Origin of the sequence: Cerasibacillus terrae (assembly GCF_008039555.1) — a bacterium.
Taxonomy (GTDB): domain Bacteria; phylum Bacillota; class Bacilli; order Bacillales; family Amphibacillaceae; genus Cerasibacillus; species Cerasibacillus terrae.
The window spans coordinates 1-230,686 of the sequence record NZ_VDUW01000004.1 but is presented as its reverse complement, the minus strand read 5'-3'; the positions used below and the strand labels follow the sequence as shown (position 1 = coordinate 230,686).

The following is a 230,686-nucleotide window of genomic DNA, read 5'->3' as shown; positions in this document are numbered from 1 at the left end:
CAGCCTCTAAGCCTGCTGTCAGCCAATTGGTAAGTGGACCACCAATAAATGCATCTAATCCATCAGAAAGTGGAGTTCCTAGCCAATTAAAGGTAAGCATAAACATCAGATACATGAGTCCTAAAAAGATAGGAATCCCTAAAAATCGATTCGTTACGATACGATCTACAATATCTGTTAGTGTTTCCTTCGCATGGATTTTTACTTCACAAGAAGCATCTATGATATTTTGAATAAACTTATCCCGTACATCTGCAATGTGATGTTGTGTAGATTTAGCTACTTTTTCTTCTTTTAATGTTCTATCTGCTTCTTTTGCAATTATCTTTAATTCACTGTCACTAGATTCCAGTTGTTTCATCATTTCAGAATTGCCTTCTAAATACTGGATGGCCATCCATCGCTTTGGGATACCATTACATTCTGGAATCAAGTCTTTCATTTTTTTAATTGTCTCTTCCAGTATTGGCCCGTAATCCAATCTTAATGGATCAATCATTTCTTTCTCTTCACTAGCAATGCAATTATTTAATCTTTCACACCCTTGTCCTGTTCTTGCTATGATAGGAATGACTGGTACTTTTAACTCTTTTGATAATTGATTTGAATCAATATGAATTCCGCGTTGCCGGGCAACATCCATCATATTCAGTCCAATAGTAATTGGTCTTCCGAGTTCTAAAAGCTGTACCGTTAGATTTAGATTTCGTTTCAGTTGGGAAGCATCTACAATATTTAATATCTCTGTAAATGATTCATTTACTAAAAAATTGGTCACAACACTTTCATCTTGTGAAAGGGGACTTAGTGTATAAATTCCGGGTAAATCAATAAGCTTCCCTTGTTTATTACGCATTTCTCCTATCTTTTTTTCAACGGTTACACCACTCCAATTTCCAACATATGCATAGGATCCTGTTAGGGCATTGAATAATGATGTTTTTCCTGTATTCGGGTTACCTAATAATGCGATTTGTGAAGTATTCATTTTGCTTTCACCTTAATCTTTTCAGCTTCTTCTTTTCGGATACTAATACATTGTCCACATGATTCAATGACATATGGACCACCAAAAGGTAATTTTCGTTTCACATAAATTTCTTTATTTTCCTTCATCCCGAGCTGAAAAAACCTTAAACGAATTAATTCATCTACATTGGAATAATCAATTACTTTAGCTTTTTCACCTTGTTTTAAATCTGATAAAATCATGCTGCTACCTCCAAAATTTCACGATATTGAAAATCATTCTCAATAGCTATATATTCATTATATTCCTATCCATCGAATTTTCATTATAAAATTGTGTCGAAATTATGATAACTGTATTATAAAACAGTTATCTATAGTGCAAAAGTAGTATTCATAATCAAATAAAAAGGGTCTGGGACAAAACCCCAGTAAATGTAAAAAAAGAAGTTCGGTAGTCCATCTTAAGATGGAATCACTGAACTTCTTTTTATTTTAATTTACTGAGTCAATTTCACAATGAAAAACATTCTTCCGTCCATACATTAGGTCTTGCTAACAACTTCGCTGACTTGCACTATAGGCGGCTGGTTTCCGTGGGCACGGCTTCAGTCTCCTCGGAAGAAAACCCCTTCTTGCGGGGTCTTCAGACTCGTGCTATTCCCGCAGGAGTCAGCCGCCTTTCATTCCAGTCAACTATATGGAAAATTAACCCAAATATTTAAATTTATAGTAAAGTTTGATAAAATTTTACGAGATAATAACTATTGGAAGTGTCCTTATGTTTAAATATTATCCCATGGGATCAAATTGTTTTACCGGTAGATTTAGAAATAAAATTACAAAGAAATGATACTGCTATGCCGTGAATGATGTAGTGGAAAATATCCCAGAAAAAGCATCCGCTAATTTTATGCGTGACACAGGTTGTCTTACTTATCATCCTTAGATGATGATGATGAAAATTATTCTTCGTGCCTATACACAAATTTTTTCTATTTTTCTTCTTCTTGTTCTGGAGATTCCTTCATTTCTTTTGGTACGGCACGATAAACAAAGAACGCCAGAATTACTGCTACAATGGACATTGCAAAAGCAATGAAATAAACAAGTTCAACACCTGCAACCATCGCCAAATCCATTGTCACAGGGTCTGTTGGATTATCCGCATTTTGCAAAAAACGTAATTGACGTGCATTCATAATACTAATGAAAACAGAAACACCGATCGCACCAGCGACAGGCTGTAGTGTTGACATAACAGCTGTTCCATGTGGGTATAGCTGTTTCGGTAACTGATTTAAACCGTTTGTCTGTGCAGGCATCATGATTGCCGACACAGATAACATGAGTAAAATATATCCAATAATAACAACCCATAATGGTGTATCCATATTCAAGCGGCTCATCATAAACATCGTTCCACTTAACACAATTGTTGCAGGAATCATTAACACGCGTGGGCCGAATTTATCAAAAAGATGTCCCATAAATGGTGACATGGCTCCATTTAGAATACTCCCAGGTAAAAGGACAAGCCCTGCAGTAGCAGCTGTTAGAGCTAATGGTCCTTGCATATAAATTGGTAAAATAATCTCAGAAGCAAACATAGCCATAATGATAATTAAAAACATAGATACCGCATGTACATACATCGGATATTTAAAAACTCTTAAGTTCATGATCGGTTCTTCTAATTTTAATTGTCTCATGGCAAATAAAATAATCCCGATTACCCCAGCAGTAATAGCAATATACACATTTGGACTAAGAAATCCTGCTTCACTTTCTCCTGCAGCACTGAATCCGTAAATCGTTGCCCCAAATCCAATCGTTGAAAAGATAATTGACAATATATCAATTTTGGGCTTTGTTACCTCAGAAACATTTACTAAAAATTTATAGGCAAATGCAATGGAGAACAATGCGAATGGAATGACCGTTATAAATAAAAATCGCCAGCCTAAATATTCAACAATGATCCCTGATAATGTCGGTCCAATAGCAGGAGCAAACATGATGACAAGACCGACTAATCCCATTACTTTACCTCGTCGATCTGGTGGGAAAATTAATAAAAACACATTAAAAATAATTGGCATAAGTAAACCTGTTCCAATTGCCTGTGTAAGTCTCCCAACTAATAAGATTGGGAAAGTCGGCGCAAGTGCACTAATCGTTGTTCCAATGGTGAAGACCGTCATTGTTCCAATAAATAACTGTCTCGTTGTAAACCATTGTAGTAGCAATGCGGAAACTGGTATGACAATTCCCATCACTAACATGAAACCTGTTGCCATCCATTGTACAGTTGGTAACGTAATGTGAAACTCTTCCATTAATGTTGTCAAGGCAATATTTAGTAATGTCTCATTTAAGATCGCAAAAAAGGCTCCAATAATTAGGGAAAGCATGATTGGCAGTACTTTTACATTGGGGTCATCAACTAAAAATTCATATTTCTTTGGTTTGTTATTGTTATTCATTTATACAATTTCTCCTTTTCAATGGACTCTTCTAAAGATATAACTGTAAAGTAAGCGGAAAGTAGGAATGTTGGTGAAAGAAAGAGAAGTGTCACGGCAGAATTTTAAAATACAAAAAGAAGGAGATACGCCTCCTTCTCTCTATCCGTTCCTATAGAGTTTTTAAAATAGACAGACCCATTCCGAATACCCTACCCATAAGTAGAGTCCTTTGTTATTTAATTGGCAAAAAAGTTAATCGGAATTTGCTGTATACCATTTTAAAAACCTCCATGATTTTAGTAGAAAGTAATCATATCACTCCTATTATGTATTTACAATCATTTTCCACAAAATAAGTAAAAATTTTATCGCAGTTTAACTGGCTGTAAGACCTCCACATCAAGAAATTGAGATACCCAAGAGTTATAAGTGGAGGATCAACAGCCAGTAAAGGCCCGATTTGTTCAACTAACAATCAGCGGGAGATAAAGAAACCTCCCCCTGATTGAAGTTTCACTTTATTGTCCTTAAAATTGGAAAATGTTATAATATTGATTGGTTAATCAATAAATTAATTACATAATCAAAATACATCCATTGTAATTTGACTTTGAAGGAGTGAACATGAAATGAATAGTGAAACAGTTCTTGGTGGATTCTCCAAAGGGGATAAAGGGGTAACTATATTTCTTTTCGCAGCTATTGGTGGTGTCATCGGGTGGTTTTTACCGACGATTGCGGGTTGGTTGTTAAAATTACCATTTATACCTATGGAAGGTCTGTTTGAATGGATAGCAACAACAGATAATCAACTCATCACCATCATTACACCAATTGTAGGTGCTCTTGCTGGAATCGCCTTAGCATTATATGCGTTTTACGAAGCACTTACAATCACTGTTACTGATGAAGAGATTAAACTGAATAGCAAACAAAAGGAAAAGGTGATCCAGAAGCAGGATATATCGACTATATTTTTAGATGGAAAACACCTTGTCATTCTTGGGAAAGATGATCGTGAGTTATTTCGGGGAGAGCATGAGGAGAAGAAAAAAGTAATCTCAGAAACTTTTCAGGATTATGGATATGCTTGGTCGAATTCGGATCCGCTTGAAGAAAAATACAAAAGATGGGTTCCTGATCATCCCGATTTTCCGAATCATGTCAATGCACTACTTGCAGCAAGAGAAAGGGCCTTAGAAGAAGATGATGAAGAAGAGGTGAAAATCCTTCGTAAAGACTTGGCTGATATTGGAGTTTATATTCGCGATAAAAACGAACGTCAATATGTAAGAATAAGTCAGGGTGGTCATACGTGAAAAAGGAAAAACAAACCTTTATTGCGGAAGCAAGAAGAAAGCAAATTATGGAAGCAGCCATACAAACATTAGATGAAATCGGGTTTGTGAAGGCGAGTCTGACACAAATTGCTAAAAGAGCAGGAATTAGTACAGCACTTATATCCTATCACTTTAAAGACAAATTTGATTTAATGAATCATTTACTTGTGAAATTGATGGAAGACTCCATATCTTTTATTTTGAAAAAAACTCGTCAGGAAAATACGATTGAAAAGCAGCTTAGCGCATTCATTATGGCGAGTCTAGAATATCAATATACACATTCAGAAAGAAATACAGCGTTAATTGAAATAGTTTTTAATGCAAGAACAGCTGAGAATGTTCCATACTATAAAATAAATGAAGAAGATGATGTAAACCCTCTTTTGGAAGAACTGAAGCGTATTTTAAGAGAGGGTCAGGATAATGGTGTTTTTGGTGATTTTCAAGTGGAAATCATGGCTACTATTATTCAAGGATCCATTGGAGAATATATGTTTAACCCACAGCTTACTAAAAATGTTAATTGGAAAACATATGGTCATGAACTTGTAAATATGTTTGAAAGGATTGTTAAGAAAAGTTAAGAAAAGCAAGGAAAATATAATGAAAAATTAAGATCCTTTTCTACAAAAGAGTGGTCCCATTTGTGAAGTGATGTATTTTACTTTACAGAAACCCCATTCTTCATGGAATAATATATATACCTTCTTTACTTTGTGTAACGGTTTGCATAACTGGAAGCAACAAGGGCGTTTGGTTTAATCTTTGGCTCCACACCAATGCTCTCCATTCTTGTCATCATTTCTTTAACAAATTTACGTGTTTTATTCTTTTTTTCGGCCCCAATGTCAATATGGCCTTCCATTGTAAATGTGGCCCCATGATAAAGGTAAGGGAGGACGATATTGGTTAGTTGCTTTTTCCTTTCCTCAGTAAATAGGGAAACTATCTCTTCAGATAAAGACATTTCATAGGAAATCTTTTCTTTTAGATGTATCATTTTTCTGGGGATGACTACTTTTCTTATACAAGCCCAAACACCATTTCCTTTATTCTGGATGACAATTCCTGTTATAAAAACGGTATTTTTCTGATGAACTTGAGAATCTGTTCCAACCATTAGCCGGTAGTTACCGTTAGGGTGTGATTGCATAAATTGTACAATATGTTTAAAAACTTGATCAAATGACATCTGATCTTCTTGAAGATTTTGAAATTGATAATAGTCGTCTGGATAGTTTTTCATATTTGAATGTCCACTTCCTTTACCAATTAATATTTGTCCCTACTCATAGATTATGTAGTAAAAAAATAAATAGTGCAAAAATTTAAATGTTACACTCATGATTTCAATACATTCAAATGAGGCTTTAAGTTACTTGTTTCACTAATTAAATTCTTAGACCAACTGCTATTTACTTTTGACTTTTTATCAGGGGAAACTTATAATTATCATTGTGATATACTTTTAGATTTTAAGGAGGATTATAAAAAATGACACATGGAATGAGACTTCGTTTCCCTACTTTGAACTAGTAATTGAATAGGTTCAAAGACTCTGTTTGTGTATGCAGAGTAACGGGATTAGTCTGTCCTTTTTTATTATCTTCATTTTAAATATGATTATGTAAAGGAAGGTGGATTGACTTGCCTTTCTTTTTTTATTAATTGCGTATTAACTAGCTATAGACCTCCACTTCAAGAGATCGAGATACTTTAAGAATTAGAAGTGGAGGATTAATAGCCAGTAAAGGTCCGATTCATTCAACTAATAATCAGTGAGAGATGAAGAAAACTCCCACAGATTGAAATTTCACTTTATTGATCGGTCCGTTTTCTAAGGATGTGCTTATTCCTTTTACTCTAAATCACAGGCAGATGTCTGTGATTTTGTTATTTTAAAAGGGAGGAAAAATCATGCAGTTTTTACTATTTTTTTGATACGAGCTTGTATGTAAAACAGAGCTCGTATCGATCCTAGCTATCGATACGAAATAAACAACTATTTCGGGAGGTAGCGAATATGGAAAAAATATGTTTTGAATTAGAAAATATTCATGTTACTTTTTTAGATAAAGAAATCTTGAAAATTGATCGGTTAGCTATTCACCAGTTTGACAGAATTGGGATTGTAGGTAAAAATGGAGCAGGAAAAAGTACGTTATTAAAATTGTTGGCAGGCACGATTCAACCAATAAAAGGAAAAGTGGAACGTCATGTAGATTATGGATATTTTGAGCAAATGGAAGCTCCTACAGGAAAAGAGGCTGATGCAGCATTACTTGGTAAATTAACTGTTCCACAAGAATCTGATAACTTAAGTGGTGGCGAACAAACGAAGCTGAAACTGGCACAATTGTTCACCAATTACTATGAAGCATTATTGATAGATGAGCCTACAACACATTTGGACCAAGATGGTATTTCATTCTTACTTGATGAATTACGCTATTACTACGGAGCACTTGTGTTAATTAGTCATGATCGTGCCGTCTTGGATGAACTTGTGACAACGATTTGGGAAGTTCAGGGCGGGGAAATTCATGTCTATTCTGGAAATTATAGTGATTATGTAACACAAAAGCAATGCGAACGTGAAAAACAAGAGAAGGAGCATGAGCAATTTTTAAAAGAAAAGAAACGTCTAGAAAAAGCTGCTGCTGAAAAAATGAAGAAAGCGAAAAAAATTGCCCAGGCTGGTAAAATGTCTAAAAATGATAGGAAGGCAAAGGCGAATCGGATGTTTGAAACGAAGTCAAAAGGTACTAGTCAAAAGTCGGTTCACCGTGCAGCAAAAGCAATTGAACAGAGAATGAGTCAATTAGAAGAAGTGGATGCTGTTCCAAGTGAAAGAAAAATTGTGTTCCGTCAATCGAAGGCATTAGAACTTCATAATAAGTTTCCTATTATGGCAGATCAATTAACACTTCAAATAAAAGATAATAAATTGTTGGATGAGGTCAATTTCCAATTCCCACTTGGTAAGAAAATAGCCATAACTGGTAACAATGGTAGTGGTAAAAGTACCTTACTTCATCATATTGCAAATCATGGGGAAGGCTTAACCATTTCGCCAAAAGCAGTAATGGGATATTTTCAGCAAATGAGTTATCAATTTTTAACGGATGAAACGGTATTACAATTTGTGAAAAACCGTTCCGAATATGATGAAGGATTTTTGCGAAGTGTTTTGCATATGATGCAATTTGTAGGAACTGATATTCAGAAAAATGTCCAGTCGATAAGTGGAGGAGAAGCAATTCGTCTCCAATTATGTCAACTCTTTTTAGGGGAGTATAATATTTTATTATTAGATGAGCCAACTAATTTCTTGGATATTCAAGCAATTGAAGCACTAGAAAAATTTATCACTGGATATGAGGGCACCGTTATTTTCATCACGCATGATAAAAAAATTATTGATCATGTAGCAGATGTAGAGTATAAAATTGATGGGAAAAAGCTGATTGAAATGTGATTTATTAAGAGGAAGCCGTCGAGCAAATCTTGACGGCTTTTTTAAAATAAGAAAAGACAAATTTATTGGCTCTCTAGTAATTTTTCTGTTTCGGAGTATAGCCTTCCCAGTATTTCAATACCATTTCTTGTGTTTTCTATATTAGAAGAAATCAATGTAATAACTTTATCTATGTTCTCTTTATATTCTTTAGGTTTTATCTGAAAGCTTTCTATCATATGAACTGCCTTTTTTTCATTAATGCAGTATTCTTCATTCAAAGCAAATAAGACTTGATTTAAACAAGAAATCGTTCTAAAACAATGTCCTGCAACATATGAAATATCATCTTTATCTATAGTATCTTTGGCGAACATAAGAGAAAAAGAAGCTTCAAACATAAAGTATTTGATGATTGTATCTTTTAATGGCTTCGGAAATGGACTTGTTTTCGCTTGTAAATGAGCAATTTTTTTTGTAGGGTCAACTAATATTTTACAGACAGAAATTTCTCCCATATACATGGCATTTAAATAAGCATGAGGGTGTCCAGCATGGTAATGTGTAGTGACGTTACCTAAGAGGCATTCATCAATAACACTTGAGACCCTGTTTATATCACGAAAAATAAGATCCACATGATATCCTGAAACAATAATCCACGCTCCACCATTAATCCACTCACCCCATTCGCCAAGTGACGAGACTAATTGTTCGCGATGTTCATCATCTAGCTTAGTAGCCACTTTACTGACTTCAGCCACATTAAATCCTTTAGCTTCATCATAATAAATACCGATATCAATGTCAGAAGTTTTAGAGTGAGTTCCCCTTGCTCTTGAACCACCTAAAACAACACCAACAACACCAGGTATTTCTTTTAGTTCATTGCTTACTTTATCGATTATATTTTGCACGGCCATGTATATCACTCCTTGAAAATTCAATCTTTCTCTTTTCCTGCGATTCCATAAAAAAATAATTTTGTAAGTTCTTCTGTAAAAGGTAGTATTTCCTTTGTTACATCCCCTTTCTGCATGTATTCCTTAAATATTTGAATGTAGAGTAAGATAGCTTCGTTGGATATATTGGGATTAATGTAGCCCTGTTCTCTTCCTTCCTTAAATAGGTCCATAAAACGGGGTAATGCTTTTTTGGTGTACATTTCTTCAATATAGTTGTTTCCACCTTCGTCTGTGTATTCCTTCATAAAATACTCAAAGAATTCCTGATTAATGTGATTTGCCTCCATTGTTTTATCAAAAATAACTTGTTTGATTTTATCTAGGAAGGGGGCATTGCTATCGAATAATTGCTCATATCCCTCCCAAACTTGATCAACATAAAAAATAATTACTTCATGTGCTAAATTATTTTTACTACCAAAATAATTATAAATCGTCACTTGGGACACGTTTGCTTTTTTCGCTATTTCTGTTACAGATACTCTTTGAACACCATATTTTTTAAATAAGGTAAGTGAAGCGTTTAATATATCTTCTTTCTTTTGTTGTTTACGTTTTTCAAAACCGTCCATTCCTTTCACCTCCACCTTAGTTTAATAAAACTTTTGTAATAAAACAATGTAAATAGTTCATAAACTATTGCTAAATACATTTGTTTTGTATATTATGAACTATATAAGTATAAATAGTTCATAATTATTAAGTGAGAGAGACCCGATTCATTAAAAAGAGAAGGGGAGGATGACATATGTCTATTTTAAAGACAACGAATTTAACGAAACGTTTTGGGAAATTTACCGCATTGGATGGTGTTAATATCGAAGTAAATGAAGGGGAAGTCTATGGATTTATTGGTCCAAATGGTGCTGGTAAGTCCACGACGATTCGAGTATTGCTTGGGATTTTAAAAGCAACAGAAGGGACTGCAGAAATTTTCGGGAAAGATGCTTGGTCAGATGCGGTGGAAATTCACAAACGTCTTGCCTATGTCCCTGGCGATGTCAATCTTTGGCCAAATTTAACCGGGGGAGAAGTCATTGATTTATTTGTAAAACTTAGGGGAGGAAACAATAAAAATAGACGGGAAGAACTGATTAAGAAATTTGATTTGGATCCAACAAAGAAATGCAGAACCTATTCAAAAGGAAATCGACAAAAAGTGGCCCTGGTTGCAGCCTTTTCATCTGATGCAGATTTATATATTTTAGATGAGCCAACTTCTGGTTTAGATCCATTAATGGAACAAGTTTTCCAAGAATGTGTAATAGAAGCGAAACAAGCAGGAAAAAGTGTTTTACTTTCCAGTCATATTTTATCTGAAGTGGAAAGATTATGTGACCAGGTAGGAATTATTCGTCAAGGGAAAATCATTGAAACTGGGTCTTTAGCTGAAATGCGTCATTTAACACGTACAAACCTACTTGTAGAAACGAAACAACCAATTATTTCTATACATGAATTAAAAGGTGTCCACGATGTCGTTCAAAAAGACAAGGCCATTTCATTTCAAGTGGATACAGAAGAATTGGATACAGTGATGAAACATGTAACTCAATTCGGTGTTGTGAAATTGGAAAGTGCACCCCCAACGTTGGAAGATTTATTTATGCGCCATTATGAAGATAACGATAGTGATGTAAGGAGAGGGTCTTGATGTGGGCTGCCATTTCAAAAAATACACTCGCTTTATCTAAATTAATCATAAGACTAGATCGTATACGTATTCCGTTATGGTTAATAGGTATCGTATTTTTCACAATCATGGTCCCAATTGCGTTTGATGACATGTATTCTTCGCAAAAAGAAAGAGATGTGATGGCAGAAACGATGGAGAACCCTGCCATGACAGCGATGGTAGGCCCTGGAAATTTGGAGAATTATACGATAGGTGCAATGACATCGCATCAGATGCTTCTATTAACAGCGGTTATCGTTGGACTCATGAGCATCTTACTCGTTACAAGGCATACACGGGCAACTGAAGAAGATGGCCGAATTGAAATGATTCGTTCATTGCCAGTAGGACGTCTAGCTAACGTTAATGCAACATTACTAGTTTTGGTAGTAATAAATATACTATTGGCGTTAATTTCTGGTCTCGGGTTATATGCGTTAGGAATAGAAAGTATGGATTTAGAAGGTTCTTTACTATATGGTGCTACTTTAGGTGCAACTGGAATAGTCTTTACTGGTATTACGGCTATTTTTGCACAGCTTTCTGAAAGTTCCAGGGGAGCAACAGGTTTCTCCATTGCCATACTTTTGATTGCTTATCTTGTTCGTGCAATAGGGGATGTGAGCAATGAAACATTATCATGGTTTTCTCCATTGGGCTGGGTAAGCCAAACAGAAGCCTATTCTACTAATAACTGGTGGCCTGTCGGTTTAATGATTGGTGTATCTATCATTCTATTTATACTAGCAAACTACTTGAATGCGATTCGTGATTTAGGTGCAGGATTTTTCCCATCCAAACCAGGAAAAAAACATGCTTCCATCTTTTTAAAAAGCCCGATTGGGTTAGCTCTTAGACTCCAGCGGACTGGAATGATTGCTTGGGCTATTGGATTATTTATATTAGGAATCTCTTATGGATCTGTTTTTGGTGATTTGGAATCCTTTTTTGAAGGGAATGACGTGTTGGAGCAGTTACTTGCAGAAAAAGAAGGCTATTCTCTGACAGAACAGTTTATTCCAATGTTAATGATTGTACTTAGTTTACTTGCTACCGTGCCACCATTAATGGCTATGTTGAAATTGAAAGGAGAAGAGGGGAAAAATCGTCTGGAGCACTTGTTTGCCAGAGCCGTTTCACGTAATAAAATGATGGGGAGTTATTTGATTATCGCCATCATCAATGGATTTATGATGCTTTCTTTAACAGCAATTGGTCTTTTCGCAGCAGCAAATGCAGTGATGGATGAGAGTTTCAATTTTGGAATGATTTATGGTGCTGCAATGGTATACTATCCAGCAATGCTTGTCATGATTGGCTTAGCAGTATTTTTGATAGGGGTATTACCAAAAGTAACAAGTTTCATATGGGCATATCTCACTTACTCCTTTCTCGTGTTATATCTTGGTGGCTTATTCGACTTTCCAGAATGGGTTGGTAAACTATCACCATTTGGATATATTCCACAGCTCCCTGTTGAAGAGATGCAGTGGTTACCGCTAGTTATTTTAACAGTAATTGCTTTTGTTCTTATGATAGTGGGTATGGTTGGATATAACAAACGCGATATCGACGGTTAATCTAGCAACGAGAAATAAGGATTTTGGTCGCCCATATTAGATGATACAGCAGAAAACCGGTCAACCAAAATGAGATGGATGCCCGTAAACGAAGAAAACATGTAAAACCGGTCACCCAACATGAATTGGATGCCCGCAAAAGAAGAAAACATGTAAAACCGGTCAACCAAAATGAGATGGATGCCCGCAAAAGTGGAAAACATGTAAAACGGGTCAACCAAATGAAATGGATGCCCGCAAAAGCGGAAAATCATGAAAATCGGTCACCCAACATGAATTGGATGCCCGCAAAAGAAGAAAACATGTAAAATCGGTCACCCAACATGAAATGGATGCCCGCAAAAGAGGAAAATCATGAAAATCGGTCAACCAAAATGAAATGGATGCCCGCAAAAGAAGAAAACATGTAAAATCGGTCACCCAACATGAAATGGATGCCCGCAAAAGAGGAAAACATGTAAGATCGGTCATCCAAAATGAGATGGATGCCCGCAAAAGAGGAAAACATATAAAATCGGTCATCCAAAATGAAATGGATGCCCGCAAAAGTGGAAAATCATGAAAATCGGTCATCCAAAATGAAATGGATGCCCGCAAAAGAAGAAAACATGTAAAATCGGGCATCCAACTTTTTGATTGGAATGTATTAAATAATATGGGCCGTGTCAGGGGATACTAAAATTCAAAGTCGTGATTAAAGGAGATTTTTATTATGCATAAGGCATTTTTAGAAACGAAGCGGCGTCCTTTTCCTTTACCAGAACGACCTTGGGTGATGACACAAACTTGGCATCATTTACTTTTTTGCCATTGACCGATAGAAAAAGAAGTTATTCAAGAGCTCCTTCCACCCGAACTCGAACTGGATACATATCGAGGAAAGGCGTGGCTAGGAGTAGTACCTTTTAAAGTGAAAAATATGCGAATGAGAGGACTGCCTAGAGTCCCTTATCTTCATACAGTTCTTCAAGTAAATATCCGAACCTATGTTACTTATAAGGGAATATCAGGTATTTATTTTCTGACAATAGATGCGAATAAGCGTTTGGCTGTATGGGGGGCACGAATAGGGGCTCTCTTGCCATATCGAAAAGCGAGCATGAGAATGACAACGAGAAAAGATGGAATCCACTTTCAGAGTGTTTCAAGGGAACTCAATCAAGATAAGGAAAAACTTGATATTCTATATCATCCAGTTTCAAATGCATACACTCCTTCATTAAATAGTTTGGAAAACTGGCTATTTGAGCGTTATTGCTTTTTTGTCGTTCATCATAAAAAGGTTTATCGCGGAGATATCCATCATGATCGCTGGCAAGTCAAGCGTGCAGATGTGAAAATAAACCATCTTCCAACCAACTTTAGATTTTCAAGTATTCAAAATGAACCATTATGCCATTATACTCGAAAAAAACAAGCATTTGCTTGGATACTTAAGCGAATCCATTGATTACTGTACCGTCTGCTTCATACTTACAAATTGGTTAATACAGAACTGAAATCTAAAATCTTTTTTCTTCTATTATAGTATGTTATTGGAAGGAGAATTTAGAGGACAGTTTAAATGATAGAATAAGTCTATGTTACTTTCCCCTTATAAAAAAATATGTGGAGGTGCTTCTAAAATAGAAGCACCATTTTTAGTGTTTAAATAATTTTCACAAAATTATGTCGTAATATATTGCATTTTGCGAAAAATGATAGTATGATAGGTTTTACTAATATATTGCATATCAGATAAAATACGAATATATATTCCAAAGGAGCATTCTATGAAGAACAAACTATCATTTTCATCGTACATCATTATAGGGCTGATGTTATTTGCGTTATTTTTTGGAGCAGGGAATCTGATTTTTCCTGCACAACTTGGTCAAAATGCTGGGTCGAATCTTTGGCCAGCTATCTTTGGATTCTTGATTACAGGAGTTGGATTGCCATTACTTGGAATCTTGGCGATGAGTTTTTCTAAAAGTAATGATTTACAGGAACTGGCAAGTAGGATTCATCCAATTTATGCAGTCTTTTTCACTTCATTACTTTACTTAACAATTGGTCCTTTTTTTGCATCACCAAGGACAGGGACTGTTGCATATGAGGTAGGTATTGCACCATTTGTAGGTGAGGGTTTTCAGCAAGGTGGTTTATTCATTTTTACATTGTTTTTCTTTGGTATTACACTTTTGTTTTCATTGAAACCTAATAAATTAGTAAATAATATAGGAAGGATTTTAGCACCAGGTATCGTTATTCTTCTTGGAATTCTCTTAATTTTGGCTATTTTGAAACCGATGGGGGCAATTCAACCACCACAAGAAGCCTTTTTGAATGGTCCATTTATACAAGGATTCCTAGAAGGATATAATACAATGGATGCACTTGCCTCGCTTGTTTTTGGAATAATAGTCATTAAGGCAATTCGTTCATTTGGTGTAACTTCAAGAAATGGGATTCTCTTAGCAACTGCAAAATCAGGAGTTGTCGCGATTGTATTGCTTGGAATTATTTATATAGGAATTGCCTATTTAGGTGCAACGAGTACGGAAATGTTTGGTATATTTTCAAACGGTGGCCCAGTACTTAGTAGTGCTGCATCCCATTATTTAGGAACATTTGGTTCAGTTATCTTAGCGATTATTATGACACTCGCTTGTTTAACTACTAGTATTGGATTAACCGTTGCTTGTGCAGAATACTTTCAGACATTATTTCCAAAAATCAGCTATAAAAAATTTGCCATATTTTTTTCTGTACTAACATTTGTAATTGCTAACTTTGGATTGACGAACATTATTACGTATTCTGTACCTGTTTTAATGTTTCTTTATCCACTTGCTATTGTTCTAATGCTTTTGACATTTCTTTCACCATTGTTTAATCATTCACGAATCGTGTACATTTTAGCAACCTTTAGTACGTTTATGATTAGTATTTTTGATGGTTTAAAGGCATTATGTGATTCCATTGGTATTGATTACTTTGCTTGGATGACTCCATTTGTGTCGTTTTATGAACAAGCATTGCCATTATATACCAAAGGGCTTGGCTGGTTTATCCCAGCACTAGTCATTATTGCAGTTTCTAGTTTAATCGTACTTATCCAAAAAGTATTTGTTACGAATACAAAGGAAAATATGGAAGTACATTAAAAAATGCTATAATTTCATACAAATCATGAAAGTAAAATCGCATGAAATCAATTTTATTAACTTTGATTTCATGCGATTTATTCGTTTTGTCAGTCAGCTGGGAATATTCATCGCTTCAGTCATGAGAGGTTCAAGCGCTTAAGATGGTGAGGAAATTCGGGTGAATTCTTCAATGGCACGAAGCCAATTTTCCTTCATTACCTCAGAAGCCTTCGCTCTTGCTCCTATTTTCATTAATTCAATGATAGCTGTATGTTCATCAATTGATTTTTTAGTTAATATGATGGAGTTATGGAAAAATAATCTCCTTACATGTGCTTGAAGTGAAGTTACAATCGAGTGAATATATGGATTTTTTGCTGTATCAACAATGATTTCATGAAACTCTTCGTCAATTTTCAATGCAGAGAAGTAATCTTCTAGTTGAATTGCTTCAGCAAATCTTTTATTTGTTTGTTCAAGCAGGTTGATCACTTTATTATTTAAGTGATTAATAGCTAATTCGGTAGATAGCGCTTGCAAAACTGCTAAAGGTGGTAGCAAGTCGTGGATTGATTCTCTATCTATTTCGGTAACCTGAGTTGCTTTACCCGGATACATTTTTACAAAGCCCTGTACTTCTAGTAACTGCAATGATTCTCGCACTGGAGTTCTACTAATTCCTAATGCACGGGCGATTTCAGAGTCATTTAATTTTTCACCAGGTTGCATGGTACCATCAATAATCCATTGCTGGAGTTGGTTAAATGCACTCTCTTTCGCTGATTGACGAATTGGTTTTTGATGGTCACTTGGAATTGGCATGACAACTCACCCTTTCTAAAATAGTATATAAATTCAATTATACTATAAAAAGGTAAGCATTGGTATATGCAATATATTGTATTATTGTTAAGATACTATTAATTCTTCTACCAAAAAATCAATCATTTAGCTAAAAATGGATGCCCGGAAAAGTGAGAAAGTCGGAAACCCGGTCATCCAACCGGAAATGGATGCCCGGAAAAGTGAGAAAGTCAGAAAATCAGTCACCCAACCGGAAATGGATGCCCGGAAAAGTGAGAAAACCAGAAAATCGATCATCCAACCGGAAATGGATGCCCGAAAAAGTGAAGAAAGCAGCAAATCGGTCATCCAACCGGAAATGGATGCCCGAAAAAGTGAGAAAAGCAGCAAATCGGTCATCCAACCGGAAATGGATGCCCAAAAAAGTGAAGAAAGCAGCAAATCGGTCACCCAACCGGAAATGGATGCCCGAAAAAGCGAGAAAACCAGCAAATCGGTCATCCAATCGAAAATGGATGCCCGAAAAAGCGAGAAAGTCAGAAAATCGGTCACCCAACTGGAGATGTAAAAGCTCATTTTGGCACATAATGAGCTGCTTTGCCATGCCCTACAATCATATAATTTTTTGATAGTATTCTTCTAATCGTCTTTTTTGAGTAGATAATTTTGCACCAATTGTAAATGATATTGGTAGTTATTTTTTTATTTGGAAAAAGAATTTCAAATTCACGAATCGATCTTAAAATAGATGTATCTATTTTTTCTTTATGGCCACAATGTTCACATACAAATTGCACATTTTTAGTTGGTGATAAAAAAGCTCCACATGTCGCACAGATGATACCTTTTTTTAGGGAATTATAGTCAAATTTTGGTGCAAGATTGTATGGTGATTGTTGTAGGTGAGCAGACATGAATTGTTTAGCAAGTGTATAATTTTTGGAATGAGGGGCATTCATATTTAAATCCTTGATAAAACGATTTCGTTGTGCTGGAAGAATAATGGGCTGGTTTCGAGGAGCTTGGAATAAAGCAAATTCAGAATTAGTAAAGACTACGTGACTATTGATTGGTAGGGTGTAACCGCAGGATTGGAGGAAACTTCGAAGAGCGGATTCGCATCGCCTAAGTTGGAGGATAGGATTTTTGATTTCGTTTCCTGTCGAGGTGTACCATATGTCTGATTCGATGTAAAAATCTCCCTCGTAATTTTTTATTTCAAACAGGTAAACAATGGTTGGGGTAAGTACTAATGCGTCTATTTGAAACAGGCTGTTATTGTGTTCGAGTAGTACGTCATATAAAATAATATAATTATCTGATAAATCCTTTAACCAGGATGCAAATTCCCGCTCACCTTCATAGCCCTTTTTCAAATTTAAATAATATTGCTTTTCATTAGAGGATAATTTTATCCGAATGCTTAAATAATATAATATTTCTAGTTTTAATGGTCGATAGAGTGGTTTTGCAATTACCATCTTCAACATCCTTTCAATTTATTAAATATAATAAAAAAATTCCAAGAATAAAATAAAAATACTTACTTGCTCAAATACCATTGAAGCGCATTTTTATAGAAAACCTTTTTAGCTGCTTCTTCATCAAGTGCATCTTTAATTAGCTTAATATCTGAAAAACGAAAAGGCCATTTTGCTCTTGTAGAAGGTAAGTCTGTTCCAAACATTAAAGCATCTGGGTTTATGGAATGGATTTTCTTTATCGCTTTTGCAACATCAAAATCAACTCTTCCAAAACCGGTTGCTTTCACCATTACTCCTTTATCTACTAAATATAGAAGATTAGGCAATCCATGTCTAGATAGACCTAAATGGTCGATGGAAACTGCGGGGAGCTTTTCTATTATTGTAGTTATTTCTGGTAAAGTGTTCGAATTAATATATAATTCGGTATGCCAATTTACCAATTCATATACTCTTCTTGCAAAATAGTCTAACCGTGAAATATCTTCAGAACCTCCACGGTTTACGTTGAAACGGATTGCTTTTACGCCATATTTATCAAGTTCTATAATATACTCATCCGGGACGTTGTGGGGTAATTGAGTCACACCAACAAATTGATCACCAAGTATTTTTAGTGTATCGATTAAATAGGATTGATCAAATCCCTGAAAAGAACCTGATACAACTGCTCCTCCACGTACATTTATATCCTTTACTATTTGTAAGTAATCTTTAGAAGTAAAAGGATTGGGCATAAATCCTTGGTTCTCAATAAGTGGGTATCTTTTGTCAATAATATGTAAATGTGAATCGAAAATTTCCATTTTCCTCACCTACCTCTATAAATTGGATAACTCCTTTTGAAATAGAAAACTTTCGTCTCAAAGATTACATGTTTTTGGTTCAGTTGAATTTAAAATTTCTGCCCAGCCAAATATTCTTTACATATTATATATTTCACCATCTGTTAAAGGAGCTTCTTCATGAATCAATTGTTTCACTTCATTTTTCTCATTCATTAGGGCAATAATTGGCTGATGGGAGGCAATCTCTTTATTTGAAACAAGTGCATAAGAAACAATAATCACAACATCTCCTTTTTGCACAAGTCTTGCTGCGGCACCATTTAAACAAATCATACCTGAACCTCTTTCACCAGCAATTACATATGTTTCAAGGCGAGCACCATTGTTGTTATTGACAATCTGTACTTTTTCATGTGGTAATATATTTACTTTGTCTAAAATATCTTGATCAATGGTAATACTTCCTACATAATTTAAATTAGCTTCTGTAACACGAGCACGGTGAATTTTACTTTTCATCATCGTACGAAACATGCAAATTCCTCCTAGTTATAATGGCTAATTAGTTTTAAAAGATTCACTAAATTAATATTTTCATAATTCATAATATCATGACATATAAATGCTTGTCCATTACATGTTACCCCTTATGAGATTCATTTCTTTTTTCTTCTAATTCCAACACAGTCCATTAAATCTATGAATAATGCCCTTTTTACACAAAAATAGGTACCTTGTAATGAACAGTACCATATGCTATATTAATATTGAGTATTGTTCATTGCAAGGTAGCTGATAATAGGATGGAGTGAAAATATGAATGTTCAATTTAAAAAGGGTATTTTAGAGCTCTGTGTTCTCGTTTTATTAGATAAAAAAGACTGTTATGGTTATGAACTAGTGCAACGAATTTCAAGTAAAATTGAAATCTCTGATGGTTCAATATATCCCTTATTAAGGAGACTGACGAAAGCAGATTATTTTACAACATATTTTCAAGAATCAAAAGAAGGACCTGCACGTAAGTATTATGCTTTAACTGAAAAGGGGAAAAAGCACCTTCATCAACAGATGCAGGAATGGAAGGAATTTTCAAAAGCAGTGAATGAATTAATTGAGGAGGGGATTGATGATGAATGAAGATCAGTTTTTGGGTACGTTGGATAAATATTTAAAAAAGCTTCCTAAAGAAGAGCGTCAAGACATACTACATGACTTCAAGGAACATTTTGAAATTGGAAAAATGGAAGGTAAGTCTGAGAAGGAAATCTCCGAATCACTCGGTTCACCGAATAAAATAGCGAAGGAAATGATTGCTTCCTATCATCTTGAAAAGGTAGAAACGAATGCATCGGCTGGTGATGTTTTACGAGCTGTTTGGGCAGTGATTGGATTAAGTTTCTTCAACCTCGTTATTGTACTTGGACCTTTTATTGCGATTGCAGGTTTGGTACTTGGAGGATGGGCTGTTGGTATTTCATTTACTATTTCTCCTCTTTTAGTGTTAATCAATTTATTCATCTATCCCGATACATTTCTGTGGTTTGATTTCTTTATCTCCTTTGTGCTTTCGGGTGTAGGTTTATTTATAACCATTGGAATGTACTTCGCTACCCGTCTATTGATTCGTGGATTTACAAAATATTTACAAGTGAATGTTAAGTTTGTTAAAGGAGGGCTGAAAAATGCTTAAAAAATTAGTAATGGTAGCTTCTGTCCTCTTAATTATTGGTATTGTTGGGAGCCTATTTAATTTTAAAACATTATATTCAGACAAAGAAATGAAAGAAGAAAAAATTATCGATACAGTATTTGATACGATAAACATATCAGTAGATAGTGCAAAAATAGAACTGATTCCTACGAATGAGAAGAATGCGATATTGGAATATAGAACCAATTATTCGGATTATAATTTTTCGAGTGAAGTAAAGAATTCAACTCTTGAAGTTCATGTTGATATGAATCAAAAGAAATTGTTTCGCTTTGACTTCTTTTCTAAAGGTTCAGCATTAAAATTATATATACCAAAAAAACAATATGAATCATTACAAATAGAAAGTGATAATGGAAGAATTATGATAGAAGAAATTGATGTAAAAACAGCAGATATACGTACGGATAATGGGCGGATCGAAATAAATAATATGGCTAGTGATAACCTTACTGCAAATTCAAATAATGGCAGAATCAATCTTGCAAATGTAGATGCTTCTACTGTCACCACAAAATCCAGTAACGGTAAGATTGTTTTAAATCATGTTACAGGTACATTATCCAGTAAAACAAATAATGGAAGTATTTCTTTAATAACCGAAGATTTAGAGCGTTCTATAGATTTTAAAACGGATAATGGAAAAATTGAAATTCAAACAGAAAAAGAACCAACAAATGTTATATTTGATTTAAAGACTGATAATGGAAGTATCGATGTTTTTAATCAATCGGACTGGGATACAGTAATCGGAAATGGAGACAATACGATTAAATTAGAAACAGATAATGGTAAAATTATAATAACAAAATAATCCATAAATAAGGGATAGCTGTACAACAGTTATCCCTTATTTTTATGTGATTTTCAATTCCGCGATAATGCACACATTTATGGAATGGAAAACATAATCAGATACTTTTTTCTAGACTGTTTCACATCATGTATGGGTCTATATAACGCTTTATTTTTACAAAAAAACTTCTCATATTTGTCATATTTCCATGAAAATATGTGATGGACATCACATGCTTCTCAGTCGCTTTTATTTAATATAAAAAAGAAATCAGCATTCTACTTATTTTTTAAAAGGGCATAGAAAGAAGGGAAATAAGCATCTGTTACATAAGATGGCCAAAAAATAAATGGAGTGGATAGAAAAATAGATTCAAAGAGAAATATATAGTATTACACAAATTTAACTTACATCAAGGCGGTGGAGTGCATTGAGTTATAAAAAATTATGGATAACGTTAGGAATCGTATTTTTTGCTTCCTTTGCGGTATTACTTTATTATGGTGGCGAAATTTATCAAGAAAAACCTCCTATTCCAGAAGAAGTTGTAACAGATTCTGGAGAGGTTATTTTTACGAAAGAAGATATACAAGATGGACAAAATGCTTGGCGACAAATTGGAGGACAAGAGCTTGGTAGTGTTTGGGGACATGGTGCCTATGTTGCACCAGACTGGACAGCAGATTGGTTGCATAGAGAATCTGTATGGCTTCTCGACCAGTGGGCACATGCTGAACATAAAACAGATTATGAATCCCTTTCAGAAGAGGATCAAAGTGCTTTAAAAGCAAGACTGAAAAAAGAACTACGGACGAATACGTATGATGAAAAGTCCGATCAAATAGTTGTATCAGATATACGTAAGCAAGCGATTGAGCATATGAGTGATTACTATGCAAGTGTCTTTATGGATGATCCAGAAATGGATGAATATAGAGAGCAAATTGCAATGCCTAAAAATACTGTTTCTGATCAAGAAAAAATGGATCAATTGAATGCCTTTTTATGGTGGGCAACATGGTCAGTAGAAACGAATCGTCCTGGACAGGAGATTACATACTCCAATAACTGGCCAGGTGAACCACTGATTGACAATGAACCGACAACAGGTAATATTATGTGGTCTATTATCAGTGTTATTCTATTACTTGCAGGTGTTGGAGCGCTTGCATGGTATTATGCAGCACAACGTGAAAAAGAAGATATTATCGAATTACCAGATACGGATCCACTGTTAAAATTTAAGAAAACACCATCCATGTATGCAGTTGAAAAATACTTTTGGATTGTTTCTGCTCTACTTGTTTTACAGGTTATTTTAGGTATCATTACAGCGCATTATGCTGTGGAAGGACAATCCTTTTATGGTATTCCATTAGCAGACATCTTCCCATATTCGGTTTCAAGAACATGGCACCAGCAATTAGGTATATTCTGGATTGCTACAGCTTGGTTAGCTGCCGGATTATATATGGGGCCAGCTGTTACTGGACGTGAACCGAAATACCAAAAACTTGGTGTCAACATATTATTTGGTGCATTAATTTTAGTTGTACTAGGTTCAATGGTCGGTCAATGGGCAGCTGTTCAAGGTTATATTACTGATTTAACTAGAAACTTCTATTTCGGTCACCAAGGATACGAATATGTTGACCTAGGTAGATTCTGGCAAATATTATTAGCATTTGGTCTATTTTTCTGGTTCTTCTTAATGGCGAGAGCTATCTGGCCTGCCATTAAGAAAAAAGATGAAAACAGAAGTTTACTCATATTGTTTTTACTAGCATCTGTTGCCATCCCAGCATTTTATTTACCAGGATTAATGTGGGGCGAATCCACACATATGTCGATGGTTACTTATTGGCAATGGTGGGTTGTCCACTTATGGGTAGAAGGATTCTTTGAAGTATTTGCTGTTGTAGTTATGGCATTTATTTTCTCACGCATGGGATTAATTAAGGTAAGAACAGCAACGGTAGCTACATTGTTCTCTACTTCTATTTTCCTAGCTGGTGGTATTATTGGTACATTCCACCACTTATATTTCTCTGGAACACCAATTGGGGTATTAGCATTTGGAGCAAGCTTTAGTGCATTGGAAGTTGTTCCACTAGTATTAATTGGTTATGAAGCAATAGAAAACTATCGTCATAGTAAGGTAAAACCTTGGGTGAGTCATTATAAATGGCCAATTTACTTCTTTGTTTCTGTTTCATTCTGGAACCTATTTGGTGCTGGTTTATTTGGATTCTTAATTAACCCACCAATTGCTTTGTACTATATTCAAGGACTAAACACAACACCATTACATGCCCATACTGCATTATTTGGTGTGTACGGAATGTTAGGTATTGGATTAATGCTATACACATTAAGAGGTCTATATGGAAAACGCCCATGGAAAACAAAACTTCTGAAGTTCTCTTTCTGGGCATTAAATATTGGTTTATTTTTGATGGCTGTAACAAGTCTGTTACCAGTTGGAATCTTACAAGCAATTGCCAGCATGGAGCATGGTATGTGGTATGCACGTTCCGCTGAATTTTTAAACCAAACAATCATTCAAAACTTAGTTTGGTTTAGATCATTCGGAGATACCATCTTTGCTTTAGGTGTTGTCGGTATTGCCTGGTTTGTTATCAGCCTAAAAACTGGTAGAGCATTTAAAGATGAAGCTGAAGATGAGGATAAAAAAGCATCATAATATTTTAGAAGAAAAACTCTCCCAGCATTTCCCTATCATTTAGATGGGGATTGCTTGGGAGTTTTTCGTTGATGCAAATTGGATTGAAGTATTCAATATAAGGAATATTTTAACCGCATTGAGTTTTTTAGTAATCTAAGCTTCTCCAATAGTACTAATTGGGCTAAATAGTTCATAGGTACGATTTTCCTCTGGGACTCCCCATTCTTTTAAAGCACTATCCATTGCTTGTAAAAATGGAAGTGGTCCACAAAAGTAGAAGTCTTTTTGATTATCGGATAACACAGACTTTAGCCAATCCAATTCTACAAAGCCCTCCTTATCAAATCGTTTTTCAGCTTTATCCTCATCTGTAGGATGTGAGTAACATATATAAGAAGTTACATTTGGATGTTTATTTTCCATGTTTTCCACATGTTCTCTCATCGCATGTACTTTACTATTTGCATTCGCATGGATAAACGTAATTTCACGATTGGGCTCTGTTTCAATTAAGGTGTTAAACATACTCATCATCGGTGTAATACCTACACCACCGCTAAGCAACACAATTGGTTTATCTTTTGTCCGAATCGTAAAATCACCAGCAGGTGCTCTTAACTGTAATTTATCTCCCTCTTGAACATCGTGATGAAGATAAGTGGATACAATACCTGCTGGTGCATCTCTACGGGCATCTTCACGCTTTACACTAATTCGGTAATAATTTTTATTAGGGGCATCTGATAAACTATAATGTCGCATATGGGAATATTTTTCTCCATCAATATCTGCTTGCAATGTCAAATATTGCCCAGCTCTATAGGTAGGAATAGCATGGCCATCTTCAGGTTTTAAATAAAAGGACGTAACAAGATCACTTTCCTTTACTTTCCGTTCAACAATGAAGGTACGATTTCCAACCCATCCACCTGGTTGCTCTTCAACCTCTTGAAAAAGTTTCTTTTCCATATCAATAAAATAATTGGCTAATACTTGATAAGCTTTTCTCCAAGCATCTATAATTTCATCTGTTGCACTGTCATCAAGCACATCTTGTACAGCATCAAGTAATGCTTCTCCTACAACTTCGTATTGTTCTGGTTGTACATGTAATGCACGATGTTTTTCGGTGACTCTCTCTACCATCGATTCAACAGCTTGTAAATTATCAATATTTGCTCCAGCCAAATAAACACCGTATGCTAATGCTCCTTGTTGAAGACCACGCTTTTGATTTGTTTGGTTAAACATATTATATAATTCAGGAGCTCTTGAGAACAGCAAGGTGTAAAAACGCTCCCCAATTTCTTGATTATGCTCCTTTAATATCGGTGCAGTAGATTTCACAATGTCAATTACTTTTTTATCAAGCATATTATTTTTCTCCTTTTTAAAACTCCATAATTGCGATACTTATTTTTCCTTATCATATATTTTTTATTCTTATCGTTTTGTATCAGTCTTGTTTTACAAGGATTATAAGTCAATAGCCTATGCCTGGTACAAAATATAAAATTTCAACATATAGTGACTAAAATCACTTATCTATACTATATATTGTGTTATAGTGTGTATTGTCTGAAGAGGGGGGATATGATTGAGATTATTAAAGTTTGAAACAGCGACATGTCCGAAATGTCCCGTAGTCTCGAATTTTTTAATGCAACAAGATGTTCCATTTGAGACTGTTGATGCAAAAGAGGATTCGAAAACGGCACAATCATTTCAAATTATGTCTGTACCAACAACCATATTATTAGATGATGAAAATAAGGAAATCGCACGAAGTACTGGAGTTAATCCGAAAGAGCTTATGCAAATAATCCATACATATCAAAAAGGAGAGTCAAGTCATGTTTAAAAATACCGAACAAATTATTCAAAAATTCACGTCAGATACTGAAGATAAAAAAGCAGATTACTTAAAACACGAAAACAGTAACTTTGTTTATTCCGTTTCACTTTTGCGCCACAACATAAATAATCATGCAGAAGAAGAATATTTATTTAAACATGTTTTACCACCAAGAGTAAAAGAATTGTATGATGAAGGAATTGTTTATGTACATGATAGGCAACTAGCACCTTATTGTGTTTCTATTAGCTGTATGGATATTGCATCAAAAGGTATCCCGTCTTTAGCCAAAAATATGATTTCATCAAAACCAACGAAACGCTTGTCCATTTTGCTTCGCCATTTTAGCAATGTGGTTACACTCGTTTCACAACAAGTATCTGGTGCTGTAATGCTTGCTCAATTAACAACAGTTGCAGCTTCTTACCTACAAGATGAAGAAGAACGTGGCAATACATATACGGATGATGAGTTAGAACAATTATTCCAAAGTTTGATTTGGGAATTAAATATGCCTTTACGTTCTGGTGCCCAAAGTAGTTTCTCTAACGCTACATTAGAATTCGGAAAACCTTCTGAAGAGATAAAAGATGAGTATGTAATCATTGGTGGCGAATTACGCCTTATTCAATATAAGGATATTCCTAGCACTTACTTTGATCGAATTAATCAAGCGATTATCAATGTGATGAGTAAAGGAACAGGTAGTGACGGGATTCCATTTACTTTCCCATTATTAACAGTTCAAATTGATGATAATTTTAACTATGAAAACCCACTCTTCTTAGAACTTTTAGATAAAATGTACAATTGGGGTGGCGTATATTTTGAAAACTTTAAAATAAAACCATTTGAAGATCCATACTATAAACAGTTAAATCCATTAATTCAAGCTAGAGATCCAGAAGTAAGCCGTAGCTTATGCTGTCGTTTACAGATTAACTTAGAGACACTTTCTAAAGCAGGTGGAGGTATCTTTGGTTCCTCTACAGGTTCTACTGGTGCTGTTCAAGTACTGAATTTAAACATGAACCGCATGTTATTAGAATTTGGCCATGATAAAGAACAATTAAAATCCAAAATGCGTGAATACATGGAAGTAATGCAAGAAGCACATATGGCAAAACGTCAATGGATTGAAAATAATAAAGAATTATATCCAACTTTCTTCTCTTATAATGACGATTTAAAAAATTATTTCAACGTATTCGCTGTAACAGGAATGCATGAAGGTCTAATTAATTTAGGTTATAAAGACGGAATAAAAGATGCAGAAGGAAAATTATTTGCTCATGAAATCATGCAATATATGACAGAAATTGTAAATGAATTTATTGTGAGAGATAAAGTTGCATGTGGAATTGAATATGCACCAGCTGAAAATGCGGCCATCAAACTTGCTCGCCATGATGTGAAATGGGCGAAAAAACATGGTAGAGAAATCTTCGTACAAGGAGAAGGAGAAGATCCATATCTAACAAGTGGTTGTATGACACCATTCTCTGATGAAGATTTCTTAGATCAACTTGAAAACAGTGCAGAATTCCAAGGATATGCAACATCTGGAAGTGTATTACACCACTTTTTAGAATCAAAAGTTGCTCCAGAAAAGCTAGTGAAATATTTGGATAAAATCTTTGAAAAACCAATTAATTATATTACATTGACACCAACCATTACGTCTTGTATGTCTTGTGGACAAAAAATAGTTGCAGAAGATGCGAAAAATATTCAACATTGTCCAACATGTGATTCCACAGATATCGCAACATTTAGTCGGGTAATTGGTTACTTAAAAATGATTGCAAGAAATAATATCCAAGTCGATGAAAAAGGGTATTATAAAGGGAAATATAATTTCTGGTCCAAAGCAAGACGACATGATTGGAATGTACGGAATCGCTTGAAAGAAGAGACAATGGAGGAGGTTGTGCATGGATAGGGGATTTTAAAACAAAATTCTCCTATCATGTATATATCATGAAATTTTATAAAAATTTTATTCGGACATTTAATGATTTACCAGATCACACAACACTATTAATTCATACTTTATCAGGTTGCCCACTACATTGTTTCGGCTGTCATAATTATGATGAAATTATTGCCAATACACCAAAAGAACATAAAACAAGAGAGGACTTGTATCAATACTTGGAAAAAGGTGGATTTTTATTTGATGCTGTCATGTTCAGTGGTGGTGAATTTTTAATCGATAATATAAACGAAATATGTGATGTTTTGCGGAATGTTCGTCAGATTTTTGACGGAAAAATAATTGTGACAACGAGTGGAATCTATCATAAAAAAGTACAACGACTATATGAGGAAAACCTTGTTGACGGGATTCACATTGATATGAAATTGCCATATCATGCATTAGATGTAGAAGAGGATAAACAAATTTTCGAGGATGTTATAGGGATTACACCTTCACAAAAAGTCGTGGACAATTTTCTTCAAAGTATTGATATGGTAATCTCCCATGGTTCTATCTTAGATCAAGTACGAACAGTAAAATATCCGCTATTAGATGATGCATTTTTTGAAGAAACTAGAAATTATGTAGAAGAACGAAAAGCATATTACCAAAGTGATGTACCTTACTTTTTGAATGATTTTATGCATCCGCAATAGTTTGCGAAGTTGTGATGATTTTAAACTTTATTGAGCTGAATCCGCTACGGGTTCAGCTTTTCCTAATTTAATGAAGGATGTTTTAGTTAGAACGTTTCAAATCATGTTAAGCTAGATAGGAATCTTTTGTTGAAAGAGAAGGGAATGTTAATCAAGGATGCCAAAACTTAAAAAGATGATAGAAAGAAAAATACGCTATGATCAAACAATTGTTGAACATGATTGTATTTTGTTGGAAACGAAAAAAGAAAGACATGTACTTTTTCATAAAATTGAAACACCATTTACAATGACAGCAAGTGAAAGAGAATTAACCATTCGGAAAGGGAGTTATACACTAGCATTTTATTGGGAAAAGTGTCCTTATAATGTATACATTTGGCGTGATGAACATGGGAAATACTTAGGGGCTTATTTTAATATAGTTAAAAACACTTACATAACAGAACAAGTATTATCTTTTGAAGATTTGATTATCGATGTGCTTGTTTTTCCAGATGGAAGATATTTTGTTTTAGATGAAGATGAATTACCAAAACCTTTAGCAGAATTTGAGAAAGGGGATGTACAAGCATCTTTAAATTCACTACTTGAAATGTTGGATACATTTCTTCCAACTATATTATCAGAAGCGGAACACCTATTTAAACATGAAAAACTCCTTCCATTATTGGGTAATAACTAATTATTTTTGCACAGCACATATTACTAACTAGAATAAGATTCGAGTAATGTTATTTTGTTTAAAAATTGAAATCTATAAATCCGTTGACATTTTTCCAGAAAAAACATAATATAATATATATATCAAAATAATTTGATGGGAGAAAATACATTGTGAAAACACAAGTTTATATTTGTGATAACGACTTGCTTAACTATCAAAAAAAATTCAAATCCTTATCTGATAGCAACAGACTGTATATCCTACATATTTTAGCTACAAATGGAAAAACATGTGTTTGTGATCTGAGTGAGTTATTAAAGTTAAGTCAATCAAAATTGTCTTACCATCTAAAAATTTTATTAGATGCGAACTTCATTACAGTTGAAAAAGAAGGAAAATGGAATTATTATTCAGCCAATTCAAATGAACTAAAAAAGGTTTTATCTAATGAACTTTGTTGCCTTTTTTATTCTGGAGAATAGTTAATTATTTTTTTTAATTAACACATCAAAAAAAGTTGATGTGTCTTTGTGGAAAGGGTGTTTATGTTGGATTGGATGGGATTTATACGAAATTTTTCAGTGATGTTTTTAGAATTAACTGCATTATTTATAGTTATAAGTTTTCTTGTTAGTTTGTTACAGCAAGTTGTTACAGAAGAAAAAATAAAAGGCATTTTACAAAAAGGTAATAAAGCAACAGGCTATATTTCAGGAACAATTTTGGGTGCACTTACTCCATTTTGTTCATGTTCGACAATACCTATATTGGCAGGGTTATTAAGTTCTGGTGCACCTTTTGGGCCATCTATATCGTTTTTAATATCTTCTCCTTTATTAAATCCTGTTATTGTAATTTTATTGTGGAAACTGTTGGGCTTTAAAATAACAGCCTTTTATGTCATTGCCATGTTTATTTTTGCCGTTCTAGCTGGTGTAACTTTTAATGCTCTAGATTTAGAAAAGCATTTAAGAAATGTCAGAATACGAAGGTCACAAAGTGGGAAAGAACAGAAAGAATCGAAGTGGATTATTGCTTTAAAAGATGCTTGGAACTTCTTTTATCCTGTGTTACCTTATTTGCTTATTGGGGTACTCATTGGGGCTGCGATTCATGATTTCATTCCTAAAGAATTTATAACTTCTGTCGCTGGAGATAATCATCCATTTGCTATTCCAGTAGCAGCGATTATTGGAATACCTATGTATATTCGAGTTGAAACAATGATTCCGATATCAGAAGCATTGGTAAGTAAGGGAATGAGCATGGGGGCTGTCATTGCATTAATTATTGGTGGTGCAGGAGCCAGTCTTCCAGAGGTTTTATTGTTAAACAAATTATTTAAACCCCGTTTGTTAACTGCATTTATTGTAGCAATTTTATTAGGTGCTATTGTCACCGGCTATATCCTTTATTTTATTTTTTAGGAGGTGAGATAAGATGAGTAAAGAAAAAAAAGAATCGATATTTAAAAGAATCTTTTCTTCCAATCAAGATTGCTGCTCTGTAGATATTGAGGAAATTGAAGAAAACAATGATGAGAAAGCAAACGCAAAGACGAAAGGTGAATCTTCATGTTGCTCTAATAAAACAGAATAAACATAAAATGTTATACATCGTCTAAGATTTTAGGCGATGTAGATATTTTAATTTAGTTTAGGAATAGACAAAATTCCAAAACAATAAACATTTGGATTTTGTTAATTTATAAGATGTTTTCTAGACATTTAATATGTCAAATTAAAGAAATAAATAATAATGTATATAAAAAGCGCACCGAAGGATTTAGATTTACCTTCAGTGCGTTTTTTATTTTCCCTTTTTAGCAAATTCTTTTATACGCTTCTCCATTTCATCTCTTACCCGCTCAAAAATAGCCCACTTCTCTTCCTCTGTTCCTTCTGCTTTCGCTGGGTCGTCAAAACCCCAATGCCACCTTGTAACATGCGGGGGTGTCATTGGGCACTTGTCATTCGCATCCCCACATAATGTGATAATAATATCTGCTTTATTTAAAATCTTTTGATCAATGATGTTAGAGGTTTGCTTTGAAATGTCAATCCCTACTGCTTTCATTGCTTTTACAGCAATCGGATTGACACCATGTGCCTCAATCCCTGCTGAATAGACATCATATTCATTAGCTAGATATTTCTTCCCGAAACCTTCTGCCATTTGGCTTCTGCAGGAATTTCCTGTACATAAAAAGTAAATTGTCTTTTTCGTCATTTTAGATCTCCTTTCTTATAAGGATTTTTGATTCCAGTCCAGTGATATACACTTCACATGCACGTAATTGTGCCTGTAAACAAAGAAATCGCGTTGGCAAATCACGAATAAGAGTCAATCGTTCCCGGAATTTATGAAATCGCGGAAATTGGTAACGAATAACCGCTAATCGTACCTGAGAAACGAGAAATCGCAGAACCAGGTAACGAATAAGCGTTAATCGTGCCTGGGAATCGTGAAATCACAGAACCAGGTAACGAATAACCGTTAATCGTGCCTGGGAATCGTGAAATCACAGAACCAGGTAACGAATAAGCGTTAATCGTTCCCGAGAATCATGAAATCGCAGAACCAGGTAACGAATAACCGTTAATCGTGCCTGGGAATCGTGAAATCGCAGAACCAGGTAACGAATAACCGTTAATCGTGCCTGAGAATCGTGAAATCGCAGAACCAGGTAACGAATAAGCATTAATCGTTCCCGAAAATCGTGGAAATCGCAGAACCAAGTAACGAATAACCGTTAATCGTGCCTGAGAAACGTGAAATCACAGAACCAGGTAACGAATAAGCGTTAATCGTTCCCGAAAATCGTGGAAATCGCAGAACCAGGTAACGAATAAGCGTTAATCGTGCCTGAGAAACGAGAAATCGCAGAACCAGGTAACGAATAAGCGTTAATCGTGCCTGAGAATCGTGAAATCGCAGAACCAAGTAACGAATAAATGTTAATCGTGCCTGAGAATCGTGAAATCGCAGAGTATGGACACGAATATAAAGTAAACTATCCAATACTCCTTGAACCCCGAACTTGAGCCCCACACAGAAAAGCGTTGCATTCTCAATGAATCTTCGTGTATGTCTCCTCTCATGGGGCATCTCTTAAGTGTTCTTCGTTAAAAACACAAACTTCATGAAAATAATCTTTCTTAAATTCCTATAAAAAAACTAATGTCAAAAACAGTCCACACAAGGTGATAAATAGAATAGGGATGGTTAACATAATTCCTGTTTTAAAATAGGTTCCCCATGAAATTTTCACGCCTTTTTGTGATAAAACATGAAGCCATACTAAGGTTGCAAGGGAACCGATTGGTGTAATTTTTGGCCCTAAATCAGAGCCAACCACATTAGCGTAAATCAGTGCTTCTTTCAAAACACCAGATGTACTTGTTTCAGCAATCGCTAACGCATCAATCATAACGGTTGGCATATTGTTCATAATCGATGATAAGAAAGCTGCAATAAAACCCATCGCAATTGTTGCAACGAACAAGCCACGTTCGGCAGCTGCTTCAATCACTGTAGCTAATGCATCTGTAAGCCCTGCATTACCTAATCCATAGACAACGACATACATTCCGATAGAGAAAAATACGATATTCCAAGGCGCCCCTTTAATAACTGCTTTTGTATCTACAACCTCACTATTCCTAGCCATAAGAATGAAGAAAATTGCAATAGTACCCGCAATAATGGAGACAGGAAGATGGATGAATTCACTAACGAAATAACCAATCAATAATAAACTAAGAACAAACCATGACATGCGGAACATTTTATGATCTTTAATCGCATCTTTTGGATCACTTAATTTAGAAACTTCATATGTCCTCGGAATGCTTTTTCGAAAATAAAATAATAAAACGGAAATGGTTGCAACGAGCGAAAAGATATTCGGAATAATCATTCTTGAAGCATACTCTACAAACCCAATGCCGAAGAAATCTGCCGATACAATATTTACTAAGTTACTTACGACAAATGGTAAAGATGTTGTATCCGCGATAAATCCACTTGCCATAATAAATGGGAAAATCATTTTTTCCTTAAAATTTAGATTCCGAACCATTGCAAGTACAATAGGTGTGAGGATTAATGCTGCACCATCATTGGCAAAAAAGGCAGCAACAATGGCACCTAATATACTTATGTAGATAAACATTTTAATTCCGTTACCTTTTGCAATCCTTGCCATATGAAGTGCGGCCCATTCAAACAAGCCGATTTCATCCAATATTAATGAGATTAAAATAATCGCAATAAAAGCTAGTGTTGCATTCCAGACAATTCCCGTTACATCAATCACATCTTGGAAATCGACGACACCAACAAGAAGTGCAATAAATGCACCAATGCATGCCGACCATCCGATAGACAAGCCTTTAGGTTGCCAAATAACGAAAATTAAAGTTACTAAAAATATAAGAATAGCTAAATAAACCAATATAAATCACCTTTCTATTTTCGTGAGAGAATTACTCACAGAGGATTCTTTTTCCATCAACAACCAATGATTGAATTTTATCTGTTTTAGGTGGTAGCATACTAGTCAAATGTAGAACGAATGTATATAATTCATGCTCTTTATTAAGCGAATAGAAAACCCACTTACCTCTTCTTTCTTCTAAAATGATTTCAACCTGTCTTAATCTCTTTAAATGCTGACTAATCGATGGCTGACTCATTTGAAGCAGCTCAACCAACTCACAAACACAGAAGGAATCACGCGTCAAATAAGAAATAATTTTCAACCTAGTTTCTTCACCAATGGCTTTTAAAAATTCTTCGGCAACAGAATAAGTTAACATAGAATTCACCTACTTTCACATAAACAAATAACTATATTCTAGAAAAGAAGGAAATGGAAATACTTCACTAAAATTAGTTAAAAGAGATTATTTACAGGATTATTATATAATCAAGTGCTTATATAATCAATAGCTTATATGAAGGTTTTGTAAAAAAAGGAGTGCTTATGGATCAAAAAAATAGATATTTGTAATCCTGCAATGTGTTGCTCTACTGGTGTCTGTGAACCAAGTGTGGTTCCAGAGTTAATCCCTCAAAATATATATTGAATTTTAGAGGTACAGAAGAAGATGGGGGACTAATCTTACAAAAAAACGATAGTTGTTGTTAATAACGTGGTAAATAATGGGTTCACCTAGTTTTGGTTCGCCTATTATTTATTACATGATTATGCAAAACAGCGGAACTTACAGTATGCCCTCCACCAATAAATTATGTTAAACTTACATTAGTAATCAAAGAGAGGATTTTTTCATGAGTAAAACTGTTGTTTTAGCTGAAAAGCCATCCGTTGGCCGTGATATTGGTCGCGTACTACACTGCAACCAAAAGAAAAACGGTTATATGGAAGGAGAAGATTATATAGTGACATGGGCCCTTGGGCATCTTGTGACATTAGCACAACCAGAAATATATGATAGTAAATATAAAACATGGAAATTGGAAGATTTACCCATGTTACCGAACCATTTAAAAACGACTGTCATTAAAAAGACAGGGAAACAATTTAGTACGGTAAAAACACAACTCAATCGTAAAGATGTGAATCAAATTGTCATTGCAACAGATGCTGGGCGTGAAGGGGAGCTTGTAGCCAGATGGATTATTGAAAAAGCACGTGTTCATAAACCGATTAAACGACTTTGGATTTCCTCTGTTACAGATAAAGCGATTCGAGACGGATTCAAGAATTTAAAGCCTGGAAAGAAATATGAAAATTTATATGCTTCAGCTGTCGCTCGCTCGGAAGCGGATTGGTATGTTGGTTTAAATGCAACGCGTGCACTGACAACTAAATTTAATGCTCAATTATCCAGTGGACGGGTACAAACTCCGACATTGGCAATGGTTGCTTTACGTGAAGAAGCGATTCGAAATTTTAAGTCGAAGAAATTTTATGAAATAAAAGCAAATACAAATAAGAAAGTTACGTGGACATGGCAAAATAAGGATAAGCAAACACGGATATTTTCTAAAGAAAAAGCAGAATCACTTGTGAAACGTTTAAAAAATCAACCGCTACATGTTACTCAAGTAGATAAAAAGTGGAAGAAAAAACATGCTCCACAACTATATGATCTAACAGAACTTCAACGGGACGCAAACCGCATATTTGGATATTCTGGAAAACAAACTTTATCTATTATGCAGAAATTATACGAACGCCATAAAGTATTAACTTATCCAAGGACAGATTCTAGAGTTCTTTCTAGTGATATTATTCCAACCTTAAATGAAAGATTGGATGCATGTGGAGTGGATCACTATGCAAAAATTGCCACTCGCTTACAACGAAAAAATTGGAAACTACCAAAATCGGTTGTTGATAATGCGAAAGTGACTGATCATCATGCGATTATCCCAACTGAAGAGTCTGTTATATTAGAGGATCTAGATAATCAAGAGAGAAAAATTTATGACCTAGTTGTCAAACGCTTTTTAGCCGTACTTTCTGAACCATATGAATATGAACAAATGACAATGACTGGAAAAATAGGTAATGAAACCTTTATCGCACGTGGAAATGCAGTGAAAAAACTTGGTTGGAAAGAACTGTATGACCGTTCATTTGATGAAGACGATATGGATGAACAACATGTACCGATGTTGAAGAAAGGTGACAAGGTAGAAAATATTATTGTTCAGTATGTAACTGGAGAAACAAAACCACCAGAAAGGTTTACAGAGGGTACATTACTGAAAGCAATGGAAAATCCAGCCCGTTTTATGACTCATGATGAAAAACATTTAGCAAAAACATTACATGACACAGGTGGACTTGGAACGGTTGCAACAAGAGCAGATATTATCGAAAAACTTTTTTCAAGTTCTTTGATGGAGTTAAAAGGGAAATATATCCATATCACATCAAAAGGGAAACAATTGCTTGAGCTTGTTCCAGAAGATTTACGTTCCCCAGCATTAACAGCTGAGTGGGAAGTGAAATTAAATAAAATTGCGAAAGGTGCTTTACCAAAGCAAAAATTCATTTCTGAAATTAAAGCATATACAAAAGAAGTCGTACATGAAATTAAAGATAGTGAAGAAACGTTTAAGCATGATAATATGACTGGAACGCAATGTCCAGATTGTGGCAAGCTCATGCTAGAAATAAAAAATAAAAATGGACGCATGCTCGTCTGTCAAGATCGTTCCTGTGGTCATCGAAAAAATATCGCCAAAAAGACAAATGCTCGCTGTCCAAATTGTCATAAGCGAATGGAACTTCGTGGTGAGGGAGAGGGGAAAACCTTTTATTGTCGATGCGGCCATCGTGAAAAATTGTCCACATTTAATAAACGGAAACAACATCAGAAAAAACATCATGTCTCCCGCAAAGAAGTGAATAAATATTTAAAGAAACAAGATGATAGCTTTAAAAACAATCCATTTGCAGATGCACTAGCGAAATTAAAACAGAAAGATTAAGTAGTGGTTTTTGTTAAGAGAATTTCGCGGTTCGTCACCTATTTGGGAGCCCGAGAATTTGCTTTTACCGAAAAAACGGTCATCCAATTTGATTTGGAAGCCCGAGATTATGCATTTACCGAAATATCGGTCACCCATCCGGATATGGAAGCCCGAGATTATGCATTTACCGAAATATCGGTCACCCATCCGGATATGGAAGCCCGAAATTCTGCATTTATCGAAATATCGGTCATCCATCCGGATTTGGGAGCCCGAAATTTTGTTTTTATCGAAAAAACGGTCACCCAATTTGATTTGGAAGCCCGAAATTCTGCATTTATCGAAATATCGGTCACCCATCCGGATATGGAAGCCCGAAATTCTGCATTTATCGAAATATCGGTCATCCATCTGGGTTTGGAAGCCCGAAATTTTGCTTTTACGGAAATATCGGTCACCCATCTGGATTTGGAAGCCCGAGATTATGCATTTATCGAAATATCGGTCATCCATCTGGATTTGGAAGCCCGAAATTATGCATTTATCGAAATATCGGTCACCCATCCGGATATGGAAGCCCGAAATTCTGCTTTTACGGAAATATCGGTCACCCATCCGGATATGGAAGCCCGAAATTCTGCTTTTACCGAAAAATCGGTCACCCATCTGGATTTGGAAGCCCGAGATTATGCATTTACCGAAATATCGGTCACCCATCCGGATATGGAAACCCGAAATTCTGCATTTATCGAAATATCGGTCACCCATCCGAATTTGGAAGCCCGAAATTCTGCATTTATCGAAATATCGGTCATCCATCTGGATATGGAAGCCCGAAATTCTGCATTTATCGAAATATCGGTCATCCATCTGGATATGGAAGCCCGAAATTCTGCATTTACCGAAATATCGGTCACCCATCCGGATATGGAAGCCCGAAATTCTGCATTTATCGAAATATCGGTCATCCATCCGGATTTGGAAGCCCGAAATTATGCATTTATCGAAATATCGGTCATCATAGCTAGCCCGTTTATAGACCATTCAAAAAAGGTCTAAATTGGAGATTTAAAATATTGTAATGAAATCTAACAAAGATAAATACAACATCTACTAGCTAGCAAGCTAATTGCTTGTAATAGAAATGTGATGTATTATTAAATAGATGGAGAAAATCATTAACTTCGAACTAGGGAGGTATTACATAGATGGCTTTTGTAATTTTGGATCCTTGTCGTAATGAAAAGGCAGGAGAATGTGTTAGTGTCTGCCCGGTAGACTGTATCGAGGAAGGGCCAGAGCAATTTTATATAGATCCAGATATTTGTATTGATTGCGGTGCATGTCTTGCAGTTTGCCCGGTAGATGCAATTGTCGAAGAATACGATTTAACACCTGATCAAGAAGTTTATCTTGAAAAGGCCGAAGAATTCTTTGCAAATAAAGAATAATTCAATCAAAAAAATCGCTAACAGTGGTGACCCCACAAGGTTAGCGGTTTTTTATGTACTTTTGTAGTGACTTTCTAGTCCTCTTTAACCTCTTCAGCTAGTTTAGCAGCAATCCAACGTTTTGCAGTATCTTTCTCCACCTCATAGATTTTCCCGGAACGAAGTAATTGTCCTTTGTATGCAGTTTGTACATTCATTTTTACCTTCACCATGCTAATCCGCTCCTTGTTACGTGATATATTATATATTATAGCGATTTTTGTAAAGGTTTGCCTTAAAAAGGACTTTATTGACATTTTTAAATTGTTTCTTGTCAAATATTCTGGTATTCTATGAATAGACTAAATGGAAATAGGGTGATTTAGAATGAGTGAAATTACCAATGATGCGATTTTCCAAGCGATTAAAGAACTAAGTGTTCAAGTAAGAGAAACACGCCAGGACATACAAAAAATGAACACGCGATTAACCGGAGTGGAAGAAAGATTAACAAGCGTTGAAAAAGATGTACATGAAATAAAAACGGATATGCGTAAAGTGAAATATCATATGCAAACACACAATAAAGAGATACTTGATGTAAAAACCGATATTCATATGATGAAGCAAGATTTGAATTTACAGTATTAACTTGAACAAAATATATTTCAACATCCAAGCAATATTTTTATAATGCAGGAAGATTTATAATCCACTATTATCCTTCTAATCATTACTACTAATTTTCCCTATAATATACATTCCTGCCTTTACAATACTTCCCTTATATAAATAAAGAGATTCTTTCAATAGTTTACAAAATACGAAGAAACTATCCTGATGATGTGGATAGTCTTTTTTTATGGATAAATATAAATTGATTTTCTAGTCATTTTTATCATAAATGCATAGAAGAAGAAATAGATATAGAGATAAGAAAATGCTTTCTATAAATAGGGGGGGAGTAAAATGAGAAAATCTATTTTTATATTAGGCTTTATACTTCTTTTGTTGTTAGCAGCTTGTGGAGATGACAAGGCAAATAAAAAGGATGGACAAGATCTAAGTGGAGAATTTATTACAATTTTAACAGGAGGTTCCTCTGGAGTTTATTATCCTTTAGGGGGAGCACTTGCTAAAATCTATCAAGAACTAGGGGCAAATGCAAATAGTCAATCCACTTCAGCATCTGCTGCAAATGCAATGACATTAAATGATGAAAAGGCAGAGTTAGGGTTTCTGATGGGGGACACTGCTGCTGATGCCTACGAAGGGATTGATAGTTTTCAGGAAAAAGGAGCACAGGAAAATCTACGTGCAATTGCATCATTATATGTAAATTATTTACAAATCGTTGCTACAAAGGATTCAGGGATAAAAACGGTTGGAGATTTAAAAGGGAAGCGAGTTGCCGTTGGTGCACCAGATTCAGGAACAGAAATTAGTGCAAGACGAGTATTAGATGCTTATGGCATGACATATGAAGATATTAAGGCAGATTACTTGTCGTTTGCTGAAGGTGTTGAGGGAATGCAAAACGGAACAGTTGATGCAGTTGTTATGTCATCTGGTTTACCTAATGCTGGAGTTATGGAACTAGGTACGACAAAAGAAATAGCAATTGTTGAAATTGAAGAAGAGAAAGCCTTACAGCTTCAAGAAGAATATACGGCATTTTTCCCGACGATTGTGCCGAAAGATACGTATGATGATATGGATAAGGACATACCGACAATCGGTGTTTATAACGTTCTTTTAACCCATAAAGATGTTTCCGATGAAACTGCCTATGCATTAACAAAAGCCTTTTTCGAAAACATCCAACAATTACGTGATACGCACCATGCGGCAAAAGATATTGAAATAGAGAATGCTCTTCGAAATCTTCCAGTCCCATTACATCCTGGTGCCCAAAAATACTATGATGAAGAAGGTATTTCAGAATCAAAATAATAACTTCTTCTATTCCTGAAAAGTTGAATAAGAGATTGAAAAAACGAGTTATTTGGATAGGAATCATGATGGGGATTGGAATATTTTTCACACCTCTTCAATCCGGCATTTTAGTGAGCAACCAAGAAGGAGAAAATCTCCATTTTATACCATGGAATAGCACTGAATTTTCGATTGGTTGGAAACATTCTGTAGAGCAAACCCCGTGGGAGGAAACATTTCAAATAGATGAAAATGGACAGTTTCGATTTGTTTCCTCCACTTATAAATCTTATGGCGCAGGAACACCAGATGTAGAAGGAAAAGTAGAATTTTTACCAAATGGTTTTATTCAAGTTACAGAAATGGAACGTACATTACCGTGTTTTTCACTTTTTTACGTACCTACTTCCAATTATTATTTGAAAAACACATCAAAAAGTATCCCGTTGTCTACCTTTGTTGAGCCATATACCAATGTTCAGCTGCAATATAAAAAACTAAAACTATACGAATGGATCATTTTTAAAATTAAATCCTTTATAAAGGGGGGAGCAGTGGAATGAGTTTTGAAAGGATAATAGAAGATACGAGTATAAGTGATGAAGAACAACGAGAGATAATCAAAAAATATGATTCGGAATCCCGGTTTCGAAATTTAAATATACCTTGGATGATTCGAATGGTCACATTTTTAGCAGTTGGACTTGCTCTTTTTCATCTTATTACATCTTTTACAGGGCCATTGATTACATTAAAACATCGAGCGCTTCATACAGGAGTTATTTTAGCACTAGTGTTTATTCTTTATCCATCACGAAAAAAAGCCCCTCAACAAAAAGCAACCATCATTGATTTATTCATGTCTCTACTATCTTTATTAACGATAATATATATATTTGTTGATTATGCAGGAATTGTAACAAGAGGTAGTCAACCGAATCAACCAGATTTACTATTTAGTCTGCTTATGGTGATGCTCGTTTTAGAAGGTGGCCGTCGAGTTGTTGGAACTGGATTAACGATTCTATGTTCCTTATTTCTAATGTACGCTTATTTTGGTCCGTATTTACCTCGAATTATTGCTCATCGTGGGTATTCGATTGAGGATATTTTTTCATATATGTACTTAACGACAGAGGGAATCTATGGAACTGCGATTGGTGTATCAGCAACGTATATCTTTTTATTTGTATTATTTGGGTCATTTCTCAATCGAACAGGAATGGGACAGTTATTTAATGATGCTGCTATCTCAATTTCTGGTCATACTGCAGGAGGGCCAGCGAAAGTTGCCGTGATTTCTAGTGGATTTTTAGGATCTATTAACGGTTCAGCCATTGCAAACGTCGTTACAACAGGATCTTTTACGATTCCGCTCATGAAAAGGACGGGATACTCGAAAAATTTCTCTGGTGCAGTTGAAGCAGCGGCATCTGTTGGTGGACAAGTATTACCACCAGTCATGGGAGCAACGGCTTTTATAATGGCAGAGACCTTGGGGATGCCATATGCGCATATAGCTTTAGCTGCCATCATTCCAGGATTATTATATTACATTGGGGTAATTACCGTTGTTCATTTACGCGCTAAAAAACAAGGGTTAAAAGGATTATCTCGAGATGAACTTCCGAATATGTTACAGGTTATAAAAGAACGTGGACATTTGCTCATTCCATTAATTTTGTTAATCTATATGTTATTTGGAGGGTTTACACCGATTTATGCAGCAGCCTGGGCGATTATTTCGACGATTATTATCTCGTTTGTAAGAAAAACAACTAGACTAAGCATAAAAGAGATTTTTAAAGGTTTAGAGGATGGTACGCGTAGTTCTTTAGGTGTAGCAATGGCTTGTGCAATGGTCGGTATTATTGTTGGTGTCGCTTCGTTAACTGGTTTCGGTTTGAAAATGACATCTGCTATTCTTTTTTTAGGAGCAAATACATTAATATTAACACTTTTTTTTACGATGATTGCTTCCATCATTCTTGGTATGGGACTACCATCGATTCCGACATATATCATCACATCATCTATGGCAGCACCAGCTTTAATTCAATTTGGTGTGGAACCATTTGTATCCCATATGTTTGTTTTTTACTTTGGTATTTTGGCTAATTTAACACCTCCTGTTGCCTTAGCAGCATTTGCAGGAGCAGGAATATCTGGAGGAGATCCAAATAGAACTGGATTTATATCCTTAAAATTAGCTGCAGCAGGGATATTAGTTCCATATATATTTGTCTATTCACCAGAATTATTATTACAGGGAACAAGCGCAGGAAGTGTTATTTGGCTTTCAGTGACGGCAATTACAGGGGTCATTATGCTTGGAGCAAGCTTAGAAGGGTATCTATTAACTAAGATGAATCCTTTTCTTCGAATATTGGCCTTGAGTGGAGCGATTACTTTAGTCATTCCAGGTGGATTAACGGACATCATCGGTATCAGTATGCTGATCGTTGTTTTAATCAGTCAACTATTACAACGAAAGAGAACAGTAAAAACTGCTTGAAATGAAAAAGCGCTCTAGCTGTTAAGAGCGCTTCTTCTTATTTTTTAACAATTTTCTTCATAGCTTCTTCTAAATCATTGATAGGTGCCTCACATGTGAATTCTTTACAAATATAAGCAGTTGGTTTGCCTTCCAATACTTGATAGTCCTTAGCAAAAGGAGATACCGAAGCAAGTTTCTCACCAGTTTCAGAAACAAGTAGGCTGACATCTGGGAGAAAGGCTTGTTGTAATTTTTGAACAAATGCTTGAAAATCTTGATTCTCTTGTTCACCGAGTACAATAACTTCTTTCGTCGGATATTCTGTCAACAGTAAACTTTGCACGAAAAAAGTAGCGGCAGAAGCTTGGCGTGAAATATCGTTGAAAAAGGTTGCATACATATCATCAAGTAAGTCCACATACTTCGTTTCTCCAGTAAGAGCACTCATCCTAAGAAGTGTGACAGCTGCGACACTATTTCCAGATGGAAGTGCACCATCATATACTTCCTTATCATCGGTAATCATTTGTTCAGCATCTTTTCCACTGAAGAAAAAGCCAGCCTGTTCATCATCCCAAAATAATTCAATCATTTGGTTAAGAAGTTCTTTCCCTTTTTCTAAATACTTTGTGGAAAATGTTGCTCCATATAATTCCACATATGCCCAAAGTAAATAAGCATGGTCATCAAGATATGCTTTATGTTTTGTTTCGCCATCACGATAACGGGCCATCAGTCTTCCATCAACAATTAATTTCTTTTCTATAAATGCTATTGCTTTTTCAGCAGCTTCTGTAAAAGTTTTTTCTTGAAAAATTCTTCCAGCCATCGCAAGTGCTGTGATCATTAATCCATTCCAAGAAGTTAAAATTTTATCATCCACATGTGGATAAATGCGTTTTTCGCGAGCTTCCAAGAGCAATTGACGGGCATTTTGCATTTCACGACCAAATTCTTTCATGCTAAGGTCATATTTATCTGCTATTTCGTGTAGATCAACAGAAATACGGTTCGGTATATTTTTCCCTTCAAAATTTCCTTGATCTGTTAATTGGTAAACATCTGCATAAAATTCACCTAATTCTTTCCCGAGAATATCGATGATTTCCTTTTTGTCCCAAACATAATATTTCCCTTCTACACCTTCTGAATCAGCATCAATTGCTGAATAAAACACATTTTCATTACTTTGCATTTCTTTCATGACAAAGGAAATAATTTGTTTTCCCATTCGTCTGAAGAAGTTTTTTCCGGTGATTTGGAAGGCTTCTGCATAAACCATTACCATCAGTGCTTGGTCATATAGCATCTTCTCGAAATGAGGGACAAGCCATTTTTCATCAACTGAATATCTGGAAAATCCGAACCCAATTTGATCATAAATCCCACCAGCAGCCATTTTAAGAAGGGTATGTTCTACCATTTCTAAAGCTCTCTCTTTTCCGGTGGCATGGTAATATCGAAGTAAAAATAATAGATTTTGCGGTTGTGGAAACTTTGGTGCCTCACCAAATCCACCATTCTCCCAGTCAAATCGTTGTTCTAATTGCTCATATGCTTCATCCACAGCTTTTTTCGTTAATTGTCGATTACTCTTTTGCTGTGTTGTTTGCTTTAATGCATCTTTTATTTGAATGGTCACATGTTTGATTTTGTCTGGGTCTGATGTATATGTATGGTGTAAATGTTTAAGCACTTCCATAAAACCAGGCATCCCGTATCTCTCTTTTTTAGGAAAATATGTACCTGCAAAGAAAGGTACTTTATCAGGTGTCATGAAAATGGTCAGTGGCCATCCACCATGACCTGTCATCATTTGACATACTTTCATATAAACTGAATCAATATCTGGTCGTTCTTCCCGGTCCACTTTAATTGAAACAAAATGCTCATTTAAATATTTAGCAACTTCTTCATCTGAAAATGATTCCCTTGCCATCACATGACACCAATGACAAGTCGAGTAGCCGATAGAGAGGAAGATCGGTTTCTTTTCCTGTTTGGCTTTTTGAAATGCTTCCTCACCCCACGCATACCAATCTACGGGATTATGAGCGTGTTGTAAAAGGTATGGCGATTTCTCTTTTATTAATCTATTTGCATTTTTATTATTATCAAACATTTATTAACACATCCTTTTTAAACTCCATTGTAAATGTTTGTCAGAATGAATAAAAGTGTAACCCATTATTAAAGGGGGTTAATTCCTGAAAATAAAAACTTTAAGGAAGGTACTAAAAATATAGAAGCGCTGTTATCATCTTTGAAATAATTAAGAGATTCTACAAAAAAAGAGTAATACAGTTAAACAGTATCTATCAATAGCCCTTTTCTATTCAAATAGGATTAAAGATAAATTTCAGCCACTATAAAAAGAAAGGAGTGACCATAATTTAGTCACTCCTTTCCAATGATTACCTTTTATCCTTATGATAATTTTTTAATGCTAATTTGGTGGCATAATACACAACGATACCGATAGAAGCAAGGTTAAGTATCCATCCAAGTAACCCATAACCCATCATATTCATCATCCCCATCATACGGGATCACCTCTTTAAACTATAAATTATTCATCATATCACGGAAACCGGTATTGTTTTGCATCATACCATTTTCACCGTGACAGTTGTTAAACATTTCTTCTTGCTGTTCTTGTGATAAACTAGGATGCATTTCTTCAATAAACGGTTGCATTTCCTCAAAGTTAAAGATACCATTTGCATTTGATTCAGCTGCAACAAAAGTTGCACTTCCTAATAGAACGGCTCCAGTTAATATACCTATTACTAATTTTTTCATTTATAACATCTCCTTTTCTTAACTAAATCATACCTCTTATAAATGTAGAATTTGTGGTGAACTTATGTGGAAGTTGTGAAGATTATCATTTTCATTTTAATTGATGATACTATATGAAAGAGGTGGTTTAACATGACTAAAATTCTTATTGTTGACGATGAAGATATGATTCTTGAAGTGTTAGAAGCATACTTTGAAAAAGAGGGATGGGAAACCATTCCTGCCTCTAATGGAATAGAAGCATTAAAAAAAATAAAAGAAAATAATCCAGATATTATTATTTTAGATCTTATGTTGCCAGATATTTCAGGTGAAGAGGTATGTAGATTAACGAGAAAAGAAAGTGATGTTCCTATCATTATGTTAACAGCAAAATCGACAGAAGACGATTTAATTAATGGAATCGTTATTGGGGCAGATGACTATGTTACAAAACCTTTTAGTCCAAGAGAAGTCGTAATAAGGGCAAAGGCCATCTTACGTAGGTTAAAAAGAGTGATTAGTGGAAACCAGTTATCGTTCAATAAAGGAAAGCTAACAGTAGATCTTTTAAAAAAGGAGATAGCATTGAATAACGAAATCATACCACTAACTCCTACCGAATATAAGCTATTAATAGCTATGGCAAGCTATCCCGGACGAGTTTACAGTCGTTTTGATTTACTGGGAAAAATTCAGGATGATGGAACCTATTTTGAAGGATATAAACGAAGTGTTGACACACATATAAAAAACCTTCGGAAAAAGATTGAAACAGATTCTCGCCACCCAGAATTTATTTTAACTGTTTTTGGGATGGGATATAAGTTTGGGGGAGCGTCTGATGCGTCGATTGACACTCCGTTCTAAAATCCTGTTTTACCTATTGGTTGTGTCACTTTGTGGTATTTTTCTTACTAGTTTTTCTATACTTTGGGGATTTGAAGATCAATTTAATGAATATTTAAAAATTAATAGAGAAGAAAGAAGTAAGCTAATAGAAGATGAAGCAATTAATTCTCATAAAGAAACAGGGAAACTAATTGATAACCAATTAATAAATTTAATGCATCAACAAGCTATGACAGACAATTTATTTTATAGAATTACTGATGAAGAAGGACAGGTAATAGCAGATACAACGATGATGCTCGGAATGATGAATAGGATGGGAATGCATTCTGATTCGGACATCGATATGAAAACGGAATACCGAAAAAATACTTATGATTTAACATTTGATGAAAGATATGTAGGCAATATGGAAGTTTATTATCCAGAGGAAATGATAGGGGAAGACATTGCTTTTTTAAATACAATTAAATCGAATATTTATCTTGCTATTATTGTTACAGTTGTTTTAGCGTTCGTGTTTAGCCTATTGTTTTCGAAACGCCTAACAACTGGATATCGAAAGTTATCAAAAGCTATTCAAGAATTACAAGAACATAAATGGCGAACTCGTGTACCAGTTAAGGAATTGTCAGATGAAATGAAGCCACTTGGTGAATCGTTTAATCGACTTGCTGAATCGTTATCAAAGGAAGAGATGCTTCGTAAACAGTTTACTGCTGATTTTGCTCATGAAATACGAACCCCACTTGCGACACTAAGAAGTCAAATGGAAGCTTTTCAAGATGGGGTTTTTGAACCAACGCCAAAAAGGTTGCAGCAAGGTCATGATGAATTGATGCGTTTAGTACGTCTAGTGGGTGAATTGGAAGAGTTACTTGCCGCTGAAAATCCACAAATAAAACTAAACAAAAGTAATATAGATGTAGGATATTTATTACGTTTAGTAGGGGGGCAATTTACCCCAGCCTTTCAGAAAAAAGGCGTTTCGTTAAACATTCAAATGCCAACTAAAGAATGTTGGTTACATGCGGATCAGGATCGTGTTTTACAAGTGTTAACGAATATAATAAATAATGCCCTTCAGTATACCCCAGCAGGGAATAGCGTATATGTTAAGATAGTGGATTCTAATGCTTATGTTGGGTTTTGTGTTCAAGATGAAGGGATTGGGATTAAAGAGGATGATCTCCCCTATCTATTTGAACGATTTTACCGAGGGGATAAATCAAGAGACAGAAAAACAGGTGGAATAGGTATTGGATTGTCTATTGTCAAGGCATTAATGGATGCACACCGTGGAAAAATTCAAATCGATAGTAAATGGAAGGAAGGAACGGAAATTACAGTTTTCTTCCCAAAGCATGAAACTTTATGAATAGATAAGAATCTGAATGGCTGGGTAACATCTTCACTCACGAGGAGGAAAAAGTATGAAAAAATATTTAGGTATTAGTTTGGCTGGATTAGTAATTATTTTTGGAGGGTATTACCTCTTTTTTATACAAGGTTCAGGTATATCGGGATACCCAATCAATGAATCAGATAATGGGAATTCCTTTAATAAAACGGATATAGCTGGAAATTCATCTCTACCCATCCCACCATTGTTAGAGGATAAAAATCCAGATCCAGATAAAGCTGAATTCCATATAACTGCCCAAAATGCAACAAAGGAATTTATTTCAGGAGTGGAAACAGAAACGATGGGGTATAACGGAAATTATTTAGGCCCTGTCATTAGGGTCCGAAATGGGGAAGACGTGTCCGTACAGGTAGAAAATAATTTAGAAGATGAAATTACGACAATTCATTGGCACGGCCTAGAAGTGGATGGAGACGCAGATGGAGGACCACATTCAGGAATTCAACCGGGCGAGTCTTGGACACCGGAATTTACGATAGATCAGCCTGCAGCTACGCTGTGGTATCACCCTCACCCAGAAAAAAATACCGGGAGGCAAGTATATAAGGGATTAGCGGGATTATTTTTCATTGAAGATGAAGTTTCTGACTCTCTGGATATTCCAAAAGACTATGGGGTGAATGATGTTCCACTTATCATTCAGGACAAACAATTTAATGAAAATGGAAGTTTTCAATATGAACTAGGAATGCATGATGTGATGAACGGATTACAAGGAGGTACAATGCTAGTCAACGGGGCTGTAGATCCTTATTTGGAAGTTCCAAAAGGCATGATGAGGCTACGGTTATTAAATGGATCGAATGCAAGTGTGTATGAACTCCATTTTAGTAATAACCAAACCTTTTATCAAATTGCAAGTGACGGTGGTTTTCTTGAAAATCCAGTAGAGATGGACGAGCTTATTCTGGGTCCAGCCGAGAGGGCAGAAATCCTAGTTGATTTTTCAAATTTTAAGGATGGAGATACAATTCAATTATCGAATAAAGGGTCAGAGTTTATGAAGTTTGTTGTAAACGGTGAAAGTGAATCCAACTATGCCATTCCAGAACAATTAACTACCATTGAGAAGATTGATCCTGATGAAGCAGTAAGAACTAGAGAATTTGTTTTTCAAGGAATGGGGCCTATGGTCAACATTAATGGAAAACAAATGGATATGAATCGAATCGACGAATTTGTGGATGTACATGAAACAGAAATATGGGAAGTTTCCAATGAGAGTGGAATGGGAATGATGGGAGGGACTGTTCATCCCTTCCATGCGCATGGTGTCCAATTTCAAATAATTGATCGTGATGGAAATCCACCGCCACTTAATGAAACTGGATGGAAGGATACGTTTATTGTGTATCCGGGAGAAAAAGTTAGGGCTATTGCTACATTTAATCATTCTGGTGTATTTATGTATCATTGTCATATACTTGAACATGAAGATGCAGGAATGATGGGACAATTTAAAGTGGAATAAAAAGTGGAAGCTTAAATATTATATTAATTATCTATATGAGCATTTCGGAAATATATTCATTATAATCAAAAAATACGGTGACATAATTCACCGTATTTTTTGGTTAAGCGGAAATTCAAATAGATAGTAGCTTAGATGAAGGAACGGAGGTTTCGAATATTTTTACGATAACTCTCTTGTACTGTTATCTGTAAATATAAAAATAAACCCTATATGGGTATATCATAATGCGGGTTAACAGTGAATACAATAAAAGTGGACAAACTAAGATTGGAGTTGAAATAATGTCAATTTCATTATTTTTTATACTTTTGTTGTGTGCCACCCAAGTTATAACAACCATTATTTATGTAGCGCATTACCGAAATTGGGTAACAAAAATGAATGGAATGATGATATCCATGTCATTAGCGATGTCGGCAGGAATTCTAATGGGAACTATTTTAGGGGTCATCTATCATGGTGATTTATTTAAATCAACCATTTACGCTATAATGATTGGATTGGTTGTTGGGTTTTTAGCAGGATTACCTATAGGTCTTCCTGCTGTCATTGATGGCATACTCTCCGGACTAATGGGGGGGATGATGGGAGCCATGCTAGGAGATATGGTAGCAATGACTAGGCCGAATGCGATCATTAATATTATAGCTGTGTTGATAACAATGGTTTTGTTACTTGTTTTATATGCAGCTGAAGAATCGATTAGTAAACAAGCTAACCACCAAATTCTTTCCTTTTTTAAATATCCATTCTTAATGATTTTTACCATTGTAATATTATTTTTGGTATTGAATTACATTGATCCACTTGATTTTCACTTTCTAGATAAGAGTGGGCATTAATAACAGATTTTCATTAAACAGCATATATTAAAGGGAATTTATTTAATGAAAGGTGAGTTATATGTCAACTTTACCATCTGTAGATCTTGGCTTAATGGCCGAACATTTGTCTACACACGAAGGAATGATAAATAAGTTAAAAGTCTATCATATTAATACTACAAATCCAGATTTGAAAGGTATTATTGCTCTCCAGATAAATGTCATGATGTCGCATGTTAGGGTAATGTTATTTTTAATTAATCCTAATAATAATGAGTATGTTGAAGTTCCGGATTTAAATATGTATGATGTAAGCAACCAAAGAGCAGATGGTACGGGGGTTAATAAATACAACGATAAATGGATTGCATTAGAAGCACATGCTGGTGCTAAATTGATGTCAAATGAAAATTATACTTCTGCTTTATTAATGAAAAATAGAAATGTTAGAAATGCTCATGTGGAAATGGCTTTGCAACAGTTAGAAATTCAAAAAAGATACTCTGATTTTATCAATCGTATGGGTTGGTCATTTGTTCCCCATGCAGATACTCAGGAACAGGTAAAAACCTATCAACATTTTCAACACTTGTTAAATAATTAAATACAGAAAAAGTATTAATCATAACTACAAATTAATAAAAACGGTGACACAAGTTCACCGTTTTTATATTTAAGATGCCATTGTTCGGCAAATCTCTGCACATTTAAAACAAGATTCAGCACATTCCTTGCAATGATTAGCATGGTTATGTTGTTCACACATTTTTCCACATGCTTCACAAATGTCAGCACAAAGCTTACAAATCTGCTTAGCAAAAGGGCTATCCGATTGCATTGCTTTTGCTGCTAATGCGCAAATGTCTGCACATTCCCTATTATAGCGGATACAATCCGCCATCATTTTTACATTCTCTTCTTTTAAACAAGCATCATAACACCCATTACAAGCTTCCATACATTCTAAACAAGCTTTAATACATTCTTCATAAGACACTGCCATCTGAAAATCCTCCTTCGATTCAAGATTAAGTACAAATTTTACTATCCCCTTGATACAATTTTTTATCCAACAAGGGTGCTTCAATCATAGTGTGAATTTTTATTTTCCGTATTATTTTTTGATTATCAGGTATAAATCTAATTTCGTTTACAGTCAGTAGTAATAAGGATAAAAGGGAGCCAAAGAAAGAATCCTAAATATAGTAAAATTTAGCAAAAAAGAATCGAGTGCTTTATCTAAAAACACTCGATTCTAATGAAAATATTATAAAATCATATAATTTTTTCCCAATAATCTTTATTCTATTTTTTAAAAAGTATCACGAGGTAAAAATACTAGATTAATTGCATTGTTGTTATACAAGTATTGTCACCTTCAAAAGTGGAAATCTCAGATTCAGCTGTTTTTCCATCATATTGAATCTTCACGTTATATGTTTTGTCACGTGGCAACCAAAAGTCAATGAATCCATTTTCGAATGATGTCATAGTTTCATCAACAACCACATTACCATCTTCATCTTCAATATAAACATCAAATTCTTTTTCTACTAATTCTCCTTGGCAACCAGTTAAGCTATGATTGGTACAAGGGTGGGTTGTCTCAACAAATGGTGCGATGGAAACAAAAAATTCATCTTCGGGAAGATCGTAGGTAGTCTCTTTATCATTACTATCAGTTACAATAAGCTCTTCTGAAGTAATAGAAGCAGACACAGCATCGGAATCCCCGACACTGTAGTCTTGGACCATTTTCTTGATATCTTGTGGTTCTTTTTCATTTGATGTACTTTCGCTTTCACTACAAGCAGCAACTATTAAAATAAGTAATAATCCAATTACTGCCAATAATCCTTTTTTCATATATTGTTCGACTCCTTTTTCATCCAATTTGTTAAATCTTAATATATATTACCATGTAAAACGAACGATATTCTACATTGTAACAATTTCTACAAGACATATTATAATGCTCAAATATGCATTATTCGTGCAGATATAATAGATAAATTATGTAAAATATTTTTTAAAATCCATAAAAACCAAACCATCCAGCTAAGAAGGAAGTTAATTTTGTCAACCAATCAAAGAATAGTGCTACTCCCATGAAAATCATAATATATCCACCAATTTTAATTAATTTTAGGCTATGTTTTTTAATCCATTTAATTTTACCAATAAACAATGCTAATAATAGAAATGGAATCGAAAAACCTAAAACATAACTAACCATCATAATCATACCAACATCAGGATTTGTTGCAGCTAATGATAACACAATAGCTAGTATTGGACCGGTACAAGGAGTCCATCCCAAAGAGAATGCCATTCCTATGATGAAAGAACCAACATAACCGCCGGGACGATTTTTGAATGTGATTTTTTTATTCTTCATTAGAAATTTAAAATTAAAAATTCCAACAATCACTAGTCCAAAGAAAATAATTAAAATAGCACCAATTTGTCTAATGGCATCTTGGTAGGTTAATAGGAATTCCGATATATAAGAGGTGGTAAAACCAATCATAATAAAAATGCTTGAGAACCCTAGTAAAAATAGAACGGTATGTAAAAGAGCTTTTTTATTCATTTTTTTATTTTCTTCATTTATCTCACTTACACTCATTCCGGTAATATAAGATAAAAATGCCGGATATAGTGGTAATACACACGGTGAAATAAAAGAAAGGAAACCAGCACCAAAAGCTAGAAATATATTTATTTCATTCAAAAATTTTATCCCCCTTTATTAGAAAATCATAGTCTATTGTTTTGGTAATATTTCTTTAAAGTAACTCTCCAAACTTTCTAATGATAAGGCCCCATTTACAATCCTTTGAATTTCCCCATCCGGATTAATGAATATGGAACTTGGAATTGGTCCTATTTTGTATAAATCCCTGACTTCTCCTGTTTTATCATGGGGAATTGGAAAGGTTAGATCATATTTATCAATAAATCGATCTACAACCAATTCTGTATTATCCAAACTAACTGCAATGATTTCAATTCCTTTTTCTTTATATACGGGATAAAGCTCTTGCATGTAGGGCATTTCTTCTTCACACGGTTTACACCAAGTACCCCAAAAGTTCAGCATAATACCTTGCCCTTTAAAATCACTTAGTCGTATAGTTTCTAATTCATTATTTTTATTAATTTGCTTCAATTCAAAGTCAGGTGCTTCATCTCCGACTTGATAAATGGTTTTATCCGCTTGTATATTAGACACTAATGCAAATATAATAGCTCCAACCATTACAATTAATATAGAAGTTCTAAAAATTAATCTGTTTTTCCTTTTATTTTTCTTCTTCTTTTTCGTTTCCTCCAAACTCATAAGTATGTATCACTCCTTATAGGAAATATAGTATAACGGTGGTATTATCTAAAGACACTCTCTGTTAGATTACGTTACAAGTTTGCAGAAATTAAGCAGATTCTTTGTACTATTTATGAACAGAATTTACCTACAGAAAAATAAAAGGCTAAGCAATACCATACATGCTTAGCCAAACATAAACTATTTGTTTCTATTAATCGATTTTTAATAATTGAGCGTTTATTGCACAAATAATGGTACTGAGTGACATAACTGCGGCTCCGACGGCAGGGGTTATGACAAACCCAACATTGTACAATACACCTGCAGCTAAAGGAATAGCAACAATGTTATACCCAGCAGCCCATCCTAAATTTTGAACCATTTTCCTGCGACTTGCCTTAGACAATTTAATGATATTTAAAATGTCTACTGGATTACTGTTAACTAATATGACATCAGCTGTTTCAATCGCAACGTCTGTACCTGCACCAATAGCAATTCCCAAATCAGCTTCCGCTAAGGCGGGCGCATCATTAATTCCATCTCCAATCATCGCCACTTTTTTTCCATTTTGTTTTAAATACTTCACATTATTTGATTTCTCATGGGGAAGTACTTCAGCGATGACTTTGGAAATACCTAATTTTTCTCCTACATAATTTGCTACACGTGTGTTGTCACCAGTCATCATAACCGTCTCAATGCCACGGTCATTTAATTCTTTAATAACTTTATAAGAAGATTTACGGATGATATCAGCTAGGGCTATCATTCCTTGTAAGACATTATCTTTAAGAACAAATACGACAGTTTTCCCTTGTAAAGCCAGTTGGTCATAAATTTTTTCATCAAAAGAAATTTTATTTGCTTTCATAGCACCGGGACTAATAACAGCAATTTCTGCATCACCGATTTTAGCTACTAACCCTTTCCCAGTTAAATTCTGATAATCCTTAACATCAAGGGGGGTTAAATTACGATCATTTCCTTCTTTCACAATTCCTTTAGCAATTGGATGGTCTGATTGTGTTTCAACAGAATAAGCTAATTTCAATAATTCTTCTTCACTAATTCCCTCACTTGGATGGATATCCGTAACACCAAAATTACCTTCCGTAAGTGTTCCTGTTTTGTCAAACACCACGCGATCCAATTTAAATGCACTTTCAAATGCTACTCTATTTCGAATTAACAAGCCGTTTTTAGCTGCAATGGAAGTAGATCTAGATGTTACTAGTGGTGTTGCCAAACCAAGTGCATGTGGACAAGCAATAATTAAAACGGTAACCATTCGTTCCAAAGCAAAATCTAAATCCCCGTTAGTCCACCAAACTGCAAAGGTTATAATTCCTACTACAAGAGCAACATAGAATAACCATTTAGCAGCAATATCCGCAAAGCCTTGGGCCTTTGATTTCGATTTTTCTGCATCGCTTACCAATTTAATAACTTGGGATAGGTAGGTGTCATTTCCTGTTTTACTTACCTTAACTTTTAATACACCATCACCATTGACGGAACCACCTATCGCTTCCATTCCGGGTCCTTTTTCAACAGGGACAGATTCTCCTGTAAGCATAGACTCATCGACGGTAGATTCTCCTTCATAAATTTCACCATCAATTGGAATCTTTTCACCCGATTTAACTAAAATCAGGTCACCCGGTTGTAAATCTTCGACTGTTACCTCAACAATATTTCCGGATTTGTCCAGTTTATGGGCTTCTTTTGGCATTAACTTGATTAGCTCTTCCAGTGCCTTTGAAGCACCCATCAGGGATTTCATTTCTATCCAATGTCCTAACAGCATAATTACAATAAGAGTAGCTAGTTCAAAGAAGAAGTCGCTGCCTTCGATAAAGAATGCTGTCAGTGTGCTATATACATAAGCGGCGATGATAGCTAAAGAAATTAACATCATCATTGCAGGCGATTTCTCTTTTAACTCATCCCATGCACCAAGTAAAAATGGTTTTCCACCATAGAAAAAGACAATCGTGGAAAGCAAGAAAAGTAAGAGGGTATCACCTGTGAAATTTACTTCATATCCAATCAGCATTTGAATCATTGGAGATAAGTATAAAATAGGAATTGATAAAACTAGGGATATCCAAAAACGTTTCTTAAAATCTTCTACCATATGTTCGTGATGTCCGCCGTGTCCACCATGTCCACCATGATGCCCACTATGTCCATGACTGTGGTTGTGATTTTTGTGTTCTTCATGTCCATGTTTGTGATGATCATGCATATCTTCATGTTCATTATTATGATGTTGATGACTGTGATGTTTTTGTTCCTCATGTTGTTTATGATGGTCATGTTCTCTATGCTTATTGTGGTTGTGTTGATTCTCTTCATTTCCTTTGTTATTCATTATTACTCCTCCTTTGGTATGGATATTTATTATTTTCTGTATTATTCATCCTTCTATCCATATTATATCATACTATACCCCTGTATCGTATAATAAGGCTATGATTTTATGTAAAAGATTTGTGTCAAAACAAAAGGTCTTCTTTTATAAATGTATTAAAGACCTTTTTATACCTATAATGAAGGCTTGTTTACCCATTTATATCCAATACCCCAAACAGTTATTAAATAATCATCTATGGGAAATCCAGATTGACGAATTTTATCTCGCATGTTCCGTACATGGGAATCAACTGTTCTTCCTTCTGTGTGTGAATCGTATCCCCAAATTAATTCAATTAATTGTTCTCTAGTAAACACTTGGTTTGGTTTTCTCATAAAATAACCTAGCATGGTAAATTCCTTTGGCGTTAACTTTAATGTATTATTTTTATATGATAACTCAAACTCATCTTCATTCCATAAGAGACCATGTACTTCAATCTTCCTCGCAGGTTTCATTCTACGTAATACCGCTTCTATTCTTGCTAATAGCTCATCTTCGTCAAAGGGTTTCGTCACATAATCATCTGCACCTAATTTTAACCCTTTTATAATATCCTCTTTCTGTTCACGAGCCGATACCATAATGATAGGGATGTCCGAATCTTTTCTAATCTCTTGGCATAATTCCCAGCCGTTCATTTCAGGCATCATAATATCTATAAGTACTATGTCAAAAGTTTCTTCTTTTAAAAAAGATAATGCTTCTTTAGCACTAATAGCTTTTTTACATATAAAACTATGTGGTCTCAAATATAATGCTAATAAATCTAACATTCGTTTTTCATCATCTACTAATAAAGCTTTAACCATTATATTCACCTCTTGTTAAATGAACAATAACCCTTGTACCCTTGCCAAGTTCACTTTCGATTTCAATCGTACCTCCGTGAGATTCTATAATTTCTTTTGCAATAGCTAACCCTAATCCCGTTCCACCACTTTCTCTGGAACGCGATTTTTCTACACGGTATAACCGTTCAAATAGATATGGTAATTCCTCTTTTGGAATTCCTTCCCCTTCATCTGAAATAGCTATAGTAATTTCCCTATCATTCTGGGTTACCTCTAATGATATAGACTTTCCATCGGGTGTATGTTTTCTGGCATTATCCAGTATATTTAATAAAACCTGTTGGATTCTATCGGGATCAATATTACCTATGATATTTACTTGGCATGAAGTAGAAAGTGTAATATTTTTTTCTTCCATTACTGGAGCAATTCGTTCTTCAATCGTTTGGATTAGTTGTCTTAAACTAACACTTTTTCGATTAATTACAAACTTATTCTCATCCATTTTAGCTAGGTCAAATAAATTCTTAACTAGAACTGTCAAATGCTCCGTTTCTTCCCGTATGATATCCAGATATTCTTTTCTATCTTCGTCCGTTATGTCTTGCTTACTGATGATATCCGCATACCCTTTTATGTAGGTTAATGGCGTTCTAAGTTCGTGAGAGATACTTGCCAAAAATTCATTTCTGTCATTTTTTAATTGTTCTAGATCACTAGATAACCTCATGATAGAACCAGCTAATTCACCTAGTTCATCTTTTCGTTCCATATGTAATTGCACCTTATTTTTCCCCTTGCTTAGTTGTTCTGTGGCTTCTTTCATTTTCATTAATGGTAACGTAATAAAACGAGAAAGAATAAAAACGGTAAAGATGGTTAGAACAATGGTGATTAGTCCAACTATGACAAATTGATCACTCAAATGATTAACCATATTTTTTACAATATTGGTATTAGCAAACATAAAGACATGCCCTTGATGTTCTTCATCAATAGTAATGGGACTGTCAACCGCTATATATTGTTTTTCCGTCCAACGATGTTCTACTACTTTTCCGACACTGGGTATATCCTTATAATCCGTATGATCAATTACTTCAAACATTTCTTTATCAACAGGATCAGAATTAATGATGATGTTACCATTGGCATCGGTAATAATAACAGCAAATTCTGATTCTGACTCCATGATAGCAACATGCTCTAACGTTGATGAATCAAAATTATTTTCCAAGACAGCACTATGTGTATTGGCACGAGCTAATAAACTATCCATCACTTCATCAATACGTTCATTTGCTATATTTGTATATAGAATAAAATAAACAAAAACCTCGATAATTAACATGAACACAAAGAATAATAGTCCAATTTTTAAGGATAATTTATTAAACATAATTGACCTCTTTTACCAGTAAGTTAAAGTATCCAGAATACCTATAACAAGAATGATAACTCCTGCAAGTTTTTGTACTAGTGACCCTATTTTTCTGCTTCTCTTTAATATAATGCCACTTGCCCCAAAATACCAAATAAGAAAAATAATTAATAAAAGTGGAAGAGAGGTTCCGATTCCAAAAACAGAAGGTAATACAAATCCATATGATGTTTCTAATACAACTGGCATTAAGGTTAGTATAAATAATACAAACATAGTAGGGCAAAATGCTAACGTAAAACTCGCACCCATTAAAAAGCTTCCAAGATAACTATCTTTAAATTTAGTGGGTATTTTAAACATTTTTCCTGTTTTTCTCCAGCTAAATAACCCTATCATAAATAAACCAACTAGTATAAGTAATGGCCCAATTGCTTTTCTTAGAATCGGGAACATTTGTGTTAAATTACTATGTATTTCCTTCCCAAGTAACCAAATTACTAAACCGATTATTGAAAAAACAACTATTTTACCTAAAACAAATAGAAATACGTGTAACCAAGGGACTTTTTCGATTAATGATCTGTTACCATAAATAGTCATTGCACTGATATTGCCAGTTAGCTGACAAGGAGCAACAGCGCCAATTAACCCAAGAAAAAATGCAAATAACAGCGGTATGTGTTCATATCCATATGCAATTTGTTGAAGTGGTCCATTTAGCATAATGCCTATTTCATTAAAAAGTTCGAACATATCAATTCACTCGCTTTGATTGTAATAGTTTTATCCACTAAATAACATATAAAAAATATGTCCATTTTTTGTGCAGATTTCAGCAAAAATTAATCTAAGGTAATAACAATAATTTGGATAAAGAATCTCATAATATTGTTTAGGATAAAATTTTGTCCACTTTTTATTACTTTACATACAATGGGGGGGTATAGTATTATTTTGTAAGAGGATGTTTTCATCAAAATCTGTTTAATTTGTATATAGGTATATTTTATCCATTGTTACAAATATTGAAAATAGGGGAGATAAGAATATGGAGAATAAAATAAAAATCGCTGTGAATGGAGGAATAGGGTTTGGTGCTAAACTCAATTCTAAACAACTTATGACAATCTCAAAATACATGAATGAGGAAGATGAACTGGAGTTAACCACCTTTCAACAACTCTATATAGAGATTCTAGAAGATGATAAAGATGAAGTAATTAAAGAATTTGAAAGTGTTGGTTTAAAATGTTATCCAGTTGGAAATTACGTAAAGAGCTTGAGAACCTGTAATTTTTGTAAAGGGGAAGAAAGGGAAGGGATGCCAGTGGCAAAAGAAATAAATCGCCGTATAGCAGGAAAACCCGTACCATTTACCCTAAAGGTTGCTTATACAGGTTGTATCATTGGTTGTGGTGAACCAATGTTAAGTGACATAGGTGTAATGAAGTATAAAGATCATTATAATTTATATGTTGGTGGTAAAGCGAAAGGAAAAGATGCTGAGGTAGGTTCTTTACTGAAAGAAAATTTAACACCAGAAGAATTATACGATACTGTTGAAAAAATAATTGATGTATATGCTGAAAAGGGAAAAAAACGGGAGAAATTCCATAAATTTTTAAAACGGATAGGTAAAGAACAATTAGTAAGCTAATAATAGACCTTGGACAACAATTTACCATTTGTGAGTATGTAAGAAAACATCTAATATCCAAAAGTGTAAAAAATTAAAAGATGTTGTCAAAAATGAAGTTTCCCTATTGACAAATATACTATACGGGGGTATAGTAATTGTATAAAAGAAAAGGAAGTGATTCATTTGGAAGAGAGATTCTTACATGATCACCCAAGTAAACCAAGAACGAAAGATGAAATACAGAAAACGATTAATCGATTGAAACGAATTGAGGGTCAAGTTCGTGGGATACAGAAAATGGTTGAAGATGATCGATATTGTGTAGATATTTTAGTACAAATTAGTGCCATTCAATCAGCACTAAAAAATGTAGGATTTTCTATCACAGAAAGACATATTAACCATTGTGTTAGTGATGCTATTAAACAGGGTGAAGGAAAGGAAACTATTGAGGAATTAATGACTGTCATGAAGCAATTTTCTAAGTAAGGAGGGAATTATTATGAGTGAAACAAATCATACAACACTTGGTGTAACAGGGATGACCTGTGCAGCTTGTTCTAATCGTGTTGAAAAGGTTTTGAATAAAATGGACGGGGTCAAGGCCCAAGTTAATTTAACAACAGAAAAGGCAACGATAGATTATGATCCAGAGAAAACCTCTATTGAAGATATATCGAAAAAAATAGAGAATGTTGGTTATGGTGTTCTAACGGAGAAAACAGACCTAGATGTCTTTGGGATGACTTGTGCAGCTTGCTCTACCCGTATTGAAAAAGTATTGAACAAACAAGATGGAGTAAAACATGCAACTGTTAACCTAACAACAGAAAGTGCATCGATTGAATATAATCCGGGGTTAGTTGATGTAAAATCATTGATTGATAAAATCAAAAATGTCGGCTATGATGCTAAACCAAAGGCAGAAGCGAAAGAAAAACAAACTTATAAAGAAAAACAACTAAAAAATATGAAGACGAAATTAATCATTTCAGTCTTACTATCTGCACCATTATTATTAACAATGCTTGTACATTTATTTGGGATGGGTATACCAGATATCTTCATGAACCCGTGGTTCCAATTTACTTTGGCGACACCAGTTCAATTTATCATTGGATGGCAATTTTATGAAGGTGCATATAAGAACCTACGTAATGGTGGGGCAAACATGGATGTACTTGTTGCTTTAGGTACAAGTGCGGCTTATTTTTATAGTTTATACGAAGCATTTAAGACTATTGGCAATCCAGAATATATGCCACATTTATACTTTGAAACCAGTGCTGTTTTGATTACGTTAATTTTGTTTGGTAAATATTTAGAAACGAGAGCGAAAAGTCAAACTACAAATGCTTTATCCAAATTGCTTAATTTACAAGCAAAAGAAGCTCGTGTAATTAGAGATGGTAAAGAATTAATGATTCCTGTAGAAGAAGTTGTCGTTGGAGATCGCTTAATTGTCAAACCGGGAGAAAAGATACCGGTAGATGGTATGGTTGTAAAAGGTAGAACTTCGGTAGATGAATCCATGCTGACAGGAGAATCAATTCCAATTGAAAAGGATTCAGGAGCAAAATTAATTGGATCTACTATTAATAAAAATGGCTCCATTGAAATGGAAGCAACAAAAGTAGGAAAAGATACGGCCCTTGCATCTATTGTCAAGGTCGTGGAGGAAGCTCAAGGATCAAAGGCGCCAATTCAACGATTAGCGGATGTTATTTCAGGTTACTTCGTTCCAATAGTGGTCGGTATTGCTATCCTTACTTTTATTATATGGATTACTTTAGTTCAACCGGGTCAGTTAGAACCTGCTTTAGTTGCAGCAATTGCTGTACTTGTTATTGCCTGTCCATGTGCTTTAGGACTTGCAACACCAACATCTATTATGGTCGGAACAGGAAAAGCTGCAGAAAGTGGAATCTTATTTAAAGGTGGGGAACACCTAGAGGGAACACATGAGTTAGAAGCAGTCGTACTTGATAAGACGGGTACAATCACAAAAGGAAAACCAGAAGTAACTGATTTTTCAGGTGATGAAGAGACATTACAATTATTGGCTAGTGCAGAAAAAGGGTCTGAACATCCACTTGCAGAAGCAATTGTGGCATACGCTACAGAGAATAATATCGACTTTTTGGAAGTAGAACATTTCGAGGCAGTACCGGGTCACGGCATTGAAGCAAAAATTTCTGGAAAAAACATTCTTGTTGGTAATAGAAAGTTAATGAATGATCATCAAATTAATACAGCAGGTAATGAAGAAAAATTAGTAAATTATGAAACTGATGGTAAAACAGCGATGTTGATTGCCATTGATGGTGATTACCGGGGAACAGTTGCTGTTGCAGATACTATAAAAGAGACGGCTCCAGAGGCTATTAAGCAATTGAAAGATTTAGGAATAGAAGTGTTTATGTTAACAGGTGATAATGAAAGAACAGCCAAAGCAATAGCAAAAGAAGTTGGAATTGATCGGGTAATCGCTGAAGTATTACCTGAAGAAAAAGCAGCTAAAGTAAAAGCGATCCAAGAACAAGGTAAGAAAGTTGCAATGGTTGGAGATGGTGTTAATGATGCACCTGCACTTGTTACAGCGGATATTGGAATTGCCATTGGAACTGGTACAGAAGTAGCTATTGAGGCTGCTGACGTTACGATTCTTGGTGGTGAGCTATTGCTTATACCGAAGGCAATTAAAATCAGTCATGCAACGATTCGAAATATCCGACAAAATCTTTTCTGGGCATTCGGATATAATACAGCCGGAATACCAGTTGCAGCAATTGGATTACTTGCACCGTGGATTGCTGGCGCAGCAATGGCGTTAAGTTCTGTAAGTGTTGTTACTAACTCACTTCGTCTAAAAAGAGTGAAGTTATAAATTATATTAAATTTATTTAAAGGAGGTGAAAATATAATGGAAAAGAAAACATTAGACGTACAAGGCATGTCTTGTGGTCATTGCAAAATGTCAGTTGAAGGTGCATTGAAAAAATTAGATGGCGTGTCAGCAGCTGAGGTTAATTTGGAAGCTGGAAAAGTAGATGTTACTTTTGATGAATCAAAAGTAAATGTTGATGCCATGAAAGAAGCAATTGAAGAACAAGGCTATGATGTTGCCTAAATATACGAAAAAGGCTGGTTTTCGCAGAGAAGACCAGCCTTTTAATATACATTTCATAAGGTATGAGGGTGGTTTCATATTTGGATAAATAATGTTACTTTCACTAAGGGAACCAATATGTTAACCATTAGAAATTAGATAGTATTAAAGAACAAACTTTAACAACACTGACATCAACGTAAAAAATACTAAAATCCCAACAATAAAAATTGTAATCCAAAGAGCATTCCCTTTCTCTTGAAGAATTTTATACTCTTTATAAGTGATTTCTCCTTTTGCAAATCTTAACCCATTGTCATTCGGTTCAATAGAATAAAGCTTTCCTTCTAAGTCTTCCAAAATGACTTTTGTAATTAAAGCGGACTTATTCCCCATTTCCGATTCAAGACTTACCCAATCATTTAATCTACTTTGGACTTCAAAACAGTTGCCACCTGCAAAGTCAACCCTAATTAATTTGTATAGGGAGCTTTCCTAAATCTTTTTGGACATTTCATGAGTTTGTTGTTCAATAAAACTATAGGAAAAACACAAAATATCTCACCTCAACTCCACTTTTTCCCTAAACCAAAAAAGTGATTTAAGTACCAATTTACTTTTACTATATCATATGAAAATATTATAAACTGTTAATTAAAATTGTTATATAAATATTTTTAGTGGAACTTTTCGAAGGCAACAGTAGATTATTTCAAGGATACCTAAGATCTCTTGGCATTAACCAACGTTTTAGTCTGAATTGTCAGCAAAATAAAAAGGGGCTGTACTAATCCAAAACAATTGGTACAGCCCTTCTTAATGTTTATTCCGTAAAATTAGTATACTTCTACTTGCCCCATCATACCGTTATCTTCATGCTCTAGAATATGGCAATGGTACATATAGATTCCCTCTTCCGGAAAGGTGACGAGCAATCTGACTCGTTCGCCCGGTTCAATAAGAACGCTATCTTTCAGACCTTGTTCATTCGGAGCTGGTTCCCTTCCATCACGCGATATGATTTTGAACTGAGTACCATGAATATGGAATGGATGGATCATTCCCCCCATTTCGTCTGGCTTGTTATAAACTTCCCAAACTTCTGGGACTCCTTTCTTTTGCCGCAAGTCAATCCGTTCAGGATCGAATTTCTTGCCGTTGATGGTGACCTTATCCATCATTCCAAACAATTCAATCTCCTTGGTAACCGGCAAGGATTTCTCTTTTTCTGTAAGGAAAGTAGTGTCATCGGTCCAAGATATGGATTCCATTTCTCCCGTTCCGCCGTCGATATCCAAATCAAAAGGCAACAGAGCATTACCTTCTTCATCAGTAATGGCAATTGGCTCATCGGAATCCATCGCTGAAAAATCAATTAGGATTTCAGCGCGCTCCGATGGGGACAGCGTAATCTCATCCATTTCAACCGGCTCATGCAATAACCCGCCATCTGAAGCAATCTGAGTAAATGTGGCTCCATTGCTTAAACGGAACGTGTAATTTCGGGCGTTCGCACCGTTTAGGATTCGAAAACGCATCAGCGGTTTTGTCACAGTCAGTTTCGGATTAAGCGTACCATTAACGAGCGATACATCTCCGATTGTTCCGTCGCTGTTCATCAGATTCTCATAATCCAGTTGATGGTTTTCGTCAAAGAGACGATCCTGAAAAATGAGAGGGATATCATCTTCACCATAAGTATGTGGTAAAGCAGGGGCTTCTTCATCCGTCTCCTCCACATAGAGCATTCCTGCAAGCCCTTTGAAAACTTGTTCAGCAGTCGATTTATGTGGATGTGGATGATACCACAATGTCGCTGCCGGCTGATCGGCTTTTAAGGTGACGATTTTACTTTCGCCCGGCTGAATTACATCACTCGGACCACCATCCTCAGTTCCCGGTACTTCAAGACCGTGCCAGTGAAAGGTTGTTGGTTCGTTTAATTCATTGCGGACCTTCACTTTAACGGTTTCCCCCTCTTTCAACTGTAAAGTCGGACCCAACAAATTCCCATTATATCCGTAAGTTTTGGTTAGAGAGCCATCAAAGAATTGCGTCGTGCCTTCTTGTGCGACTACCTCATAATCGAAGTCTGAGTCATTCTGTTTTTCTAGCAGGGGTGGTATTACTAACTCCTGAGTTCCTTTGGAGGCTTGAAGAGGGGGGATATTATCATGGTCCATGTGTTCTTCCATACCTTCCATGTCCCCGTGGTTCATATCCATATTTTCTTCATGTTGCATTTCTTCAGATTCCATAGTTTGTTCTCCAGATTGTTGTTCTGTTGTGACGTTTGTGCAACCCGTCAATATTAGCAACAAGCCTGCACCTGTCAATATACTTTTTTTCATTTGTTCGCTCCTTTATTCGTCAAGTATAAGTTGTTGAAAATATCATTTCGGTTTTTGAATTTTAGATTTCTGATGTGTTATTTAGTTGTAATCACCACGGGTTAGAAAACTACCTTTAATACATTTTCCTCCTTCCCTTGCCATTTAATCTATCGCGATTATCATACCGAACAAATATCGAGAAATAATGCATAATTGAGTAAAAACTAATCACTATTTAATTTAGATGTTGAGTATTAATGGATTATTCTACTGAAATGTCATTGATATTAAATGACATTGTATTTTTCATAACCTTTTGTAATCCACTTGGAAAGGGAAGATTTATTTTAGAAATATCGTAATTCATATTTAGCAAAGTCTGCATATAATCTGCAAATTTAATGGTTAGAATATAGGCAAGCTTTATTTTATTAGGAGGGATTATTTAAATGCAAAGTAAAAAAATCGTAATAGGGATAATTACTATATTTACAGTACTTATCTTATCTGCATGTGTGGGTGCAAATGAAGAGGAGAATACAGAAACCGAATCTAATACGGAAGAAAATGTGGCTAATAATAATGAAATGGATATGGAAGAATCTGATACCAATGAAGATATGGAAGGCATGGATCATTCTGGTATGAACCATTCTAGCACTGGCGAAATTCCCGAAGGCTTACAAGAAGCGGATAACCCTTCTTATGAGGTTGGCAGCCAAGCAATTATTGAATCCGATCATATGCCGGGTATGAATGGTGCTGAGGCGACGATTGTTGGTGCATACGATACGACGGTATATACTGTTTCCTACACACCAACGACTGGTGGAGAACCAGTGGAAAATCATAAATGGGTTATTCATGAAGAGATTGAAGAAGCAGGAGATGAACCTTTTGAACCGGGAACTGAAGTAACTCTTAATGCAGATCACATGGAGGGTATGAACGGTGTAACTGCAGTAATCGATTCAGCGGAAAAAACAACCGTATATATGGTTGATTTTGTAGCTACTGATTCTGAAGAAGAGGTAAAAAACCACAAATGGGTAACGGAAAGTGAATTGTCACCGGTAGAATAAGTTTTAAATTAGGGATCTATCCGCAAATCGGGTAGGTTCTTTTAAGTAGTTGAACGGGAAACGAACTTGCAAATATTGTTTATATAACAGATGATTCGGTTCTATAACCCCATCTAACACAATAATCATTTGTTACTATAACTAGTGTGGAACAATTACAGAGATAAATGCACTTCTTCAATTTCACTGAAAAGGGAAGGAGAACTACAAAGTTTAGAAGCAAAGAGTAGAAAATAAAAGAAAGAATGCAAAACCGCTATGGACAATTATTCTGTTGTTCATAGCGGTTTTAATTCTTATGCTTTTCGAATACCAATCAGTTTTGCACCAGTTTTTCTCGTTGATTTTTTACGGCCTTTACAAATAGTCTTGCAATTTCTACATCAGTATTTTTCTTTTTTCTAAAAAATCCTCTTAGCAATTAATTCACCCCTATAAATATTATTTTCTTTAAATATATGAATAGAAAAGTAGAATATGATAGGCATATTTAAAATGGAAAAAATCAATATTGTGGATTCCTCCATTATTTTGCAACACATAAATATCTGAAAATAAAAACTTTAATTTAGCTCTTAAAATTATATATTTATGAGGGTATCATGTTTCAAATTGTAAGAAGAGGAGGCGAGATTATGAATGAGGGTTATGTAAAACTATACCGAAAACTAATGCATAATGTAGTTTGGCAGGATCCTTTAAAACTGAAATTGTGGCTATTTTGTTTGATGAAAGCCTCATATAAGAAACGTGAAGTTTTAATTGACAACCAAATTGTCCAACTTGATTCGGGGCAGTTTGTTACAGGTAGAGATTCTATAGAGCGCGAATTTAATCGTGACATGCAGAAAAAGTATCAAGTAAGTGGTAGAACTCTATGGAGATGGATGAAACTATTGGAATCTGAACAATATATATCGATTAATTCAACTAATAAATTCAGCATTATTACGATCAATAACTGGGATGTCTACAATAAAAATGACCAACAGATGTCCGAGAAACATCCTGCTACTGGCCATCAGATGTCCACTAACAAAAAGGAAAAGAACTAAAAAAAAGTTAATAAAAAAATTGGTAGAAAACAATCAAATCTATCTTTGTTAGATGATATTCTCGAACAAAGAAAGTTGAGAAAGGATGAGGAAAGTTGACAGAGGAAGAGGCTAATTCCATTTTAAAAGAGATTATTTTTGCATATCCATATTTCGAAGTTACGGACGAAAAGATTAATTACTGGATTAACCATTTAAAGGCAATGCCTTATAAACCTGTATTGTATAGGCTAGAAAAACATATTTTCACGAGTAATTATCCACCATCAATAAGTCAAATCTCAGCAATTGAAAAAGAGGAAAATACTTTTTTAGTGAAACTTGAGGAAAGGAGAAACAAGCTGAAAAATTATGAATCAAAATGAGATATTTAATAGAGAAGCAGAGCAAGCCGTACTCGGAAGTATATTGTTTGAAGGGAGTTTAATAAAGGATATTAATCTTAAACCTTATGAGTTTTATTGGGAAGAACATCAGATTATTTATAAGACAATGAAGGAATTAGATGCTGAGGAAATTCCAGTTGACGTGGTTACAATAACTTCAAAACTAGATGATGTTACCAGAGAGAAAATAGGTAATGTTTCTTATCTAACTGAACTCGCCGAATCTGTTCCTACTTTAGAGACATTTTGTTATTATCAAAAACTTGTAAGAAAAGCTTTTAAAGTCAGGAAGGCTTTACAATTATGTAATTCATATAAAAATTCACCAAGTACAGATTTACTAAATAAATTGATCTTGGATTTAAATGAATTAGTTGAGGAGGAGAATGTTAATCACCAATCTAATAAAGAAATTTTATATGAAATCTATGAGGAACTCTATAATCCGAGGACGGGTCTAAGTGGCATAGACTCTGGTTATACGGATATTAATAACATGACAGATGGATTTCAAAAAGGTAATTTAATCGTGTTGGCTGCTCGGCCATCGGTTGGGAAAACTGCATTAGCGCTTAATTTTGCAATGAATGCTTGCAAAACTGATACTAAAGTTATTTTCTTTGCCTATGAAATGTCTGCAAATGAATTACACTATAGGCTGATAAGTTCATTAGCAAATATTGATTTAATGTTTTTACGGAAAGGTAAGAAATTCTTAACAAATGAGGAATTAGAGGATGCAGTTAAATCGATGGGCATTATAGATGATTGGGATTTGAGTATAAATGATAATACTAGTAGACAAACTGTTTACGATATTTGTCATAGCGTAAGAAGTCAAGTTAGACAGGACCCAGATAAGGATTTTTTAGTAATTATAGATTATTTACAGCTAATTAAAACCGATAAAAACATAAGCCGACATGATCTTCAAATTGGAGAAATAACACGTGAATTAAAATTGTTAGCTAAAGAGCTTAATATCCCTATCATCCTTATTAGTCAGTTAAATCGTAGTGTCGAAAATCGTACTGATAAAAGACCGTTAATGAGCGATTTAAGGGATAGTGGAAATATTGAGCAGGATGCAGATGTAATATTATTACTTCACCGAGATGATTATTATGAAAGAGACAGTGAGAATAAAAACATTATAGAAGTAAATATTGCAAAACAGCGTAATGGTCCTGTAGGTGCTGTGGAATTATTGTTTAAAAAGGAAGCAGGGAAATTTTTGGACTTAGCTAAATGTAGCTAAGCTAGATTCAAAGATATCTATTAATATAGATGGCACTAATAAGCTAAGGTAGATTGGAAGGGAAGACAGAAATTAGCTACATCCCTTCTATAGCCCTTCAACTTATAATAGTTTTTTATAAATGGATTCAACGTTTTTCAAAAATCTTTTTATAATCTATTCGAATATAAAAAAACGAAGATACAATGTTTTACACAGGTAAGAGAAACGATTCTTCTTTTACAGCTATTAACAAAAATTATTCAAAGGAGAGAAACAAAATATGAATTGTGTTGCTTACGTTCGAACTGCGAATAAAAAGAATAAGGAAGCTAATTTACTAAAACAAACAGAAATGATTAAGGCGTTTATTGAAGAAAAAAATTGGCAATTAGATTCTGTATATACTGATACGGGTTCTGGAATTAATATGAATAAGAATCTTCATAGAATGATTGAAGATGCTCAGCAAGAAAAATTTGATGTTATTGTTGCGATAGACCCATCCCGGATTTTAAGAAATAGCGATCTATCAAGCGTAATTGGAAAACTACATGAAGAAAATAAAGTCCATATCATTACAGTTGATAAAAGAGTTGATACGCTTCTTAAAGATGACATTACTTTATAAATATCTATGCTTTTATGTATAAAAAAATTTAGTGGATTAATTATTAAATTAAGGTTATAATTTATATTAAATCGTTAATAAATTGTCTTATGAATTGCAACAAGCCGGCACTATAAATGCTGGCTTGTTGTCTTTTTTTATAAAAGCTTAACTTCCGGTCTAAGCCGCTAACAGGATGTATTAAAAATAATGTAGTATATAGAACCTATAAATCTAAGGATAATACAGCTCTGTCTTTTTCATCTTGAGTAATTCCGATATACCGTAATGTAATCGCTGGCGAACTATGGTTTAGCATATCTTGAATGATAACAATATCTGTCCCGGCTTTATAGCTATGATATGCCCATGTTTTTCTTAGTGAATGAGTACCAATATCTTTTACCTCTACAGCATCCGCAGCTCCTTTAATTACTTTCCAAGCCATAGCTCGCTGAATTGGCTTATTTATTCCCTTTCTACTATAAAAGACATAGTAGGATAGATTTCCTTTATAATATTCTTTAACATAGTTGATAATTGCTTTTTTAACACCTTTAGAAATGGCAATTTTATTATGCTTACCTGTTTTTGTTTCTTTTAATTTTATATGATCTAGTGGTTTTAATTTTTCATCTATTATGTCTTCAAATTTCAATTCTAAAAGGTCACTTACTCGTAAGGCTGAATTAATTCCAAGTGTAAATAAAAGGAAGTCTCTTTTATTACCTTGAAGGTATTTTTTCATATCATTTATTTTTTTCCTATCCCGAATTGGTTCAACAAATTCCATTTTTTATCCCTCCTACATAAATGATACATATTATAATTATATCGTATATTTTGTATCATTCAATTAAGAGTTTGGCTTTTAAAAATATTAAAAGAATAGATAAACGCTGTCATATCAAGGTTTAGGGGTGAATACCGAATGATACATAATGTAATTATGTATCATTCGGTATCGACCCTTTAAATACAATTGGTGATATATATTAAAGTGTTTTATTGAATGCGTATTCTTAGACGTTAAATATTTGTTAAAATGTTTATGAGGATAATAAAATGTACCATTCTTGACATAGTTTTACTTTACAATTCACTTTAATTAAAAGAAGGGAAAGATAATATTCTATGAGGGGATACGGTGAACCATTATTTTCAAAGGGAGATCTTTCAAGGTATCTCAGAAATTGTACAGAAGATGTAACAAGGAAGATAACAGAGCTTGACGAAGACTACCTAATAAATGTGGGGGAATCACAGTTTGTCGAATATATGGTTGACTCAAGCAAGTTAGATGAAGTAATCCTATTTTTAGATAGTGCGGATGCAGAGGAAAGAGAAGAGATGATTCCAGCTGAGTATTTTCCAAAAACTTTTTTTGTAATGGAAGGTAAAAGCTATCCTAAGCCGGTATATTATTATAATATTCCATATGAAGGAAACCCAGATCTATTAAGACTGCAACCATCAGCATACCGAATGAGTCATCCTTATGTAAAAATAGGTAGTAACAAGCTAACTACAAAGTTTTTTTCCTTTGATAATGACATGAATAAATTAAACAACGAAATCTTATCTTTAAATGATGATTTGAAATACAATATAGATAATATAAATAATGATATACGAAATTATAATAACAGTCTTAGAAGTCATGTGGAAAATGTATTTAAAGCTAGGAAGGAACAAATTCTCGACAAGAGAAATCAGCAGCTAAAACTAATAGTACCATTAAAAAGAAATCAAGAAAGTAATAATTCATACTCAGCTCCATCACCAAAAATAAAAAAGACTATTACGCCTAAGCCAACGGTCTCTTCGGGAAAAAATATTGAGCCGTACCCAACACTAGGTGATGATGATTATAAAGCAATTTTAAAAAACATAAACGGAACTGGTAAAGCATTGGAGAGGAAGCCTTCAGTATATGCGGATAAAGATGAAGAAACTTTAAGAGATCATTTCTTAATGAATTTAGAGCCTGTATTTGATGGTAGCGCAACAGGAGAAACATTCAACCAAAAAGGTAAAACTGATATCCTATTAAGATATAAGGGCGATAATATATTTATAGGTGAATGTAAGTTTTGGAAAGGTGCTGTTTCCTTAGTAAGAACAATAAACCAGTTGCTAGGTTATTTAACTTGGAGGGATTCAAAGACGGCCATTATTATGTTTGTAAGAAACAATGACTTCAGCTCAGTAGTTGATAAAGCCCAAGGTGCAATGAGTAACCATCTTAACTACATTAAGTTTGAAGGTAAAAGTGATGAGTCGTGGTTTGATTACATTTTTCATTTAGAGGGAGATAAAAATAAAGAAATTAAAGTAGCTTTAATGTTATACCATATGAAACCATAATAAATATTATAATATCATCTTGTCACTTATATAAAGGAGAAAGTTTATATGTATGATTTTATGGACGGCTATGCTAGATATAGTTACGAACAATTGCAATTACAACAACCACATTTAAAAACGGATGGTATCTATAAAAAAGGATTAGAGTACTTCATAAAATGTGAAAGTGTCGATATTCAGCCATTAAATCAACCTGATAGTTCTATAGTTGAGGTATTTAATAAGGAAATTAAGATTCTTGGCTGCAAAATAACACTAGTAACGAAGCTTCCAGATGGTGTAAATAAAATGGAAAATAGAACATTGGAAGAGGTATTTCAATTATCTGGAAATCCCTTTAATATTATAGATTTTAATAAACATCTTTCTTTATTATTGCCAAAGGCTTTTCCTAAATTGTGGTTGAACTTCAACCACAAATCACAAGGATGGGATGTTGAGGTAGAAAAAAATTTGACTCAAAGCGAAATAGTTATGTTAGAAAATAAAGTATCGTTACTTTGCGGGTATGAAGCTAAAATCGATTGTATATTAACTCCAGATATAAAAAAAAACTTTGAACGCAAAAATCAGGATCCATTATCTTTAACTGTCAGTAAACACTCTTCTTTTAACTACTCAAAGGCATTGATGGATAAATGGGAGGAAGATGAACAACTTTGGTTAGATAATAGAAAAGGTTTATTTTTAGGGAATCAGTCACTAGATTCCAAAAATGACCAACCACAAGATTCTACTTGCTTAATAAACGGTCAGTTTGGTGAAGCACACAATGTTCGAAATTATCTTACCTTATTTAATGAAATTTTGATTGTTGTTCCGATTGAATCTTCATATGAAAAACTTTTACGTTCACTTGATATTACAGAGGATGAATTGGTTAAACTTACAGAATTGAATAAAGTCAAATTATTGTTTCCCCATTCTATAGAGAGATATAGTAGAAAGTTACTTGAAAAGGTTTCGGATATTAATCCACAAAGTATTATACTTTCAAGAGAATTAGCTTACAGAACAGTGCTAGACTTAAAACAAAGAAATCCACTTGCATTTTTACCTCTTAACACCGATGAGAAACAGGAAGTACTATCAAATTTAATAGGCATATCCTCAAAACTAAAAGGAACAAACGAACAGAAATGGTTTGAAGGGCTAGCTGGAGAATTATCTAATACTTGGGGCCATATGTATGAATTTCTTTCAAACAGAGGTGCAATGGGTACGTTTAATGTAGGATTAGGACCAATTATTAACACCACCATAAAAAACTATACAGGGAAAGATTATTTTTTAGAGATAATGGGTGCTTCTCAGTCTATTGAATGGGCAGCTGCTAATCACGCCGTGTTGTGTCCAGTAGGGCCATTGGCAAGAAATGAAGAAAATATTGCTTATCTTTATTCAGGTGTTCGAAAAGATTGGGAACTTGATTTAGTAACTTCTCCAAATGTAGCAACAGAGGGAATATTAACAATTGCGAACTATGTACCTATATTGGAACTTGCTGAAACCTTCACGGGTAAAGAAATAGACCAATTCCGTAAGGTATTAGTTGATTTAACTCATAACAAATCATCGAAAGAGATTAGTTCTATAGTTGAGCAATTTAACAAAAGTGTTAAAGCTTTTGAAAAAAAGCGTAATAGAATAGACACTTGGGATGTGAAGGGTATAACATTAGATACGGCGCTTGAAATAACAAATGCGGCTATACCATTTTCAGGTTTCATCGCAAAACAGGTTGGAAGGTTAATAGAATATGCTGGAGATAAAAATGAAAGTGTAAGTAAAGTTATTAAACAAGTCCAATCTAAAATACATCGTACAGCTCCCAATGTAGTATTAGTTAGTCGAATGAGGGATAAGGTAAAGGATTTATTGTAAGATGTAGCAAATAGCAACGACTGAGATGCACTATGTTTAACATGATAGTTTTATAATATTAAATTCCATTTATTTAACCTATAACTTCAGAGAAGATCCCAACGAATAACTTTATCGCTATATTCGTTGGGTGTTTTACTTAAATATTAATTCAATAGGTTTCTGAATTTGGATACCTAATCGATACACTTCTCAAGTGAATAAATTAGGGCAACCCACAAAACCGATTAAAACTCTAACCTTCTATTAATTGAGGACTTTTTCTTTCCACCAATCAAAGAAAAATTTATTTATAGTACAAGGTTCATATCTACCTTATAACCTGAGTTTCTAAGCTCTTTAGCTATAGCCAAATGCCAAGCTCCGTGTAAGTCGAAAGGAATGTATACAACGCCAGAAATATCATTAGGAGTTTCAACGTCTTCCTTGACTAAGGCACAAACGTTGTTTCTTCCGACTTTTCCCATAAGGAAACCGTGTTCAAACACAACATTTTGTCTTGCTCTTGGTAACAATTTATCACCGTCTTTATTTGAACCTACATCACATGGAGTATATAACACGATTCCAAAACCAACATTTGAATAGGATTCAATCTTTTCAATAATTGTCATCCCAGAACTTGCTTGTTCGTGAAGAATAATTGGTTGAAAGCCAAGCCTTTCTATAAATCTTGCAACCTCAGTTTTTGCTAAGTTATCATGACCATGAACTATAAACACTTTGGTCTTGTCCACTTTTGACACATCCTTTGGAAGAGAGATGTCTATTTCTCCCTCGTCTATTTTTTCTTTACCTTCAGAAAAAAATTCTTTAGTTACGTCATTTGTATAATTATCATACCCTATAATATCTTCTGGTGAGACATACATTATTAAGCCGGGTTCCATATGGTCATTTTCGTATTGTGAAAGTTCACGTGCAGATTTGTCTGTTGTTTTTATAATAATTCTTTGGATATTCTTTGGGTCAAGAAAATATCCGTTAAATTGAAATTCCTTATTCAATAAATAGGGCAATACTGTTTCATTTAAGACACTATTTTTACTGGGAATATCCAGTTCATAAATTTCTTTTGGTTCTTTTGTTTTATCATTAATTGTTTCAATTAAAACTTGATAATACATTTGAGATCTCCTTTTCACTAATTATTATAAATAGTTATGTTTTCCATTATTTCAATTATAACAAATATGGATTCGGAAAAATTTTAAAAGGAGATAAATTACCTATTTCATATAAAGCTATCTCAAAATAACGCAGTACCAACATCTGTATCTAGGTTTTCATTAAGTTTAGTAATCGCTGTTATCATAATAGTACAAATTTAATTGTATTATGCGAAGTAACTTATAATCTCCTCTACCTAATTCAATCTTCATCATTCTGCGTAACTTGTCTATAAGTTATTAAGCAATCTCAATGGTCTACTTCAACCATCAATAACATAATAATTTAAGACAAGCACTTATTACTTACGAGGTGAAGCGACCTATGAATAAACAACTGACTAATATGCTTTCCGTGGTAATATTACTTTATTTTATTTACCAAATACTTATAACTGGGCTTAATTCTTTATGGAATTGGTTTCTTGCACTCCTGACTAGTATAGGAATTTGGGTGGAAGAAAACGTTCAAATAGTAATTATAAGTCTCATAGTAGTTACTTTAGTACCTTTCATCTTCAGGACTTTATATATGAAAGAACTGAATCAGAGTCACTCTGATGAAGAATATGAAAATAATGGTCATTCAGTGTTCACCGAAGAGGAAAAACAAAATGCATCTTTTGAACGATGGTATAAAATTCAACAGGATCCAATTTTAGATAGAACAGAAAAAATAATTGATATCATGAATGAAATGCTTAAATCCAACCGACATAAAAAAGAATATGAAGATACCTATAGAAAATTGTTGCATATGAATGGGTTTGGGTATGTTTATTTTGTTAAAGCCCCTGATGGAACGACTAAAATTGGTCTAACTCATCAGGACCCTTTTAAGCGTATTATACAAATTTTTGGGGGAGTTAATACCTCTTATAATATAAAGGTAATTCATCTAGTTCGTACCGATCAACCAGAAAAGGTAGAAAAGGAGTTTCATGAATATTTCTCGGAAAAAAGACATATTAATCCATACAATCCAGCGGAAAAAAGTGAATTCTTTCATCTAGATGAGGATGATTGGAAATGGATTAAACGACAGTTAAATGTCAAAAACATTTATGAAGCATAAAAGAGGCTACATAAATGTTTATTTTTTTTGCTCTGTTATCGTTTGGTGTTGGTTTTTTAAGCGGGAAACTAGAACTCGTTAATAACAAAATCAATTAACTCTATGTCATCATCCGATAAGTTAAATTTACTTTGAACATCTTCATAGGTACTTCCCTTTTGAACACTTTCAATGGCCATATCTAATATATTATCTTCGCTAAATTTACATTTCCTAATTTTTCCATTCATGTCTATACCATCTCCAATTCACCTTATATAAAATCAACAATGAAGGTTTAACAGTGCCATTTTTTTCACGCGCATACAAGTTCGATTTTGCAGAAATTATATTTATATTATAATAGAGGTAAGTGTTTTGGGGATAAAAAATCGGGATGATTATACAAACATGCCATCAATGACAAGTCGAGTAGCCGATAGAGAGGAAGATCGGTTTCTTTTCCTGTTTGGCTTTTTGAAATGCTTCCTCACCCCACGCATACCAATCTACGGGATTATGAGCGTGTTGGAGTAAATATGGGGATTTTTCGTTGATTAATTTATTTTGATTTGTAATCATTTATTAGAACTCCTTTCCACAGTAATCACTTATTACATATATTACCCAAAAATAATAAATAGACACTAGTATGATTATAAAGCCTAACATATGTTAGCGGTCAATAACAAAGAGTAGCTTCCGTGTTTATAGCTTTGGTTTTTGTTTATTATTAGAGACACCCGGGAGAAAGTGTCAATAAAAAGGGAAGTATTTATGATTCCAAGTCTGGCTTTTTAAACGTAAAAGAGTACCGTCATTTGTGATTCGAAGAAAATATCCTGCTGATTAAACGGAATCAATTATAACTAATTTGTGAATCATTCTATAATAGTTTTATACTTTTTGAAAAATCTATTATACTTGATAGTAGGAAATGTTAAAAAAAACCTTTACACCATAAAATTCGTTTGACCTAAGTAAGAACAGTTAATGTCTATATTGTTACTTTGGCATTAAATATCGATATGAGGTGGAAAAATGGCTAATGCACAATTTAATACTAAACTAATTAATATTTTGAAAAATATATTACTTCGTTTACATCATGGTGAATCACCAGAAACAGTTAAAGAGGACTTTAATCAGCATTTTGAAAATGTGAGTGCTGTTGAAATATTGTTGATCGTGCAAGAGTTGATGAGTGGTGACTATGGAATTACGTCTGAGGATGTTACACAGTTATTTAGTGTATATGCTCAATTATATGGTCATTCGATTAATGATTGGGATATTCCTGAAACCCATCATCCAGGTCACCCTGTCCGTATTTTTATCAATGAAAATAGGGAATTTGAATCTGTCCTGAATCGAGTGAATAACCTTTTAGAATCAATTGAAAAGAATCGCCAATACTTACAAGATGAAGGCATGATAGAAAATTTGAAGGAAGAAATGACACTTTTAGGACAATTATATAACCATTATAATCGAAAAGAAAAGCTCTTTTTCCCAATCTTGGAACGTTATGGTCATTATACGTTTGCAAGAATAATGTGGGGAGAAGACGACCGTATCCGTAATTTATATAAGGGTACAAAAAGTATGATGGAGAAAATGTCTGATTTAGAGTTTAAATACATTAAGAAATCTTATGATTTATTTGAACGCAAATTTAAAGATATGATCTTTCAGGAGGAATCATTTCTTTTGCCAATCGCACTGTCCATTTTTAGTGAAGATGATTGGCTAGCTATTGCAAATGAGAGTGATGCATTTGGCTATTGTTTCGTCGAACCGAAAGAAGAATGGATGCCTAAACGGGAGTCATTTGGTGAAGGTAAATCAGCAAATAAGGAAATAGATCAAGCTGCAGAACTTGAAAACAAACATCTACCATTTGGAGGTGGGTACTTAACGATACAAGAAGCCAACCAAATTCTGAACAACTTGCCACTGGAAATAACCTTTGTTGATAAAAACGGTATTTTTAAATACTTCAATGATAAAGTAAAATCTTCTGAGATGATGTTTGTGCGGACACCAATTTCGGTTGGCCGTATTGTAGCAAATTGTCACCCACCTAAAAGTTTGAAGAAGGTAATGCATTTAATCCATAACCTTAAATCAAAGAGGCGTTCCTCTGAAAGTATGTGGTTTAAGAAAAAAGACCAATATGTCCATGTTACTTATAAAGGTGTATTTGATGAGGATGGAGAGTATTTAGGGATTTTGGAATACGTTCAAGATATTCAGCCTTTTTTAGATTTGCCACGTGAAGTAAAAAAAGAACTTAGTGAGCTAGATGAATCGATTTAAACTTAATCAACCGATTCGTTCAACTAACAATCAGTGGGAAGTGAAGAAACCCCACTGATTGAAGTTTCACTTTATATAACGAAAAAACCGAGTTAATAATCAAAAGCATTGATTATTAACTCAGTTTTTAAAAAATGTAATGGTGTAACATATTGACACATCACAGGAAATTGACTTCCTAATTTGATTAAGGTAGAACGTAAAGATAGATACATGAAAATTTTGCTAATCTAATCAATCAGCTGTTCTCTTTCCAAGTAATTCTTCGCTACTTCAAAGGGACTCAATCCTTCCACATTGACCTGGTAATTCATCTCCCGCATTTCATCATCGGTAATTTTCCCTGCTAGTTTATTTAAGGCGGTCTTGATTTCAGGATATTGCTCCACTGTTTCAGCTCGTAGTAAAGGTGCACCTTGATATGGTGGGAATAAGGTTTTATCGTCTTCTAATACAGTAAGATCATACTCTCTTAATTCACTATCTGTAGAATACGCATCAATTAATTCAATATCCCCACTTTCAATGGCACTGTAGCGCAGCTTTGGTTCCATGGTTACAATATGATCAAATTGAATATCATAAAGCTCTTGAATTCCGAGATAACCATCTTCCCGATCAGAAAATTCTAATGTGAAGCCCACTTTAATATCATTTTCTAGTCTTTTTAAATCTGAAATGGTTTCGAGTTGTTGTGTTTCTGCAAATTGACTTGGGACTGCTAGAGTATAGGTGTTATTGTATTCCATTGGTTTTAATAGTTCCATATCAAATTTATCTTTTAGACCTTCTTTTGCTTGTTGGTATACTTCTTCACGGTCTGTACTTTCGGCTGTTTCTTTTAAAAATTCAGCTATAGCTGTTCCAGTAAATTCTGGATAGATGTCAATACTACTTGATTTCAAGGCATTAAACACAAAAGAAGTTTTTCCTAGACCTGGTTTTAATGTGACATCTAAATCTGTCTCATCTTCAATTAGTAATTTATACATATTAATAAGAATTTCCGGTTCAGAACCAAGCTTACCGGCGATAACAATTTCTTTATCTTGATTCATTATCATTGGTGTAATCAGTAAGAAAAAAGCCGAAATAACGATAATACTTAATGTGATAAGCGATTTTTTATAAGACATCTTTTCAAAGCGTTTTAATAAAAAGTCAAAGATAAGTGCTAGGATTGCTGCTGGTATTGCTCCGAGAATGATAAGAGAAGTATTGTTCCGATCAATTCCTAGAAGGATAATATCCCCTAGTCCACCTGCACCAATTAATGCTGCAAGGGTAGCTGTACCGATAATTAAAACCATTGCCGTTCGAATCCCAGCCATAATAACAGGTAAGGCAAGTGGCAATTCTACCTTCATTAATCTTTTTCGTTGATTCATCCCCATTGCTCGGGCCGCTTCAATAAGCGATGGATCCACTTCTTTTATTCCAGTATATGTATTTCTTAGGATTGGTAATAACGCATAAATAACCAATGCAATAATTGCAGGTAATTTTCCTATCCCAAATAAAGGAATGAAAAGGCCTAATAATGCTAAAGAAGGAATTGTTTGTAACACGGCAGTAATCCCGATAATACTGTCTGCAATTTTTTCTTTCTTCGTTAAATAAATACCTAATGGAATCGAGATAATTACAGCAAATAAAAGGGAAATGAAAGAGATTTGAATATGTTCCAGTAGTGCTTGGATAAGCTGGTCTTGTCTGTCTTTGAAAATATCGATAAAATTATTCATCTTTATTTCCCCCCGGTAATCTGATTTCCATCTAATTTATTGGCAAAATATTGGATGATCATCTGACGATTGATTGTCCCCACATATGTTCCATCCTTTTCAATGATTAGTTTTTCCTTCTTCGTTAAATGTTCTAACATATCTTCAAAGGATGTCGAAATAGATATCACATGGGAAGGGGATGGTGGAAGAATCTCTTCTTGTATGGAATCCATCACGTCTTCTAACTTGATTCCTTTCTGTAATCCTGTTTGGTGTGTACCGACAAAACTTTCAACGAATTTATTTGCAGGATTGTCAATTAATTCTTGTGGTGTTCCAATTTGGACAATCTCTCCGTTTTTCATGATACAGATTCGATCAGCCAATTTAAGTGCCTCTTCCATATCGTGTGTCACAAAAACAGTTGTCTTCTTGATGCTATTTTGAATCTCTTTAATATCATCTTGCAATTTCTCACGGCTAATTGGGTCAAGTGCACTAAAAGGCTCGTCCATTAAAACAATTTTCGGATCAGCTGCCAATGCTCGAATCACACCAATCCTCTGTTGTTGTCCACCAGATAATTCCATTGGTTTTCGCTGTAAATATGTATCTGGATCAAGTCCAACCATTTGTAGTAGTTCCATCACATTCTCTTTTGTTTTTTTACGAGCCCATTTTTTTAGCTCAGGGACAATCGAAATATTTTCCTCGATTGTCATATGAGGAAACAAGGCAATCTGCTGCAAGACATACCCAATGTTCCATCGAAGTTCATGAATATTATATTCACTTATCTTTTTATCATTTATAAAAATAGTTCCTTCTGTTAATGGTATCAATCGATTAATCATTTTTAGTAGGGTTGTTTTTCCACTTCCACTTGGTCCTATAATGACAAAGAATTCTCCTTGCTTAATGTCCATATTGACAGAATGAACAGCCTTTGTTCCATCTGGATATTTTTTTGAAACATTTTCAAAACGAATCATTCTATTCCCCCTGATTGTTTATTTATTCTTTATCTTCCATAAAGCCATAGTTTTAGCAATGTATCAAGTGATATGGTTTTAAGTTTTTCATAACTAAAATGGAATGATCACTAATTTTTTACGCAGATTAACTGGCTGTAAGACCTCCACATCAGGAATTCGAGCTCCTTTTAGAATTATAAAAGGAGGATCAGCCGCCAGTAAAAGCCCGATTCGTTCAACTAACAACCATTGGGAAAAAAATCTCCCTGATTGAAGTTTTATATTATAATGTTTGGTTTTCTTGTCACTATTTCTTCACAACTTTTGATAAACCCACTTTAATTAGTTGTTATTGAGAATGGTTATCAGTTAAGATGAATATGAGTGAGATTCGCAAAATAACGGAGGGATTCGTATGAGTCGATTTCTATTGCTCTATGCAAGTTCGACAGGTAATACGGAATTAATGGCCGAGGCGATGGAAGATTATTTGCAAAACCATGGTCATGATGTTGTTGTAAAAACATTTGATTTTGACCAGATAGAAACAGAGGAATTACTAGATTATGATGCTGTGTTCATTGGCACCTATACATGGGATGATGGTGATTTACCTTTCGAAGTAGAAGATTTTTATGATGAATTGGATGATGTGGATTTATCGGGGAAATTGTTCGGTGTCTTTGGATCAGCAGATTCGTTTTATGATACTTATGGTGGAGCAATTGATTTGATGTACGAGCAATTGGAGAGAAGAGGTGCGACACTTCTTTCGGAAAAGCTAAAAGTTGATTTAACACCGAATAAAAAAGACATATTACAATGTGAGGAATTTGCACAACAAATAGTTAATAAAGCTTCTGGAAGAATAGAAGTATGATTTTCGAATATCCATGTAAAGGTAGATAATTAAATGTATATATAAATAGGGAAAGCATGGACCGATTTCTTTAAAAATCGTACATGCTTTTTTGCCATATAATAATGGAGTTAAAAGAATTTCTTTAAAAAACACTTGTATTAATATGCATGATTATGTATAATAATTTACGTAAACTAGATTACTAGGAGTGATTGCAATGGAAAAGAAAAAAATCATTATTATTGGAGCTGCCGGAAGGGATTTCCATAATTTTAATACATATTATCGTAATAAAAAAGAATTTGAGGTTGTTGCTTTTACAGCTGCACAAATTCCAGATATTGATGGACGGAAATATCCAAATGAATTGGCTGGAGAATTATATCCAGAAGGAATTCCAATTTATGCACAGGAACAATTACCAGCATTAATTAAAAAACTCGATGTAGATGAATGTGTATTTGCTTATAGTGATGTTCATTATGAGGAAGTTATGTCTGTGAGTGCCATTGTTAATGCAGCAGGTGCTGACTTTACTTTACTTGGACCGAAAAATACCATGTTAAAAAGTAACAAGCCAGTTATATCAGTTTGTGCTGTAAGAACAGGAACAGGTAAAAGTCAAACCTCACGGAAAATCATTGAAACATTGCTAGAAAAAGGACTAAAGGTAGTGGCAATACGTCACCCAATGCCATATGGTGACCTAGTAGCTCAACGTGTACAACGTTTTGCGACAGTAGATGATTTAAAGAAACATAAGTGTACGATAGAAGAAATGGAAGAATATGAACCACACGTAGAACGTGGAAATATTGTCTATGCAGGTGTAGATTATGAGGATATATTAAAAGAAGCTGAGAATGACCCAGATGGTTGTGATGTGATTCTTTGGGATGGAGGAAACAATGATTTCTCTTTCTATGAACCAGATTTGGCAATTACGGTTTTAGATCCACATCGTCCTGGTCATGAGCTAAAGTATTATCCAGGAGAAGTAAGCTTGCGGACAACAGACGTATCGATTATTAATAAAATCGACAGTGCAGATAAAGAATCCATTCAAATTGTGGAAAATAATATTAAACAAGCTAACCCAGAAAGTACAATTATTAAAGCAGAATCGAAAATTACTGTCGATAATCCAGAAATTGTTAAAAACAAACGTGTATTAGTTGTAGAAGATGGCCCAACATTAACTCATGGAGAAATGAAACTTGGAGCAGGAACGGTTGCAGCAGAACGTTTAGGTGCTAAAGAATTGGTGGATCCACGACCATTTACGGTTGGAACACTAACAGATACCTTTAAAAAATATACACATATTGAAAATGTCCTCCCAGCAATGGGTTACGGGGAACAACAATTAAAGGATCTAGAAGAAACCATTAATAAAATTGATTGTGATGCCGTTATTATCGGAACACCGATTGACTTATCAAGAGTAATTAATATTAACAAACCATGTACACGTGTTCATTATGATTTAGAAGAAGTAGGAAGCCCAGATTTAAAAGGAATTTTGAATGACTTTATGGTGGAGCATAAGCTTGGAAAATAACCGAATTTGAATTTGTTAAAAAACTCCGGAACGTGATTTTTTTGTTTCGGTTTTTTTGATTTTTGCAAACTCTTATATACTAATTCTTGAAAATATCAATTATAATAAAATTACAGATTATAAGGTATTTTTAATGAAGATGAGGGATGAATAATTAAAAAAATTTCTTTAAGAACCAAGATACTTGTATTAATTATAGGATTAATTTTATTTGTTACGATATTATTAACTGTGTTTTATTCGTTAATTGAATCATCAAATACAGAGGATGAAATAGGTGATAAGGCTTTACAATTTGCAACTATGATTTCCTTTATGCCGACAATTAAGGAAGCCTTTGCTACGGAATCTCCTGAAGAAATCATACAACCTATTGCAGAAGAAATTAGAATGATGACAGGTGCTGAATTCGTTGTGATTGGTAATACGAAGAGTATTCGTTACTCTCATCCTACCCCTACAAAAGTTGGTAAAAAAATGATTGGTGGTGATAATGACAAGGCTTTATTAAAAGGCCAATACTATATTTCAAAAGCAACGGGAAGCCTAGGCCCATCATTACGGGGAAAAGCACCAATATTTAATGAAAAAGGAGAAATTATTGGAATTGTTTCCGTTGGTTTTATGATAGATGATGTTAAAACAATTATTTTTAGTCGATTATTAACAATTGGTAAGGTTTCGTTTTTTGTGTTATTAATTGGGGTGATGGGTGGTATTTTACTGGCTAGAGATATAAGAAAAGATATCTTAGGATTGGAACCATATGAAATTGTTTCTTTGTATAGAGATAGAGATGCTATTCTAGCATCCGTTCATGAAGGGATAATTGCAATAGATGAAAAAGGTATGATAACGATGATGAATCAATCAGCTAAATCAATATTAGGAATTACTGAAGATTTTTATTCAAAAGGATTTGACGAGGTATTTCCAGAGTTAGAAGTAACATTAAAACATGATAATTATGGCAGGGTGAATAATCAAGAATTTATTGTTAATCAACGACATGTGATTATTAATGTAACTCCAATTATCGAGAATGACAGTATAGAAGGAGCTGTTATAAGTTTCCGAGATAAAACAGAAATAAAAGAGATGATTCATACATTAGCAGAGGTTAGAAAATATTCGGAGGATCTTAGAGCACAAACTCATGAATATACAAATAAGTTATATGTGTTATCTGGATTATTACAATTAGAAAAATATGATGAAGCAATAGATTTATTACAAATAGAAGCATCATATACAAGTAGTCAAAATAAAATTTTATTTGAACAAATAAAAGACCCCACAGTCCAGGCACTACTATTAGGAAAACTCGCAAAGTCCTCTGAGCTTAAAATAGAATTAATTATTAATCCAAACAGTTACTTAAATAGAATACCAAACACTATAAAGAGAACGAAAGTAATAACAATTATAGGTAACTTACTTGATAATGCTCTAGAAGCAGTGATTCATTTTTCTAAGAAGGAAGTTACATTTTTTGCGATTGATATTGGTGATGATATTATTTTTGAAATTGCAGATAGTGGTCCAGGAATTACAAATTCTGAGATAAGTCAAATATTTAATAGAGGCTATTCTACAAAAAGAGATAAAAATCGAGGTCATGGCTTAGCTTTAGTAAAGGAAACATTAAGTGAATTAAATGGTCAGATTGAGATAAATCATGGTAGTGAGGGTGGAATGATATTCTCCGTATTTATACCAAAATAGATGAAAGCTGGGGGAGTTTAATGGTTCAAATTTTGATTGTTGAAGATGATTATCGAATAGCAAATATACATGAGAAATTTTTAGAAGAAGTGCAAGATATCCATGTAATAGGTAAGGCTTTAAATGGAAAAGAAGCATTAGATATTTTTTCTAAAAAAACAGTTGATTTAATTTTACTAGATTTATATTTACCAGATATGCAGGGAATTGAGCTCATTACAGCATTTAAGAAGGTAAATTCAGATATTGATATTATTGTTATCTCTGCTGCAGTTGAGAAAGACATGATTAAAGATGCTCTAAGAAGTGGTGTTTATTATTTTATGATAAAACCTGCAAAAAAAGATAAGTTTATTCAAGTGATACATCAGTATATTGAGATGAAAAAGCAATTCGATTTAATACCGGTTATCGAACAATCTTTTCTAGATATGTATTTTGGTTTAAGTAATGTTAAAACCGAATGGAATGTGGAGAATACTCCAAAGGGAATTGATCCATTAACTTTAAAAAAAGTTAAAGAAATGATTCAGCAGATGAAAAGAGGAATAACAGCAGAAGAAATGGGAGATAAAGTTGGGGTCTCAAGAACAACGGCAAGACGTTATTTAGAATATTTGATTTCAAAAAAGGAAATTTTTGCGGATTTGGAATATGGCGAAGTAGGGCGTCCAGAGCGTAAATATTTTGTAATCCATTAGATATAATTTAGAAATGATTGATTATAATAAACGCTGCTATGAACATCTTTATAATAGATATTCTATAGATTAAGTTAACTGAATACTCTTTGTTTAAAAAAGATATCATATTAGATGTCTTTTTTTGTGAACAAAATGAACAAAAAGCCCAAAAAACACTTTTTATATTTTATTTTGAAAACGATTACATAAAACAATAATTAGACTATATTGAATAATAACAATAAAAAAAGGGGGAAGTAAATTGAGAAGACATTTATTTTTAACAGTATTAGCTATTTTTCTTTTATTTTTGGGTGCATGTTCCTCAGGAAGTGATAAAGAAACTGCAGGGAAGAAAGAATCAACAGGAGATTGGAAACCGGAAGGACCAATTGAAATCGTAGCACCTGCTGGCGCAGGAGGAGGATGGGATACTACAGCAAGAATGACTGCACAGGTTTTGAATGAAGAAGGAATGATTAAAGAAAACATAGGTGTTGTAAATAAATCAGGAGGTGGCGGAGCAGTGGGCTGGGCTTATGTCGCAGGATTTGAAGGGAATCCACATAAATTATTTGTATCATCACCACCCATTGTTTTAATTCCACTGAATGGTCAATCCGAGTATGGGCATGAGGATTTTACTCCGCTATCTAATTTAATTGCAGATTATGCTGCTTTCGCAGTTCGTGAAGACGCAAAATGGGATAATTTAAATGAATTATTTGAGGATATGAAAAAGGATCCTGAAAGTATCACAGTAGTTGGAGCATCTGCACCGGGTAGTATGGATCATATTCAGTTTGTTCAGATTGCAAAAGCTGCAGGTGTAGATATTAAAAAAATTAAATATGTATCTGACCAAGAAGGTGGGGCACTGACACAATTATTAAATGGAAGTGTGGATGTTTATTCAACCGGTGTTGCAGAGACCGTTGAACAAGTTAAAGCTGGAAAAATTAAGGTACTGGGTGTGACGTCAGAAGAACGATTAGAGGGAGAAGTGTTAGAAGACTTTCCAACTGCTATTGAACAAGGTATTGATGAAACTTTTATCAATTGGAGAGGTTTCTTTGGACCAGCTGATATGGATCCAGCAGCAGTAGATTTTTATGAAAAGAAATTTAAAGAATTAAGTGATTCAGATGCATTTGCGGAAATCCGTGATCAGTTTGGTTGGGATGAGATGTATTTAAATAATGAAGAATACAAACAATTTTTGAATGAACAGAAGAAAGATATTAAATCTTTATTAGATGAGTTAGGTATTTCAGCTAATTAAGTTATATTAGGAAGTCAATGAATATATTCATTGACTTCCCTTTATAAGTGTTAAAGGGGAGTGAGAAGGTGTTTAAAAACATAAATCAGCGTGTAAGTGTTGTCCTGTTAATTATTGCATGCGTATACCTATTTTTATCTTATCAAATTCCACCCTATGCATATACGGAGGTAGAGGCAGATGTTGTACCAAAAACATTAGGATGGCTATTAGTGCTACTTTCGGTTTTCCTGTTTTTTTCAAAGGATACAGAAACAAATGAGCAAAAGGCAAGAAGATCTATTTCAGGAAGTGAAATAGGAGTATTAATTGCTGTTTTTGGTTTTATTCTTGTTTATATTTTATTTTTGGAAAAAGTTGGATTTATGATTATGACAGCATTATTTATCTTTTTTTGTTCTTGGTTTTTAGGTTATAAAAAATATTTTACTAATATGACAGTCTCCATTGTTTTTTCTATATCTATGTATTTTATGTTCGTCAAATTATTAAGAATTAGTTTACCACAAGGCATACTGCCATTCTAGAGGAGGGATATAATGGGATCTATAGATGGAATCGTAACTGGTTTTCAAACCGCATTTAGTATGGAAGGTATTTTATTTGTCATGATAGGGGTTTTGGTTGGGACCTTTATTGGTATGCTCCCTGGATTAGGACCAATTAGTGCAATTGCTGTCATGATACCTGTCACATTTGGAATGGATCCTACAAGTGCTTTAATTATGATGGCAGGTGTATATTATGGTGCAGTATTTGGTGGTTCTACCTCTTCAATCCTTCTAAATGCACCAGGAATATCAGGGACAGTTGCTACAGCATTTGATGGTTATCCAATGGCACAACAAGGTAAGGCTGGTAAAGCTCTGGCTATTGCAGCCATTGCTTCTTTTACAGGAGGAACAGTTAGTGTTATTATGTTAATGCTTTTGGCTCCTGCCTTATCAAGTATAGCTGTTTCTTTTGGCCCTCCTGCATATTTTGCTTTAATGGTTTTAGGATTAACAGCAATATCAAGTTTGTCAGAAGGATCTACCATAAAGGCACTTATTTCTGCTGTTGTTGGATTTATGGTTGTCACTATTGGGATTGATGCACAAACAGGGACACAAAGATTTACTTTTGGTAATCCAAATCTTTTAGAAGGTTTAGATTTCCTAGTTATTGCTTTAGGACTATTTGCATTGGCTGAAGTATGTACATTAGTTTTAAATCGAAAAGATACATCTGTAAAAAATGCTCATAAAATTGGAAGCATAAAATTATCAAAAAAGGATTTACATGAAATGAAAGGACCAATCACAAGACAATCTCTTTTAGGATTTATTCTTGGGGTTTTACCAGGAGCAGGTGCAACGATAGCTTCTTTTATTGCTTATATATCTGAAAAGAGGCTTTCGAAGAATCCTGAGGAATTTGGAAAAGGCTCTATTAAAGGTCTGGCAGCTCCTGAAACAGCAAATAATGCAGCAACAAGTGGAGCATTTGTACCTTTACTTAGTCTAGGTATTCCAGGATCAGGAACAACGGCGGTTCTTCTTGGTGCATTTTTAGTACTGGGTGTACAACCTGGACCATTGTTAATGACAGATAGACCAGAAATATTCTGGGGCATTATCGCTAGTATGTACATTGGAAACATATTTTTACTCATTTTAAATTTACCATTGATTCCTTATATAGCTAAGATATTAAAAATACCGAGACCATTACTTATTTCACTCGTTATCATGTTTAGTATGATAGGTGTTTATGCGATCAGCTTTAATACATTTGATTTGTATATGCTTTTGCTATTTGGTGTTATTGGTTTTTTAATGCGTTTATTTTCTTTTCCAGCACCACCATTTATCCTAGCTTTTATCCTAGGTGGAATGTTAGAACAATCATTTAGACAATCGTTAACAATATCTAATGGAAGTCTAAGTATTTTCATAACAAACCCAATTTCTTTAATGTTATTATTACTTGCTTTACTATCATTTATAATCCCACTTTTACGCCAACTATGGTTGAGAAAAGCAAGAAAAACTAATTAATGGAAAGTCATGGGGAAATTAACAGTAATAATGTTCATTTATTTTCTCCTCAAAACTTAATAGATGTGTCTATCTTAGTGTTTATAGTTACTGTTTGAGGAGAAAATGGAAGAACAACATCATTATATTCCTAGAAATTTATTACTATTAAGTGTACATTTTTTATCCTAATCTGATAAAATAATCATTGAAGGATAAGGGAGGTGAAAAGATGGAAAAGAAAATCGATGCTCTGTTTGAAATGAGTAAAGGTATAGTCACTGAAATAAAAAATGTAAAAACAGAAATGAATACTAGATTTGATGAAATGGGACACCGTTTTGAGGCAATAGACGACCGTTTGGATAAGATGGACGTACGCTTTGACAAGATGGACGACCGTTTGGATAAGATGGATGTACGCTTTGACAAGATGGACGACCGTTTGGATAAGGTGGATGTACGCTTTGACAAGATGGACGACCGTTTGGATAAGGTGGACGTACGCTTTGACAAGATGGACGACCGTTTGGATAAGATGGACAAACGCTTTGACAAGATGGACGTACGCTTTGATAAGATGGACAAACGCTTTGACACACTTGAGTTGAAAGTAGATAATCTTACATCAGAAGCGAGAAGTTACTTTAAACGGTTGGAAGAAAGAACTAATACACATGAATCAGTAATTCAGATTTTATCCTATCAAACAAATGTAAATAGGAGTGAAATTACAAAATTACAAGAAAAGGTAAAATGAACGCTGAATGAAATATTTAAATCTAGAAAACTACCAATCTTAGCTAATAAGTGTTCACTTTTACTTATCGGAAACTGTATACTTCGTTTATCAGTTACAACTCCTATTATATATCTTCTTTTATACCACAAATTAACTAATAAACTTCTTATTACTCATTCTTAATACAAAAGAATGAGTTTTCTTCTTGGATGATGAGCGAAAAAAGCGTACAACCATTACAACATGCAGCATAACCCCATTTAGGTAGGAATATTGATATAAAAGAATAAAAATGTATGCTATGGATTAGTTAATTAACAGCCAATCCATAGCATTTCACATTAAAAATATTATTCTACTCGCCATTTTCTAAATAAAACCCATAAAATAACGAACATCACAAAAGCAACAGCTTCTAAAGAAAAAATATACCATGGGTAAGGGCCTAATACATCTAATAGACTATTAGTAGCTGGTTTGTATGATAGGAACATATAATTTCCTTCAACCATATGATTGATAAAAATTACGAATGGTAATAGGATATTTAGAATTATCATTGTTTTAATTACGCCTTTAAAAGTCGGGACATATCCCTTGATCCACATAAAATAAAAAGCAGTAAGCATGATGCCAATATGTGTAAAGAAAAAATGAAAAAAACGATAATGTGGAAATCCATAATCAAGAACAGGTGTTAATATTGCTTGTAATGCCCCAGCGATTCCGGCAAAAAAGACAAAGTCAAATACATGTTTATTACCTGTCCATAGTAGAATAATGGAAGCTAGTAAAGCAAAACTACATAATTCGATTGGAAGAGAATAAACCAAATCCCATTTTCCATTTAAATAATATAGAATATGATAACCTAATTCTGTTCCAAACAATAAAACGGCAAACATTCGTTCAACATATACTATTTTTTTGGCATGTGACCATCTGCTTTTTGTGAAGTATAATAATATTATTACAAAAATGAATAAGCAAATGGCGACAATATGAGAAGTAGAGTACGTTACAAATGGCGGATTGTTTATATTGGAAACCTCCTATACATCTAATAGCATCTAATAGCTAGAAATTATAAGCAATAGTTTCTAAGTAATGCTTATGAGATAAACTTCACGTGAATACTAATTTTGCGTGATTATTATACCATGATAATATGGGCTGAGGGTAGCTATTTTTTTTCGCAGATTAACTGGCTGTAAGACCTCCACATCAAGAAATCGATATACTCAAGAATTATAAGTGGAGGATCAACAGCCAGTAAAAGCCCGATTTGTTCAACTAACAATCAGTGGGAGATGAAGAGAACTCCCACTGATTGAAGTTTCACTTTATCGCTGATTAACTGGCTGTAAGACCTCCACATCAAGAAATCGATATACTCAAGAATTATAAGTGGAGGATCAACAGCCAGTAAAGGCCCGATTCGTTCAACTAACAATCAGTGGGAGATAAAGAGAACTCCCACTGATTGAAGTTTCACTTTATCCAATGAGGTCGTTTCTTTATGCTGTGATTCTAATATTGATTGTTTTGTAAGTTATTACTTATTTGGAATCTATTACTGACATAAGAGTACATCCTAATATAAGAAAAAAAGAATGGAGAATGAATTCCCATTCTTTTTTTGAAATAAAACCTACTCCTTTGATGCTTCTGTAAAACCTCTGATGATGTGAATATGCCCATCATTTTCTGTCGTTTTAATTTCAACATAATGGGTATGGTATCCGTTTGGTAATGGGATTTTTGGACCTGTGAATGCTTCATATGAATGGATATGTTCATCCATATAGGATGTATTCCCCTCCATTCGATGTACATGCCCATCTGGAGTAGGAATTGGATTGCTCGTTACTCCTGGATGGATATGGGTATGCCCATCTTGACATGTTGTCGCCCCAAAATGGGCATGTGTATGTCCACCGTTATACGGATTCATTGTGTAACGGGATGGATTAGATATTGGAACTCTCCTAAAATCGTGTGCTTGCTCATAGTTGGATGGATGAGCAGAGATATATGGTATTCGAGGGTCTACACCCTGGTAAAGATGATACATCATCATACCTCCTGAAATTTCATTATATATGTCTGGATGATAGTAGCATATGCGAATGATGCATGTTTAGGTGCTAAGAAAATATATAACCATTTTTTAAAAATGAAATTTCCATCGCTGATGATATTTCCTTCCATTTACTTATAAAATTTGATTTTCTTTAGTCAAATCCTACAGCAGGTTAACCTACTACAAATATTTTAGAAAAGAAGGCAATCATCCCTTTACAATTTTAAAAAAATACCGATATTAATAGAGTGTAGAGGCTAGGTTTTAAATCATATGTGATAAATATCACATATTTTGTTGAATGATAAAATCCTATAAGCAGGGAAAGGATGTATCTTATGAAGAAAATATTTGCGTTTAAAAGTATTAAAAGGAAAATATTATTTGGATTTTCCATTGTTATTGCAATGGTTTTAGCGCTTGGAGTATTTAGTTTTGTAGCAATCAATCAACTGAATAAAAATATGGGAGATATTGTTGATCATCATTTGCCATTAATGATTGCGGATGATGAATTGGCTTACGGTATGGTAAATCAAACAGCCTTAGTACGCGGGTATATCTTATTTGATGATGAATTTTTTCGTGAGGAATTTGAGAAGGCAGAGGCTGAAAATACCGACGTAGAAGAAATGGTATTTAAAATGAGTAATTCACCAGAGTTGGAACAGTTAGTTGCTAAAAAGGCGGAATGGAGTAAATTAATCAATGAAGTTTTTCGTGAATATGACCACGGTAATAAAGACCTCGCGTTGAATATTTTACAAGACAAGGCTGCCCCCTTAGCGCGCGAATTAGTTTCTGGATTTAGTGAAATCGCTGATAGTCGAGAAGGAAAAATTAATCATGCGGGACAAAATGTCTTATCTACTGGAAAGTCTCTGATTATAACGACTACGGTTGTTGTTATTTTAGTTCTCGTGATTGGTCAAATTGCAGCATCCATTACATCGCGAATCATTACAAATCCGATTACTACTGTGATGAATCGCTTGAAAGCTATTGCAAATGGTGATTTAAGTCAGCCAGCTTTAGATGTAAAATCGAAAGATGAAGTTGGACAGCTTGTAGAAGCAACAAATGAAATGAATAAGGGAATGAACGATTTATTATTAAAAGTAAGTACAGTTTCAGAAACAGTATCAAGTCATAGTGAAGAATTGACACAAACAGCAAATGAGGTAAAAGCTGGAACAGAACAAGTTGCCATGACGATGGAAGAATTAGCAACAGGTGCAGAAACACAAGCAAATGGTGCAAGTGATTTGGCATCGATTATGGGTGAATTTACGACAAAAGTAAACGAAGCAAACACAAGTGGTGAACAAATAGAAGAACACTCGGAAAAGGTATTACAATTAACAGATCAAGGTTCAGAGTTAATGGAATCCTCCACAGCCCAAATGTCAAAAATTAATCAAATTGTAAAAAATGCAGTTTATAAAATGGAAAATCTTGATAAACAATCTCAGGAAATTACTAAGTTAGTCGCTGTGATTCAAAATGTTGCTGAGCAAACAAATTTATTAGCATTAAATGCGGCGATTGAAGCGGCAAGAGCAGGTGAACATGGAAAAGGTTTTGCAGTTGTTGCAGATGAAGTCCGTAAATTAGCTGAGCAAGTAGCTGCATCAGTTACAGAAATTACAGGATTTGTTACAAATATTCAACATGAGTCCCATAATGTGACACAATCACTAGAGAACGGTTATAAAGAAGTAGAACAAGGTACGATGGAGATCAATACAACAAATAAAACCTTCCAGACCATTCAATCTTCTGTTACGGAAATGGTTGATGCTATTCAGGTAGTATCTAGTAACTTAGGAGATATTGCAGATAATAGTAGAAATATGAATAATTCCATTGAGGAAATTGCCTCCGTTTCTGAAGAAGCCGCAGCGGGTGTGGAACAAACATCTGCCTCCGCTCAGCAGTCAAGTAGTTCGATGGAAGAAGTTGCTTCAAGTTCTGAACATCTTGCTAAATTGGCAGAAGAACTACATTTGTTGGTGGAACAATTTAAATTAGGAAAGTAAAACATGAAAGAATATCTATTGCATGGTTACAATAGATATTCTTTTTTATTGCAGGTTAACTGGCTGTAAGATTCCCATTGATGGAAGTTTCACTTTATCCTTTAAATGAATCTTCTCGAGTAATTTTGACAGCTTTCTAACAATGATAGTTCTGGACATGATATTGTTAAAACCATCGTAAAACGTATATATATCAAGAAATAAATTATAAAAAAGTAAAAATGAGGGTTTCACCGTATATGAAACCGGTTAAATAAAAGATAGGATAAAGAAGTAGTGATAATTAGACAACTCACAAGAGGGGAGAAATAGATATGGCTCAAGAGATTCAAACAAAAATTGTTGTTGTTGGTGCAGGAACTGCTGGTTTAACTGTTGCAGCACAATTATTAAGAAAAGCTCCTTATTTACATGGGGATGTAACAATTATTGATCCATCAGAAAATCATTATTACCAACCATTTTTTACATTAGTAGGTGGAGGAGACGCAACATTAGAAGAAAGTGTTCGTAAGCAAGAGACATTAATTCCAGACGGGGCAGAATGGTTGCAAGAGGCAGTAACAACGTTTTCACCAGATGAAAATAAAGTAACAACAAATAAAGGTACCGTTTTAACATATGAATATCTTGTTGTTGCAGCAGGTATTCAATTAAATTGGCATTTAGTAAAAGGATTAAAAGAAACACTGGGTAAAAACGGTGTTTGTAGTAACTACTCCGAAGACTATGTAGAAAGTACATGGGAAGCTATTCGCACACTTAAAGGTGGAAAAGCAATTTTTACTCAACCAAGTTCACCAGTAAAATGTGCTGGAGCTCCGCAAAAAATCATGTATTTAGCAGATGAATACTTCAGAAAATCAGGTGTTCGTCATAAAACAAATATCGAATTTATTTCCGGAATGGATGATTTATTCCCGGTTAAACGGTATTATCCGGCTTTAAAACAGTTGGTTAAAGATAAAGGTATTGATGAAACATATTTCATGGACTTAGTTGAAATCGATGGACCGAATAAGAAAGCAACATTTAAACATGTGAATAAAGATGAAACAATTACCCGCGATTTTGACATGATTCACGTAACACCTCCAATGGGACCACCACAATTTATTGCGGACAGTCCAATTGCAGATGAAGCAGGCTGGGTTGATTTAGACATGTATACACTCCGCCATAATAAATATGATAATATCTTTGGAGCTGGTGACTGCACAAGCTTACCAACTTCGCGAACAGGTGCAGCGGTTCGTAAACAAGCACCAGTTATGGTAGATAACTTAATTGCCATCATGAACGGAAAAGAATTGAAAGCAAAATATGATGGTTATTCCTCATGTCCAGTTGTTACAGGGTATGATACCGTTATGTTAGCAGAATTTGTATACGGATATGAAGCAGAAGAGTCTTTCCCATTTGACCAACGTAAAAGAAGAAAAAGTATGTTCCTTATGAAAAAACATATGCTACCAATGATGTATTGGAACGGTATGATTAAAGGTACAATGTAAGTTTGAAAACTGGAGAAAGAGAGGCGAATGAAATGAGCACAATTGGCCCAGAAGTGTCCAATGTACTAAAAGAACTTGAAAATGAAGAAAAAGCGCAGTCACTTCACTATCTTGTTGATAAACTTCCTGAGTTTGTATCATCTGTAAAAGTAGTGGAAGATAAATTAAATTTTATAGTAGATGCACTAAGTGATCAAAAGTCTTTACAAATGATTGCTGAAGATACAGAGCGTAAAATTGAACAATTGCATATCCATCAAGAACATGTTGATGCGATGCTAGAATTAGTGCATACCTTACCAAGCCTTGTTCCGGTGGTTAAGAAAATGGAGAATTTAATGTTGTTTGCTGAAGATGTTTGGGGCGACGAGAAAACATTTGATGCCATTGTAAAAGGTGTAAATGATGTCATTCCAATTAAAAAAGGTGCAGAAATTATTGAAGAAACAAATGAACATTTTAAGGCAAATGAAGATATGGCACCAGTGTCAGTATTTGGTTTACTTCGTTTATTAAAAGATCCAGCCATTCAACATGGATTAAAGTATTTGCAATCTTTTCTTTATGTTATGAATAAGCATGCGAAATAATTTTTACAACTTAGCGGGGAAGCAGTGTACGTAACACTTGCTATCCTCGCTTTTTTCTTAGATAGTAAGTGTAGGATGTTGTAAAAGTGAGGGATTATAATGAACGAGGAATTAGACCAAATTTTTTCAGATAAACTTTTTCATTACATTAAAGATGGTATTATCGTGATGAATGCTTCCAGGAAAATTGTCAAAGCAAACCGGGCTGCAAATCGTTTAATTGGCTGGGGGATTGGAGAACATGTCCCATATTGTTCCTATTGTGAACAAAGGGAAGTGAAACCAGGAGAGGAACGTTGTTACTTAATGGCAAACAAAGGAGAAATTCCTTATTTTTCTTCAGAGATGCCAACTTTTGGTGAGTATCTTTTAGATGTCGAGATGAGTAATGTCATGATTTACCACGACGAAAAAGCAAATGAAAAGTACTATTTACTTGTTTTGCGTGACCAAACATTGAAGAAGAAAGAAGAAGAAGCACGGATTTCGAAAAAAATGATCCATAAGTTAACAGAGGCAAAAGAGGCAGAGCATAAGCGATTGTCCCAAGAGTTACATGATGGAGTAGGTCAATCACTGTTCAGTATTTCTATTGCAATGGATAATATAATGGCACATATAAATGATGTAACCCTTCATGATTATATTGATGATGTACGCCAAGAATTAGGACAGGTAATGGGAGATGTGAAATATTACTCACAAGCGCTTCGACCAAAAAGTTTGGACCAACTAGGTTTAATTGCAACAGTGGACTCTTTGATAAAGTCGATGAAGACACAACTTCCTAATACGACTTGTCATTTCCATCATAATTTTGATGAGCGCCTACATCCAATGATTGAGATAAATGTTTATCGTGTGATACAAGAAGCATTACATAATATGATGAAATATGCCCAAGCTAAACAAGTTTCAATTATTTTGGAAAAAAATAATGACACACTTTATGTACAGATTATGGATGATGGAGTTGGCTTTAATATAAAAGAAAAGAAATCTGGATTAGGGTTAATGCATATGAAAGAGCGTATTTCACAATTAAAAGGGACAACAAAAATTGAATCCTCCCCTGGAAAAGGTGCTAAAATAAAACTCGAAATCCCATTAGAGGAGAATGAATCAGATGAATATATTAATCGTTGATGATCATGTTTTAATCCGCCGTGGTATCCGTTTTCTATTAGAGGAGCTTGATTATGTAGACAATATCCTGGAAACAGACAATGGCTCAGATGCAATCCGTATAGCAGTTAAACATCAACCTGATATCGTATTAATGGATTTATCTATGCCAGATGGTTTAGACGGTTTTACTGCTTCTAAAAATATTCTAGCTTCTACAGACAATTCGAAGGTAATCGTCCTTACCATGCATGATGAAGAAGTATATGTAAAAAAAGCAATAGAATGTAATATATCAGGTTACTTATTGAAAAATAGTGAATCAAATGAAATAAAAAAGGCAATTGAGGCTGTCTCACAAGGAAAGTATTTCTATCGTACAACCATTCCAAAAGAACAACTACAGCAAATGATGGATAAGAAAGCAGCTAAATCAATATTAACGCAACGAGAACAAGAAGTGGTTCGCCTCGTTTCACTTGGCTATACGAACATACAAATTGGAGAACACTTAAATATAAGTCCACGAACTGTTGAACGCCACAAAGCGAATATGATGCAAAAACTTCACCTGAAAGAGCAACATGAACTTGTCCAATTTGCGTTAAAAAATAAATATGTTGATTTAATATGAAATTGTTAATCAAGGTCAGGGAGATGTAAGTAAGATATTCATATGCACTCTATTATGATATATTATATAAAAGGTATTTTATTAAAATGGATGTGATATGTTGGAATCGGATTCTCCTTATACGATACATGACATTGATTTTTGGAAAATTTCTTTAAGTTTAGCGTTAGCATCATTTTTTGTGTTTGCTTCTATATATGCTATTCAACCATTGTTACCGGTATTTGTTGCCGATTATGGAATTTCAGTTTCAGCTTCAAGTTTATTACTTTCTTTAACAATTATTGGCTTAATCATTGGCTTAATTATCCTTGGTTTTTTATCAGATCGGTTAGGGCGTACTATCTTTATCAAACTTTCCCTGATTGGAACAGTCATTCCATTTTTAATGATTCCACTTTTCGAGTCATATTATTTATTTATTATTCTACGCTTTTTACAAGGTTTCGCTTCAGCAGGATTACTAGCTTCTGCTTTAGCATATCTTAATGAAGAAATGGACCGAAGAAGTGTTGGTGTTGCGACAGGATTATATATATCAAGTAATGCATTAGGAGGAATGGCAGGGCGTGTGGTGACTGGCTATTTGACTGATCACTACTCGTGGCCTACAGCTTTTTATGTGCTAGGATTGGCTGGAGTATTCATTTTCTTTATTGTTCTTTTTCTATTACCCAAATCACGATATTTTAAACCAAGTGAATTACCATTTCGAAAGGACTTAATTGGATTTGGCCATCATTTAAAAACACCAAGTTTATTAGTTGTTTTTGGATTAGGTATCATTTTACAATTTTCTTTTACAGGTGTATGGACGTATTTACCTTTTTATTTAGAAGGACCTCCGTTTGAATTATCGTTAAAAACGATTTCTTATATGTTTTTTGCATACGGAATTGGAATTATTGCCTCACCAATTGCGGGTTGGATGGTCGGTCATTTGAAGTTGACACCGATGCGCGTTGCTGGAGTACTCGTTTTATCAAGTGGTGTATTTATTACACTCAGTTCCTCCATTATAATGATTGTTATCGGCTTGTGTGTTCTTTGTCTAGGCTTTTTCATTGCTCATTCATTGACAGCAACAACGGTTAGTGAACAAGCAACACATCATAAAGGAAGTGCTGCAAGCCTATACCTTGTTTCGTATTATATTGGAGTTGCGTTTGGTAGTACATTACTTAGTCCAATTTGGAGTTCGTTTGGTTGGAGTGGTCTTGTTCTTGTAGCAGGTTTTGTACCACTCATTTATATTATATTTGCTCAGTTGATGTCACGAAAAATGAGGACAATTCGCGCAAGATAATTATGAAGTGATGTAAAGATAGTTTTTATAAGAATATGAAAAAGCTTGGAGGTATTTTCTCCAAGCTTTTTTGGATGTTTATTTCCATCCATCTGGAATAGTTGTAAAATCAATACCCCAGATGAGAGGTAATAGAAAATAGACGGCAATTGTAACGAGTATAATGCCAACAATATTTAATAGAAATCCAGTTTTAACCATATCAGGAATACGTAAATAACCTGAACCAAAGACAACCGCATTTGGTGGTGTTGCAACTGGAAGCATAAAGGCGCATGATGCTGCAACAGAAGCTGCCACCATAAATGCAAATGGATGTGCACCTAAAGCAATACCTAGGGCTGCCATAATTGGAAACATCATGTTGGCAGTTGCTGTGTTTGATGTGATCTCTGTTAAGAAAATGACCAGTGTAGAAACAAGAAGAATCACAATGAGAATATTAACTCCTTCAAGTGCTTGTAATTGCATACCAATCCATGTAGAAAGACCTGATTCAGAGAAACCAGCGGCAATTGCAAGTCCACCACCGAACAACAGTAAGATTCCCCAAGGTAATTTCACTGCACTATTCCAGTCTAGTAAGAAATCTCCTTTTTTATTTTTTGATGGTATGATAAATAGAATAATAGCTGCCATCATTGCAATAATTTCATCACTAATATTTGGTATAAATTTAACTAGTATAAATGAACGTGTAATCCATGCTAGGGCAGTTAATAAAAATACAATAAAAACTGCTTTTTCTTCATAGGAAGGTTTCCCTAGTTTTTCTTTTTCCTTTGTAATAATCTCTTGTCCACCTGGAAGTTGTTTCACTTTAAGTGGATAAGCAATCTTCACGAGGTAAATCCAAGTTAAAAATATGAAAATAACAGCAATTGGAACTCCGAACAACATCCATGTTGCAAATGATAATTCAAATCCATACATTTCTTTTACGACACCAGCTAATGCCGCATTTGGTGGTGTTCCGATTAATGTTGCAATTCCACCAATGGAAGCAGAGTAGGCAATACTTAACATTAAAGCTTTCCCAAAACCAAAGTTTTCTTTTGATGTATCGATGGTTGGGTCATCCTTTAATGCATCTGACACTTGATAGATGATAGCAAGACCAATAGGAACCATCATCATCGCTGTAGCAGTATTCGAAATCCACATGGATAAAAATCCAGTTGCTACCATAAATCCAAGTACAATACGGTCTGTATTCGTTCCAATTACGGAAATAATACTTAGGGCAATTCGACGATGTAAATTCCATTTTTCCATTGCTAATGCTACCATAAATCCACCCATAAATAGGAAAATAGTTCCACTTCCGTAAGAAGAAGTAGTTGCCCCAATTTCTAAACCACCTGTAAGCGGAAACAAAATTATGGGTAAAAGAGATGTAGCAGGGATTGGAATAGCTTCTGTCATCCACCATACAGCAATCCATAATGTACTTGCTAAAACAGCAAGTCCTTCCTTCGACAAGTCTTCTGGTGAGAAAAATAATAAAGTTAGAATAAATAATAAAGGTCCGAGAATTAAGCCAATTAATTGTATTGGTTTATATGAGCGATTGTTATTACCATTATTGTCTTTACGGATTGGATCAATGGATTTACCTGTTGCCATTGATGTTGCTGTTGCTTTTTTTGGTTTTACAAAAAAATGAAACATATCTTTCGTTTGATCATGTTTTTCCCATAACCAATTCCAAGTAGCTGTTAGCATATTGTATCCTCCTTATAAAGTTGTACTATAACAGTATATCATAAAAAATAAATAGTATGTCATATTATACGATATAATGTCGAAAAAATAAATATATTTTATTCAAATAATTTGAAAAAAATTCATAAATTAATGTTTTTATTACAAAATTGATTTATATTATATTTGAGAAATCTAACAAAATATGATAATAGGAAATGAGAGTACAAACATGTCGGAATAATATATATGATTATTGGCAGCATCTCTTACAGTCAATGTAATAGGTGCTTCTTTTTTATGGCCATTAAGTACAATTTACCCGTAAATTAACAGGCTGTAATATCGTAACTGATGAAATAAAGTTTACACTACATTTATATTATTTAAATAGACAATGAAATATGACTATGTTAATATACCAATATGCCAATCATCCTACAAGTTGGAGTGATAATATGATAAAAAAGCCAAATCGATTAACTTTAGTGGAACAAGTTGCATTACAAATGGAAGAATTAATTGAAAGAGGTCACTGGAAAATAGGAGTAAAGATTCCATCAGAAAAAGAGTTAATGCAAACCTTTGATGTGAGTCGGAATACATTACGAGAAGCAATTCGTGCATTAGTACATGCAGGATTATTGAAATCAAAACAAGGAAAAGGAACCATTGTACAGTCAACAAGTGTGTTAAGTGTTGCCTTAAATAAACATATGGAAAAATCTGGTTTATTGGATACGTTAGAAGTACGTTTAGCATTAGAACAAAAAGCAGCAGCACTTGCGGCAAAACGTAGAACAGAAGATGAATTAGATGAACTAGAGAAATGTATAGATTTAGGGGTAGAAGCTTTGAATAAAGATAATATGGATCAATTTATTCAAGCAGATATTTCATTTCATAAAACGATATTAATAATGGCGGATAATCGGCTATTGTATGATCTTTATGATTATATGACAGATAGTATATATGAATCGATTAGTAATATTTTAAGTGTAGACTCATTAGCATCGAATGAAACACGCATTCATAAGGAATTATTGGAAGCCATTCGTAATCAAGATTCTAGAAAGGCAGAAGCTTATGTCAATGAATATATAACAACTTTAAAACATCGAGTTAAACAATTAGAGGAGGAAAAGGATGTCTAGTAACATAGATAGTAAAAAGAAAAATAATATAAAAACATGGTTGCTCATAGTAGGAGTTTTATTAATTTCTGCAAACTTAAGGGCACCGTTAACATCTGTAGGTTCTGTTATATCTTTTATTCGAGAGGATTTAGGCATAAGTAATGCTTTAGCTGGATCAATAACAACCCTTCCATTATTAGCATTTGCATTATTTTCTCCAGTTGTACCGAAAATAGCTGCAAAAATTGGTATGGAAAAGACGATATTTACTTCTCTATTAATTTTAATCACTGGAATTGCCGTCCGTTCCTTATTTGATGTGAAGGCTTTATTTATTGGTACTTTATTTATTGGAATTGGAATTGCCATTGGGAATGTATTGTTGCCTGCATTTATAAAAATACGTTTTCCACTAAAAGTAGGAATTATGACAGGAATTTATGGAGTCATCATGAATGTTTTTGCTGCAATTGCATCTGGATTAAGTGTTCCAATTGCATCTATAAATGGATTGAGTTGGAAAGAATCCCTAATGTTTTGGGGTGTTTTAGTAATCATTGCAATAGTGGTTTGGCTTCCACAATTAAAAGAAAATGAAAAAGCAGAGGAAGTAAAACCAAAAGCAAAAAAGGAGAAAAATCGTAGTGGATTATTACGTTCTTCATTAGCATGGAATATAACACTATTTATGGGAATTCAATCATTGATATTCTATACACTACTGACGTGGTTACCAGATATTTTATTTATTCATGGTTATAGTGCAGATGCAGCAGGTTGGATGTTGTTCTTATACCAGTTTGCTATTATACCTGCAACATTTGTTGTACCAATTATGGCTGAAAGAATGAAAAACCAAAAATTATTAGCAGGTTCAATCGCTACATTATTTTTTGTCGGTATTGTTGGTTTATTAACAGGAGCTACATCGCTCATTGTTATTTCTATTATTGTAATAGGAGTTGCATGCGGAAGTGCATTTAGCTTATCCATGATGTTTTTTGCTTTGCGTACAACAAATGGAAAACAAGCAGCAGCTATTTCTGGAATGGCACAATCATTTGGATATTTATTAGCAGCTTTTGGCCCGTTCTTATTTGGTTGGCTAAAAGATTTAACAAACAGCTGGACATATTCCATTGGGATGTTACTATTTTGTGCAGCAGTACTCTTTATTGTCGGAATCAGGGCAGGTGCTGATGAAGTTATATCAGATGGGCCAAAGAAAAAATATACTGTTTCCACAAATCAAGGTTTATAAAAAAAGTATCTGTAAAATGTGCATTTTTTAATGCATGTTTACAGATACTTTTTATTTGTTTTATCCCCGAAATAAATGGGGGTTATTATTAATTTTTGTAGGCCTCTTTTAAATTTTCAGTAAAAGGGTTATAATAGAGATAGAACAAGAAAGGGGACATGAAAATCATGGCTTTTTCTCGTAGACGTAAAGAGCCACTTCCTAAAGTGGAAACAAAAGTATGGGCCTGTACCAGTGATGACTGTAATGGCTGGATGCGTGAGTCACTAAGTTTTAAAGAAGAACCTAAGTGCCCACTTTGTAAATCTTCTATGAAACAAGAAATTCGCACAATCACAGAATTAGAATAGAGGAATCATTTTTAGAACGTTGGAAAACCAGCGTTTTTTTATGTTTAATACTAGGGCAATTTTTTTCTGCTAATATCAAAAAGACATCCTTTCATTTTGGAAGGGGTGTCTTTTTTCATGGTTCATTCCTTGAGTTTAGTTGAAATTCCTTCTTTTGTTCTAGAGATTTAGTGCTTTTAGCCTATATATTTTTAGATGTTTTTTTAAAAATAGTATTTTTTAATTATTTACAAAATTTATTATTTTACATATAATCAAAAATAGATTATCAAATATTTCTGACATCATAACATATGTGGTCCAATCTGCATCATGTTTATACATATAGATAGAATTATGATAGGACAGCACAGACGCAAGGGATCGTGAAAAAATAGAAAGGATAGGTGATTTTGAGAAGGAAAATTGTTTTAACAATTGTCGTTATTTTTATATTAATAGGAACGACTACTATTTATGTATTTGCAATTGAATCTGGAAATCATTCTAGTCAGTCACAGGTAAAGGATACGACTACCATTCACATGATTGAATATGATCATTTAATGGAGTATTGGACATTATTATTTAAGGATTTGGAATTAGAAAAAGAACAAGCATTACAAACTGTTCCAGAAATGTCACTATCGTCAATCATCAATCAGGCAGGTATAAATGTTTCTGAACATCAAACAATGCAATTAGAAAAAATAGAACAAGCAAAAGAAGAATTATTAGAAAGAGCATTATTTCACGACACCTATTCTGAAAAGAAAAAGGAAATAATAACAGAAATCGATGAAGATATTGCACAGTTTTTAACAGAATTAATCAATGAAGAAAATTAAATTAAAAAGGGGAGAGGAATGAGTGAACTTTCTAAAGGAGACCAAAGGAAAAGTAATCGCAGGTGTAGTTGCAGTAGGGATTATTTCAGGGGCTAGTTTTGCATTTGCTAATACGGATGCTGGACAAGCCTTAAAAGGGTGGTATGATAACTTATTTGAACAAAAAACAGAAGCTGCCGCAAACGAGGTAGATCAATATAGAGAAGGACTTAAGCCAGAATTGATGGAAGAATATGCAGGTGAAAAAGCCCATGCAGATGGAATAATTGATCGCAAAAGAAAATATGAAGTAGAAAAAAGCACAGATATGATTGAAAATGCAAAAGCATCCCATTTAGAGTCCCTTGGGAGTAAAAAAAATGAAATATTGCTAGGGATGGAACGAGATTTTTATGATGCTTTTGTAGTAGGGGTACAAGAAATTAATCGTTTAGGTGAAGAAGCAAGAGAATATGTTCGTTCTGACTTGAATTCCCATTTTGCAAATAAAGGAGAAGAAACACTATCACAGATGGAAGAAGAGCTAGGAGCTGTAAAGGAACGTGCTGTAACTGAACTAGAAGATGCTGTTGAAAATGCACAAGCTGAAATTGAGGCTGAAGTGAATAAAGGCTCAGACATGCTCGTTCATAATTTAACTAATTTAGTAGACCATAAAGTAGAAGAATTACGCCGTAATGTAAGAGAAATTGTAGACAGGTTTGTAAAAGAGCAAGAAAAAGCAATTGTTACAAAAGCTACTGAATTAGAAAATGACGCAAAACAAGCGCTAGATGATGTAGTTTCTGGAATATAATTCATAGAAAGAAAGGGTCTCTAAAGAGGGACCCTTATCTTTTATATGGAGGGATACAATGAAACGAAAAGATGATCGATTAAAGATGTGGATTGGTGCATTAATAATTGCAATTTTCTTTGGAAGTAGTATTCATGTCGCTTTTGCCAATGAGGATATCAGCACGTTACTTAAAAGTTGGTTTGATAAAAAAGAAGAAACAGCAATTTCAAATGTAGAAACGACCATAAAAAAGGAGCAACAAGCACAGACAGAGCGTTTAAAGAAGGAAATAAAAGAAGCACTGGATGATGCTGAACAACGATTACAAACATTTACAGAAGATGAAAAAAAGCAGCGAAAAGATGAGTTGAAGCAATATGCAGATTCTCTTTTAGAAAATATGGAATTGGATGACTCAGAAAAAATGATAGAAGTAAAGGAAGAATTAGAGATTATTATGAAAGAAGCCATAAGGGAAATGGAAATAGTACGGGAAAGAATAGAACAAACGAATGAATAAATGCTGGTGAAAAAATGGAAATAATTGAGATGAAAATAAACATGGTACATACCTCTTAAACTAAGTATCTTTGTGTTTTCCTAATACGTGTCAAATAATAGTGTGAGGCAATGTCTATTGTCACATAAAGGTCTTCCCTAACATAAAATAGGGTAAGGGATACAGTTATAAAGGATGTGTTGTATTGGAAAAACAAATGTACTATGTAACTGGTAATACTGGTGCAGGGTTTGTGAATTTTATATTGTCTAATGTAGAGGATTTAAAAAAGGTTTACATGTTAAAACATGCATCCCAACGATTTAAATCCACTATATTAAAACAATTGATAACTGAATTAGAAGGGAAGTATTCTGTAGAAGTTTTATGTAGTTCTTTGGGAGAAGAGTATTTAGATGGGATGATTGTTCGTGAAAAATCAATCGCTATTATAACAGATGATGTGGCACCAGAATTAAAGCATATCCAAACAATTGATGTCTCTCAAGCAATAAATATAGATGGCCCTACCGAAAAAGAATTGACAACGAATAAAAAAAATTATGCGAATCAGATGGAACAAGCATACGAACAATTTAAAACTGGTTTACGGATTCATGATGCCTTAGAGGAAATTTTTATCGGAGAGATGGATTTCGAACAGGCGGATCTTGTAGCAGAAGAAATAATAAATAATTTATTGAAAAATTCTACGAGGAAAAATAAAACTGCACATATTTATCGGAGGCTTTTTGGAACAAATACACCAGATGGTTCTGTAAATATCGTCCCACACTTATTAGATCGTGTAAATAACAGTTACTTTATTAAAGGGCGGGCAGGAACAGGAAAATCCACCTTAATGAAAAAAGTACTAGCAGCATGTAAGGAATATGGATTGGATATGGAATTATATCATTGTAGTTTTGACCCAGAGAGTATTGATATGGTTTTAGTTCCGGAACTTAATTTTTGTATATTTGACAGTACAGATCCACATGCATTTTATCCAGAAAGAGAAGGACAAAAGATTGTTGACATGTATGAAAAAACCGTAAAATCCGGAACAGATGAGAAATATGCATCACAAATAGAAAAGGTAAAGAAAAACTACAAAGGTTATATGAAAAAGGGGATGCAACTATTAAAAGAAGCTGACACATATTTGGAAAAAATAGAGAACCAATATTTATACACAACAGGAGATATTGAAAGGGTCACTGATAAGATCTTACATGACTATATATACAAATAAAAAGCAACATGGCTACCTATCTATCCCATGGAAAAGACGCAAAAAACAAACACCCTATAAATTGGATAGGGGGAAAAATATGATTACTGTCAAATTGCTTAAACCGTATTATATGAAAGTAGATAAAAAGATTGTTCGAGTTGTATTAGCTTACCAGTACTTTGCATTATTGATTAATGATCAAATATATCAATTTATTCCTACAGAAGAAAGAGAAATACAAGTCAATCGAAAAACAAAAGCAATTGAAAATATACATGCCACATTTGCTTTTCAAAAAGGAAAAGACATCATTTATAAATCGATGTATGAATTAATTATGTATCCAAACTTTCTATTTCAATTACATTCCATTGTGGAGCCTTATTTTACTAATATAAATATAAAACAAATGACAAATCATGAACGAGTCATTCATGAGCTAGAACAATTAAATATAAAGAGGCGGATTGACCAAGCATTAGATACAAATAATAAGAAACTATTTTATGAATTAGTACAATATTTATCGCAAGTTAACTAGTTGTAAAACCCTCACTGATTGAAGCTTCACTTTATCATATAGTCAGGATTTGTTTTAATAAAGGGCTGGAACATAAATTCATAACTAATTGGCTATAGTATAAAACGTGAAAATAAAATCGCATGAAATCAAGATTGTTAAACTTGATTTCATGCGATTTATTCATTTTAAAAGTGAACAGTCTCAGCCACTCTTTTCTTAATAGTTATTTTTTAACATATTGAATGATTTCAGTTGCTGTTTTTGTTGCGATGCCGCCTTCTAGTCTTTGAGTTTTCTCCATCATTAGCGCAATGATGAAGTCTTTAGTTTCTGTTGGATAGGCAACAAACCAACTATTTTCATCCCCGCGTTGGTCAGCAGATAATTTAAGTTCAGCTGTTCCTGTCTTACCTGAAATAGCTACTTGATCATTCTTTGCTGCTTTTGCTGTACCTTTAGTGACAACTTTTCTTAGTCCTTCCTGTATTACTTCTGCATCCTCTTTTGATAGGAGATTTTTTTTCCAAATCTGCCCTGTTTTCTCAGAAAGGAGTAGTGTAGGTTTAATCATGTCTCCATCATTTAGGATTGGACTATATGCAGTAGCTAAATGTAAGGAGCTTAATTCTATTTCTCCCTGACCATAACTTGTATTTGCAAGAAGCACTTCATCTTCAATTTTCCCAGTGGAAGAAATGGATGAATGTGTAATTGGGTATTTATATGGAAATTCCTCACCAATTCCAAATTGTTTTAATCCCTTCGTGTATGCATCTTTACCCATCCTTACTGCTTGCATTGCAAAGTAAATATTATCTGATCTAACAAGTGCGTCTGTTAAATCAACGGGAGCACCGGTTACAGAAACACGGCGGACTTTATAATCACCCCAACCTTTTCCATTACTCCATGTTGCTCCATTAATTTCTAATCCTTCTTCTGCTTTTAGGCTTCCATTCTTTAAGCCAATGGCAGCTGTAATCGGTTTTAACACAGACCCAGGTGCATATGTAGCAGAAAAGCGATTTAAAAATGGTTTGTTTGGATCATCTTGTAATACATCCCATCTTTCTTGACTAATTCCCAAGACCATATTATTTGGATCGTATGCAGGGCTACTAATGAGTGCTAGTGTTTCTCCAGTTTTTGGGTTAATTGCCGCTGCTGTACCTGCTACCCCTTGATACGATTCAAAAATTTTCTCTTGGATATTTATATCAATTGTTGTCGTAATATTTTCTCCATGTTTAACGGGTTTTTCAGCTAGTATTATTTCTTCATTTTCTTTTTGAATATAAATTTTTGCTCCCCGTTCGCCTTTTAGTTTGTCTTCAAATAGTTTTTCAAGTCCACTTTTCCCAACCATATCTTCTGGAAGATAGCGATCCTTGTCTAATTTCTTTAAATCCTCTGCTGTAACTTGGCTAATATAACCAGTTAAATGTGCGGCAGATTTACCAGCGGGATAAATTCTTCCTGCTGCATCACGTTTTGTTACGCCTTCAATTGTCATTGCCTCATTGACTATTGCTTCATTTTCAGAATCTATCTTTTGGATAGGTACGAAATAATCAGACTGTACCCAATCTTGCTGAAGTTGCTCATCGATAAATTCTACTGAAATATTTAATAAATCAGCGAGACGTTCTTTACTTTGGGTTTCGTTCTCATCAAATCTTTCTGGAATAATCCCAATTTCGTAGACTAGTCCATTCATTGCTAAAGGCATTTTGTTGCGGTCTAGTATTTCCCCGCGGGTTGGTTCAATAATTTCCATTTTAATTTTTGAACCATCCTTCATGTCAGGAAAAATAAATCCAGGGTCCCACTGAACAAACCAGTCTTTTTTTGTTTTTTTATCCTTTTCAAATTCTTCCTGAACTAATGTTGCTTCATATTTGAATGAAATAGGTCCTGCTATACTTTTTAATTTTACTTCAAAAGGAATTGTTATTTCTCCATTTTTTTTTGCCTTTTTTAGCGTTGATTTTTCCAATTCTTCAAATGTAATCTTAGGGTCACTAATTTGTAAATCTTTATATATCTTTTGATAACGATCAATAAATTCCTCTGCCTTATATTGTTTTTCTGCTTTAGAAGAAATCATTGTATACATTTTTTTAAAATCTTGCTTTTCCCATGCTTTTATATAATCATTAAATTTTTCCTCTGGCGCTTTCGTGCTGTTTGCAGAACATGCGCTAGTGAATAAAATAATGACAAGGGTCAAAAACAATACGAAACGTTTCATCATGTTCCCCCTCTTTGGTTTCAAAAGAAAAGATAAATCGGAGTGGACTAATTCTTTTTCATATGATTTTTAATGCTTGTAGATAAATGATTAAATTCTGTATCACTTATAACATAATACCAAACACCATTCATCATACTTCCACTACCTTTTACTTCTAGCATTTCGATATTATTTTGCGTGCTTCGATAGCTAGTAAGTAATTTCTGCATTTGATCTTTCTTTAAATTCGTTTCCACATTGTTTCCTAAAATATGGAAGATATCATTGATTTTCGTTATACTAGAAAAACTTGCTCCCTTTTTCATAGCAGCGGCAATTACTTTACGTTGTCGGTCATTACGACCCATATCCCCACGCGGATCACCTTTACGCATTCGAATATATTTTAATGCTTCATCACCATTCAGCTGTATCTCACCGACTGGAAAGTGTTTTCCATCTTGTGAAAAATCCAAGTCATTTACAACTTGTACACCACCGATGGCGTCAATACCTTGTTTAAAACCTTCCATGTTTACTTTTGCATAAAAATGGATTGGTACATCAAAGGCAGCTTCCACAGTTTGTAAAGTAAGCTCTGTCCCACCAAAAGCATAGGCATGATTAATTTTATCCATCCCTCTATCTGGAATATTTACATATGTATCTCTCGGGATACTCATCATGATCATTTTATCTATTTTCGGATTCAGCGACATAAGGATAATGGTGTCCGAACGCCCTTTATCCCCAGGCCTTTCATCTACACCGAGTAATAATATATTGAGGGATTTTGTATCTTTCAATAGATTTTTTAGTTCCTTTTGCCGTTCAGGGTCCTTATCCCTAGATAACGGATTGTGCATTGTCTCGACGGTGTCGCCGATTTTATCCCATATGTAGTATGCGGCACCCCCACCGATAAATAAGAAGATGAGAATAACTCCAAACACCCATCTTTTCCATTTTTTCTTCTTTCTTTTTGACTTCACTCTAGACTCCATTACGTACTCTCCTCTTATTAGAACAAATTCTGTTTATTTGTAAAAGAGACTATCCTAGTTGGTTTTCGTGGTGTTACTTCTTATTCTCCTCGTTATCAATTGGATGGGCATTAATGATATATCTATCAGGTGCATTTCCAATATAGGAAAATGGGTAGCATGTTGTTACGGTTAATACTTCGTCTGGTGAAGTTGGTACGATTATGGAACGATCATTGGCATCAACTATTTTTGTTTCAACAATTTCATAGGAAAATTCACCATATGGTAATTGAACAGTTAAAATATCTCCTAACTTCAGTTCTCCCATTCTCCGAAAGACGGTATCGCGATGCCCCGATAGAACGATTTGGTCATTTTGTAATGGGTAACTTGTTCCAGCATAGTGACCAACCCCATGAGAAAGTTCATCTTCGTCTGTCCCTTCAACGATTGGTAAATCGGACTCCAGTTTTGGAATATGTAACATACCGACCGTTTCTCCAGTAGAAGGGTCAAAATCAAGTGGAAAAGTAGGCTTCATTGTTTCTGATGCATTTTTTTGATTACTTTCTTTTAATAATGATTTTGCTTCTTCAAGACTTTCATTTTGATTGCTTTTTGTTTCAAAAAACTGGTAAGCACCAATACCTAAAAATAAAACTCCACAGATTACCAATAAAAGGGATAGTTTCTTCAATTGATATCCTCCTTGAATCACTTTGGGTCTAGTATATAAAATAATCCGTGAAAAGTGAAGTGTAAATAGCATCCTATAATAGGTTTGATTGTGCTTTTACATAGATTTTGACAGTATTAAGAAAAAAACGGTATATTGATGGTTAAAGAAATGGAGATAAATTATTATTTTAAAATGGTGATATAATGAAAAAAATACTTTTCTGGATACTCCCATTTACTTGGATGGGAATTATTTATTATGCATCTTCTCAGCCTTATGAAAAGCAGGATATTAAACCAATGATGAAAGTATATGATTTGTCATTTTTGGAACCTTATTTAACATGGATATCTTTTACATATCATAAATCAGAAATTAGTGTCCAGAATTTAGGGGTGGAAAGTTTTATTGAGTTCTTCATTCGTAAAGGGGCACATTTTACAGTGTTTTTTATATTAGTAATTCTTTTTTTTATTGCTTTTAAAAAAACAACTGCATTGCGTACCTCTATCATTTTGATTGTTTCGTTTTTCTTATCACTTGCATATGCTGGAGTAGATGAATGTCATCAAGGCTTTACACCAAATCGTACTCCCTATATTGGAGACGTCTTCATCGATGGTCTCGGTGCATTCATAGCATGTCTCTGTATTTGGTATATTTATCGTCGCGATGCTTCTAAACGTTCGCCTTTTTAAGCGTAATATAAGTATCACTAAGTTTTCTTAGTAGAACAAGAACGAAACACATAAGGGGAAAATGTAAAAAAACTGTTGTTTTTTACACATTATTAGCGAATTATGATATAATTCTTTTATTCTTTATCACTTGCTGACTTTTGGATATTTACTTATTTTGTTTAAATTGGCTATCACTTGAAGAAGGTGAAATGATGATTGAAAGTGAAAATTTAAAGCAAATGTTAAAAAAGTTAATTACAGATACAGAAAATGATAAGATTCAAACGGCAGAACAAATGATTCAGACCATGATTTATGAGTTGACTAGTAATGAAAAAATAAATAAGCAACATGAAGGAATTTCGAGTGCAATCCATTCTAATAAATTTCATTCATAAAATATTATAAAAGAAGACTATTGATTATGTGAATAATCTATAGTCTTTTAATCTTTTTTAGATAATTAAAGAATTTTCTGTACAAAGGAAGGCGAAGAATGACAATAAATAATTCTTTGTTAATCAAACATGTAAACATTTATACAGAAAAAGACTTGATAGAAGATGGCGCATTGTTAGTGGAGAATGGTAAAATAACAAAGGTTCTAACTGGAACTAAAATGCTAGAGAATTGCCCTCCCAACTTCAACATGCTTGATGGGACTGGTTCTTATGCCATTCCAGGATTTATTGACGGACATATTCATGGCGCAAATGGCGCGGATGTCATGGATGGAACAGAAGAAGCCATTGACAAAATCGCATCTGTTCTACCACAAGAAGGAACGACTTGCTTCCTTGCGACAACCATTACTCAATCTCCTGGAAATATAGAAAAAGCACTTAAAAATATAGCAACTTATCAAAATAAATCAGGATATGCAGAGATAATCGGTGTTCATCTAGAGGGCCCTTTTATTGAAAAAAGCAAAAAGGGTGCCCAACCATTAAAATATATTATGGATCCAAATATCGAGCAATTTCAAAAATGGCAGAAATTATCAGGAAACAACATTAAAACGATTACTTTAGCACCAGAATTAGACCAAGATGGTTCATTTATTTCATATCTTGCAAATCATGGTGTAAATGTATCGGCAGGACATACAGATGCAACCTTTTCTGATATGAAAAAAGCAGTGTCTTATGGAGTACGGCAAGTGACACATATTTGCAATGCGATGCGTGGAATTCATCATCGGGATATTGGAGTCGTAGGAGCGGCACTTGTCTTAGAACAATTACGCTCAGAATTGATTGCAGATGAGATTCATGTATCTCCTGAAATGATGCAACTCCTATATGACAATATTGGTAGTGAGCGATTATTGCTAATTACAGATGCCATGCGAGCAAAATGTTTGCCGCCCGGGGATTACGAATTAGGTGGTCAACCTGTAAAAGTGACAGAGAAGAGGGCAGTCCTTCATGATGAAACACTCGCAGGTAGTATTTTGAAAATGTACAATGCCGCAAAAAATATGTTAAAATTAAACCGTGTTACTATAAGAAATATTATTGAGATGACATCAACGAATCCTGCGAAACAGTTAAATATTTATGACCAAAAAGGAAGTATCTCTGTTGGAAAAGATGCAGATATATTACTTGTAGATGATGCATTAAATATAAACTATACGATATGTCGGGGTGTCATTGCATATGAAAGGGATGAAAAGAAATGAATATTATTAAGGTGAAAGATTATCCTGCAATGAGTGAAAAAGCATGTGAAATAATTACCAAACACATGAAGTCAAATAAAAGGTCTGTGTTAGGACTTGCAACAGGATCAACACCTGAAGGACTTTATGAGAAGTTAGTCCATAAAAATAAGCAGGGCGAAATAACCTTTCAATACACATCTACATTCAATTTGGATGAGTATATTGGCTTAGATAAAAATAATCCAAATAGTTATTATTATTTCATGAATGAACATTTATTTAAGCATATAGACATTCCCGAAAAACAAATACACTTGCCAAATGGTATGGCTAAAAACAAACAACAAGAATGTGATAACTATGAACAACTAATCAAGCAAGCTGGAAATATTGATCTTCAAATTTTAGGACTTGGTTTAAATGGCCATATTGGTTTTAATGAACCAAAAACACCGTTTGATCAACGAACACATATTATAGAGCTAGACGAATCAACTCGTCAAGCAAATGCACGTTTTTTTAATTCAATTGATGATGTGCCTACAGAGGCAATAACAATGGGAATCGCTACAATTATGGGAAGTAAGAAAATTGTATTACTCGTATCAGGAGAAAAGAAAGCAGAAACACTTGCTAAAGTCATTCAAGGAGAAGTAACAGAGGATGTACCAGCATCTATTTTACAAAAACACGCAGATATCACCGTTATTGCAGATGAAGCAGCCCTATCGAAGACAAAGGGATATAATTGATCAAGACTTTCTCAAAAGATTTTAGTAATGGCATCTTTTTTTAAAAAAAGATGCCAAACTATTAGCAACAAACACAAGAAAATATAGATTAAATAAAAAAGTGCAAGGTTAAATCCTTGCACTAAAAATTATTCCGCTTCATTTTTTGTAGAAGATACATCGATTTCTAAATACTTTTTATCCGTCTCTTTGATTTCTGCTTGGGCACTCGTTAGTTCTGTAATCCATTTGCAAAAGGTGTTTTCTTGACCATCTTCAACATAGATGTGAATATCTACCTTATCTAAATAATGGATATCCCTTAAAATATATTCAGAATTTCGCAATGCATTTTCCAGCTTACCTAATAAGGGATATTCGACAATAACAGAAAAACCTTGCATTAGTTGTCTTTTTACAATACCTGTTGTTTTAATTGCTTGAGATGTTGTACTACTATATGCTCGAATAAGACCACCAGCACCAAGTTTAATACCACCAAAATAACGGGTAACAACGACAGCAGTATCTTTTAAATGTTGTTTTTTTAATACTTCTAAAATAGGGACACCCGCTGTGCCACTTGGTTCGCCATCATCGTTTGCCTTTTGAATTTGGTCATGTTCACCAATGATATATGCAGAACAATTATGTGTGGCATCATGGTGTTTTTTCTTTATATGGTGAATGAATTCTTGGGCAGCTTCTTCTGTTTCTACTCGCTTCACATATCCAATAAATCTTGACTTTTGGATTATTATTTCATCAGAACCCTCATTTTTTACTGTAAAATACGTTGATAACATCCTTATTTTCCCCTTTTAATGTTATAATAAAGTAAAACTTTTCTACCGCCAATTAATCTGCGGTAAATTTAGAATAATCACTTAAAATGAATTATTTATCGTTTAAATGTTTAGTTAATAAGTACAGTATAGGACGAAAGATAACAGTTTGTAAATAAGTGGGACTTTTTGAGTGGTTCCTTAGTACCTGTAAAAACAAAGTATTTCTGCGTATGATTATATCATAGGTTGGTGTAAAAAAATGGTTATGAAACCAAGAATAAAACGTTTGGATGAGATTATCGACAAGATGGTTAATGTTGTCGAGGATAGTAAAGATGAAATATTTTATATTAGCGAGGATGCACGAGAGGAGTATGAACGACTTGTTATAGAATTAAATGAAACAAAAGATAAGGTATTGAAACATATTAAGGCAGAAAAAGAACTAAGTAAAAAGGTGCAGACTTCTAAAAGGCATCTATCCGAGGTAAGTAAATCTTTTGATCGCTATTCAGAAGAAGAAATCCGTGAAGTTTATGAAGTGACACATAATCTACAAACAAAGCTAATTATGCTACGAGAAAAGGAAAGAAACCTTAGACTGAAGCGTGATGACTTAGAAAGAAGGCTTATTGGATTAGAAAATACGATCAACCGTGCCGATGGATTAGTTGGTAAGGTATCAATTATTTTGCAATATTTAAATGAGGATTTCCAACAGGTAAATGAAATTCTAAAAGAGGCAAAAGAGAAACATAAATTTGGCTTAAAGATTATTGAAGCGCAAGAGGAAGAGAGAAGAAAGATATCAAGAGAAATCCACGATGGTCCAGCACAGATGCTTGCAAATATTCTATTACGTTCTGAAATAGTTGAAAGAACTGCTCGAGAAGAAAGTTTATTAATTGCTGTTGCAGAAATAAAGAACGTAAGGCAACTAATTAAACAATCCCTACAAGATGTCCGAAGAATTATATATGACTTGCGACCAATGACTTTAGATGATTTGGGATTGATTCCAACCTTAAATAAATATTTATCAACTACTGCTGAGTTTCATGAAGTATCCATTGATTTTACAGAATTTGGTACAGAAAAAAGACTTGAACCCGAATGTGAGGTAGTATTATTCCGGTTAATCCAAGAAGCAGTGCAAAATTCTATTAAACATGCAGATGCATCGCATATTCATGTGAAAATTGAAATCACAAAAAATCATATCATTGCTGTTGTTACAGATAATGGAAAGGGATTTGATCCATCGATTCAAAAGGATGACTCATTTGGTATTATAGGGATGAAAGAACGCGTTGATTTGTTTGGTGGAAAATTAGTTATTCAATCAAAAGTGAACAAAGGAACAAAAGTGATTATACGCATACCAAATCAATAGTTACCCAGCCTCCATGTGAAAAGATACTGTGAAAAAGAAGTATAAGGGAGTCGAGAAAATGAATACAGAAAAACAGGATATAGAACAGGATTTAAATACGAAGGAAAATATGGATACGGAACAAAAAGTGAAAGTCTTATTAATTGATGATCACAAATTATTTCGTGAAGGTGTTAGACGCATATTAGAATTCGAACCAGAATTTCATGTTGTTGCAGAAGGTAGTGATGGTTCTGAGGCAGAACAATTAGTGGAAGATTACCAACCAGATGTTATTTTAATGGACATTAATATGCCAAAAATGAATGGTGTAGAAGCTACTTCAGAATTAATTAAAAAATATCCAAATATAAAAATTATTATTTTATCTATTCATGATGATGAGAACTATGTAACACATGTGTTACAAACAGGTGCACAAGGATATTTATTAAAAGAAATGGATTCTGATTCATTAATTGAAGCAATTAAAGTAGTCAATGATGGGGGATCATATTTACATCCAAAAGTAACACATAATCTTGTTAAAGAATATCGTCTACTTACTAAAAGATCAAAAAAATCAGGTAGTAATTCCTCTCAAGCAAACAAAGATGACCCATTATATTTACTTACAAAAAGGGAGCGTCAAGTTTTACAATTATTAGCAGAAGGAAAAAGCAATAAAGCGGTGGCGGAATCATTATATATTAGTGAAAAAACTGTGAAGAACCATGTAAGCAGTGTTTTACAAAAGATGAATGTAAAAGACCGAACACAAGCAGTTGTTGAGGCTATTCGAAAAGGCTGGGTAGAAGTTGGGTAATAGAAGAATCCCTATCTTTCTTATTTCCTAGATGAATCGTAATTATTCGATGCATTTTTACAGATTATCATGTAAAATAGACACAAATGAGGTAAAGAGACGGAAAGGAAGGAACGCAATGAAAGTAGCTGTAATGACAGATAGTACAGCATATATTCCGAAAGAAATACGTGATAAACACGATATACATATGGTGCCTCTAAGTGTCTCCTTTAATGAAGAAGTATATAGAGAAGAAATTGATCTTACCACAGAAGAGTTTTATGAAAAAATGAGTCAAGCAAAAGAATTACCAAAAACTTCCCAGCCATCCATAGGGTTTATTACTGAAACATTTCAGAAAATCGCTGAAGATTATGATGCAGTTATTTCGATTCATTTATCAAGTGGAATCAGCGGTACATACCAAGCAGCAGCAAGTGCTGGTGAGATGATTGAAGGATTAAATGTATATCCTTTTGACTCAGAACTTAGTTGTATGGCACAAGGTTTTTATGTTCTCGAAGCAGTTCGATTAGCAAAACAAAATAAGACACCAGAAGAAATCATTGAACGTTTAAAGCAAATGAAACAGACAATGACTGCATATTTTATGGTGGATGATTTAACAAATCTTCAACGTGGTGGACGATTGAATGGTGCCCAAGCATTTATAGGTAGTCTTTTACAAGTTAAACCGATATTACATTTTGTTGATAAAATAATTGTACCTTTTGAAAAGATTCGGACACGAAAAAAGGCCATCAATCGAATTATGTCTATGTTAGATGAAGATGCTTCACAAGGAAAAGGTATGGAAGTTTCTTTTATTCATGGAAATAATGAGCAAGCAGCAAAAGACTTAGAAAACCGTTTCAAAGAAAAATATCCAAATATCGATACGAATATTAGTTATTTTGGTCCAGTAATTGGAACACATTTAGGGAATAATGCTATAGGCGTTTGTTGGTATATGAAATAAACTATAATATACAATGATTTTTTAGATACCTAACAGCTGCTAGATATTTCTGGCAGCTGTAAAACCCTCATATTCGATTAGAAAAGAGTTGATTTTATGAAATCACTATCTCTAAAATCCCCTTATGATATGTCGAATTTTGCGAAACTACTCACAGGAAAACTCCTTTTAAGAAATGAAATTCCTCTTGGAAATTTTATGATAGACTATTTATTGAAAAATAATCTCCTCCAATCAATTCAACCCATTTTAAATAAAAAGTTTCATACGGAATGTCTTCGCTGTGGCAACCAAAAAAATAATCTGTTTGCAGAAATACCATGTGCAATTTGTCAAAAAACACATCTATACTGTCGAAAATGTATTGAAATGGGAAGGGTAATGAAGTGCGAGCCCCTTTATGAATGGGTTGGAAAAACTCCAGTATGGTTGAAACATGAAAATCCTTGTACCTGGAAAGGAAAATTAACAGAAGACCAACAAAAGGCTGCCAAACAAATCGTTCAAACAATCCATAAGAGTGGGGAGGAGCTCTTGGTTTGGGCTGTCTGTGGAGCTGGAAAAACAGAAATGCTTTTCCCGGGAATAATTGAAGCTCTAAAACTAGGTAAACGGATTTGTATTACAACTCCTAGAGCAGATGTAGTACGTGAGTTAAAGCCCAGAATTCAACAAGCTTTTGCAGGTATTTCGATTGAAGCTTTATACGGTGGAAGTACAGATAAAGATGGGGTCGGACAAATCATTATCGCAACAACGCATCAACTTCTACGTTTTAAGGAAGCCTTTGATATGATGATCATAGATGAAATTGATGCATTTCCCTACCATCATGATTCCTCTTTACCATTTGCCACGAAACGTGCTCTAAAAAAGCACGGCTCCACAATTTATTTAACTGCAACCCCACGTGAAGAACAATACAGCCGAATAGTTAGTAAAAAATTACCCCATGTCTTTGTTCCAAAGCGTTATCATAATCATCCTCTTCCCGTTCCCCAACTAAAACTATGTCTCTTTTTAACACATCACCTTAACAAAGTAATCTTTCCAACAACTTTTCTAACTTGGTTAAGAAATAGAGAAAATGTAACTCGTCAATTACTTATTTTTCTTCCGACAATTAATCTTGCAGAAAAAATGTATCAAACATTTAAACAACAGACTTCAGAATATCGAACAACATTTGTCCATGCGGAGGATTCAAAACGAGAAGAAAAAGTAGAGTTATTTAGGAGAAAGGAAATTGATATTTTATTTACAACAACGATTTTAGAACGTGGGGTAACCTTTCCGGCCATAGACGTAGCTGTCCTGCATGCCGGTCATGATGTATTTGATGAAGCGGCTCTTGTTCAAATTGCTGGAAGAGCTGGCAGAAGTCCACAAGATCCTACTGGAGAAGTGTTATTTTTTCATGATGGAAAAACAGAAGCAATGGTAAAAGCTATAGAATCCATTCAGCTAATGAATAAGCGAGGTGGGTTTAAATGAGTTATTGTTTATGGTGTGCTTCAGAAATGATTACGGAAACAACATGGAGTAATTTATTATCCTTATCACAACCACAGAAATTATGTAAAACATGTAAAGGAAAACTCCAAATAATAACTGGAAATCGTTGTCAAAAGTGTAGTAGAGAATCGAAAAGTAAAATTTGTACGGATTGTAAATATTGGGGAAAGTTGTTAAAAAATAATGATCCCTTAGAAAAGAATTATTCTATTTATTCCTATAATGAGTTTATGAAAGAAGTTATTGCAAAGTGGAAATATCGTGGGGACTACGTGCTGGTGGAAATCTTTCAAACTGAATTTATACGTCATTTTAATACATACATTAAAAATCAAATGAAAGAAGCAATTATTATTCCCATCCCATTAAGCAAAGAAAGACTAGCGACAAGGAAGTTTAATCAAGCACAAGCTCTCACTTCGTTTATTACGCAGGACAAGATAAATATTTTAGAGCGTGTAAATAGTGAAAAGCAAGCAAAAAAATCTAGAATGGAACGAATTCAATCGGAAAACCCATTTAATTTACTAGAACCTATTAACAAACCAGTTATTCTTGTCGATGATATATATACAACAGGTACTACATTGCGTCATGTAGCACAAATTTTAAAAGATAATGGTTGTCCGTCAGTGTACGGATATACGTTAATAAGAGGTTAATATGTGATAAGATTAAAACATTAAGGGGAATGAGAAATGCCAGAATTAGCAAATTGCTCTAGTTGTGGTGCAGTTTTTGTGAAAGAGATACGTGATATTTGTCGGAAATGTTATCAAGAAGAAGAAAAAGCATTCCGTATTGTATATGACTTTTTACGTCAACGAACAAATAGAGAAGCTACATTAATTGAAATTGTTGAAGCAACCAATATAGAGGAAGCATTGATTATAAAATTCATAAAAGAAAATCGACTAAGACAATCACAATTTCCAAAGCTCACTTACCCTTGTGAGCGTTGTGGCAAGCAAATTACAACAGGAGAACTGTGTGATTCTTGTGTGAATGAATTACAAATGGATTTAAAAAGACATGAACAAGAAAAAGAAATAGAACAAAGAAACAGTAAACTTAAACAAGAACGTGAAAATACGTATGTCATTTTCGATGAGTTTACCAAAAAAACTGAAATTGACTGAATAGATCTTTTAGTGAGGTGTTTTTATGAAAATACATGGAACAAATCAATCAAATTTTAATCCATATAAAGATATATTGAAAAATAAGACAGATTCAAATCAAATAAAGAACAAAGGAGATCATTTGGAAATTTCTGAAGAAGCTAAGAAAATGCAACAAAAAAAAGATGTGGAAAAACAACGTGAGTCCCATATACAACAAATCAAACAAGCCATTGATCAAGGTGAATACGAAATTAATTTTACAAAGACCGCCAAAAAGATGATTGATTTTTGGTCTGGAAAATAAAAAAATCTCCAATTAAAGGGGAAGATTACCAATGTCTATAAAACCGATTTTTACATCGCTGCAAAAGTTAATTATGATTCATGACCGATTACTGGAATTATCTAAGCAAAAAACAGAGGCAATTAAACAGAACAGAATAGAAAATTTGCAAAGAATTATGATAGAAGAGAGAAAAAAGATTCAACAATTAGAACAGACAGAAGCAGAACGGAGAGAAAATGTTCAGGCATGGTTTGAAAAATATCAGCCAACCATATCCGAACATACAATTATTTCTATTTTACGATGTCTTGATAATGACAAGGAAAAACAAGAATTAAAGCAATTAACAGATGCACTAACAGAACAGTTGACCCAATTAAGGCAGCAAGAACAGTTAAATCAAACATTAACAAAACAGGCGTTACATTTTGTTCATTTTTCGTTAGATATGTTAAATCCTACGATTACAAATATAAATTATGGAAATCAAGAAGAACCAAATATAGAGAAGCGTTCTGTTTTTGATTCAAAGGCATAAGGAGTGAGAGTAGATGGGGACTTTTCATGGTTTAGAAATGGCAAAACGAGCGATGTTTACACAGCAGTCAGCAATTCACACGACAGGACATAATATTGCAAATGCGAATACAAAAGGATATACAAGACAGCGAGTGAACTTTCAAACGACAACCCCTTATCCTGTGCCAGGTAGAAATCAGCCACAAATTCCTGGTCAAATTGGAACAGGGGTAGAAGCAGGATCTATCGATCGGATACGTACACAATATTTAGATGCGCAATACCGTTCTGAAAATAGTAAAGCAGGCTATTGGAATACGGCCACTGAAGCGTTTTCCCGTATGGAAGAATTAATGAATGAGCCTTCTGAAAACGGATTATCTCATACGATGAATGAATTTTGGGATGCGCTACAGGTGCTTGGAAATAATCCTGAAAATACCGGTGCACGTTCTGTTGTGGCGCAACGTGGACAAGCAGTTGCAGAAACATTTAACTATATCTCTAACACTTTAGAATCTATCCGCTCCGATTTAAATAATCAAATTGATGTAACCGTAAAAGATGCAAATTCCTTAATAGAACGTATCGGGGAACTGAATCAACAAATTCAACAAATTGAACCGCACGGCTATGTGGCAAATGACTTGTATGATGAGCGTGACCGTTTAATTGATGAACTTTCCCAAATTGTGAATATAGAAGTTTCCTATCGAAAAAGTTCACCAAGTTCGAAAGATAATGCTGATGGTATTGCGACAATTGAGTTAATAGGTAGTCAAGGTGAAAAACTTGGTGTAAAACTAGTTGATGGTGAAAAAGGAGAACTTCAAAAGCTTACATATAATAGCACCGATCCCTCCTCCGTATCAGTTGGAGAAATGGGGTTTCCTATTTCAGGAGATAATGGTTCCTTGAATGCGTTAATTCATGCATATGATGACCATTATCCAGAAATGAAAATGAAAATGGATGAAATGGCGAAGGTTCTTCAAGAACAATTTAATGCTATTCATCAGGCAGGATATGATTTGAATGGTGAGAATGGTGTGGACTTTTTTAAGGGTGAAACTTCTGGCGACTTAGAGGTCAATCCTGATATTTTAAAGGATCCCACACTTATCGCTGTGTCAGGTAGGGATGATAAAAAAGGTGATGGTTCTAACGCGTTAAAGTTAGCAGAAATACTTTATGAACCACTTGAAAATACAGCATTAGGAGAAAATACGTCCATCAATGGCTTTTATCAAGCATTGATTGGTGAAATGGGTGTTAAAGCTCAAAAGGCCAATACAATGGCAAAAAACACGGATATTTTAAAAACACAAATTGATGGGCAACGTATGTCGGTAAGCTCTGTATCTTTAGATGAAGAAATTTCTAATTTAATTAAATTTCAACATGCGTACAATGCTGCAGCAAGGAATATAACAACGATTGACGAAATGATTGATCGAATTATAAATGGAATGGGAATCGTAGGAAGGTAGGTAGATAGAAAATGCGTGTAACTCAAAATATGCTATCCAATCAAATGCTCCGTAATTTATCAAATAACTACGATAAACTCAATAAATATATGGAACAGCTACATACCGGTAAAAAAATAACACGCCCATCGGAAGACCCTGTCGTTGCAATGAAAGGAATGGGCTATCGTTCAGAAGTAAGTAAAATTGAACAATACAAAAATAATGTAGGAGAAGCCCAAAACTGGATGGATAACTCAGATGAAGCATTAGATAAAATGTCGAAAGCTCTAGAACGATTATATGATTTATCTGTTCAAGGTAGTACAGATTCCTATAGTGAAAAAGAGCGTATCAATATGGCGAAAGAAGCGGAACAGTTGAAAGAGCATTTGAAAGACATCGCAAATACAAAAGTTGGTGGAAAGTATATTTTTAATGGAATTCAAACAGACCAATCACCAATTGAGAAGGAAAACCGGAATAATGATTCTGTTTTTATAGAAGTAGCATCTGGAACAAAATTGCAAGTAAATGTTTTACCAGAAGATATTTTAGGCGAAGATAACTCTGGATTATTTGCCACAGTAGAAGATTTTATTCATGCATTAAATGATAATGAACGGGATAATATTGAAAAAAGTATTGGTGAACTTCAAGCGCAAATGGACAATGTTGTTAATGCCCGAGCAGATTTGGGTGCCCGAATGAATCGACTAGATTTGATTGAAGATAGATTAGGACATCAAGAAATTGTTGCGAAAAAAATGATGTCAAATAATGAAGATATCGATTATGAAGTAGTAATTACGCAACTGATTACGCAAGAAAGTATTTTACGTGCATCTTTATCTGCTGGTTCAAGAACCATTCAACCAACCCTATTAGACTTTTTAAGATAATGTTTAGAAGCCCTGTCCTTGAAATTTAATGGGAGGGCTTTTGTTATGAATGGCGGTGAGTCAATGAAATTACCACAAATACAGATTAGAACGCAAATGGCTAAAATTGGGATAAAGCAAATACCAGGTGTGCAAGAAATAAAACAGCCTAAAGCAAATCTCACAATAAAGCAACCAAAGGCAGATTTACAAATGGAAGCAACTCCAAGTAAATTAACAATTGATCAAACAAAGGCATGGGAAGATATGGATTTAATGAATATTTTACGTCGAACAGAAAAACATGCGGAAGCTGGGTATGAAGGTTGGCTTGAAGGAATGGGGAGGCGAGCAGAACAAGGACAGGAATTAATGAAAATTGAGCACCAAGGAAATCCAATAGCAAATCAAGCGATAATAAACAGTGGAGAAGTAAAAAAACAGCTTGGTATTACATTTATTCCTTCTCCATCTTCTCTAAACATTCACTATGAACCAGGTGAAGTACATGTATCAAGTCAAGCAAATAAACCAATCATTCATGCAGAAATAAGTAGCCCAGAACATCACTATAAGCCAGGCCGTGTCGATATATCCATGGAACAATATGAAAATATCGAATTTGGTGTTACCTATGTATAACAATATATTCCCTGAAAGGTAGATAAAAAATGAAATTACATACAAGATATTTAGGTGAAGTTACGATCGACCCCGATAAAGTTCTCCATTTTCCTAATGGATTACCAGGTTTTCCGAAAGAAACAAAATTTGTATTGTTAGATTTACCCGGAAATCCTGTCTTTCAAACTTTACAATCTGTAAAAACAAGTGAAATAGCCTTTATTGTAACAAACCCATATCATTTTTATGCGGAATATACGTTTCATTTAGATAAGCAAATCATAGAGCAATTACGAATCCAAACAGAAGCAGATGTTATGGTTCTTTCAATTGTTACGATAAAAGACCCGTTTGATCAGAGCACACTTAATTTAAAAGCACCAATCATTATGAATGCAACAATAAAGATTGGAAAACAATATATTCTTAATGAGAACCATTTCCCGGTCAAGGCATCTATTAAATCAACTAAAGAGAAAGGGGAGTAATCATGCTAGTTTTATCCCGAAAAAAGAATGAGTCCATCCAAATCGGAGAAGATATCGAAATAAAAATACTTGCGATAGAAGGCGAGCAAATAAAACTTGGTATAAAAGCTCCCTCTGGTGTTGATATTTACCGGAAAGAAATTTATGTTGAAATCCAAAAACAAAATAATGAAGCAGCTAAACTTTCTTTAGATGTTTTACGTCTACTTAGTGGGACTAAAGAAGAATGAAATAAAACCTAAACTATTCTTTAAATTATACCGATATAAAGGAAAACGACGGTATAGGAGATGCGTAGTTGATGCAAATTGATCATGTGATTCATCAGTTAAATAATCAAATTTCTAATAACCCTCACTTTAACCAACAATCTTTCATAAAGCAAGAAGAACATGATTATCAACCTAGAATAGCTACTGTGAAACCAGAAGACGTAGAAAGAACAGTAAATAATCTAAATCGTTTCATGGAGCCATTACGCACAAACTTAAAATTCACGCTCCATGATGAGCTGAATGAATACTATGTAGAAGTAATTAACCCGATGACAGATGAAGTAATACGTGAAATCCCACCGAAGAAATTTTTAGATATGTATGCTGCGATGGCAGACTTTATGGGACTGTTAATTGATAAGAAAATTTAGAAGGAGTGATTGTCATGCGCATTGGTGGACTTGCATCAGGGATGAATGTCGATGAAATCATTGAAAAATTAATGACGGCGGAACGAATGCCACTTGACCGGATGGAACAAGACAAAACTACATTAACATGGAAACGAAATGCATTTCGTGATATCAATCTCAAGCTAAAAGAATTAGATGATATGATTTTAGATATGAAACTAAGTAAAACATATAATCCAAAAAACGTAACATCTTCCCAAGTAGGAGCTGTTACTGCATCTGCTTCTTCTAGTGCTTCGAATGGAACATTTAAGATTGAAGTAGAGAAATTAGCTACAGCAGCGATGAATATTGGAGAACCACTAGATGGCGATTTTAAGCCAAATGCGGAATTAGATGCATATTTAGGAACACATGAGTTCTATACATATGATGAAGAAGGAGAAAAAGAAACACATACGTTTGAAATAAAACAAGGTGACACATTAAATGATGTGATGAAACGGATAACAGAAAAAGACAATAATGTGCGTATGTTTTATGATGAACAACACAACCGAGTTATTTTAGAAACGACACGAACTGGTGATTATAATCAAGCTGAGTCAGGAGAAAAAGCCCCTGAAATTGTCTTTGATTCAAAGAATAATGCTTTTTTTGCTGATTTTTTAAAATTAGATCCTTCAAACGAAACTGGTGGAACAAATGCTGAATTTACATATAACGATCAATTAAAACTAGAATCAAAAGACAATAACTATACATTAAACGGAATTACATTTAACTTTACGAACGAAACAGAACAGAATTCACCGGCGATTATAACGGTGGATAATGATGTGGATGCCTCTTTTGAAAAAATAAAAGAATTTGTTGATAAATATAATGAAGTGGTTGATCAATTAAATGGTACACAGCGGGAAGAAAGATATCGTGATTATAAGCCATTAACAGAAGCACAAAAAGAAGAAATGTCAGAAAAACAAATTGAAATGTGGGAGGAAAAAGCAAAAAGTGGTATTTTGCGAGGAGAATCGATTATCTCGGATAGCTTATCTTCCATGCGCCAAAGTTGGTACACTGGAGTAAAAACAGATGGAGAATACACTCACTTATCACAAGTCGGTATTACAACAACAAAAAGCTATCTAGATGGTGGAAAACTAGAAATTGATGAGGACAAATTAAAAGAAGCATTACGTGAGGATCCACAGAGTGTGGAAAAGCTATTTTCTAATAATGTGGATGGACCAGACCGAGGGCTAATCAATCGATTAGAAGATTCTATCCAAGGAACTATGAAAAACATAGAGGAACGAGCAGGAAAAAGCTATAGCACATTAGAAGGCTATACTCTCGGGAAAAATATGAAGGATTTAAATAATCGTATTTCCGCATTTGAGAAAAAACTAGTCCACGTAGAAGATCGTTATTGGAGACAGTTCACAGCAATGGAAAAGGCTGTTCAACGAATGAATCAACAATCGATGCAATTATTGTCACAATTTGGTGGCCAATAGATTTAAGACAATTTTAGGAGGATGTAGGATGATTCCGAATAAAGCCTACCAAGCATATCAGAACAATGCCGTTCAAACAGCTTCAGGTGGTGAACTAACACTCATGCTTTATAACGGGTGTGTGAAGTTCATCAAACGTGCGATGAAAGATATGGAAGAAAATAATTATGAGAACAAAAATACAAATATACAAAAAGCTCAACGTATTATTCAAGAACTGATGGTAACACTTGATCCGAATGTAGAACTATCAAAACAAATCATGCCCCTTTACGATTATATGTACAGACGATTAACAGAAGCAAATACGTCTAATGAGATAGCATATTTAGAAGAAGTTCATGAATTTGTAGTAGAGTTTCGTGATACTTGGAAACAAGTATTACAAAAGGCGAAGCATCATGAACCGAAAAGGTCAAATGGATAATGGAAACACTAAAAAAAATCTATCAAATAACAATAGAAATAAATAAATTATTAGAAGGCCAAGATACAACAATAGAACGTCAGCAAATGATTGAGCAAATTTCAAGCCTTATAGAAAAAAGGGGCGAATATTTACAATTCATTCAACCCCCTTATACAGAATCAGAAAAAACAATTGGTAGAGAAATTGTCCAACTAAACAAAAAAATGGAAGCAAAAATGAATGCCTTGTTCACTGAATTAAAACAGGAAATGCAACAAATGAAGCAGCAAAGGAAATCAACACAATCCTACATCAATCCATATCGCGATGTACAGACAATGGATGGTATGTTTATGGATAAGAAAAAGTAAGCCATATAAAAAGTTGCTTTTATCGCGTATTAACTGGCTATAAGAGATCCACATAAAGAATTGGAGCTCAAGAATTATAAGTGGAGGGTCAACAGCCAGTAAAAGGCCCGATTCGTTCAACTAACAATCAGTGGGAGATGAAGAAAACTCCCACTGATTGAAGTTTCATTTTATTGGAATAATAGTTGAAAAGTTCTGCATAAAAAAAGAATATAAAAATACTAACAAATGTGCCAGCTTTATGAAAAAAGTGGTTTAAGCAAGATTTTTAAGGGGAAACATAGTATACTAGAAACATAGAGTCATAATAGAATTTAAAGGGGGACACTTTCATGAATTATATTATTCGTGGTGAAAACATTGAGGTAACAGGGGCTATTCGTGAATATGTGGAAAAGAAAATTAATAAATTGGAAAGATATTTTGATACTCCACCAACCTCAGATGTTCATGTGAACTTAAGTGTCTATAATGATGCACAAACAATTGAAGTTACTATTCCAATGACAAACTTACTTTTACGCGCTGAAGAAGAACATGCGGATTTATATGCTGCAATTGATTTAGTTGTAGATAAACTAGAGAGACAAATTCGCAAACATAAAACAAAAGTTAATCGCAAGTTTCGCCAAGAGGGATCTCCACGTTATATTTTTGCGGAGCTTGAAAAAGAAAGAAGAGAAAAAGAAGAAGAAGAATCTGACGAAATTGAAATTGTTCGTACAAAACGCTTTAACTTAAAACCGATGGACTCCGAAGAAGCTATTTTACAAATGGATATGTTGGGTCATAGCTTCTTTGTATTTACTAATGCGGATTCTGGAGATACAAATGTTGTTTATCGCCGTAAAGACGGTCGCTACGGCCTAATTGAGCCACATATGTAAGATTATTATTAAGACGGGACACTATATAAAATGGTGCCCCGTCTTTTTTCTATGAATTTCTATCGTGACTGCGAAAGCCCCCACTGATTGAAGTTTCACTTTACCGCAGATTAACTGGCTGTAAAACCTCCACATCAAGAATTTAGGATATTCAAGAATAATAGGTGGAGGCTCAACAGCCAGTAAAGGCCCGATTCGTTCAACTAACAATCAGTGGGAGATGAAGAAAACTCCCACTGATTGAAGTTTCACTTTATCGCAGATTAACTGGCTGTAAGACCTCCACTTCAAGAATTCGGGATATTCAAGAATAATAGGTGGAGGCTCAACAGCCAGTAAAGGCCCGATTCGTTCAACTAACAATCAGTGGGATAAGAAAGCCCCCACTGATTGAAGTTTCACTTTATGTACGTATGTACATATTTTTTCAATTGTATGTCGAAAATTGATGAACACTTTTCTATTTTTGAAATTTAAAAGCTAAAATTGACATAACTCACTTGAAACTATGCCGAAAACATGTCGAACAGCATAGAAAAAGCGTTTTTTCATGTCGAATAAATTGCGTTTTTTGAAAAATGACAATTGGGACTTTTTGCTCATTTATGTTATAAATAAAATACAACATCAAAGGGGAGGAAGATAAATAAAAAAACAAAAACAGAATGCTTTTATTAATATGAATAGAAAATAATACATTAGATTAGTAGCGGTGGTGGAGATTAAATAATAACAATCAGCTATATAATTCCACGTTTCACCAACCTCCAATAATCCTCGGTTATACCTCGCTGTTTCTACATAAAAAGAGTAGTTTACCCTAGACTACTCTTTTTTGATTTCAAATGTATTACGTTTAATGGAAGTTGTCATAGTTCCTTTAAAAATGTTATGATTAAATATGGATTCTTATATTTAATCAGTATATATAATCATATACATTTGTTTACGATTTTTATAGAATAGAATAGTCTATTTATTGAATAGAGGAGCGTTTAGGATGGTCAAATTTTTAAAGAAAATATTTGGTGACGGTAACCAAAGGAAGCTAAAAAAGTTAGAAAAAATTGTACAAGAAATCGAAGCGATAGAACCAGAATATGAACAACTATCAGATGAACAATTGAAGGAAAAAACAAACGCATTTAAACGCCGCTACACAGATGGAGAAAGCTTGGATGAATTACTTGTAGAGGCATTTGCTGTTGTACGTGAAGGTTCTAAGCGTGTACTTAACATGCGTCCTTTTCCAGTTCAATTAATAGGTGCTATCGCAATGCATGAAGGTAATATTGCGGAGATGAAAACAGGGGAAGGAAAAACATTAGCTGCGACCATGCCAGCTTACTTAAATGCGTTATCCGGTAAAGGTGTTCATATTATTACGGTGAACGATTATTTAGCAGACCGTGATGCTGTTGAAATGGGTCAATTATTTGAGTTCCTTGGTTTAACTGTTGGATTAAATGGAAATGGCCTTTCTAAAGAGGAAAAAAGGGAAGCATATCAAGCAGATATAACCTATGGTACAAATAATGAATTTGGATTCGACTATTTACGTGACAATATGGTACTTTATAAAGAACAAATGGTACAACGTCCATTGAACTTTGCGATTATTGATGAGGTAGACTCCATTTTAATTGATGAGGCAAGAACACCATTGATTATTTCAGGAACTGCTGAAAAGTCAACCTCTTTATATATACAAGCGAATGCTTTTGTGAATACATTAATACGTGAAACAGATTACACATATGATGAAAAAACAAGAGGAGTACAACTAACAGAAGAGGGAATTAATAAAGCAGAGCGGTATTTTTCAATTGAAAACCTATTCGATTTAAATCATGTTTCCTTAACCCATCATATTAATCAAGCATTAAAAGCACATGTTGCGATGCAAAGAGACACAGATTATGTTGTAAATGATGGAAGTGTTGTTATTGTGGATCAGTTCACTGGTCGTCAAATGGAAGGACGTCGTTATAGTGATGGATTGCATCAAGCAATTGAAGCAAAAGAAGGTTTGGAAATACAAAATGAAAGTATGACACTTGCTTCGATTACCTTCCAAAACTTCTTTAGAATGTATAACAAATTAGCAGGAATGACAGGTACGGCGAAAACAGAGGAAGAGGAATTTCGTAATATTTATAATATGGACGTTATTGCTATTCCTACTAACAAACCAGTCATTCGTGATGATAAACCAGATATGATTTATAAAACGATGGAAGGTAAGTTCCGTGCTGTTGTTGAGGATATTAAAGAAAGAAATAGAAATGGTCAGCCTGTCTTAGTGGGAACAGTAGCTGTTGAGACTTCTGAACTTATTTCTGACCTTTTAAAAAAGGCGAAAATTAAACATAATGTATTAAACGCTAAAAATCACTTTCGTGAAGCAGAAATAATTGAACATGCTGGACAAAAAGGTGCTGTAACAATTGCTACAAACATGGCTGGTCGTGGAACAGATATTAAGCTTGACGAAGATGTTTTAACACTTGGTGGACTAGCTGTTATCGGTACAGAAAGGCATGAATCACGTCGGATTGATAACCAGCTTCGTGGACGTTCTGGCCGTCAAGGTGATGAAGGTATGTCACAGTTCTATTTATCAATGGAAGATGAGCTGATGCGCCGCTTTGGCTCTGATAATTTAAAAAATATGATGGATCGTTTAGGGATGGATGACTCCCAGCCAATTGAAAGTAAAATGGTCTCTCGTGCGGTAGAGTCAGCACAAAAGAGAGTCGAAGGAAATAACTTTGATGCAAGGAAAACCATTCTTGCTTATGATGATGTTTTGCGTGAACAAAGAGAAATTATTTATAAACAACGTTTCGAGGTCATTGATGCTGAAAATGATGAAATAAGGAAAATCATCGAACAAATGATTCAATCGTCTATCAGGCGCGTTGTTGATATGCATACACAAGATGATGATGAAAGCAATTGGGATTTAAAAACTATTATTGAATATGCCCATGGGAATTTATTATCAGCAGAAGATATTTCAATAGATGAGATAAGAGGAAAAGATACAGAAGAAATTATCGACTTGATCATGCAGAAAACAAGTAAAAAATATGATGAAAAAGAAGAAGAATTAACCTCAGAACAAATGCGAGAATTCGAAAAGGTTATTTTATTGCGAACTGTCGATACGAAATGGATGGATCATATTGACCAAATGGATCAGCTGCGTCAAGGAATTCATTTGCGGGCATATGGACAAAATGACCCGTTACGCGAATATCAATTAGAAGGGTTCTCGATGTTTGAGGAAATGATTGCCAATATTGAAGATGAGGTTGCAAAATACATTATGAAAGCTCAAATACGCGATAATTTAGAACGAAAAGCTGTTGCTAAAAATACACAGGCAGTTTCTGGTGGCCAAAATGAAAAAGAAAAGAAGCGCCGCCCAGTCGTACGAAAAAATCGTGTAGGTAGGAATGATCCATGTCCATGTGGAAGTGGTAAAAAATATAAAAACTGTCACGGACAATAAAAGATAAAGATTCTCTCGTCAAGTGGTGCTTACTGTGCCATTTGATGCTTGTTTTTTTTAAAGGAAAAAGAAATTTTTTAATTACTGAGGTGGGTTTGAAATGGAATTTGGAGAAATAAAAAGCGAATTAGAACAAATGAAAACGCGTATTGCGCAATTTAGGGGGTCTCTTTGACTTAGATGAAAAAAAAGAACGAATAAAAGAGTTGGAGTTGGAAATGCTAGAGGCCGATTTCTGGGATAACCAAAAAGAAGCACAGTCTGTTATTAATGAAATGAACGGATTGAAGCATTTACTAGAAGGATTTGAACATATTACAACAATCCTTGAAGATTTAGAAATATCCTTTGAATTGATTAAAGAAGAAAATGATGAAGAATTATTGGATGAATTAATCCACGATTTGGACCCATTTCGTAAAAAGATAAATGACTTTGAATTAGAACTATTATTAAGTGAACCATATGATGCAAATAATGCTATATTAGAATTACATCCTGGTGCAGGTGGAACTGAATCCCAGGATTTTGCAAGTATTTTACTAAGAATGTATCAGCGTTGGGCAGATGATATGCAGTATAAAGTAGATATCCTAAACTACTTACCTGGTGAAGAAGCAGGTGTAAAAAGTGTCACATTACTTGTCAAAGGCCATAATGCGTATGGTTATTTAAAAGCAGAAAAAGGGGTACATCGCCTTGTAAGAATCTCACCGTTTGATTCTTCAGGACGCCGTCATACTTCTTTTGTTTCATGTGATGTTACCCCAGAATTAACTGGTGATGTCGATATTGAAGTGAAATCTGAAGAAATTAAAATTGACACATACCGAGCTAGTGGAGCAGGCGGTCAGCATGTAAACACAACCGACTCAGCTGTAAGAATTACACACACACCAACAAACACAATTGTAACTTGTCAAAATGAACGTTCTCAAATAAAGAACCGTGAGTCAGCAATGAAAATGTTGAAATCAAAATTATATCAATTAGAAATTGAAAAACAACAGGAAGAATTAGCTGAAATTAGGGGAGAGCAAAAAGAAATTGGCTGGGGAAGCCAAATCCGTTCTTATGTTTTTCACCCTTATACGATGGTAAAAGACCATCGGACAAACGTTGAAGTAGGAAACGGACAAAGTGTTATCGATGGAGAAATAAGCCCATTTATTGATGCTTATTTAAGACAGCAAATGCACTAAAAAAGTAATGGAAATAATAGGTTATTTGAGGTAAACTTGGAAATTCATTATTTCGACACATTTTATTTCAAGTGTTGTTATGTCAACGTTTATCGATAAAGGTAGAGTGGAATTATTAAAAAAATCTTAGTAAATTAGTTTTAATTTTTTTGATATAGGTTATAATATTATATGAATGATTTAGTAAAAAATGTTAGGGGGATTTTTAACATGAAGAAATGGTTAATGGCAGTAGTCTTTGGTTCTGCACTTGTCTTAGGAGCATGTGGCGGTGGCGGCGACGACGCGTCTGATGATGGAGCAGCTACTGATGATGCTGGTGAGACAACAGAAGAAACAGCTTCTGCTGGTGAAGATATCTATAAAAGTAACTGTGCTGCTTGCCACGGTCAAGATTTATCTGGTGCATCAGGTCCGGCATTAGATAAAGCAGGTGCAACTTATGGTGCAGATGAAATTGTGGATATCATCCAAGAAGGTACTGGTTCAATGCCAGCACAAAAACAAGTATCTGAAGAAGATGCAAAAACACTTGCTGATTGGTTAGCAGAGAAAAAATAAAAATACGTAAGAAAAAAGCTTGATCCAATATTGGATTAAGCTTTTTTTATTGCCAAAAATCATAAAAGGAAGTAACTGCATGAATGGATAAAAATACCACTAATTTTACATAACTTGAAAAAATGTGACAAAGCAATACAAAGTGAAATATATTTGTAATGAAATTTAACCTGAAAATTTGTAGAAAAATGTTATACTATATAAGGATTAAATAATAAATGTAATTAAAACGTGGTCAACACACAATTAAAAATAGATAAAAAATACATAAAATATAAAAGGTGAATGTTAATGATAGTAATGAAAGATGTCCACAAAAAATATCCAAATGGTGTAACGGCACTAAATGGAATAACTGTAAATATAGATAAAGGTGAATTTGTTTATGTTGTTGGACCGAGTGGTGCTGGTAAGTCCACTTTTATAAAATTAATATATCGCGAAGAAAAACCAACAACAGGAATAGTAAAGATTAATAATATAAATACTAGTGAATTAAAAGAAAAGAACGTGCCGTATTTACGCCGAAAAATTGGGGTTGTTTTCCAAGACTTCAAATTATTACCAAAACTAAGCGTCTATGAAAATATTGCATTTGCTTTAGAAGTAATAGAGGAATCCCCACGCAATATTCGTAAGCGTGTTATGGAAGTACTAGATTTGGTAGATTTAAAGAATAAAGCACGTTTTCTACCCAGTGAATTATCTGGTGGAGAACAACAACGGGTATCAATTGCCCGGGCAATTGTTAATAAACCTGAAATTGTAATTGCTGATGAACCAACCGGAAACTTAGACCCTGAAACATCGTGGGAAATTATGCGTGTATTTGAAGAAATAAGTGAGCGAGGTACAACAATGATTATGGCAACACATAGTAAAGAAATCGTAAATAAAATGAAAAAACGCGTTATTGCAATTGAAGACGGTATTATTGTGAGAGATGAATCCCGAGGTGATTATGGCTATGAAAATTAGTACACTTAAACGTCATTTTCGGGAAGGAATAAAGAATATCTTTAGAAACGGTTGGATGACAGTGGCCTCGATTGGTTCTGTTACTGTGACTCTATTACTTGTTGCAGCATTTCTAACGATTATTTTAAATCTAAATCATATGGCACAAAATGTAGAAGATGATGTCATTGTTAAAGTACTCATCGATGTAACTGCAGATGATAATGAAGTAAAAGAACTTGGAGAATCTATTAAACAATTAGATAAAGTTGATTCTGTTGTATTTTCATCAAAAGATGATGAATTAGAAAACTTGGTTGACAGTATGGGAGAAGAAGGGCAATCATGGGAATTATTTGAACAGGACAATCCATTAAACCATGCTTATATAATAAAAGCAAAAGAACCAGCAGATACGGTTGAAATTGCAGAAAATATCCGTACATATGATCATATTCATAAGGTGACATACGGAAAAGAGGTTGTAAATCAATTATTTGAGTTTAATGAAAATGCGAGAATTGTTGGTATCGTTTTAATTATTGGACTTGTGTTCACTGCTATATTCCTTATTTCCAATACAATTAAATTAACCATTATGGCACGGAGCACAGAAATTGGAATTATGAAATTGGTTGGAGCAACAAATGGTTTTATACGCTGGCCATTCTTTATTGAGGGAATGCTGTTAGGTATAATTGGATCTATTCTTCCAATTGCTTTCTTACTAATAGGCTATTATTATCTTGTCGAAAAAATTGTTATTAATGTACAAATTCCGTTCTTTGAATTATTACCTTTCTATCCATTTGCATGGCAAATTTCACTAGTTATTTTTGCAATTGGTGCTTTAATTGGAATTTGGGGCAGTGTTATGAGTGTACGTAAATTCCTTAGAGTATAAAAAAACGATTCAATGGATTATGTACTAGATTGATAGCTGGAATAGAAATAGTTTGTTAAAAGGGAGAGGGGAATATAATTGAGGAATAAGTTAGTATATATTACTGCGGTTTTCTTGTTTCTTTTCACAGTAAATATTAGTACAGGAAGTGTTAAGGCAGAATCCGTAAGTGATGTGAAAAATAAAATCAATGAATTAGATGAAAAGAAATCAAAACTTGAGGAAAAAAATGGTTCTTTACAATCAGATAAGGCCAATGTTAATGGAAAACTTGATAAAAACTTGGAAAAACAATCAGACGTAAAGAATGAAATGGAAGTCATTGATTCAAAGTTAACAAAAACAACATCCTCTATAGAAAAAAAGAAAAATGAAATTGATAAAACTAATGAAAAAATGAATCAACTAAAAGAAGAAATTGTGCAATTAAAAGACCAAATTAAAAATTTAGAAAAAGAAATTAAAGAATTGCAAGAGAGTATCATGAAACGAGAAGCACTTTTAAAAAATCGCCTCCAATCTATTCAAGAAAATGGAGGGAAAATGAATTACATAGAGGTACTACTCGGATCAAAAAGTTTTACGGAATTTATTGGAAGAACTTCTGCTGTAAATACTATTATGGATTCAGATAAAGATATCATGGAATCATTAGAAGCCGACAAAAAAGCATTAGAATCTAAAAAGATAGAAGTAGAACAAAAGAAAGAAAAAGTAGAAGAAAACAAGAAAAAAGTAGAAGCCAACAAGGTAGAGTTAGATAAACAGAAAGCTGAATTGGACAATCTAAAAGGAAAACTTGATAAACAACTAGCAACAAAAGAGAAAATTCAAGCAAAACTAGAAGATGAACATGAAGAGTTGGAAAATTATAAAGTAAGTATTGAGGAAGAACAAGAAGTTTTACGCAAACAGCAAGCAACAGCAGCTAAGGCAAAACAATTAGCTCAAGATCAATTAAAAGAGCTAGAACAAGAAGCAGCTCAACAACAGAAACAAAGCCAGAGTGATAGTGGTTCATCAGGTTCCAAGGAACAGGCTTCTGCTTCACCAAAACCATCTTCAGGTGGAGGTACTTTCAGTTACCCAGTATCTGGTCCAATTACATCAGGTTTTGGCCCAAGAAGTTGTACGGGATGTAGTTCCTTCCATCATGGACTTGATTTTGGTGTTGGAATTGGTACGCCAATATATGCTTCTGCACCTGGAGTTGTATCCATGGTTAGCACAGAATATGACGGCAGCATGAATGGCTATGGAAATGTGGTATTAGTAACCCATAATATTAAAGGAAAAACATATACTACATTATATGCACATTTAAATAGTATTTCCGTGTCTGAGGGACAAGCTGTTGGAAAGGGTCAATCCATTGGACAATCTGGGAATACAGGTAATTCAACAGGTCCACATTTACATTTTGAAATTCATAATGGATATTGGAAATCAAAAAGCGGGATTAATCCACTATCCTATTTACAATAGAAAATTAGCTTCTAACATGAAAGACATCACATATTTTTATGTGATGTCTTTTTTTAATTAGAATATGAATATTATTAGTGGTAAAATGGTATGTAAATCATTTTACAATGTTTCGATAATAATATTATTATTTTTGAAATACATTTGAAGGTGGGATAATGAATGAAGAAAGTGCGGATTACTTTTTGGACCTTAGCAATATTGTTGATTGGGTTTGCTGGTGGAATATATTTGTTTGGCTCTAATTCAAATGTACAGCAGCAATCTAATTCCTCTGGTAGTATCATGATGGAACAAGCGGTAGAGCCTCCAGAGAAAATAAAAAAAGTTATTCAGACATACAATTTAATTAAAGAGAATTACGTTGAAACAGTAGAGGACCAACAATTGATTGAAGGTGCCATCCAAGGAATGTTGACCTCACTTGAGGATCCTTATAGTTCATACATGGATATTGAAACAATGGAACAATTTAGTGAGCAAATCGAATCTTCCTTCGAAGGAATTGGTGCAGAAGTTAGTATAGTAAACGGGAACGTAACGATTGTTGCACCGATAAAAAATTCACCAGCTGAAAAGGCTGGCTTACGTCCAAATGATCAAGTTCTAAGTGTCGATGGTGAAAGTTTAGAGGGTCTTGATTTAACAGAAGCTGTATCCAAAATCCGGGGTGAAAAAGGATCAGAAGTAGTCTTAGAAATAATTAGACCAAGTGCTTCTGATGTCATGGAAATCAAACTGAAACGTGACACAATTCCAATTGAAACGGTTTATTCGAAAATGAAAAAGGTAAACAATAAAAAGACAGGAATCATTGAAATTACGAATTTTTCAGAGCGGACAGCGGAAGAATTCGCAGAACAATTAATGAATTTAGAAAATGATGGGATGGAAGGATTAATCATTGATGTTCGTGGAAACCCTGGAGGATTATTAGATTCTGTGGAAGAAATTGTCGGCCACTTTGTACCAGAAGATATCCCATATATTCAAATTGAAAATCGTGAAGGACAAAAAGAGGAACGTTACACGGACTTAAAAGAGAAGAAAAAATACCCAATCGAAGTAATTATAGATGAAGGTAGTGCATCAGCTTCCGAAATACTTGCTGTCGCATTAAAAGAAATAGGGTATGATATTGTTGGAACAAATAGTTTTGGAAAAGGTACAGTACAGAATGCGGTTCCACTCGGAGATGGAAGCACAGTAAAACTAACCTTTTTTAAATGGTTGTCACCTAAAGGGAATTGGATTCATGAAGAAGGTGTTGAACCAACAGTAAAAGTAGAACAACCCGATTATTATTTTTCTAATCCTGTTCAAATAAAGAAGCCATTGTCCTATGATCGTGCAGGGGCTGAAATTAAAAATGTTCAGCAGATGTTAATAGGAATTGGATATAATACAGAAAGAGACGATGGATATTTTGATAAATCCACTCAAAAGGCTGTAAAGAAATTTCAAAAGGACCATGATTTAAAAGAAACGGGTAAAGTTGATAAGCAAACAGCAGGTGTAATTGAAGCAGCTTTAATTAAAAAAATTCGTAGTGGTGAAGATGATCAGCAGTTAGAAGAAGCCCTAGAAAACTTATATAAATAAACATCATCCGCGGATATACCGCGGGTTGTTTATATTATTTACGTATATATACTATATATTGGACAAGCAACAATTATTATGATTAAACAATGAAAAACGATATGTGGGGTGAATGAAAATGATAGAATCATGGTCCATCGAATTAGGAAAGGCTATAGGGAAGTTCTTTTTAAATCCGTTATTTTATTGGTCTTTTATTTTCCTTTTTTTAATAGGATATGCACGTATTAAATTAGAACGAGTAAATTTTGGAACGAAAGTTTTTAATTTATTTTCTGAATGGAAAAATACATGGCTTTTTTCTATTAGTTATGGCTTATTCATCTCCCTTATATGTCTTGGGGTTGGTGTTGTATTTTCAGTTGAAACATTAGTATTGATGAGTGCAATTATCATTTTACTCAGCCTTACTTTTAAAGTATCGCTCTTATCACCTAGTTATACGGTTGGTGTGACTTTTATTGTACTGCTTTTTTTGCCTATATTATTAAGCGAACAACAATGGGTAGATGCCAACTTATTTACAAATATAAATTTTACTGGACTGACCATTATCTTAGCTCTATTTATCTTCGCAGAAGCTATTATGCTAATTCGTATCAAACGAAATGAAACACTACCAAGTCTGACATTAAGTAATCGTGGTTCTTGGATTGGACAGCACCATGTAAAAAAGTTAGCACTTATTCCATTTTTGACATTGGTTCCAACGGGTGCGATTACATCTATTGCTCCGTTTTGGCCTTATATCCCGCTTGGTTCAGAAGAAACATATAGTTTAATTGCTGTACCTTTTCTTATTGGCTTTGATTATAAAGTAATCGGATCACTTCCACAAACTGTCGCTAAACACCTGGGTAAACAGACATTCTTGTTGGGATTTCTTGTCCTCGTACTTGCAATTGGGAGTATCTATGTATCACCTTTGTCTCTAGCTGCAATTATTATTGCTATTATAGGAAAAGAATTTATAAACTATAAATTTCGAACAAAAGATAAAGAACAATCTCCTTACTTTTATCAAGAGGAAAATGGTTTGAGAATTTTGAGTATGATTCCTGGAACTCCTGCAACACGGTTACAAATTCGAGTTGGAGAAATTATTATAAAGGTGAATGAAAGAACAATTTCTAATGTAGAAGATTTTTATTATGCACTACAAGAGAAAGGGGCGCATTTTAAGTTAGAAGTGATGGATGATAAAGGTGAAATTCGCTTTATTCAAGGTGCCATGTATGAAGGCGATCATCATGAGCTTGGCCTCATCTTTACAGACTCTCCATTTCGTGAAAAAAATCAACATGAAAAACAAGAGGTCGTTTAATTGATGATCTCGATTTAAAAAATCTGTTCGATGAGGACAGATTTTTTAAATCGCTATTTTTCGCAGACTAACTGGCTGTAAGACCCACACTGATTGAAGTTTCACTTTATTCCAATAGAAAAGAATCGAATATTCGTTCGTATGTATGTTATAATAAATTCGTGTTTAATAATATATAAGAAATTTAAATATAGATGTACATTATAAATATATGATGGAATGGAGGCGGTACAAGTGGAAAATCAATTTGAGTTAGTATCAACATTTCAACCACAAGGTGACCAACCACAAGCAATTAAGGAAATCGTGGATAAAGTGTTAGCTGGTCAAAGGAAACAAACATTACTTGGTGCAACAGGAACGGGAAAAACATTTACTATTTCGAATGCTGTGCATGAAATTAATCGACCAACACTTGTGATTGCCCATAATAAAACATTAGCAGGACAATTATATAGTGAATTTAAGGAGTTCTTTCCTAATAATGCAGTTGAGTATTTTGTTAGTTATTATGATTACTATCAACCAGAAGCATATGTCCCATCATCTGATACATATATCGAAAAGGATGCAAGTATTAATGATGAGATTGATAAATTGCGACATTCTGCTACATCATCTCTTTTCGAACGAAGTGATGTTCTAATTGTAGCAAGTGTTTCATGTATTTATGGGTTAGGTTCTCCAGAAGAATATAGAAGCCAAGTGTTATCCTTACGTATGGGGATGGAAAAAGACCGTGACCAATTGCTGCGTGAACTTGTTGATATTTTGTACACAAGGAATGATATAGATTTTCAGAGGGGAACATTTCGAGTTCGTGGAGACTCTGTTGAAATTATTCCTGCATCACGTGAAGAACATTGTATTCGAGTGGAGTTTTTTGGTGATGAGATCGATCGAATTCGGGAAGTTGATGCTTTAACAGGAGAAATAATTGGAGATAGAGAACATGTGGCCATTTTCCCAGCGTCACACTTCGTTACCCGTGAAGAAAAGTTAAAAAAGGCAATTGTTAACATAAAAAAGGAATTGGAAGAAAGGCTAAAAGAATTAAACGAAGAAGGCAAGCTCCTGGAGGCCCAACGTCTAGAACAACGTACAAATTATGATATTGAAATGATGGAAGAAATGGGATTTTGTTCTGGTATAGAGAATTATTCCCGTCACCTTACATTTCGTGAGGCAGGATCAACACCATATACATTACTTGATTTCTTTCCGGACGATTATTTGATTGTTATTGATGAATCACATGTCACTTTACCACAAATAAGAGGAATGTATAATGGAGACAGAGCAAGAAAACAAGTTCTTGTTGATCATGGATTTCGCTTGCCATCAGCCTTAGATAACCGTCCATTAAAATTTGCAGAGTTTGAGAAAAAGGCAAATCAATTGATTTTTGTTTCTGCAACTCCTGGTCCATATGAAATGGAACATGCACCAGATGTGACAGAACAAATTATTCGACCGACTGGGTTATTAGATCCAAAAATTGATGTACGCCCGATTAAAGGTCAAATTGATGACTTAATTGGTGAGATTAACAAACGAATAGAAAGAAATGAGCGTGTTCTTGTCACCACATTAACAAAGAAAATGTCTGAAGACCTTACGGATTATTTAAAAGACCTTGATATGAAGGTTGCTTATCTGCATTCTGATATTAAAACATTGGAGCGAATTGAAATTATCCGTGATTTACGAATTGGAAAATATGATGTATTAATAGGAATCAACCTATTACGAGAAGGTTTAGATATACCAGAAGTATCTTTAGTTACTATTTTAGATGCAGATAAAGAAGGGTTTCTCCGTTCCGAGCGTTCTCTAATCCAGACAATGGGAAGAGCCGCCCGAAATGAAAACGGAGAAGTAATTATGTATGCGGATAAAATAACAGATTCTATGCGTGTAGCAATTGATGAAACAAATCGTAGACGTGAAATTCAAATGGAATATAATGAAAAACACGGAATTACTCCGAAAACGATTAAAAAAGAAGTACGTGATGTCATCCGTGCTACAATGGTTGCAGAAGATGAAGAGCAAACATATGAACCTAAAGCAAAAAGCTTCCGTAAAATGCCTAAGAAAGAAAAGGAAAAGATTCTTCAAAATATGGAAAAGGAAATGCGAGAAGCTGCTAAAGCACTAGACTTCGAACGTGCTGCAGAGTTACGAGATATTATGTTTGAGTTAAAAGGAGAAGTATAAGACTAGCCTGCCTTATATACGGCTGGTTAAACGATACATTTTATGTGGAAGGATGAACTTGTTCATGCCTAGTAAATCAATCCAAATTAAAGGTGCCAGAGCAAATAACTTAAAAAATATTGAGCTTGATATTCCTAAGAATAAATTAGTTGTCATGACTGGCTTGTCTGGCTCAGGAAAATCATCGTTAGCTTTTGATACGATTTATGCAGAAGGTCAAAGGCGATATGTGGAATCTTTGTCTTCTTATGCGAGACAATTCCTTGGTCAAATGGATAAACCAGATGTAGATATGATTGAAGGATTGTCACCAGCAATTTCTATTGATCAAAAAACAACAAGCAAAAACCCCCGTTCCACTGTTGGGACAGTAACTGAAATTTATGATTATTTACGATTATTATTTGCCCGAGTAGGACGACCGATTTGTCCGAAACACGGAAATGAAATTAGCTCACAGACTATACAACAAATGGTTGATCATATAATGGAATATCCTGAGCGGACCCGGTTACAAATTTTAGGTCCGGTTGTATCCGGACGAAAAGGGGAACATATTCGGACATTAGAAAAGTTAAAACAAGAAGGATATGTTCGTCTACGTGTTGACAAAGAAATGCGTGAAATCACAGAAGAAATAAAGTTAAATAAAAATAAAAAGCATTCGATAGAAGTTGTAGTTGACCGAATTATTGTTAAACCAGGGGTGGAAGGCCGACTAAGTGATTCCCTCGAAACTGCCTTATCTTTAGGTGAAGGAAATGTCATTGTTGATATATTGGAACAAGAGGAAATTATATTCAGTGAAAATCATGCCTGTCCAATTTGTGGTTTTTCAATTGGAGAACTAGAACCACGACTTTTTTCATTCAACAGCCCATATGGGGCATGTCAAACATGTGATGGATTAGGTAAGAATTTAGAGGTAGATGTTGATTTAGTTATTCCGGATTGGAGTAAAACATTAAAGAATCATGCAATTGCAGCTTGGAAACCAATCAGTTCCACATACTATCCACAATTATTAAAAAGTGTTTGTGAGCACTACGGTATAAATATGGATATTCCTGTAAAGGAAATTCCAGAGGAGCAAATGAATCGGATTTTATATGGTAGTGGTGATGAGAAGATTCTCTTTCATTATGTAAATGACTTTGGTAAAAAAAGAGATCAAATGATTTACTTTGAAGGTATAATCAACAACATTTCTCGTCGTTACAATGAAACATCTTCTGACTTTACTCGTGAAAAATTAGAGGATTATATGGCAGAAAAAAATTGCCCGACATGTAAAGGATATCGTTTAAAAAAAGAAGCGTTAGCAGTTTTAGTCGGCGGAAAACATATTAGTGAAGTGACAGATTATTCCATTGTAGAAGCAATGCAGTTTTTTCATTCGCTTGAATTAACCAAAAAGGAAAAACAAATTGCACATCTTATTTTGCGAGAAATTAATAATCGACTTGAATTCTTAAATAATGTTGGTTTAGAATACTTAACCTTATCACGAACAGCGGGAACCCTTTCCGGTGGAGAAGCACAACGAATTCGGTTAGCAACCCAAATTGGCTCTGCTTTAACTGGAGTGCTTTATGTTTTAGATGAACCGTCCATTGGTCTACATCAACGGGACAATGACCGCTTAATTCAAACATTGAAAAGTATGCGAGATTTAGATAATACATTAATAGTGGTGGAACATGATGAGGATACGATGCTTGCAGCGGATTGGTTAATCGATATTGGACCTGGAGCAGGTGAGCACGGTGGCCAAATCGTAGCAAGTGCACCACCAGAAAAAGTAATGAAAGAACCAAAATCATTAACCGGACAATATTTGTCAGGAAATATCTTTATACCTTTACCAAGTGAGCGTCGGAAGAAAGATGATCGATTTATCGAAGTAATTGGTGCAAAGGAAAATAATCTGAAAAACTTAAGGGCTAAGTTTCCAATCGGATTATTTACGGTTGTAACTGGTGTTTCAGGTTCTGGAAAAAGTACACTTGTGAATGAAATTTTATATAAAGCTTTAGCAAAACAACTTTATTCAGGAAAACACCGTCCAGGGAAACATAAAGAGGTCAAAGGAATAGAGCATATTGAAAAAGTGATTGATATTGACCAATCCCCAATCGGAAGAACACCACGTTCCAACCCCGCTACATATACAGGGGTGTTTGATGATATTCGTGATGTTTTTGCACAAACAAATGAAGCAAAGGTACGTGGATATAAAAAAGGTCGCTTTAGCTTTAATGTGAAAGGTGGCCGTTGTGAAGCTTGTCGTGGGGATGGAATTATAAAAATAGAGATGCACTTTCTACCGGATGTTTATGTTCCATGTGAAGTATGTGGTGGAAAACGATATAACAGAGAAACATTAGAAGTGAAATATAAAGGAAAAAATATATCTGATATATTAAATATGACTATCGAAGAGGCATTAACATTTTTTGAAAACATTCCAAAAATCAAACGTAAATTACAGACAATTGCGGATGTTGGATTGGGGTATATTAAATTAGGGCAGCCTGCAACAACCCTTTCAGGGGGAGAAGCTCAACGTGTTAAATTGGCTAGTGAATTACATCGCCGTTCGAATGGAAAATCATTTTACATCTTAGATGAACCAACAACAGGATTGCATACAGATGATATTAGTCGGTTATTAACTGTCCTTCAGCGTTTAGTAGATAATGGAGATACGGTTTTAGTGATTGAACATAATTTAGATGTCATTAAAACAGCTGATTATATCATTGATTTAGGTCCTGAAGGTGGGGATGGTGGTGGTCAAGTTATAGCGACCGGTACACCAGAGGATATTATTAAAGAAGAAAAATCATATACCGGAAAATATCTACGACCAATAGTAGAACGGGATAGACAACGAATGGAAAAAAGAATACAAGAAAAAGAACAAACCGTTTACCAATCATAAAGGTTGTATTTAATAACTTATTCATTGGTAACCAGCTATACAAAAAAGCCAAAATGAAAAAAGTAGGTAGCTCATACTTCTATGAGTTGCCTACTTTTTCATTTTTTATGTGGATTTAAATGGACTAATACATCAGCTACCTCAGTATGTTCCTTCATAAGCGTATGCTTCAAGTTTTTTGCGATATCATGTCCTGCTTTTATACTTAGGTGTTGATTCACACCAACTTTAATATCAATCACAACATAACTACCATGGGTCCGCGCATATAGTTGATCAATTTGTTCGATTCCCTTAATGTTTCTAACTGTATTTCGGTATTCTTCCGCTTCTTCCTTTTTTAATACCTTTTCTAACATAACGATGGATGCTTCTTTAGCAAGTTGATAACCTACTTTTATAACGATAACAGCGACAACTATTCCAGCAAGTGCATCCCCGTAAATAAGGTAGGATAAATTAAAATGCTCACCAATCATAGAGGCTCCAACACCAAATAATGCAGCAATAGATGATAAGGAATCTGAACGATGGTGCCATGCATCACTAATTAAAGCAGCACTACGATATTTTGTTCCGACATAATATTTATAACGAAATAATATTTCTTTTATAATAATGGAGATAAGCAAAATCACTAACGCTAGTCCGGCTGGTGCTGGTGGACGTTCACCAAATAGAACTTTTATGGATGAAATACTTAACTCAATTCCAACGACGATTAAAAGCAATGCAACAATATTAGATGCAATATTTTCTGCTTTTCCATGACCATATGGGTGTTCTTCATCAGGAGGCTTATTTGCTATTTTCACCCCTAATAATACAACAATAGAACTAACAATATCGGAGGCGGAATGAAATGCGTCAGCAATTAAGGCTTTACTTCCTGCAAGCACTCCACCAATTCCTTTCATTACAGTTAATAGTCCATTTACAATAATTCCAATCCATGTAGCAATAATGATTTGTTGCTTATTATTTCTCACATGATTCACCGCCTTTTATGATCTCATCTTATCGTAGCAGATGAAACTCAAGTGGGTCTATAGCAACGTTATTAGTTATACCAAAGATACTAATGGGAAGTAAACTCTTTTTCCTTATACCAACTATATAAACGAATTGCATTACACACTCCCTTATTATTTGATAAAATGAAAAAAGGAATCATTTTTTTGTTTAAAGACGTATCATTCGATAATATAGAAGAAGAAAAGATTGGAGGAACGTATTCGTGAAACAAATTAATTTAAAACAAGTTCAACAATTATTGAATTCTTTTTTAAATAAAACCGTTTATATTCATTTAGAAACAACAAATGGTGCATATGCTAGTCACCTGAATAAGGCAGCAAATGTAGGGGCATTTATTCGAAATGCTAAAGTTAACTTGTCACATTGTACAATTGTCCAAGACAAAGACACTTATCGTGTTGGGTTGAAAATGGATAATGGATGGATTTACGCAGAAGGAATTACCCACTGGGAATTATATGAGGAAACAAAACTACTAATGGCTGGTCACGATCCTGATGGAAGATTAATGGTTGCATTACAACTAAGTGAAACACCATTTGAAAATTAATTAGGATAAATAAGACTGTGTTTTTAATGTGAAGGATTTATTTTAGAGTACGAATGAATCAAGTTAGCGACAAAGTATCTGCAACAGTCCAAATAAAAAAGTATAAAAATAAAGATGGATGGTGAAAATTAATGGAAAAAGAAAAACATGTTGTTGTCATTTATCCTCATCCAGATGATGAATCATTTGGAGCAGCAGGAACGATAACAGCATTTCGTAAACAAAATGTTCCTGTTACTTATTTGTGTGGAACTCTTGGAGAAATGGGAAGGAATATGGGTTCCCCTATTATAGCTAACCGTGAAACAATACCAAAAATCCGAGAAAAGGAATTAAGAGATGCATGTCAAGTCCTTGATATAGAATTGGAATTATTAGGTTATCGAGATAAAACCTTAGAATTCGAAGATCCGGAAAAGGTAGCCAATCATATACAAACGATTCTAGAACAAATTGAGCCTAGCTTGGTTATTACACATTATCCTAAACACGCTGTCCACCCAGACCATAATGCATTGGGTGCTGCAGTAATTCGAGCAGTTCAACAAATGCAACCTAATGATAGACCAAAAGTTTGGGCACAAGCAATCACAAATACAGCATATGAGGATTTAGGATTACCAGATATCAGTCATGATATTATGAAATACCTTGATAAAAAAGTGGAAGCGATTCTTGCACATAAAACACAAGCAGCTGGTATTTTAGGTAGTTTTAAGCCAGAATCTAAAAAAATGGAAACAATGAAGGAAATTGTTAAAGAACGATTAGGAAAAGAAGAATTCTATATCTGGAAGTTTTCCTAAGCTCATCATGTGTTCATTTTTCTGTGAAACATATCCCACTTACTTTTCGTAAGATAAAAGAGGTGAATTTTATATGAAGCGTTTATATCGTTCTTCAAAGAATCGTATACTAGGTGGCGTTTTAGGAGGAATCGGTGAATATTTTCAAATTGACCCAACATTGATTCGCTTATTATTTATTTTAATTCTGTTCTTTGGAGCATTTTTTGTCCCTGCAATCGTGTATTTTATTGCTATGATTATCATTCCACAGGATCCGGAGGTGTTCTAATATGTTTCTTCGTGGTTTTTTGTCAATTTTCCTTAATGCAATTGCATTAATAGCTGTCGCTCAGATGTTTGAATCATTCCATTTGGAAAGTTTTGGTGCAGCATTAATAGCAAGTCTTGTTCTTGCTATACTAAATACAATTGTAAAACCAATTTTAATCGTATTAACCCTACCAATCACAGTGATTAGTTTAGGTTTCTTTTTGTTTGTGATTAATGCGATTACATTAATGATTACCCAAAGCTTGATAGGTTCAACTTTTGTAATTGATGGATTTGGAACAGCAATCCTTGCAGCAATTATCATTTCGATTATTAATTTGTTTTTAAATAAATTAGTAAAAGATACATTGAAGTATTAAATTTGTGGAAAGACTCGTAAAGCAACGATATTTACGAGTTTTTTCTTTATCTTTTGTTCTAATTCCTTTATGAAGTAAAAATATGCTACAATATATTTTATATAAGGGTTTGGGAGGGAATAACTTGGCAATAGTTCGTACACAGGATTTGCTTGATCATTTTAATTTTAAATTAGTAGCTGGTAAAGATGGTTTACATAGAGGAATTATAGAAAGTGATATTTCCCGACCTGGTATAGAAATGACGGGTTATTTTAAATTTTACCCGAAAGAACGACTTCAGCTTATTGGAAAAACAGAGATGGCTTATTTTTTAGATCTTCCAATTGAACAACAAATGGAACGTGCACACCAATTATGTACAGATGTTACCCCGGGAATCATTATTTCCCGTGGAATGGAAGTACCTGAGCCAATTATAACGGCCGCAAATCGTTCTGGTGTCCCTGTTCTACAATCAAAAAGGAAGACGACTAGAGTAATAAGTCGCCTTACAAATTATTTAGAAACGAAATTTGCACCATCCACAGCGATCCATGGTGTATTAGTTGACATCTATGGTGTTGGGGTGTTGATTACAGGGCAAAGTGGTATCGGAAAAAGTGAAACCGCTCTAGAATTAGTTAAACGAGGCCATCAATTGGTTGCTGATGACAGTGTGGAAATTCGCCAGGCAGATTATGATACATTAATCGGTAACCCTCCACCATTGATTGAATATTTATTAGAAATTCGTGGCCTTGGAATCATCAATGTGATGACATTATTCGGAGCGGGTTCTGTCCGTAAATTCAAGAAAATATCATTTATTGCAAATTTAGAACAATGGGATGAAACAAAACAATATGATCGCTTAGGGATAGAGCATCAAAAAATGAAAATTATGGATGTCCATTTACCATTAGTTACCATTCCTGTTCGTCCAGGTAGAAATTTGGCGGTTATTATTGAAGTTGCAGCAATGAACTATCGATTAAAACAAATGGGTTTAAATGCTGCTAAAGAATTTACAGATCGACTAGCTAATGTAATTGAAGAAAAAGGACGAGAAAATATGGAATAGGAGTGTTTGAATGACATGTGATGCACCGACATTAAGTCGGGTCTTTTTAGAAATAGGGACTTTAAAAATATACTGGTATGGGGTCATAATTGCGTTTGGTCTTTTTATCGGATTATTTCTTGCTACACGCGAATCAGATCGACTAGGACTGCAAAAAGATTTGATGATGGACCTTGTTGTTTTTGCTGCCCCAATTGCCATTCTTTTTGCTCGTTTTTATTACGTGTTATTTGAGTGGGAGGAACAATATGCAAATGGCCCATGGTGGAAAATTTTTGCTATATGGGAAGGTGGCTTAGCCATTCATGGTGCATTGATTGGTTCCGTCTTAACGGCAATCATATATGCTAGAGTAAAGAAAGTCTCTTTCTGGCAATTGGCTGATATTGCTGCTCCAAGTATTATACTGGGACAAGCAATTGGTAGATGGGGTAATTTTATGAACCAAGAAGCACATGGAGGCCCCATTTCAGAAGCAACATATGAAAGTTTTCATCAATATTTACCAGATTTTATTATGAATCAAATGTGTATCAATGGAACGATGTATCATCCAACTTTCTTATATGAATCAATATGGAATATACTTGTTTTTGTGTTTCTGCTAGCCTTAAGAAAGCGAAATCCATTGCGTGGAACAGTATTTTTGAGTTATATAATTGCATATTCTATCGGAAGATTCTTCATAGAACAAATGCGCACAGATAGTTTATATACTTTGTTTGGTGCGTTACGAACAGCACAAGTAATCTCTGTGTTATTGATTATTGGTGCGGTTATTTTATTGATTTACCGTCGAGTGTCAGGAGCAGCGGATCGACATTATGATGGTAAAAAGGTAAAAAAGAAATAAAGAAAGGAAAAAATAATGAACATAGACACGATTTTATTTGATCTTGATGGAACATTAATTGATACGAATGAATTAATTATTAAATCATTTCGTTATACATTTGAACAGTATGGTTATGAATTTACTTTGGATGAAATCAAATCATTTAATGGTCCGCCATTATTTGAAACGTTTACGAAGATAAATAAAGATAAAGCAGAAGATATGATGGCAATGTATCGAAAACATAATTTAGCACATCATGATACATATGTGAAAACTTTTCCAAATGTCATTGAAACAATTATTCAATTAAAGGGCAAAGTGAAAATCGCCATTGTAACAAATAAAATGAAAAAAAGTGTCCAAAAGGGGATGGAAATAACGAATCTTTCGCCTCATTTTGATACGATTGTTACATTAGATGATGTGACACATGCTAAACCACATCCAGAGCCAGTTATCAAGGCCATGCAGTTGATTGGAGCTAAACCAGAGACTACGTTAATGGTAGGAGATAATTACCATGATATTGAAGCAGGACAACGTGCTGGTGTGAAAACAGCTGGAGTCAACTGGTCACATAAAGGACGGGAATTCTTGGAAGGTTATAACCCAACATATATGATTGATGATATGCTGGAGCTACTCGAGCTAATCGGAGGCTAAATCATGCGAAAAACAGAACGACACCCGGTTAAAGGGTCGAATTCACTTTGGCAAATATATAAAACAGTGTCTTTTTTGAAAGTTAGTAAAAATACAGTTGTGATACTGATTGCAAGATATATGCCGTTTTTAAGTGTGAAAAATTGGCTTTATCGTACCTTTTTACGAATGGAAGTTGGCAAACAAACAGCTTTTGCTTTCCTCGTTGTACCAGACATCATGTATCCTGAAAAGATATCGGTAGGTTCTAATACAATCATTGGCTATAATACAACGATTTTAGCACATGAATATTTAACGAATGAGTATCGCTTGGGTGAAGTGAAAATCGGAAATGATGTGATGATTGGAGCAAATTCCACCATCTTGCCTGGCCTTTCCATTGGAGATGGAGCGGTTGTTTCTGCTGGAACTTTAGTACATAAAGATGTACCAGCAGGGGCTTTTGTAGGTGGAAACCCAATGCAAGTAATCTATACAAAAGAAGAGATGGAAATACGTAATAAATAGTGCATCACATTCTTATGAAATATAATTTAGAAGGGATGCGAGTGATTTGAATCTACCAGAAGGAGTAGTACCTGCTGTTCGAAGGATGAAGGACTTTGAAGATGCGTTAAAGACGTCATCTGAATATATAATCTTTTTGGAGACAAGATTATCCCAATTAAAAAGCCTTGTTCGACATGCAAAACGGAATGATAAAAAGGTTCTGGTCCATTTTGATTTAGTTCAAGGTTTAAAAAGCGATGAATATGGAATGGAGTATGTTATTCATACTGTGAAGCCTGATGGTATCATCTCAACAAGAGGTAATATCATCAGTTTGGCAAAGAAGCATCATGTTTTAGCCATTCAACGGATTTTCTTATTAGATAGTAGCGCATTGACAACGAATTTAAAAATACTTAAAAGATCACAACCTGATTGTATTGAAGTACTTCCAGGAGTTGCTCCAGGTGTAATCGAAATGATTCAACAAGAAACGGATTTACCGATTATTGCCGGAGGTTTGATTCGTGAAAAAAAAGATATCCAAGCAGCACTTGATACAGGAGCAATTGCTGTCTCTACGTCAGAACATCATCTGTGGGAGGTATGATGACAGTATCTTCACTCAAACGCATTGATTGTCATACTATTCTGGTGCTAACATAGTGGGGATGAAAAAACCCCGTGGATTGAAGGTTCACTTTATGAGGAAACTATGCTATAATATAAATATAAAGTTAATAAAAACTTGGTCGGAGATATGGAGAAACCGCAAACATATCAATGGAAACATTGATATGCTTGCGGTTTTTTGTTTTTCTCTAACCATCTTAAAAAAAAGTTTTATTGTTTCAAAAAAATAGGAATGAAATTAGGAAGTAAGGATAAAATGAACGATAGGAGAGTGGAAAAATTGAGTAACTTCAAACGACAAGAGATTTTAAATAACCTAAAACAAGATCAAGAGCTCGATTTAATCGTAATTGGTGGAGGTATTACAGGTGCAGGTATCGCATTGGATGCAGCTACAAGAGGTTTAAAAACAGCAGTATTAGAAATGCAAGATTTTGCTGCTGGAACATCAAGCCGTTCCACTAAATTGGTACATGGTGGGTTACGTTATTTAGCAGGATTCGAAGTGAAACTTGTTGCTGAAGTTGGAAAAGAACGTGCCATTGTTTATGAGAATGGTCCACACGTAACAACACCAGAATGGATGATGTTACCATTCCATAAAGGTGGCACATTCGGTCCTTTCACAACCAATATCGGACTAAGAATGTATGATTTTCTAGCAGGTGTGAAAAAATCAGAACGTCGTAAAATGCTTGATCCGAGCGAAGCATTAAGAAAAGAACCATTATTGAAGAAAAATGATTTAAAAGGTGCGGGATATTATGTTGAATATAAAACAGATGATGCTCGCTTAACCTTGGAAGTTATGAAAAAAGCTGTTGAGCATGGTGCCCAAGCAATAAACTATATGAAAGTAATAAACTTCATATATAACGATGAAGGACATGTCATTGGTGTAGAGACGGAGGACCAATTGACTGGGGATAAAGATGCTTTATACGCTAAAAAAATTATTAATGCCTGTGGTCCTTGGGTAGACACGCTACGTGAAATAGATGGATCAAATCAAGGGAAACATTTATATTTAACAAAAGGTGTGCACCTTGTATTTTCAAATGATGTTTTCCCATTACAGCAAGCCATCTATTTCGATGCACCTGATGGACGGATGGTATTTGCTATTCCTCGTGAAGGAAAAACATATGTCGGAACAACAGATACACCATATGATGCAAACATTGCACATCCGACAGCAACTGTGGAAGACCGTGACTATATTATTGGGGCAATCCACGATATGTTCCCATCCATTAATATTACAGCAGATGATGTGGAATCTAGTTGGGCAGGTTTACGTCCGTTAATTGCTGAAGATGGTAAAAATCCAGATGAGATTTCAAGAAAAGATGAAATTTTCACATCTGATTCAGGACTATTATCCATTGCTGGTGGAAAATTAACTGGGTATCGGAAAATGGCAGAACAAATAGTCGATATTGTTGTTAAACAATTAAAAGAAGAAGAAGGAATTTTATATTCTGAATCTGTAACAAAACACGAAACAATTTCTGGTGGAGATGTTGGTGGTTCAAAAGGTTTTGCTACATTTAAAAAGCAAAAAATCCAGGAAGCTATGAAATTGGGAATTTCTGAAGAAAATGCAATACGTATTGTTAGCCGATATGGATCAAATGTTGATACGATTTTAGATATTTATCAAGAGAAAAAAGAAGAAGCAGAAAAAGAAAATATAGACCGACTTGTATTTGCTGAACTTATTTATGGAGTTGAAAAAGAATGGGTATGTAAACCAGTTGATTTTTTCATCCGTAGAACAGGTGCGTTATTCTTCCATATCGATTGGGTATACCATCATAAAGATGCAGTAACACAATATCTGGCAAAAACATTTGAATGGACCAATTCTGAACAAAATGAATATGAAGCAGAATTAGAACAACTTTTAGATGAAGCAACATTTAAATCATAATTAATTTAAAACATAACAGGAGTTTAACTTCTGTTATGTTTTTTTATGGTCATACCCTTGTGGTGCTAAAATCTGTAGGATGGTGAAAATCCCCACTGGTTGAAGGTTCATTATACCGGGAAGAATGTTTTACTACTGTATATTTTAAAGAATAGATGTGATATAATTTGGACGGTAATCTGTTAAATATGCATTTCAAATACGTATTTAAATTTACGAATAATAGATTGGGGTATGTATGCAACCACATGTAATGAAAAATCAAACACAATTTAATAATGTCATTCCGTTTATACCGGAAGGAGACTTTTATTTCGTTAGAGGCATAAAGGCATTTCAAAGAAGGAAATTTGATATTGCTTTAAAATGGATAGAAAAGGCAGTTGAAAAAGTACCAAATGATCCACTTTACCAATGTCAAATGTCTATTATATATACGGAAATAGGTTTATATCATAAAGCAAATGAAATTTTAACTAATGTACTGCATCATGCGAAAGAACCGTATGTAGACTGTTTTTATCTATTAGCTAATAATTATGCACATCTTGGTTTACTGTCAGATGCTAAAAAATATGCATTAACCTATATAGAAAAAGAACCGAATGGGGATTTGGTGGAAGATGCTGAGGAATTATTAGAAATAATTGATATTGAAGAACAAGATGATTGGTTATTAGATGATGAAGATGAACTCATTATTTATCAAGAAACAGCTTTCTATTATATGGAAACCATGAACTGGGAAAAAGCATTACTTTTATTGGAAGAGATGTTATTACTTTTTCCAGAGCACCCAACTGCCAATCATGACTATGCACAAGCCTTATTCTTTTCTGGTGATAAAGAGCGAGCAATCCAACTAGAATTAGAATATGTACAAAAAAATCCAACATCTCTATACAGTTATACGAATTTGGCATTGTTTTACTATGAAATTGGTGAGTTTTCGGAATATGAAACATATATTCGTGCATTACTAAACATATATCCTATCCATGATCATCAAAAGTTAAAGATAGCAGTTGTCTTGGCGAGAACCGGATATATTGAAAATGCGTGCAGTCGCTTCCAACAGTTAAACAAAGAATCCGTAAGTGGTCATCTTTCATATTATAGATGGTATAGCCATGTGTTGTATCTTCTAGGAAATGAGAAGAAGTCAAAGAAAATTTGGGAAATTGGTTGTAAAAAACATCCAATTATGACAAAAGAAGTACAACCGTGGGAATCATGAGCAAATAGATAGACGAAAAAGCATTATTCTTATACGCTAAAGGTAAGAAAAAAGGAAAGTGAGATGATGATGATGTCCGAAGAAAAATTATATGATGTAGTGATTGCAGGTGCTGGGCCAGCAGGCATGACTGCAGCTGTCTATGCATCTCGTGCCAACTTGGACACATTGATGATAGAAAAGGGAATTCCAGGGGGGCAAGTAGCAAATACAGAAGATGTAGAAAACTATCCTGGATTTGATCATATACTTGGACCGGATTTATCAAATAAAATGTTTGAACATGCAAAGAAATTCGGAGCAGAATATGCATATGGAAACATTTCCGGTGTAGAAGATCATGGCGATTATAAAGTTGTCATTGCTGGTGATAAACAATATAAAACAAGAACACTTATTATTGCAACAGGAGCAGAACATAAGAAAATTGGTATTCCAGGTGAAGAAGAACTTGCAGGGCGTGGAGTATCTTACTGTGCTGTTTGTGATGGTGCATTCTTTAAAGATAAAGAACTTGTCGTTATTGGTGGAGGAGACTCTGCTGTAGAAGAAGGTATTTATTTAACGAAATTTGCTAAAAAAGTTACGATTATTCACCGCCGTGATGAACTTCGTGCCCAAAAGATTATTCAAGATCGCGCATTTGATAATGATAAAATTGAATTTATTTGGGATACAGAAGCAGAGGCAATTAATGGGCCAGATGGAAAAGTAAGCAGTCTGTCCTTGGTAAACAGAAAAACAAATGAAAAATCCACTTTTGAAACAAATGGTGTATTTATCTATATCGGTACCATTCCATTAAGTGAACCATTCAAATCTCTAGGCATTACAAATGAGGAAGGATATATTCCAACAAATGCAGATATGGAAACAGAAATTCCTGGAGTATATGCAGCAGGGGACATTCGTGAGAAAAAGTTGCGTCAAATTGTAACAGCTACCGGAGATGGAAGTATAGCTGCAGAAACAGCACAAGCTTACATTGAAGAATTAAAGGAAAAAGAAAAAACAACAACAAAATAACTCGAATTGGTAAGTCTTTTTAGGCTTACCAATTTTTACTTGTAAAGTAAACTCAACTTTCTTGTAACATGCACGAAATAATACACTAGTATAATTATAATTAATTAATGACCCCCTTTTTATATAATGACAGAGTGCGGAAATGAATTTCTGCGCTCTTTTTTTGGAGTTTTTATCGCGTATTAACTGGCTGTAAGACCTCCACAACAAGAATTCGAGACACTTAAGAATTATAAGTGGAGAATCAACAGCCAGTAAAGGCCCGATTCGTTCAACTAACAATCAGTGGGAGATGAAGAGAGCTTCCACTGATTGAAGTTTCACTTTATCGCAGATTAACTGGCTGTAAGACCTCCACATCAAGAAATCGATATACTCAAGAATTATAAGTGTAGGCTCAACAGCTAGTAAAGGCCCGATTGGTTCAACTAACAATCAGTGGGAGACGAAGAGAACTCCCACTGATTGAAGTTTCACTTTATCGCGAAGGATTGAAATACAATTACTGCGATCGTTCTACATAATCATGCACGTAAATCGCGAATTCACAAAAGTGGTCATAAAAAATGAAGTAAAACATGATACTTTTGGAATTTAAGTCCACAACGACAATAATTCTCATCAAACTAATAAAGGAAGATAATGGCAAGCATAAAATCACACTTTATTGGTATGTTTTTTTTATTCAATGTATAATATGTAGTATATGTGTGTTTACAATATGTTAAAAATGAGGTTATTAATCATAGAAGGGGGAGTGTACATGGGCAATCAGAAAGAAACAAAATTAGTTATTATTACAGGAATGTCAGGTGCTGGAAAAACGGTTGCCATTCAAAGTTTTGAAGATTTAGGATATTATTGTGTTGATAATTTGCCACCCACTTTACTCCCGAAGTTTTTAGAACTGATGAAAGACTCTACAAATACAGTCCAAAAGGTTGCTTTAGTAATGGACCTACGAGCACGTGAGTTCTTTGATACATTAATAGAATCCTTAGATTTATTAAGTGACGAGGATTCATTTGATGAGCATATTTTATTTCTTGATGCAGAAGACGAACAACTTGTTAGTCGTTATAAAGAAACAAGACGTTCACATCCATTAGCAGTTGGAGGTCTCCCATTAAAGGGAATTCGCCAAGAACGTATGTTGTTAGATGAATTAAAGGGTCGTGCACAACATATTATTGATACAACTAATTTAAAACCAAAAGAGCTTCGTAAAAAGATTTTAAAAGCTTATAGCGAAGAAGAACAAGAAGTCTTTTCTGTCCACTTAGTATCGTTCGGTTTTAAATATGGCTTACCAATTGATGCAGATTTAGTATTCGATGTTCGATTTTTACCGAATCCACATTACGTCAACAACTTACAGCCATTAACAGGACTTAATCCAGATGTGTCTTCTTATGTATTTAAGTGGTCTGATACACAAAAATTTCAAGAGAAGGTTACAGACTTACTTGAATTCATGTTACCACTTTATAAAAAAGAGGGAAAATCTCAGTTAGTTGTTGCAATTGGCTGTACTGGAGGACAACATCGCTCTGTTGCATTAGCAGAATATTTCGCTAAAGAATTTTCCACCCGTTTCATCACCCATATTACCCATCGTGATATTGATAAACGAAAGGAACAATAGTGAATGTGTGAAGCTAAATCTAAGCCACGCATAGTAGTCATAGGTGGTGGCACAGGTATGCCTGTGTTATTACGAGGTTTAAAAAATATGCCAATTGAATTAACGGCATTAGTAACTGTTGCTGATGATGGGGGAAGTACGGGGAGAATACGAAAAGAAATAGATATGCCTGCACCAGGGGATATAAGGAACGTAATTGCTGCAATGTCTGATGTTGAACCAATGTTAATTGAACTTTTTCAGCATCGTTTTTCAAATGAGAATGGATTGTCTGGCCATTCAATGGGGAATCTATTATTGGCTGCAATGTCTTCTGTGACAGGTGATTTTTATACAGGCATTAAAGAATTATCTAAGGTATTTCACGTAAGAGGAAACATTTATCCAATTTCAAATGAAAGTTTACAACTCCATGCAAAAATGGAAGATGGAACGATTGTTTCAGGTGAATCAAACATTCCATTAGTAAAAAAAAGAATCCATCGTGTATTTTTAACACCAGAAAAAGTACATCCATTTCCAAATGCGATAGAAGCAATAGAGAAAGCTGATCTTATTGTTATTTCACCAGGAAGCTTGTATACGAGCATCTTACCAAATCTCATTATTCCACATATTGATGAAACAATTCGGAATACAAAGGCAAAAGTCGTTTATGTATGTAATGTGATGACACAAAAAGGAGAAACAACTGGTTATACAGCAAGTGACCATGTCCAAGCAATTATAGATCATATAGGGGAAGATAGTCTAGATGCTGTAGTTGTTCATAATGAAACTATAAGTGAAGCAGTACGTGAACGTTATAAAAAAGAAAATGCAGAGCCAGTTATTTTAGATCGGAAACAAATATTACACATGGGCTTAAAAATCATTGAAGGGGATATCGTAACAATTAAACAGGCGACAGTTCGCCATGATACAAATAAAATTGCGAAATTACTTTTATCACTAGTAAATACATGAAGTGGGTAAAGGAGGGAAATCCATGTCCTTTGCTTCAGAAATAAAAAATGAACTAACAAGGATGGAATCAAATACTTGCTGTGTTACCGCAGAGCTTTCCGCATTGATCCGAATGAATGGGGTTATCTCATTTTCACAGCAGGCATTCACTCTAGATATACCAACAGAAAATGCTGCAATTGCACGTAGAATTTATTCTCTAATTAAAGAAATGTATCCAATTCCGATTGAACTACTTGTACGTAAGAAAATGAAACTGAAAAAAAATAATGTGTACATCGTCCGAATGAGTACAAAGGTACAGGAACTTTTACAGGATTTAAAGATCTATAAAGAACCGTATACTTTTAATCATCAAATTTCAAAAGATATTGTAAAGAAGACATGTTGTAAACGAGCGTATTTACGTGGAGCATTTTTAGCTGGTGGATCCATTAATAATCCAGAAACTTCATCTTATCATTTGGAAATTTTTAATGTTTATGAAGATCATAATGAAGCATTATGTCATTTAATGAATACATTTGATTTAAGAGCGAAGCAATTACAAAGGAGAAATGGGTATATAGTTTATTTAAAAGAAGCAGAAAAGATTACAGATTTACTCAATATCATTGGAGCTCATAATGCATTATTTAAATTTGAAGATGTTCGGATTGTTAGAGACATGAAAAACTCGGTTAACCGTCTTGTGAATTGTGAAACAGCGAACATTAATAAAACAATTGGAGCAGCTTTCAAACAAATGGAAAAAATTTCCTTTATAGAGAGAACCATTGGATTGGATGCACTGCCTGATAAACTTCGTGAAGTAGCAATTGCTCGGAAGCAAAATGAAGAAGCATCCTTAAAAGAATTAGGTGAATTAATACCGAGCGGGAAAATTTCCAAATCTGGAGTAAATCATCGAATGAAAAAAATTACAGAAATTGCAAATAAAATAGAACAAGGGAAATATTAAATTCAAAATATGATTTCATATCTTTTTGAATCGATTATAAATAGTTAACGTTTTCTTTTGAACATGTTATAATTACTAGTATTTATAGATAGATATAAATCATAGACTGTAGGAGTATTTCCAAAAGAAGGGGGAGAATGATTTCCTTGGTTGAAAAAGAAGTTAAAATAGAACTTGAAACAGGCTTACAGGCAAGACCTGCAGCTCAATTTGTTCAAGAAGCAAATCGCTATTCATCTCATTTATTTTTGGAAAAAGATGGAAAGAAAATCAATGCAAAAAGTATTATGGGATTAATGAGTTTAGCAATTACACATGGGGAAACGGTTAAATTAATTGCCGATGGTCCAGATGAGGAAACGGCATTAAATGATTTGGTTCAATTCGTTACTAATAAATAAAGTAGATATATTTTAAACATCAAAAAACCCGAACTACAGAATAATGTAGTACGGGATTTTTATTACCTTTACTTTGGTTTACGTTCTAGTATATTATCAATCAAACCGTAATCAACAGCAGAAGGAGCACTCATAAAATTGTCACGGTCTGTGTCTCTTGCAATAACTTCGATTGGTTGCCCAGTTCTTTCTGATAGAATTTGGTTCATTTTATCACGCATTTGTAGAATACGCTTTGCGTGGATTTCAATATCTGCTGCTTGACCTTGTGTTCCACCTAATGGTTGGTGGATCATAATCTCACTATTTGGTAGTGCATAGCGTTTTCCCTTTTCACCTGCTGCAAGTAGAAATGCTCCCATAGAAGCAGCCATTCCTATACAAATAGTAGAAACATCTGACTTAATAAATTGCATGGTATCGTAAATAGCCATTCCTGCGGTAATTGAACCACCAGGTGAATTAATGTAAAGAGAGATATCTTTACCAGGGTCTTCCGCTTCTAAGAATAATAGTTGAGCTACAATTGAATTCGCTACGTTATCATCAATTGCACTGCCGAGCATAATAATTCTGTCTTTTAATAAACGTGAATAAATATCATAGGCACGTTCTCCACGATTTGTTTGTTCAACAACTGTTGGAATTAATTGCATTTGAAAATCCTCCTTATAATGCTATATTATGGAATCTAATTTTATCATAAACGAAAGGTCAATGAAGGTCAAACAAAATGTCTAGAATGTAATAAACTCTTTATTTCTCTCATTTATTCTATTAGAATCTTCATAGATATATCATCATTTTTCCCTTCTATGTTAAAAAATAAACAGTAAAACTAGAAATACTTGTCACGTAATGAAATAAACGCTATAATATTGTTTGTGTCATAAAAAAATGCGCCCGTAGCTCAGCTGGATAGAGCAATGGTTTCCGGTACCATGAGTCGGGGGTTCAAGTCCTCTCGGGCGCGCTAACTGAAGAATCAAGGGGAATATAAGAATTCCCCTTGATTCTTTTTACTTATATTTTGTAGAAATGATGCCTACTTGATGAAAATAAACAGAATAGGCTTTCATCAAGTCAATCTGGATTTTATATTCAAATTGTATACTTCATTCCTAATTATATGCTTTTTTATTCCCTTTATGTCTATAAAGATATTACTTTAAGCTTGGAAAGACATTTCAAATTTTATCTATATTAGAATATGTCATTCTTTCGCTGTTCGTTTTGCAATGAAAGAAAAGAATAATACACTTAAAATCAGCAGGCTTAATAATAAAAATGCGTTGCTATAAGAATAAAAATCACTGTTATTAAGTGGATTCCATTTTCCCATATCTGCTGTTAATATTTTACCGAATATTGCGGTACCAATAGCCATCCCTATATAAAGAAATAGGTTCATCATGCCCATCCCAGCTCCTACTTCTTCAAAATCCAAAATCTTGCTGACAAAACTAGATATGGCCACTTGATTGATGGAATAAGCAGTATACTCCAAGAGAATTGCGAGTGTAATCCAAATATAGGATTGGCCTACCAATATTGAAATAATAAAGAAAATAGTAGTCATGGATAATGTAGCCCAACGGACCATTAATGTTGGCCCATATGCATCGGTTAGTTTTCCAATTGTTGACCCGGCAAATGCTGAAAAAATAGCTCCAGGGAATATAATTAGACCTGTCCATGCTTCATTTAAGTCATTTACATGAATCAACATTAGTGGCAGAACAAAAAATGTAGCTATATGCGTAAGATTGACTAAAAATACCATAATAATGGACATACTATAAGGAATATTTTTAAAAATTCCTATTCTAATAAAAGGATCCTTACAACGTTTGCTATGCCAAATCATGATAATACCAAATAAAATAGCTAAAACAAAGAATCCTAGATGTGTTTGAATTCCTAATAATAAAAACAAGGCACTTAACGCACAATAAATAGCTCCTAAAATATCAATTTGTCCTTTGGATATTGTTTCCTTCGGTGTAAACTTTAGGAGCAGTGGCACACCGATTACACTAAATAAAGAAAGAGCAAACAATACTCTCCAACCCAATAGATGTGTCAAATAACCTCCAATAAGTGGTCCGAATCCCGCACCGAAAGTGATACTTGACATGACAATGCCAATAAATAAACCGCGCTTTTCCGCGGGATAAAATTTTGCTGCCATCACCATACTTACAGAAGGAAAAGAACCAGCACCTGCACCTTGAAGCATTCTTCCAACAATAACCATCCAATAATTTGGACTAAAAAGGCCGATTAAGGAACCTGCTGCTAACAAACTGATTCCAATAATCATTAATCTGCGTGTAGGGTATATATCAGCCAGTTTTCCAAAGATAATTGCAGAAATTCCCGTACATAATACAAATCCAGAAGCAATCCAACTAGCCTCAGAAGAGTTTAAATGAAAATCTTGAGATATTTGTGGAATACCAAGATTGAACATATTAATATTTAGTGAAGCAAAAAGTGTAATAAACCAGGAAGTTGCTAGTAAATACTTTAATTGTTTGGTCATTATTACCATATCCTTTCCAAACCATTGATTATCGAGTTCAGTCATTTATCGCGTATTAACTGGCTGTAAGAACTCCACGAATAGCTATAAAATGGGTTATCATATCATTAAAGAGAATAAAAAGTTGGATGTAATTTGGAATGGATTTGTAAATGAGAGATAAACAATCATGTAATGGCTCTATACACCTGTATAAGTAGCATACAAATTATGTAAGCATATCGAAACAATATAACATATCGTTACAATAAATGTCAAAAAAGGAATTTATTTAAGAGGTATGAGTAATTTTAAAAAGAAAAAAAAGACCACTAATGCGGCGCATTCTAAAGTTAGACCAAAAACCATCAGAATGCAGTACAATAGCGATCCTTGTATCAACAGCCAGTAAAGGCCCGATTCGTTCAACTAACAATCACTGGGAGATGAAGAAAACTCCCGCTGATTGAAGTTTCGCTTTATTTAGAATCATTAAGCTTTAATTGATCAAGAAATACATCTGCAATGACTTTCCCAGCTGTTTTAGGAGCGACATTCCCTGGGATGCCTAAAGCGTGAATGGCAGTAATCTCCTTTTTCTTTGCATAGGAAAAATCAGTCCCACCAGGTTTTGAAGCCAGATCAATAATAACCGTCTCTTCGTTCATATTGGAGATGACAGGTGAATCTAAAATTAAATGTGGAATCGTGTTGATGATAAGTTGAAAGGCCCCTACATTTTGCTCTAATTCCTCAGTAAATAAGGAATTCATCCCCATTTCATGGACACGGGCAGCGTTGGTAGAACTACGAATGCCAACTGTCACATCACCACCAACAGCTCTAAAAACCCTAGCAACCGTTAGCCCGACTCTACCAAACCCAAGAACAAGTACAGAAGAACTATGTACCGTCACATCCATTTGCTCCATAGCAATTTGTAATGTTCCTTCTGCAGTGGGAATGGAGTTTAAGATAGCTAAATCATCACGCTGAAATAAACAAACAAGTTTTTTATTCGTAGAGGATGTAAGTTTATCTAAAGATGGAGTAGATACTCCTGTATAAATAACACAGCTTTCTTTCGTTTTTTGTAGCATGTCTTTTGTCAATACTAGCTTTTCAGTTGTATAGGGTGCTAGTTCTATTTCACCATGTTCATTTGTTCCGGATACTGGTAACATGATTGCATCGAATGTAGAAAAGTCAATTTGATTTAATGTTTGCTTTGTGACTTTTTTAGAAGGAAAGGTAATTTTTTCCCAACCAACAAGGGTTGTATATATTTCTTTTTTACTAAGTGTGTTGACCATTTCGATATATCGTGCATCGCCACCCATTAGTAATACATGAAAAGAATTAGACATGAAAACAACTCCTCTAAGTAATTTGAAAGCAATTTTCTAATCTATATCTATGCGAACAGTATTTTTTTAAGAAGTATATATTCTACTTTAACATAGGTAGGCTTCATACGATTCAAAAAGAGAATTTCAGCAGTTGACATACACGGAGACTTCTTGAAAATACAGCGCATATTGGTGAACTTACATTCAAAGAGGGTTGTGATTTGTTTCATATTCATTTTCATATTCTTAAATTTCAAGACTGGTGGTTATGATTATGCGTGTGCGAAGTGTCTGCTTACTACGGTATCTTCGTCATAATAACAAAATTTCTCCCCATATAAAACAGAATCTTTTGCCGAATAGAATAGAAACGACTATACTTTTAGTAAGATAAAATGTAAGGAGAGAGGAATATGGCAGAAAAAGTAAGAATTGGAATTGTAGGTTATGGTAATTTAGGACGCGGGGCAGAACTCGCTGTTGAAAAAAATCCTGATATGGAATTGGCAGGAATATTCACAAGAAGAGATCCGAACACGATTCAAACCGCAACAAATGCAAATGTATATTGTCAAGATAATATTCGTTCTTTTCAAGATAAATTAGATGTACTCATTTTATGTGGTGGTTCTGCTAGTGATTTACCTGAAATGAGTCCAGAACTAGCTCGTTTATTTCCAATTGTTGATAGTTATGATAACCATGCAAAAATTCCTGATCATTATAAAAAAGTAAATCAAGCTGCAGAAGAGGCAGGAAAGCTTGCAATTATTTCAGCAGGATGGGACCCAGGTTTATTTTCTTTAAATCGTCTTTTAGGTGAAATTGTTATCCCGGACGGTGGCACACATACGTTTTGGGGAAAAGGCTTAAGCCAAGGACATTCAGAGGCAGTAAGGCGGGTGGAAGGCGTGAAAAAAGGAGTTCAATACACTGTTCCAATGGAGGAGATTTTAGAAGATGCCCGAAATGGGAAAGGGGAAGACTTAACTGCAGCCGAACGCCATAAGAGAGTTTGTTATATTGTTGCAGATGAAAAAGATCATGCTCGCATTGAAGAAGAAATCAAAACAATGCCAGATTATTTCGCGCCATATGATACAACTGTTCATTTTATTGATGAAGAAACATTTGACAGTGAGCATCAAAAAATGAGACATGGCGGCTTTGTCATTCGTTCTGGAAATTCAAGTAAAGCCCATAAACAGGCAATGGAATTTTCATTAACATTAGAAAGTAACCCAGAATTTACAGCAAGTGTTTTAGTTGCTTATGCACGGGCAGCCTATCACTTACATAAAAAAGGTGAAACAGGTGCTAAAACACCATTTGATATTCCGTTTTCAGCAATGACACACAAAACAAGTGCAGAAATTATGAAAGACTTGCTATAATCATTAGCCGAAAAGCAATGGATTCACGATCATTCATTGCTTCTCTTTTATCGCGTATTAACTGGCTGTAAGACCTCCACATCAAGAATTCGAGATACTCAAGAATTATAAGTGGAGGGTCAACAGCCAGTAAAGGCCCGATTCGTTCAACTAACAATCAGTGGGAGATGAAGAAAGCTCCCACTGATTGAAGTTTCACTTTATTAAAAAAGGTGGTGGAGAGGAATGTCTATCTATTTATATATAAAAGAGAATTGCCCTTTATGTGATGATGCTGAACAGCTCCTTCAATTATTTCAGGATGAATTTGCTTTTACATTAGAAAAGCGAGATATTTACCTACGTGATGAATGGTTGGAAAAGTATCAACTAGAAATTCCAGTCATAGAAATAAAGGATTCTGTTCTTTATGGAAATGATTTGAACTACGAGACATTGTACAAGGTGTTAAATAAATATGCTGAAAAAATGTAGGTATTTGTTTTTGGATATTTCAGGGGTAATTATGCTATAATAAATATAGGAAAAGATTTTCCTGTATTTTTTTGCTATATGTGGGACAAAATAATATTAGCTGGGACAAAATTGACCAACAAGGGGGGGAGCATATATAATGAATGAGTTCAAGAAGTTACTAAAAAGAGTATACCCAGACTTATTAGAGCAAATGCAACAACGGTATAAAATAATGCACAGTGTCATGTTGCTCCAACCGATTGGAAGAAGATCCTTAGTAGATGTTACAAAACTGAAAGAGAGAACCATTCGAAGTGAAGTTGAATTTTTACAAGAACAAAATCTTCTACAAACGACAAATAAAGGTATGTATTTAACTTCCGAGGGAAAAGTACTTTTAGAAAAACTAACTCCAAAAATGAAGGAGTTTTCCGGTATAAATAAGCTGGAAACAGCCTTGAAAGAAAAATTAGGTGTTGAATACATTATCATTGTACCCGGTGATAGTGATCGGCATGAATGGATAAAATATGAAATGGGAAAAGCATGTGTTCATTATTTAAAAAACATTCTATTGCCTGATTCTATTATTGCGGTTACAGGCGGAACAACCATTGCAGCTATTGCTGATGCAATGGTTCCAATACATGAAGAGAATAATTATGTTTTTGTCCCTGCGCGTGGTGGAATAGGTGAAGAAGTAGAACATCAGGCAAATACAATTGCAGCTAAGATGGCACATAAAACAAATGGTAAATATCGTATGTTATTTATCCCTGATATATTAAGTGAGCAATCTTATGAAACGATGATGAAAGAACCATCCATCCATGAAATTTTACAACAAATTAAAGGTGCAAATATTGTGTTGCATGGCATAGGTAATGCATTGACAATGGCTAAACGAAGAAATACACCAACAGAGACAATGGAACAACTAGAAAAAGGCAATGCAGTAAGTGAAGCATTTGGGTATTATTTTGATGATAAAGGCCAAATTGTTCATAAAATATACAAAATCGGGATTCAATTAGATGATTTAAGGGATAAAAACCATGTTATTGCAGTAGCAGGTGGCTCCTCAAAAGCAAAAGCAATTGCATCCTATTTTAAAAAAGGAAAAAGTAATATGTTAATTACAGATGAAGCAGCAGCAAGTCAGTTGTTAAGGGATTCATCCCTTTAAATAAATATCACAAAAACTAGGAGGAAGTATAATGACAGTTAAAGTCGCAATCAATGGGTTTGGGAGAATAGGTCGCCTTGTATTTCGTCAGTCACTAAAAAATGACAAAATAGAAGTTGTTGCAGTCAATGATTTAACAGATGCAGATATGTTAGCCCATTTACTAAAATATGATTCAGTACATGGTAAACTAATGGAAGATGTTTATGTAAAAGGAGAACATATGGTAATAGGTGATAAGGAAATTAAGGTAATTGCAGAAAGGGATCCAGCTAATTTACCTTGGAAAGAATTAGGTGTGGATATTGTTATTGAATCAACTGGACGTTTTAGAGATAAAGAATCTGCACAGAAACATATTGATGCAGGTGCAAAAAAGGTAATTGTTTCTGCACCAGGTAACGATCTTGATTTAACTGTTGTAATGGGGGTAAATGATGAACAATATAAAGCCGATGAGCATCATATTGTGTCCAATGCATCTTGTACAACAAACTGTTTAGCACCATTTGCGAAAGTATTACATGAGAAGTTTGGTATTAAACGTGGCTTAATTACAACTGTTCATGCATATACCAATGATCAACAAATTTTAGATTTACCACATAAAGATTATCGTCGTGCACGTGCAGCGGCACAAAATATTATTCCAACAACAACAGGTGCTGCAAAAGCAGTAGCAGAAGTGTTACCAGAACTAGACGGAAAGTTAAATGGAATGGCGATGCGTGTTCCAGTTCCAGATGGTTCTATTGTAGATTTAGTTGCTGAACTAGATAAAAATGCAACAGAAGAGCAATTAAACAATGCATTTAAAGAAGCTGCGGAAGGTTCATTAAAAGGTATTTTAGAATATAGCGAGGAACCACTTGTGTCTACAGATATCATAGGCAATCCGCATTCATCTATTTTCGATGCATTGTCAACAATGGTAATAGAAGATAATATGGTAAAGCTTGTTTCATGGTATGACAATGAAATGGGTTATTCTTCCCGTTGTGTCGATTTAGCAGTTCTTATGGCTGAAAAAGGATTATAAGTTGGATACACGAAAAAAAGGGGGGGAACCCTCTTTTTTCGTGTATAAACATTTTATAAAATGAACTATTATGACCTCATAAAAAATAAAGATGGTTAATGAAAGCATTTTCCGGGGAAAACTTATATAATGGATTCGTACATAAGAATAAATGGGAGGCTAGATTGTGAATAAGAAGACATTGCAAGATATACAAGTGAAAGGAAAAAAAGTATTTTGTCGTGTGGATTTTAATGTACCGATGGAAGATGGTGAAATCACAGACGATACAAGAATAAAAGCGGCATTGCCTACCATTGAACATTTGTTAGAAAAAGGTGCAAAGGTAATTTTAGCAAGCCATCTAGGAAGGCCAAAAGGGCAAGTCGTGGAAGAACTAAGACTTGATCCTGTAGCAAAAAGACTAAGTGATTTAACAGGCAAAGTTGTCATGAAAACAGACGCTGTACATGGGAAAGAAGTCAATGAGGCCATATCCCAGATGGAAGATGGGGATATTTTACTAATTGAAAATGTCCGTTTTGAAGCGGGTGAAACGAATAACGATCCAGAACTATCCCAAGCCTTTGCTGATATGGCAGATATTTATGTAAATGATGCATTTGGTACTGCACACAGGGCACATGCTTCAACAGCCGGTGTTGCAGAAAAATTACCTGCAGTTGCTGGCTTTTTAATGGAGAAGGAAATTGCTGTTCTTTCTAAAGCATTAGAAAATCCTGAACGACCATTTACTGCTATTATCGGTGGAGCAAAAGTAAAAGATAAAATAGATGTAATTGATCATCTGCTTGATAAAGTAGACTATCTCCTTATCGGTGGTGGTTTAGCATATACATTTATTAAAGCGAAAGACTATGAAATTGGAAATTCCCTATTGGAAGAAGATAAAATTGATTTAGCCAAAGAATTCTTAAAAAAGGCGGAAGAAAAAGGAGTCCAATTTGTCATCCCGGAAGATGCAGTAATTGCTGATGAGTTTTCCGAGGATGCAAATTCTAAAATTGTCTCTATTGAAGATATGCCAAAAGATTGGCAAGGATTAGATATTGGACTTAAAACTCGTGAAACGTTTGCAGATATTATTTCCAAATCAAAACTCGTCATTTGGAACGGTCCGATGGGAGTTTTCGAAATGAATGCATTTGCTGGTGGAACACGTGCAGTTGCAGAATCTCTTGCACAAACAGAAGCATTTACTATAATTGGTGGTGGAGATTCAGCAGCAGCAGTAGAAAAATTTGACCTTGTCCACGAAATGGATCATGTATCAACAGGTGGAGGGGCATCTTTGGAATTTATGGAAGGAAAAGAACTTCCAGGAATCAAAGCCCTTGATGATAAGTAAGGACTGGTTAATGAAACACGAGAGGTGATGACAGATGAGAAAGAAAGTTATTGCAGGAAATTGGAAAATGAATAAAACACTTTCTGAAGCAACACAATTTGTAGAGGAAGTAGCACCAAAACTAGAACAGTCAGAACAAGTTGATGCAATTATTTGTGCACCATTTACACAACTTGCAACACTTGTTGAAAAAGCAAAAAACACACCCCTTCAAATTAGTGCACAAAATATGCACTATGAAGAATCTGGTGCATTTACAGGAGAAGTCAGTCCTGTAATGTTGAAAGACATCGGAGTTACCCATGTTATTATTGGGCATTCAGAACGTAGACAATATTTTAGTGAAACAGATGAAACAGTTAATAAAAAAGTACATGCCGCTTTTGAACATGGTTTAACACCGATTGTTTGTGTTGGTGAATCATTAGAACAACGCCAGGCGAATGAAACAAAATCATTTGTTACATCACAAGTGGAAAAGGCAATTGCAGGGCTTGATGAAGCATTAGTTGCTCAAATGATTATTGCTTATGAACCAATATGGGCTATCGGAACAGGAAAAACAGCTACAAGTAAAGAAGCTAATGAGGTATGCCAACATATCCGTCAAACAATAGAAGAACAAACATCTAAAGAATTAGCAGACAAAATCATCATCCAATATGGTGGTAGTGTAAAACCAGCTAATGTGGATGAATTGTTAGCACAATCAGATATTGATGGTGCATTAGTTGGCGGAGCTAGTCTCGAAGCTCCATCTTTTATTCAACTTGTGGAGGCCGGAAAAAATGAGTAATCAAAAGGATTTAGCTGCATTAATTATTCTCGACGGCTTCGGTATTCGAGATGAGGTCGTAGGTAATGCAGTAAAACAGGCAAATAAGCCTAATTTTGATCATTATTGGAAGTCTTTTCCACATAATCAATTAGAAGCAAGTGGAGAAGCAGTTGGGCTTCCTAAAGGCCAAATGGGAAATTCAGAAGTAGGACATTTAAATATAGGTGCAGGTAGAATCGTCTATCAAAGTTTAACAAGGATTAATTTATCCATTGAAAATGGCGAGTTTTATGAAAAAGATGTTTTTTTAAAAGCAATGAGAAAAGCGAAGAAAGATGATAAAGCAGTTCATATCTTTGGGCTTTTATCTGATGGAGGAGTCCACAGTGATATCCACCATTTATTTGCTTTATTAAAATTGGCTAAAGAGGAGAATGTGGATAAAGTTTACATCCATGCATTTCTTGATGGCCGTGATGTTGCGCAAACTTCCGCAAAAAAATATATCGAAATGACAGAAGAAAAAATAAAAGAATATGGTGTCGGGGAATTTGCAACCATTTCTGGTAGATACTACTCGATGGATAGAGACAAACGCTGGGAACGTGTGAAAAAAGCATATGATGCAATGGTTTATGGGGAAGGTCCAAAATATACGAATCCATATGATTTGATTGATGATTCGTATGAAAATGGGATTTATGACGAGTTTGTTATCCCTTCAGTCATCACAAAAGAAAATGGATCCCCAGTAGCAACAGTTCAAGATGACGATTCTATTATCTTTTATAATTTCCGACCAGACCGGGCAATTCAAATTTCACGTACTTTTGCAGATCACAATTTTCAAGATTTTGATCGAGGAGAAAAAGTACCACAAGACATTCATTTTGTAATGTTAACAAGATTTGAAGAATCAATTGATGGCTATGTTGCCTATGGTCCTGTTGGCTTAGATAATACACTAGGAGAAGTATTATCAAAACACGACATGAAACAATTGCGTATTGCTGAAACGGAGAAATATCCACACGTAACATATTTCTTAAATGGTGGTCGGCATGAAGAATTTCCAGGAGAGAAACGTATTTTAATTAATTCGCCGAAAGTTGCGACATATGACTTGAAACCGGAAATGAGTGCATATGGAGTAACAGAAGCTTTATTAAATGAATTAGATAAAGGCGAACTGAATGCAGTTATTTTAAATTTTGCTAACCCAGATATGGTTGGGCATTCCGGTAAGTTAGAGCCTACAATCAAAGCAATAGAAACAGTTGATGAATGTTTAGGTAAAATTGTTGATAAAATTCATGAATTAGGTGGCCATGCAATAATTACGGCTGATCATGGAAATTCAGATGAAGTTGTTACAGTAGAAGGAAAACCAATGACAACACATACAACAAATCCCGTTCCTGTAATTGTGACAAAAGAGGGTATTCAAGTAAGGGATGGCGGAATTTTAGCTGACCTTGCTCCAACTCTTTTAGATTTATTAAATATTGACAAACCAGAAGATATGACAGGAACATCTATATTAAAAACAAAAGGAGAGAACTAATATGCCATACATTACTGATGTTTATGCTCGTGAAGTGCTTGACTCTAGAGGAAATCCAACAGTAGAAGTAGAAATTTATACAGAATCAGGTGCATTTGGTTCAGCACTTGTACCAAGCGGAGCTTCAACCGGGGAATATGAAGCAGTTGAATTACGTGATGAAGATAAAAATCGTTATAATGGAAAAGGTGTTTTAAAAGCAGTACAGAACGTTAATGAAGTAATTGCACCTGAATTAATGGGAATTGATGTAACAAGACAAAATATTATTGACCAAATCATGATTGAGTTAGATGGTACAGAAAACAAAGCTAAATTAGGTGCAAATGCCATTTTGGGTGTTTCCATGGCTGTTGCCCATGCTGCCGCAAGTTATTTAGAATTACCTTTATACAATTATTTAGGTGGTTTTAATGCAAAAACATTACCAACTCCTATGATGAATATTCTAAATGGTGGGGAACACGCTGATAACAACGTTGATATTCAGGAATTTATGATCATGCCCGTAGCAGCACCAACATTCAAAGAAGCACTTCGTACAGGTACAGAAATCTTCCATTCATTAAAAGCAGTTCTAAAAGAAAAGGGATATAATACTGCAGTTGGTGATGAAGGTGGTTTTGCCCCAGATTTGAAATCAAATGAAGAGGCACTTCAAACCATTGTAGAGGCAATTGAAAAAGCAGGTTATAAAGCTGGTGAAGAAGTAAAATTAGCAATGGATGTTGCTTCATCAGAAATCTATGAAGGTGGAAAGTACAACTTAAAAGGAGAAGGGGTTGTTCGTACTTCTTCTGAAATGGTTGATTGGTATGAGGAAATGGTTAATAAATATCCGATTATTTCAATTGAGGATGGATTGGATGAGAATGATTGGGAAGGACATAAACTTTTAACGGAACGAATTGGTGACCGCGTCCAATTAGTTGGTGATGATTTATTCGTAACCAATACGAAAAAACTTGCACAAGGAATTGAACAAGGTGTAGGAAATTCTATTCTGATTAAAGTAAATCAAATTGGTACATTAACAGAGACTTTTGACGCGATTGAAATGGCAAAACGTGCAGGCTACACATCTGTAATATCCCACCGTTCAGGTGAAACAGAAGATGCCACAATTGCTGATATTGCCGTAGCAACGAATGCTGGACAAATTAAAACAGGCGCGCCATCACGAACAGACCGTGTTGCAAAATATAATCAGTTGTTACGTATTGAAGATGAACTACAAGGTATTGGCGAGTATGCTGGTACAAATGCTTTCTATCATTTGAAAAAATAGTGGATAGTAAAAAGGAGTTATGTGGTACTGCACCACATAGCCCCTTTTTTTATGTTGAGAATTATACTGTTTACTCTTGAATCCCGATATCCGCGTTTGAATCCCGATATATTCGCTCGAATCCCGATATCCGTGTTTGAATCCCGATATATTGCTCTGAATCCCGATATCCGCGCCGAATCCCGATATAATGCCGCGAATCCCGATATATTCGCTCGAATCCCGATATAACGCTCCGAATCCCGATATCCGTGTTTGAATCCCGATATATTGCTCTGAATCCCGATATCCACGCCGAATCCCGATATAATGCCGCGAATCCCGATATATTCGCTCGAATCCCGATATAACGCTCCGAATCCCGATATCCGCATTTGAATCCCGATATATTGCTCTGAATCCCGATATAATGCCGCGAATCCCGATATCCGTGTTTGAATCCCGATATCTGCGCTTGAATCCCGATATATTGCTCTGAATCCTGATATATTGCTCTGAATCCCGATATATTGCCGCGAATCCCGATATATTCGCTCGAATCCCGATATCCGCGTTTGAATCCCGATATAATGCCGCGAATCCCGATATATTCGCTTGAATCCCGATATATTGCTCTGAATCCCGATATAACGCTCCGAAATCCCGATATCCGTGTTTGAATCCCGATATATTGCTCTGAATCCCGATATAATGCCGCGAATCCCGATATATTCACTCGAATCCCGATATCCACGCTGAAATCCCGATATCCGCGCCTCACCACTCTCTTAAAACCTACAAAGGTTTCAGAAACTGCGTGGTGTTTTTTCTTTTACTAATTTTTTAACTTCTTCTGCTGTCCCCATTTTTAAAACAGTACGTGCTAATTCTTCCATTTCCTGTTTAGATAATGTACTTATCTGTGATCGTGCAGGTAATATGGATGATGCACTCATACTAAATTCATCCAAACCCAAGCCTAATAGAATCGGAATAGCAACGGGGTCACCGGCCATTTCACCGCACATTCCGACCCATTTTCCTTCGCGGTGGGCTGCCTGAATTACTTGATGAACAAGATTCAAAATGGCTGGATGGTATGGTTGATAGAGATAGGAGACATGCTCATTCATCCTATCAGCTGCCATTGTGTATTGAATTAAATCATTTGTTCCTATACTAAAGAAATCGACTTCTTTGGCAAATTGGTTAGCAAGGATAGCTGTTGATGGGATTTCCACCATAATTCCTACCTCAATATTGTCTGCTACATCGATTTCTTCTTTTTGTAAATTTTCTTTTTCCTCGAGTAATAATTGTTTTGCTTGACGAAATTCTTCTAAGGTAGCAACCATTGGAAACATGATTTTTAAATTTCCGTGAATACTGGATCGAAGCAAAGCGCGTAATTGCGTCCGAAACATTGCTTCGTTTGCTAAACAAAATCGAATTGCCCGGAATCCTAGGAAAGGATTAATTTCTTTAGGTAAATCTAAATAATCGACTTCTTTATCTCCACCGATATCGAGTGTTCGAACAATTACCGGTTTATCTTCCATCATCTCGAGGACAGATTTATATGCCTCAAATTGCATATCCTCTGTTGGCATTTCAGCCTGACCCATAAATAAGAATTCTGTCCGATATAAACCAATACCTTCGCCTCCGTTTTCTAGAACAGAGCCTACATCTCTCGGTGTTCCAATATTTCCAGATAATTCAACTTGTATTTTATCTTTTGTGCGAGTTGGTTCATCTTTTAATTTCACCCATAATTGTTGTTGTTTTTTAAAATCCTTTAACTTTTGTTGATATATGTTTTTCGTTTCTTCATCAACTTGTGTGATGATTTTTCCTTCCGTTCCATCAATAATAACGGGTTCACCCTGTTTTACGGTCGATGTTATGTTCTTTGTACCGACGACAGCCGGAATTTCAAGAGATCTTGCCATTATTGCAGAATGTGATGTACGCCCTCCAACATCTGTGATAAAACCTTTTACATATTTCCGATTCAATTGTGCAGTATCAGATGGTGTCAAATCATGGGCAACAATAATTACTTCTTCATCAATTAAAGCAAGATCTGGTAATGGAATATTTAATAAATGTGCCATTACACGTTTTGCGACATCTTGTAAATCTGCTGCACGTTCTCGCATATAGGCATTATCCATATTTTTAAAAATATCGACAAACATGTTTGTTACAGATTCTAAAGCAGCCTCAGCAGATGCCATTTCCTTATTAATTTTATCTTTTATTGGATTAATGTATTCTGGGTCATTTAAAATAAGTAAATGTGCAGAAAATATCTCTGCATGTTCTTTACCTAGTGCTTGTTCTGTATGTTCGCGGATTTTATCTAAATCTTCTTTTGAAATGTTTAATGCCTTTATCAAGCGCTCCAGATCTTGTTCAGGATTTTCTGTGTGCTTGTTTTTATAGGTTAACTCTGGTTCATTTAATTGATATGCTTTTGCAATGGCAATTCCATTAGACGCTGCAATACCTTGGATTTGTTTCACCATCATCATCCTTTGTTTTTCAGACTTTTAATCCCTTGCGTAAGATTAGATTTAGTCATTGTATCCACACTAAAAGCTTATTTTCTATTTCTTATATTTGTGATTTAGCAAAGATATTATCCATTGAAAAATAAAAGAATATACCTCTGATTTATTTGTTTCATTTAAGATTTCATGTCTTCCACCATGAACAAGTGTTACCATTATGTTTTCCATATTTAAATCATGATAAACTTGTGCTGCTTTCCATATATTTCTTGCATTTTTACCGACAGGATCTTTGTCCCCACTAATAAATAGCATTGGTAATTTACGGCGAATATGTTGATTTAGTTGTGTATCATGTATCATTTCTAAGCCTGTGAATAAATCATAAAAGAATCTCCCTGTAGGAACAAAGCCACAAAGTGGATCATCCATATAAGCCTGGACAGATTTTGTATCTCTTGAAAGCCAATCGAATTCTGTATTTGGTTTAGAAATGCCTTTATTATATGTTCCAAAAATGAGCTTATTTAAAAGTTCGGCCTTTTCCTTAGGACGAGCTTGTGCGGCTAACACTTTACCTAGCTTCGTTTCTATTAAAGAAGCATAGGTTGTTCCAGATAAAATAACTCCATCTAATTCCTCACTATATGTCTGAATATATTTTCGTGCGAGAAATGATCCCATACTATGACCTAATAATATAATTGGTGTGTGGGGATAATCTTTCTTTATTTTCTTTGTTACTTCATATAAATCATCAGCAACTTTCCTAAAACCATCTGATCCAGAAAAATATCCTAATAAACCTTGATTTTTCCCTGTTTCTCCATGACCTCTATGATCATTACCATATACGTAAATTTGTTTGCTTACTAAAAATTTAGCAAATTCATCATATCTATCAATGTGTTCTACCATGCCATGTGATAATTGAATAATTGCTTTAGGTTTTTGTTCTTTTTGAAACCACTTTATTACATGCAAAGGAACGTCATCTTTTACTGTTAACCAAAATGATTCTTTCATTCGTATCCCTCCAACCCTTTGTTATCTTTATTATAATCCGAAAAAAAATGTTCTTCCATGATTACGGTATGGCAATCTAAAATAGCTTGCTATCTACTTCCTATTTATGCTAAAGTATAAAATAGCATAGTTATTAGGAACGAGTCATAAATCAGATTATATTGAGCGTTTTTAGGAGGTGTCGTTGTACGGTGGAGACAGCAATTAATACTATACTTGTAGTAGATGCTATTATTATGATTATTCTTGTTTTATTACAAAGTGGAAAAAGTGCTGGCTTGTCTGGAGCGATTTCTGGAGGAGCAGAGCAATTATTTGGAAAGCAAAAGGCAAGAGGTTTTGATCTTTTTTTACATCGCGGTACAATTGTGACAGGTGTTATCTTCTTTGTGTTAGCATTTATTAGTGCGTATATTATTTAACAATGGACCCTTATCATATATATGGTAGGGTTTTTTATTATGGTGTATTTTTGTGAAAATGGGTAAAATAGTGATAAGATGAAGGATTTATAGTTCGAAGGGGATTTGAGAAATGAAAATAAAACAACCTGAACCATTTACATTTGAGAAAGGACCGAGAGCAGTACTTTTACTTCATGGATTTACAGGACATTCAGCAGATGTACGAATGCTCGGTAGATTTTTAGAAAAACATGGATATACAAGCCATGCTCCAATTTATCGAGGACATGGACAAGCACCAGAAAAATTAATTCAAACCACTCCAGCAGATTGGTGGGAAGATGCCGTACAAGGTTATCATCATTTGAAAGAATTAGGATATGAGGAAATCGCTGTTGCTGGACTTTCTCTTGGCGGAGTTTTGAGCTTGAAATTAGCAAATTCTTTCCCAGTTAAAGCAGCTATCCCGATGTGTGCTCCCATGTTTTTTGATAATGAAAGACAACTGACAGCAGGTTTTAAACATTTCGCAAAGCAGTACAAACAATTAGAAAAGAAAGATGAAAAAACCGTTCAAAAAGAAATGGAGCTTTTAATGGATGCATCTCAGCCAATGTTTACACAGATTGGTATATCGATTGAAGATGTTCAGAAACAGATTGATACCATTTATACACCAACAATGATTGTGCAGGCTCGCCTCGATCAAATGATCAATCCGAAAAGTGCTAATTATATTTATGAAAATATTGAATCAGAATCCAAACAATTAAACTGGTACGAAGAGTCAGGGCATGTGATTACTTTAGACAAAGAGAGAAATCAACTTCACGATGATATTTATACGTTTCTAGAGTCATTACAATGGGCACAATAGATAATATAAATAGAAAAAAGGAAGGTGAAATTTTTGAATACAGAAATGGAAGATAGAATTAAAGCTTATTTTATGGAAAACGGGAAAAAGCCACTTTCTGTACATGAATTAGAAGATGTCTTAGAACTTCAAGATGCAGCTGAGTTTAAATCACTTATTATTGCATTAAATAGACTAGAGGAATCTGGTGAACTTGTCCGTACAAGAAAAAATCATTTCGGTCTACCTGAAAAAATGAATTTAATACGTGGTAGAATCCAAATGCATGCGAAAGGATTTGCATTTCTAATTCCAGATGATCCAGATCAAGTGGATATATATATCCATCATTCAGATTTAGCTTCTGCAATGAATAATGATCTAGTTCTTGTACGAATTGAAAAGCAAGATGTAGATAGAAATCGCCCAGAGGGATCTGTTATCCGTATCCTAGAACGAGGAATTACACAAATCGTCGGGACATTTGAAGATAATAAGTCATTTGGCTTTGTCATTGCAGATGATAAACGCATTCCGAATGATATCTTTATTCCTAAAGATAAAATAAATGGTGCTTTTCAAGGCCATAAAGTCATTGTGAGAATTACAAATTATCCAGAAGGAAGGAAAAGTGCAGAAGGGGAAATCGTAAAAATTCTAGGTCATGAAAATGATCCCGGAATTGATATTCTATCCATTATTTATAAACATGGTATTCATATCGAATTTCCTGAAGATGTTCTAAAGCACGCAACAGATGTGCCGGAATCGGTAGATGAAAAGGATTTTTCAGGGCGTCGTGATTTACGAAATGAAACAATTGTAACAATTGATGGTGCAGATGCTAAGGACCTAGATGATGCGGTAACAGTTACAAAATTAGAAAATGGAAATTATAAACTCGGCGTACATATTGCAGATGTTAGTCATTATGTGACGGAAAATTCTCCAATAGATCAAGAAGCCTTAGAAAGAGGAACAAGTGTATATTTAGTTGATCGTGTTATCCCGATGATTCCACATCGGTTATCAAATGGGATATGTTCCTTGAACCCTCAGGTAGACCGCTTGACTTTAAGTTGTGAAATGGAAATTGACTCCACTGGGAAAGTGGTTCATCATGCAATTTTTCCAAGTGTGATTCGAACAACAGAAAGAATGACATATTCTGATGTCAATCAAATATTAGTGGAAAAAGATGCTTCTTTACGTGAAAAATATAAATCACTTGTTCCGATGTTTGAACAAATGGAAAAACTTGCTGCCATTTTACGTGGTAAACGGATGGGGCGAGGAGCTATTGATTTTGACTTTAAAGAAGCACAAGTACTTGTCGATGAAGATGGAAAAGCAAAAGATGTTGTTATTCGAGAACGTTCTGTTGCTGAGCGTTTAATTGAAGAGTTTATGTTAGCCGCAAACGAAACAGTTGCAGAACATTTCCACTGGTTAAATGTTCCATTTGTTTATCGGATTCATGAAAATCCAGACGAAGGTAAATTACAAAGCTTCTTCGAGTTTTTAGCAGGACTAGGTGTGCGTGCAAAAGGTGTAGCAAATGATATTCATCCACAACAGTTACAAAAGGTATTGGAAAAAGTTCAAGGTAAACCAGAGGAAATGATTGTATCAAAACTGATGTTACGATCGATGAAACAAGCGAAATACGACCCGGAAAGTGTGGGGCATTTTGGGCTAGCGGCTACATATTACACTCACTTTACATCACCGATTAGACGTTATCCTGATTTGATTGTTCATCGCCTAATTCATACGTATTTAATAAATGAAGAAATGAATAAAAAAGTGATTCATAGATGGGAGAATTTATTACCAGATATTACAAAGCATGCATCGATGATGGAGCGAAGAGCGGTTGATGCTGAACGAGAAACAGATGATTTGAAGAAAGCAGAATATATGCAAGATAAAATTGGGGAACAATTTTCAGGTGTTATCAGTTCTGTGACAAGCTTTGGTTTATTTGTTGAATTGGAAAATACAGTAGAAGGGCTGATCCATGTTAGTTATCTAATTGATGACTATTACCATTTCAACGAAAAAAGCTATGCATTAATTGGAGAACGAACTGGAAAAGTATATCGAATTGGGCAAGAAGTAACCGTTAAAGTAATCAGCGTTAATTTAGATGAACGAGTGGTTGACTTTGAACTTGTTCAAGACACAACTGGAAAATAATGAAAAGATAGGTATACGCATATCTTATAAGAAATACGCTACATTCCATGTTTAGGTGTAGCGTATTTCTTATTTCCAGAATAAAATGAGTAAAGGAACTGATACTAAACGAACAGTAAGAAGTTGATTACGTTAAAATGTTTCCTTAGACCAAATTAATTGTTGACATCTAATTATTTGTCTAATATACTATTCATTGTACGGAGGAAAAATTTATAGGTGTAATCATGTTTTTATCGCAGATTAACTGGCCACTGGCTGTAAGAACTCCACTTCAAAAATTCGAGATATTCAAGAATTATAAGTGGAGAATCAACAGCCAGTAAAGGCCCGATTCGTTCAACTAACAATAATGGGAGAAGAAGAAAACTCCCATTGATTGAAGTTTCACTTTATAAATAAATGAGAATGTTTTTTGTGTGATAAAAGGAAGGTGAAAAAAATGGAAAAAGCCATAGAAATTAATAATCTGCACGTATCATATTATGGAAAAGAAGTTATTCAGGATATTTCCTTTTCACTTGGTAAAGGAAAACTGATTGGTATTATTGGACCGAATGGTGCAGGTAAATCGACAATGATGAAAGCAATCCTTGGCTTAATCCCAAAAGATTATGGTGAAGTCAAAATTCATGGCAAAGAAATTAAGACAATGCGAAAAAATATTGCCTATGTTCCGCAACGAAGTGATTTAGATTGGGATTTTCCGATTAATGTGATTGATACGGTATTACTTGGGACATATCCTCAGTTAGGTTTATTTCGTAGACCTGGTAAAAAGGAAAAAAAATGGGCACGTGAATGTTTGGAAAAAGTAGGAATGGAAAAGTTTGCAAAGCATCAAATTGGCGAATTATCTGGTGGTCAACAACAACGCGTTTTCTTAGCACGAGCACTTGCACAACGAGCAGAAATGTTCTTTTTAGACGAACCTTTTGTTGGAATTGACGTGGCAAGTGAACAAACCATTATAAATATTCTTAAACAATTACGAGATGAAGGTAAAACGGTATTTGTCATTCATCATGACTTGTCTAAAGTAGAAGATTATTTTGATGATTTAATTTTAATCAATAAGAAATTAATTCAATCAGGTCCAGTCCGTGATGTCTTTCAACGTGAAACTATGACAAGAGCATATCAGACAAACTTTCCATTCATGAACATGGAGGTAGGTGTTTAATGTTACAATTCGTTCAAGATATTATGAATTATGAATTTTTACAAAAGGCTCTTTTCACTTCCATAATGGTTGGAATATTATGTGGTGTAATTGGAAGTTTTATTATTCTACGTGGAATGGCGTTAATGGGTGATGCTATTTCTCACGCGATTTTGCCAGGTGTTGCCATTTCATTTATGTTAGGTATCAATTATTTCTATGGTGCGGTTCTTATGGGAATAATTACAGCACTCGGTATTGGATTTGTTACTCAAAATAGTCGAATTAAAAGCGATTCATCTATTGGAATTGTGTTTTCTGCGTTTTTTGCATTAGGTATTTTACTTTTAATGAAAGCACAAACTGCAGTGGATTTATCGCAAATCTTATTTGGTAACGTATTATCTGTACGTTCATCAGACATGTGGTTAACACTTATTATTGGTGTTGTTGTTTTATTGTTTGTATTTATTTTTTATAAAGAATTTTTAATTACGACATTTGACCCAATTATTTCAAAATCATACGGGATACCAACAAAACTTGTTCATTATGGGTTGATGGTATTACTAACATTGGTAACAGTAGCATCATTACAAACAGTTGGTGTCATACTTGTCGTAGCAATGTTGATTACTCCTGCTGCAACAGCGTATTTATTAACAAACCGATTATCAACCATGATTTTCTTATCTGCTTTTTTCGGAGCAGTTTCCAGTGTATTAGGATTATATTTTAGCTTTAAATATAACTTAACATCTGGTGCTGTTATTGTTTTAGTCGCTACGGCTTTATTTATTTTGGCATTTTTATTTGCACCACAACAAGGAATTATTTGGCGCTCTTTACGCTCTAATAAAAAGAAAGTATCTTATTGATCATTGTTTATATTTTGAAAAGAAAAAAGAACTAAGGGAGAGAAAAAAATGAAACGTTTTTTATATGTAACATTTATTTTAATCGCAGCAACTGTGCTTCTAGCAGCATGTGGTGGTGATAAAAAAGAAACAGAAAAAGACACAGGTTCAAATAATGAAGAGGATTCAAAAGACGCTTTACAAGTGGTCACATCATTCACAACGATTGAAGATATGGTACATCAAATTGCTGGAGATCAAGTTGATGTATACAATTTAGTACCAACTGGAACAGACCCACATGAATATGAGCCACTTCCAGAAGATATTAAACATGCAACAGACGCGGATATATTGTTTATGAATGGAATGAATCTAGAAGGTGGAGAAGACGGCTGGTTCTATAAAATGGTTGATTCTGTAAATCAAGACCATGATAAAGTATTCGAATTAAATGAAGGTGTAGAACCTAAATATATCGGTGGAGAAGATGGAATAGAGGAAGAAGTTAATCCACACTCATTCTTAGATCCGCAAGTAGGGATTACAATGGCAACTAATTTACGTGACGCACTTATCGAAGTAGATCCAGATAATAAAGATGTTTATGAAGAAAACGCAGCTGAATACCTTGAAAGATTAGAAGATCTAGATACGGAATATGAAGATAAAATTGGTGAAATTCCAGAAGAAGACCGTATCCTAGTCACAAGTGAACGCGCTTTCCAATATATGACAGAGCACTATGGTTTAAGAGAAGCATACGTGTGGGAAGTTGACACGGAAGAACTAGGAACACCAGAACAAATTAAAACATTAGTAGATACATTAAAAGAGGAACAACCACCAGTATTATTTTTAGAATCCAATGTTGATTCAAGACCTTTAGAAACAGTTTCTAGTGAATCAGGAATTGATATTTATGAAGAACATATATATTCCGATGAGATTGGTAAAAAAGGTGACAAAGTGGACACATACGTTAAGTTATTACAACATAATATTGATATCATCTATGATGGTTTAAAAGGTGAATAATTAAAAAAGGATATAGGCTTGTAGAGAAAGTACGTGTTTTCTCTGCAAGCTTTTTATATGAGTTTGCTCGATGATAGATGGTAAAACTAAAATTGGAATTTCTTTCATTTATTTGTTAAAATGAACGACACGTAGAACATTGGAGGAGTAAGTATGTCAAAGCGTAAAAACAATGCAATAGCACGGAATAAAAAAGCATCACATGATTATTTTATAGAAGAAACAATCGAAGCAGGAATCGTGTTACAAGGAACAGAAATTAAATCCATTCGTGCAGGACGCGTGCAAATGAAAGATGCCCATGCAAGAATCGACCCACATGGGGAAGTTCAATTAATTAATATGCATATTTCTCCATATGAACAAGGAAATCGTTTTAATCATGATCCAACTCGAACACGTAAATTATTATTGCACCGTAAAGAAATCGATCGCTTATTAGGATTAACCCAGCAAAAAGGTTATGCCCTTGTTCCTTTAAAAATGTATATAAAAAATGGCTTTGCTAAAGTTTTACTTGGACTAGGAAAAGGAAAAAAACAATACGATAAGCGTGAAGATTTAAAACGTAAACAAATGAAACGTGAAATGGATCGAGCGATAAAAGATAGAATGCATGGCTCATAAAAATATCTTTTGGAAGAAGCCTATGCTTATAAAAACATATGAATGCCCGGGATCACGAAGAAACAGAGAAACCGGTCACCCAAATGGATAATGATGCCCAAAACTGTGAAGAAACAGAGAAACCGGTCATCCAAATGGATATTGCTGCCCAAAACTGCGAAGAAACAGAGAAATCGGTCATCCAAATGGATATTGATGCCCAAAACTGTGAAGAAACAGAGAAATCGGTCACCCAAATGTATATTGATGCCCAAAACTGTGAAGAAACAGAGAAATCGGTCACCCAAATGTATATTGAAGCCCAAAACTGTGAAGAAACAGAGAAATCGGTCACCCAAATGTATATTGCAGCCCAAAACTGCGAAGAAACAGAGAAATCGGTCACCCAAATGTATATTGCAGCCCGAAATTACGAAAAAGCAGAAAAATCGGTCACCCAAATGGATATTGGTGCCCGAAATTGCGAAGAAGCAGAGAAATCGGTCACCCAAACAATAACCATTACCAAAGTTGTCCAATACCATGGAGGGCTTGATTTTTAATCTGTATATGATATAATTAATAATGTCAAAAGATAAGATATTTTATAGTCATCAACCATTGTCCTTTGACGTTTCTCATTTGATATGGGGACGTTCTGGATTCGACAGGGATAGGTCGAGCTTAGGTTGCATGTCGAGGTTACGTCTCGTAAACCGTTATCGCCTAAATTTAACTGGCAAAGAAAACAATAATTTCGCTTTAGCAGCGTAAGCTAGCTAAAGGATCCTTCCTACTATCGCCCGTGTAGTGGATGAAGGGTCTCAAATGAAGCGGGCTATACTATGATCCACCGTCTGAGGATGATAGTTGAAACCAATCAGACTAGCTACTTATGAAGCCTGTTGATAGGCTGACGAGTTAGCGAAAATGAAATATATCAACTAAACATGTAGATATTTAAGTGACGATATCCTTGGACGTGGGTTCGACTCCCACCGTCTCCACCAATAAAAAATTGGTGGTTTTTTTTATGCCCTTTTTAAAGTGAAAATATCCTAAATTTCGTATATAGAAACTTGTCCAACCGACTTACTCCAAGTAAAATAGAAGACAGAAAAAGAAGGGGGAAATGAAATGTCTACATATCCAAACACAAAACAGCTCATTAAACAACTCGTTTCTATTCCAAGTCCATCTGGTTTCACAGAAAAAGTCATCTCATTTGTTGAAAATTATTTACAAGACTTAAAAATAGAAACAAAACGCAATCGAAAAGGAGGTTTAATTGCTACGTTACCTGGGAGAAATAACGAACAACATCGAATGTTAACAGCACATGTCGATACGCTTGGTGCGATGGTAAAAGAAGTAAAAGATAATGGACGGTTACGCCTTGATTTAATTGGTGGTTTTCGTTATAACGCCATTGAAGGGGAATATTGTGAGATACATACAGCAAATGGAAAGAAATTCACAGGAACCATCTTAATGCATCAAACATCTGTCCATGTATATAAAGATGCCGGAACAGCTGAACGTAATCAAGAGAACATGGAAGTGCGAATTGATGCAAAGGTAAAAAACGCAGAAGAAGTACGTGAATTAGGAATCGAAGTTGGGGACTTTGTTACATTTGACCCGCGTGTACAATTAACAGAAAACGGCTTTATTAAATCACGTCATTTAGATGACAAAGCAAGTGTGGCAATTCTACTTCAATTAATCAAACGTATCAAAGAAGAAGCAATAGATTTACCATATACGACTCATTTTCTTATTTCCAATAATGAAGAAATCGGATATGGTGGGAATTCAAATATTACACCAGAAACGGTTGAATATTTAGCAGTTGACATGGGAGCAATAGGAGACGGTCAATCAACAGATGAATATACGGTATCCATCTGTGTGAAAGACTCCAGTGGCCCATATCATTATGGCCTAAGAAGTCATCTAGTTCAGCTAGCAAAGGAACACGATATCGGCTATAAGTTAGATATTTATCCATATTATGGTTCTGATGCCTCAGCTGCAATCCGTTCTGGACATGATATTGTTCATGGATTAATTGGACCTGGAATTGATTCTTCTCATGCATTTGAAAGAACCCATGAATCTGCTTTAGCCAATACAGAAGAATTATTATATTATTACATTCAATCAAAAATGGTTATTTAAGTTAAGAAAGCAGTGTTCCTTATTTTATAGGAGCACTGTTTTTTTAGGTTTTACAACTATAAAACATAGTTAAAAATACAAAGAAAATGAAACAAACTCCCAAACATGATAAAAATATGGAAAATTTCATGATGTCCCATATATTTAAATTCTAGCCAATGTGGTTTAAACCAATAAATAAATCCTCCAATTGTATAAATTATTCCACCTACTACAAGTAAAAGCATCCCATCTTTTCCAATAACTGTTGCTAAAGAAGGACTGAAGAAAATGACAATCCAACCCATTGCAATATAAATAAATGTAGATAACCAGCGTGGTGCATGAAACCAGATAAGTTTATATAGAACACCTAAAAGCGCTAGACCATGAACCACCCCAAATAAAACCCATCCGGCAACACCCTCTACACCAATTAAGGATATTGGCGTATATGTTCCCGCTATTAACACAAAAATCATCGCATGATCTATTTTTCTAAAAAAGGCAATGACTTTTTCCCTTGCTACTATCATGTGATATGTTGCAGAAGAAGCATATAGTAAAATCATACTTATCCCAAAAAGAATGACAGCAAACAAGGTTAAATTAGAAGTTGACACATAGGTTGCTTTTATAATCATTGCAATTAGCCCGACGACTGACAGGATTGCGGCAAGCAGATGAGTAAATCCATTAATTGGTTCGCGAATATACATATTCATTTTATACACCTCATTATGTGGTTTTAATTACTACATATAATAATATACGTATTATAACATCTAGTCAATATTTACATTAAGGAAAATTTAACATATACTTGTACATAAGAAATGATGCAAATGAGGGTTGGATATGAAAGATTATGATAAGATAATTGAAAAATGTGGAATAGAACAACAGTTAGAACTTAAAGATATACCAGAGATTGACTTATATATGGATCAAGTGATTCAGTTATTTGAAAAGAAATTCGAAAAAGCAAAGCGGTATGATGATGAAAAGATATTAACAAAAACAATGATAAATAATTATGCAAAAGGAAAATTGTTTTATCCGATAAAAAACAAAAAGTATTCAAAAGAACATATTATTTTAATTAGTCTTATTTACCAATTAAAAGGGTCACTTACAATTAAGGACATTAAATCAATTCTTGGCCCTTTAAATAAATGGACATCGGAAGAAGATTTTCCATTAGATGACTTCTATGAAAGTTATTTGTCTTTGGCAAATAATAATGTGACTTATGTTAAAAATAATATAATGGAACTAAATAAAGATGTAAAAAATAAGGTGACTTCAATTAGTGAAGAGGATAGTCACTATTTAGAAAAGTTACTAACCATAATCGCATTTGTACAGATGAGTAATATGTACCGAAAAATTGCTGAAACATTAGTTGATGAAATAAAAGAAGAAAAGGTACAACCGGATAAATAAGAAAGGAAGTTTTTAATGAAACTAAGTATTCTTGACCAAATACCAATTTCAGAGGGAGAAACCCCACAAACAGCACTACAACAAACATTACAATTAGCCCAAATAGCAGAACAATTGGGATATCATCGGTATTGGATTGCAGAGCATCATGACTTGGCTGGCCTTTCCTGTCCTGCACCAGATATCATGTTAAGCTATGTAGGCGCACAAACGGACAGGATTCGGATTGGAGCAGGAGCTGTTCTTTTGCCACATTATAAACCGTTTAACATTGCTGAACGGTATAATTTATTAGCATCTCTGTTCCCAGGAAGGGTTGATTTAGGAATTGGACGTGCACCAGGAGGATCAGCAGAAGCTACCTCAGCCCTTAATGATCGTTATCTTGAAAAAGTACGTCAATATCCAGAATTAATAGATGAATTAATTCAATTTCAAACAAATGGATTTCCTGAAACAAATATGTTTTCAAAAATAACCCCACAACCAGTACCATCTGTTTTACCTGATGTTTGGTTATTGGGGACAAGTGAAAAAAGTGCTTTAATGGCGGCTGAAAAAGGACTTCCATATTCGTTTGCCCATTTTATGACAGATAAAAATGGTCCACAAATTGTGAGAACATATAAAGAACAGTTCATACATCATTATCCAGAAAGTAAACCGAAAATTGTTTTAGCCGTATCTGCCATTTGTGCAGAAACAGAGAAAGAGGCCAGGGAACTTGCCTTAAGTCAAGAACTATGGCAGGTACAACAGACAAAAGCAGATCAAAATCATGCTATTCCGACCATTGAAGCAGCTAAAAACTACGCTTACTCAGAAAAAGACAGGGAAATGATTGGAAAGGCAAGAAAGAAACAAATTGTTGGTAACCCATCCCAAGTGAAACAACAATTAGAGATTTTACGAGAAATGTACCAAGTAGACGAAATGATGATTCTAACAATCACTCATAGCTATGAAGCAAGATACCGTTCCTATGAGTTAATTGCATCCCAATTATGATAAAAAACGATGTAGATTACATCGTTTTTTTTGTCAAAATTGGCTAAAACTGTATCGTTTTATAGAAATTATTCCCACTTTCAACAGGAATTGATTAAAAAATTTTGTTACATCATTATTTTTAAAATAGACTTGCAAGCCAATTCTATCAACATTTGTCTATTAATCTATGTAATTGAAATATAAATGTAACATTACTATAACATGAGTGAAATTTTCACGTGTTATACTCCGTATGATAGAAAAATGATAGATTAAAAATTATACACTGCAAATTATATACATATTGAAATAAATCAAATATACATAATCATCACTCGCAGTTGATGAGAAAGTGGGGAATACGGATTGAAAAAGTCAATTATTACAGTAGCTACAGTTACAGTGGTTGGTTTGGGGAGTGTTTTTTTACCACAAACAAGCTATGCTGAAACAGTTACAGATTTAGAAAATAAACAAGTGAAAGTTCAAGATGAGCGTTCTCAAGTTAAAGTAAATTTATCAAAAGCAGAAAAGGAAATTGCAAATATTTTAGTAGATTTGAAAGAAATAAATGGTGAAATTAAAACTACAAGTAAAGCATTAAAAGAAAACCAAAAGAAAATAGATGAAACAAAAGATTCTATCGAAAAAACAGAAGACGAGATTGATGTCCTAGATAAAGCAATTGAAGAGCGTTTCGATATCTTAAAGCAGCGCGCTGTATCGTATCAGCAAAATGGTGGAGATATTGGATTTCTTGATGTTATCTTCGGATCATCAGATTTTAATGATTTTATTAGCCGTGTGTCAGCCGTAACGAAAATTACAGAATCCGATCAAAAATTAATTGATCAGATTGATGCTGATAAACAAAAAGTTGAAGGAAAACTTGCTGATTTAGAAGAGATGGAAGTTGATCTTAAAGGAATGCAAGATTTAATAATTGAACAAAAAGAAGAAAATGAAAAACGTAAAAAAGCATTGAAAAAGAAAGAAGAAGAATTAGTAAATAAAAAAGAAAAATTACAAATGAAGGATAGTGATTTAGCATCATTAGAATCACAAATTATGGGTGAAATCGAAGCAAGTAGAACACCTGTTGTAGAGAATGTAGCTACAACAAATCAAGACTCTTCTGAAACAGAAGAAGTAGCAACAACAAATGCTAATACATCATCAAGTTCAAACAGTACAAGTTCAAATAGCACAAAGTCTAAAGCAAAAGCATCAGCACCAACAGCAAACCCTGCACCAGCAGCAAATACGGGATCAGCAATTAGCGCTGGATATTCTGTTACAGGTACACCATATGTATGGGGGGGTAAAGGTCCAGGAGGCTTTGACTGTTCTGGTTTTGTATCATGGGCATACGGACAAGCAGGTAAATCTTTACCATCAAGTACTGCAGCAATGTCAGGTGTTGGAACAAAAGTTTCATATAGTAATGCAAAACCAGGTGATCTAGTATTTTTCGACACATATAAAACAAATGGACATGTTGGAATCTATCTTGGTGGAGGAAAGTTCCTCGGAGCACAAAATAGTACAGGTGTAGCAGTTGCAAGTATGAGCAGTGGATACTGGAAAGAAAAATTTGATGGGCATGTACGTCGCCCGTAAAATAAGAATAAAAAAAGGATTCTAGTTAAAAAACTAGAATCCTTTTTTTTACTTAAATATAATTTTCTCTAATGCAAAAGCCTCCATATAAACAAGTGGAGGCTTTTGTATTTTGCTAAATGGTATTCTAAATGTTCTTACAGATTATATCTTATTGACACGCTGGACAAAGCCCATATATTTCAAACTTGTGTCCGTCAATTTGATAGTTGTGAAGCATGTTACCAACATCATTCATTGGACAGACATTAATCTCTCTTGTTGTCCCACAATCTTTACAAATAAAATGATGATGATGATGCTCACTACAGCTTAAACGAAAATGCTTCTCAGAATTTAATTCGGTTGATTCTAAAATTCCTAATTTATGGTAGAGATGTAAATTGCGATATACGGTATCGTAACTAATCCCCTCATAAATAGATTCCATATATTCATATAAATCTTTAGCTGTTTTGTACTTATCTTCTTTCTGGAAAAAGTGAAGTATTTCTTCTCTTCGTTTCGTCATTTTATAGCCATTTTCTTTTAAAATATCAAGTGATTCTTTTAGACTCATTTGCTTCATCTCTCTTTCTTTAAGACATATGAAAACTGTTTTAAACTGATAGATAGAAGTAAAATAATAATGGCAACAACTACAATGGTACCTCCAGGTGGAATACTTAAATAGTATCCACTAATTAATCCTATGATAACAGCTATTTCCGCAAATACAATAGATAGAATGATCAGTTGCTTAAAACTATGACTAAGTCTCATAGCACTTGCAACAGGGAGTGTCATTAAAGCAGAAACAAGTAAAACACCAACAATTCGGATGGAAACTGCAATAACAAGTGCTGTTAGAATGATGAATAGAAAATGAATTCGTCTAGAATGAATACCTGAAACGGTTGCATGTTCTTCATCAAATGATAAAGTTAATAATTCCTTATAAAAAATACGAATAAGGATAATAATTACGAGGGAAATTCCTACGATGGTTAAAAAATCTTGGCGGCTTACCGCTGAAACGGAACCAAATAAATAGCCGAATAGATCTGTGTTAAAACCATTTGCTAATGAAATGAAAATAACACTTAATCCGACCCCACCACTTAAAATAATCGGAATTCCAATTTCCTGATATCCCTTATAAACTGTCCGTAACTTTTCTATTAAAACAGCCCCAATTACTGAAAAAACCATTCCACCGTAAAGTGGATTTAAAAAGGAAAAAGCCCATGTTTTTTGTACAAGCAAGCCAAATGAAATTCCGGCTAACGTTACATGTGATAAAGCATCTGCCAACAAGGAGAGCCGTCTAACAACAAGAAATGCTCCGAGTAATGGGGCAATGATTCCAATTAATAATCCAGTTAAAAATGTATGACGTAAAAAATCAAACTGTAAAATATCAGCTAACATTTTTGACCTCCTTAATCATGGTCATGAACAACTGCTTGCACTGGATGACCGTAAATTTGTGATAATTGTTCTGTTGATAATGCTGTATATTCATCAGAATTTCCATGGAAATGTAGGGAATTGTTTAAACAAGCAATATTTGTAGCATACTTCGTCATTACTCCTGTATCATGTGTGACAAGTAATAATGTTAACTGATTATTTTTGTTTAGGTCATGTAATAATTCATAAAAATGTTCAACATTTTTATAATCAATGCCTACTGTCGGTTCATCTAAAATAAGTAATTCTGGATCACTTACTAAGGCACGTGCAATGAATACACGTTGTTGTTGCCCTCCAGATAAATCCCCGATATTCTGATAAGTGTATTTTTCCATTCCCACTTGTTTAATAGCTGATAATACTTTTTGTTTATGATGCTTTTTAAAAAACTTAAAATAGCCTATTTTTGCAGTTAATCCCATGGAAACAACTTCAAAAACGGTAGCAGGAAAACCTTTATTAAATGTGTTTGCTTTTTGTGATACAAAACCAATCCGATTCCAATCCTTAAAATGCTCCATTGGTTGATTTAATAAATGAATGGAGCCCTTGTCTGGTTTTAATAGACCAAGGATAATTTTTATTAATGTTGTTTTTCCACCACCATTTGGTCCGACTAATCCCATAAACATCCCACGTTTAATATCCAAATGTACATTTTTTAAAATTTGCCGATTTCCATAAGAAAAGTTAATATTTTTAAGCCGAATGACCGACTCGCACATGGCAAAAGCCCCTTTCATTTTTGAAGGTTTCTAAATTTAGTTTAAATAAATTTCATATAAGCATAATCATGACCAAAATTCATTAATTCGCAAGACCTGGTCACGAATAAATGATAATCATGACCAAAATTCATTAATTTGCAAGACTCAGTCACGAATAAATGATAATCATGGCCAAAATTCAGTAATTTGCAAGACCTGGTCACGAATAAATGGTAATCATGACCAAAATTCATTAATTCGCAAGACTCGGTCACGAATAGATGCTTAGAGTACAAAATATCTTCTAATAATAGTAGTTCCATAATCCACGTTATTGATGTGATGGCTTGTTCACTAGCTCATGCATGAATAATCAGTGGTGTAAAAACACCACTGATTAAATGTAAACCTATTTTGTTGCTTCATCAAGTATTTGTAAGTTTTTTTCCATTAGAGAAATATAATCTTCCTTTTGCTTCCTGTCTTCTTCTGTCAATACTTCTAAATTATGAATGACACGTTTTTCTGCACCAATATGCTCCTGGATTATTTGTGAAACACGATTTGATCCGGCTTGGTCAAAAATGACGTACTGTAATTCTCTTTCTTTCGCTATTTTTGCTATATTTGTCAATTCTTTTTGGGATGGCTCATCACTGGATGAAAGACCATTAATTGATATTTGTTCAATCCCATATTTCTCTTCCCAATATCCATATGCCGCATGTGTAACCAAAAGGCTTTTATTTTTCTTGTGATCTAATGTGTCATGAAATGCTGTGTCCAATGTTTTAAGTTCTTTTTCAAGTTGGTCCATATTTTTATTGAAATAATCTTTTTCTTCAGGGTACAGCTCAACTAATTCATTTTTAATTATTTCTCCCATTTCAACCATCCGCAATGGATCAAGCCATATATGTGGATCAACCCCTTCATGATGGTGGTCATGTTCATGACCCTCTTCGTGCTCGTCTTCATCTTCATGTTCGTGTCCATGATCCTCTGTCTCCATAAATATATCTTCATTTTCTCCAATTTCTACAAAGCTAATGTCTTGTGACTCAAGAGCATCTCTTGTTGTTTCTGCAAAGCTTTCCATCCCAGCACCAAGATAAATAAAAGCATCTCCCTTGGCGATTTCAGTGATATCTTTTGATGCAGGTTCATATGTATGTGCATCAACACCAGGTGGATAAACAGATTTCACTGTAACGAAATCCCCAGCAATTTGTTCAACAATATATTGGATAGGATAGATAGAGGTATAAATAATTGGCTTGTCACTTTCCTTATCTTCAGTGACACTACATCCTGCTAATACTATAAATGTAAAAACTAAAAATGGTATTACGTATTTTTTCATGATTGTCTCCCCTCAAACTTTAATATAATCTATCATATCGTAATGAGTACGATTTGTAAATAGTAATGGTTACGATTAATGAATTATTGCAGATTTAATCGGCTGTAAGACCTCCACATCAATAAATGGAGATACCTAAGAGGTGTAAGTAGAAATCAACAGCCAGTAAAAACCCGATTCGTTCTACTAACAATCAGTGGGAGGTGAAGAAAACTCCTCCTGATTGAAGTTTCACTTTATAAAAACCTTACTAAAAGCATAGCCTGATTTTTCTTACGTGTGTTACTATAAATAGGAAAGCATTAGTGAAGATGGATATTTATGCATTTAAAATGCTATAATCATAATATATATGAGAAGATTCTTTGGGAGGAAATAATGGATGGATATGTTACAAACGATAGAAAAACAAATAAAAGAAGAAATAATGGAAGCTGTTATTCGTACTCAACTTGCAGAGAAGAATGATATTCCAAATATTATTTTAGAAAAGCCTAAAAACAAAGAACATGGGGATTATGCGACAAACATCGCCATGCAATTAACGAAAATAGCGAAACAAGCGCCAAGAAAAACAGCAGAAGCAATTGTAAATGAAATCAATCGAGAAAAGGCGGGAATCACAAATATTGAAATTGCTGGTCCAGGGTTTATTAATATTTCAATTGACCATTCCTTTTTAACGAAACTTGTTCCAACCATTATCGAAAATGGTGATACATATGGTCGTTCGGATAAGGGACAAAATCATAAGATTCAAGTGGAATTTGTATCAGCGAATCCAACAGGTGACTTACATCTAGGTCATGCGCGTGGTGCAGCATATGGTGATGCATTATGTAACGTATTAGATTATGCTGGGTTTCAAGTGGAACGGGAGTATTATATTAATGATGCGGGGAATCAAATCGATAACTTAGCACGTTCTGTTGAGGCGCGCTATATGCAAGCTCTAGGAAAAGATTGGGAAATTCCCGAAGATGGCTATCATGGGAAAGATGTTCAAAAAATAGGTCAGCAGCTTGCTATAGAAGATGGAGACAAATGGGTTCAAGTAGATGAAAAGGAAAGACTCAAACATTTTCGTAAGCATGGATTAAAATTGGAATTAGATAAAATCAAAAGCGATTTAGCGGCGTTTGGGGTAACTTTCGACAATTGGTTTTCTGAAACGAGCTTATATGAAGAAGATAAAATAACAGAAGCATTAAACCAATTACAAAAAACAGATCTTATTTATGAAGAAGATGGTGCAACATGGTTCGAATCAACTGCATATCATGATGATAAGGACCGGGTATTAGTAAAATCTGATGGAAGTTACACATATTTAACACCAGATATTGCCTATCATAAGAATAAATTAGACCGTGGATTTAAAACATTAATTAATATTTGGGGCGCTGATCATCATGGATATATTCCGAGAATGAAAGCAGCAATACAAGCATTAGGGTATGAAAAAGATACATTAGAAGTAGAAGTTATTCAGATGGTTAATTTATTTGAAAATGGCGAAAAGGTGAAAATGAGTAAACGTACAGGAAAGGCTGTAACTCTTCGTCAATTAATGGAAGAAGTTGGGAAGGATGCCATGCGTTATTTCTTTAGTATGCGTTCTGGTGATTCCCATTTAGACTTTGATATGGATTTAGCAAGATCACAGTCTACTGAAAACCCAGTTTTTTATGTTCAATATGCACATGCAAGAATTTGTACAATGTTAAAACAAGCAGAAGAAAAAGGTTGGTTTGAAGATGGGGCTGTAGACTATTCTTTATTAAAATCTGAAAAAGAAGAAGAACTTTTACGTAAACTGGGTGAATTCCCACAAGTAATTCGTGAAGCAGCAGAAAAACGTATTCCACATAAAGTGACGCAATATGTATTTGATGTTTCAACATTATTGCATAGTTATTATAATGCGGAAAAGGTTTTAGATGACGAAAAACCAGAACAAACGAAAGCACGCCTTGCATTCATGAAAGCAGTTAGAATAACGATTGCTAATGCATTACGTTTAATTGGTGTTCATGCACCAGAACAGATGTAAAACAAAAACAGGATGTTAGCTAACATCGCGGCTAAAAACTTCCGCTTTAAAGGCGGAAGTTACGTGCCGCATAGCTTGAATGGTATCTTTTTTTAAAAAAGGAATTATTTTTAAAAAATTATCGCATTATCGTTGCGAAATATCTGAATATACATTATAGTAATATATAGACGGAAGATGTTCGTCTTTCTTTTAGATTAAAAAATGAATGAGTATTCATTCAAAAATATGGATTGGGGGATAAATCATGAAACAATCTATTAAACGTGCCGCAGTATTAGGTTCTGGTGTCATGGGTTCAGGAATCGCAGCTCATTTAGCGAATATTGGTATCCCAACATTATTACTTGATATTGTGCCAAGAGAATTAACTGAGAAAGAAGAAAAAAAGGGTTTAACTTTAGAAAGTCCAATTGTTCGAAATAAGATAGCAGCAAAAAATAAAAAGGCACTTTTAAAACAAAAACCATCACCAATCACTTCCAAGAAAAGTTTAGAATTAATCGAAGTTGGTAATATGGAAGACGATATGGAAAAATTAAAAGATGTTGATTGGATTATTGAGGTTGTCGTTGAAAATCTAGAAATTAAACAGCAAGTATTTGCTAATGTTGATAAATACCGTAAAAAAGGATCGATTGTAAGTTCAAATACATCTGGAATATCAGTAGAAGCAATGTCAGAAGGGCGCTCAGAGGATTTTCGTGAACATTTTCTAGGAACACACTTTTTCAATCCGCCACGCTATTTAAAATTATTAGAAGTAATACCTACAAAGGATACGAAAGATGAAGTCGTTCAGTTTATGAAAACATTTGGTGAAGATGTATTAGGAAAAGGAGTTGTCCTAGCAAAAGACACACCAAACTTTATCGCAAATCGAATTGGAACTTACGGGTTATTGGTAACGGTTCAAGAGATGATAGCAGGTGGATACTCTGTTGGAGAAGTCGATTCTGTCACTGGTCCAACGATTGGACGACCAAAAAGTGCTACATTTAGAACATTAGATGTTGTCGGTCTGGACACATTTATCCATGTTGCAAAAAATGTTTATGATCAAGTAGATGGAAAAGAAAAGGAAGTATTTGAAGTTCCAACCTTTATGCAAAAAATGCATGAAAAAGGGTGGTTAGGAGCGAAGAGTGGTCAAGGATTCTATTTAAAGAAAAAGGGAGAAAAAGGAAGTATTATCGAAGAATTGAATCCAGAAACAATGGAATATGAAGAACGGAAAAAACTAAAAACAAAAGCAACTGAAATGGCGAAACAGCAAAAAGGTTTCCAAAGAAAATTAACAACTTTGCTTTCTGTAAAAGGTGATCGAGCTAGTGAATTTGTTTGGTCTATCTTAAAACCAGTGCTCCTTTATTCTGCGGAGTTACTTGGTGAAATCGCAGATGATATTGTCTCTATTGATAATGCAATGAAGTGGGGTTTTGGTTGGAAGAAAGGTCCATTTGAAATCTGGGATGCGATTGGAGTCAAAGCTACAGTAGAAAGAATGCAAGAAGAAGGCGATACAGTGCCTAAATGGGTTCTTGATTTATTAGAAGATGGTAAAGAGTCATTTTATAAAACAGAAAATGCAAACGTTTTCTATTACCACAATAAAGAATATCAACAACAAGAATCTAATGAAAAAGAAATTCATTTACACCGGTTAAAAGATACAAATGGAGTCATTAAAATGAATACTGGTGCAAGTTTAATAGATTTAGGTGATGGGGTTGCATTATTAGAATTCCACTCCCCTAACAATGCTATTGGGTTGGATGTTATCCAAATGATTAACGAATCAATTGAAGAAGTAGATAAGAATTACAAAGGTCTTGTCATCGGTAACCAAGGAAAGAACTTTTGTGTTGGAGCAAATCTTGCACTGATGTTAATGGAAGCACAAGATGATAATTTCTTTGAATTAGATTTAGTTATTCGCCAGTTCCAAAACATGGCAATGAATATAAAATACTCCAACAAACCAGTAGTAACTGCACCATTTAATATGACACTTGGTGGAGGAGCAGAAGTGACACTACCAGCTGCAGCTGTTCAAGCATCAGCTGAATCATATATCGGTCTAGTAGAGGTAGGTGTCGGTTTAATTCCAGGTGGCGGTGGAACGAAAGAATTATACTTAAAAATGCTACGTGATATGCCACAAGGAGTAGATTTTGACTTATCAAAAGTTGCGAACAAAGTATTTGAACGGGTTGCGACAGCAGCTGTTTCCACATCTGCAGAAGAAGCAAGAGAAAATGGTTTCTTAAATCGATTTGATGGAATTAGTGCTAACCCAGACCACTTACTATATGATGCAAAACAAAAAGTACTTTCATTAAGTAGTGCAGGATATCAAGCACCAATACGTGAAAAAATTCCAGTCGTAGGTGACCCTGGTTATGCAGCAATGCTAATGGGAGCAAAATCTTTACATTATAGTGGATATGCATCAGAACATGATGTGAAAATTGCGGAAAAACTAGCGTATGTTCTTTCAGGTGGACGAATAAAAGAAGGAAGTTTCATAGATGAACAAGTGATGCTAGATTTAGAAAGAGAAGCCTTTTTAAGCTTAATTGGTGAACCAAAGACACAACAACGAATGCAACATATGTTGGTAAAAGGAAAACCATTACGAAACTAAGGAAGAGGGGGAGTTAACATGAAGGAAGCGGTAATTGTAGCAGGATCAAGAACACCAGTTGGAAAAGCGATTCGTGGATCTCTTGCGCATTCCAGACCAGATGATCTTGCTGCATTAACAATAAAAGAAACATTAAAACGAGCAGGTAATTATGAGGGGAATATTGATGATGTCATTATTGGATGTGCGATGCCAGAAGCAGAACAAGGAATGAATATGGCAAGAAATATTGCTGGTATCGCTGGATTAAGTCATGAAGTTCCTGGGATTACAATTAATCGTTACTGTTCTTCTGGTTTACAAAGTATTGCCTATGCATCAGAACGAATTATGCTAGGGAATGCAGATACGATGATAGCAGGTGGAGCAGAATCGATGAGTTTAATCCCAATGGGTGGGCACGTCATTAAACCAAATCCAACCCTTGTGGAGAATGCCCCAGGATATTACATGTCAATGGGACATACTGCGGAGGAAGTTGCGAAACGATTTTCTATTTCACGAAAAGACCAAGACGCATTTGCTACCGAAAGTCATAAGCGTGCTGCCAAAGCAATAGAAGAGGGTAAATTTAAAGACGAGATTGTTCCTGTTGAAGTAACCAGCCGTGATGTTGGTTCAGATGGAAAAATCAAAGAGAAATCTTTCATTTTTGACACAGATGAGGGAGTTCGTTCGGGTACAAGTCCAGAGGTATTGGCAAAACTTCGCCCCGCATTTTCAACAACTGGAACAGTAACAGCAGGAAACTCTTCACAAATGAGTGATGGAGCAGGATCCGTACTGATCATGGATCATGAAAAGGCAAAAGCAGAAGGTTTAACAGCTATGCTTAAGTTCCGTTCTTTCGCTGTTGCAGGTGTGGAACCAGAAATTATGGGAGTAGGCCCAGTTGCGGCAATACCGAAAGCATTGAAATTAGCCGGTTTAGAGTTAAAGGATATAGGTCTAATTGAATTAAATGAAGCATTTGCTTCCCAGTCTCTTCGTGTGATTCAAGCATTAGATTTAAATCCTGAAATTGTGAATGTTAACGGTGGTGCAATTGCACTTGGTCACCCGTTAGGAGCAACGGGAACAAAATTAACTCTGACACTAATGCACGAAATGAAACGTAGAAATGTTCAATTTGGACTTGTAACCATGTGTATTGGTGGAGGAATGGGTGCTGCTGGAGTATTTGAATTAATTTAAATAAATATGAAAAGGAAAGGAAGATGGACTATGAGTGAAACGAAAGATAAATTGATTAAAGGTGGATCATTTTTAGTTGATGAATTAAGTGGGGAGGATATTATTACTCCTGAGGATTTTACAGATGAACATAAAATGATTGCACAAACAACAGAAGACTTTGTTGTTGGTGATGTAGTACCACTTATTGATAAGTTAGAAAACCATGAATTCGAAAACTCTGTTGATTTACTGAAAAAAGCAGGAGAACTAGGTTTATTGAGTGCAGATATTCCAGAAGAATATGGTGGTTTAGGCTTAGATAAAATTAGCTCTTCCTTAATTACTGAAAAATTTGCTCGTGCTGGTGGTTTTTCTATCACTCATGGAGCACATGTTGGAATTGGAACATTGCCAATTGTGTTCTTCGGTAATGATGAGCAAAAGAAAAAATATTTACCAAAACTAGCAACAGGTGAACTGCTAGCTGCTTATGCTCTAACTGAACCAGGTGCTGGATCAGATGCATTAGGCGCAAAAACAACAGCTGTATTAAATGAAGCTGGTACACATTATATACTAAATGGAGAAAAACAGTGGATTACAAACTCTGCATTTGCTGATGTGTTTGTTGTTTACGCTAAAGTAGATGGGGAACATTTTAGTGCATTTATTGTAGAAAGAGACTATCCAGGTGTATCGACAGGGCCAGAAGAAAAGAAAATGGGAATTAAGAGTTCTTCCACACGTACATTAGTGTTAGAAGATGCAGAAGTACCAGTGGAAAACTTATTAGGTGAAAAAGGAAAAGGACATAAGATTGCATTTAACATCCTTAACGTTGGTCGATATAAATTAGCCATTGGTGGTGTTGGTGGATCCAAACGTTCTGTTGAATTAGCAACAAAATATGTGAATGAACGTAAACAATTTGGTGTACCAATTTCAAGCTTCAATTTAACAAAAGAAAAATTAGCGACAATGGCAACAAATACGTATGCCAATGAAAGTGCAGTATATCGTACAGTTGGTCTTTTTGAACAACGCATGGGCTCGATGAGTGATGAACAATTAAAAGATGGTAGAGAAGTTGCGAAAGCAATTGCTGAATATCAAATCGAATGTTCCATGAATAAGTACATGGCTACCGAATGTCTTGATGAAGCAGCGGATGAGGCTGTACAATTACATGGTGGCTATGGATTCATGCAGGAGTATGAAGTAGAGCGCATGTATCGTGACTCTCGGATTAACCGTATTTTTGAAGGGACAAACGAAATTAATCGTTTAATCGTTCCAGGAACATTATTGAAAAAAGCAATGAAAGGTGAACTACCTCTTCTGCAAAAAGCACAAAGCTTACAAGAAGAGCTTGTAATGATGATGCCAGAAGAAGTTGGAACAGAACCACTAGAACAAGAAAAATATTTAGTACGAAACGCGAAGAAAATGGTTCTTTTAGGAGCAGGTCTCGCTGCACAGAAATATATGGAAAAACTAGAAAATGAACAAGAAATCTTGGCTAACTTAGCGGATATGACGGCAGAAGTGTATAATATGGAATCTGCTGTGCTTCGTACAGAAAAAGCTATCCAGACATCTGGTGAAGAGAAAAACAAACAAAAGCTTCTATACACCCAAGTATATGTACAGGAAGCATTTAACCGTATCGAGAATGATGCAAAAGAAATCCTAATCGCTGTGGAAGAAGGGGATACATTACGTATGATGCTATCATCATTACGTAAACTAACTCGTCATACACCAACAAACGTCATTGCCAAAAAACGTGAAATTGCTGATCAAATTATTGACGCAGAAAAATATATTGTGTAATTAGTTAAAAAATCATTATCGTCATCCTCCATTATATAGGGGCTCTTTTCGAAAACCGGAAAGAGCTCCATTGTGTTTTGAATAGTCCTACTTCAAACAAATCTTAGAACATGCTAAGATAATGGTAACATCTAACAATGGAGGGAAAGGAAATGGCGTTAAAATTTTATTGTTATCCAAATTGCAACACATGTAAAAAGGCAAAAAAATGGTTAGAAGCACATGAAATCGCATTTGAAGACATACATATAGTAAAGAATCCCCCAACAAAAGAGGAATTATTAAACTACATGGAAAAAAGTGATTTACCACCGAAACGCTTTTTCAATACAAGTGGAAAGAAATATCGGGAATTAAATATGAAAGATAAAATCAAAGAGATGACAACAGAAGATATGGCAGAAATCCTTGCATCAGAAGGTATGTTAATTAAACGACCAATTGTGACAGATGGGAGCCATGTTACAGTTGGTTTTAAAGAAGAGAACTTTTCGGAAATATGGACATAATACCAACAACCTTTTGATAAAGTGAAACTTCAATCAGTGGGAGTTTTCTTCATCTCTCACTGATTGTTAGTTGAGCGAACCAGGCCTTTACTGGCTGTTGATTCTCCACTTATAATTCCTCAGTATCTTGAGTTTTTGAAGTGGAGATCATACAGCCAGTTAATCTCAGATTAAAATGTCTTGTTTTGCAACAGGAAATACTAGCAATATCGATTATAAACTTGTATATTAATGGTAAGTGAATGAATGGAGGGAATGTAACAATGAATTTACCAAAAGAACTACTATATTCTGAAGAACATGAATGGGTAAAAAAAGAAGATGGAAATGTACGTATTGGAATTACTGATTTCGCTCAAGACGAATTAGGTGATATCGTATTCGTTGAATTACCTGAAGTAGGCGATGAAATTGAAGCAGATGAACCATTTGGTAGTGTAGAATCTGTAAAAACAGTTTCTGAACTTTATGCACCAATTAGTGGAAAAGTAGTGGAAATCAACGAAGAACTAGAAGATAGTCCAGAATTTGTAAATGAATCTCCATATGAAAAAGCATGGATGATTGTTGTTGAACCAACAAATGCATCTGAATTAGATGAATTAATGTCTAGTGATGCTTACAAAGAAATGGTTGACGAGGACTAATTATACCTATTAATAAAAAGGCTGGCATGCCCACGGGTCAAGCCAGCTTTTTCTTATAGAACAATACCCTAGAATGATTATATGTTGTGAGGTGCTTGAATATGATTGATGGAGAGCCTGATAAGATTATCATTGTAGAGGGGAAAACAGATAAACAGCAATTAGAAAAAATTATTACAGAAGAAGTAACCATCATTTGTACACACGGTACACTTGGAGTAGAACGTTTTGATGAATTATTAGAGGTTTATCAACTCGATGATCACGATGTATATATTATGGCAGATGAAGATGAGGCAGGATGGAAGCTACGTAAGCAACTACAACGAGAACTCCCGCATGCAGAACATATATACATCCAAAAAGATTATAAAGAAGTAGCCACCACTCCAGAAGATGAACTAGCCTATGCATTATTGAGTAAAAATATTGAAGTGAACCCTATTTTTCTGTAAGCTAAAAATTAGGGTGATGGAATGATACAAATAACAGAAGAAATTTTACAAAAAGATACGTACTTATTATATATCCATAGTCCATTTTGTGGTACTTGTCATGTAGCAAGAGAAATGTTGGATAAAATAGAATCAGTACATCAAACAGATGTTTTTTATGAAATGAATGCCTCTTTATATCCTGATTTTATGCAGACAAATAAAGTAGAAAGCGTGCCATGCTTATTTATAAAAAAAGAAGGTATAGTTAAAGAAAAAATCTATGTCTTTCGGTCAATTCCAAATATTTACCAGTATTTATTACAATATGCTCCTCAATTATTTCGCCAAGATTCTTAGGAATTACAAAATTATTGACAAAGTGAAATAATAGTAGTAAGATATATCTTAATATTAAACAAGTAAATAAAAGATACTCTTATCAAGAGCGGTTGAGGGATAGGCCCTGTGAAACCGCGGCAACCTTTGGGAACTTCCTAAAACGGTGCTAATTCCTACAAAGTGGTTCTCTGCTTTGGAAGATGAGAGAGCGAATGATGATATTTATACGTCTTTCTGTTCTCTTAACAGGAAGACGTTTTTATTTAGACGTAGGATGATATGATTGGAGGATTTTAAGTGATTTCAATAAAAGAGCTCCGTAAAGAATTTACAGTGAATGATAAGAAAATTGTTGCGGTTGATAATTTGACATTAGATATAGAAAAGGGAGAAATCTTCGGTGTTATCGGATATAGTGGAGCTGGAAAAAGTACGTTTATTCGGCTGTTAAATGGATTAGAACAACCGACGAGTGGTGAAGTTTTCGTTAATGATAAAAAATTTTCACATATGAAGGGTGAAAGTTTGCGTATAGCGCGCCAAAAAGTAAGTATGATTTTTCAACATTTTAATTTGCTTTGGTCGAGAACTGTGGAAGAAAATATTGAATTTCCATTAGAAATTGCTGGTGTACCAAAAAAGGAGAGGAAACAAAGGGTTCACCATCTTATCGAACTTGTTGGTTTAAAAGGAAGGGAAAAGTCCTATCCGAGCCAACTTTCTGGCGGACAGAAACAAAGAGTTGGTATTGCAAGAGCTTTAGCGAATGAACCAGATGTATTGCTTGGAGACGAAGCGACGAGTGCACTTGACCCGGAAACGACTGATGCGATTTTAGATCTTCTTGTTGATATAAACGAAAGATTAGGAATTACTATCGTTCTCATCACTCATGAAATGCATGTCATTCAAAAGATATGTCATCGTGTTGCTGTCATGGAAGATGGAAAAATAGTAGAGACTGGAAAGGTTCTCGATGTTTTTCAAAATCCACAAGAAACGATTACAAAACGTTTTGTATCACAATTAACAGGGGTTGAAGATACGTTACCAACGCTTGAGACGATTTTTCAACATTATCCAAATGGTTCTCTCATTCAACTTACCTTTGTTGGTCAAACAACGGAAGAACCAGTACTAACGGAACTTATTCGCAACTTTCAAGTGACGGCAAGTGTTGTCCATGGAAATATGAACCAAACGAAAGATGGACCATATGGAACATTAATCGTACATATTGATGGAGAAACAAAGCAAATTCATGATGCATTGCAATACTTACAATCAATTGATGTGAAAGCTGAGGTTTTAAACAATGGGTCAACAAACAACGAATGATAAAACATCATTGACCGAACAATTTTTTCCTAATGTAGATTGGGTACAAATGTGGGAAGCAACATATGAAACGATTTATATGACGGCATTGTCTACCTTTTTCACTTTTATCATTGGCTTAGCGATTGGACTTTTACTGTTTTTAACAGCACCCTACAATATGTGGGCAAATCACATTGTTCATTTTTTAACGGGATCTATTGTTAATATTTTTCGTTCTATACCTTTTATTATTTTAATTATTTTACTTATTCCGTTTACAAAGTTCTTTTTCGGTTCTATCCGCGGGGCCAATGCAGCGCTTCCTGCATTGATAATTGGTGCAGCTCCATTTTATGCACGAATGGTGCTTATCGGACTACGGGAGATAGACAAAGGTGTCATTGAAGCTGCAAAGTCAATGGGAGCAAAGACGAGCACAATCATTTGGAAGGTGCTATTACCAGAATCATCTCCAGCAATCTTTTCTGGAATTACAGTAACATCCGTAACCCTTGTTGGTTATACGGCGATGGCTGGGGTTATTGGAGCAGGCGGTTTGGGTCATCTTGCTTTCTTACATGGGTTTCAGCGTAATAATCCAGACGTTACACTCGTAGCTACCGTCATTATTGTGGCAATCGTCTTTCTTCTTCAATGGATTGGAGACACGATTACTGCTAAAGTAGACAAACGTTAATAATACTAATTTCTAGTTTTATTATAAATTTTAATAAGGGGAGATTAAACATGAAGAAATGGGTACGACTTATATTGATTGCACTTGTTGCTATCGGACTTGCTGCTTGTGGAGCAGATAAAAAGGAAGACACAACATCAAATGATAAAACTGCTGATTCAAATGAAGTAACGACACTTAAAGTGGGTGCATCACCAAATCCACACGTTCCAATTTTAGAAAAAGCAAAGCCAATTTTAGAAGAAAAAGGCATTGATTTACAAATTGAAACGTATACAGAATATATAATGGCGAACCAAGACTTAGACTCAGGTGACTTAGAAGCAAACTTCTATCAACATATTCCATTTTTCGAATTGCAGAAGAAAGAACACGGTTATGATTTTGAAAATGCTGGTGGAATCCACATCGAGCCAATCGGTATTTATTCCAAACGTCATGAAAGCTTAGAAGAATTGCCTGAAGGAGCAACAATTTTATTAAGTAGTTCAGTAGCTGACCACGGACGTATGTTATCTTTACTTGAAGCAAAAGGTTTAATTACATTAAAAGATGATATTGATAAAACTGAGGCTGTCATTGATGATATCGTGGAAAATCCGAAAGACTTCAAATTCGATGACTCCACATCACCAGAAATGCTTGTACAAATGTATTTAAATGATGAAGGTGATGCGGTTTTAATTAACTCAAACTTCGCACTTGATCATGATATTAACCCAATGGAAGAAGCGATTGCGTTAGAAGATTCTGATTCACCATATGTTAATATTGTTGCTATTCGTTCAGAAGATAAAGATAATGAAGCATTAAAAACGTTAGTTGATGTGCTCCATTCAGAGGAAATCCAAGACTTTATTTTAGAAGAATATAAGGGATCTGTTGTACCTGTTGATAAATAGTATTTTTGACAGAATCCTGTCTTTGCGTTATCCTATGAGTATAAAATTAGATATGGTAAATGCTGAAATTGATGTTCTATTGTTTAATGGGACATCAATTTTTTTCTATCAATAAGACAGTGTTTTTGAATGTAATTGAAAATGAAATCTAGAAAAAAACAAGAAACAGAAAACTAACCAAAACGTTAAAAAAACATATTTCATCGCATTTTTACGTTATAAAGCCCTAACATTTGATATTATAATCTAAATGGATTAAAATTATAATGATAATAAAATAAGAACATAAAATAATTCTAGAAACGACTACTATTTTTCTTTGGAGGTATCAATATGGCTGGATCTACTTTAGAAATCAAAGACCTTCACGTATCTGTAGAAGGAAATGAAATATTAAAAGGGGTTAACCTTACAATAAAGGGTGGCGAATTCCATGTTATCATGGGGCCAAACGGAACAGGTAAATCAACACTTTCTTCCGCAATTATGGGGCACCCAAGTTATGAAGTAACAAAAGGAAGTATTCATTTAGATGGAGAAGACGTATTAGAAATGGAAGTAGATGAACGTGCGCGTGCAGGTTTATTCTTAGCAATGCAGTACCCTAGTGAAATTAGTGGTGTTACGACATCTGATTTCTTACGTTCTTCCATGAATGCAGTTCGTGGAGAAGGAAATGAAATTCCTTTAATGAAATTTATCAAGCAGATGGATAAGAAATTGGATGCTTTAGAAATAGATAAAAATATGGCACAACGTTACTTAAACGAAGGTTTTTCTGGCGGTGAGAAAAAACGTAATGAAATTTTACAAATGAGCCTATTAGAACCAAAAATCGCTATTTTAGACGAAATTGATTCAGGACTTGATATTGACGCATTGAAAATTGTTTCTGATGCAATTAATGATATGCGTTCAGAGAATTTCTCTACATTAATCATTACACACTATCAAAGACTGTTAAATTATATTAAACCAGATGTGGTTCATGTGATGATGCAAGGACGTATTGTGAAAACAGGTGGACCTGAACTTGCAAAACGTTTAGAAGAAGAAGGTTATGAATGGCTAAAAGAAGAGCTCGGAATTCAAGATGAAACTGTAGGAGAACAAGCTTAAAGGTAGGAGGGATATCATGACTGTTGATACAAAACTGACATACACAAATGAATATATAGAGCAGTTTTCACAGGATAGAAATGAACCAGAATGGATGAAAACTCTACGCCTTGAAGCTCTAGAACAAGTAGAGCACTTAGATATGCCTGAACCGGATAAAACAAAAATCGTCAGATGGAATTTCACCCGTTTCCATCACGACTTTGTATCAGGTGAAAACATTTCATCATTGGATCATTTACCTGAGGAAATTAAAGATTTCTTTGATCAAGATAATTTACCAGAAAATTTATTAATTCAACGAAATCATTCAATTGCACATGCAGCATTAAGTAAGGAATTAAAAGAAAAAGGTGTTATTTTTACAGATATCTTTACAGCAATGAATGAACACAGTGAATTAGTTGAAAAATACTATATGAAAGATGGAGTAGCAGTTGATGAACATCGTTTAACAGCACTTCATGCCGCATTAATGAACGGTGGAATTTTTGTATATGTACCAAAAAATGTTCAAATAGAAGAACCATTACAAGCTGTATTTTGGCAGGAAAAACCAGGGCTTGCTTATTTCAATCATGTAATTGTTGTAGCTGAGCAAAATAGTTCTTTAAACTATGTAGAAAACTATATTTCAAATAGTGAAGAAGAAACAGTGGCAAATATTGTTACAGAAGTATTTGCAAACGATAATGCTAAAATCTCCTTTGGTGCGGTTGATAACTTCGCAGAGAATACAACGGTTTATACAAACCGTAGAGGAATTGCTAAACGTGATGCCACCATTAATTGGGCAATTGGTCAAATGAATGATGGAAACACCATTTTTGAAAATATTACAGAACTTGTTGGAGATAACTCTCTATCACACGCAAACACGGTTACCGTTGGACGTGGGAAACTTATTCAAAACATCACAGCTAAAACAATCCATTGGGGCAAAAACTCAGAGGGATATATTTTACAGCATGGTGTCATGAAAGATAGTGCAAGTAACGTGTTTAACGGAATAGGTAAAATTGAAAATGGTGCATCAGGTTCAAATGCTGAGCAAACATCACGTGTACTTATGTTAAGTGAAAAAGCACGTGGGGATGCCAACCCAATCTTACTTATTGAAGAAGATGACGTTATGGCAGGTCACGCTGCTTCCGTTGGAAAAGTTGATCCAATGCAGATGTATTACTTAATGAGTCGTGGAATTACAAGAAAAGAAGCAGAACGTTTAATTATCCATGGTTTCCTAGAACCAGTTGTTGCAGAGTTACCACTTGAATCCGTGAAAAAACAGCTAAAACAAGTCATTGAAAGGAAGATTAACTAATGGATGTAAAAGCCATTCGTGAGATGTTTCCAATATTAGACCAGGAAATCAATGGAAATCCGTTAGTTTATCTTGATTCATCTGCAACAGCACAAAAACCATTGCCAGTGATTGAAGCAGTTGATGAGTATTATCGAAAAAACAATGCTAATGTGCATCGTGGTGTGCATACATTAGGAACGCGAGCAACAGATCAATATGAAGGAGCACGTGAAAAGGTACGTCAGTTTTTGAAAGCAAAAAGTACGGCTGAGATTATTTTTACGCGTGGAACAACAACAGCCATTAACACGATTGCTTATGGGTACGCTCGTCAAACTTTGAAAAAAGATGATGAGATCGTTATTACGCCAATGGAGCATCATAGTAATATCATCCCGTGGCAACAAGCAGCTAAAGCAACAGGAGCAACATTAAAATATATTCCACTTCAAGAGGATGGAACGATTTCATTAGAGGATGCTAGAAAAACCATCACATCCAATACAAAAATCGTTGCTATTGCACATGTTTCTAATGTTTTAGGAACGATCAATCCTGTAAAAGAAATTGCTGAAATTGCCCATCAAAATGGTGCTGTTATCGCAATAGATGGAGCACAGGGAGCACCGCATATGGAAGTGGATGTGCAAAATATCAATTGTGATTTCTATGCATTTTCCGGACATAAGATGGGGGCACCAACAGGTATTGGTGTCTTATACGGTAAAAAAGAACTCCTTGAACAAATGGAACCGGTTGAATTTGGCGGTGAAATGATTGACTTTGTTGATTTGTATGACTCAACATGGAAAGAATTACCATGGAAATTCGAAGGTGGAACACCAATCATCGCTGGCGCAATTGGTTTAGGAGCTGCAATTGACTTCCTAAATGAAGTAGGAATGGATAACATTTTAGAACATGAACAAAAACTTGCCGACTATGCTTTAGAAAAAATGCGTACAATTAACGGAATAGATATTTACGGACCAGAAAAAAGAGCAGCACTCGTTACATTTAATTTGGATGATGTCCATCCTCATGACGTTGCAACTGTTCTTGATGCAGAGGGAATTGCTGTTCGTGCTGGTCACCATTGTGCACAACCACTAATGAAATGGCTTGATGTAACAGCCACAGCACGTGCTAGCTTCTATTTATATAACACAGAAGAAGAAATCGACCGTTTAGTAGAAGGACTTGTAAAAACGAAGGAGTATTTTAACAATGTCTTTTAATAATCTAGATTCCTTATATAGACAAGTAATCATGGACCATTATAAAGCTCCAAGAAATCGGGGAAAAATGGATGGCGATACACTAACCATTGATATGAACAACCCGACTTGTGGAGACCGGATTGAATTACAAATGAAAGTAGAAGATGACATTATTACAGATGTCAAATTTCTTGGAGAAGGCTGTTCCATAAGTATGGCTTCTGCATCCATGATGACAGAAGCTGTCAAAGGAAAAAGAGTAGCAGATGCATTAGATATGTCTGAAGCATTTTCAGATATGATGTTAGGAAAAGATGTGGACGCAGATGAGATGGAAGAGGGAGATATTGCAGCATTGCAAGGTGTATCCCAATTTCCAGCACGAATCAAATGCGCCACACTTGCTTGGAAAGCGATGGAAAAAGGCGTAAAAAACGAAGATTAACTTAAAATTAATATAAGGAGGTTTTATTTGATGGCTAAAGACATGCCAGAGTTGGATGAGTATAAATATGGATTTCGTGATAAAGATGTCTCTATTTTCCGTACAGAAAGAGGACTAACTCGTGAAGTTGTAGAAGAAATCTCTAAAATGAAGGAAGAACCTCAATGGATGCTTGATTTTCGTTTAAAATCATTAGATCATTTCTTTGAGCGCCCAATGCCACAATGGGGTGGAGATTTATCAGAGTTAGATTTTGATGAGATTGTTTATTATGTTAAACCATCTGAAAAACAAGGTAAAACATGGGATGAAGTTCCAGATGAAATCAAACAGACATTTGATAAATTAGGTATTCCAGAAGCAGAACAAAAATATCTAGCAGGTGTTTCTGCACAATATGAATCAGAAGTTGTGTATCAAAGCTTGCAAGAAGACTTAGAAGAAATGGGAATCATTTTCACAGATACAGATTCTGCTCTTCAAAAACATGAAGATCTATTTAAAAAATATTTCGGAAAAGTTGTGCCACCAACAGATAATAAATTTGCAGCACTTAACTCAGCTGTTTGGTCAGGTGGATCATTTATCTATGTACCACCAGGTGTGAAAGCAACGACACCATTACAAGCATATTTCCGAATCAACTCAGAAAATATGGGTCAATTCGAACGGACATTAATTATTGTTGATGAAGGTGCTTCTGTTCACTATGTTGAAGGATGTACTGCACCAGTTTATACAACAAACTCCCTTCACTCAGCAGTTGTAGAAATTTTCATTGAAGACAACGCGTATTGCCGTTATACAACCATTCAGAACTGGGCAAATAACGTATACAATCTTGTAACAAAGCGTGCTACCGCTGGACGTAATGCGACAATGGAATGGATTGACGGAAATATTGGTTCCAAAGTTACCATGAAATACCCTGCAGTACTATTAAGAGGAGAAGGTGCACGTGGAAATACTCTATCCATTGCTATTGCTGGAAGAGGGCAAACACAAGATGCTGGAGCGAAAATGCACCACTTAGCACCAAATACTTCTTCTTCAATCGTATCAAAATCCATTTCAAAACATGGTGGTAAGGTAAACTATCGTGGACTTGTCCAATTCGGCCGTAAAGCAGACAACGCGAAAGCAACGGTAGAATGTGACACATTATTAATGGATAATGAATCTATTTCAGATACGATCCCATACAATGAAGTATACAATGACAATATTTCATTAGAACACGAAGCAAAAGTATCGAAAGTATCGGAAGAACAATTATTCTACTTGATGAGTAGAGGCCTTGGCGAACAAGAAGCAACAGAAATGATCGTCATGGGATTCATCGAACCATTCACAAAAGAACTACCGATGGAATATGCGGTAGAGATGAATCGATTGATCAAATTCGAGATGGAAGGTTCAATTGGATAAAATACTGTACCCTTTGCCACTACTTCATTAGTGGCAAAGGGTTATTTTATTCTTTCGTCGTTTTACCATGTTTTTGCCATCATATTCTGTATAGTGGAGGTAAATTGTGATTTAAGATTGGTGAGGTTTTGGTGGAGGCTTACCGGAAGAAGAATTAAAAGATGCGAATATTGATGATTACATTAACTATAGTTTAAGTCAATACGAGGAATGGATAAAAGGCGATTGAAATTGAGTATTGAAAAACAGTTATATGATGCTGTGAAGAATTTAATTGAGCGAAGATATTCTACTGGTTGGGGCGGAGCAGCTGCTATTTGTGTAGAAGATGGTACCATCTATACATGTGTTGCACCAGATGTTGGTTAATACCTCAAATAGACTTTGTATGGAAACAGGTGGCATATTAGAAGTATATAAATTTGGGAAGTAACTTACTCTGTATGTTTAGCAAGAGAAGATGAAATTTTAAGTTAAATACATTATCGCTATGTGGCGTATGCCAGGAACGATTATTTATTGGATAAAGGTCTATCATGATGAAATGGTATAGGAATGTTGTAAAAGATAAAGTATCATTGCTGCTCCATTTTTATAACCAAAATTCTAAAGATAATTATATAATTTTAAAAGACAAAAATATTGTTGAATCAATGTTTTTGTCTTTTTTTAATGGCTATTTGATAAATATAAAAAAATATATTGTATATGATGTGCATATTGTGTATATTGTATATATAGACATTGTGGAATTTCCTGGTAAGTAATGAAAAGGATGAGGATACGGATGGATATTTTGATTTCTAATCATTCCAAAGAAGCAATTTATAATCAAATTAAATACCAAATCAAGGAGAAAGTATTTTCAGGTGAATTAAAAGAAGGTGACACATTGCCTTCGATGCGGCAATTAGCAAGAGATTTACATGTGAGTGTTATTACTACGAAGCGTGCTTACGAGGAGTTAGAGAAAGAAGGATTTATTTATTCTATTGTTGGGAAAGGATCTTTCATTGCTGAACAGAATCCTGAGGTCATTAAAGAAAAGAAATTAACGACAATCGAAGAAAAATTAATTGAAGTCATTGCAAATAGTAAGGAGTTAGGGTTGTCGCTTCCAGAAATAAAGGAATGGATGACGATTTTATATGAGGAGGAGTAGAGAAAAATGGAAAATGTAATTGAACTAAAAAATATTTATAAGTCATATAAAAACTTCCAGATTGAAGATTTGTCCTTACAAGTGAAAAAAGGTTTTGTTACTGGATTTATTGGAGCGAATGGTGCTGGAAAATCGACGGTTATGAAATTGATGATGAATTTAATCCGACCAGATTCTGGGGAAGTAAAAATGTTTGGAATGGACTATTCAAAGCACGAAAAGGAAATTAAAAAGAGAATTGGTTTTGTTTTTGATGATGATATTTTATATAAGGAATTGACATTACATGATATGAAAAAACTTATTGCACCTTGTTATAAACAGTGGCAAGATTCATTGTTTCGGGAATACTGTGATCGACTGGAACTTCCATTAAATCAAAAAATGAATACTTTTTCAAAGGGGATGAAGATGAAAGCCTCTCTTGTCATGGCATTGTCGCATCAACCAGACCTCCTTATCATGGATGAACCGACAGCGGGCCTTGATCCTATTGTTCGAAGACAATTTATCGAACTTCTTCAGGATGTTATGCTCGATGAAGAAAAAACTATTTTTTTGTCCACACATATTATTAGTGATTTAGCACCGATTGCTGATTTTATTACTTTTATAAATAGTGGCGAGATTGTATTTTCCAAAGCATTACACGAGATCGAAGAGAAATATGCGATTGTACGGGGTAGTCTAGAACTATTAGATCGAGATACGGAACAATATTTTCTATCTATTAAGCGAACAGATGTAGGTTTTGAAGCACTAACTTCAGATTATCAACAGATAAAAGAAGTATTTCAAGATGAAGTAATTGTGGAGAAAGCTAATTTAGAAGAGATTATGTATTATTCCAAAGGAGGTCAGGGAAATGTTGCATTTGATTAAAAAAGACTTGGTTATGCATAAATTAGCATGGTTTACATTTTTAGCAATGCTTATCTTTTTTATGCTTTTTGATAAAAATCAAATTTTTGTTATCGCATTAATGAGTGCGGTAGTAATGACCAATGCATTTTACTATGAAGAGGATATCAATGGCCATAAGCTCTGGAATGCTTTGCCTTATACACGTAATGAGATTGTGAGTGCCAGGTATTCAAGTTTATTAATCGTTTTTTTTGTTATTGCGACAGCAGTCATTATGGTTGGTTTGGTATTAAAAAACGAATGGGAATTAGGATTATTGCAAGAGGTAATTGGTAGTTTAATTGTTTTATTCCTAGCTGGTGCTGTTTGTTTTCCTTTGTTTTTTTGGTTTGGGCAAAAGAATACAATGTTCATGTTATTTGTCATCTATATTTTTCTCGTTATTGGTGGCACATATGCTTTCTATTATTTGTATCGGTATATGAATCAATCATTACTTCCATCTATAAATTTATCAGGGAGTTGGCTCTTTGTTATTGCTAGTTTAATGGCGTTATGTATGTATTTATTTTCCTGGAGATTGTCCGTAAAAATATATCAGACAAAGGAAATATTGTAGTTTTTGCATTCTATTACTAGATGAATAAGAGGTGCTAGGATGACTGAAAAAGTATCCTCCAAAAAGCGATATGAATGGTTTGTACATATTCTAGTTTTTGCTGTAGTTCAAGGGATATTTCTTATTTTTGATGGGTATGAAGGGTGGCATATTTTTTATTTAAATGATATGGGCAAAAGGGTTGTACACCGTCTTACACCACTAACAGAAAACTTTCGAATATATGAAAGCACTGCGTTAAATACCGTAACTGTTATATGGGGCATTTGGTTGGTTTTACATGGAGTAGTTTGTATGATAAAGAATTTTAGGGATAAAAGGGAAGCGGAATAGTTTTTGATAACTGAGGGAGTTCATTTATTATTACTCGTTATCAGATTGTATATTTAAATTGTCTTTTTAAGGATGACATCTTACGCTAAGAAATATTGGCGTATTTTCGGAGGAGTTAAACTTCAAAATTGAAAGCAACTTTTACAAAACAATCTGATCTTTTGGAATACTAAAGGAGTGGGTAGAGAGCTGGAATATGCGCCAAAATAATTCAAAGTTGTTTTGCTGCCTGCACTTTTTAATTGTGTAACAAATACTTCTGTTTCTTTTGACGAGATAAATTACACCAAACTTTGAACAAAAATCTAGCACAGGTGTCCTATATGATCTGCACTAGGACTTCCTATGGGTCGTAAGAAGGAGAAGAATACAGAATGCCATGAATTTATTTACTATATAAAATGGAAAAATTTATAAATAATAATGTTTCCATGCAATTTTAGTTTTAGAATGACAAGGATTAAGAAAACATATAGATAAAATTAAATTCCTAGTTGACAACTAGGAATTATATGTCTACAATACAATTAACAAATTAGTTATATATGGAAGGAATATTTATGAAGTAAAATGAAGGACTGCCCATTGTAATTTTAATAATTAATTCTAAGCAGTATCTATTTCTGAATTCTAATTTGTTTAATTTGCACACGTAATGATGGTATACCTTACATTTATATGTTTTATCCCAGATTAACTGGCTGTAAGACGCCCACCTTAAAATATAAGAGATTCAAGATAAGATTATAAGTGGGTGAGTGGGGGCAGCAGTTAAACGTTCAATTCGTTATAGAGCCTTTATTACCATGCCATTGTGGTGCTAATAATCAGTGAAGATGAGGAAAATATCCACTGATTGAAGTTTCGTTTTATAAAATAAGTGGCACCCTTTTCTTTATGAATCATAAGGTATGAAATATAATCAATTTTTCAAGTATGAAATTTTTTTAGATCTAATTCCTAGTAATTTGGGTGGAAAAGTAAGGTATTGATCATCAAGTCATTTTATACTGCTTCATAGAGCATTTTTAAAAAATAATTATTCAAAGAAATGGGGGAGGATGATGGAAAAAGACTTTCGTTCCTTTTTTGACGAATGGTCAAAAAGTTATGATACTACCGTAAATGGTGAAGATGAAGAGTATCGCGAGGTTTTTGCGAAATACGATACTATTTTAAATGAAGTAGCTGATCGAGCTAGTTCTCCTGTTTTAGAGTTTGGTGTTGGAACAGGAAATCTAACAGAGCGATTAGAACGAAAAGGAAAACACGTTTTTGGTGTTGAACCTTCTCGAGAAATGCGGATTATTGCTAGAAAAAAATTACCAAATATAGATATTCGTGATGGGCATTTTTTACAATTTGATTCACCAAGTGAAAAAGTCCATTCAATCGTAAGTACGTATGCGTTCCACCATTTAACAGATGGTGAGAAGGAAAGGGCAATTAAACATTTTGCACATGTATTGCCATACGGTGGGAAAATAGTTTTTGCGGATACCGTTTTTGAATCAGAAGAGGCGAAAAATGAAATACAGGAATGCGCAAAGAAAAAGGGCTATAAAAGGCTATTAAAAGATTTACAGACAGAGTATTATACGACCCTGCCTATCCTAACAGAATTGATGGCGAAAAATGGATTTCAAGTAAAATATAAAAAAATGAATGATTTCGTTTGGCTAATTGAAGCCGTGAAGGAGGAAAAGAAAATGAGTAAAAAGATGAATGTAGAAAGTTTTAATTTAGATCATACGAAAGTGGATGCGCCTTATGTTCGTTTGGCTGGAGCTGTGAAAGGTGGGCATGGGGACATTGTATATAAATATGACCTTCGTTTTAAACAACCGAATAAAGAACATATGGAAATGCCTTCATTACATTCTTTGGAACATTTAATGGCAGAATTGAGTCGAAACCATGCAGAACATATTGTTGATATTAGTCCAATGGGTTGCCAGACTGGTTTTTATCTATCACTTTTAAATGACGATTCATTAGACAATGTGCATGATTTAGTTGAAAAGACATTACGAGATGTATTAAAAGCGAATGAAGTTCCTGCATGCAATGAAGTACAATGCGGTTGGGCGGCCAGTCATAGTTTAGAAGGAGCAAAAGAACTTGCTAGTGATATGTTAGCCAAGAAAGACAAGTGGCATATCGTGTTTCAACAATGATTAAAGGATGATTTGTATGAACATAGTGACTTCAGTTACCGATCTAATCGGTAAAACTCCACTTTTTGATGTGACACCGGAAGGATTACCAAAAAGAATTCGTATCGTTGCAAAATTAGAAACAGAAAATATTGGTGGAAGTGTGAAAGATCGCCTTGGTGTGTATCTAGTAAAGCGGGCTCTTGAAGAAGGAAAGATAAAAAATGGAGGAACCATTATTGAGCCGACAGCTGGAAATACAGGAATCGGACTTGCGATTGCAGCTCGTCATTATGGATTAAAACTTATCGTTACGGTACCTGAAAAATTCAGTATAGAAAAACAGCAAATTATCGGTGCCCTTGGAGGGACTGTGATAACAACACCAACAGAGGACGGCATGGATGGAGCTATTGAAAAAGCAAAACATTTACACACTGAAATATCGAATAGTTATATCCCAAATCAATTTAAAAATCCATGGAATCCGAAAGCATATCATAAGCTTGCACAGGAAATTTGGCAATCCCTTGATGGAAAAATGGATGAAATTGTTATCGGTGGTGGTTCTGGTGGCACGTTTACAGGGGTTGTAGAAGAGTTGAAAAGGCATGATGCATCCATTAGAGCCACATTTGTTCAACCAGAGGGAGCAGGAGTTTTTGGAGGAACATCACATGATTACAAAATAGAAGGAATCGGAATGGATGAACTGACTCCATTCATGAAAGAAAAACATATAGATGAAGTCATGATGATTTCAGATGAAAGAGCTTTTAGTCAAGTACAACAATTAGCACAGAACTATTCTTTGCTTGTTGGGAGTTCATCAGGTGCAGTAATGGAGGCAGCAATAAAGCGAGGAAAACAAGTGGAAGGTCCTTACACGATTGTAACGATTTTTCCAGATCGAGCAGATCGCTATTTAAGTTCTGGAATCTTTGATGAAAGGTGGAAAAAATGATGAGAAAGAAAACAGCTCTCATACATGGAGGTGTTTCGGTTGATCCGAACACTGGTGCACTATCATTACCAATTTCTCAAGCAAGTACATTTCGTCAAAAGAAAGTTGGTGATTTTGTTTATGAGTATGCTCGTACAGGTAATCCGACACGGGAAGGTGTAGAAACACTTATTGCAGACTTAGAAGGTGGTGATCGTGGTTTTGCCTTTGCTTCGGGGATGGCCGCTATTACAACGGTGATGGATTTATTTAAAAAAGGAGATCACCTTATTGTGACAGATGATGTGTATGGTGGGACATATCGGTTCTTTACGAAGGTTCTTGCAAATCGAGGAATACAGGTTGACTTTGTTGATACGAGTGATGAAGCAGCAGTAAGAAAAGCAATTCAGTCAGAAACAAAAGCACTTTATTTAGAAACACCAACAAATCCATTATTGAAAATAACATCCATACAAACAATGGGTGAGATTGCAAAAGAGATAGGGGCGCTACTAATCGTTGATAATACATTTAGCACTCCTTATTGGCAAACTCCAATTGCGAAAGGTGCTGATATTGTCGTTCATAGTGCAACAAAATATTTAGGTGGACATAGTGATGTTGTAGCAGGATTAGTCGTGACAGCAAATCGTCAACTAAGCGAGCATCTTGCATTTCTGCAAAACAGTACAGGAGCTGTTCTTGGCCCGAATGATAGTTGGCTTGTACAACGCGGGATGAAAACACTTGGCGTTCGCATGGAAGAAATCGAACAAAATACAAGTGCGATAGCAAATTTTCTAAACCAGCATAAAGCAGTAGAAAAAGTCTATTATCCAGGGCTTTCCAATCATCAAGGACGAGAAGTTCATATTTCACAGGCAAATGGTTTTGGTGGGATGTTATCTTTTACCGTAAAAGATGAATCAACAGCCCTTCGTGTACTCGATCGTGTTCAGTATTTTACATTAGCGGAAAGTTTAGGAGCTGTGGAAAGTTTAATCTCTCTTCCAGCAAAAATGACACATGCTTCCATTCCTCGAGAACGAAGGTTAGAACTTGGAATTGAAGATGGGCTCATTCGTCTATCGGTAGGTTTAGAGGATGTACATGATTTAATCGATGATTTAGATCAAGCATTAGCATAATTTCTATTAACTATGATTTGATATATTTTTTTAAATAAAAAATATTTTCAAAAAACACTTGACAATACAGAAAATTATAGGTAAATTATTAATAAGCTTTTAATTGAATATTCGTTTCCTTATCAAGAGTTGGGGGAGGAATCTGGTCCGTCGATCCCACGGCAACCGTCATGAATGATGTTCGTGAAAAGGTGCTAAATCCAGCAGATATTTGTCTGACAGATGAGGAAGAGACCTAACAATAATGTGAAACCTCTTCCAATCTAGGAAGAGGTTTTTTGATTGACTTCCAAGAAATAAGGGCAGAAACATATATTTTTTAATTTTAAATCATAGTAAACAGATAAGGATATCGGATATTAATTGAAAGTTAAAATATGTTATGAAAGAGGGATTTTATAATGGGAGTAACGAAAACGAAAGAAAGTTTGTATAAGAGAACTTATTTTGATCAAATTACAAAACTACAAAACCATGCGAAGCCTTCGTATGAAGCATTTTTAAACTTCAATCAAGAGGTGTTTAAAGAAAGTCACTTAACAACAAAGTTAAAAGAGCTAATCGCCGTAGCGGTTGCCCATGTAACAGGTTGTGCTTACTGTATTGATATCCACACAAAAGCAGCTAAAAAGGAAGGAGTCACAAAAGGGGAATTATCTGAAGCTATATTTGTTGCAACAGCTCTAAAAGCTGGTTCAGCATTTGCACATGGGGCCAACGCTATTCGTTCATACGATGATGAAGCAGAAGATGAATTGTATAAGGGAAGTTATTTTTCAAAAGTAAATCAATTATCAGCATCACAGCCGGATACTTTTCAAGCATTTATAACATTTACAAATCAAGCTTTAAAAGAGGGGGCACTCACTGTCTTAGAAAAAGAGTTCATTGCCGTAGCAGTCGCCCATGTAACAGGTTGTGCTTATTGTATTGATATTCATACAAAAGCAGCTAAAAAAGAAGATGCAACAAAAGAACAGCTAACAGAAGTGATATTTGTAGCAACAGCCTTAAAAGCAGGTTCTGTCTTTGCTCATGGTGTAAATGCGATTAATGCATTTGAAGCCGATTAAGAAAGGAGAGTAACCGTTGACACATATTATCACAATTTGCGGAAGTCCATCAGAACAATCGAGATCAGAAACTGTTATCGATTATTTGAAATTGCATCTTAAGAAATACGAGTATACATGTGAAGAGATTCAATTAACGGATTTACCGACTGATGTGTTAATGAAAGGAATTTACGGTCATCCCGTAATCAATCAACTCACACAACAAATCAATCTAGCCGATGGGATAATCATCTGTTGTCCGGTATACAAGGGAGCATATCCCGGAGTATTAAAGGCATTTCTTGATCTTTTACCGCAGAATATCTTTCAAGGAAAAGTGGTGTACCCATTAATGGTTGGTGGTACGAGAGCCCATTTATTAGCACTAGAGTTTACGTTAAAGCCTTTGCTTCAACAATTAAAGGGAGAATGTTTGTCAGGAGTATTTATTTTAGAATCAGAATTAAAGCGTGGTGTAGAGCTATCTTCATCTATTACTAATCAAAAATTAGCAAAGAGAGTCCATCAACAATTAACAGAATTTACGGAAAAAATAATATATAAAAGAGGTGTACATGTATGAGTAAAAAACAAATTCATTTGAATGGTTTTGCACAAAACACGGTGTCTCCGCATGCGATAGGCTTATGGAAACATCCAGAACATGAAGGCCATCTACATGGAACTTTAGATTATTGGACAAAATTAGCAAAGACTCTTGAAAAGGGAAAATTTGATGCTTTATTTCTTGCAGATGTGATTGGTATGTATGATGTTTATAAAAACAATTATCAAACGGCAATTGAGCAAGCTGTACAAGTGCCTGCCCATGATCCATTTCTAATCATTTCTGCTATGGCTCAAGCTACTAAAAATCTTGGTTTTGCTGTAACGGCTTCAGCTACTTATATTGAACCATATCAATTAGCGAGGAAGTTTTCGACACTGGATCATCTTACAAAAGGACGTATTGGTTGGAATATCGTGACATCCTATTTAGAAAGTGAAGCAATAAATTTAGGATTAAACAAGCAAATCGCACATGATGAACGTTACGACCGGGCAGATGAATATATGGACGTTGTTTATAAATTATGGGAGAAAAGTTGGGAAGATGATGCCGTCATTTTTGATTTGGAAAATGATTGTTTTGCTGATGCCGATAAAGTTCACGCGATTCAACACGAAGGGAATTATTTCAAAGTACCTGGTGTTCATTTAATTGAGCCATCCCTTCAAAGGACACCAATGTTATTTCAAGCGGGCGCTTCAACAAGAGGAAGAGATTTTGCAGCCAAACATGCGGAAGCAATCTTTACAAATACACAAAATACAAAGGATGCCATTCCTGAATTACAGGCTTTCATTCAGGATATGACTAGACGTTTAGAAAAAAATGGCCGTCATCGTGAAAATGTGAAGATTATTCCAGCAGTTGTTCCTATTGTGGGTTCAACAGAAGAAGAAGCAAATAAAAAATATCAAGAATTAAAAAGTTATGTAAGTTATGAAGGTGCTGCAGCATTATTATCCGGACATTCTGGGATTGACTTTTCGAAATTGAATCCAGATGATTATGTAGAGAATTTAAAAACAGATGCAATGCAAAGTCGCCTTGAAAATTATACATCAACAGATCCAAACCATAAATGGACAGTGCGAGATGCTGTTTTATATCATGGTTTTAGTCTTGGATCAGCAGTTCTTGTAGGTACACCAGAGCAAATTGCCGATGAACTTGTTACTTTGTCAACTGAAGGTGGGGTAGATGGATTTAATATTCGTCAAACGATTAATCCAGGGACATTGAATGATTTCGTGGAATATGTTGTGCCAGAATTACAAAGACGTGGTGTTTATAGAAAAGAATATGAAGGAAAAACATTACGAGAAAATTTTTTCGGAAAAGATCAGAAGCAGTTGACACAAAATCATTATGGAAAGCATGTAGAGATTAAAGAGAAGCTACAATCTTTATAAGTAGGGAGGGAAAGCATGGAATCATTTTTTATTAAAACAGAAAAACAGCGTAAAATGATTAAAAAAGTTAATTCTCTTGTTCCACGATTTCAAGAACGGGAATATTTATTAGATGAAAAAGGAAGCTTTCCATATCAAAATATACAAGATTTAATTGATATAGGATATACAAAGTTATCCTTACCAACCATTTATGATGGAGATAATATTTCTGCATATGATCTTGTGTTATACCAAGAAAATATTGCTAAAGGGGATGGCTCAACAGCACTTTCCATTGGTTGGCATATGAGTACATTAATTGCAATGCGCGGAGAACGTTCTTGGCCAAAGGAATTATATGATTACGTTTGTGAAAAAGTTCAACATGGTGCTTTAATTAATTATGTGTTATCAGAACGTGGGCAGGGAAGTCCGACACGAGGTGCTAGATTACAAACAGTAGCTAAAAAAGCTCCAGCTGGCTGGGAAATCACTGGTAGAAAGTCATTTGCAACCATGGCACCAGCACTAGATTATATGATTATTTCTGCATTAGTAGAAGAAGGAGGGGAAGAAAGAGAGGCCTTTTTCTTGGTTCCAAGTAAATGTGAAGGTGTATCCATTGATGAAGTATGGGATAGTGTTGCTCTACGTGGTACGGCAAGTCATGATATTGTTTTTCATCAAGTCGTTATTCCAGAAAACTTCCTCGTGGATCAAACCTCTGTACCTGAAACAGTGAAACGATCGACTGGAGGATTATTACATGTTCCTGCTTGTTATCTAGGTATTGCACAAGCTGCTTATGAATATGCATTAGATTTCGCACTTCATTATACACCAGGTAATAGAAAACAGCCCATTTTTCATGCCACTCATATAAAGGAAAGAATTGGTCGTATCCAATTACTATTAGCTCAATCACGTCACTTACTCTACAGTGTTGCAGAAAAATTTGATGGATTGGATGATAAAGAAGTATTATATCCTCATCTAGCAGCAGCTAAATATACGGTGACAAATCATGCGCTTGATATTGTTGATCTTGCAATGCGTGTAACAGGGGCTCGAAGTCTTTCAGAAAAAAATCCATTACAGCGTTATTATACCAATGTTCGGGCGGGATTACATAACCCTCCAGCAGATGATGAAATTTTAAATATGTTAGCAATGAGTGTAGTTTAATAATATAAGAAAACCTTGTGAATGAATGACATTCACAAGGTTTTTTAGTAAGTTTATTTATCGCAGTTTAACTGGCTGTAGAATAATAAGTGGAGGATCAACAGCTAGTAAAAGCTCGATTCGTTCAATTAAACAATTAGTGGGTTAAGAAGAAAACTCCCACTGATTGTTAGTTTCACTATATAAAAAACTACCGTATGAATGAAAACTTTTATCATTTTAAAAAACATTAAACATCGTTCAAATTTTAAACAATGTTTAAAAATGTCTTGATTTTCAAATTTTCAGTCATTATAATGAGGGTAATTAGTTTATTTGGAACATAAATTAGGTGATAGAAATGACGATGGCGGAAAGGAAAGCATTTAATAAACGAGAAAAAATTATCAAGTCAGCAATTAAAATTGTTAATCGCCGTGGGTATTCAGGTACCACAATGGAGGAGGTAGCAGCTGAGTTACTGATGACGAAGGGCTCGCTTTACTATTATTTTAAGAACAAAAGTGATCTCATGTTTCAATGTAATAGTATTGTCCTTTTAGAAGCACAGGAAGATCTTAAAAGAGTCTTATTGGATGAATCATTATCTATTAAAAAACGATTACAGGAAATGGTATTTATTCATATTCATTATGCCATTGAAGAGAATGAAGTATTTAATTTAATCATGCGTCCAGAACAATTATTTAGTGAGGAGCAATTGGAAGAGGTATTACACTTAAGGGATGAGTATGCTGCTTTTTTTGATAAAATTATTGCCAAAGGGATAGAGACGAAAGACTTTAACACGGAAGATCCAATTATGCTCCGTATGTTTATTCTCGGAGCGATGAATTGGATTCAACAATGGTATAAACCAAATGGAAGATTATCAAAAAAAGAGATTCAACAGCGATTTTGGAATTATATTTTGAAACTATTAACATAAGAAATAAGAATTTATATTAGGAGGAATATCATGGAAAATGTCTATCTTATTGATGGAGCAAGAACTGCATTTACTTCATTTGGTGGTTCTTTTAAACAGATAACTGCCGATGAATTAGGGGTAGTTACGGCGAAGGAGGCATTGAAGCGGGCAAAGGTGTCTCCCGAACATGTTGATCATGTCATTTATGGAAATGTCATCCACACGAGTAAAAGTGCTGCATATTTAGCTAGACATATCGCATTACATGCAGGAGTACCCCAGGAAGTTGGAGCACTTATTGTGAATCGTCTTTGTGGTTCAGGAACACAGTCAATTGTTTCTGGTGCACAATCCATTTTGTTAGGTGAGGCCAACATTGTACTTGCAGGTGGTGCCGAAAATATGAGTATGGCACCATATTCAAATTTTCATATTCGTTTTCAAGGTCCAAAAATGGGTGTTCTAGCTTATGATGATATGTTACAAGCAACATTATTAGATAAATATACGGGAGATGCGATGGGGATAACAGCTGAAAATTTGGCAGATATGTATCATATTTCACGGGAAGAACAGGATGAATTCGCTGTTTTGTCACATAAACGAGCAAATGAAGCAGTTGAAAACGGGATATTTCAAAAGGAAATTGTTCCTGTGGAAGTAAAAACAAGGCACGGAACAATTATGATTAATGAAGATGAACATATTCGTCCAGATGTAAATTTTAATGATATGGCTAAGTTACGACCAGTCTTTAAAAAAGACGGGACAGTTACAGCTGGTAACTCATCTGGGATTAATGATGGGGCTGCTTCTGTGATCATTGCTAGTGAAACAGCTGTTGAAAATCATCATTTAACCCCGATTGCAAAAATAGTAAGCTGGTCAACTGTCGGAGTAGATCCATCCATTATGGGAATTGGCCCAGTTCCTGCAATAAAAACAGCATTAGAAAAAGCATCCTTATCGATTCAAGATATCGATTTATTTGAAATAAATGAAGCATTCTCTGCTCAATATTTAGCGGTGGAAAAGGAGCTTGGTTTAAATCGCGAGAAAGTAAATGTAAATGGTGGGGCAATTGCACTCGGCCATCCAGTCGGGGTATCAGGTACACGGATCGTTTTATCGGCTGCATATGAATTAATGAAAAGACAAGGAAAGTATGCAATAGCAAGTCTTTGTATTGGTGGTGGGCAAGGAATTGCAATGGTTATTGAAAGGGTATAATAGAATATTTTTGAAAGGAAGTGTGGAATGAAAATAGGTGTAGTAGGTTCGGGTATTATGGGAAATGGAATTGCACAAGTTTTCGCCATGTCGGGACATACCGTAATATTATCTGATTTAAACAAACAAGCACTTGATAAAGCAGAGTTAGTAATCAACCAAAATGTAGAACGTGTATTAAAAAAATCAAATCAATTGGATAAAAAACAGACTGTATTAGACTGTCTAACATATACGACAGATAATTCATTATTAAAGGACGCTGACTTAATTGTCGAGGCAGTTACAGAAAATATGGAAGTTAAAAGGTCTGTTTTTAAAGAACTAGACTCATTTTGTACATCGAAAACAATCCTTGCGACAAATACATCTGGTTTAAGTATCACGGAACTAGCAAATATGACAAATCGTCCAGGAAAAGTGTGTGGAATGCACTTTTTTAATCCTGTTCCTGTCATGAAATTAGTTGAAATTGTGCGTGGTGCTGAAACAACGGATGAAACCATTCAGTTTGTTCAATCACTGACAAAAGAAATGGAAAAGGTCAGCATTGTTGCCAAGGATTCACCACTATTTGTCGTTAATCGAATTTTAATACCAATGCTGAGTGAAGCGATGTTTGTGTATGGAGAAGGCATTGCTTCGGCTGAAGATATTGATAGTGGCATGGTATATGGTACGAATCAACCAATTGGCCCACTTCGACTTGCAGATATGATTGGTTTAGATACATTGTTGTATGTACAAGAAACACTATTAGAAGAAACTGGGGATTCGAAATATCGTATTCCACCTATCTTAAAACAGCTTGTCAGAGCAGGGCATTATGGGAGAAAGACGAATAAAGGATTCTATACGTATGAATGAAAATAGTTTCACATTATATTTAACTATTCTATAAAATTTCACAGACACATCATGGAACGCATAAATGTAAGCGTTTTACTTCGTTAATTATTTTTAGTGATTTGTTTATAACAGGTGAAAAATAATTACAATCTAAAGAGGTGTCTATATGTTAATAACAGAGAAATTTGCAGAGTGGGTTCGGATTCAACCGGAAAAAATATATACGTATTATGAAGATCGGGAGTGGTCGTATCAATCATTTTTTACAAAGGCAAAGCGTGTTGCTGCTTATTTTCAACAGCGAGGATATAAAAAAGGAGATACTATCGCCCTTTATGCTTTAAATTCGGACCATTTTTTAGTTTGTTATTATGGAATCCAATTAGGTGGATTTACACTGATGCCCATCAATACGAAATTAGTACCTAAAGAAGTGGATTATATTTTGCATCATTCGGAAGCGCGGTCTATTATTTATGATTATCATCTATCTGAAACATTAACAAAAGTTTCCTATGAATTTGACGAAAAAATTGTAATTGGTGGGAAAGATACTTTAGGCGAAATTTTACAGGATGAATCATTACCATTTAATCCGATTACATTAGATGGAGAAGATACTGCAGCAATTCTGTATACTTCTGGAACTACTGGGAAACCAAAGGGTGTCATGTTATCCCATTATAATATAGAAGCAGCAGCAACCATTTGGGCAGAAGCAATGAACATGACGAATAATGACCGTATGCTTATTTCAACTCCATTATTTCACTGTGCAGCAAGTCATGTATTTGCAATACCAGTGACATATGCTGGTGGCTCGGTTGTAATTGAAAAAAACTTTTCCTCTAAAAGTACATTACAAGCATTTGAACGCTATAAACCAACGATTTTCTTTGGTGTTCCAGCAATGTATAACATTTTATTAAACTTACCAGATATGAAAAATACCAATGTATCTTCATTACGTATGTTTGCCTATGGTGCTGCACCAATGCCATATGAGCTTCTCAAGAAATTAAAGGAGACGTTTCCACAAATTGCTGTTCAAAATATGTATGGTCAAACGGAAAACTCTCCTGCTGCTACGACATTGAAAGATCATCTAGCCTTGGAGAAGGTTGGCTCTGTTGGGGAAATTTTACCTAAAACAGAAGTAAAGATTGTCGATGACAAAGGAAATGAATTGCCATATGGGGAAATTGGAGAGATTGTTATTCGAGGCCCACAGGTAATGAAAGGATATTTAAAAGACCCGGAAGCAACCAATGCTGTGATTAAAAAGGGCTGGTTATATTCTGGTGATTTAGGAAAGTTTGATGAGGAACAATTGCTTTTTATTGTTGACCGAAAAAAAGATATGATCATTCGTGGTGGAGAAAATGTCTATCCAATAGAGATTGAAGAAATATTGTACGAAATACCTGAAGTATTAGAAGCAGCAGTAGTCGGTGTGTCACATCACATATATGGAGAAATTCCAATTGCAATCGTCGTAATTAAATATGGAAAAAGCATAACAGAAGAAGATATTATTGCTTATTGCAACCATAAAGTAGCGAACTATAAAATTCCTACAGCTGTCTATTTTATGGATGAATTACCTCGAAATGCATCTGGGAAAGTGTTGAAACATATTTTAAGGGAAAAATATGCATATGTAGAAAGCTAACATTTAAAAACAGGACTTCACCTTAAGGGAGAGTCCTGTTTTTATGAATACAGGTAAAAAGGATATTAGAACTAGAAGCAGAAATGATTGTTGGAAGGCTAAATGCATATTTTTCCATTGTACGTACCATCCTAAATATGTAAATCTATTTTAGGAGGGGAAATGAATGGAAGTTGCAAATATTCTGGTTATCATTAGTTTTATAACGGTTGTTATTTTGATGCTAATTATCATTATATTCGGTATCTACATGTTTTTTATTGACCGACATCAAAAGCAACATCCAGTGCTTCGGAATTATCCAGTCCTTGGAAGAATGCGTTATTTTCTTGAAAAGCTTGGTCCGGAGCTACGGCAATATTTGTTTGATCATGATAATGAAGCAAAGCCATTTTCCAGACGCGAATATCAACATATTGTTCGGAAGGCTAAATATAAACGAGATGTCATCGGTTTTGGGTCTCAACGTGATTTTCAAGAAGCTGGATTTTATGTAAGTAATTCCGTGTTCCCGAAATTAACTGAAGAGGTGAAGATGGACCGAAAGACAAAAGTAAGGAACAAACGGTATTTGTTATTAAAAGACCCTTTATTCACTCAACGAGAAGAACGTATGGAAGAACATGAATCATTGGCTTATTTATTAGATGAGAAAGATACAATTATTATAGGAAAGTATACAAAATATCCATTCAAAGTGAGAGGACAGATTGGCATGTCTGCTATGAGTTATGGATCCCTTGGTGAACGAGCAATCACTGCACTTTCTGAAGGGCTTGGTATGGCTAAAGGGACATGGATGAATACAGGGGAAGGTGGGCTATCTGATTATCATTTAATGGGAAACACAGATATCATTATGCAGATTGGACCAGGTTTATTTGGTGTTCGAGATTCAGAGGGTAATTTCAGCTGGGATGCATTACTTGAAAAGAGTAAAATACCTCAAGTCCGTGCTTTTGAATTGAAATTAGGACAGGGAGCAAAAACACGTGGAGGACATTTAGATGCTGAGAAGGTAAGTGAGAAAATAGCGAGTATACGGATGATTGAGCCATTTAAATCAGTGGATAGTCCGAATCGTTTTAAAGACCTTGCCGATTTTCCTTCTTTATTTGATTTTATTGAGAAAATACGAAACCATACCGGAAAGCCAGTTGGAATCAAAATGGTAATTGGAAATCAACGTGAAGCAGATGAGCTTGCCAGGCAAATAAAGGAATTAAACAAAGGTCCTGACTTTATTACAGTTGATGGTGGTGAAGGTGGAACAGGCGCCTCTTATCAAGAACTTGCAGATAGTGTGGGTTTGCCAATTCATTCTGCATTACCACTTGTAGACCATGCATTGAAGAAACATGCAGTACGCGATAGAGTGAAAATTATTGCCTCAGGGAAGTTATTTTCTCCAGATAGGGTAGCTATCGCACTTGCAATGGGAGCAGATTTAGTGAATATTGCTAGAGCATTTATGATTACGGTTGGCTGTATTCAAACGCTAAAATGTCATTCAAATGTTTGTCCAGTTGGTGTTGCGACAACTGATCCAAACTTACAAAAAGCACTTGTTATTGATGAAAAAAAACATCGTGCTGCTAATTATGTTATTGCTATGCGTAAAGGGTTATTTCGTATTGCTGCAGCTGCTGGTCTTGAATCACCTATTTACTTTAATAGGAATCACATTGTGTATAAAGATGAAACAGGCCATATTTGGTCATTGGATGAAATATATGAATCCATTGTCCATGGGAAGAAAACATTACCAAATACGAATGGGTAACAAATGAAAGTAAATCATAACTAAAAACAGAACAATGATAATATTTCATCGTTCTGTTTTTAGATGGAACGACATTAATTTTCTTCATACAGAATCGTTTGCGCAATACCCATGAAATATTCGGATTCTACAATAATATGATTCAGGACAACTACTGCAGTTGAATTATCTTTGATGACTTCACTATAGTCCCTAATATGCCTACATAAATCAATAAATCCTTGGCTTTGTTCTAAACAAAATGTAACTAATTGTAATACATCTTCGTATAGTGTCGGGGTGATGTTATTTTTTGATCGAATCACTGTTTCAATGAAACGCTCTACATATTGATGTGTGTTACTTAGTGCCTTTTCCCACTCGTTCAGTGCAGTGACATATTTTTCTTCTAAATTTTTTACTAATTCACGAATAACAACAGTATGTTCTTCCTCTTGATGTTTCCAAAACTCACATTCATCCAGTACCCTTAAAGGCATTTGGTTCCCATAATAAAATTGCATTTTCCAATCCCCCCATTTTGATGTATCCATTAGAATCTATTCCTATTGATTGTAAAATATGAAAAATGGAATAAAGGTAGCTGTTAACTTATCTGATTGGAAGCTCCCACTTCCAGATAAGGTTGAAAATCCCGATATAATGCTCCGAAACCCGATATCTGCGTTTGAATCCCGATATCCGCACCTGAATCCCGATATAATGCTCTGAATCCCGATATCCGTGCTCTGAATCCCGATATAATGCTCCGAATCCCGATATCCGCGCCTGAATCCCGATATAATGCTCCGAATCCCGATATATTGCTCTGAATCCCGATATAATGCTCCGAATCCCGATATATTGCTCTGAATCCCGATATAATGCCGCGAATCCCGATATCCGCTCCTGAATCCCGATATAATGCTCTGAATCCCGATATATGCGCCTGAATCCCGATATAACGCTCCGAATCCCGATATCCGCGCCTGAATCCCGATATAATGCTCCGAAACCCGATATCCACGCTTGAATCCCGATATAATGAGTCAAGTCCTAAATCCTGTGTAAAATCCCAAATACAAGTTTTCAACTTTTTATAATCTATGATTGAATTTTATTTGTTTGGGAGGGGTACCCCTCCCAAACAAATAAAA

223 protein-coding genes, 1 tRNA gene, 1 other RNA gene, 5 pseudogenes and 2 riboswitches (1 of these 232 cut by a window edge) are annotated in these 230,686 nt (G+C 34.6%); of the genes and pseudogenes, 174 read left to right on the top strand and 56 right to left on the bottom strand.

All coding sequences use genetic code 11. From position 1 onward, the window contains the following. Positions 1-988 carry the beginning of a ferrous iron transport protein B gene (feoB, locus tag FHP05_RS08250; protein ID WP_147666961.1) on the bottom strand. The gene continues 1,019 nt to the left of window position 1, outside the view, so the window shows 988 of its 2,007 coding nt (coding positions 1-988); it begins with the start codon at positions 986-988; its stop codon lies off the left edge, out of view. After that, a complete protein-coding gene (locus tag FHP05_RS08245; RefSeq protein WP_147666959.1) occupies positions 985-1,212 on the bottom strand; it encodes a FeoA family protein in 228 nt (75 codons plus the stop codon). The genes feoB and FHP05_RS08245 overlap by 4 nt, the downstream gene beginning before the upstream one ends. Before the next feature lie 538 nt (positions 1,213-1,750). Here FHP05_RS08245 and FHP05_RS15565 point away from each other — a divergent pair. Next, positions 1,751-1,915, top strand: a pseudogene (locus tag FHP05_RS15565) (IS5/IS1182 family transposase); the annotation flags it as partial. Positions 1,916-1,964: 49 nt separating this feature from the next. On the opposite strand, the gene FHP05_RS08240 reads toward FHP05_RS15565, so the two are convergent. Then, the gene (locus FHP05_RS08240) at positions 1,965-3,455 is read right to left on the bottom strand and encodes an MDR family MFS transporter (RefSeq protein WP_147666958.1); all 1,491 of its coding nucleotides are present in this window, start codon (positions 3,453-3,455) and stop codon (positions 1,965-1,967) included. Between the two features lie 611 nt (positions 3,456-4,066). Between FHP05_RS08240 and FHP05_RS08235 the strand changes: the two genes are divergently transcribed. Together FHP05_RS08235 and FHP05_RS08230 are read left to right on the top strand one after the other, a co-directional pair. After that, positions 4,067-4,756, top strand: a complete 690-nt coding sequence (locus tag FHP05_RS08235) for a YqeB family protein (RefSeq protein WP_147666956.1) — start codon at positions 4,067-4,069, stop codon at positions 4,754-4,756. Continuing rightward, the gene (locus tag FHP05_RS08230; protein ID WP_230973963.1) at positions 4,753-5,364 is read left to right on the top strand and encodes a TetR/AcrR family transcriptional regulator; all 612 of its coding nucleotides are present in this window, start codon (positions 4,753-4,755) and stop codon (positions 5,362-5,364) included. The genes FHP05_RS08235 and FHP05_RS08230 overlap by 4 nt, the downstream gene beginning before the upstream one ends. Positions 5,365-5,489: 125 nt before the next feature. On the opposite strand, the gene FHP05_RS08225 is transcribed toward FHP05_RS08230, so the two are convergent. After that, positions 5,490-6,026 carry a ribonuclease H-like YkuK family protein gene (locus FHP05_RS08225; RefSeq protein WP_147666954.1) on the bottom strand — a complete coding sequence of 179 codons (537 nt, stop codon included), beginning with the start codon at positions 6,024-6,026 and terminating at the stop codon, positions 5,490-5,492. 777 nt (positions 6,027-6,803) lie between these two features. On the opposite strand from FHP05_RS08225, the gene FHP05_RS08220 reads away from it, so the two are divergent. Then, positions 6,804-8,258, top strand: a complete 1,455-nt coding sequence (locus tag FHP05_RS08220) for an Msr family ABC-F type ribosomal protection protein (protein WP_147666951.1) — start codon at positions 6,804-6,806, stop codon at positions 8,256-8,258. 62 nt (positions 8,259-8,320) lie between these two features. On the opposite strand, the gene FHP05_RS08215 is transcribed toward FHP05_RS08220, so the two are convergent. Beyond that, complete coding sequence (locus FHP05_RS08215) at positions 8,321-9,160, bottom strand: nucleotidyltransferase domain-containing protein (protein ID WP_147666949.1); 840 nt, start codon at positions 9,158-9,160, stop codon at positions 8,321-8,323. Between the two features lie 20 nt (positions 9,161-9,180). Continuing rightward, positions 9,181-9,774: a TetR/AcrR family transcriptional regulator gene (locus FHP05_RS08210; RefSeq protein WP_147666947.1), complete on the bottom strand. Its 594-nt coding sequence runs from the start codon at positions 9,772-9,774 to the stop codon at positions 9,181-9,183. A 176-nt stretch (positions 9,775-9,950) separates the two neighbouring features. Between FHP05_RS08210 and FHP05_RS08205 the strand changes: the two genes are divergently transcribed. From FHP05_RS08205 to brnQ, 6 genes are all read left to right on the top strand, one after another. After that, positions 9,951-10,856: an ABC transporter ATP-binding protein gene (locus FHP05_RS08205; RefSeq protein ID WP_147666945.1), complete on the top strand. Its 906-nt coding sequence runs from the start codon at positions 9,951-9,953 to the stop codon at positions 10,854-10,856. After that, positions 10,856-12,457, top strand: coding sequence for an ABC transporter permease (locus FHP05_RS08200; protein ID WP_147666943.1), 1,602 nt, complete (start codon positions 10,856-10,858; stop codon positions 12,455-12,457). The genes FHP05_RS08205 and FHP05_RS08200 overlap by 1 nt, the downstream gene beginning before the upstream one ends. Before the next feature lie 74 nt (positions 12,458-12,531). Beyond that, positions 12,532-12,765, top strand: a complete 234-nt coding sequence (locus FHP05_RS08195) for a hypothetical protein (RefSeq protein ID WP_147666941.1) — start codon at positions 12,532-12,534, stop codon at positions 12,763-12,765. Between the two features lie 71 nt (positions 12,766-12,836). Beyond that, entirely contained in the window at positions 12,837-13,019 is a 183-nt protein-coding gene (locus FHP05_RS08190; protein ID WP_147666939.1) for a hypothetical protein, read from the top strand. A gap of 255 nt (positions 13,020-13,274) precedes the next feature. Then, complete coding sequence (locus FHP05_RS08185; protein ID WP_147666937.1) at positions 13,275-13,907, top strand: YqjF family protein; 633 nt, start codon at positions 13,275-13,277, stop codon at positions 13,905-13,907. A gap of 322 nt (positions 13,908-14,229) precedes the next feature. Beyond that, positions 14,230-15,606, top strand: a complete 1,377-nt coding sequence (brnQ, locus tag FHP05_RS08180) for a branched-chain amino acid transport system II carrier protein (RefSeq protein ID WP_147666935.1) — start codon at positions 14,230-14,232, stop codon at positions 15,604-15,606. Positions 15,607-15,744: 138 nt separating this feature from the next. Here the strand turns inward: brnQ and FHP05_RS08175 are convergent, their stop codons facing one another. Beyond that, positions 15,745-16,410, bottom strand: a complete 666-nt coding sequence (locus FHP05_RS08175) for a GntR family transcriptional regulator (protein ID WP_147666933.1) — start codon at positions 16,408-16,410, stop codon at positions 15,745-15,747. Between the two features lie 136 nt (positions 16,411-16,546). On the opposite strand from FHP05_RS08175, the gene FHP05_RS08170 reads away from it, so the two are divergent. Further along, entirely contained in the window at positions 16,547-16,960 is a 414-nt protein-coding gene (locus FHP05_RS08170) for a hypothetical protein (protein ID WP_147666931.1), read from the top strand. Between the two features lie 4 nt (positions 16,961-16,964). On the opposite strand, the gene FHP05_RS08165 is transcribed toward FHP05_RS08170, so the two are convergent. From FHP05_RS08165 to panD, 3 genes are all read right to left on the bottom strand, one after another. Further along, positions 16,965-17,873 carry a nuclease-related domain-containing protein gene (locus FHP05_RS08165; RefSeq protein WP_191126292.1) on the bottom strand — a complete coding sequence of 303 codons (909 nt, stop codon included), beginning with the start codon at positions 17,871-17,873 and terminating at the stop codon, positions 16,965-16,967. Positions 17,874-17,935: 62 nt separating this feature from the next. Continuing rightward, positions 17,936-18,682, bottom strand: coding sequence for an amidohydrolase family protein (locus tag FHP05_RS08160; protein WP_147666927.1), 747 nt, complete (start codon positions 18,680-18,682; stop codon positions 17,936-17,938). A 117-nt stretch (positions 18,683-18,799) separates the two neighbouring features. Continuing rightward, positions 18,800-19,198 carry an aspartate 1-decarboxylase gene (gene panD, locus FHP05_RS08155; protein ID WP_147666925.1) on the bottom strand — a complete coding sequence of 133 codons (399 nt, stop codon included), beginning with the start codon at positions 19,196-19,198 and terminating at the stop codon, positions 18,800-18,802. A 282-nt stretch (positions 19,199-19,480) separates the two neighbouring features. Here panD and FHP05_RS08150 point away from each other — a divergent pair, with 282 nt between their 5' ends. From FHP05_RS08150 to FHP05_RS08135, 4 genes are all read left to right on the top strand, one after another. Next, complete coding sequence (locus tag FHP05_RS08150) at positions 19,481-19,804, top strand: PadR family transcriptional regulator (RefSeq protein WP_147666923.1); 324 nt, start codon at positions 19,481-19,483, stop codon at positions 19,802-19,804. After that, the gene (locus FHP05_RS08145) at positions 19,797-20,357 is read left to right on the top strand and encodes an HAAS signaling domain-containing protein (RefSeq protein ID WP_147666921.1); all 561 of its coding nucleotides are present in this window, start codon (positions 19,797-19,799) and stop codon (positions 20,355-20,357) included. Before FHP05_RS08150 ends, FHP05_RS08145 begins: the two co-directional genes overlap by 8 nt. Further along, entirely contained in the window at positions 20,350-21,192 is an 843-nt protein-coding gene (locus FHP05_RS08140) for a DUF4097 family beta strand repeat-containing protein (RefSeq protein ID WP_147666919.1), read from the top strand. Before FHP05_RS08145 ends, FHP05_RS08140 begins: the two co-directional genes overlap by 8 nt. A 412-nt stretch (positions 21,193-21,604) precedes the next feature. Next, a complete protein-coding gene (locus tag FHP05_RS08135) occupies positions 21,605-23,878 on the top strand; it encodes a nitric-oxide reductase large subunit (RefSeq protein ID WP_147666917.1) in 2,274 nt (757 codons plus the stop codon). A 135-nt stretch (positions 23,879-24,013) separates the two neighbouring features. On the opposite strand, the gene hmpA is transcribed toward FHP05_RS08135, so the two are convergent. Beyond that, on the bottom strand, positions 24,014-25,234 hold the full coding sequence (gene hmpA / locus FHP05_RS08130; protein WP_147666915.1) for an NO-inducible flavohemoprotein: 1,221 nt from the start codon (positions 25,232-25,234) through the stop codon (positions 24,014-24,016). 223 nt (positions 25,235-25,457) lie between these two features. Between hmpA and FHP05_RS08125 the strand changes: the two genes are divergently transcribed. From FHP05_RS08125 to FHP05_RS08095, 7 genes are all read left to right on the top strand, one after another. Beyond that, a complete protein-coding gene (locus tag FHP05_RS08125; protein WP_147666913.1) occupies positions 25,458-25,721 on the top strand; it encodes a thioredoxin family protein in 264 nt (87 codons plus the stop codon). After that, positions 25,714-27,657: an anaerobic ribonucleoside-triphosphate reductase gene (nrdD, locus tag FHP05_RS08120; protein ID WP_147666911.1), complete on the top strand. Its 1,944-nt coding sequence runs from the start codon at positions 25,714-25,716 to the stop codon at positions 27,655-27,657. The genes FHP05_RS08125 and nrdD overlap by 8 nt, the downstream gene beginning before the upstream one ends. 38 nt (positions 27,658-27,695) lie before the next feature. Beyond that, positions 27,696-28,352 carry a 4Fe-4S cluster-binding domain-containing protein gene (locus tag FHP05_RS08115; protein ID WP_147666909.1) on the top strand — a complete coding sequence of 219 codons (657 nt, stop codon included), beginning with the start codon at positions 27,696-27,698 and terminating at the stop codon, positions 28,350-28,352. 157 nt (positions 28,353-28,509) lie between these two features. Further along, positions 28,510-29,037: a DUF402 domain-containing protein gene (locus FHP05_RS08110; protein ID WP_147666907.1), complete on the top strand. Its 528-nt coding sequence runs from the start codon at positions 28,510-28,512 to the stop codon at positions 29,035-29,037. A 152-nt stretch (positions 29,038-29,189) separates the two neighbouring features. Further along, positions 29,190-29,501, top strand: coding sequence for an ArsR/SmtB family transcription factor (locus FHP05_RS08105; protein ID WP_230973962.1), 312 nt, complete (start codon positions 29,190-29,192; stop codon positions 29,499-29,501). 63 nt (positions 29,502-29,564) lie between these two features. Continuing rightward, a complete protein-coding gene (locus tag FHP05_RS08100; RefSeq protein WP_147666905.1) occupies positions 29,565-30,446 on the top strand; it encodes a permease in 882 nt (293 codons plus the stop codon). Positions 30,447-30,459: 13 nt separating this feature from the next. Next, positions 30,460-30,618, top strand: coding sequence for an alcohol dehydrogenase (locus FHP05_RS08095; RefSeq protein WP_147666903.1), 159 nt, complete (start codon positions 30,460-30,462; stop codon positions 30,616-30,618). 210 nt (positions 30,619-30,828) lie between these two features. Here FHP05_RS08095 and arsC read toward each other — a convergent pair whose 3' ends face one another. From arsC to FHP05_RS08080, 4 genes are all read right to left on the bottom strand, one after another. Next, positions 30,829-31,248 carry an arsenate reductase (thioredoxin) gene (gene arsC / locus FHP05_RS08090; protein WP_147666901.1) on the bottom strand — a complete coding sequence of 140 codons (420 nt, stop codon included), beginning with the start codon at positions 31,246-31,248 and terminating at the stop codon, positions 30,829-30,831. A gap of 335 nt (positions 31,249-31,583) precedes the next feature. After that, entirely contained in the window at positions 31,584-31,757 is a 174-nt protein-coding gene (locus FHP05_RS15330) for a hypothetical protein (protein WP_191126291.1), read from the bottom strand. Positions 31,758-32,185: 428 nt separating this feature from the next. Beyond that, positions 32,186-33,475, bottom strand: a complete 1,290-nt coding sequence (locus tag FHP05_RS08085) for an arsenic transporter (protein WP_147666900.1) — start codon at positions 33,473-33,475, stop codon at positions 32,186-32,188. Between the two features lie 31 nt (positions 33,476-33,506). Continuing rightward, entirely contained in the window at positions 33,507-33,839 is a 333-nt protein-coding gene (locus FHP05_RS08080) for an ArsR/SmtB family transcription factor (protein WP_147666898.1), read from the bottom strand. Positions 33,840-34,010: 171 nt separating this feature from the next. On the opposite strand from FHP05_RS08080, the pseudogene FHP05_RS15560 reads away from it, so the two are divergent. The 4 genes and pseudogenes from FHP05_RS15560 to FHP05_RS08060 form a co-directional block, all read left to right on the top strand. Continuing rightward, positions 34,011-34,091 (top strand): annotated as a pseudogene (locus FHP05_RS15560) (arsenic metallochaperone ArsD family protein); the annotation flags it as partial. Positions 34,092-34,314: 223 nt separating this feature from the next. Then, positions 34,315-36,489: a DNA topoisomerase III gene (locus tag FHP05_RS08070; RefSeq protein WP_147666896.1), complete on the top strand. Its 2,175-nt coding sequence runs from the start codon at positions 34,315-34,317 to the stop codon at positions 36,487-36,489. Positions 36,490-36,531: 42 nt separating this feature from the next. Further along, positions 36,532-37,530 carry a hypothetical protein gene (locus FHP05_RS08065; RefSeq protein ID WP_147666894.1) on the top strand — a complete coding sequence of 333 codons (999 nt, stop codon included), beginning with the start codon at positions 36,532-36,534 and terminating at the stop codon, positions 37,528-37,530. A 149-nt stretch (positions 37,531-37,679) separates the two neighbouring features. Next, a complete protein-coding gene (locus FHP05_RS08060; RefSeq protein ID WP_147666892.1) occupies positions 37,680-37,922 on the top strand; it encodes an indolepyruvate ferredoxin oxidoreductase subunit alpha in 243 nt (80 codons plus the stop codon). A 74-nt stretch (positions 37,923-37,996) separates the two neighbouring features. Here the strand turns inward: FHP05_RS08060 and FHP05_RS15325 are convergent, their stop codons facing one another. Next, the gene (locus tag FHP05_RS15325; protein WP_191126290.1) at positions 37,997-38,134 is read right to left on the bottom strand and encodes a hypothetical protein; all 138 of its coding nucleotides are present in this window, start codon (positions 38,132-38,134) and stop codon (positions 37,997-37,999) included. Between the two features lie 154 nt (positions 38,135-38,288). On the opposite strand from FHP05_RS15325, the gene FHP05_RS08055 reads away from it, so the two are divergent. The 4 genes from FHP05_RS08055 to FHP05_RS08040 all read left to right on the top strand — a co-directional run bounded on the left by FHP05_RS08055 (position 38,289) and on the right by FHP05_RS08040 (position 42,351). Beyond that, positions 38,289-38,552 carry a hypothetical protein gene (locus tag FHP05_RS08055; protein WP_147666890.1) on the top strand — a complete coding sequence of 88 codons (264 nt, stop codon included), beginning with the start codon at positions 38,289-38,291 and terminating at the stop codon, positions 38,550-38,552. 318 nt (positions 38,553-38,870) lie between these two features. Beyond that, positions 38,871-39,854, top strand: a complete 984-nt coding sequence (locus FHP05_RS08050) for a TAXI family TRAP transporter solute-binding subunit (RefSeq protein WP_147666888.1) — start codon at positions 38,871-38,873, stop codon at positions 39,852-39,854. Positions 39,855-39,922: 68 nt separating this feature from the next. Then, the gene (locus FHP05_RS08045; RefSeq protein ID WP_191126289.1) at positions 39,923-40,399 is read left to right on the top strand and encodes a DUF1850 domain-containing protein; all 477 of its coding nucleotides are present in this window, start codon (positions 39,923-39,925) and stop codon (positions 40,397-40,399) included. Beyond that, positions 40,396-42,351, top strand: a complete 1,956-nt coding sequence (locus tag FHP05_RS08040; RefSeq protein ID WP_147666884.1) for a TRAP transporter permease — start codon at positions 40,396-40,398, stop codon at positions 42,349-42,351. The genes FHP05_RS08045 and FHP05_RS08040 overlap by 4 nt, the downstream gene beginning before the upstream one ends. Before the next feature lie 37 nt (positions 42,352-42,388). On the opposite strand, the gene FHP05_RS08035 is transcribed toward FHP05_RS08040, so the two are convergent. From FHP05_RS08035 to FHP05_RS08030, 3 genes are all read right to left on the bottom strand, one after another. After that, positions 42,389-44,455: a thioredoxin domain-containing protein gene (locus FHP05_RS08035; protein ID WP_147666882.1), complete on the bottom strand. Its 2,067-nt coding sequence runs from the start codon at positions 44,453-44,455 to the stop codon at positions 42,389-42,391. Between the two features lie 292 nt (positions 44,456-44,747). Next, entirely contained in the window at positions 44,748-44,876 is a 129-nt protein-coding gene (locus tag FHP05_RS15660; protein WP_269144275.1) for a hypothetical protein, read from the bottom strand. A 19-nt stretch (positions 44,877-44,895) separates the two neighbouring features. Continuing rightward, positions 44,896-45,135 (bottom strand): hypothetical protein, encoded by a 240-nt coding sequence (locus tag FHP05_RS08030; protein WP_147666880.1) that lies wholly within the window; start codon positions 45,133-45,135, stop codon positions 44,896-44,898. A 132-nt stretch (positions 45,136-45,267) separates the two neighbouring features. Here FHP05_RS08030 and FHP05_RS08025 point away from each other — a divergent pair, with 132 nt between their 5' ends. The 5 genes from FHP05_RS08025 to FHP05_RS08005 all read left to right on the top strand — a co-directional run bounded on the left by FHP05_RS08025 (position 45,268) and on the right by FHP05_RS08005 (position 50,294). Next, the gene (locus FHP05_RS08025; RefSeq protein ID WP_147666878.1) at positions 45,268-45,984 is read left to right on the top strand and encodes a response regulator transcription factor; all 717 of its coding nucleotides are present in this window, start codon (positions 45,268-45,270) and stop codon (positions 45,982-45,984) included. Further along, entirely contained in the window at positions 45,959-47,344 is a 1,386-nt protein-coding gene (locus tag FHP05_RS08020; protein ID WP_147666877.1) for a sensor histidine kinase, read from the top strand. The genes FHP05_RS08025 and FHP05_RS08020 overlap by 26 nt, the downstream gene beginning before the upstream one ends. A gap of 55 nt (positions 47,345-47,399) precedes the next feature. Further along, the gene (locus FHP05_RS08015) at positions 47,400-48,863 is read left to right on the top strand and encodes a multicopper oxidase family protein (protein ID WP_147666875.1); all 1,464 of its coding nucleotides are present in this window, start codon (positions 47,400-47,402) and stop codon (positions 48,861-48,863) included. A 284-nt stretch (positions 48,864-49,147) separates the two neighbouring features. Beyond that, complete coding sequence (locus FHP05_RS08010) at positions 49,148-49,708, top strand: hypothetical protein (RefSeq protein WP_147666873.1); 561 nt, start codon at positions 49,148-49,150, stop codon at positions 49,706-49,708. 61 nt (positions 49,709-49,769) lie between these two features. After that, on the top strand, positions 49,770-50,294 hold the full coding sequence (locus FHP05_RS08005) for a spore coat protein (RefSeq protein ID WP_147666871.1): 525 nt from the start codon (positions 49,770-49,772) through the stop codon (positions 50,292-50,294). Positions 50,295-50,363: 69 nt separating this feature from the next. Here FHP05_RS08005 and FHP05_RS08000 read toward each other — a convergent pair whose 3' ends face one another. The 8 genes from FHP05_RS08000 to FHP05_RS07965 form a co-directional block, all read right to left on the bottom strand. Next, positions 50,364-50,693 (bottom strand): four-helix bundle copper-binding protein, encoded by a 330-nt coding sequence (locus tag FHP05_RS08000; protein ID WP_062351103.1) that lies wholly within the window; start codon positions 50,691-50,693, stop codon positions 50,364-50,366. 335 nt (positions 50,694-51,028) lie between these two features. Beyond that, positions 51,029-51,556, bottom strand: a complete 528-nt coding sequence (locus FHP05_RS07995) for a CueP family metal-binding protein (protein WP_147667075.1) — start codon at positions 51,554-51,556, stop codon at positions 51,029-51,031. A gap of 163 nt (positions 51,557-51,719) precedes the next feature. Then, positions 51,720-52,424 (bottom strand): cytochrome c biogenesis CcdA family protein, encoded by a 705-nt coding sequence (locus FHP05_RS07990; protein WP_147666869.1) that lies wholly within the window; start codon positions 52,422-52,424, stop codon positions 51,720-51,722. A 33-nt stretch (positions 52,425-52,457) separates the two neighbouring features. Continuing rightward, positions 52,458-53,033, bottom strand: coding sequence for a thiol-disulfide oxidoreductase ResA (gene resA / locus FHP05_RS07985; protein WP_040047918.1), 576 nt, complete (start codon positions 53,031-53,033; stop codon positions 52,458-52,460). A 196-nt stretch (positions 53,034-53,229) separates the two neighbouring features. Continuing rightward, complete coding sequence (locus FHP05_RS07980; protein WP_147666867.1) at positions 53,230-55,395, bottom strand: copper-translocating P-type ATPase; 2,166 nt, start codon at positions 55,393-55,395, stop codon at positions 53,230-53,232. 173 nt (positions 55,396-55,568) lie between these two features. Next, complete coding sequence (locus FHP05_RS07975) at positions 55,569-56,249, bottom strand: response regulator transcription factor (RefSeq protein WP_147666865.1); 681 nt, start codon at positions 56,247-56,249, stop codon at positions 55,569-55,571. Then, entirely contained in the window at positions 56,242-57,630 is a 1,389-nt protein-coding gene (locus tag FHP05_RS07970) for a sensor histidine kinase (protein ID WP_147666863.1), read from the bottom strand. Before FHP05_RS07970 ends, FHP05_RS07975 begins: the two co-directional genes overlap by 8 nt. A gap of 12 nt (positions 57,631-57,642) precedes the next feature. Next, positions 57,643-58,368 (bottom strand): cytochrome c biogenesis CcdA family protein, encoded by a 726-nt coding sequence (locus FHP05_RS07965; protein ID WP_147666861.1) that lies wholly within the window; start codon positions 58,366-58,368, stop codon positions 57,643-57,645. A 295-nt stretch (positions 58,369-58,663) separates the two neighbouring features. On the opposite strand from FHP05_RS07965, the gene FHP05_RS07960 reads away from it, so the two are divergent. The 4 genes from FHP05_RS07960 (at position 58,664) to copZ (ending at position 62,384) form a co-directional block, all read left to right on the top strand. Next, positions 58,664-59,272: an NAD(P)/FAD-dependent oxidoreductase gene (locus FHP05_RS07960; protein ID WP_147666859.1), complete on the top strand. Its 609-nt coding sequence runs from the start codon at positions 58,664-58,666 to the stop codon at positions 59,270-59,272. A 165-nt stretch (positions 59,273-59,437) separates the two neighbouring features. After that, positions 59,438-59,743, top strand: coding sequence for a metal-sensing transcriptional repressor (locus FHP05_RS07955; protein WP_060681789.1), 306 nt, complete (start codon positions 59,438-59,440; stop codon positions 59,741-59,743). A gap of 13 nt (positions 59,744-59,756) precedes the next feature. Next, complete coding sequence (locus FHP05_RS07950; RefSeq protein ID WP_147666857.1) at positions 59,757-62,141, top strand: heavy metal translocating P-type ATPase; 2,385 nt, start codon at positions 59,757-59,759, stop codon at positions 62,139-62,141. Positions 62,142-62,177: 36 nt separating this feature from the next. Beyond that, positions 62,178-62,384 carry a copper chaperone CopZ gene (gene copZ / locus FHP05_RS07945; RefSeq protein ID WP_147666856.1) on the top strand — a complete coding sequence of 69 codons (207 nt, stop codon included), beginning with the start codon at positions 62,178-62,180 and terminating at the stop codon, positions 62,382-62,384. A gap of 144 nt (positions 62,385-62,528) precedes the next feature. Here copZ and FHP05_RS07940 read toward each other — a convergent pair whose 3' ends face one another. Together FHP05_RS07940 and FHP05_RS07935 are read right to left on the bottom strand one after the other, a co-directional pair. After that, entirely contained in the window at positions 62,529-62,759 is a 231-nt protein-coding gene (locus FHP05_RS07940; protein ID WP_147666854.1) for a hypothetical protein, read from the bottom strand. A gap of 440 nt (positions 62,760-63,199) precedes the next feature. After that, entirely contained in the window at positions 63,200-64,714 is a 1,515-nt protein-coding gene (locus FHP05_RS07935) for a multicopper oxidase domain-containing protein (protein WP_147666852.1), read from the bottom strand. Between the two features lie 431 nt (positions 64,715-65,145). Here FHP05_RS07935 and FHP05_RS07930 point away from each other — a divergent pair, with 431 nt between their 5' ends. The 5 genes from FHP05_RS07930 (at position 65,146) to FHP05_RS07910 (ending at position 69,087) form a co-directional block, all read left to right on the top strand. Then, positions 65,146-65,778 carry a YdhK family protein gene (locus FHP05_RS07930; RefSeq protein ID WP_147666850.1) on the top strand — a complete coding sequence of 211 codons (633 nt, stop codon included), beginning with the start codon at positions 65,146-65,148 and terminating at the stop codon, positions 65,776-65,778. 635 nt (positions 65,779-66,413) lie between these two features. Then, entirely contained in the window at positions 66,414-66,833 is a 420-nt protein-coding gene (locus FHP05_RS07925; RefSeq protein WP_147666849.1) for a hypothetical protein, read from the top strand. Between the two features lie 95 nt (positions 66,834-66,928). After that, complete coding sequence (locus FHP05_RS07920; RefSeq protein ID WP_147666847.1) at positions 66,929-67,198, top strand: replicative helicase loader/inhibitor; 270 nt, start codon at positions 66,929-66,931, stop codon at positions 67,196-67,198. Next, positions 67,185-68,477 carry a replicative DNA helicase gene (gene dnaB, locus FHP05_RS07915; protein WP_147666846.1) on the top strand — a complete coding sequence of 431 codons (1,293 nt, stop codon included), beginning with the start codon at positions 67,185-67,187 and terminating at the stop codon, positions 68,475-68,477. Before FHP05_RS07920 ends, dnaB begins: the two co-directional genes overlap by 14 nt. A gap of 262 nt (positions 68,478-68,739) precedes the next feature. Next, positions 68,740-69,087 carry a recombinase family protein gene (locus tag FHP05_RS07910; protein WP_147666844.1) on the top strand — a complete coding sequence of 116 codons (348 nt, stop codon included), beginning with the start codon at positions 68,740-68,742 and terminating at the stop codon, positions 69,085-69,087. A gap of 205 nt (positions 69,088-69,292) precedes the next feature. On the opposite strand, the gene FHP05_RS07905 is transcribed toward FHP05_RS07910, so the two are convergent. After that, complete coding sequence (locus tag FHP05_RS07905; protein ID WP_147666842.1) at positions 69,293-69,859, bottom strand: site-specific integrase; 567 nt, start codon at positions 69,857-69,859, stop codon at positions 69,293-69,295. A 341-nt stretch (positions 69,860-70,200) separates the two neighbouring features. On the opposite strand from FHP05_RS07905, the gene FHP05_RS15790 reads away from it, so the two are divergent. Further along, positions 70,201-71,433, top strand: coding sequence for a hypothetical protein (locus FHP05_RS15790; protein ID WP_147666840.1), 1,233 nt, complete (start codon positions 70,201-70,203; stop codon positions 71,431-71,433). Between the two features lie 48 nt (positions 71,434-71,481). Further along, positions 71,482-73,320: a hypothetical protein gene (locus tag FHP05_RS07895; RefSeq protein ID WP_147666838.1), complete on the top strand. Its 1,839-nt coding sequence runs from the start codon at positions 71,482-71,484 to the stop codon at positions 73,318-73,320. A gap of 290 nt (positions 73,321-73,610) precedes the next feature. Here FHP05_RS07895 and FHP05_RS07890 read toward each other — a convergent pair whose 3' ends face one another. Next, a complete protein-coding gene (locus tag FHP05_RS07890) occupies positions 73,611-74,447 on the bottom strand; it encodes a TIR domain-containing protein (protein ID WP_147666836.1) in 837 nt (278 codons plus the stop codon). Positions 74,448-74,814: 367 nt separating this feature from the next. Here FHP05_RS07890 and FHP05_RS07885 point away from each other — a divergent pair, with 367 nt between their 5' ends. After that, positions 74,815-75,564 (top strand): GIY-YIG nuclease family protein, encoded by a 750-nt coding sequence (locus FHP05_RS07885; protein ID WP_147666829.1) that lies wholly within the window; start codon positions 74,815-74,817, stop codon positions 75,562-75,564. 68 nt (positions 75,565-75,632) lie between these two features. Here the strand turns inward: FHP05_RS07885 and FHP05_RS15320 are convergent, their stop codons facing one another. Beyond that, positions 75,633-75,794 (bottom strand): Panacea domain-containing protein, encoded by a 162-nt coding sequence (locus FHP05_RS15320; protein WP_191126288.1) that lies wholly within the window; start codon positions 75,792-75,794, stop codon positions 75,633-75,635. A 169-nt stretch (positions 75,795-75,963) separates the two neighbouring features. Further along, positions 75,964-76,125: pseudogene (locus tag FHP05_RS07880) on the bottom strand (DUF255 domain-containing protein); the annotation flags it as partial. 459 nt (positions 76,126-76,584) lie between these two features. Here FHP05_RS07880 and FHP05_RS07875 point away from each other — a divergent pair. Further along, positions 76,585-77,862 carry a DUF438 domain-containing protein gene (locus FHP05_RS07875; protein WP_147666827.1) on the top strand — a complete coding sequence of 426 codons (1,278 nt, stop codon included), beginning with the start codon at positions 76,585-76,587 and terminating at the stop codon, positions 77,860-77,862. Positions 77,863-78,092: 230 nt separating this feature from the next. Here the strand turns inward: FHP05_RS07875 and opuFB are convergent, their stop codons facing one another. Both opuFB and FHP05_RS07865 read right to left on the bottom strand, forming a co-directional pair. Next, positions 78,093-79,607 carry an osmoprotectant update ABC transporter permease/substrate-binding subunit OpuFB gene (opuFB, locus tag FHP05_RS07870; RefSeq protein WP_147666825.1) on the bottom strand — a complete coding sequence of 505 codons (1,515 nt, stop codon included), beginning with the start codon at positions 79,605-79,607 and terminating at the stop codon, positions 78,093-78,095. Between the two features lie 2 nt (positions 79,608-79,609). Then, on the bottom strand, positions 79,610-80,581 hold the full coding sequence (locus FHP05_RS07865) for an ABC transporter ATP-binding protein (protein ID WP_147666823.1): 972 nt from the start codon (positions 80,579-80,581) through the stop codon (positions 79,610-79,612). Positions 80,582-80,978: 397 nt separating this feature from the next. Here FHP05_RS07865 and FHP05_RS07860 point away from each other — a divergent pair, with 397 nt between their 5' ends. From FHP05_RS07860 to FHP05_RS07825, 8 genes are all read left to right on the top strand, one after another. Continuing rightward, positions 80,979-81,443 (top strand): flavodoxin, encoded by a 465-nt coding sequence (locus FHP05_RS07860; RefSeq protein ID WP_147666821.1) that lies wholly within the window; start codon positions 80,979-80,981, stop codon positions 81,441-81,443. A gap of 199 nt (positions 81,444-81,642) precedes the next feature. Next, complete coding sequence (locus FHP05_RS07855) at positions 81,643-82,986, top strand: cyclic 2,3-diphosphoglycerate synthase (protein ID WP_147666819.1); 1,344 nt, start codon at positions 81,643-81,645, stop codon at positions 82,984-82,986. A 231-nt stretch (positions 82,987-83,217) separates the two neighbouring features. Next, positions 83,218-84,711, top strand: coding sequence for an ATP-binding protein (locus FHP05_RS07850; RefSeq protein WP_230973961.1), 1,494 nt, complete (start codon positions 83,218-83,220; stop codon positions 84,709-84,711). Between the two features lie 20 nt (positions 84,712-84,731). After that, positions 84,732-85,412, top strand: coding sequence for a response regulator (locus tag FHP05_RS07845; protein ID WP_147666815.1), 681 nt, complete (start codon positions 84,732-84,734; stop codon positions 85,410-85,412). Positions 85,413-85,656: 244 nt separating this feature from the next. Next, a complete protein-coding gene (locus FHP05_RS07840) occupies positions 85,657-86,676 on the top strand; it encodes a tripartite tricarboxylate transporter substrate binding protein (protein ID WP_407923426.1) in 1,020 nt (339 codons plus the stop codon). Positions 86,677-86,744: 68 nt separating this feature from the next. Then, positions 86,745-87,203, top strand: a complete 459-nt coding sequence (locus FHP05_RS07835; RefSeq protein WP_147666813.1) for a tripartite tricarboxylate transporter TctB family protein — start codon at positions 86,745-86,747, stop codon at positions 87,201-87,203. A gap of 12 nt (positions 87,204-87,215) precedes the next feature. Beyond that, the gene (locus tag FHP05_RS07830; protein WP_147666811.1) at positions 87,216-88,715 is read left to right on the top strand and encodes a tripartite tricarboxylate transporter permease; all 1,500 of its coding nucleotides are present in this window, start codon (positions 87,216-87,218) and stop codon (positions 88,713-88,715) included. A gap of 211 nt (positions 88,716-88,926) precedes the next feature. Continuing rightward, positions 88,927-89,454 (top strand): hypothetical protein, encoded by a 528-nt coding sequence (locus FHP05_RS07825; RefSeq protein ID WP_147666809.1) that lies wholly within the window; start codon positions 88,927-88,929, stop codon positions 89,452-89,454. Positions 89,455-89,786: 332 nt separating this feature from the next. Here the strand turns inward: FHP05_RS07825 and FHP05_RS07820 are convergent, their stop codons facing one another. Both FHP05_RS07820 and FHP05_RS07815 read right to left on the bottom strand, forming a co-directional pair. Beyond that, entirely contained in the window at positions 89,787-90,476 is a 690-nt protein-coding gene (locus FHP05_RS07820) for a YwaF family protein (RefSeq protein ID WP_147666807.1), read from the bottom strand. 611 nt (positions 90,477-91,087) lie between these two features. Continuing rightward, a complete protein-coding gene (locus FHP05_RS07815) occupies positions 91,088-91,510 on the bottom strand; it encodes a YmaF family protein (RefSeq protein WP_210766929.1) in 423 nt (140 codons plus the stop codon). A gap of 347 nt (positions 91,511-91,857) precedes the next feature. Between FHP05_RS07815 and FHP05_RS07810 the strand changes: the two genes are divergently transcribed. The 6 genes from FHP05_RS07810 to FHP05_RS07785 all read left to right on the top strand — a co-directional run bounded on the left by FHP05_RS07810 (position 91,858) and on the right by FHP05_RS07785 (position 98,727). Beyond that, entirely contained in the window at positions 91,858-93,558 is a 1,701-nt protein-coding gene (locus FHP05_RS07810) for a methyl-accepting chemotaxis protein (protein WP_147666805.1), read from the top strand. A gap of 314 nt (positions 93,559-93,872) precedes the next feature. Continuing rightward, on the top strand, positions 93,873-95,072 hold the full coding sequence (locus FHP05_RS07805) for an FAD/NAD(P)-binding oxidoreductase (protein WP_147666803.1): 1,200 nt from the start codon (positions 93,873-93,875) through the stop codon (positions 95,070-95,072). 32 nt (positions 95,073-95,104) lie between these two features. After that, positions 95,105-95,662 (top strand): DUF1641 domain-containing protein, encoded by a 558-nt coding sequence (locus FHP05_RS07800; protein WP_147666801.1) that lies wholly within the window; start codon positions 95,105-95,107, stop codon positions 95,660-95,662. Positions 95,663-95,761: 99 nt separating this feature from the next. Further along, a complete protein-coding gene (locus tag FHP05_RS07795) occupies positions 95,762-96,808 on the top strand; it encodes a sensor histidine kinase (protein WP_147666799.1) in 1,047 nt (348 codons plus the stop codon). Next, positions 96,789-97,421, top strand: coding sequence for a response regulator transcription factor (locus FHP05_RS07790; protein ID WP_147666797.1), 633 nt, complete (start codon positions 96,789-96,791; stop codon positions 97,419-97,421). The genes FHP05_RS07795 and FHP05_RS07790 overlap by 20 nt, the downstream gene beginning before the upstream one ends. A 100-nt stretch (positions 97,422-97,521) precedes the next feature. Further along, positions 97,522-98,727: an MFS transporter gene (locus FHP05_RS07785; protein ID WP_230973960.1), complete on the top strand. Its 1,206-nt coding sequence runs from the start codon at positions 97,522-97,524 to the stop codon at positions 98,725-98,727. A 78-nt stretch (positions 98,728-98,805) separates the two neighbouring features. Here FHP05_RS07785 and FHP05_RS07780 read toward each other — a convergent pair whose 3' ends face one another. Then, complete coding sequence (locus tag FHP05_RS07780; protein WP_147666793.1) at positions 98,806-100,452, bottom strand: SLC13 family permease; 1,647 nt, start codon at positions 100,450-100,452, stop codon at positions 98,806-98,808. Positions 100,453-100,889: 437 nt separating this feature from the next. On the opposite strand from FHP05_RS07780, the gene FHP05_RS15700 reads away from it, so the two are divergent. The 8 genes from FHP05_RS15700 to FHP05_RS07740 all read left to right on the top strand — a co-directional run bounded on the left by FHP05_RS15700 (position 100,890) and on the right by FHP05_RS07740 (position 107,063). After that, the gene (locus FHP05_RS15700) at positions 100,890-101,588 is read left to right on the top strand and encodes a FadR/GntR family transcriptional regulator (RefSeq protein ID WP_147666791.1); all 699 of its coding nucleotides are present in this window, start codon (positions 100,890-100,892) and stop codon (positions 101,586-101,588) included. Continuing rightward, complete coding sequence (locus FHP05_RS07770; RefSeq protein ID WP_147666789.1) at positions 101,581-102,831, top strand: CynX/NimT family MFS transporter; 1,251 nt, start codon at positions 101,581-101,583, stop codon at positions 102,829-102,831. The genes FHP05_RS15700 and FHP05_RS07770 overlap by 8 nt, the downstream gene beginning before the upstream one ends. 167 nt (positions 102,832-102,998) lie before the next feature. Continuing rightward, positions 102,999-103,181 (top strand): cold-shock protein, encoded by a 183-nt coding sequence (locus FHP05_RS07765; protein ID WP_147666787.1) that lies wholly within the window; start codon positions 102,999-103,001, stop codon positions 103,179-103,181. 392 nt (positions 103,182-103,573) lie between these two features. Next, a complete protein-coding gene (locus FHP05_RS07760; protein WP_147666785.1) occupies positions 103,574-104,008 on the top strand; it encodes a hypothetical protein in 435 nt (144 codons plus the stop codon). Positions 104,009-104,030: 22 nt separating this feature from the next. Beyond that, positions 104,031-104,804, top strand: coding sequence for a hypothetical protein (locus FHP05_RS07755; RefSeq protein WP_147666783.1), 774 nt, complete (start codon positions 104,031-104,033; stop codon positions 104,802-104,804). 58 nt (positions 104,805-104,862) lie between these two features. Then, on the top strand, positions 104,863-105,306 hold the full coding sequence (locus FHP05_RS07750) for a hypothetical protein (RefSeq protein ID WP_147666781.1): 444 nt from the start codon (positions 104,863-104,865) through the stop codon (positions 105,304-105,306). 184 nt (positions 105,307-105,490) lie between these two features. Beyond that, complete coding sequence (locus tag FHP05_RS07745; protein WP_191126287.1) at positions 105,491-106,540, top strand: hypothetical protein; 1,050 nt, start codon at positions 105,491-105,493, stop codon at positions 106,538-106,540. Positions 106,541-106,619: 79 nt separating this feature from the next. Continuing rightward, positions 106,620-107,063 carry an IDEAL domain-containing protein gene (locus FHP05_RS07740; protein ID WP_147666779.1) on the top strand — a complete coding sequence of 148 codons (444 nt, stop codon included), beginning with the start codon at positions 106,620-106,622 and terminating at the stop codon, positions 107,061-107,063. A 205-nt stretch (positions 107,064-107,268) separates the two neighbouring features. Here the strand turns inward: FHP05_RS07740 and FHP05_RS07735 are convergent, their stop codons facing one another. The 3 genes from FHP05_RS07735 to FHP05_RS07725 form a co-directional block, all read right to left on the bottom strand. Beyond that, positions 107,269-109,296, bottom strand: a complete 2,028-nt coding sequence (locus tag FHP05_RS07735; protein WP_230973959.1) for a penicillin-binding transpeptidase domain-containing protein — start codon at positions 109,294-109,296, stop codon at positions 107,269-107,271. A gap of 47 nt (positions 109,297-109,343) precedes the next feature. Continuing rightward, a complete protein-coding gene (locus FHP05_RS07730) occupies positions 109,344-110,282 on the bottom strand; it encodes an LCP family glycopolymer transferase (RefSeq protein WP_147666775.1) in 939 nt (312 codons plus the stop codon). Between the two features lie 73 nt (positions 110,283-110,355). After that, positions 110,356-110,961 (bottom strand): class D sortase, encoded by a 606-nt coding sequence (locus FHP05_RS07725; RefSeq protein WP_147666773.1) that lies wholly within the window; start codon positions 110,959-110,961, stop codon positions 110,356-110,358. Positions 110,962-111,146: 185 nt separating this feature from the next. Between FHP05_RS07725 and FHP05_RS07720 the strand changes: the two genes are divergently transcribed. The 4 genes from FHP05_RS07720 (at position 111,147) to nagB (ending at position 114,041) form a co-directional block, all read left to right on the top strand. Beyond that, positions 111,147-111,641 (top strand): VanZ family protein, encoded by a 495-nt coding sequence (locus FHP05_RS07720; RefSeq protein ID WP_147666771.1) that lies wholly within the window; start codon positions 111,147-111,149, stop codon positions 111,639-111,641. 194 nt (positions 111,642-111,835) lie between these two features. Next, the gene (locus FHP05_RS07715; protein ID WP_147666769.1) at positions 111,836-112,021 is read left to right on the top strand and encodes a hypothetical protein; all 186 of its coding nucleotides are present in this window, start codon (positions 111,836-111,838) and stop codon (positions 112,019-112,021) included. Between the two features lie 98 nt (positions 112,022-112,119). Beyond that, a complete protein-coding gene (gene nagA / locus FHP05_RS07710; protein ID WP_147666767.1) occupies positions 112,120-113,307 on the top strand; it encodes an N-acetylglucosamine-6-phosphate deacetylase in 1,188 nt (395 codons plus the stop codon). Next, positions 113,304-114,041: a glucosamine-6-phosphate deaminase gene (nagB, locus tag FHP05_RS07705; protein WP_147666765.1), complete on the top strand. Its 738-nt coding sequence runs from the start codon at positions 113,304-113,306 to the stop codon at positions 114,039-114,041. Before nagA ends, nagB begins: the two co-directional genes overlap by 4 nt. A gap of 128 nt (positions 114,042-114,169) precedes the next feature. On the opposite strand, the gene FHP05_RS07700 is transcribed toward nagB, so the two are convergent. Further along, on the bottom strand, positions 114,170-114,826 hold the full coding sequence (locus FHP05_RS07700) for a YigZ family protein (protein WP_147666763.1): 657 nt from the start codon (positions 114,824-114,826) through the stop codon (positions 114,170-114,172). 241 nt (positions 114,827-115,067) lie between these two features. Between FHP05_RS07700 and FHP05_RS07695 the strand changes: the two genes are divergently transcribed. The 28 genes from FHP05_RS07695 to uvrA all read left to right on the top strand — a co-directional run bounded on the left by FHP05_RS07695 (position 115,068) and on the right by uvrA (position 145,404). Further along, complete coding sequence (locus FHP05_RS07695) at positions 115,068-116,201, top strand: sensor histidine kinase (RefSeq protein ID WP_147666761.1); 1,134 nt, start codon at positions 115,068-115,070, stop codon at positions 116,199-116,201. Between the two features lie 109 nt (positions 116,202-116,310). Next, positions 116,311-117,006 (top strand): response regulator, encoded by a 696-nt coding sequence (locus tag FHP05_RS07690; protein ID WP_147667069.1) that lies wholly within the window; start codon positions 116,311-116,313, stop codon positions 117,004-117,006. Positions 117,007-117,124: 118 nt separating this feature from the next. Continuing rightward, positions 117,125-117,967 carry a DegV family protein gene (locus FHP05_RS07685; protein WP_147666759.1) on the top strand — a complete coding sequence of 281 codons (843 nt, stop codon included), beginning with the start codon at positions 117,125-117,127 and terminating at the stop codon, positions 117,965-117,967. A gap of 381 nt (positions 117,968-118,348) precedes the next feature. Next, the gene (locus FHP05_RS07680) at positions 118,349-119,461 is read left to right on the top strand and encodes a DEAD/DEAH box helicase (protein ID WP_230973958.1); all 1,113 of its coding nucleotides are present in this window, start codon (positions 118,349-118,351) and stop codon (positions 119,459-119,461) included. Further along, positions 119,458-120,144 carry a ComF family protein gene (locus FHP05_RS07675; RefSeq protein ID WP_147666757.1) on the top strand — a complete coding sequence of 229 codons (687 nt, stop codon included), beginning with the start codon at positions 119,458-119,460 and terminating at the stop codon, positions 120,142-120,144. The genes FHP05_RS07680 and FHP05_RS07675 overlap by 4 nt, the downstream gene beginning before the upstream one ends. Before the next feature lie 36 nt (positions 120,145-120,180). Next, positions 120,181-120,621 carry a TIGR03826 family flagellar region protein gene (locus FHP05_RS07670; RefSeq protein ID WP_147666755.1) on the top strand — a complete coding sequence of 147 codons (441 nt, stop codon included), beginning with the start codon at positions 120,181-120,183 and terminating at the stop codon, positions 120,619-120,621. Between the two features lie 25 nt (positions 120,622-120,646). After that, the gene (gene flgM, locus FHP05_RS07665; protein WP_147666753.1) at positions 120,647-120,910 is read left to right on the top strand and encodes a flagellar biosynthesis anti-sigma factor FlgM; all 264 of its coding nucleotides are present in this window, start codon (positions 120,647-120,649) and stop codon (positions 120,908-120,910) included. Between the two features lie 31 nt (positions 120,911-120,941). After that, positions 120,942-121,430, top strand: a complete 489-nt coding sequence (locus FHP05_RS07660) for a flagellar protein FlgN (protein ID WP_147666751.1) — start codon at positions 120,942-120,944, stop codon at positions 121,428-121,430. A gap of 13 nt (positions 121,431-121,443) precedes the next feature. After that, on the top strand, positions 121,444-122,901 hold the full coding sequence (gene flgK, locus FHP05_RS07655) for a flagellar hook-associated protein FlgK (protein WP_147666749.1): 1,458 nt from the start codon (positions 121,444-121,446) through the stop codon (positions 122,899-122,901). A gap of 11 nt (positions 122,902-122,912) precedes the next feature. After that, positions 122,913-123,782 (top strand): flagellar hook-associated protein FlgL, encoded by an 870-nt coding sequence (gene flgL, locus FHP05_RS07650; protein ID WP_147666747.1) that lies wholly within the window; start codon positions 122,913-122,915, stop codon positions 123,780-123,782. 45 nt (positions 123,783-123,827) lie between these two features. Continuing rightward, positions 123,828-124,403: a DUF6470 family protein gene (locus FHP05_RS07645; RefSeq protein WP_230973957.1), complete on the top strand. Its 576-nt coding sequence runs from the start codon at positions 123,828-123,830 to the stop codon at positions 124,401-124,403. 29 nt (positions 124,404-124,432) lie between these two features. Continuing rightward, the gene (gene fliW / locus FHP05_RS07640; RefSeq protein ID WP_147666745.1) at positions 124,433-124,873 is read left to right on the top strand and encodes a flagellar assembly protein FliW; all 441 of its coding nucleotides are present in this window, start codon (positions 124,433-124,435) and stop codon (positions 124,871-124,873) included. Positions 124,874-124,875: 2 nt separating this feature from the next. Continuing rightward, complete coding sequence (gene csrA, locus FHP05_RS07635; RefSeq protein ID WP_147666743.1) at positions 124,876-125,103, top strand: carbon storage regulator CsrA; 228 nt, start codon at positions 124,876-124,878, stop codon at positions 125,101-125,103. 68 nt (positions 125,104-125,171) lie between these two features. Further along, a complete protein-coding gene (gene flaG, locus FHP05_RS07630) occupies positions 125,172-125,519 on the top strand; it encodes a flagellar protein FlaG (RefSeq protein ID WP_230973956.1) in 348 nt (115 codons plus the stop codon). A 14-nt stretch (positions 125,520-125,533) separates the two neighbouring features. Then, positions 125,534-127,021: a flagellar hook-associated protein 2 gene (locus FHP05_RS07625; RefSeq protein ID WP_147666741.1), complete on the top strand. Its 1,488-nt coding sequence runs from the start codon at positions 125,534-125,536 to the stop codon at positions 127,019-127,021. A gap of 28 nt (positions 127,022-127,049) precedes the next feature. Then, positions 127,050-127,448 (top strand): flagellar export chaperone FliS, encoded by a 399-nt coding sequence (fliS, locus tag FHP05_RS07620; protein ID WP_147666739.1) that lies wholly within the window; start codon positions 127,050-127,052, stop codon positions 127,446-127,448. Further along, on the top strand, positions 127,448-127,801 hold the full coding sequence (locus FHP05_RS07615) for a flagellar protein FliT (protein WP_147666737.1): 354 nt from the start codon (positions 127,448-127,450) through the stop codon (positions 127,799-127,801). The genes fliS and FHP05_RS07615 overlap by 1 nt, the downstream gene beginning before the upstream one ends. A gap of 332 nt (positions 127,802-128,133) precedes the next feature. Next, positions 128,134-128,688: a ribosome hibernation-promoting factor, HPF/YfiA family gene (hpf, locus tag FHP05_RS07610; protein WP_147666735.1), complete on the top strand. Its 555-nt coding sequence runs from the start codon at positions 128,134-128,136 to the stop codon at positions 128,686-128,688. A 1,000-nt stretch (positions 128,689-129,688) separates the two neighbouring features. After that, the gene (secA, locus tag FHP05_RS07605) at positions 129,689-132,205 is read left to right on the top strand and encodes a preprotein translocase subunit SecA (RefSeq protein ID WP_147666733.1); all 2,517 of its coding nucleotides are present in this window, start codon (positions 129,689-129,691) and stop codon (positions 132,203-132,205) included. A gap of 100 nt (positions 132,206-132,305) precedes the next feature. Continuing rightward, a protein-coding gene (gene prfB, locus FHP05_RS07600) for a peptide chain release factor 2 (RefSeq protein WP_147666731.1) occupies positions 132,306-133,407 on the top strand; the annotation gives its coding sequence in 2 pieces (ribosomal slippage) (positions 132,306-132,377 and positions 132,379-133,407; 1,101 coding nt in all). Positions 133,408-133,617: 210 nt separating this feature from the next. Then, positions 133,618-133,968, top strand: a complete 351-nt coding sequence (cccB, locus tag FHP05_RS07595) for a cytochrome c551 (RefSeq protein ID WP_147666729.1) — start codon at positions 133,618-133,620, stop codon at positions 133,966-133,968. Between the two features lie 291 nt (positions 133,969-134,259). After that, positions 134,260-134,946, top strand: a complete 687-nt coding sequence (gene ftsE / locus FHP05_RS07590) for a cell division ATP-binding protein FtsE (RefSeq protein WP_147666727.1) — start codon at positions 134,260-134,262, stop codon at positions 134,944-134,946. Then, positions 134,936-135,829 carry a permease-like cell division protein FtsX gene (ftsX, locus tag FHP05_RS07585; RefSeq protein WP_147666725.1) on the top strand — a complete coding sequence of 298 codons (894 nt, stop codon included), beginning with the start codon at positions 134,936-134,938 and terminating at the stop codon, positions 135,827-135,829. Before ftsE ends, ftsX begins: the two co-directional genes overlap by 11 nt. A gap of 78 nt (positions 135,830-135,907) precedes the next feature. Beyond that, complete coding sequence (locus FHP05_RS15695) at positions 135,908-137,314, top strand: murein hydrolase activator EnvC family protein (protein WP_330998082.1); 1,407 nt, start codon at positions 135,908-135,910, stop codon at positions 137,312-137,314. 162 nt (positions 137,315-137,476) lie between these two features. Further along, positions 137,477-138,916, top strand: coding sequence for a S41 family peptidase (locus tag FHP05_RS07575; RefSeq protein WP_147666723.1), 1,440 nt, complete (start codon positions 137,477-137,479; stop codon positions 138,914-138,916). A gap of 118 nt (positions 138,917-139,034) precedes the next feature. After that, positions 139,035-140,240, top strand: a complete 1,206-nt coding sequence (locus FHP05_RS07570; protein ID WP_147666721.1) for a PDZ domain-containing protein — start codon at positions 139,035-139,037, stop codon at positions 140,238-140,240. Between the two features lie 234 nt (positions 140,241-140,474). Next, positions 140,475-142,460, top strand: a complete 1,986-nt coding sequence (uvrB, locus tag FHP05_RS07565) for an excinuclease ABC subunit UvrB (protein ID WP_147666719.1) — start codon at positions 140,475-140,477, stop codon at positions 142,458-142,460. A gap of 64 nt (positions 142,461-142,524) precedes the next feature. Beyond that, positions 142,525-145,404: an excinuclease ABC subunit UvrA gene (uvrA, locus tag FHP05_RS07560; RefSeq protein WP_147666717.1), complete on the top strand. Its 2,880-nt coding sequence runs from the start codon at positions 142,525-142,527 to the stop codon at positions 145,402-145,404. A 98-nt stretch (positions 145,405-145,502) separates the two neighbouring features. Here the strand turns inward: uvrA and FHP05_RS07555 are convergent, their stop codons facing one another. Beyond that, positions 145,503-146,393 (bottom strand): cation diffusion facilitator family transporter, encoded by an 891-nt coding sequence (locus tag FHP05_RS07555; protein WP_147666715.1) that lies wholly within the window; start codon positions 146,391-146,393, stop codon positions 145,503-145,505. A 248-nt stretch (positions 146,394-146,641) separates the two neighbouring features. Here FHP05_RS07555 and FHP05_RS07550 point away from each other — a divergent pair, with 248 nt between their 5' ends. From FHP05_RS07550 to FHP05_RS07470, 16 genes are all read left to right on the top strand, one after another. Beyond that, positions 146,642-146,992 carry a YojF family protein gene (locus FHP05_RS07550; protein WP_147666713.1) on the top strand — a complete coding sequence of 117 codons (351 nt, stop codon included), beginning with the start codon at positions 146,642-146,644 and terminating at the stop codon, positions 146,990-146,992. A gap of 131 nt (positions 146,993-147,123) precedes the next feature. Next, positions 147,124-147,798 (top strand): bacillithiol biosynthesis deacetylase BshB2, encoded by a 675-nt coding sequence (gene bshB2 / locus FHP05_RS07545; RefSeq protein ID WP_147666711.1) that lies wholly within the window; start codon positions 147,124-147,126, stop codon positions 147,796-147,798. 73 nt (positions 147,799-147,871) lie between these two features. After that, positions 147,872-148,069 (top strand): PspC domain-containing protein, encoded by a 198-nt coding sequence (locus FHP05_RS07540; protein WP_147666710.1) that lies wholly within the window; start codon positions 147,872-147,874, stop codon positions 148,067-148,069. Between the two features lies 1 nt (position 148,070). Continuing rightward, a complete protein-coding gene (locus tag FHP05_RS07535) occupies positions 148,071-148,430 on the top strand; it encodes a phage holin family protein (RefSeq protein WP_147666708.1) in 360 nt (119 codons plus the stop codon). 124 nt (positions 148,431-148,554) lie between these two features. Next, complete coding sequence (hprK, locus tag FHP05_RS07530; protein WP_191126286.1) at positions 148,555-149,493, top strand: HPr(Ser) kinase/phosphatase; 939 nt, start codon at positions 148,555-148,557, stop codon at positions 149,491-149,493. 10 nt (positions 149,494-149,503) lie between these two features. Beyond that, complete coding sequence (lgt, locus tag FHP05_RS07525; protein WP_147666704.1) at positions 149,504-150,346, top strand: prolipoprotein diacylglyceryl transferase; 843 nt, start codon at positions 149,504-149,506, stop codon at positions 150,344-150,346. A gap of 15 nt (positions 150,347-150,361) precedes the next feature. Then, positions 150,362-150,994, top strand: coding sequence for a pyrophosphatase PpaX (ppaX, locus tag FHP05_RS07520; protein ID WP_147666702.1), 633 nt, complete (start codon positions 150,362-150,364; stop codon positions 150,992-150,994). Positions 150,995-150,997: 3 nt separating this feature from the next. Continuing rightward, complete coding sequence (locus tag FHP05_RS07515) at positions 150,998-151,504, top strand: acyltransferase (RefSeq protein WP_147666700.1); 507 nt, start codon at positions 150,998-151,000, stop codon at positions 151,502-151,504. 46 nt (positions 151,505-151,550) lie between these two features. Beyond that, the gene (locus tag FHP05_RS07510; RefSeq protein ID WP_147666698.1) at positions 151,551-152,096 is read left to right on the top strand and encodes a glycerol-3-phosphate responsive antiterminator; all 546 of its coding nucleotides are present in this window, start codon (positions 151,551-151,553) and stop codon (positions 152,094-152,096) included. A gap of 294 nt (positions 152,097-152,390) precedes the next feature. Then, positions 152,391-154,052 (top strand): glycerol-3-phosphate dehydrogenase/oxidase, encoded by a 1,662-nt coding sequence (locus FHP05_RS07505; RefSeq protein WP_330998083.1) that lies wholly within the window; start codon positions 152,391-152,393, stop codon positions 154,050-154,052. A 238-nt stretch (positions 154,053-154,290) separates the two neighbouring features. Next, positions 154,291-155,289 carry a tetratricopeptide repeat protein gene (locus tag FHP05_RS07500; RefSeq protein ID WP_230973955.1) on the top strand — a complete coding sequence of 333 codons (999 nt, stop codon included), beginning with the start codon at positions 154,291-154,293 and terminating at the stop codon, positions 155,287-155,289. Positions 155,290-155,361: 72 nt separating this feature from the next. Next, positions 155,362-156,315, top strand: coding sequence for a thioredoxin-disulfide reductase (trxB, locus tag FHP05_RS07495; protein WP_147666694.1), 954 nt, complete (start codon positions 155,362-155,364; stop codon positions 156,313-156,315). Positions 156,316-157,078: 763 nt separating this feature from the next. Next, the gene (gene rapZ, locus FHP05_RS07485; protein ID WP_147666692.1) at positions 157,079-157,960 is read left to right on the top strand and encodes an RNase adapter RapZ; all 882 of its coding nucleotides are present in this window, start codon (positions 157,079-157,081) and stop codon (positions 157,958-157,960) included. A 3-nt stretch (positions 157,961-157,963) separates the two neighbouring features. Beyond that, the gene (locus FHP05_RS07480; RefSeq protein ID WP_147666690.1) at positions 157,964-158,926 is read left to right on the top strand and encodes a gluconeogenesis factor YvcK family protein; all 963 of its coding nucleotides are present in this window, start codon (positions 157,964-157,966) and stop codon (positions 158,924-158,926) included. Between the two features lie 22 nt (positions 158,927-158,948). Then, entirely contained in the window at positions 158,949-159,887 is a 939-nt protein-coding gene (whiA, locus tag FHP05_RS07475; protein WP_147666688.1) for a DNA-binding protein WhiA, read from the top strand. A gap of 146 nt (positions 159,888-160,033) precedes the next feature. Beyond that, positions 160,034-160,288 (top strand): HPr family phosphocarrier protein, encoded by a 255-nt coding sequence (locus FHP05_RS07470; RefSeq protein ID WP_147666686.1) that lies wholly within the window; start codon positions 160,034-160,036, stop codon positions 160,286-160,288. A 68-nt stretch (positions 160,289-160,356) separates the two neighbouring features. On the opposite strand, the gene clpP is transcribed toward FHP05_RS07470, so the two are convergent. Next, positions 160,357-160,944 carry an ATP-dependent Clp endopeptidase proteolytic subunit ClpP gene (gene clpP, locus FHP05_RS07465; protein ID WP_147666684.1) on the bottom strand — a complete coding sequence of 196 codons (588 nt, stop codon included), beginning with the start codon at positions 160,942-160,944 and terminating at the stop codon, positions 160,357-160,359. A gap of 243 nt (positions 160,945-161,187) precedes the next feature. Between clpP and FHP05_RS07460 the strand changes: the two genes are divergently transcribed. Beyond that, positions 161,188-161,261 (top strand) — tRNA-Arg (locus FHP05_RS07460). Positions 161,262-161,501: 240 nt separating this feature from the next. On the opposite strand, the gene FHP05_RS07455 is transcribed toward FHP05_RS07460, so the two are convergent. Then, positions 161,502-162,833, bottom strand: coding sequence for an MFS transporter (locus FHP05_RS07455; protein WP_191126285.1), 1,332 nt, complete (start codon positions 162,831-162,833; stop codon positions 161,502-161,504). A 458-nt stretch (positions 162,834-163,291) separates the two neighbouring features. Next, positions 163,292-164,179, bottom strand: a complete 888-nt coding sequence (gene dpsA, locus FHP05_RS07450; RefSeq protein ID WP_147666680.1) for a dipicolinate synthase subunit DpsA — start codon at positions 164,177-164,179, stop codon at positions 163,292-163,294. Between the two features lie 395 nt (positions 164,180-164,574). Between dpsA and FHP05_RS07445 the strand changes: the two genes are divergently transcribed. The 8 genes from FHP05_RS07445 (at position 164,575) to eno (ending at position 173,214) form a co-directional block, all read left to right on the top strand. After that, on the top strand, positions 164,575-165,555 hold the full coding sequence (locus FHP05_RS07445) for a diaminopimelate dehydrogenase (RefSeq protein WP_147666678.1): 981 nt from the start codon (positions 164,575-164,577) through the stop codon (positions 165,553-165,555). Positions 165,556-165,780: 225 nt separating this feature from the next. Continuing rightward, on the top strand, positions 165,781-166,029 hold the full coding sequence (locus FHP05_RS07440; RefSeq protein WP_147666676.1) for a glutaredoxin family protein: 249 nt from the start codon (positions 165,781-165,783) through the stop codon (positions 166,027-166,029). A 139-nt stretch (positions 166,030-166,168) separates the two neighbouring features. Further along, positions 166,169-167,197: a sugar-binding transcriptional regulator gene (locus FHP05_RS07435; protein WP_147666674.1), complete on the top strand. Its 1,029-nt coding sequence runs from the start codon at positions 166,169-166,171 to the stop codon at positions 167,195-167,197. Positions 167,198-167,228: 31 nt separating this feature from the next. Beyond that, positions 167,229-168,236 (top strand): type I glyceraldehyde-3-phosphate dehydrogenase, encoded by a 1,008-nt coding sequence (gene gap, locus FHP05_RS07430; RefSeq protein WP_147666672.1) that lies wholly within the window; start codon positions 167,229-167,231, stop codon positions 168,234-168,236. 166 nt (positions 168,237-168,402) lie between these two features. Further along, on the top strand, positions 168,403-169,584 hold the full coding sequence (locus FHP05_RS07425) for a phosphoglycerate kinase (RefSeq protein WP_147666670.1): 1,182 nt from the start codon (positions 168,403-168,405) through the stop codon (positions 169,582-169,584). Positions 169,585-169,618: 34 nt separating this feature from the next. After that, entirely contained in the window at positions 169,619-170,380 is a 762-nt protein-coding gene (tpiA, locus tag FHP05_RS07420; protein ID WP_147666668.1) for a triose-phosphate isomerase, read from the top strand. Beyond that, the gene (gene gpmI, locus FHP05_RS07415) at positions 170,373-171,926 is read left to right on the top strand and encodes a 2,3-bisphosphoglycerate-independent phosphoglycerate mutase (RefSeq protein WP_147666666.1); all 1,554 of its coding nucleotides are present in this window, start codon (positions 170,373-170,375) and stop codon (positions 171,924-171,926) included. Before tpiA ends, gpmI begins: the two co-directional genes overlap by 8 nt. A 1-nt stretch (position 171,927) precedes the next feature. Then, positions 171,928-173,214 carry a phosphopyruvate hydratase gene (eno, locus tag FHP05_RS07410; protein WP_147666664.1) on the top strand — a complete coding sequence of 429 codons (1,287 nt, stop codon included), beginning with the start codon at positions 171,928-171,930 and terminating at the stop codon, positions 173,212-173,214. Between the two features lie 70 nt (positions 173,215-173,284). Here eno and FHP05_RS07405 read toward each other — a convergent pair whose 3' ends face one another. From FHP05_RS07405 to FHP05_RS07395, 3 genes are all read right to left on the bottom strand, one after another. Beyond that, positions 173,285-173,977, bottom strand: coding sequence for a hypothetical protein (locus FHP05_RS07405; RefSeq protein ID WP_147666662.1), 693 nt, complete (start codon positions 173,975-173,977; stop codon positions 173,285-173,287). 22 nt (positions 173,978-173,999) lie between these two features. Further along, positions 174,000-175,724, bottom strand: coding sequence for a phosphoenolpyruvate--protein phosphotransferase (gene ptsP, locus FHP05_RS07400; protein WP_230973954.1), 1,725 nt, complete (start codon positions 175,722-175,724; stop codon positions 174,000-174,002). 81 nt (positions 175,725-175,805) lie between these two features. Next, positions 175,806-176,735 (bottom strand): alpha/beta hydrolase, encoded by a 930-nt coding sequence (locus FHP05_RS07395; RefSeq protein ID WP_147666658.1) that lies wholly within the window; start codon positions 176,733-176,735, stop codon positions 175,806-175,808. Between the two features lie 191 nt (positions 176,736-176,926). On the opposite strand from FHP05_RS07395, the gene secG reads away from it, so the two are divergent. The 10 genes from secG to FHP05_RS07345 all read left to right on the top strand — a co-directional run bounded on the left by secG (position 176,927) and on the right by FHP05_RS07345 (position 186,038). After that, positions 176,927-177,157 carry a preprotein translocase subunit SecG gene (gene secG / locus FHP05_RS07390; protein ID WP_147666656.1) on the top strand — a complete coding sequence of 77 codons (231 nt, stop codon included), beginning with the start codon at positions 176,927-176,929 and terminating at the stop codon, positions 177,155-177,157. A gap of 112 nt (positions 177,158-177,269) precedes the next feature. Then, complete coding sequence (locus FHP05_RS07385; protein WP_147666654.1) at positions 177,270-178,016, top strand: alpha/beta hydrolase; 747 nt, start codon at positions 177,270-177,272, stop codon at positions 178,014-178,016. A 45-nt stretch (positions 178,017-178,061) separates the two neighbouring features. After that, positions 178,062-180,194: a ribonuclease R gene (gene rnr, locus FHP05_RS07380; protein WP_147667057.1), complete on the top strand. Its 2,133-nt coding sequence runs from the start codon at positions 178,062-178,064 to the stop codon at positions 180,192-180,194. 442 nt (positions 180,195-180,636) lie between these two features. Further along, positions 180,637-181,377 carry a metal ABC transporter ATP-binding protein gene (locus FHP05_RS07375; RefSeq protein ID WP_147666652.1) on the top strand — a complete coding sequence of 247 codons (741 nt, stop codon included), beginning with the start codon at positions 180,637-180,639 and terminating at the stop codon, positions 181,375-181,377. Further along, positions 181,377-182,234 (top strand): metal ABC transporter permease, encoded by an 858-nt coding sequence (locus FHP05_RS07370; protein ID WP_147666651.1) that lies wholly within the window; start codon positions 181,377-181,379, stop codon positions 182,232-182,234. Before FHP05_RS07375 ends, FHP05_RS07370 begins: the two co-directional genes overlap by 1 nt. Positions 182,235-182,282: 48 nt before the next feature. Beyond that, entirely contained in the window at positions 182,283-183,251 is a 969-nt protein-coding gene (locus FHP05_RS07365; RefSeq protein ID WP_147666649.1) for a metal ABC transporter solute-binding protein, Zn/Mn family, read from the top strand. Between the two features lie 153 nt (positions 183,252-183,404). Beyond that, on the top strand, positions 183,405-183,878 hold the full coding sequence (gene smpB, locus FHP05_RS07360; RefSeq protein WP_147666647.1) for an SsrA-binding protein SmpB: 474 nt from the start codon (positions 183,405-183,407) through the stop codon (positions 183,876-183,878). A gap of 38 nt (positions 183,879-183,916) precedes the next feature. After that, a complete protein-coding gene (locus tag FHP05_RS07355) occupies positions 183,917-184,420 on the top strand; it encodes a hypothetical protein (RefSeq protein ID WP_147666645.1) in 504 nt (167 codons plus the stop codon). Between the two features lie 86 nt (positions 184,421-184,506). Beyond that, positions 184,507-184,867: a transfer-messenger RNA gene (ssrA, locus tag FHP05_RS07350) on the top strand. Between the two features lie 127 nt (positions 184,868-184,994). Next, the gene (locus FHP05_RS07345) at positions 184,995-186,038 is read left to right on the top strand and encodes a M42 family metallopeptidase (protein WP_147666643.1); all 1,044 of its coding nucleotides are present in this window, start codon (positions 184,995-184,997) and stop codon (positions 186,036-186,038) included. Positions 186,039-186,094: 56 nt separating this feature from the next. On the opposite strand, the gene trhA is transcribed toward FHP05_RS07345, so the two are convergent. Then, on the bottom strand, positions 186,095-186,742 hold the full coding sequence (gene trhA, locus FHP05_RS07340; protein WP_147666641.1) for a PAQR family membrane homeostasis protein TrhA: 648 nt from the start codon (positions 186,740-186,742) through the stop codon (positions 186,095-186,097). Between the two features lie 133 nt (positions 186,743-186,875). Here trhA and FHP05_RS07335 point away from each other — a divergent pair, with 133 nt between their 5' ends. From FHP05_RS07335 to FHP05_RS07325, 3 genes are all read left to right on the top strand, one after another. Beyond that, complete coding sequence (locus tag FHP05_RS07335) at positions 186,876-187,463, top strand: DUF1836 domain-containing protein (protein ID WP_147666639.1); 588 nt, start codon at positions 186,876-186,878, stop codon at positions 187,461-187,463. A 15-nt stretch (positions 187,464-187,478) separates the two neighbouring features. Further along, entirely contained in the window at positions 187,479-188,471 is a 993-nt protein-coding gene (locus tag FHP05_RS07330; RefSeq protein WP_147666637.1) for an LLM class flavin-dependent oxidoreductase, read from the top strand. A 348-nt stretch (positions 188,472-188,819) separates the two neighbouring features. After that, positions 188,820-190,073 carry a C40 family peptidase gene (locus FHP05_RS07325; RefSeq protein ID WP_147666635.1) on the top strand — a complete coding sequence of 418 codons (1,254 nt, stop codon included), beginning with the start codon at positions 188,820-188,822 and terminating at the stop codon, positions 190,071-190,073. A gap of 151 nt (positions 190,074-190,224) precedes the next feature. Here FHP05_RS07325 and FHP05_RS07320 read toward each other — a convergent pair whose 3' ends face one another. From FHP05_RS07320 to FHP05_RS07305, 4 genes are all read right to left on the bottom strand, one after another. Further along, positions 190,225-190,632 (bottom strand): Fur family transcriptional regulator, encoded by a 408-nt coding sequence (locus FHP05_RS07320; protein WP_147666633.1) that lies wholly within the window; start codon positions 190,630-190,632, stop codon positions 190,225-190,227. Positions 190,633-190,637: 5 nt separating this feature from the next. Then, positions 190,638-191,483 carry a metal ABC transporter permease gene (locus FHP05_RS07315; protein ID WP_147666631.1) on the bottom strand — a complete coding sequence of 282 codons (846 nt, stop codon included), beginning with the start codon at positions 191,481-191,483 and terminating at the stop codon, positions 190,638-190,640. An 11-nt stretch (positions 191,484-191,494) separates the two neighbouring features. Continuing rightward, positions 191,495-192,253: a metal ABC transporter ATP-binding protein gene (locus FHP05_RS07310; protein WP_147666629.1), complete on the bottom strand. Its 759-nt coding sequence runs from the start codon at positions 192,251-192,253 to the stop codon at positions 191,495-191,497. 391 nt (positions 192,254-192,644) lie between these two features. Further along, the gene (locus tag FHP05_RS07305) at positions 192,645-193,598 is read right to left on the bottom strand and encodes a metal ABC transporter solute-binding protein, Zn/Mn family (RefSeq protein ID WP_147666627.1); all 954 of its coding nucleotides are present in this window, start codon (positions 193,596-193,598) and stop codon (positions 192,645-192,647) included. 382 nt (positions 193,599-193,980) lie between these two features. Between FHP05_RS07305 and argS the strand changes: the two genes are divergently transcribed. The 34 genes and pseudogenes from argS to FHP05_RS07135 all read left to right on the top strand — a co-directional run bounded on the left by argS (position 193,981) and on the right by FHP05_RS07135 (position 229,550). Next, the gene (gene argS / locus FHP05_RS07300; protein ID WP_147666625.1) at positions 193,981-195,651 is read left to right on the top strand and encodes an arginine--tRNA ligase; all 1,671 of its coding nucleotides are present in this window, start codon (positions 193,981-193,983) and stop codon (positions 195,649-195,651) included. Between the two features lie 247 nt (positions 195,652-195,898). Further along, complete coding sequence (locus tag FHP05_RS07295; protein WP_147666623.1) at positions 195,899-198,298, top strand: 3-hydroxyacyl-CoA dehydrogenase/enoyl-CoA hydratase family protein; 2,400 nt, start codon at positions 195,899-195,901, stop codon at positions 198,296-198,298. Between the two features lie 18 nt (positions 198,299-198,316). Continuing rightward, positions 198,317-199,492: an acetyl-CoA C-acetyltransferase gene (locus FHP05_RS07290; RefSeq protein WP_147666622.1), complete on the top strand. Its 1,176-nt coding sequence runs from the start codon at positions 198,317-198,319 to the stop codon at positions 199,490-199,492. A gap of 30 nt (positions 199,493-199,522) precedes the next feature. Then, complete coding sequence (locus FHP05_RS07285; protein WP_147666620.1) at positions 199,523-201,307, top strand: acyl-CoA dehydrogenase family protein; 1,785 nt, start codon at positions 199,523-199,525, stop codon at positions 201,305-201,307. 152 nt (positions 201,308-201,459) lie between these two features. Beyond that, positions 201,460-201,816 (top strand): arsenate reductase family protein, encoded by a 357-nt coding sequence (locus FHP05_RS07280; RefSeq protein WP_147666618.1) that lies wholly within the window; start codon positions 201,460-201,462, stop codon positions 201,814-201,816. Between the two features lie 263 nt (positions 201,817-202,079). Beyond that, positions 202,080-202,463, top strand: a complete 384-nt coding sequence (gene gcvH / locus FHP05_RS07275; RefSeq protein ID WP_147666616.1) for a glycine cleavage system protein GcvH — start codon at positions 202,080-202,082, stop codon at positions 202,461-202,463. 101 nt (positions 202,464-202,564) lie between these two features. Then, positions 202,565-202,918, top strand: a complete 354-nt coding sequence (locus FHP05_RS07270; RefSeq protein ID WP_191126284.1) for a toprim domain-containing protein — start codon at positions 202,565-202,567, stop codon at positions 202,916-202,918. A 21-nt stretch (positions 202,919-202,939) separates the two neighbouring features. Continuing rightward, positions 202,940-203,257, top strand: coding sequence for a thioredoxin family protein (locus FHP05_RS07265; protein WP_147666614.1), 318 nt, complete (start codon positions 202,940-202,942; stop codon positions 203,255-203,257). 76 nt (positions 203,258-203,333) lie between these two features. Further along, positions 203,334-203,446, top strand: a riboswitch (SAM riboswitch). Positions 203,447-203,536: 90 nt separating this feature from the next. Continuing rightward, on the top strand, positions 203,537-204,577 hold the full coding sequence (locus FHP05_RS07260; protein ID WP_147666612.1) for a methionine ABC transporter ATP-binding protein: 1,041 nt from the start codon (positions 203,537-203,539) through the stop codon (positions 204,575-204,577). Continuing rightward, positions 204,555-205,256 (top strand): methionine ABC transporter permease, encoded by a 702-nt coding sequence (locus FHP05_RS07255; protein WP_330998081.1) that lies wholly within the window; start codon positions 204,555-204,557, stop codon positions 205,254-205,256. The genes FHP05_RS07260 and FHP05_RS07255 overlap by 23 nt, the downstream gene beginning before the upstream one ends. Positions 205,257-205,306: 50 nt before the next feature. Further along, a complete protein-coding gene (locus FHP05_RS07250) occupies positions 205,307-206,158 on the top strand; it encodes a MetQ/NlpA family ABC transporter substrate-binding protein (protein WP_147666610.1) in 852 nt (283 codons plus the stop codon). 333 nt (positions 206,159-206,491) lie between these two features. Beyond that, complete coding sequence (gene sufC / locus FHP05_RS07245) at positions 206,492-207,277, top strand: Fe-S cluster assembly ATPase SufC (protein ID WP_147666608.1); 786 nt, start codon at positions 206,492-206,494, stop codon at positions 207,275-207,277. A 16-nt stretch (positions 207,278-207,293) separates the two neighbouring features. Beyond that, positions 207,294-208,601 carry a Fe-S cluster assembly protein SufD gene (gene sufD, locus FHP05_RS07240; protein ID WP_147666606.1) on the top strand — a complete coding sequence of 436 codons (1,308 nt, stop codon included), beginning with the start codon at positions 207,294-207,296 and terminating at the stop codon, positions 208,599-208,601. After that, positions 208,601-209,821: a cysteine desulfurase gene (locus FHP05_RS07235; protein WP_147666604.1), complete on the top strand. Its 1,221-nt coding sequence runs from the start codon at positions 208,601-208,603 to the stop codon at positions 209,819-209,821. The genes sufD and FHP05_RS07235 overlap by 1 nt, the downstream gene beginning before the upstream one ends. Next, positions 209,811-210,248, top strand: coding sequence for a Fe-S cluster assembly sulfur transfer protein SufU (sufU, locus tag FHP05_RS07230; RefSeq protein WP_147666603.1), 438 nt, complete (start codon positions 209,811-209,813; stop codon positions 210,246-210,248). Before FHP05_RS07235 ends, sufU begins: the two co-directional genes overlap by 11 nt. Before the next feature lie 30 nt (positions 210,249-210,278). After that, on the top strand, positions 210,279-211,676 hold the full coding sequence (sufB, locus tag FHP05_RS07225) for a Fe-S cluster assembly protein SufB (protein WP_147666601.1): 1,398 nt from the start codon (positions 210,279-210,281) through the stop codon (positions 211,674-211,676). A 231-nt stretch (positions 211,677-211,907) separates the two neighbouring features. Continuing rightward, positions 211,908-212,194 (top strand): annotated as a pseudogene (locus FHP05_RS07220) (cytidine deaminase); the annotation flags it as partial. A 269-nt stretch (positions 212,195-212,463) separates the two neighbouring features. Continuing rightward, positions 212,464-212,838, top strand: coding sequence for a GntR family transcriptional regulator (locus FHP05_RS07215; RefSeq protein WP_147666599.1), 375 nt, complete (start codon positions 212,464-212,466; stop codon positions 212,836-212,838). A gap of 6 nt (positions 212,839-212,844) precedes the next feature. Continuing rightward, on the top strand, positions 212,845-213,720 hold the full coding sequence (locus FHP05_RS07210) for an ABC transporter ATP-binding protein (RefSeq protein ID WP_147666597.1): 876 nt from the start codon (positions 212,845-212,847) through the stop codon (positions 213,718-213,720). Then, a complete protein-coding gene (locus tag FHP05_RS07205) occupies positions 213,704-214,321 on the top strand; it encodes an ABC-2 transporter permease (protein ID WP_147666595.1) in 618 nt (205 codons plus the stop codon). The genes FHP05_RS07210 and FHP05_RS07205 overlap by 17 nt, the downstream gene beginning before the upstream one ends. Positions 214,322-214,360: 39 nt before the next feature. Beyond that, positions 214,361-214,654: a YfzA family protein gene (locus FHP05_RS07200; RefSeq protein WP_147666593.1), complete on the top strand. Its 294-nt coding sequence runs from the start codon at positions 214,361-214,363 to the stop codon at positions 214,652-214,654. Between the two features lie 1,061 nt (positions 214,655-215,715). After that, positions 215,716-216,291: pseudogene (locus FHP05_RS07195) on the top strand (class I SAM-dependent methyltransferase); the annotation flags it as partial. Between the two features lie 72 nt (positions 216,292-216,363). Further along, a complete protein-coding gene (locus FHP05_RS07190; RefSeq protein ID WP_147667052.1) occupies positions 216,364-216,831 on the top strand; it encodes an S-ribosylhomocysteine lyase in 468 nt (155 codons plus the stop codon). Between the two features lie 16 nt (positions 216,832-216,847). After that, complete coding sequence (locus FHP05_RS07185; protein WP_147666591.1) at positions 216,848-217,774, top strand: PLP-dependent cysteine synthase family protein; 927 nt, start codon at positions 216,848-216,850, stop codon at positions 217,772-217,774. Next, the gene (locus FHP05_RS07180) at positions 217,774-218,904 is read left to right on the top strand and encodes a bifunctional cystathionine gamma-lyase/homocysteine desulfhydrase (RefSeq protein WP_147666590.1); all 1,131 of its coding nucleotides are present in this window, start codon (positions 217,774-217,776) and stop codon (positions 218,902-218,904) included. Before FHP05_RS07185 ends, FHP05_RS07180 begins: the two co-directional genes overlap by 1 nt. A 116-nt stretch (positions 218,905-219,020) precedes the next feature. Continuing rightward, positions 219,021-219,133: riboswitch (SAM riboswitch) on the top strand. A gap of 172 nt (positions 219,134-219,305) precedes the next feature. Then, the gene (locus FHP05_RS07175; RefSeq protein ID WP_147666588.1) at positions 219,306-219,977 is read left to right on the top strand and encodes a carboxymuconolactone decarboxylase family protein; all 672 of its coding nucleotides are present in this window, start codon (positions 219,306-219,308) and stop codon (positions 219,975-219,977) included. Positions 219,978-219,993: 16 nt separating this feature from the next. Further along, positions 219,994-220,542, top strand: coding sequence for an NADPH-dependent FMN reductase (ssuE, locus tag FHP05_RS07170; protein WP_147666586.1), 549 nt, complete (start codon positions 219,994-219,996; stop codon positions 220,540-220,542). Then, positions 220,539-221,939, top strand: a complete 1,401-nt coding sequence (locus FHP05_RS07165; RefSeq protein ID WP_147666584.1) for an LLM class flavin-dependent oxidoreductase — start codon at positions 220,539-220,541, stop codon at positions 221,937-221,939. Before ssuE ends, FHP05_RS07165 begins: the two co-directional genes overlap by 4 nt. A gap of 15 nt (positions 221,940-221,954) precedes the next feature. Further along, entirely contained in the window at positions 221,955-223,106 is a 1,152-nt protein-coding gene (locus FHP05_RS07160; RefSeq protein ID WP_147666583.1) for an acyl-CoA dehydrogenase family protein, read from the top strand. Positions 223,107-223,452: 346 nt separating this feature from the next. Further along, on the top strand, positions 223,453-224,034 hold the full coding sequence (locus FHP05_RS07155; protein ID WP_191126283.1) for a TetR/AcrR family transcriptional regulator: 582 nt from the start codon (positions 223,453-223,455) through the stop codon (positions 224,032-224,034). 30 nt (positions 224,035-224,064) lie between these two features. Beyond that, positions 224,065-225,246, top strand: a complete 1,182-nt coding sequence (locus FHP05_RS07150; protein WP_147666579.1) for a thiolase family protein — start codon at positions 224,065-224,067, stop codon at positions 225,244-225,246. Between the two features lie 27 nt (positions 225,247-225,273). Further along, positions 225,274-226,113 carry a 3-hydroxyacyl-CoA dehydrogenase family protein gene (locus tag FHP05_RS07145; RefSeq protein ID WP_147666577.1) on the top strand — a complete coding sequence of 280 codons (840 nt, stop codon included), beginning with the start codon at positions 225,274-225,276 and terminating at the stop codon, positions 226,111-226,113. A gap of 148 nt (positions 226,114-226,261) precedes the next feature. Beyond that, a complete protein-coding gene (locus FHP05_RS07140; RefSeq protein ID WP_147666575.1) occupies positions 226,262-227,767 on the top strand; it encodes a class I adenylate-forming enzyme family protein in 1,506 nt (501 codons plus the stop codon). 166 nt (positions 227,768-227,933) lie between these two features. Next, positions 227,934-229,550: an FMN-binding glutamate synthase family protein gene (locus FHP05_RS07135; protein ID WP_147666572.1), complete on the top strand. Its 1,617-nt coding sequence runs from the start codon at positions 227,934-227,936 to the stop codon at positions 229,548-229,550. Between the two features lie 74 nt (positions 229,551-229,624). On the opposite strand, the gene FHP05_RS07130 is transcribed toward FHP05_RS07135, so the two are convergent. Continuing rightward, on the bottom strand, positions 229,625-230,053 hold the full coding sequence (locus FHP05_RS07130; RefSeq protein WP_147666570.1) for a DUF2935 domain-containing protein: 429 nt from the start codon (positions 230,051-230,053) through the stop codon (positions 229,625-229,627). Positions 230,054-230,136: 83 nt separating this feature from the next. Then, on the bottom strand, positions 230,137-230,622 hold the full coding sequence (locus FHP05_RS07125) for a hypothetical protein (protein WP_147666568.1): 486 nt from the start codon (positions 230,620-230,622) through the stop codon (positions 230,137-230,139). Between the last annotated feature and the right edge of the window lie 64 nt (positions 230,623-230,686).

Coding starts and splice junctions, on each gene's coding strand:
- FHP05_RS08245 (WP_147666959.1), bottom strand. CDS start 1,212: ATGATTTTATCAGATTTAAAACAAGGTGAAAAAGCTAAAGTAATTGAT.
- FHP05_RS08240 (WP_147666958.1), bottom strand. CDS start 3,455: ATGAATAACAATAACAAACCAAAGAAATATGAATTTTTAGTTGATGAC.
- FHP05_RS08235 (WP_147666956.1), top strand. CDS start 4,067: ATGAATAGTGAAACAGTTCTTGGTGGATTCTCCAAAGGGGATAAAGGG.
- FHP05_RS08225 (WP_147666954.1), bottom strand. CDS start 6,026: ATGAAAAACTATCCAGACGACTATTATCAATTTCAAAATCTTCAAGAA.
- FHP05_RS08220 (WP_147666951.1), top strand. CDS start 6,804: ATGGAAAAAATATGTTTTGAATTAGAAAATATTCATGTTACTTTTTTA.
- FHP05_RS08215 (WP_147666949.1), bottom strand. CDS start 9,160: ATGGCCGTGCAAAATATAATCGATAAAGTAAGCAATGAACTAAAAGAA.
- FHP05_RS08210 (WP_147666947.1), bottom strand. CDS start 9,774: ATGGACGGTTTTGAAAAACGTAAACAACAAAAGAAAGAAGATATATTA.
- FHP05_RS08205 (WP_147666945.1), top strand. CDS start 9,951: ATGTCTATTTTAAAGACAACGAATTTAACGAAACGTTTTGGGAAATTT.
- FHP05_RS08200 (WP_147666943.1), top strand. CDS start 10,856: ATGTGGGCTGCCATTTCAAAAAATACACTCGCTTTATCTAAATTAATC.
- FHP05_RS08195 (WP_147666941.1), top strand. CDS start 12,532: ATGGATGCCCGTAAACGAAGAAAACATGTAAAACCGGTCACCCAACAT.
- FHP05_RS08190 (WP_147666939.1), top strand. CDS start 12,837: ATGGATGCCCGCAAAAGAAGAAAACATGTAAAATCGGTCACCCAACAT.
- brnQ (WP_147666935.1), top strand. CDS start 14,230: ATGAAGAACAAACTATCATTTTCATCGTACATCATTATAGGGCTGATG.
- FHP05_RS08175 (WP_147666933.1), bottom strand. CDS start 16,410: ATGCCAATTCCAAGTGACCATCAAAAACCAATTCGTCAATCAGCGAAA.
- FHP05_RS08170 (WP_147666931.1), top strand. CDS start 16,547: ATGGATGCCCGGAAAAGTGAGAAAGTCGGAAACCCGGTCATCCAACCG.
- FHP05_RS08165 (WP_191126292.1), bottom strand. CDS start 17,873: ATGGTAATTGCAAAACCACTCTATCGACCATTAAAACTAGAAATATTA.
- FHP05_RS08160 (WP_147666927.1), bottom strand. CDS start 18,682: ATGGAAATTTTCGATTCACATTTACATATTATTGACAAAAGATACCCA.
- panD (WP_147666925.1), bottom strand. CDS start 19,198: ATGTTTCGTACGATGATGAAAAGTAAAATTCACCGTGCTCGTGTTACA.
- FHP05_RS08150 (WP_147666923.1), top strand. CDS start 19,481: ATGAATGTTCAATTTAAAAAGGGTATTTTAGAGCTCTGTGTTCTCGTT.
- FHP05_RS08145 (WP_147666921.1), top strand. CDS start 19,797: ATGAATGAAGATCAGTTTTTGGGTACGTTGGATAAATATTTAAAAAAG.
- FHP05_RS08140 (WP_147666919.1), top strand. CDS start 20,350: ATGCTTAAAAAATTAGTAATGGTAGCTTCTGTCCTCTTAATTATTGGT.
- hmpA (WP_147666915.1), bottom strand. CDS start 25,234: ATGCTTGATAAAAAAGTAATTGACATTGTGAAATCTACTGCACCGATA.
- nrdD (WP_147666911.1), top strand. CDS start 25,714: ATGTTTAAAAATACCGAACAAATTATTCAAAAATTCACGTCAGATACT.
- FHP05_RS08115 (WP_147666909.1), top strand. CDS start 27,696: ATGAAATTTTATAAAAATTTTATTCGGACATTTAATGATTTACCAGAT.
- FHP05_RS08110 (WP_147666907.1), top strand. CDS start 28,510: ATGCCAAAACTTAAAAAGATGATAGAAAGAAAAATACGCTATGATCAA.
- FHP05_RS08100 (WP_147666905.1), top strand. CDS start 29,565: ATGTTGGATTGGATGGGATTTATACGAAATTTTTCAGTGATGTTTTTA.
- FHP05_RS08095 (WP_147666903.1), top strand. CDS start 30,460: ATGAGTAAAGAAAAAAAAGAATCGATATTTAAAAGAATCTTTTCTTCC.
- arsC (WP_147666901.1), bottom strand. CDS start 31,248: ATGACGAAAAAGACAATTTACTTTTTATGTACAGGAAATTCCTGCAGA.
- FHP05_RS08080 (WP_147666898.1), bottom strand. CDS start 33,839: ATGTTAACTTATTCTGTTGCCGAAGAATTTTTAAAAGCCATTGGTGAA.
- FHP05_RS08070 (WP_147666896.1), top strand. CDS start 34,315: ATGAGTAAAACTGTTGTTTTAGCTGAAAAGCCATCCGTTGGCCGTGAT.
- FHP05_RS08060 (WP_147666892.1), top strand. CDS start 37,680: ATGGCTTTTGTAATTTTGGATCCTTGTCGTAATGAAAAGGCAGGAGAA.
- FHP05_RS15325 (WP_191126290.1), bottom strand. CDS start 38,134: ATGGTGAAGGTAAAAATGAATGTACAAACTGCATACAAAGGACAATTA.
- FHP05_RS08055 (WP_147666890.1), top strand. CDS start 38,289: ATGAGTGAAATTACCAATGATGCGATTTTCCAAGCGATTAAAGAACTA.
- FHP05_RS08050 (WP_147666888.1), top strand. CDS start 38,871: ATGAGAAAATCTATTTTTATATTAGGCTTTATACTTCTTTTGTTGTTA.
- FHP05_RS08045 (WP_191126289.1), top strand. CDS start 39,923: ATGGGGATTGGAATATTTTTCACACCTCTTCAATCCGGCATTTTAGTG.
- FHP05_RS08040 (WP_147666884.1), top strand. CDS start 40,396: ATGAGTTTTGAAAGGATAATAGAAGATACGAGTATAAGTGATGAAGAA.
- FHP05_RS08035 (WP_147666882.1), bottom strand. CDS start 44,455: ATGTTTGATAATAATAAAAATGCAAATAGATTAATAAAAGAGAAATCG.
- FHP05_RS15660 (WP_269144275.1), bottom strand. CDS start 44,876: ATGATGGGGATGATGAATATGATGGGTTATGGGTTACTTGGATGGATA.
- FHP05_RS08030 (WP_147666880.1), bottom strand. CDS start 45,135: ATGAAAAAATTAGTAATAGGTATATTAACTGGAGCCGTTCTATTAGGA.
- FHP05_RS08025 (WP_147666878.1), top strand. CDS start 45,268: ATGACTAAAATTCTTATTGTTGACGATGAAGATATGATTCTTGAAGTG.
- FHP05_RS08020 (WP_147666877.1), top strand. CDS start 45,959: ATGCGTCGATTGACACTCCGTTCTAAAATCCTGTTTTACCTATTGGTT.
- FHP05_RS08015 (WP_147666875.1), top strand. CDS start 47,400: ATGAAAAAATATTTAGGTATTAGTTTGGCTGGATTAGTAATTATTTTT.
- FHP05_RS08010 (WP_147666873.1), top strand. CDS start 49,148: ATGTCAATTTCATTATTTTTTATACTTTTGTTGTGTGCCACCCAAGTT.
- FHP05_RS08005 (WP_147666871.1), top strand. CDS start 49,770: ATGTCAACTTTACCATCTGTAGATCTTGGCTTAATGGCCGAACATTTG.
- FHP05_RS08000 (WP_062351103.1), bottom strand. CDS start 50,693: ATGGCAGTGTCTTATGAAGAATGTATTAAAGCTTGTTTAGAATGTATG.
- FHP05_RS07995 (WP_147667075.1), bottom strand. CDS start 51,556: ATGAAAAAAGGATTATTGGCAGTAATTGGATTATTACTTATTTTAATA.
- resA (WP_040047918.1), bottom strand. CDS start 53,033: ATGAGTTTGGAGGAAACGAAAAAGAAGAAGAAAAATAAAAGGAAAAAC.
- FHP05_RS07980 (WP_147666867.1), bottom strand. CDS start 55,395: ATGAATAACAAAGGAAATGAAGAGAATCAACACAACCACAATAAGCAT.
- FHP05_RS07975 (WP_147666865.1), bottom strand. CDS start 56,249: ATGGTTAAAGCTTTATTAGTAGATGATGAAAAACGAATGTTAGATTTA.
- FHP05_RS07970 (WP_147666863.1), bottom strand. CDS start 57,630: ATGTTTAATAAATTATCCTTAAAAATTGGACTATTATTCTTTGTGTTC.
- FHP05_RS07965 (WP_147666861.1), bottom strand. CDS start 58,368: ATGTTCGAACTTTTTAATGAAATAGGCATTATGCTAAATGGACCACTT.
- FHP05_RS07960 (WP_147666859.1), top strand. CDS start 58,664: ATGGAGAATAAAATAAAAATCGCTGTGAATGGAGGAATAGGGTTTGGT.
- FHP05_RS07950 (WP_147666857.1), top strand. CDS start 59,757: ATGAGTGAAACAAATCATACAACACTTGGTGTAACAGGGATGACCTGT.
- copZ (WP_147666856.1), top strand. CDS start 62,178: ATGGAAAAGAAAACATTAGACGTACAAGGCATGTCTTGTGGTCATTGC.
- FHP05_RS07940 (WP_147666854.1), bottom strand. CDS start 62,759: ATGGGGAATAAGTCCGCTTTAATTACAAAAGTCATTTTGGAAGACTTA.
- FHP05_RS07935 (WP_147666852.1), bottom strand. CDS start 64,714: ATGAAAAAAAGTATATTGACAGGTGCAGGCTTGTTGCTAATATTGACG.
- FHP05_RS07930 (WP_147666850.1), top strand. CDS start 65,146: ATGCAAAGTAAAAAAATCGTAATAGGGATAATTACTATATTTACAGTA.
- FHP05_RS07925 (WP_147666849.1), top strand. CDS start 66,414: ATGAATGAGGGTTATGTAAAACTATACCGAAAACTAATGCATAATGTA.
- dnaB (WP_147666846.1), top strand. CDS start 67,185: ATGAATCAAAATGAGATATTTAATAGAGAAGCAGAGCAAGCCGTACTC.
- FHP05_RS07910 (WP_147666844.1), top strand. CDS start 68,740: ATGAATTGTGTTGCTTACGTTCGAACTGCGAATAAAAAGAATAAGGAA.
- FHP05_RS07905 (WP_147666842.1), bottom strand. CDS start 69,859: ATGGAATTTGTTGAACCAATTCGGGATAGGAAAAAAATAAATGATATG.
- FHP05_RS15790 (WP_147666840.1), top strand. CDS start 70,201: ATGAGGGGATACGGTGAACCATTATTTTCAAAGGGAGATCTTTCAAGG.
- FHP05_RS07895 (WP_147666838.1), top strand. CDS start 71,482: ATGTATGATTTTATGGACGGCTATGCTAGATATAGTTACGAACAATTG.
- FHP05_RS07890 (WP_147666836.1), bottom strand. CDS start 74,447: ATGTATTATCAAGTTTTAATTGAAACAATTAATGATAAAACAAAAGAA.
- FHP05_RS07885 (WP_147666829.1), top strand. CDS start 74,815: ATGAATAAACAACTGACTAATATGCTTTCCGTGGTAATATTACTTTAT.
- FHP05_RS15320 (WP_191126288.1), bottom strand. CDS start 75,794: ATGAATGGAAAAATTAGGAAATGTAAATTTAGCGAAGATAATATATTA.
- FHP05_RS07875 (WP_147666827.1), top strand. CDS start 76,585: ATGGCTAATGCACAATTTAATACTAAACTAATTAATATTTTGAAAAAT.
- opuFB (WP_147666825.1), bottom strand. CDS start 79,607: ATGAATAATTTTATCGATATTTTCAAAGACAGACAAGACCAGCTTATC.
- FHP05_RS07865 (WP_147666823.1), bottom strand. CDS start 80,581: ATGATTCGTTTTGAAAATGTTTCAAAAAAATATCCAGATGGAACAAAG.
- FHP05_RS07860 (WP_147666821.1), top strand. CDS start 80,979: ATGAGTCGATTTCTATTGCTCTATGCAAGTTCGACAGGTAATACGGAA.
- FHP05_RS07855 (WP_147666819.1), top strand. CDS start 81,643: ATGGAAAAGAAAAAAATCATTATTATTGGAGCTGCCGGAAGGGATTTC.
- FHP05_RS07845 (WP_147666815.1), top strand. CDS start 84,732: ATGGTTCAAATTTTGATTGTTGAAGATGATTATCGAATAGCAAATATA.
- FHP05_RS07830 (WP_147666811.1), top strand. CDS start 87,216: ATGGGATCTATAGATGGAATCGTAACTGGTTTTCAAACCGCATTTAGT.
- FHP05_RS07825 (WP_147666809.1), top strand. CDS start 88,927: ATGGAAAAGAAAATCGATGCTCTGTTTGAAATGAGTAAAGGTATAGTC.
- FHP05_RS07815 (WP_210766929.1), bottom strand. CDS start 91,510: ATGTATCATCTTTACCAGGGTGTAGACCCTCGAATACCATATATCTCT.
- FHP05_RS07810 (WP_147666805.1), top strand. CDS start 91,858: ATGAAGAAAATATTTGCGTTTAAAAGTATTAAAAGGAAAATATTATTT.
- FHP05_RS07805 (WP_147666803.1), top strand. CDS start 93,873: ATGGCTCAAGAGATTCAAACAAAAATTGTTGTTGTTGGTGCAGGAACT.
- FHP05_RS07800 (WP_147666801.1), top strand. CDS start 95,105: ATGAGCACAATTGGCCCAGAAGTGTCCAATGTACTAAAAGAACTTGAA.
- FHP05_RS07795 (WP_147666799.1), top strand. CDS start 95,762: ATGAACGAGGAATTAGACCAAATTTTTTCAGATAAACTTTTTCATTAC.
- FHP05_RS07790 (WP_147666797.1), top strand. CDS start 96,789: ATGAATATATTAATCGTTGATGATCATGTTTTAATCCGCCGTGGTATC.
- FHP05_RS07780 (WP_147666793.1), bottom strand. CDS start 100,452: ATGCTAACAGCTACTTGGAATTGGTTATGGGAAAAACATGATCAAACG.
- FHP05_RS15700 (WP_147666791.1), top strand. CDS start 100,890: ATGATAAAAAAGCCAAATCGATTAACTTTAGTGGAACAAGTTGCATTA.
- FHP05_RS07770 (WP_147666789.1), top strand. CDS start 101,581: ATGTCTAGTAACATAGATAGTAAAAAGAAAAATAATATAAAAACATGG.
- FHP05_RS07765 (WP_147666787.1), top strand. CDS start 102,999: ATGGCTTTTTCTCGTAGACGTAAAGAGCCACTTCCTAAAGTGGAAACA.
- FHP05_RS07750 (WP_147666781.1), top strand. CDS start 104,863: ATGAAACGAAAAGATGATCGATTAAAGATGTGGATTGGTGCATTAATA.
- FHP05_RS07740 (WP_147666779.1), top strand. CDS start 106,620: ATGATTACTGTCAAATTGCTTAAACCGTATTATATGAAAGTAGATAAA.
- FHP05_RS07735 (WP_230973959.1), bottom strand. CDS start 109,296: ATGAAACGTTTCGTATTGTTTTTGACCCTTGTCATTATTTTATTCACT.
- FHP05_RS07730 (WP_147666775.1), bottom strand. CDS start 110,282: ATGGAGTCTAGAGTGAAGTCAAAAAGAAAGAAGAAAAAATGGAAAAGA.
- FHP05_RS07720 (WP_147666771.1), top strand. CDS start 111,147: ATGAAAAAAATACTTTTCTGGATACTCCCATTTACTTGGATGGGAATT.
- FHP05_RS07715 (WP_147666769.1), top strand. CDS start 111,836: ATGATTGAAAGTGAAAATTTAAAGCAAATGTTAAAAAAGTTAATTACA.
- nagA (WP_147666767.1), top strand. CDS start 112,120: ATGACAATAAATAATTCTTTGTTAATCAAACATGTAAACATTTATACA.
- nagB (WP_147666765.1), top strand. CDS start 113,304: ATGAATATTATTAAGGTGAAAGATTATCCTGCAATGAGTGAAAAAGCA.
- FHP05_RS07700 (WP_147666763.1), bottom strand. CDS start 114,826: ATGTTATCAACGTATTTTACAGTAAAAAATGAGGGTTCTGATGAAATA.
- FHP05_RS07695 (WP_147666761.1), top strand. CDS start 115,068: ATGGTTATGAAACCAAGAATAAAACGTTTGGATGAGATTATCGACAAG.
- FHP05_RS07690 (WP_147667069.1), top strand. CDS start 116,311: ATGGATACGGAACAAAAAGTGAAAGTCTTATTAATTGATGATCACAAA.
- FHP05_RS07685 (WP_147666759.1), top strand. CDS start 117,125: ATGAAAGTAGCTGTAATGACAGATAGTACAGCATATATTCCGAAAGAA.
- FHP05_RS07680 (WP_230973958.1), top strand. CDS start 118,349: ATGAAGTGCGAGCCCCTTTATGAATGGGTTGGAAAAACTCCAGTATGG.
- FHP05_RS07675 (WP_147666757.1), top strand. CDS start 119,458: ATGAGTTATTGTTTATGGTGTGCTTCAGAAATGATTACGGAAACAACA.
- FHP05_RS07670 (WP_147666755.1), top strand. CDS start 120,181: ATGCCAGAATTAGCAAATTGCTCTAGTTGTGGTGCAGTTTTTGTGAAA.
- flgM (WP_147666753.1), top strand. CDS start 120,647: ATGAAAATACATGGAACAAATCAATCAAATTTTAATCCATATAAAGAT.
- FHP05_RS07660 (WP_147666751.1), top strand. CDS start 120,942: ATGTCTATAAAACCGATTTTTACATCGCTGCAAAAGTTAATTATGATT.
- flgK (WP_147666749.1), top strand. CDS start 121,444: ATGGGGACTTTTCATGGTTTAGAAATGGCAAAACGAGCGATGTTTACA.
- flgL (WP_147666747.1), top strand. CDS start 122,913: ATGCGTGTAACTCAAAATATGCTATCCAATCAAATGCTCCGTAATTTA.
- FHP05_RS07645 (WP_230973957.1), top strand. CDS start 123,828: ATGAATGGCGGTGAGTCAATGAAATTACCACAAATACAGATTAGAACG.
- fliW (WP_147666745.1), top strand. CDS start 124,433: ATGAAATTACATACAAGATATTTAGGTGAAGTTACGATCGACCCCGAT.
- csrA (WP_147666743.1), top strand. CDS start 124,876: ATGCTAGTTTTATCCCGAAAAAAGAATGAGTCCATCCAAATCGGAGAA.
- FHP05_RS07625 (WP_147666741.1), top strand. CDS start 125,534: ATGCGCATTGGTGGACTTGCATCAGGGATGAATGTCGATGAAATCATT.
- fliS (WP_147666739.1), top strand. CDS start 127,050: ATGATTCCGAATAAAGCCTACCAAGCATATCAGAACAATGCCGTTCAA.
- FHP05_RS07615 (WP_147666737.1), top strand. CDS start 127,448: ATGGAAACACTAAAAAAAATCTATCAAATAACAATAGAAATAAATAAA.
- hpf (WP_147666735.1), top strand. CDS start 128,134: ATGAATTATATTATTCGTGGTGAAAACATTGAGGTAACAGGGGCTATT.
- secA (WP_147666733.1), top strand. CDS start 129,689: ATGGTCAAATTTTTAAAGAAAATATTTGGTGACGGTAACCAAAGGAAG.
- cccB (WP_147666729.1), top strand. CDS start 133,618: ATGAAGAAATGGTTAATGGCAGTAGTCTTTGGTTCTGCACTTGTCTTA.
- ftsE (WP_147666727.1), top strand. CDS start 134,260: ATGATAGTAATGAAAGATGTCCACAAAAAATATCCAAATGGTGTAACG.
- ftsX (WP_147666725.1), top strand. CDS start 134,936: ATGAAAATTAGTACACTTAAACGTCATTTTCGGGAAGGAATAAAGAAT.
- FHP05_RS07575 (WP_147666723.1), top strand. CDS start 137,477: ATGAAGAAAGTGCGGATTACTTTTTGGACCTTAGCAATATTGTTGATT.
- FHP05_RS07570 (WP_147666721.1), top strand. CDS start 139,035: ATGATAGAATCATGGTCCATCGAATTAGGAAAGGCTATAGGGAAGTTC.
- uvrA (WP_147666717.1), top strand. CDS start 142,525: ATGCCTAGTAAATCAATCCAAATTAAAGGTGCCAGAGCAAATAACTTA.
- bshB2 (WP_147666711.1), top strand. CDS start 147,124: ATGGAAAAAGAAAAACATGTTGTTGTCATTTATCCTCATCCAGATGAT.
- FHP05_RS07540 (WP_147666710.1), top strand. CDS start 147,872: ATGAAGCGTTTATATCGTTCTTCAAAGAATCGTATACTAGGTGGCGTT.
- FHP05_RS07535 (WP_147666708.1), top strand. CDS start 148,071: ATGTTTCTTCGTGGTTTTTTGTCAATTTTCCTTAATGCAATTGCATTA.
- lgt (WP_147666704.1), top strand. CDS start 149,504: ATGACATGTGATGCACCGACATTAAGTCGGGTCTTTTTAGAAATAGGG.
- ppaX (WP_147666702.1), top strand. CDS start 150,362: ATGAACATAGACACGATTTTATTTGATCTTGATGGAACATTAATTGAT.
- FHP05_RS07515 (WP_147666700.1), top strand. CDS start 150,998: ATGCGAAAAACAGAACGACACCCGGTTAAAGGGTCGAATTCACTTTGG.
- FHP05_RS07500 (WP_230973955.1), top strand. CDS start 154,291: ATGCAACCACATGTAATGAAAAATCAAACACAATTTAATAATGTCATT.
- trxB (WP_147666694.1), top strand. CDS start 155,362: ATGTCCGAAGAAAAATTATATGATGTAGTGATTGCAGGTGCTGGGCCA.
- rapZ (WP_147666692.1), top strand. CDS start 157,079: ATGGGCAATCAGAAAGAAACAAAATTAGTTATTATTACAGGAATGTCA.
- FHP05_RS07480 (WP_147666690.1), top strand. CDS start 157,964: ATGTGTGAAGCTAAATCTAAGCCACGCATAGTAGTCATAGGTGGTGGC.
- whiA (WP_147666688.1), top strand. CDS start 158,949: ATGTCCTTTGCTTCAGAAATAAAAAATGAACTAACAAGGATGGAATCA.
- clpP (WP_147666684.1), bottom strand. CDS start 160,944: ATGCAATTAATTCCAACAGTTGTTGAACAAACAAATCGTGGAGAACGT.
- FHP05_RS07455 (WP_191126285.1), bottom strand. CDS start 162,833: ATGACCAAACAATTAAAGTATTTACTAGCAACTTCCTGGTTTATTACA.
- dpsA (WP_147666680.1), bottom strand. CDS start 164,179: ATGTCTAATTCTTTTCATGTATTACTAATGGGTGGCGATGCACGATAT.
- FHP05_RS07445 (WP_147666678.1), top strand. CDS start 164,575: ATGGCAGAAAAAGTAAGAATTGGAATTGTAGGTTATGGTAATTTAGGA.
- FHP05_RS07440 (WP_147666676.1), top strand. CDS start 165,781: ATGTCTATCTATTTATATATAAAAGAGAATTGCCCTTTATGTGATGAT.
- FHP05_RS07435 (WP_147666674.1), top strand. CDS start 166,169: ATGAATGAGTTCAAGAAGTTACTAAAAAGAGTATACCCAGACTTATTA.
- gap (WP_147666672.1), top strand. CDS start 167,229: ATGACAGTTAAAGTCGCAATCAATGGGTTTGGGAGAATAGGTCGCCTT.
- tpiA (WP_147666668.1), top strand. CDS start 169,619: ATGAGAAAGAAAGTTATTGCAGGAAATTGGAAAATGAATAAAACACTT.
- gpmI (WP_147666666.1), top strand. CDS start 170,373: ATGAGTAATCAAAAGGATTTAGCTGCATTAATTATTCTCGACGGCTTC.
- eno (WP_147666664.1), top strand. CDS start 171,928: ATGCCATACATTACTGATGTTTATGCTCGTGAAGTGCTTGACTCTAGA.
- ptsP (WP_230973954.1), bottom strand. CDS start 175,724: ATGGTGAAACAAATCCAAGGTATTGCAGCGTCTAATGGAATTGCCATT.
- FHP05_RS07395 (WP_147666658.1), bottom strand. CDS start 176,735: ATGAAAGAATCATTTTGGTTAACAGTAAAAGATGACGTTCCTTTGCAT.
- FHP05_RS07385 (WP_147666654.1), top strand. CDS start 177,270: ATGAAAATAAAACAACCTGAACCATTTACATTTGAGAAAGGACCGAGA.
- rnr (WP_147667057.1), top strand. CDS start 178,062: ATGGAAGATAGAATTAAAGCTTATTTTATGGAAAACGGGAAAAAGCCA.
- FHP05_RS07375 (WP_147666652.1), top strand. CDS start 180,637: ATGGAAAAAGCCATAGAAATTAATAATCTGCACGTATCATATTATGGA.
- FHP05_RS07370 (WP_147666651.1), top strand. CDS start 181,377: ATGTTACAATTCGTTCAAGATATTATGAATTATGAATTTTTACAAAAG.
- FHP05_RS07365 (WP_147666649.1), top strand. CDS start 182,283: ATGAAACGTTTTTTATATGTAACATTTATTTTAATCGCAGCAACTGTG.
- smpB (WP_147666647.1), top strand. CDS start 183,405: ATGTCAAAGCGTAAAAACAATGCAATAGCACGGAATAAAAAAGCATCA.
- FHP05_RS07355 (WP_147666645.1), top strand. CDS start 183,917: ATGAATGCCCGGGATCACGAAGAAACAGAGAAACCGGTCACCCAAATG.
- FHP05_RS07345 (WP_147666643.1), top strand. CDS start 184,995: ATGTCTACATATCCAAACACAAAACAGCTCATTAAACAACTCGTTTCT.
- trhA (WP_147666641.1), bottom strand. CDS start 186,742: ATGAATATGTATATTCGCGAACCAATTAATGGATTTACTCATCTGCTT.
- FHP05_RS07335 (WP_147666639.1), top strand. CDS start 186,876: ATGAAAGATTATGATAAGATAATTGAAAAATGTGGAATAGAACAACAG.
- FHP05_RS07330 (WP_147666637.1), top strand. CDS start 187,479: ATGAAACTAAGTATTCTTGACCAAATACCAATTTCAGAGGGAGAAACC.
- FHP05_RS07320 (WP_147666633.1), bottom strand. CDS start 190,632: ATGAGTCTAAAAGAATCACTTGATATTTTAAAAGAAAATGGCTATAAA.
- FHP05_RS07315 (WP_147666631.1), bottom strand. CDS start 191,483: ATGTTAGCTGATATTTTACAGTTTGATTTTTTACGTCATACATTTTTA.
- FHP05_RS07310 (WP_147666629.1), bottom strand. CDS start 192,253: ATGTGCGAGTCGGTCATTCGGCTTAAAAATATTAACTTTTCTTATGGA.
- FHP05_RS07305 (WP_147666627.1), bottom strand. CDS start 193,598: ATGAAAAAATACGTAATACCATTTTTAGTTTTTACATTTATAGTATTA.
- argS (WP_147666625.1), top strand. CDS start 193,981: ATGGATATGTTACAAACGATAGAAAAACAAATAAAAGAAGAAATAATG.
- FHP05_RS07295 (WP_147666623.1), top strand. CDS start 195,899: ATGAAACAATCTATTAAACGTGCCGCAGTATTAGGTTCTGGTGTCATG.
- FHP05_RS07290 (WP_147666622.1), top strand. CDS start 198,317: ATGAAGGAAGCGGTAATTGTAGCAGGATCAAGAACACCAGTTGGAAAA.
- FHP05_RS07285 (WP_147666620.1), top strand. CDS start 199,523: ATGAGTGAAACGAAAGATAAATTGATTAAAGGTGGATCATTTTTAGTT.
- FHP05_RS07280 (WP_147666618.1), top strand. CDS start 201,460: ATGGCGTTAAAATTTTATTGTTATCCAAATTGCAACACATGTAAAAAG.
- gcvH (WP_147666616.1), top strand. CDS start 202,080: ATGAATTTACCAAAAGAACTACTATATTCTGAAGAACATGAATGGGTA.
- FHP05_RS07270 (WP_191126284.1), top strand. CDS start 202,565: ATGATTGATGGAGAGCCTGATAAGATTATCATTGTAGAGGGGAAAACA.
- FHP05_RS07265 (WP_147666614.1), top strand. CDS start 202,940: ATGATACAAATAACAGAAGAAATTTTACAAAAAGATACGTACTTATTA.
- FHP05_RS07255 (WP_330998081.1), top strand. CDS start 204,555: ATGGGTCAACAAACAACGAATGATAAAACATCATTGACCGAACAATTT.
- FHP05_RS07250 (WP_147666610.1), top strand. CDS start 205,307: ATGAAGAAATGGGTACGACTTATATTGATTGCACTTGTTGCTATCGGA.
- sufC (WP_147666608.1), top strand. CDS start 206,492: ATGGCTGGATCTACTTTAGAAATCAAAGACCTTCACGTATCTGTAGAA.
- sufD (WP_147666606.1), top strand. CDS start 207,294: ATGACTGTTGATACAAAACTGACATACACAAATGAATATATAGAGCAG.
- FHP05_RS07235 (WP_147666604.1), top strand. CDS start 208,601: ATGGATGTAAAAGCCATTCGTGAGATGTTTCCAATATTAGACCAGGAA.
- sufU (WP_147666603.1), top strand. CDS start 209,811: ATGTCTTTTAATAATCTAGATTCCTTATATAGACAAGTAATCATGGAC.
- sufB (WP_147666601.1), top strand. CDS start 210,279: ATGGCTAAAGACATGCCAGAGTTGGATGAGTATAAATATGGATTTCGT.
- FHP05_RS07215 (WP_147666599.1), top strand. CDS start 212,464: ATGGATATTTTGATTTCTAATCATTCCAAAGAAGCAATTTATAATCAA.
- FHP05_RS07210 (WP_147666597.1), top strand. CDS start 212,845: ATGGAAAATGTAATTGAACTAAAAAATATTTATAAGTCATATAAAAAC.
- FHP05_RS07205 (WP_147666595.1), top strand. CDS start 213,704: ATGTTGCATTTGATTAAAAAAGACTTGGTTATGCATAAATTAGCATGG.
- FHP05_RS07200 (WP_147666593.1), top strand. CDS start 214,361: ATGACTGAAAAAGTATCCTCCAAAAAGCGATATGAATGGTTTGTACAT.
- FHP05_RS07190 (WP_147667052.1), top strand. CDS start 216,364: ATGAGTAAAAAGATGAATGTAGAAAGTTTTAATTTAGATCATACGAAA.
- FHP05_RS07185 (WP_147666591.1), top strand. CDS start 216,848: ATGAACATAGTGACTTCAGTTACCGATCTAATCGGTAAAACTCCACTT.
- FHP05_RS07180 (WP_147666590.1), top strand. CDS start 217,774: ATGAGAAAGAAAACAGCTCTCATACATGGAGGTGTTTCGGTTGATCCG.
- FHP05_RS07175 (WP_147666588.1), top strand. CDS start 219,306: ATGGGAGTAACGAAAACGAAAGAAAGTTTGTATAAGAGAACTTATTTT.
- FHP05_RS07165 (WP_147666584.1), top strand. CDS start 220,539: ATGAGTAAAAAACAAATTCATTTGAATGGTTTTGCACAAAACACGGTG.
- FHP05_RS07160 (WP_147666583.1), top strand. CDS start 221,955: ATGGAATCATTTTTTATTAAAACAGAAAAACAGCGTAAAATGATTAAA.
- FHP05_RS07155 (WP_191126283.1), top strand. CDS start 223,453: ATGGCGGAAAGGAAAGCATTTAATAAACGAGAAAAAATTATCAAGTCA.
- FHP05_RS07150 (WP_147666579.1), top strand. CDS start 224,065: ATGGAAAATGTCTATCTTATTGATGGAGCAAGAACTGCATTTACTTCA.
- FHP05_RS07145 (WP_147666577.1), top strand. CDS start 225,274: ATGAAAATAGGTGTAGTAGGTTCGGGTATTATGGGAAATGGAATTGCA.
- FHP05_RS07140 (WP_147666575.1), top strand. CDS start 226,262: ATGTTAATAACAGAGAAATTTGCAGAGTGGGTTCGGATTCAACCGGAA.
- FHP05_RS07135 (WP_147666572.1), top strand. CDS start 227,934: ATGGAAGTTGCAAATATTCTGGTTATCATTAGTTTTATAACGGTTGTT.
- FHP05_RS07130 (WP_147666570.1), bottom strand. CDS start 230,053: ATGCAATTTTATTATGGGAACCAAATGCCTTTAAGGGTACTGGATGAA.